The sequence below is a fragment of the Lactobacillus sp. ESL0260 genome (genome assembly GCF_003692935.1).
GTDB classification, from domain to species: domain Bacteria; phylum Bacillota; class Bacilli; order Lactobacillales; family Lactobacillaceae; genus Lactobacillus; species Lactobacillus melliventris.
Map to the genome: position 1 here is coordinate 1 of NZ_REHO01000004.1, position 207,342 is coordinate 207,342.

A 207,342-nucleotide genomic window follows, 5' to 3' on the forward strand; every position below is an offset into this window, starting at 1 on the left:
TGGATAAGTTATTACAATGAAGATAGAATTCGGCACAAGCTAAAAGGCTTAACTCCGATTCAATATCGGAATCAAGCCTTAAGTAAAACGATATAAAACTAACGTCCAGTTTTAGGGGTTAGCTTCAACAATAGCTTGTTTTTTTATTTATTCAATTTGTATATTTTAATTGGTCGACCAACCTTTAAATAGTGCACTTTAGTGGAAAGTTTGCCGGTTTTTTCCAAATAATCCAAATATTTTTTGGTAGTAATGCGTGATAATTTTGATTGTCGAGCTACATCTTGATTGGAAAATTCACCGGCAAGTTGGGAAATAGCAGTTTTAATTTTGGTTAAGGAAAAATCTGAAAGCCCTTTAGGCAACCCGGTCTCATCATTTAAGTTATTCATATCTTGGGTAATAAAAATATGATCAAGTTCACCTTGTGACACCGTGTTGTTTTTTTGCAATACTTCGTTATATTTTAAAAAATGTTCAATTGCCTCTTTAAAACGTTTAAAAGAAAAAGGTTTGAGCAAGTAGTCCAAAACACCATATTTTAAAGCCATATTGATGTTGGTACTGTCTTTGGCGGCAGAAAGCATAATGACATTGGGATGGAGATTATGCTGAATAAATTGTTCCAGTAATTCGGTGCCAGAAGTTTTAGGAAGGTAAACATCAAGCAGAATCAGATTAGGGTTGATTTTTTTAGTAATTGCTAGTGCCTTTTTGGCAGTAGCAGTTTGATATACAGTCAGGTTTTCCGGCTTAATAATTCTCATTAAATATTGTTTGTTAATCGAGCTGACCATCGGGTCATCTTCAACTATTAAAATTGTTAACATTTTATTCCTTTTCGTTTTTTTCCTGCAAAGGCAATTCTATATAAAAATTGCTACCATGAGGTTTACAAGATGAAACTTCAAGATGGCCACTATAGGATTTAATGATTTGCTGCACCAGAATAAGTCCATAGCCGTGATCCTTGCCCTTAGTTGAATACTTCTGTTTAAATAAATGCTTTTTAACTTCACTTGAAATGCCAGTACCGGTATCAGCAACTTCAATAATTAAGACTGAGCTTTCACTATCGAAATTAATTGCCAAGGTGATTTTGCCACTAGCTTTAATTGCTGCTAAGGAGTTGTCGATGAGATTACCCAGTATTTTAATCAGGTCTAAATTTAATTGCTCGGTTACAACCTTTTGCGGTAAATTGGAATCTGGCGTAATTTCCAAGTTGACTCTTTGCTCTTGCGCCTGGTTCATTTTTCCAGTTAAAAAGCCAACAAGCGCAGGAGATTCGAGCTGTTTATTCAGTTGACCAAATTCTTGCTGATAATTTTGGTTTATTTTTGCAATGAATGAATTAACTTGATCATACTGTTTTAATTCAATCATGCCGTAAATTGCCTGCAATTTATTTAAAAATTCGTGTGATTGTGCCCTTAGTGACTGAATATATTGTTGGCTGCCGGCAAGCTGTTCAGATAACTTTTGGTATTTGGACTGATCCTGCAGTAGAGCAACTTGACCAAAAATCTGCTTATGGTATACCAGTTGACTAACTGAAACAATATATTCTTTAGCATTGATTAAGACAAGCTCATTTGTTTTAGGTAATTGTTGGTTGTCTGCAAATAATAAATCAATTAGATTTTTATCCAGGGCTTTTCCCACCATTAAGGAAGGAAAAGATTTTTTAGCTAAGTAATTAGCAGTAATTAAAATTTTGTGATTATTTACAACAATAAGCGCTTCATCAATACTGTCATTAATAGCATATAATTCTGTGAGCTTAAATGCAATTTCGTTTGGTTCCATATCAAACAGCGTTTTTTTAATGCGTCTTGATATTAATAAAGCCAGCAGTATGCCAATTATTAATGAAACTAGAGAGCCAATTACAACTGATCTTTGGGCGACTCGAATAACTTTATTAATTGATTTGTCAGTGAGACCAACACAAACTATTCCGATTTGCTGCTTGTGTGCAAAAATCGGGCGGAAAATCCGGTAGCCAGTTCCCAAAACACCCCGACGGTGAGAATAATGCGCCTTACCAGAGCTTGATTTTTGAGCATCAGAAGGCGAACTGAATTTTTTGCCTATATGATTCTCAGAAGGATGGGAATAGCGGACGTAATTATTGTCAAGTACCACAATAAAGTCTACTTTAGTTTCTTTTTTAACTTGTTCGGCATATTTTTGGATCGGGTTATATGTTGTGGGTTTGACTTTTTTTCTTAAAGCAATTTGTACCTGCTCATTATTGGCGACAATTTTAGACACACTATTAATTTCTTCTTTGATGATTTGTTTTTGATTTTGCGCTACTTTGTATGAGGTGATGGTTCCAGCAGTTAGAATAAAAACAAGGGTGGTAAAGAAAACCAGAAAAATAGTTTTTGTTTGCAGCGTAAAACGTGTTTTTTTAAACATATATCTGCCTTTAATATTTTGATATTGGATAACTTAATATCTCTTTCATACAGCTAAACACTCCTAATTATTATTAGACTAATATTTTTAATAGAATTACATTTTACTTAAACTTTAAAACATGATATAATAATTAAAAAAATAAGAAAGAAAGGCTATTAAATGAGATGAAAATGAAATTAGCAAGAGCTGCTTTACTGTGGTTGTGTATAATTGAAATGGAAGCTTTTTTCTCCAATAAGCCGAATTATAACTTAATATGGTCAATTAGTGCATTCATCATAACAATAATTGCTACAGTTTGCTTTGAAGTAAAAGAAGATACATTTATTGATCAAGTCGAAAATGATTTAATTTACTGTTTGGCATTACAAGGCGTACCTATTAGTTTTGAAACTTTATATTTATTGAATATGACAGATGAGCAAGAAGACCATCCGTTACTGATACTCTTAATTATTGTGTTAAATTTAATCTGTGTAATTTTACTTGACTATTTAATTAATCGGGTTAAATTTTATAAAGCTGAAGGTAAAAATGAATAAAATTTAATAAGATTTGAGTACCAGGCAACTATACTGCTTGGTATTTTTTCTAGCATAAAGTACGTTAGACTATTTGATAGTCCCTGGCTTTATTTCTGGCTTATTCGAAAACTTTTCAATACTAATCAGCTTTTTCTTTAGTTTAGAGTGAAACAAGTATGAACCTTTATTTGATAAAAAAGCGACACCATTCTCTTTACCATTATTTGCTTTTAAGCTAAACACACTGTCACTTATGCGTTTATAAGTGCCTCTTTCAAATTGATGTCCGTCGACATTTATAGCATATTCGGGGTCCAAACCAAACGAAATTTCCACATGAGGATTGGAAGGATTTAGTGGCATTGCATTATTAGTAAAACCCCCAAATACAGTGGGCGGGTTTCTAGTATCATAGAGCAAAAAGCCTAAAGTGATAATAAATAAGAATCCAAAAATGTAGGTAGTAATTTTGTAACCATTTTTCTTCATGAGTTTTTCTCCGATGGTGAGGTAAAAGTAGAGAGTTTTCTACTAGCGTAATGCTTGTTGACTATTTATCTACATATAATAATAGAATCTAATTTTTGTCAAACTTAATTTGGAATTTACAAAATAGCGGCATTAATAATATACTTAAATAAAGTAGCAGTGTATGCATAATAGCAAGCGATTATATGAATATAGGCCAAAAAATGAGTACATCAGTAATAGAAAACGTAGAGATTAACGGGACAAAACTTTATTTTTCAATTAGTTCAAAGCAAAGTCAGAAGCCGATTATTTTATATTTACATGGTGGTCCAGGGGATGCCTGCATTCCCTTAACGAAAAAATTTAATAGCGAACTAGAAGATCATTTTATCTTTGTCAATCTGGAACAAAGGGGCAGTGGACTATCGTATTACAAATTCTCGCCTGAAGAAAACTTGTCTATTGACACCATCTTGGCAGATATTCATCAGTTTGTGCTTTATTTATTAAAACGGTTAAAACAGGATAAATTAATTATCATGGGTCATTCTTGGGGTACGGTTTTAGGACTCTATTTTATTCAAATGTATCCAGATTTGGTTACGCAATATATCGGAATTGGTCAAGTCGTTAATATGAAAAAGAATATTGCTTTACAAAAAGCTTTTTTACGAACAAAAATGAAAAATACTGCTAAACTTGACCAACTTGATTTTGCACATGAACCAACTAAGGCCAGCCTCAAATTAACTAAAATGATTGTGGCTTATGGCGGCTCAATTTACGGCGCTAAAAACTACCGCAAATTAATTTTGCCTTTTATATCTGCTAAAGATTATTCTTTTAAGGACTTAATTCACCGCTTGCAAGGCTCAAAGCAATCAATTCAATATTTCTGGGAAGAACTGATGGACGTTAATTTTGAAAATATGCTGCATTTTGCCGTTCCCATTACTTTCTGTGAAGGCAGATATGATCATCATGTGTCCTCGCAATTGATTGCAGAATATGCTGCTAAAATTACTAGTCCGTGCAATATAATTTGGTTTGATCATTCTGGTCATTTCCCGCAGTGGGAAGAACCAACTAAATTTAATCAGGAAATTATTGGACTTTTAGAGCCACAAGCAAACTAAAAAACTGGCAAATCACGTAGATTTACCAGTTTTTTATGTTTAATTAGACCTTATTAGTTATTCTGAAAATTACTCAAAAACTTGACGGTTTTTTCATTTTGCGGGTGATTGAATAATTGATCTGGCGTGCCTTGTTCAGTAATTATTCCATCGCTGATGAAAAACATTTGGTCGGAAATCTCTTTAGCAAATGCCATTTCGTGCGTTACGATAATCATCGTTAAGCCTGTAGTAGCCAGGTTCTTCATGACGCTTAAAACTTCGCCGACCATTTCTGGATCCAAAGCACTAGTAGGCTCATCAAATAACAGAATTTCAGGATCCATGCAGATAGCACGGGCAATCGCGACCCTTTGTTGTTGTCCACCAGAAAGTTGACTCGGTCTGGCATTAACGTATTGTTCCATACCTACTTTTTTCAGATTGGTAAGTGCAATTTTACGTGCTTCGTCTTTTGAGCGTTTTAATACCAATTCTTGACCGACCATACAATTGGCTAATACATTCTTGTTTTCAAACAAATCAAATTGTTGGAAAACCATGCCGACTTTAGCACGATAAATATTGCGATTGTAGTTTGGTGCCAGGACATTTTCACCATGAAAATCAACCTCGCCGGCGGTAGGCTCTTCTAGCAGGTTAATGCAACGCAAAGTTGTTGATTTACCACCACCTGAAGGACCGATAATGGTGGCAATTTCACCTTTATTAATGTCAAAAGAGATATCTTTTAAAACTTGGTGTTCACCGAATGTTTTCTTGATGTGCTTTAAACTTAAAATAGTTTCGTTTGTTTCAGTCATTAGTTCTTAGCCTCCATGTCTTTTGGTGTGCCCACTTGAACTTGGTTTGCCATTAAGTTGTAATTCTTACTTCCTTGAAGGTGTTTTTCAATTAAGTTGAATATTCTCGTGATGGTAAAGGTCAAGATGAGGTAGATAGCAGAAATTGTCAAGTAAGTTGGGAAGAACTTGAATGTCTGACTAGCAACAGTTGAACCAACGAAGAACAACTCTGATACGGAGATGATGCTCAGGACTGAAGTATCCTTGATATTAACGATAAATTCGTTAGTAATTGAAGGTAGGCAATTCTTGATCGCTTGTGGCAAAATAATGTGCCACATTCTTTGATTATGAGTCATTCCCAAGGCACTGGCTGCTTCAAACTGACCTTCGGGTGTAGAAATAATACCTCCGCGAATAATTTCGGCTAAATACGCTCCAGTGTTGATCGAAACGATGATTAGTGCGGCAACAGTTCTGTCAATATTCAGGTGCCAGAATTGGGCAATACCATAGTAAATAACAGCAGCTTGTACCATCATTGGTGTACCCCGGAAGACTTCAATGTAGACCGAAAGCAGCCAGTTCACAAACTTAAGCAGCCATCTTTTACCGGTAGTGGTTGGTGTAGGAATGGTTCTGACGATACCAACTGCCAGGCCGATAAAGAAACCTGCAATGGTACCAACTGAGGCCAGAAGCAGCGTCATGCCGATACCATTTAAGATCATGCCGCCATATTGGCGCCACATTGATACTAACCACGGTTCTGACTTAGCTTTTTTACCTTTTTTGTTATTATCAGTTTTAGGCTGCTGCTTAACAGCTTCAGTCATTAGCTTAGTTCTTTTTGCTTCAGGAATAGTAGCTAATATCTGGTTAACGCTCTTAAGCAGTGCTTTATTAGGCTTAGCGATTCCGATTGCGGTGACAGATTCATCTTTAGTAGCGTGGAAACCAGCCATTTTGCTGACAGGAATTGACTTAATGTCAGGATCAACCATCTTAAAGGAAGTTGATTCAGTGTCCTCGGCAACATAGCCATCAATAGTACCGGAGATTAAACTTTGCCGCATTGCCGCAAAATCACGCATAGCCGGTTGACGCTTAGCGCCCTTTAACTGCTTGATCAGGTCATAGTGGAAAGTGCCTTGTTGCGCCGTTAATTTTGCACCCTTAAAGTCGGTTAGTTTCTTAGCGTTAGCGTATCTGCTATTAATCTTGGTAATTACCACAAAAGTACTGTTTCTATAAGGCTGAGAGAAATTAATGGCCTTTTCCCGCTCAGCTGTAGGGCTCATGCCGGCAATAATCAAATCAGCTTTGCCGCTGGTTAGAGCAGGCAGCAAACCATCCCATTCGGTCTTAACTACTTCAACTTTTCGATGCAATTTTTGCCCAATAATTTTGGCAATTTTAACATCATAGCCATTGGCGAATTCTTTTGAACCCTCAATAGGTACAGCACCGTTAGCATCATTTGTTTGTGTCCAATTGTACGGCTGGTAATTAGCTTCCATGGCTACTTTTAATGTGCCCTCATCTTTTTTGGCATCAGCTTCAGTAAGACTAAAATTAGCCGCTATGCTCAAACAAGTGAATAAGGCAACTAGGGTAGCCAACCACTTAAATCTTGACTTCATTTTGAAAACCTCCACAAAATATGTTTCAAATAAAGCCAATACAATAAAAGCGTAAACAAAAACCTCGCTGTTAATCAAAACAACGAGGTTCATAATCTATTTTTAAAACAAATCATATAGCGCTCCCTGGGGACTAACCAGGACAGTCTGCAAAATATTCTCTTGCAGCCCAACAAGAAAATTGAAACGAACAATATTCTTATTTCGGCGGTAATTCTTATCCTGAACTTCACAGTGTTCGCTCACTCAGATCAGTTTTGTAATAACCGCGACCTCTATTGCATTGGAAATTATTTAACTTAGAAAAATAATAGGCTATTAAAAGCAACTTGTCAATAATTTTATTTAAAAAATATTTTATAATTATCTCATTTATTTTCTTTTTCTATTTTAATGGTCTGGTGGGATTCAGTTTTCACCGCCAGCCATTGCCACTTTGGTAAGCTTTCTTTTTCATTCTGGAAACATACGGGTTGCCAGCTACATAGTAACGCAGTTTTTTATTGGCCCATTCTAGTTCAGACTGGCTAACACCGATTCTGGCACTGGTTTTAATTTCCTTAGCCAGCTTTTTGTGACTGTCATCTAAATCAATTTTAAAAGGGGAGTCAGTTAAGAAATGTAAATTCCATTTTTTACTGTGAATGCCAAAAGCCTGCATCATTTTGGCAGGCCCATTAGTTAAAAGGACACCGCCTTTACCTCCGCGATTTTTAATCATCTGCTCTATGCCCCAAACTGGTTCAATAGCTCTGATTAAAACTCCTTGCGGCTCATTATATTCTTGCGTGGCAACATCAAAAAAGAAATATTGTCTTTGAGCATAAATATAGATAGTTCCGCCTTTACGATAAAGACCTTCATTAGCTGGGCTGCGATGACCGCCGTATGAATGAGCTGCGCGATCTTTGACCCCTAAATATGCTTCCGCTTCTACAATGTAGCCACCCATAATATGTTCACCGTCATTGTATGTGAGGGGCCTGCCAATTAAATCTTTAGTAATAGTGGCGGTAGATTTATTAGTAAAATAAGTTGAGTAATTCATTTTTTCTTCCGTGTAGTAAACTTAAATTAAAAGGGGATATTAGCATGACAAAGATAAAATTAGTACGCATTTACGAACATGAGCAACCGCTCGGCTACCGCATTCTAGTTGACCGTCTGTGGCCACGAGGTAAAAGTAAAAAAGATGCAAATATAGATGAATGGGCAAAAGAAATTAGTCCCAGCACGGAGTTGCGTAAATGGTTCAATCACGATGATACTAAATATCCTGAGTTTCGGCAAAAGTACCTGAATGAATTGGACCACAATCCTGTGACTGCTGCCTTTATTGCCAAAGTTAAAGATAAGCTGGTTGAACAAGATGTTCTTTTTCTTTATGGTGCCAAAAACAAAGAACACAACCAGGCAGTTGTGCTCAAAGAATACGTTGAACAAAGACTATGATTTTCGTCTTTTCCTTTTTGCTCGTAGAAAGTGAAAAGCAATAGTAAGAGAAGAATACCGAACACAATAAAGGCAAAAGTTGTATTAGGCAGTTCGTAATGTAACGGTGGCAAAGACAGCAATAGTTTAAGAGCAATGATGCCGATTAAAATATAAGCCATTGGCTGCAATTCAGGAATAATATCCATCAATTTGATGATGATTTCAGCAACGCCCCGCATGCACAAGATACCGATCATGCCGCCAATTAATACTACTACCGGATTACTGGAAACCGCTAGGGCAGCTAGCACTGAATCAATTGAAAAAACGATATCCATTGCTTCAATTGAAATAACGGTCCGCCAGAAAAGTGACAAAAAATGTTTGCCCTTTTTAGGGGTATGCTTAGTAATTTTTGCACTTTCAATCTTTGCGCTAGTGGCAGCCTTTTGGGGATGCCTTTGGTCGTAGAAAAACTTAAAGGAAAGATAGAAAAGATACAGACTGCCCGCTAATTTTATCTCCCAGAAATTGATTAAGTAAGTACCAATGCCAATCACGATAAAGCGAAAAATATATGCACCCCAAAGGCCATAAAATAATGACTTTTCCTGTTGTTTTTTATCAGGCAGAACCTTGGTTTGGGCTGCCAACACAACCGCATTGTCAACGGAAAGCAAGCATTCCATCAGAATCAGGGTTAAGATGGTGAGCCAATCTTTACCACTGGTTAACACGTGGATCCAGTTGCTGCCACTAAAAAAGGGAGCATACATTTTAAAAATTGTCATTTAAAGGCTCTTTTCTTTTTCAGATAAATTTTAATTACTGTATCAAATTTTAACAAGTAATAACTAGTGCTCCAGTAAAAAAAGCAAATAGAATAGCTTAAAGAGCCTGCTTAAAAATTTAAAGCTGCTTAAAAACATCTAGAGCATCCGCAATGATGGCAGAAATGCCTTCTGCGGGAATGGCTGTTTTATTAATTGCCCAAACTTTAGCGCCAGTTTGCCTGTAAGATAAAAGTTGAGCGAAGGGATAGACCACAAAACTAGTGCCTGAAATAATTACTAAGTCAGAATTTTGCATGGCGTTCACAGACTTTGCCAAACTGTCACCATTAATGGCTTCACCGTATAAAACAATTCCTGGTCTGATAATACCGCCACAATTTTCATGACGGTAGGACTTCGCATATTCAGCGTATGAAACTGATTTATGACATTTAGTGCAGTAGATATTATAGAGACAGCCGTGAAATTCAGTGACGTGTTTATTGCCAGCTTTCGTGTCCAAGCCGTCAACATTTTGGGTGATTAAATCTCCTTTTTCATTGCAGATAGCGGCAATTTTCTGGTGGATTTCGTTTGGCTTGGCGTTAGGAAAGTACATATTATCCATTACGAACTGGTAGAAAAATTCAGGGCGCTGATAAAGTGTTTCTTCACTCAATATTGTTTCCGGACTTTCAGAGACGCCATCATAAATACCGTTTTTAGAGCGATAATCAGGAATACCAGAATGAGTTGAAACGCCGGCACCGGTCAGAAAAGTAATGTGGCGTGCCTGATCAATGTCATTTTTTAATTCAGTTATCTTGTTAGAATCAATCATAATTTTGCCTTTCTTAAAACTAGTTTTACTATTGCTAGTTTACTACAAGATTTTGCCTGTGAGATAGGGTTATTGCAATAAAAACCATGCTGTCAGTTTCTGACAGCATGGCTTTTATTTATTAAAGAATTTGAATGTCATGTTCTTTGCATTTAGTAACCATATCGTGAGGCCAAACACTAGCTTGAACTTCACCGATGTGAGCTTTGCCAAGCAAAAGCATACATAAGCGGGATTGACCAATTCCACCACCGATGGTATAAGGCAATTCTCCATCAAGCAACATGCGGTGAAATTCCAATTTTTCACGGTCCAGACAGTCAGCCTTCTTTAATTGTTCATGCAGGCTTTCAGGACTAACACGGATACCCATAGAAGAAATTTCAATTTTTTGCTTTAAAGGCTCATACCAGAAAATCAGGTCACCGTTTAGTTGCCAGTCATCATAATCTGGTGCACGACCATCGTGGGGCTTGCCACTTCTTTTCAGTTTGTCGCCGACTTTCATTATAAAGACTGCCTTTTCTTCTTCGGCAATTTTGTTTTCTCTTTCTTCAGGGCTGATGTCTGGCCAGCGGTCTTCTAATTCTTGCGTAGTAATAAAGTAAAGCTTTTCTGGCAAATGGTAAGTAGAAGCAGGATAACGGAAAGCACAGCCAGCTTCAATTTCCTTTATTGCTGCAAAAATTTTAGTAACGGTGCTTTTCAGGGTTTCCTCTGTTCTTTCCTCTTTAGCAATGATTTTTTCCCAATCCCACTGATCCACGTAGAGCGAATGGAAGTTGTCTAAATCTTCATCGCGGCGAATGGCGTTCATGTTAGTGAAAAGTCCTTCGTGCATGTTAAAGCCGTATTTTTTCAGTGCCATTCTTTTCCATTTAGCAAGTGAATGAACGACTTCAAGCGTATCATCTGCAGGCAGATCCTTGGCATCAAAGGCAACTGGACGTTCAACCCCATTCAGATTATCGTTAATTCCAGTATGCTTTTCAACAAAAAGCGGGGCAGACATGCGTTGCAGATTTAATTTTTTAGCTAAAACTCTTTGAAATTCTTCACGAATATAAACGATAGCTGCTTCTGTATCACGAATTGTGAGAGTAGGATGGTAACCTGCGGGTAAAATTAAAGTCATTGTTTTGACCTCCTATAAATTAAGGAAAAGAAAAAGCCCTTTATCCCGTTTTTAATAAAAACAAGGACGAAAGGCTTTTTCCGCGGTACCACCTTAATTGCCCCAAAGGGCCAACTCATGAAGCACTATCATGCTTCACCAGCGTGGTAACGTACTGGAGACGACACAACCTACTTTCACGTAAATTTCAGCGTGCTGCTAAAAGTGTTTTTCAATAACCCAGGGTCTAACGGTTTTGCACTATCACCGTTTCACTTAAAGAGATAAGCTATTTACTCGTCTTTTTCACTGCATTTAATTTGATAATAATTCAATCATAATTTTAATAAAAATGCAAGTAAAATATCATTAATGTTGATTAACCGCTCTAAAGACTGTGAGTCTGTTATAATAGATGAAAATACAATTGAGGAGAGTCATATGATAGTTTTTTATCTAATTCTGGATGCCTTACTTTTAGGCTACACCTGTTATAGTTGGTACTGGCAGGCAAATATTGATTTAAAGGGACATTATCGCTCCTCTTCAATTATTTGGGCCGTGATTTTTATCTGGATCGGTTTTACCTGGCAATTAATTGAAAAGGGAGACCCGGGTTTAAGTATATTTTTAGCGATTTTCTTGATGATCGGTATTATTGACGGCTTTACAGGTCTTGCACCAAAAAGGGCCGTAGTTTCAGGTTACTTTCGCCGAACGATTTCATATTCGGAAATTGCAATGGTAACTTTAATTAAAGTACCTAATCCAAAGAAAAAGCAGGTAATCTGTATTTTGACAACCCAAAAGAACAGACAATATTACCTGCGCTTTTCCTATGGCGTTGCGCAAATTGTTGAGGCGCTCAAAAATCACATTCATCATGATATTCATATTGAAATTCAGGATATTTTTTAAGTCACGTAAAAGCGTGTCTTTTTTTGAATTATTTTTCTTCCCAGTTCATTTCCAAATATTTAGTAAAACCGCCCTTAAGAGCGCGTTTTTTATTGACCTGATTTAAAAAAGTATTCTGGTCAACGTTTTTAAATTTGAGATAGGCTAAAATGACTTCGTAAACATCACCCAACTCTTCAATTAAATTAGTTTCGGTTTTAGCGGCAAGAACTTCGTTAGTTTCTTCAATTAGTTTTTGCTTTAATGCTGGTTCAATTTCTGCTGGAGCAAGTTTGCGATAAGTAGCATAATGAGCAAATTCTGGAATTTTATCTCTGACTAGTTTTTTCATTTTAATAGACCTTTCTTAGCTGTAATAATTTATATATTATTATACTGCTAATAATTATAAATAATATGTGAAAGCGGTAACAAGATGTAGTAAAATTAACGAGTAGAGATATATTTAATAAAGAAAGTGTGACGAAATGCGTAATAACGATTTTAATGATGTGGTTCAAAATCGTCATTCTGTGCGCCATTTTGATAAGAGTGTCAAGATTCCGCGTTCAGAATTTAAGGAAATGTTTGAAGAAACAATTACAGCTCCTTCTGGCTGCAACTTGCAAGGTTGGCACTTTGAAGTAGCAGACACCCCGGAAACTATTGCTAAAGTTAAGAAATACATGCTGAGATTTAACGATCCCCAGATGGACAGCTGTGCTGCAGTCGTGCAAGTCTTTGCCGATGTTTATGCTTATAAAAAGTATCGTGAAAATTGGACCAAGGAATATGAGACAGGCAACATCACTAAGGAAAAATTAGACGAAGTCTTAAGAACCTTTTTGCCATCTTATGAAAACGGCACATATTATTCTTGTGCAATTGATTCCATTAGATCTTGTTCACTTGCTGCCATGCAGTTTATGCTTGTTGCTCGCAATCATGGTTACGACACTAACCCAATTGCTGGCTATGACGAGTCTAAAATTGCCAGAACCTTTAACTTAGACCCAAAACGCTACTTACCAGTAATGGCAATAGTAATTGGCAAGAGCAATGAAACTGAAGAAACTATGGCTAAAACAACTCGCTATCCAGCTGAAAGTGTTTATCACTTTGCGGAATAATTAATAATAGCCCATTTTAAAAGCCTTCCAAAAATGGAAGGCTTTTTAGCTGCTACAAAATTGGCGAAAGCATTCGTGAAAAGCTTTGCAAAATTTTAAGCCAGCGACTTTGTTTGGCAATATCTTCAGGAGTCAATAAGGATGAAACTTTCATATCATCTTCAAATGATTTTGCGACTTCACGGGTGAAATTTTTATCATAAAAAACGGCAATATCTTCAAAGTTAAGGTCATATGAGCGATAATCCTGATTCATTGATCCCACAGTAGAAAAGGTATCGTCAACTACAATTGTTTTAGCATGAATAAATCCTTTATTATAAATATAAATTTTAATACCATAACGAGATAGTTCATTGGCGTACCATTGTGTAGCGCGGTAAATAAAAGGGTGGTCTGGTTTACACGGTATCATAATTCGTAAGTCTACTCCTGATTGGGCAATTGTTTGCAAAGTTGCAAACATCGCGTCGTCAGGAATTAAATAGGGCGTCTGAATCCAGAGTCTCTTTTTGGCTAAAGACATTAAGCGCATAATACCATTACGCATATTAGCATTGTAACGATCGGGCCCATCTGAAATTATTTGTGTAGCTACATCACCGGGATGAATTTCATTTTCATCTAAATTAGGGAAAAGGACAGTATTAAATGTGATTACTTGGTTTTCCTTTTGGATAGAAGCATTCCAATCCATGACAAATCGTTCTTGCAAAAGTAGAGAAGCTGAACCGACAATTCTAACCTGACTGTCACGCCAATAACCAAATTTTTTCTTGCGACTGAGATATTGATCACCAATATTAAAGCCACCGGTCCAAGAAGTTTTACCGTCAACTACAACAATTTTGCGGTGCAAGTGGTAGTTAATCCGGTAACGGGTAATCATATTGCGTGAAGTAATAAAAGGTAATACCACACCACCGGCTTTTCTTAATTGGTCAAACCAGGCTTTAGTTGCTCCCATTGAACCCCAGGCATCATATAGTAAGCGTACAGATACGCCTTCTTGTGCCTTTTGAATAAGTAAGTCGAGAAAATCATTGCCTATTTCATCATTATAAAAGGTGTAAAATTCAACATTTACTGACTGTTTAGCTTTTTTAATGTCAAGCATCATGTCGTGAAACATGATTGCACCATCAGTATAAAGCTTAACGTGGTTATTTTTACTTAATGGTGACTCACCATCGTGATCAAAAAAATGGATAACCATCTTAGCTTTATTTGAGGTATCAGATGTACTGATTTTTTTAGGTGCAGCAGTAATAGATTTTTGGACATTTCGCAAGCCGATATGATGTTGTTTGTTAATAGCGAAAATATTTTCCTGCGAAATTCCCCGACCGAAAAAGCCGTAAATGATCATCCCTAAAACTGGAAAAACCAGCAAGATAATCAACCACGCCCAGGTTGTTGAGACAGATCGCCTTCTGTGAAAGACGATGTAAAAGGCTAAGATAGTATTAGTAATAATGATGATGCGTCCTATGTCACGGAGCAGAATCACACTTATTTCCTCCAAAAATCAAATTACTTTTTAAGACCAATAAATTTATCAATAATGTCGATAACAAAGGGATTATCATGCATCCAGCTGTGTTCTGCGTACTTTTTCCCCCGAATCTCAACTTCATGATAAGATTTGGCATAAGGTGCTAAAACGTAGCGGATGCTTTTAGCAGAAGTCACGGAAATAAATTTATCGCTGTTGGTGTTGTCTAAAACATTGCCATAAATGTTTAGCACTGAAATATTGGGATTAAATCGTTTGCGTCTGAGCAAAAGATACAGGTAGTGCAAGTTAACTACAGCTGGACGACCCTTTTGGTTAAAGGCATTAACGTTGGGAATATCTCCTAAGTAAACTACCCCGTCAAAGGGACCAGCGATAAAAGCACATTTGACCAAATGAGGGAACTGCTTTTTACGGGATTTGCGCATCTCTGTGCGTACGATGCAGGGACAGGCAAGAGAGTGTGCAATTGCCGAATAGTGAGAAAAATGGTACCTTTGAGCTAAGAATGGTAATGTAAAACGCAAGTAGTAATCAATCGCATAAACGCCAACGAGGCGCTGGCGAAAAACAACTTGTACAATGGGATTTCGATCACCTGTCCAGGTACCTTCGAGCTTGAAGTTACCCAGCAAGTCAGTAGTTACTTTGAGATACTTCGAAGTTCCTTTATCTATCAGAGCCTGCTGAACCATTACCTTGGTGGTATAGTCACCGCCACGAAAGCCATGAAAATAAATTATCGGTACTTGTTCAAAGTCACCTTTTTTTGGTTCAATGGTGGCGTCATCTTCAATTCTTTTTTTATGCAAACGCAAAAAAATACGAGTTGGTGCAAAAGTTGCCAAAGCAGCGAGAAAAAGCATACTGAGCCTGCTGGGCTCTTGTGCAAGATCGCGTTTGTGGTTTTTTTCCACTTCTTCCTTGTATTTTTTAGTATTGAAGAACATAATACCACCTTAAAAATAGAACTACATCTATTTTAGCATTGACTAGACAAATTAGTGAAAGGAGAACATATGAAATTTTATGCAGTAAAAAAGGGCCGCAAGCCAGGCGTTTATCGCACTTGGGATGAAGCCCGAAAACAGGTTGATGGCTATTCTGGAGCTGAGTTTAAATCTTTTAGCAAGATAACGGATGCTACGGAATATTTGGATTGGGACCACGAGACGGTTCAACAGGTCTTTCAAAAAGACGAGGATTCTTTAAAAGAGGCAATTGCCAAGATTCAAAGAGAAAGCCGTAAAATCAAGGAGAAGCCTTCTGCTGCGGCAACTTCTCCCCAAAAGAATAGAGCATTAAACAAGGCAACTAAAGCGCATCCGTCCAGCTTTTTTGCCACAATCTATACGGATGGCGGCACCCGCAATACCGGTAACTTTAAAGGCGGTCATGTGCGTGCAACGGATAAAGCTGCATGGGCCTATCTAATTGAATGGCAAGAAGATGGCCAACAAAAGTCTGTTTATAATTCAAACGGTGAGTTTGGTGCAACTAATAATAAAATGGAATTAACTGCTTTAATTGAAGCTCTCAAAAAATTGCTTGAGTTAAACTTTAACCGCCAGCCGCTACTGTTTGTACTTGATTCTCAATATGTTCTAAATCCGATTACCAAAGGCTGGCTTAAGGGCTGGAAAAAGCGTGGCTGGACTAAAAGCTCTAAGGGTCCAATTGCAAACCTTGAATGCTGGCAGGAGTTGGATCAGCTCTTGGGTGAATTTTCTCAGACTAAATTTGAATGGACTAAAGGCCACGCCAATAATCGCGGTAACGAATTCGTTGACCATACATTAAATAAATTTATGGATCAAATGTAATTAGTTAAAATGTAGTGACTATTAAACCGCCAAACAGGTGACTGAAAAATGAAGTGATGCTGTGCCAAATTTGTTCAAACCAATTGCGGTTTTCAGGGGTATTTATTTTATCGAAAATGTCTTTTGCATTCTTTTTAATGTTTTTTGATAAAGCATCGGCCTGGTCCCTAAATTTATGATTTTTTAAAGCACCAGAATCACGCACTTCAATTAAGATGTTGATTATTTGCTGTTTCTGATTATTGTTAATGACGTCGCCAAGATGATTGATGTTAATTTGGTTGTTAACAATGTCATGAATTTGACTGTTTGAAATATTGTTACCGATTTTGCCCATTTCCTGCTTTGCACCTGCAACAGCGTTATTAAGTTGTGCATCACTATAGCCGTCTTTATCTTTATTTTCTTTAGTAATTTTACTCAATGTGTTTATTTCGTCTTGAGCTGCATTAACCTGGCTCTGATTTAAGTTTTCTCCGGTTTTGCTATAAGCGGCGTAGACACCGGCTAAAGCACCGGAGCCATCAATAGGAACGGCACTAGTAACGTAAATATTAGCGTCAGAAATACCGGCAGTTAAAGCGGCATTTTTATATTGATCGGATGTGATTGTGGTAATGTTGTTGCGCCCTTGATAGTCAAGAATGTGGACGTTAATACCGTTACCAGAAGCTGTCTTTTCAATCATCGCACTGGACCAGACACCGGAATTAGTAGTAAAGTTAGCACCAGATGGGTTAAGGTATTTGACTAAGTCGGCACCCGTGATCGTAATAGTTTGATAGCTAGCGCCCTTTAGAGGTTCGCTGAGTGTTTTTAACGTACCGTTTTTTTGCGTTTCAGTCAAAGATGTTCCCAGGCAAACTACGGGCAAATCATCTGCTTTAACTGTTTGCTTAACAGTGCCACATAAAATGGTACTAAAAAATAACATTGTAATAATAGCTAAAATAGTTTTTGCTTTTTTCATTTGTAATTAGCTCCTTTTGACTGTCCTTAATTATACTAAATGATAAACGCAAAAGTTTAAATTATAGTTATGTACTACTTACTTTACGTTATTTTTAATATTTAGATGGTATAATAACAAAAGTGAAGGAGGGAGCTATGACTGAGCAACCTGAATTAACTGTCATCATGCCAGTTTACAATGTTGAAAGATACTTGACTCGAGCACTTGATCATTTAGCACAGCAAGATGATCCGAATTTTAAGTTGTTAATTGTCAATGATGGTTCAACGGATAATACTAGAAAAATAGCTGAGAGCTATCGTGCGCGATTCCGTTACTTTAAAATAATAAATAAGCATAATGGTGGCCTGTCTGATGCGCGTAATGTTGGCATTGCAAACGTTGATACACCATATTTTACTTTTCATGATGGTGATGACTGGGTAGATTCTGGTTACACAGCTTTTTTTGTCAATGCCTTTCATGATCATCCTGATGCTGCAATGGTTTCCTGTGGCTTTTGGCTTGATTACGAAAATAAGCAGGGCTCGGTTCCTGTCACTAAAAAAGTTGTACGAGGGATGAAAGGTAAGGCTAGAACCTACCAGTTAATCAGTAATCCATTTGGCTCTTTATGTGATAACCATTGCTTGGCTACTCCTGTTAAAGGCTATACTTGGAACAAAGGATACAAATTGGCGGTTGTACGCCAGAATCATCTTAGTTTCAAGAAAAACTTGGCCTTTATGGAAGATCAAATATTTAATGTCCAATACTTAGCTTTAACAGAGGGCTTTTATTGTGATAGCAAGCCTCTATATCATTACTGGCAACGTAAAGACAGCATGGTTCATCACTTTAATTCAAAAATGATTCCTGATAATTTTAAAGCGAATTACATTATTGTAAAAATTATCATCCGCAGCTTGTGGCATGAACATAAGAAGGAAAATGGTTCTAATCAGAAGTTGATTGAGGCTAGTGAGAGAGACCAAAGATGAGAGAAAAAGTAAATGGTAATGAACTTTATTATAGTAAATTAGGTAAGGGCGCGCCGCTTCTTCTATTACACGGACACCATTTAGATGGTGGCATGTTTGACCAGATAGTGGCTCCTTTGTCTCTTTATTACACGGTTTATGTGCTGGATATGAGAGGTCATGGTCTGAGTCAGGGAGAAGCAGCAGAACACTATCAGACTGAAGTCGAAGACCTTGCGGCTTTTATTAAGCAGGTTCATATCAGAGGCTGCTATTGCTTTGGCTTTGATGCAGGCGGCTTGGTAGCAATGATGCTGGCTAGTCAAGACCAAGATGTCTTTAAAAAGCTGATGATAGCAGGGGTTTTTGTTAACGGTAATGGCATCAGGTCTTACCACTATTTGACTGAAGGCTTTCTGCGCTTCTTACGCATGAACCGGGACAGTAAAGTAGAATTATCAGAGAGCTTTATGTCGGTTGACAGCTTAAAGGCAATAAAGATACCTACCTATTGTGTAGTAGGTGAAAAAGACTGGGTTAAAGTAGAGCATGTTCGCTGGTATAGCCAGATTATTCCTCAAGGGCAGCTTTTGGTCATGCCCAGACAAAAACATGAAAGTTATGCCGTAAAGAGTTTTAAATTACTAAACTTAATGGAAGACTTTTTCCAATAGGTCATTAAATTTTTTAGAAATAAGAGTAAATTCGTATAGTAGAAGCCGAAAGTATCTTCGGCTTTTTGTTTGAATTATTACTTTTCTAGGCACTGATGACTTTTTTGGTTATAATAGACTTGCAAAGATTGTATTTTTTAAAAAACGAGGTAGCTATGAACAAGGAAGAACTTCTTCAGTTAATGCACCCAATGAAGCTAATTGGGCTGGGCGGAAATCCCGCTTTAAATGAAAAAATTGCGCAAATATTGAAAAAGCCGTTAATCGAAACTGCTGTGCAGCACTTCAGTGACGGTGAAATTCAAGTTAATATTGGCGAAAGTGTCAGGGGGTGTGATGTTTTTGTCATTCAGTCAATTCAAGATCCTGTAAATGAGAACTTTATGGAATTAGAAATTGTTTTAGATGCATTGCATCGGGCTTCAGCGCATAGGGTTAATGTAGTAGTACCATATCTGGCTTATTCACGCTCAGATACTAAAACTCGTTCACGGGAACCAATTACTGCTAAACTCATAGCTAATTTATTACAAATTACTGGTATGGATCACTTAATCGCACTTGATTTGCACGCTTCACAAATTCAAGGCTTTTATAATGTTCCGGTTGATCATTTGCATGCTATGCCGCTTTTAGCGCAATATTTTATTGATAACGGTATTGCTACCAAAGAAGAAGATGATATTGTAGTTGTTTCACCGGATCACTCTGGCGCTAAACTTGCCCGCAACTTTGGTCAGTGCTTTGATGCTCCTATCGCAATTGTGGATCAGCGCCGTGCCCGTTATGATGCGGATGTGCATGATATGATCGGTGATGTTAAAGACAAGAAGTGCATTATTGTTGATGATTTAATTGACACGGGATCACGCATTTCTTCTTCAACCAAGTCTGTTTTAGCAGCTGGTGCCAAGAAGGTTTATGTTGCTGCCACACACGCACTGCTCTCACAAAATGCGCTTGAAGTTTTGAATGAATTACCAATTGAACAAATTGTAGTAACTGATACAATTAAGCACAGCCATTATCCTGACAGAATGGTCCGTATTTCTGTTGATTTGCTTTTGGCGCGAGGAATTAATTATGTATATAATGATCGCTCAATGCATTTGTTAAGTGAAAGTGATTTAAAGTAAAGACATATTAAATGGCTTGCTGATAAGATTTGTTTTTTAATATAAATTATAAACATATAATATACCGGTGCCTTTTTTGTTTATTTATTCTATATCATTGGTATAATTAAGGCAAAATGTATAGGAGTTGAGAAAACATTATGGCACGACGTAAAAATTATAAAAGAAGACGTACAATTTTAAGTAATACATTTCACTTAATTAGAGAAAATGGATTGGATAATGTTTCATTTCAAATGATTGCAGAAAAGTCGGGAATTTCCAAATCCTTACTGCAATCGTATTATCCACATAAATCAAGCTTGATTACTGATGTAGTGCGCAATATTCTTAATACATTAGATAAGCAGGTGCAAAAATTCGGCGTTAATAAGGAAGACGAAGTTTGTGCGCGTACTAAAGCCTTTATTTATGCAATTGAAATGCTGGGAATCAAAGATGAAGGTCTTAAGCGCATTATTACAGAAGTGTTTAAGAGTAATGAATCGTTAGATTTTTGGAGTAAGACTATTAATGACTGGTTAAAGGAAAAACAGCTATTTAACCACGTGGACTTCGATGCAAAAGAAGTACGGCTGGGAATTGCTTTTGCTGTAACAGGCATCAGTCGTCTTTATTATGATAATAAAGAATATGACGTTTCTCCTGAAGAAATAGCAGATTATGGTACAAAATCATTTATGTATAGTTTCTTACATTGTTCAAAATCTACTATTGATAAAGCGCTCAAAGAAGGTCATGAGATTATCGAATCTACCGATGATGAAACCATTCATCATGCTATAGATACAATGTTTGATGAAGACAAGGAGATTGTCTGTTAGAAAGGAAAAATATGGCAAATGGCGCGCGAGATGGTTTGCACAGAATAAATAGAGAGCAGAACGAGGATTATAAAAAAGTTCTGTCCTTTATTATCTTTCTGATTGTGTCGCTAACCATGACTACCGCTACTTTCCTAAATCCCTTTTTCATGAAAGGGCAAATTAGAAGCAATAGTAATGAGGCTGTAGTTGTCAGGCAGATCAACAAGCACTTTGATGCTTTAGCAGAAATAATTGGTGCTAATAAAAATGGCAATGCTAACCTGTTGACTACGAAGCAAACACAGCCAATTGCCGACCATATTATTGACTATACGTTGGGTACGCCATGGTTTAAATTCAGTAATATGAAATTAGCCAAGCAAATTTTGCATGACATTGATTTAAACGTTGATCAAGGCGTATCTAGTGATGCCCAGTTAGTACAAGAAAAACTAAAAGAACAGGAAAATAATGCCCCATATGACGTAATAGATGCTTTTAATTTGAATACTATTACACTTGGGGGCAATGTCGCTTTTATCTTGTTAATCGTTAATGTAATCATACTAATAATGGCTATTATTAGTTTACGGTCATTAATAAGTGATATGAAGTTATTTTTGAATTCAAAAATGCTGACCCACGAAGTTACCGCATCTGGTATGTGGGCCGGATTTTGGTTAATATTAATTGCGGGCGTATTGGCAGTTATACCCGTAATTTTTAACGTTGAAAGCTTAGCTGTATTAGGTTATGTATTAGAAATAAGCAGCAGTATTTTCCTGGATTTTGTAATTATCGGAGTTGTTCTTTATATCCTGAGTGCGATTCCATGGGAAATTAGCTCGCCAAACAATTAAGTAGCTTGGCTTAAAAAGCAATTGGTCATTTTTACCAAAGGAAGCTCATATGAAAATTTATTTTGCAAATGCTTTGTTTTCACAAGCAGAAATCAACTATAACGCGCAATTAGCGGCAAAAATTCGGCAAATAGATGATGCCATTGATTTATATTTGCCCCAAGAAAACGCGTCAATTAATGATAAGGAAGCTTATGCCGATTCTAAAATGATCGCTCAGGCAGATACCGCAAAATTACTTAATAGTGATTTGATGGTTGCGGTGCTTGATGGGCTTAGCATTGATAATGGTGTCGCTAGTGAAATAGGCGTAGCTTATGCAAAAGAGATTCCGATAATTGGTTTATACACTGATACCCGCCAACAAGGCGCTACTAACCAAGAAAAGTTACACGCTCTAACTCAGATTGCTGAAAATCAGTTTCATTATGTTAACTTGTACACTACCGGTTTGATTAAGCTTAATGGAACCATAGTTAATAATGAAAAAGATTTGTTAGCTGCTGTTGCACGCTACCTTTAGAGTTTTACTCAGTTCAAAAAATATCTACTTAAAGATGCAAATAACTCTCTGAAAATAGATATTAATTCGTTTTAATAAGAACCATATTTCGCTTAAGTTTCGAAATATGGTTTTTATTTATTTAATTTTATCTATATTATACCCCGACATTTTATATAATGGGGTATAATATAGATAAGAGAATGTGACTAAAATGACTAGAAAATCTGAATTGGAAAATTTGTTGAAACAAAATAACTATGTGCTGTCTAGAAAACAACTCACAAAGAAAAACTTTTCAGGACAACAAATTAAGAGCTATCTTAATAACAATACGTTAATTTTGATTGATAAAGGAATTTATGGTAGTCCAAACCATTTGGAAGATGCTTTTTATACTATTCAGCTGAGACTCAAGAAGGGAATAATATCGTTGAGGTCTGCACTTTATTTATATGGTTTGAGTGATCGTGTTCCAGATAAAATTGATCTTACCTTTCCGAGAGGATATAAAAATTCGCAGCTAAAAGAACAAATTGTGCCCCATCAACAAGTACTTCAAATGTATAATTTGGGTATAGACATAGTAAAAACTCCTAGTGGAAATAATGTTAGGGTTTATTCTATTGATCGAACTATGGCAGAAATATTACGACCACAGAATCACATTGATCCTGAAATAATAAATAAAGCTTATAAGCAGTATTTAAAACAGCCGAATAAAAATATTGCCAAATTGCTGTACTTTGCAAGAAAATTCAAAACTGTTAAAAAAGTTCAAGAATACCTAGAAATATTGCTATAAAAATGAAACTTTTATTGCCCAAAAACTAGAAACAGTATTTAGTCGCAGTACTGACAATACTCGAATGAAAGACTTTTATGACATATATGTTAAACAAGCTTAGAAAGCGAACTGATTATAAAAAACTAAAGCTGAACTTACTTATCACTAGAATTGCTTTAGAAAATACTACTATTTCAAGGAACAGCTTTAATGAAATTTTTGAAAAAGTAAATAAGGGAAATTATTTATGGCAAATTACATTAAATGACATAATAGGATACATCATTTGCCGAAATTTTTTATTATTGAATTGATTCAGAAGGATTTTTAAGTTGAAACAACTTAAAGGTGTAACTGGTTAAGCCCGTGATTTTTACTTCATATTCATGTCCAACTATTAGTGGGATTGATCCAGGATAATAAGTGATAATAGTTTCAAAATTGCCATAGCCAGTATAACTATAATTATGGACATTTTTAGCCTGATAAGTTTGGGCAGTATCCTTATCAGTAATGGTAATTATTGGATTGCCGTTAAAGCTTTGATCTGAAAGATAGACAGACCATGCAATATTTTGACCTTGCAAAAGCTCGATTGGAAAAACGCCGCTGCTGGGATAAGTTACCATTTCTTGGCTGGGAGTACGAAAAACGTCATCAGGATTAAAAACTTTTTGAACTGAATAGCGGTAGCCATTTTTACCGTACGCTGCACCTGCTCCAGTTGAAGTTAAGCGTGTTGACAATAGCCATGCTCGGTGACCAGTGTCAGCGCCGGTTAAATTATATTGGTCGGTTAGCAGATCAGTAATAACATCACCAGCTGATTGATCACTAGTATTGAAATTAAGGTTAGCTTTGCTCGAAATATTGCGCGCTAGCTGCCAAACGTTTTTGTTAATTACTTTCGGACGCTTTTCAAAAGGCAGGCTATGTTGGTTAATCCGAGGGTTGGCATTAAGTGCGGCCAGTACAGCTGCAGTTTTTTGCGCAGCAATATTATCCTGAAAATTTTCTTTAACAGGGTTCAAGCCAAATAGCTGTCTATAATAGTTGGTGTAAGCTAATTGACTATTAAGGTAAGCAGGAACGAGTGCTCCTTGTTTAAATCTGTTTTTAAACTGGGGTTTGCTCAAATAAAGATTATTAAAATTAAAAGTGGTAGTATCAAGCTGTGCATATTCCTGTTGTAAATGGGCTATCTTATTTATTTCGTCAGGAGTGAATTCTGCCGCATAAACTTTAGTGTTACTAAATGGAAAAATGAAAAGTAAGCACAAGAGGGCAGTATAAATTTTTTTAATCATTTAAAGAGCTCTCCTTTCTTTAATATAAATTATAAGGCAAAATTAAATTAAGTATTATTCAGATTGAAAAAAGATAGTGATATTTAATAATTTGTTGCACAAGACTTTTATGAGGGAAAAAGTATTTTGATTAATAATGCAAATATGCAACTGGCAAAAAATATTAGTATTACTTTAAATAGTAACTTAGATGATTGGGATGGGGTAACCGGCCCGGTAGACAAAGACTTGCGGCAAGTAGTAGTTCAGAAAACTACTATTAATAATGGCTATGCTTATGCTTTGCAACATGTGGCTGGGGATACTTTTGTTTATCGTGGTCAAAATAACAGTAATGTTTCTTTTAATAAGCAATTACCGGTTTTACATCTAACTGGAACGGCTGCTGGTCATACACAAACTTTGGAGTATGCAGGAAGAAATGGGCAGTGGTTTATTGGCACCAAGCCAAATGATTTGAATTCAGGTTGGTCTAGCTGGTCTAAACAAATTGCACGTATTGCAATTCCACGATATTTTAAAGTTACTGCAAATACCAAAATGCGACCGCGACTGTCCAATTTAAATTATGCAGGAGCTGATTTTGGCATCAATTGCAGTGGAGATCAATTCGCACGTGTGGAAGTTGCTGTTTCTCCTAATTTAAATTACTTTTTAATAGCTTATGGGGATAATGACTTTACCGGCTATTTTGCACTTTATAATTTAAACGATATTAATAATGCTCTTGATCAAGCAGCAACGTTAACCAAACATGTTGATATTACTACAATAAGATGTTTAGCTGCCTTTAAAATACCAGATTTGTCTGGTCGCATGGGATTAGTAGGGTCGCTGCAGGGATTTGCCATTGATAATAATCGGGATGTCTATATTTCCAGTCAGTTTGCAGACGACAGACTGGGCCAAAACCGCAAAATTGTTAAAATTCCTTGGAATGCAGTCAATCCGGCACATTGGGAGCTAATAGATTTGTCTCAGAAAAATCAATTAGAGCTAGCCGGTTATTATACTGAGCTAGAAGGCATACAACTGATTGCCAGTAATGATATCTATTTGACTGTAGCCTATCATCAGTCGTTTGATCCGGTTAATCCTGGCAAGCATCCCACAAAAATAAATAAGCTTTATGAAATAACCTGGGAATAAAACGGTATTTTTTAATATAGTATAAATTTTTTGTTTATGATTTTGTCTTATACAAGGCTTTTTGCTTATAATAAAAATAATCCTAAAAAATTGTCTAAATTACAATTCTTCGGGTTTTTCTTGCCGTATAATAAAAAGTTAAGAAATAATGCTAAGAGGTAAAAATAATGACTAAGAAAACACAAGTTGGTTTAATTTTTGGTGGAAATTCATCTGAATATGAAGTCTCAATCATGTCAGGCCACAATATTTATAATGCGATTGACCAAAATAAGTTTGACGTTCACCCAATTTGGATAACCAATGATGGCTATTTAGCAAGCGAAGAGGATTCATTTAAAGTTTTAAAAGATCCTAAATACACTATTGAGAATCCACATGAAGTAGCCAATATTTCAAACTTAATTCAACTGCAGAATTTACCGGAAATTGATGTTTTCTTTCCAATTGTGCATGGTAATTTAGGTGAGGACGGTTGTCTGCAAGGACTGTTCAGAATCTTGAATAAGCCTTTTGTTGGCGATGATGTGTTAGCTTCTGCTGTAACCATGGACAAGGAATTTACCAAAATTTTAGCACAACGTGTTGGCGTCCCTGTTGCTGACTGGATTGCGATTAAACGCTTTGAATATGAAGATGATGCTAATGCCAAGCGCGACTATGATAAAGTCAGCGAGAAACTAGGTCCTGACCTTTTTGTCAAGCCGTCAAACCAAGGCTCTTCAGTTGGCGTTCATCATGTTACCAATAAAGAAGAATTTGCTGATGCTTTGGCTGACGCTTTTAGATATGATGATAAGGTCTTAATTGAAGAAACCATTCATGGTACGGAAGTTGAAACTGCTGTTTTAGGTAATGACAAGCCAATTGTTTCAGGCGTGGGCCAAATTATCAATGCGGCTGGGACTTTTTACAGTTATGAAAATAAGTATGATGCTGATTCCACTACTACTTTGCAAATTCCGGCAAAATTACCTCAAGAAATTGTAGATAAAGTTAGAGCAAATGCTTTAAAAGTATATCAAGTTACAGAATGCAGTGGCTTGGCTCGGGTTGATTCGACATTACGTGCCAGTGATAATAAAGTTATTTTGACAGAAGTTAATGCGCTGCCCGGTTTCACTAATATAAGTATGTATCCTAAGCTGTTTGAAGAAGTAGGTATTTCGTATTCTGAGCTAATTACCCGTTTAATTGGAAAAGCGCAAGAGCGTTTTGACCATAAGAAAAACCTGTTACATAAAATTGGTTAATTAATTGTGCTAGGGAGTATATCTGATGAGTGAAGATAAGCATAATTTTGAAGAATTAACCGCGCCTTCGGCAACGGCTAAGTACCTGCACATTAGTGTTGCTACATTACGTAAATATTCTTTAATTGTGGAAAAAGTTACTGGTAAGCCTGATTATTATGCCAGAACAAAGCAAAATGCACGTTTATATAGCAAGCAGGATGTACAGGACCTGGAAGATTTTCACAAATTGGCCCAGGATAACGGTTTAACCTTACAGGAAGCTGCTCAACAGGTTTTTGCAGTTACTGCTAAAAAAGATAAGCCTGAAAAAACCGAAGATGACAAAAAGCAGGAAGTAATGTCTACTTCTCAGATGGTGAAATTACTGAATGCCTTACAACAAACAATTGGCCAGCAGAATACGGCACTGAGTAATCTGCAAAAACAATTGGATCATATCGAAAAGCAGAATAAACAGTTATTGGAAAAGCAAAAAGAGTTGGAAACGCCTGCTTCTAAAACTACTAGTTCAGCAGATGATTTTAGCGTTTTGCCTGATATTTCAGGAATCGTGACTAATGCTGATGATATAACTGATGTTGACGAAATGCCTGATACTAAGCCACTAACTGCGGCTGAAAAGCGTGCTCAAGTTGCACAAGACGAAGAAAAGTCAAGCGAGCAAATGCATGAGGAAATTTTGGCTAAAGCTAAAGAAAATGCCGAAAAAGGTGCCAGTGCCAATACTCACCGAACATTAGCAGACATGCAGGTTGAGCCGGAAAAGACCCATTGGTGGCAACGGTTTCTCGATATGTAGGTATATAAGAAACGACTTTTAGTTAAAAGCCGTTTTTATAATATTTAAATTTTGCAAACTTAGCTTAAAATTTATGTTTAAGGGCTGCTTTTAAGTTACAGTAGGTAAGTATAAATCGATTGGAATGATTTGGTTGAAAAAAATTAAGAAGCACTACTTATTTGCGGTATTAACTGCAGCTATAGGCTTGATTCTAACAGCTTGTACCTATTTTGCGACGGATATTTATTCTAAAAATGATGTAGCTGTAATCACCGATACTAAAATTAAGGATACTTTAGAAGAAAAAAGTACGGATGTCTATGGTAATAAAGATGAAATCAGAAAGCAGGTTCTTCATTTAAAAGTCTTGTCAGGCAAGTTTAAGGGCCAAGCTTATAAAACTACTAATATGTATTACCCCTCGCAATTAGTTACGCAGAAATTTCGCGCGGGTCAGAGAGTGTTGGTCAATGTTAAACATGGTGAACCAGTTATTCAGGATCCCAAACGAGACTGGGTTTTGGTTTTAGCATTCACTGTAATGTCAACGCTGATGGTCGCAGTTGCCGGTAAAAAATCATTTAACTTAATTGCATCAATGATACTCAGCTGGATAATTTTTTATATTGTTATCATGCTGGATATCAAACTTAACGGTTCTTATATTGTCCTGCTGTTTGGTTTGGCTGATATTGTTTTTTCATTCTTTAGTTTATTGGTTGTTCAAGGCTTTAACCGTAAAATGCTGGCAACGTGGTTGGCAACGATTCTAGGTACTTTTGTTTCTTTTGCATTGTGCTACTTGATTATGCGCCTGACTGGTGAATCGGAGATCAAATACGAAACGGGAGATTATGCTACTCAAGATCCTCGCGGCATCTTTTTAGCACAAACCTTGCTAGGTATTTTAGGGGCTGTAATGGATGAAGCCACTGATATTATTTCCAGTCTTTATGAATTAGTTCAGACCAAAGCAGATTTAACTGCCCAGCAATTGATTAAAAGTGGACGTACTATGGGTCAGGAAATCATGGGGCCTCTGATTAATGTTTTGGTATTAATCTTTATGTCTGAAGAATTGCCAATGACAATTATCTATTTGCGCGATAATAACAGTTTGCGTTCCACCTTTGGTTTTACTCTTTCACTTGGTGTCACGCAGAGTATTATTTCAGCGATTGGTATAGTTTTAACAGTTGTCTTTGCCACTGGCTGCAGCCTGCTGTTTTTAGAAGAAAAAAAGCGGAAAGCGGGGACTGAAGAATGAGTACACTAACTGCCTTGCTAATCGTATTGGCAATCCTAATGACGATTGTAGGTGGAGAAACTGGCATTCGCAGTTTCTTTAGCGTTTTGATCAACACTTTATTATTAATCTTAGTAGCTATCTTGATTTCTTGGGGTATCAACATTCCTCTTTTGATTTTGATTTTTGTTCCTTTAAAATTGGTAACTATTATTTTCTTAGGCACGCATGATTATCAGGTTGCTAAAAATTCATTTTATTCTTCTCTAGTTGTTTGTTTAGCAGCCAGCTTAATCATTCTGGGTTTTGAATGGCTGGCGCAAGCTGCCGGACTTGGACCAGAAGCTGGTGAAATTTTGGTTGGCTTGTCGCAAATGCCGGGATTAAGTTATCCCTTAATTGCAGTAGCAGTTGCTATCTTTTCCACACTTGGCGCAGTGGCTGAAGCTGCTGTATCAATGAGCTCCGGTTTGCTGGAAATCAAAAAGCATAATCCAGCAATTTCGTATGAAGATCTGAAAGCTAGTGGAGCCAAAATCGGTAATGACGTCTTGGGAACAGCAATGAATACCATTTTGTTTGGGATGTTTGGCAGCTTCCTTTCATTATTTTTATGGTATATTCGTTTGAATTACACTTTAGGCGAAGTACTAAATGAAAAAATGTTTGTTAATGAAGCTTTAATTATAATGTATTCTTTAATTGGTGTATTATTAACAGTACCATTAGCAACAACCTTTTTAGCAAAAAACATGGTAAAAGTGGGGGAGAAAAATGAAAGTAAATGATTTAACATTAACTAATTTTAACCAGCGCAAGTTCAACGTGCACACATACACTTTGGGGTCAATTGGCGAGCTGGTAACACCAAAACGCCCCCTGGCAATTGTCGTTCCCGGAGGCAGCTTCGATCATTTGTCTCAAAGAGAAAGTGAACCTGTAGCGCTGGCTTTCAATAACTATGGTTTTAACAGCGTGGTCATGGAATATAACCTCGTGCAAGACGAAGGTGACATTTATCCTGATGCAGGGCTTGATGTCTTAACTACTGTTAAATACTTTCGCAATCATGCACCAGAATATCAGATTGATCCCAACAAAATAGTCACGATTGGCTTTTCCGCTGGTGGTCACGTAACTAGTTTTGCCAACAGCATGGCTAATTCTTCAAAGTATCAGAAAGAGTTTGGCTTTAAGAGTGAAGAAGTTTTGCCTAATAAAACTATTTTGGGTTATCCTTTAATTAACCTGACCAAAATTGGTTTTGACATTCCGGCAGATGAGCAAGATAAAGTACCACAAGATGAATTTATCAAGGATAGCTCTTTAGGTGTAACCACTAATACGCCAGCAACCTTTATTTTCCATGCCTGGGATGACCCGGTGGTTCTTGTCACTAATACGTTTGAGTATGCAGCAGCATTACATGAAAAGAAAGTGCCGTGTGAAGTTCATATTTTCAATCGTGGTGGTCACGGCTTTTCTTTAGCACGAAAAGATATGGTAGTTAAAGGCAGAGAATGGCAAGAGAATCCGCACGCTGCCCATTGGTTTGAACTGGCACAGGAATGGTTAACAAGTGAATGGCAATAAAAGGGAGTACAGATGCTGTACTTCTTTTTGTTCGGATTTAGAAGTTTTAATTATAAAATTATAATAATACTCATATTAGAAATAAAAAATTTAAATTATTTTAAGCAAAGGCCTTGCATTTATTTCCAGAGGGTATATAATACCGGTATTTAAATCGAAAGAAAGGACATGATTTTTTGAAGCTAACGAAGATAAAAATTTTAACGGCAGTTAATGGCTTACTAACTCTAAGCAGTCTAATCATGTTATTCTTTGGATTATGCAATCAAGTTAATGAGTCAAAGAATCTGCTAGAAGAAGAGCAAGCAATTTCGCTGGACAATAATAATATGATTATTTTGGCGGCTGTAGTTGCTTTGATGGTCTTCGGCTATGCATTCTTTGCTACTTGGTTAAAAGGTGAACCCGCAAAAGTTCATTTATTAAGGCACAGAGCATAAGATGATTAGAAAAACTGAGCTGTACTTCAATGGTTGAGGTACAGCTCAATTTTTTTGCCTAAAATAACTTAGATTATCTTTTTTAATTTCCTTGCTATATAGAGTTGCTTGTTTAACTAAACATATTTATGATGAGCATAAGTAACAAAAAGCCAGTAATAAAGAAAGGTATTATTGATAATGTGTACAATAAAAGATAAAGTTTATGATCCCTTCTTACCTACCTTACTAATATCTTTGCATGAGGAATACGTAAAAGAAATTGTAACGGGACAAAAAATAATTGAATACCGCAAGAGTTTTTTTAAAGATAGTTTTCAGGCTTTTGTTTATACTACCGGCAGTAATGGCGGGATACAACTATTTATCAAATGTGCACCTTTGATTCGCAGTAATGCTGCTACGTTAGCCCAGATAGGGCAAGAAATTCAAAAAGATGATTATGGAGAAATTTATGACTATTTTATGCCTAAAAATGATGGCTGCATTATTCCAATTTTAAAATCATGTGCTCTTAAAAAGATTTCACTCAAGCAGTTAAGAGCCGTTTTGCCTGAAATTGTTGTCCCGCAAAAATATTTGTTTTTAGATCGACCTGATAAAAAAGACTTACTCGATTTTTTATTAAAGCAGGAATACGATAACTTATTCATTAATAAATGGGATGAACGGTATGCAAAAATTAGGCAAATAGTTGAAGAGAATAAGTAATTACTAGAAAGTTTTTCTAATTTGGATTATAACGTGGAAAATAAAAATGAAAAATAAAGAAATTTCACTGAATACTAAAAAAGATTTTGCTCAAGCGCTAAAAAAATTGCTTAAAAAAGAGCCATTGGATGCAATAACTGTAAAACAATTGTTAACTCTAACTAATAAAAGCAGGCCTACTTTTTACTATCATTTTCAGGATATACCGGATCTTATTAAATGGACGGTTAAAACCGAAATTATAGATTTACTAAATAAATCACAAGGTTACGACAATTGGGATAACGATATTTATAATATTTTCCAATATTTTTATGAAAATCCTTCATTAGGCAAAGCTTTTTACGAGAACTTGGATATTAAACAATTTGACACTATTTTTAGAAAACCACAAATAAATGTTCTTTTCGGATATATTGATGAAATTATAAGCAAGGAAAACTTAAAAGTTAGAAAAGAAGATCGCAATTTTATTGCAAATTTTTTTACCGGTGGTTTTACTGAAATTGTTCTTGATTGGCTAGGTAATGGGCAACAAGAGTCGCCAAAAGAAATGAAAAAACAGTTTTGTAGAACCCAGAAAAATATTATTGTCCATTCTTTAAAGGTAGCAAGTAAAGATAAAAATAAATACTGAAACCAAACATATAACAATTTATCGAATTTGTTAAACATCTAACAAATTATTGATGTTGTATGTTTTATTTCTTATGCAAGCGCTTAATATGGATAATGTAAGAAATGTTATTTGATAACAAATACGAATAGAGAGGAATGCATATGAAAGTATTTAAGAACAAAGTAGCATTAATTACCGGTGCAGGTCATGGATTTGGACGAGCGTTATCATTAGAGGCCGCTCAAAGAGGTATGAAACTTGCCATTGCTGATATAGATAAGAAAGCACTGAATAAGACAGAAAATGATATTAAAAAAACAGGTGCAAAAGTGATCAGTATTCCAACTGATGTAACCGAAGAAAAAGATATTGATGCTATGGTTAAAAAAACTATGGCCGAGTACGGGGAAATTAACTTGTTAATTAACTCGGCCGGTGTTGCAATTCCAGGACCAATTTGGGAACTTCCTACACGTGACTGGGAATGGATCTTACACGCTGATTTGATGAGCCAAGTTTGGGCATTAAAACGAGTAATCCCAATTATGCGCAAGCAAAAAGGACATGGCGACATTTTAAATGTTGCTTCAATGGCTGGGCTTATTACAAGTCCATTAATGCCTGCATATTATGCTACTAAGTTCGCTGTTGTAGGAATGACTGAAGCAGTTGAATATGATTTACAGGCTGAAGAAGCAAACGTTGGTTTACATGTATTTTGTCCAGCATTCGTGCAAACAGATTTGTATCATACTGAAGAACATCGTCCTGAAAAATATACTGATAAAAGTGATCCTTATTACTCTAGTGAAATATTTAAGGAAGGTCAAAAGCAAGCTAAGAAAGATATTACTACTGGCATGCCTTTAGACAATGTACCAAAGATTATTTTTAAAGCTCTTGAAGATGATAAATTCTATATTCTGACTCATCCAGGTATGAATCCAGCGATTGTTGCAAGGGCCAAGAATATTCCTAGTGGTAAAGGACCTGATCTAAAAGCCTTAGCCCCATTTATGGAAGAAACACATGAAGTTGAAGAGGGATAGTAATGAAAGACGATAAAATTATAAATAACAATTTTAAAGATGTGGTATTTAATCGACAATCTGTAAGAAAATTTGATCCAACAGTAAAAATTTCACATGAAGAATTTGAAAAAATGATTGACGAGACTGCCACAGCACCATCCGCATGTAATTTGCAGGCCTGGCATTTTGTAATAGTCGACACGCCTGAAGGCAAGGAAAAACTGAAAAGTTATTTTATGAAATTTAATATGCCTCAAGTAGAAACTTGTTCTGCCATGGTTTTATTATTTGGAGATACTGAGGCTTATAAGTCTTATCGTGACTTATGGACAAAAGCATATCATAATGGTCAGATTGATAAAGCAAAATTAGATGAGGTATTCAGTACATTTCTTCCACTGTATGAACATGCAGACTATCAAACTTTAGTAATGGATTCGTCAATTGATTCAGCATTAGCAGCAATGCAATTTATGTTAGTAGCAAGAAGCCATGGCTACGAAAGTAACCCTATCGGTGGTTATGACATCAAGAAGGCAGCTGAAACTTTTGGACTTGATCCTAAACGTTTTGTACCTGTTATGGCAATTGCAGTCGGCAAAAGGCCTAAAGATGAAGAACCCGAAGTGAAATCTGTTAGATATCCTGTTAAACAGATATTTACATTTGCTTAAATTAAATACATATAAAAACGCAACCTAACTATTAGCTAGGCTGCGTTTTTTAATGGGATAATGCATTAAAGAAATACTTATTAATACCAGTGGTGGGCTAGCCAAAAGTTTTTAGCGTTAACCCATGAACCATAACGACCGTAAACATATCTGTCAGCGGTTCTTTCTTGATTCTTCTTAGAATAATCACCGTTTAAGTAAGCAATGTTTAATTGATATTTGCCATAACAAACGCCATTGCGTGCATAATAATTGCCACCCGATTCACGCATTGCAATCCATTTCTTGGCTGCACGTTCTGCTTTTGACATCTTAGCAGCCTGTACTGTTTGCGTACACGAATTATTATTAGTAGTTTCCAAAGCAGTGACGAAACTAAATGATAGCGCCAGTGCTGTAATTAACTTAAGTATTAAACTTTTACTATTCTTCAATATATTCAATCCCCACAATTAACTGTATTAATTCTATGGATAATAATACACAGTCAATGTGTCATTGTTGTTACAGAAATAACACGCAACTCTTACAAAATTTTTGAAAAATTTAATAATTCTACTAGTTTTGAAAAAATTTATCTTAATAAAGCCAATTATTACTTACCTGAATGTTTTAATGTCATTTTTATTTATGTCTGTTAAAATTGGTAGTAACTATTATTTTAGGAGGTAAATATGGCTGCTAAACATTTTTATGAAACTTTTCACCCTGAACACTATGATTTATTCATAGACATCAATCGGGAGCAGAAAAGTATTAATGGTACTTCGACAATTACCGGTGAAGCAATTGAGAATACTATTTTAATTAATCAGAAATATATGAAGATTGCTTCAGTTACCAGTGCGGGCAAGGATGTACCGTTTACTGTCAATGACGAAAAAGAAGCAATTGAAATCGAACTGGGTCAGACCGGCAAAGTCACAGTTGAGATTAAGTATTCGGCACCGCTGACTGATTCTATGATGGGAATTTATCCTTCATATTATCAAGTTGATGGTGTGCAAAAACAAATTATCGGTACTCAATTTGAAACTACAGCTGCACGTCAGGCTTTCCCATGTGTTGATGAGCCAGAAGCCAAAGCTACTTTTTCTTTAGCACTTAAGTATGATGAGCATGAAGGTGAAACTACAATTGCCAATATGCCGGAAGTTAAAGTCGAAGACGGCGTGCACTATTTCGCTCAAACCGTTAGAATGTCCAGCTACCTGATTGCCTTTGCCTTTGGTGAATTGCAATCAAAGATTACTGAAACCAAAGACGGCGTTCAAGTGGGAGTTTTTGCGACTAAAGCACATCAAGCTAAGGAATTAGACTTTGCTTTGGATATTGCTAAGCGGGCAATCGAATTTTACGAAGAATTTTATCAAACTAAGTATCCACTACCTCATTCTTGGCAATTAGCGCTGCCTGACTTTTCTGCCGGAGCAATGGAAAACTGGGGACTAGTCACGTACCGTGAAGTCGCAATTTTGCTTGATCCTGATAATGCAACTCCGTACCAAAAAGCTTATGTGGCAACTGTTATCACTCATGAATTGGCGCACCAATGGTTTGGCGATTTAGTTACTATGAAGTGGTGGGACGATTTGTGGCTCAATGAAAGTTTTGCCAACATGATGGAATATGTTTCAGTTGATGCTTTAGAGCCAAACTGGCATGTTTGGGATAATCTTTACCAAATTTCGGAAGTACCAGCAGCTTTAAAACGAGATGCCACTGATGGTGTCCAATCCGTTCACGTTGATGTGGAACATCCAGCTGATATTGATTCAATTTTTGATAGTGCAATTGTTTACGCTAAAGGTTCAAGGATGCTGGTTATGGTACGGGCACTCTTAGGAGATGATGCTTTGCGTAAGGGACTTAAGTATTACTTTGAGCAACACCATTATGGCAACGCCACCGGTGATGATTTATGGAACGCCCTTTCAACTGCTACTGATTTAGATATTGGCAAGATCATGCATACTTGGCTTGATCAACCGGGTTACCCAGTAGTTTCTGCCAAAGTAAACTCAGCTGGTCACTTGATTTTGAGCCAAAAGCAATTCTTCATTGGTGAAGGCAAAGATGTTGGACGTAAGTGGGCTATTCCATTGAATGCGAACTTTAAGGCGCCACAAATTATGTCTGAAAGAGAACTGGATCTAGGAGATTATCAAGAGTTGCGCAGTGCTGCCGGTCACGCTTTACGTGTAAATGTAGGCAATAGTTCGCACTTCATTGTTAATTATGATGAAACCTTAATGAATGATATTATGGCTGAATTTACTAAGTTGAAGCCGGTTGATCAATTACAATTACTGCAAGACTTGGGACTTTTAGCAGAAAGTAAACAAATTTCATACGCTGAGATTGTCCCATTACTGCCAAAATTTGCAGATTCTAAGTCATATATTGTCATTAGTGCGTTATCTTCCAGTGTTCGTTCATTGCGTAAATTTGTTACTCCGAATTCACCTGCAGAAAAAGATTTTAAGGCATTCGTTAATAAATTGACCCAAAAGCAAGTCGAACGGTTGGGCTGGCAGGCACAAGCTTCCGATACAGACGATGACAAGAGAATTCGTCCATTAGAAATAGCTTTGTCATTGTATGCCGACAACTCTGCTGTGATAAAAGATGGTCACCAAATTTTTACTGAACACGAGCAAAACTTAAACGAAATTGATGCTTCAGTTAGACCGTATGTTTTAATGAATGAAGTTAAAAACTATAATAAACCGGGTCTAGTTGATCGTTTGCTGAAAGAATATCAAGCTGCCATCGATCCTAACTATAAGGACGATCTTACTGATGGTATTACTAGCACTAAAGATCCCGCTGAAATCAAGGAACTTATTGAGAATTTTGAAAATGCTGCAGTCGTTAAGCCTCAAGATTTGCGTTCTTGGTTTGCGAATGTCTTGGCCAATCCAAAAGGCGAACAATTGGCTTGGGACTGGCTGCGAGATCAATGGTCATGGCTGGAAAAAACAGTCGGTGGTGATATGGAATTTACCACTTATATTACTGTGGCTTCAAACATTTTCCATACTGAAAAGAGACTGGAAGAATTCAAAGAATTCTTTGAACCAAAGGTTGATCAACCTGGTCTTGGGCGTGAAATCAGAATGGATACTAAGAATATTGAGTCCAAGGTTGACTTGATTAATGCTGAAAAGGATGCTGTCAATCAAGCTGTTAAGGAAACTTTGTAACTAAAATTGTTTAATTTTTAAAATTGATAATAAAAACGCACACAATGTTTTAAAATACTTTTGTGTGCGTTTTGTTATCCTTAACTAATTTCTTCTGTTTTTAGTTATCCTTTTGTCGTATTTAATGAGATCTCATACTTATCTCTGAGTTTGTTGAATTGACTAAAGTTAATTAATCCATCGGATTGCAGGCGACCTACTACTATTCCAGCAGATACCTTTGTTTTTTTAGCAAATGTTTTAATTGTGCGACTGGTGAATATTCCTTCGCTTACATAGTTTTTATATTCTTTTTGGGAGATAAAGAAGTCTGTAGCAAATTGATCAGCTTTCCTTTCCTTTTCTTGATATTGATTTTTATCCTTGTATCCAGAATAAAAATCTTCATAATATATGTGTCCCAATTCATGAACCAATGAGAACCAAAAAATATCAGCATACTTATTTTTATCAGTAATTAGAAGCAAAACACTACCGTTTTTGAATTTTTTAGTAGCTCCATTTAGTCTTGCTCCTGGAAGATTAGGCAGAGCTTCTAAAACTATACCGCAAGTTAATAATAATTTTTTAAGTTTAGGGTAGAACAGATCAGGATCCTCTAAAATCATTTTTTTAATAGTCGGTAGTATTTTTAACAACTTTTCCCTATTATATTTATTAGTTGTCTTGTTACGAGCATTGCTAGTCGCAAGCTCGAGCATAACATTCGAACAGATTATAGATTTTCTCTCATTGGTTGAGGTTGAACGCCGGTAGCTCACTGCAGCATTGAAGTCTTCTAGTCTAGTTAAATTTGAAAGGTTAAGTAATTTATGTAGAACTTCAATTTTTTGCTTTAATTTATATCTTTTCTTAGCAATATAGCCATTACTTTCTAAATAAGAAAAGTTAATGCAATTGCAAACTTTCTTTTCATTTTGATTCTTTTCATTTTCAATTTCTTCAATTTTTGAATCAAAGTTAGCTTGTAAATTCAACCATGTTTTTATTGATATACCAGTCACCTTAGACAGTTTATTGGCAATTGAAGATGTAATATTTTCTTTTCCGTTAATTATTTTACTAATAGTTTTAGGCGATACCTCAAGTCTAGCAGCAAATTCAGCTTGTGTAATATTTAAGTCTTCCACGATTTCTTCAACATAAGAACCCGGATGGAAAGCGATTAGATTTTTATATTCAATTTCGTTACTCATAATGCTTACTAACCTCCGTTATCTCAATAATAGTTATAGATTTAGACTCAGTAAAAACTTGCTCCCTTTTATACCCATCAAAAGTAGATATTATCCTATATTCACATTTTTTGCCATCAATGTCCATTGCATAAAAACCATTTTTGTCACCTCTTAAGCTATGAAATCTTAAAGGTCTGAAGGATATCACTGATGCCAAATTTTCTGAACTTTTGATAAAATTAATTCTTTTTATTAACTTTTTGGCTACCTTTTCTGGTAAATATTTTTTTGCTTGTTTCAGAGATTCACACTGTTTTTCAACCTTTTTATATTTGTAATTAATAAGCATACTTCCTCCACAAGCCTTTAAATTACCTATTAGGTAATTTAATACTATTGCTATTTAGCGTGAAAGTCAATGGTTGCAACAATATTCGTAACGTACATTCATAACAAAAAAGGACAAGTTTTTTAAACTCTTGTCCTTTATTTTGCTTATTAAATTACTTAGTCATATACAATAACCGGCTCATGTTTACTTACATTGTGCCAGACCTGCTTAATTTCCCTAGGCTTAATATTAACGCAGCCGTGTGAGCCGCCTCTTAAATAAGCTTTTTTACTCCAGTCACCGCGCCAGCCTGCGTCGTGAAAACCGCAACCGGTCAAAGTAAATGGCATCCAGTAACTGACAGGTGAAGCGTATTTGGAGCCATCATTGTTGCGTCCACGCAGTACCGCATGGCGTTGCTTATAGTGAATATACCAGACTCCTTGAGGAGTGCGGTTATTTTTATTACCATCCTTTGTCCCAGTAACAACATCGTTAAGGTGGACAACCACCTTGCCTTTGCGTACAATCCACATTTCCTGCCTTTGCAGAGAAACTACAATATAGTCATCGCCTATGCCATGATTATTTAAGCCGTAGCCTAAACCATAAGTGCTGTAGCCAAGACCATAAATATAATTTTTGCCGTCCAGATTTTTAGTTCCATTCAAAAATGCCTGCTCAACAGCTGTTTGTGCTCTTTTGACATGCACGCCCCAGCCATAGCTTTGGTTTTTAATACTAATTTTCTTTCCTGCAACTTTATTGCCTTTTGGAACCGCGAAACTATAGCTTTGATGAATTGTTGAAACATCCTGGTCAATTTTATTAAGCTTTGCCGTTAAGTTTTCGCTGTTAAGAAAAGTGTACTTGCCTTTTCTATAAATTGCCTGGTTAATTAATTTTTGTGCTTTGAGTTTATAAACTTTGCCTGCAACATGGTAATTAACTACGGCGTGGCTCATCGTTTGCATTTTTTTGTTAGCGGCATCCAGATCAGTATTGCGGTATTCATAGCTTTGCTTATTGGGCATAGTTGTATGTTGCTTTTTAAAATAAGCGGCAACTTCCCGCTTTTTAATAGTCTTGCTGCTAGGGTCACATTCAAGTGCAACTTTACCATTTTCCAGGGAAACCATGTTGTTCGCTTTCCGATTGATTTTGGCAGTTGCTTTATTAATTGTTAAGTTTCCAACTTCTACGCCATAAATGTTAACATTAGGGTTAAAATGATTTGTAGCGAATGCTTTAGCCTGCTTTTGCGCTTCGACGTGATTGTTATATAACACCACGCCAAATACAACTGCTAAAATCAGAACTATTCCGATAATAATTAAAAGCAAGTTATTGCGGTTATTGTATTTTTTTAAATTTCTTTTTGATTGCATAGTTCTACCACCGTTGGAATTTTCAAAAAAATAATTGCGGTTACAGTTTACCATCTATTGCGGCCCTAGTAAAATGCAAGATATAAGAATGTTTTTGGGAGGGATTGCTCAATGGAAAATGACCCATTAGTGTTTGATGTTAACATAGCTAAAGAAAAGCCTAATTCTTATCATAAAGTTAAAAATAATTCTGGCTGTCCCTTTTGTGATGTGGCGGGTTTGACCCATATCTTAAAAAAACAGGGTGGGATGATTTGGCTTGATAATAAATACCATACATTACATGATACGGTTCAGACTGTTTTGATTGAGTCCAATAAGCATCAAGGTGATATTACCACTTATTCGCTTGCGTATAATCGTTCTTTGATGCGTTTTTCACTGTCATGCTTTAAGCAGATGAATGATTCACACAAGTACAGATCGGTTTTATGGTATAAAAATTATGGCGAAAATTCTGGTGGCTCTCTTGCACACCCCCACATGCAAATAGTGGGTCTGGAAAAGTTGGATGGTTATAAATATATTCAACCCAATAATTTTGAGGGTATAAGTCTTTTTAATAAAGATGGAGTTGAGGTTAATGTGAGCACGCATCCAATTCAGGGCTACATTGAACTTGATTTTAATCTTCTTAATGAAAACAGTATTGATGAATGGTCCGACTGGATTCAAAGTGGAGCAAAGTATATGCTAAAAGTTTTATCAAAAGGGCGTAATAACTCCTATAACTTGTTTTTCTATCCGCGCTTTGATCGAGGCATTAGTGCTAAATTAATCTTACGTTATACGGCATCACCGTATTTTGTCGGTTATAAGCTCTCACAGGTAGACAACAAGGAGAAACTGGTCACTGAAGCCGAAAATTTTAAGCGCTTTTTTGAGTCTGGGTCAGTTTTAGAGAAAGGATTTAAAATATAGCTTTTACTGAACTAATTATTATTAAAACTAATACTTAGCAGAGATAATATTTGCGACAAATAATTCTAAGCAATATAATAGCAAGGTGTTTTTTTAAGGAGGACTTAGATGCGTAGAAAAGAAACTAAGAACCTGGCTATTACTGCTATATTTGTCGCAATCTTTTTATTGCAAACTCTCATTCCTAATATCGGCTATATTCGCATATTGCCAACTTTGCCTGCTGTAACGACTATTCCGTTGACTGTTGCCATTTATTCTTTACTTATGGGACCAATTGCCGGCACATTTTTTGGTATTTTCTGGGGCATTGCCCGCATGGTGCAGGCGTATACTCAGCCTGGCGATATTGTCAGCTTAATGCTCTTTCAAAACTTTGCGATTGCGGTAATTCCTAGTGTTTTAGCTGGTCTTTTCCCGGGACTGATTGGGAAACTAACTGCTAAAAAGAAAAATAGCATTAAAGAATTAAGCTACACATTTGCAGGTGCAGTGACTTCTTTAACTAACACGGTTTTTGTAATTCTATTAACCAGTCTAGTTTTCATGGGCAACTCTGCCAAACTGCTAGGCCATTTGGGCAGTTTTAGTCAAGGCACACCTTTAATTACTGCGTTAATAATTGCTTTAGGTTTGAACGGCCTGGTTGAGGCAGTATTTACTGCAATTGTGACACCAATTATTGTGACGCCACTCAACAAGGTGCTGCGCAGAGCGGGCTAAGAGAATAGAAGTGTTTTTAAGAAAAACTTAATATTCTTAATTGACCGTTAAAAATAAGGAAAAAGTATTCAGATAAGTCTTTCAATTTTTGAAAGGCTTATTTTTTTATTGACATTCTTGCTTTCTTACATTAGTGTATTAGATAAATAGTACAGAAGTATTACAACGAGGACTTTGCAAATGACTGAAATTTTACGAGTAGATCAAGTTACTAAAACATACGGCAAGCGGGGCGAAAAGCAGTATCAAGCTCTCAAAGGAATTAATTTTGCGGTCAATTCAGGCGAATTTGTAGCGATTATGGGTGCTTCTGGTTCTGGTAAAACGACTTTGCTCAATATCTTGTCGACTTTAGACAAGCCAACTTCAGGCAACGTTTTTATTAATCACCAAGACAACAGTACTTTAAATGCTAATCAGCTGGCTGATTTTAGAAGTCGACAAATTGGCTTTATTTTTCAAGACTTCAATCTCTTAGAGAATTTAACTAATCGTGAAAACATTGCCTTGCCTTTAAGTTTAAGAGGGAAAGCTCCCAGAAAAATTGATCCCTTAGTTGATAAAATTGCGACTAGGCTAGGAATTAAAGAGATATTGGCTAAATATCCTGCTGAGGTCTCGGGTGGGCAAAAGCAAAGGGTAGCAGCTGCCAGAGCCTTAGTGCATGAACCGGCAATTCTGCTGGCGGATGAGCCGACGGGAGCCTTGGATTCTAAGAGCGCGCGTGAATTGCTTTTTACTATGGCAGATTTGAATCAAAACGACGGTATCACCACTCTCATGGTTACCCACGACCCGTTTGCCGCCAGTTTTGCCAGCCGCATTTTATTTATTAAAGATGGCAAGATTGGTGAACAAATGCTGAAAAACGGGCAGTCGAGGCAGGAATTTTATCATCTGTTAATTGATCACTTAGATACTGATGAATAAGGAGAACAAAAATGATTTGGAAGTTGTCCTTAACGGGAATCAAGAGTCGCTTTAAAGATTACGCGGTTTTGTTTTCCGGCTTGGTTGTTGCCAGCATGATTTTTTACATGTTCCTCACAATCACCATTAATCCTACTTTTATCAAAAATGATATTGCAGCACCAAGTAACTATGTCCGCTTTACCTTTGGTTTTGGTATTGTCTTGTTGGTCATCATCACTGCGGTTTACCTGGTTTATGCCAACTCTTTTTTACTGAGCATGCGCAAACACGATTACGGCATGTACATGATGCTCGGAGCTAAGAGTACTAAAATCGGGGCACTAATTTTTCTAGAAACTCTGATAACCGGTATTTTGGCCACAATAGTGGGTATTCTGCTGGGTTTTGGTCTAACAGCCATTGTAGCGCAGCTGCTGATATCTCGTTTAGGCTTGACGGTAAAGCATTTTGCCGTTATTTTACCCAATGCTATTATCTGGACGATTATCTTCTTCATTTTCATCTTCTTATTTGGTGCTTTGAAAAATGTCCGTAAATTAACCAAGACGCCGATAATTGAATTATTGCGTGATAACCAAAAGCCGGTCGCCTACAAACGCCAGCCGGTCTTGCACTGGATTCAAGGAATACTGGGTCTGTTACTTTTAGCTGCAGGCTACTTTATTTTGGGTCTTCCAGGCGGTGCTATTTTATTTATTATTCCAGCAGCGCTGGTGACCATAGTTGCTGGTTCCTATTTCATATTTAACGCTTTTTTCAGCGCCTTAATCGGATTTTTGCTTAACCGCAGAAGCTTTTCTTATCATGGCATCCGGGTATTTACTTTAGGCCAGTTGAAATTTCGATTGCATGATTATACGCGAATTTTAACGGTGGTTTCACTGCTTTTTGCCCTGGCGCTTGGTGCTATTACTGTGGGACTTAATTTTGGCACGCTCAGTGAGCAGCTTGAAGACAATTTTTATTACGACACTACTATTATCAGTGATTCCCCAAAAGTAGCGCAGGCTAAAAGCAAACTGACGATTACCCGTGAGCAAACTTATCATTATAAGGAACAGGGCAAGTATTTATACTTTAACCGCAGTGAATTTAATAATAATCCAGTTAAAAACGTCAAGTTTTACATGAAAAATGGTCAGCCTGCCTACAGGACGATCAACTTGCCTACTAAAAAATTAGATGTGCCAGCTACATACGCTAATAATGCCTTTGGCGCTATGGTTCCTAATGGTATCGCTAAAATTATTCGCTTGGTTTCACCTGAAAAGTGGGCACAGAAAAAAGGGCAGAATAAATTTGTCAGTTTCGTAAATGTGAAAAATTTCGATCAAGATTACCCCACCATCTTAAAATTGCAAAAACAGCAGTTAAAAGAAAATTCTGCTTATGAGTATATATATACTTCGAGCAAGGCTGGCAGTTACCAGTTAATTAAGAATTTCAGCAGCGGGTTTGAATTTATGGGCTTCTTTTTAGGGATCGCCTTTCTAACCATGCTGGCTTCGACCTTAATGTTTAAGGTCTTAAGTGGTGCAGCCAGTGACAAAGTGCGCTACCAAATGTTATTTGAAATTGGTACAAGGGTGAAAGTGTTGCGTCAATCTATCAGAAATGAGATTGGAGTTCTGTTTCTTCTGCCCGGTGTATTAGGCGTAATCGATGTGCTCTTTGGCTTAAGATTATTTAAATTGCTCCTGCCGCACCCCTACCAGAACTTGTGGATTCCCTTTACGATTTTTATCGTGCTATACCTGATTTATTACTTATTAACGGTGAAGTTATATGAAAAAATCGTGCTTGCACATGAATAAAATTGGGGCGGTAATTAATACAAGTTTGTTTTTAGTAAAAGAAAAGGAGCAGTAATGATTTGGAAACTGTCCGTGACGGGTATTAAGAATAGGCTGAAAGACTATCTGGTGTTGTTTTCAGGCTTGATTGTTGCCAGCATGATTTTCTACATGTTTTTGTCAATTGCTACTAACCCTGTGTTTATTAGTAAGGATGTTTATGGTAGAGAAGCATACCTGAATTATATTTTTACCTTTGGTATTATTCTGCTTGTGATCATTACCTCGGTTTATCTTGTTTATGCCAATTCATTTTTGCTGAGCATGCGTAAGCATGACTATGGCATGTATATGATGCTCGGGGCCAAAAGCACGCGGATTGGCTTACTGATTTTTTCTGAAACTCTGTTAACTGGTTTGTTGGCTGTTTTGCTTGGAATAACACTGGGTCTAGGGTTGACCACAATAGTTACCAAGGTGCTGGTAGGTAAACTAGGGCTGGAAATTACTCACTATAAGGCAATATTGCCGAGTGCCATAATAGGAACATTGCTTTTCTTTGTTATTATCTTTCTCTTAGGTGCACTGAGCAATGTGCACAAACTTACACATACTCCGGTAATTGATCTTTTACACGAAGATCAAACTCCCATTAATCTTAATCATCATCCAGTTTTGCGGGGAATTGAAGCAATTTGCGGTGTACTTTTGCTAGCGGTCGGTTACTATGTAATGACTTTACCTACTAACTATATTTATCTTCTTATTCCCACCGCGTTAGTAACAATTATTGTCGGTTCTTTCTTTGTCTTTAATGGCGTCTTCACGGCTATTATTAATTATTTACTTAATAAAAAATCTTTTTCATATCGTGGCATTAATGAATTTACTCTGGGCCAATTAAAATTTCGCTTGCAAAGTTACACCAAGGTATTAACTATGATTTCAATTCTGTTTGCCTTGGCTTTAGGTGCAATTACCGTGGGACTTAATTTTGGCTCCATGAAGGATGAAGCGCAAAAAGGGATTTATTATGATGCTACAATTATCAGTCAGACGCCAGCAGTTAAAAAAGCAGAAGCCAAGTTAACTATTACTAATAAGCAAACATATCATTACAAAGAAAAGGGGATGCACCTCTACTTTAACCGCGCGGAATTTAACAAGCAGCCGTTGAAAGAAATGGCAGTTTATTTTCATGACAATCAAGACAATTCCCCCACTTATAAAGTAAAAACGCTGGCTACTGCTAAACTGGATAAACCGCAAACAACGGAAAACAGTATTTTTAGCCAAATGGTACCAAATGGTCTTCCTAAGAAGATACATCTAGTTTCACCAAAAAGGTGGCTGAGTATTGATGGTCAGGAAAAATTTGTCAGTTATATTAATGTGAAAGACTTTGTCCACGATTTTCCGGTGATCAATCAAATTCAAAAGCAGCAATTGAGGGAAAATCGTGACTACAAAGATACTTACCTTAATTCAAAGCCATACTATTATAGTAATGTGCTCGGCTTTACCAGTGCGTTTGAATTTATGGGCTTTTTCTTAGGAATAGCATTTCTGACCATGCTGGCTTCGACGTTAATGTTTAAAGTCTTAAGTGGTGCTGCCAGTGACAAGGTGCGCTACCAGATGCTACATGAAATTGGTGCTAGACCACGATTATTGCGCAGTTCAATCAGAAAAGAAATTGGTACTTTGTTCACCATGCCTGGAATTTTAGGCATAATAGATGTCCTTTGTGGCTTACAACTGTTTAAAACATTGCTGATATCCCCATACCATAATATCTGGATTCCATTCACAATCTTTATTGTTCTCTATTTAGGCTATTATTTGTTAACAGTTACTCTATATGAAAAAATTGTGCTGAAAACTGAATAATTTTAAAGTGAGGTATCAAAGCTAGACTAATATATTTTAATAATTATTTTGTTAAGGCTTGACGCCATTTAATCGGCGCCAAGCCTTTTAGTCTGCTCTTGATTCTTTTATTGATGTAATACCTAATGCAATCAAGCGAACGGTTGCTATCGCTTTAGAAAAAAGATTTTTGCAGAGTGATATCCGCTATGATTATACAACTACATCAAAAACACCCAGAGAACTGCTTTACGATGAGTAAACCAACTGAAAAATATTTTTTCTTTGCGGAGTTGCGGCCCAAGCTTTCTTTTAAAAAACAAAAAAAGCTAACCAGTTGGACGGAATTGACACTAACAAAAACCCATTATTCAAAAAATAATGTTTTAAAAATTAATTATTAAAATATGTTCAAGAAAACAGTTAACTCATTTAAAACATGGTAGCGCTAACTATAATTAAGTCAAAAAGTGGTCTACTTGAAGGAGCTAACCAGAAAGTTTGGTGATCTTGATGCAAAAATTAAAAAATATGCGCGTTGGACTGATAGAACTTTGTGCGACACTTATTATTGGCGGTTTGATGATAATCGCCGGCATTATTTTAGGCTTGGATTTAGCTTCCTTAATTATTAAGTTATTTAACGGTTTAATAAAACCAAATGTGCCGAATTTTAACGTCATTATTAGTTTTCTGAGGATAAATTCGGGCTTGCAAGTCGTTATGTTACTGGCAGCCTTAATAATGTTGGGCGGTATTGTAATAACTTTGAGGTTAACCAGATCCACTTTAAGTAATCTAGCTGAAAAAGAAGATGCACCTGCAATTTTTCAAAAACATTCAGGGCTAAAAATAATTGAAGTAGTTTTAGGGTTGACGGCAGTAGTTGCAGGCTACTTTATGTTAAATCTACCTAGTCAAAGCCTGTTTGACACTGTATTGCCGGCATTTATCACAATTGTGTCAGGTACTTATTTGCTTTGTCACTCGTTATTAAGCTTGGTGCCAGCAAATTGGTTTGCCAAAATTAATTTAACTAAAGGAAAAACGCAGCAGGGACTTTACCATTATGCCAGCGTTTTTACTATCATTTCACTACTCTTCGCTTTGACTATGGGCGCTCTGGCTTTAGGCCATGACGTTAATGCTTTTCCTCAAGTTATTAAAAGGGGCACATATTATGATGGGGTAATTGTTAGCAACACCGCTAATATTAAAAACGATGTTGCTCAACTAAAAATTAAAAAGCAGCAAACTTACCATTATAAAGAAACGAAAAGGCACTTTTATTTTGTTCGTAATGAGCTGGCAGATAATCCAATTAAGTATGTCAAAAATACCGGCAGAAGCAATTTTCAAGTCAAATCTATCAAGTTAGACCAATTGAATAAAAATTCTCTAGCAGGTAACAGTTTCCGCGAACTCATTCCTAATAGCAGTCAAAAAGAGAAAATAATTGCACTTTGTTCAACTGCAGAATTAAATAAGGTTAAGGGTAAAACTAAATATCTGACTTTGGTGCAGCTAAACAGTTTTGATAGAGATTGGCCATTTTTACTAAAAATTGAACATAAGCAGGCTCAAAGTAATCTTGCCTATAGTCACCTCTATAGCAACTCTAAGGCGGCTACTTATCAGCTGATTTTGGGGATGAGTAAAGAAATGAAGATCTTGGGCTATTCAGTGGCATTTGTGTTTGGCGTAAGTCTGATTACTGTTTTAATGATAGTAGTAAAAGCTGCTAAAAGAGAACAGAAGTTAGCGAATGAGAGGCTGGCTCAAAGAGCATGGCAGAGCAAAACAGGACTTTTGTTCTTTGTTCCTGCAACATTTGGTGTCTTTGATGTTTTGTTTGGCTTAAAATTTTTTGATCAGGTTTTGCCAACAGCATATTATAAAGTTTGGCTACCAATAGTATTGATGTTACTAGTTTATTTTGTTATTTATCTGATAACAGTTCGGCGGCATCACAATGCTGAATTTTAAAAAATTTAGACATAAAGATGACCCCCAAATTTGTCCTAAATTTGGGGGTCATATCATCCTGAGCGTGCTTTTTATTGTGTTTATTTAATGAAAGATAATGCCTAAAATTAGTCCGCAGACTTGCATTAACTGAAACCAAAACAAATTTTGCGGAGCCAAGTCAAAAGTTGTGGGCACTCTGTGCTTGATATTATCTTCATCAACCCAGAAAGCCATATCCTTGGTCTGCTTCTGTCTGAATGCCTGCACGTTTTTGTATAACTTAGGTAAAGTTACAAAAATTAATAGTTGCCAAATGGGTAAAAGGCGAAATATGACACTGATAGCGACTATTGCAAATGGAGCCAGGGTTAAAAAACTAAATAAGTTTAAGGAATTTTTTACGCCAATGTATGAGGGCAGGGTGTGGCGACCATTAGCCAAGTCTTGCTTTAAGTCGCAGGTATTATCCGCCAGCATTGTCGCCGCGTTAAAGAATGCTTGCGGTAAAGCTACCCAAAAAATTAATAATAGATTGGCTAAGTTGCCTCCGACACTAAATTGCGGCCAATCAAAATTCAAATAGGCTAATTGGGTTACGGGAGAATTGATGTAAACCGCTAAGAACATAATTCCCAGCCCTTCGAATAAGCCGGCAAGAATTTCGCCTAGCGGTACTCTGGAAAAGGGAACGGGCCCATAGGTGTAAAATACAGCGACAAAAAGTCCGGGAGCGCCGATCAGTAAAATAAAAAGATTGGTTCGCACAGTTAGCCAAATTCCCAAGACTGCTGCAATTAAAAGTAAGCTAAGCATAACCGCCATTGCGGTTGCTGGTGATAAATTACGTTTGCCAATTAAATTGTGTTCTTTTTGATAGTCCCGGCTTTTGGCTAAGCGATAATCTTGGACATTGTTAAAGCCTGTAACAAATAAAGCTATTGCTCCTTGAGCAATTAAATATATTAAAGAATTCTGCCAACTAAAAGTATGAAAATAAAAATAAGCAAACAGTATCCCTAATAAATACGGCATTAAGCTGTTTAACTTGGTATTAAGCCGCACCAGTTCAAAAAAATCAGTTATAGTAAAATGACTGTACTTCTTTTTAGCCTCCATCACGTTTTCCTTTCAGAGCATTATTTTAGTATAAAAGTTAATTATTAGTTTTTAAGTTTTGCAAGTCTATAGCCATTACCTGAAAACAATTTGAATTTATTTTTTAAGCCGGAAGTAATATATACTTTTTTCTTTTTGGTGATAAATATTGCTTCTACACCAGGTTTATGTTCTACATAATCATAGCCTTTTTTCAAACCGCGATTAAATACAGCAGTTGAAAGGCCATCGCCAGTGGTTGAACGCTTGGCAATAATTGTGACACTTAACAAGTTGTTTTGACAAGGGTAACCTGTTTGAGGATTCATTAAGTGGCTATAAACTTTATTACCGACTTTGAGGTATCGTTCATAAATACCTGATGTTACTGCAGTTGCATTCTTTTGCGGTAAAGAGCCGATGGCATCACCACGCGCAGCGCTGGGATCCTGAATACCTACCGTCCAGTTACTGTTATTCGTAGGAGAATTGCCCATAACATAAACGTTTCCGCCTAAATCAATAATCGCGCTGGTCACACCATTTTTTTGCAAAACTTTCATGACTTCATCAGAAATAAATCCTTTGGCCATGCCACCTAAATCGAGCATCATTTTCTTTTTCTTAAGAAAAACAGTTTGTTTCTGATCATTAAAAATCACATTATGATAATTAATTAATGGCAGCCGTTTTTTGATGGTACTTGGCTTAGGTTTATGGGCGTCAGGAAAGCCAATCCGCCATAAACTGGTAATTGGTCCGATTGTTAAGTCGAATGTACCAGCGGAAATTTTACTATAATAGTAAGCATCTTTGCACATACGGTAAATAGTGGGAGTAACTTTTACCGGTTTAATTCCGGCATATTTGTTAATTTTGTCTATTTCACTGCCTTTTTGATTAACGGTAGTTTCAGTGGCTAACTGTTTAATGCGCTTAAAACCCGCTTTTAAGGCTTTTTGCTGGTGTTTATTGTAAATTTTAATGGTGCAAACTGTTCCCATTAGAAATTGAGTATCTGAAGTAGGGGTAGTGGTAACAGCGGTTTTGGCCGGTGCTGTGTCTTTACTCTGAGTTGAGCAAGCTGTCAGGTTGAAGCTTGCTAATAGTGATACGAGTATCAGCAAAAACTTGTTTGTTTGCTTCTTCATATAATTTATTTCTCCTAATAAAAAAGAGCGGCTAAATGTCACTCTTTTTGTGATTAACTAATTATCTTTTTATTCCTGGTAAACGATATTGTCAACCTTGATAGTTCCGCTTTTACCTTTTTGAGCGGCATTAATTAGTTGTTCAGCGTAAGCAATAAATGAATGAGAAGATTCTGTTGCTCCTGAAACAGCTTGTACTTTTTCGGTGTTGCCTTTAGCTTTGATGAATTCCTTTTGTAATTTTGGAATGTATTCTTTAGGGCCAATCTTGTTAACCTTCTTCATTTGCTTTTCATAAGCAGCATTTTTGGTCTTGGAAACGCCCTTTTTATTAACTTGGTCGTAAGTAAAGTCACTAATTTTACCTTTTTTAATTACCATAGTTAAAACTTGACGATAGCCGTGACTATAATTCTTTTCAGCTAATTTATATGTACCATCCTTCATCTTCTTATTGTTATTGATGTGAATAGTGGCTGTATCACCTTTTTGAGCGGCTTGAGTTAGCTGGTTGACATAGTTCTTTAAAGTATTACTGGAACTGGTTGCTCCAGAAACAACTTGAATGGCACTGGAATTAGCACCACTTGCGGCAAATGATTTTTGTAATTTTGGAATGTATTCTTTAGGGCCAATCTTTGCTTGAGAATACTTCTTCATTTGTGCTTCATATTTAGTATCCTTTGCCTTTGACTTGCCGTTCTTGTCTACATTGTCGTAACTGGTGTCTGTAACCTTGCCACCTTTAACAGTCATAGAAACCTTTACTTTATAGCCATTGAAATAGTTGTCTTCTACTAATTTGTAAACACCGTCTTGCAGTTTACCACCGGCAATTTGCTTAGGAGCTTTCTTTTTCTCAACTTTGCTTACCTTTGGCTTAGAATCGCTTGAAGAACTTTTCTTAGCTGTTGTTGAACAAGCACTTAATAAAAGTGTAGAGAGTGCCAGAATGGCAGTACTATATATTAAATTATTCTTTTTCATAATATCTCCCTCAGTAATAATAAAAGATTATAACATTGTGTACGTGTTCACTTACTATAATTATAAGATAGAGCTCTACTTTGTGCAACTACAAAATATGAAAGCGGAAACTTATAATGATAGTAATTAAATCGTATAAGTAAAATATTACGAACATAGTTTGTGAAAGTGACCACTTTACCATAGTCCAAAACACTAGTATAATATAATATAACTAGTATATTCGCATTAAGGAGTGTTAAAAGTGGCTGAAACAAATATTGTAGTTATTGGCGGCGGCTATGGTGGTCTGTATACGACTAAGCATCTTGCCAAGAAATTAAAAAAGCGGCATGATATCAAAATCACGCTGATTGATAAAAATCCTTATATGACTATGATGACTTCACTTCATGAAGTTGCGGCTAACAGGGTAGAAGCCAAAAGTTTGAAATATGATCTGCAACGTTTATTTTCGCGGAGAAAAAATGTTGATGTTGTAACTGACAATGTTACCAAAATTGATCAATCTACTAAAAAAGTTATTGGCGATAACGGCAGTTATCCCTATGATTATGTCATATTAGCTATTGGTTCGCAGCCTAATGACTTTAATACTCCTGGTGTTAAAGAAAACGGCTTTGTTTTAGGCAATCTGGACGATGCAGAGCAACTACGTGACCACATTGATCTGATGGTTCATTTAGGTTCTAAAGAACGCGATCCTGAAAAGCGGGCACAGTATCTTAACTTTGTCGTTGTTGGTACCGGGTTTACTGGCACTGAAATGGCCGGTGAATTAAATTCTTGGCGTGGTGATTTAGCTAAAAAATATAACCTGCAAAAAGATGATATCAAGATAACCATGATGGAAATGGCACCAACGGTTATGAATATGCTTGATCGCTCTGATGCTGATAAGGCAGAAAAATATCTCTTAAAACAAGGTGTAGAAATTAAAGTCAATACCGGCGTTGTTGGTGTTCATGAAAATTATATTGATCTTAAAGATGGTTCAACATATCCGACCAGAACTTTAATTTGGACTGCTGGTGTTAAAGCTGTTGATACTGCTAAAAACTTTGGTTTTGAGACTGGCAGAGCTGGCAGAATTATAGTTAATGAATATTCCCAAATTCCAACTGATCCACATGTTTACGTCATAGGAGACGTTGCTCTTTATGATGCTAACGGCAGCGGCCGCGGTGAACCACAAGTGGTTCAAGGGGCTGAATCTGCTGGTAAGTGTGCTCTAAGAAATATTTTGAGTCAGATTAACGGCGGTGAACCCGTTAAGTTTAAAGGTACCTATTCAGGATTTATGGTTTCTTTAGGGCCTGCTTGGGGTGTGGCCTCTCTTGTTAATACTTTTCATCTGAGCGGCTTTTTCGCCATCTTAATGAAAGACATAGTGGACATGATTTACTTCATGGAAATCTATTCTGGTCATTATCTCTTTCATTATATTATGGATGAATGGTTCAGAATTAAGCGCCCAACTTTGTGGCGCGGCAATCTTAACCGGTATGGCAATGTCTTATGGACTGTACCTTTGAGAATTTACTTAGGCTTAATGTGGTTAGTAGACTGCTGGTATAAAGTTCAAGGCAGTGGTTCTTGGTTTACCAACAAATTGCAACTGCATTTTCCATGGCTTGTGCAAGCTGCAACTAGTGGTGCTTCACAAAAAGCTGCCGCTACTACAGCAGCAAGTGGCAAGGCAGCGACTTCTGCTGCTCCTGCACTATTTTCCCTAAACTATAACTATGGTCACTCACCAATGGCTGTTTTTGATAAAATGCCAAACTGGGTACAATCAATGACTAAAGTCATGATTCCTAACAAGGATGCGGCATTAGTTGCTCAAAAGACAATGACGTGTTTGGAAATTGCATTAGGAATTATGCTGGTTTTAGGATTATGCACGTGGTTTGCCGGTGGCATGAGTGCAATTTTTGTAGCTATTTTCTGTTTATCAGGAATGAACTATTGGGTAAATGTTTGGATGATATTTGCGGCAATAGCAGTTATGAACGGCTCTGGTAGAGCATTTGGTCTGGACATGTGGTTTGTTCCGTGGCTAGAAAAGAAGCTTACTAAGCTGAGATATGGTGTCTTGAAGCCAATTTATCATGTCGATAAAAACGGAGTAAAGAACTAACAATGGTAACTCTAAAAAGTCCTATGGTTTTATCTGTAAGACTTTTTTAGTTTTATTGTTAGTGAGGTAATACATGAAAATTTTAAAGAAGCTTAAACTTGGTGATTTTTTAATAATAGTAGTTTTATTAATCATTAGTTTTACTCCTTTTTATATGTTGCACAATCAGGAAAAAGCTGACGATCAAATTATAGGAATCGTCAAAATTAATAATCGTGAAGTGAAAAGACTTTCTTTGGCTAAAGATCAGAAATGGCGTTATCAAAAAAATGGTAGAATTAATATTGTACAAATAAAAAAGCACAAGATTCGGGTAATTGATGCCAATTGTAAGGATCAAGTATGTGTTAAAGAAGGCTGGAAAAGCGAAAGCGGGGATACAATAGTCTGTCTGCCACATAAATTTTTAATTGAGCTAAAAAATAAAAATCAAATTGACGATAATAAATAGATTTAAATATTATGACTGAAACAAATAATTATTTACGCACATATGTGTTTACAGGAATTCTATGCTCACAAGGAATTATTCTTAGTGTTGTTGAGCAAATGTTTCCTTCGCCCTTTTTCTTTGCACCTGGTGCCAGGCTTGGTTTAACTAATATTATAACGATGATCGCATTAATGATTTTACCTTTTAATAATTGTATTTTACTGACATTTTTGCGCCTGGTGCTAACTGCTCTGATGACAGGAGGTACTGGTACCTTTTTATTCGCTGCAGCAGGGTCATTTTTAAGTCTGTTTTTAATGAAATTATTTTTACCGCTGGTTCCCAGATTTATCAGCATAATGGGGGTATCAATTCTTGGCGGCGTATGTCATAATTTTGGTCAATTATTAATTGCAGCGCTGCTAGCACATAGTAAATATGTTTTATTGTATCTGCCTTTATTGACAGTATTCGGAATTCTTTCTGGAACAATAGTTGGTCTTGTCAGCAGCTACTTATTGCATTATGTTGATGCATTGAGTTTTATCAAAGGAATAATTAATAAAGGTAATTAACATGTCAAGGCTAGAAAAAGAGTTACAGCAAGTCCAAAATACAATTCAAAAAAATATCCGGACGCCAAAAGGTAAACTGGGAGAAGCAGTCAGATATGCGTTTTCTAAGCCTGGCAAGCAATTACGTCCTAGTTTCGTTCTATTATTTGGAGAAATGGGTGAAAGCAATAGGGAACAGAAATTAATTAATATTGCCGGTTCGATTGAAATACTGCACAATGCCACTCTAATTCATGACGATATCATTGATAATTCAAATGTTAGAAGAGGCAGGGCATCGGTTCAGGCTAAATATGGTAAAACTATAGCATTATATGCCGGAGACTTCTTATTTGCTTTGTCATTACAACTGCTAAGTGAAAACACTTCAAAGATAACGAACTTGCGTGCAAACGGCAGCACTATGCAAAAAATACTTGCAGGTGAAACCACTCAGTTTGGTAATGAATATGATATTACAATTACGGAAGAAGAATATCTTGAACAGATTCGGGGCAAAACTGCTAGTTTATTTGGTTATGCCTGCTATATTGGTGCTCTTGAAGGTGGACTTAGTAAAAGACTGGCCAGAAGTGCTCAGCAAGTAGGTCTGCTATTTGGTCAAGCATTTCAATTGCGGGATGATATATTGGATTACACCGCTTCTACTGCTGAATTAAAAAAGCCGGTATTATCAGATGTAGTTAACGGTGTTTATACTGGGCCGCTAATTTTTGCACTGAAAAAAGATTCTTCTGGTAAATTGAAAGATTTAGTGAAGAAGGGTAAGAAACTCAATTCTGCTCAGCTAGAGCAAATTGACCTTCTGGTGAGTGAATTAGGTGGAATTAGGCATGCACAAAATTTAGCAAATGACTTTACAAATAGCGCATTGGCGCTACTTGAGAAAAATTTTGCCGAGTATCCTGGATATGAAAAGGTCGCTGATATTGTCCGTAAAATGCTTACCAGAAATTGTTAATTATAAAAAAAGAGGTTGACTTAATGTTTGATATGACCTCCAAATTAGGAGTCAAAACAGTTCAACCTCTTTTATTTTGATGAAAATATTTAAAAGTTAGCTAAATTAATTGTTAATTTTAGATCTATGCCTTTTTAGGTTTACGAGTGAAACCAAATATGACTTGTAAAATCACCAGAACGCAGTAAGCCAGCAGCATGTAAACCAAAAGGCTAATGTCTGCTCTAGTGGAAGCAAACCAGTACCACTGATTCCCTTCAGTACTATAGATTAAATCAGCCAGACCTATTAAAGCTAGAATCAAAACATTAATAATTGCAAAAATCCATAAGTTGCCATTTTCATGTTTAGCAACATATATAATCGACCAGGCTGCTGACCATATTCCCCAAAGACCGGTAGCAGCAATTATAATCCAGTAAAAAACCGTAGCAAACATATTTATGCCTCCTCAATAATTCTATTTTACCATAAAGCTCACAAAATCACATGTTTATTTGGCACTATTTATGATGGTGATTAATCAACAATTTTTTCTAAGAATAAATTTAATAGAAAAGTCTTAAAGCTTTGCTAAAAATAATTGTAAATTTATCTTGACATGTTAATGTTCTTTTTTTATAATTCTAAGTATTAAATTAAATTTTGGGAGGTGATTTTAATGAAAGCTAAATATTTAAATATGCGAAGTAATGCTGAAAATATTATTGCCCAAAATTTAATTGCCTTGTTGTTGTCGCGTAGGACTTAGCTTGAATAGATTACTTCTAGTAATTTTACATGTTGAGCCCTTGTTTGCGTCTAATGAATGGGGCTTGATTAATAACTAATTTAAGCCTCATTCATTAAGTGAATGAGGTTTTTGGTTACCAAGCTATTTATAAGGAGAAAATGATGAATAAATTTTCAAAGAGAATGTTGCGTGTCCTGACGTTGGGAATGGCTGGCTTAGCGATAGCAGGCTGTTCAGTAGCAAAAAGCGGGGGAGGCAAGGGTACACACCAAGATAAAGATACAGTCAAGGTCGGGATTAATATTGAGTTGTCTGGTACTGCTGCCGGCTATGGCAGTGCCGAAAAACAAGGTATAGTTCTAGCCGCTTCTGAAATTAATAAGGCTGGTGGAATTAACGTCAATGGGCATAAGAAGAAGCTTAAGTTGCTTATCCGTGATAACAAGTCCTCAATTGCTACTTCGGCTTCAGTCGCTGCACAATTGGTAACCAAGGATAAAGTGGCTGCAGTTGTAGGGCCAGCTACTACTAACTGCGGTACGGCAGAAATTCCTAATGTTACCAAGGCTTCTGTTCCCTGCGTTAGTCCATCCGCAACTGATCCAAATTACACCAGACAGAAGAACGGCAAAGTGCAGCCTTATGCCTTTAGAGCTTGCTTTCAAGATACATTCCAGGGAAAGAGTGCAGCTAAGTTCGTCGACAATAAGTTGAAAGCCAAACGGGTAGCTGTCTATGCTGATAACTCAAGTGATTATGGTACAGGTTTAGCTAAAGCCTTCAAGGAAACTTATAAAGGCAAGATTGTAGACAGTCAAACATATTCTGCCGGTGATAAAGACTTCAACGCTGTTTTAACTTCATTTAAATCTAAGAAGATCGATGCTATTTATGTACCCGGCTATTACACAGAGCTTGGTTTGATCATAAAGCAAGCACGTCAGATGGGTCTAAAAGCTCCAATCGTTGGTGGTGACGGCATGTGTGATCCTAAATTAGTTCAAATAGCAGGTGCTAAAAATGCAACTAATATTTATTACACCACGCCATTTTCAACTAATGTAGCTGCTAAAAACCCAGATTCAAAAGCTGCTAAGTTTATCAAAGCATACAGAGCTCGTTACCATTCAGAAGCGCCAACGTTTTCAGCTTTAGCTTATGATGCAGTTTATTTAGTAAAAGCGGCGATTGAGCAACAAAAATCTGATGATTCCGTTAAAGTTGCTGCAGGTCTGGCTAAGATAAAAGACTTTGATGGTGTTACTGGTAGGATTACTATGGATAAGTTCCATAATCCTGAAATGCCAATCGCTATTGAAAAATTGACTAATGGTAAAGTAAGCGACTCATTTCGTGTTGAGTAAATAAAAATAAAAGGAGTGCTTAAATTTGCAAACAGTTTTACAGCAAATCATTAATGCCTTGTCACTGGGATCAATTTATGCCTTACTGGCATTAGGCTACAGCATGGTTTATGGCATTATTAACTTAATTAACTTTGCTCATGGCGATATTTATATGTTAGGTGCATTCTTTGCCTACTATGTGATTAATGCTTGGCATTTTAATTTTATTACAGCACTGCTTTCTGCAATGATTATTGGTGCAGTTTCCGGTGTAGTGATTGAATATTTTGCTTATCGACCACTACGTAAATCACCTCGAATAGCAGTATTGATTACGGCTATTGGCGTTTCGTTCTTACTGGAAAATGGTATGTCATATTTTGTAGGTTCAAATGCTCGTAGTTTTCCGCAAGTAATTGAACAGGTTAATTACAATATTGGTGGGGTACAGATTTCAAACGTTCAAATTTTGATTTTGGCTACTGCCTTGATTTTAATGGTTTCATTACAATTGATTATTCAAAAAACTAAGATGGGGCGGGCGATGCGTGCAGTTTCTGTCGATCCTGCTGCAGCTGAATTAGTTGGTGTTAATGTTAATCATACAATATCATTTACCTTCGCTTTAGGTTCTGCCTTAGCTGGGGCTGCAGGTATTTTAATTGGAATGTATTATAACCAAATTGATCCTTTAATGGGAATGACGCCTGGTATTAAGGCGTTTGTGGCTGCCGTTTTAGGTGGAATTGGTTCAGTACCTGGAGCTTCTCTTGGTGGCTTCTTAATCGGAATTTTAGAGACATTTTTCCAGTCAATTGGCTTGTCGGCATATAAAGATGCAGTCGTTTATCTGGTATTAATAGTTATTTTGCTTTTCTTACCTGCTGGCATTTTTGGCAAAAATACTAAAGAGAAGGTGTAGGTGGCAAAATGAAATCGAATTGGAAATACATTTTGTCGTGGCTGTTATTAATGGTAGGCGGATTTTACCTAATCAATACTTTGATAATGGTTGGCGTCATAGATGATTTTATTGAAAACATGCTGGTCACGATTGGAATAAATATTATCTTAGCAACTGGCTTGAACCTGATTATCGGCTTCAGTGGTCAATTTTCTCTTGGTCATGCAGGTTTTATGGCAATAGGAGCATACGCTACTGCAATTATTACTCAACGTATGAGTAGTGAAGCTGGCTTCTTAGTTTCAATGCTCGTAGGCGTACTTGTGGCTATTGTGATTGCAGCAATTATTGGGACGGCTACCTTCATTCGCTTAAAGGGTGATTATTTAGCAATTGCTACTTTAGGAGCAGCTGAGATTATTCGGAATGTCATTAATAATTTGAAAATTACTGGTGGAGCAGCCGGATTGTACAATATTCCGCAATTATGTTCATGGCCTACTGTTTATATTTTAGTTTGTGTAACTACAATTATCTTGACGAATTTTATTCGTTCGAAAAATGGTCGAGCAATTAAGGCTGTGCGGGAAGATGAAATAGCTGCTGAAGCAATGGGTATTAATACTACCAAATGGAAATTAGCTGCTTTTGTCTTAGGAGGAGCAACAGCTGCAATTGCCGGCAGTCTCCATGCTTCATTCTTACAAACAATCTCACCTTCAAACTTTGGCATTATGGAATCAATCTCTATATTAGTTATTGTTGTTTTGGGTGGTGTTGGCAGTATGACTGGCACATTTGTAGCAGCAATCGTTTTAGGAGTTTTAGACACCGTTTTACAAAGCTTTGGTGCATTAAGAATGGTGATCTATGCTATAGTTTTAATATTAATCATGATTTTCAAGCCATCGGGACTTTTAGGTAACTGGGAATTCTCCCTTAAAAATTTAACCCGCCACTTCGGTAAAAAGGAAAGGAGCTAGATATGCCACACTTATTAGATGTTGACCACGTAGTGCGAAAATTTGGTGGGTTGACTGCCGTTAATGATGTTTCACTTCATCTGGACAAGCATGAACTAGTTGCCTTGATTGGACCTAATGGTGCTGGTAAAACCACACTGTTCAACTTGCTAACCGGAATGGTGCAAGTCACTAGCGGAAAGATTAATTTACAAGTTGATGATAAAAATTATGATTTAACCCATAAAAGCGCTGTGCAAATTGCAGATTTAGGCTTGTCCCGGACATTTCAAAATATTCGCTTATTTAAAGACTTAACAGTAATGGATAATGTTTTAACTGCAATGACAAATGAATATAAAGAAAACTTTTTAACAACAGTTTTTCGCTTACCGAGTTTCTATAAAACCGAAAAAGAAATGAGGGCAGCCGCCCAAAAATTACTGGCAATTTTTGATTTGACAGAAAATGAACAAACTCTAGCTAAGAACTTGCCCTACGGGACGCAAAGACGTCTAGAGATAGTTCGGGCATTAGCAACACATCCGCAGATTCTTTTCTTGGATGAACCGGCGGCGGGGATGAACCCTGAAGAAACGGCAGATTTAACTAACCTTATTAAGTATATTCAAAAAGAATTTCAAATCACGGTTTTGCTAATTGAACACGATATGTCTTTGGTCATGAACCTGGCGGAAAGGATCTACGTACTTGATCAAGGTGAAATACTGGCTACCGGATCACCTGAAGAAATCAAAGCAAATCCTAAAGTTATAGAAGCATATCTAGGAGAGGGTGATGACTAGATGGCAATGTTAGAAGTTCGTGACCTGTCTGTAAATTATGGTGTTATTCAGGCTGTCAAGAATGTCAGCTTTGAAATTAACCAGGGTGAAATTGTAACCCTGATTGGTGCAAATGGTGCCGGTAAATCAACTATTGTTAAAACCATTTCTGGTTTACTTAAACCTAAAAGCGGTCAAATTTTTTACCTTGGAAAAGAAATAGATCATAAAAGTGCACCACAAATTGTGAGTGCAGGCATTTCACAAGTAGCTGAGGGTCGTCATATCTTTGCTGGCATGACTGTAATGGAAAACCTGCAAATGGGTGCATTCTTACAAAAAAATCATGACGAAGTTTCTAAAACGTATAAAGAGATTTTTGAGCGTTTCCCAATTTTACAAAAAAGACGAAGTCAGGATGCTGCCACTTTATCTGGTGGTGAACAGCAAATGTTGGCAATGGGGCGTGCCTTAATGGCTAAGCCTAAATTGTTACTACTTGATGAGCCTTCAATGGGTTTATCACCCTTATATATTCAAGAAATTTTTAAAATTATTAAAGAACTAAACGAAAAAGGTACGACTATTTTGTTAATTGAACAAAATGCTAAACAAGCATTGTCAATTGCAGATCGGGGCTATGTGTTGGCTACCGGTGTAGTGCAATTAAGTGGTACCGGTCAAGAACTATTAGCTAACCCAGAGGTGCAGAAAGTATACTTTGGTGGCTAGTACATAATAAAACTGTTGTAATGACTGTGAGAGTAATTCATTATTAAGTCACACGTTCAAACGCATAAAGTTTACTTAAAATTCTGAGGAGGTAATTTTGATGACAACGAAATATTTAAACAAACAAAACAATATTAATATCTTTCAAATTCAGAATTTAGTTGCCTTGTTGTTGGAGCGCAGGACTTAACGTGTATGAATTACATTATGTAATTTAAAAGCAGTTAAGCCCTAGTTTGCGTGTCAATGATTGGGGTTTAACTAATTAATAATTTGAGCCTCATTCATTGAATTGAATGAGGCTTTTTGGTTGGCATTTTAATTAATTTTAGAGAGTAAAGGAACTAAAAGATGGATAATATTAGTGGTATTAAAAAAGTAATGAGTGTTGTTGTTACTGGTGTGGCGGCTTTCATGCTGGCAGGCTGTACTGTAGCCAAAAGTAGTGGCAGTACTGGTACTAAACAGGATAATAAAACTGTCAAGATTGGCGTTAACATGGAATTGTCTGGAGCTGCAGCTGGCTATGGCAATGCTCAAAAGCAGGGAATTGAACTAGCCGTTAGTGAAATTAATAAAAAGGGCGGCATTGACGTTAACGGTCAAAAGAAGAAAATTAAGCTCATTGTGCGTGATAATAAAACAGCTATTGCCACGTCTGCTTCCGTTGCGGCTCAATTAACTAATAAAGATAAAGTTGCGGCAATCGTGGGACCGGCCACTACCAATGCGGGTACAGCCGAAATACCTAATATTACTAAAGCAAAAGTGCCAAGTGTCAGTCCTTCAGCGACAGATCCGAATTACACTTTACAAAAGAATGGCAAAGTACAGCCATTTGTTTTTAGAGCATGCTACCAAAATAACTTTCAAGGTAGCAGTGCTGTCAAGTTTGTAATGAATAACGTTAAGGCAAAAAGAGTAGCCGTTTACAGTGATAACTCAAGTGATTACGGCAATGGTCTGGCTAAAGCATTTAAGAAAGCATATAAAGGTAAAATTGTTGATAGTCAAACTTTTTCAGAAGGTGACAAGGACTTTAACGCTGTTTTAACTTCGTTTAAAGCAAAGAAGGTTGATGCTATTTATGTTCCTGGTTATTACACTGAAGTGGGTTTAATCATTAAACAAGCACGTCAAATCGGAATTAAAGTGCCAATTATTGGCAGCGATGGCATGGCTGATCCGAAACTGGCTCAGATAGCTGGAGCTAAAAACGCAAGCAGAATCTACTACACAACACCATTTTCAACTCAAGTAGCTGCTAAAGATCCGACAGCTTCTAAATTTATGCAGAATTTTAAGAAGCGTTACCATGAAGAAGCACCAACCTTTTCAGCTTTAGCTTATGATGCTGTATATATGATCAAGGAAGCAATTGAAAATGAAAAATCTGATGATTCAGCCAAAATTGCTAAAGGGTTAAGCAATATTCAAAACTTCATTGGCGTAACCGGCAAAATTAATGTTGATAAAAACCATAATCCTGAAAAGCCACTAGCAGTAGAGGAATTAATCAACGGTAAAGTAGGGAAAACTTTTAAAACTGAATAATTTTGTTGAAAAAATAATAAAAGGCCCACATTTGTGATGTGAGCCTTTTTGTTTTCAAAATATTAACCCTATGGAAATTAGTAATTCAGACTTAAAACCTGGTATTTTCAATAATCGTATAATCTCGTTGATCGTATCGGTTGCGACTAATCGAATATTCAATAGGTTTGCCATTAGTTAACCAGACAATTTGTTCCAGTTCAAGCATAGGGTCATCTTTCTTAGCGGCCAGATATTTCTGATCATATTCATCAGACTTAGTAGCTTTGATTTTGCGATACGCATGACCAAATTTTAGCTTTAATTTTTGGTGGATGTAGTTATATATGGATGAATGCAAAATATCAGTATTTAAGTTGGGAACTAAATTGACTGGCATATAAGTATGCTCAATGACAAGAGGATTATCATCTACAAGTCTTAGGCGAATGATATTATAAACCGGTTCAGAGCTAGTTAAATTAAGGTTTTTTTGAATTTGCTTATTAGGGAAACCAACAGAGAACTTAATAATTTTACTTTTAATATTATCTGCTTTCATCAATTCCATTAAGCCGGTAAACACATTGGCCGGAGAATCAATTTTACTGCGAATAGGGATAGCACTCGATACAAAAGTGCCTAAACCAGACTGCTTATAAATTATCCCTTTTCTCTCCAAGCCGTCTAAAGCTTTTTTGACGGTTAATCGACTAACTCCTAGTTCATTAGCCAAAGCTTGTTGATTAGGTAATAAATCCCCAGCTTGATAGGTACCAGCTTTAATTCTACTAACAATAGTTTGGACAACTCCTAAATATTTTGCCTTTGCCATCCTTTAGTCACCACTATTCTTAAAATTTTTTGATTTTTATCATAAAAAAGATGTCACATTTAATTTTAGCATTATTTGTGACATCTTTTTACTTATTTATTTGTTACTTGTTCTTGTTCTTGCATTAATAACATTTTATCGTACTTCTTTGCAAACGGCCAATAGATGGCTGTCGAAATTAGTAATGTGCAGGCCTGCCAAATTGCCATCTTCCAACCGCCTATTAAGAATCCGGAAATAACTGCCGGTGTTGTCCACGGTGCCGCTACTCCGTTAAGAGGAGGTACAATTCCCAATTTGATTACGAAATATGTTGAAGCTGCCACTATTACTGGCGTTAAGAAAAATGGCACAGCCAGCATAGGATTCATCACGATTGGTATACCAAACAAGAATGGTTCATTAATATTAAAAATACCAGGAACTAGTTCCAGTTTACCAATTGATTTTAGTTGTTCAGATCTTGCTGCTACTAAACAAAATACGATCAAGCCAATTGTTATTCCTGAACCGGTCAGGTTAATGAAGTTGTTATAAAACTCATTGGTAACAATGTGGGCACCATTGGCAAATGTCAATTTTCCTGCCGCAAATAGTCGAGCATTGTCAGCAGTATTGGCTTGTAGCATTGGTGCAACTAAAGAACCCATGATCAAGCCACCATGAACTCCAAAGAACCAGAAGAAAGGAACTAAAAATCCGATTGCCAGCGCTCCACCGAATGAATCTGATATTCCTTGTAGTGGGATTTGTAATGTGTTGTAAATCCAATTTAAAAAGTCAGTATGTGCAAATGAACTAAAGCCAGCGAAAATTAACATTGCTCCGGTGAGAATAATTCCGGCTGGAATCATTGCAGTAAACTGATTGGATACTGCGGGTGGGACAGATTCGGGCATCTTAATAGTCCAGCCGGCTTTCATAATTTTGCTGTAAATCCAGCCAACAAGTAATCCGATAATGATAGCGGCAATCATGCCGTCACCACCGAGCCATTTGGTATTAATAACGCCAGTAACCGGTGACTGTAAAAATGCTTGTAAAGCATGTGGTAATTTGTCAATATTTTCAGTCACAGCCTTACCAGTCATGACTGTGGCATTGCCGTTAGTAATTCCGCCAGCCAAAGCAGCTTTGAGGGGATTATCTATACTTAAATTCTGTAACATGATAAATACAGCTGCAGAAGTTAAGGCAGGTGCTAAAGGTTCAAACTTTTCGTTTTTAACGTAGACATAAGCTATACCAATAGCTGCCCATAAACCCATCAACTGAAAAGTAGTGTTATTTGCCTGGGCAAAGAAAGCACCCCAGCCTGATGCATTAATTGCATTAGCAACTGCAGGGATTGGAATATTGCCGAGAATTAAAAATATCGACCCAATAATGATAAACGGTAGTGAATAGACCATACCATTTTGTAAGGCAACTATTGCTTTAGTGTTAACGAATTTCATTATTGGAGGCAATATCTTTTTGTTAATAAAGGCACTGAAACCTGATTTTTCTTGATTAGCCATTATAATTCATCTCCATTATTTTTAAATGTTTTTTGAAACCAATAAAATGATTTTTTGGGTATTCTTTTTAAATCTTTTATATCATGATTTGATCTATTGACGTAAACCGCCCCGTAGCGCTTTTCCATATCGCCCTGAGAGCTGGGAATATCTATTAACCCCCAGCCTAAATACCCTAAAACTTGAGCACCATCTAAAAAAATTGCATCTTTCATAGCCTTGATGTGCTCTTGGTGATAGTCAATACGCTGATCATCCTGAATCATGTGTTGCCCGTCCCACTTTTCTCTGAGGCCAATGCCATTTTCAATAGGAAAAATCGGGATATGGTAGTGATTGTACATAGTAGTGATCGCATTTCTAAAACCAAGGGGGTCAATTGTCCAGCCCCATTCATTCGTCTTAACGTATTTTGCCGGTACACCACCTTGTAATAAGTAGCGGTTAGGTGCTTCGCCTTTTGGAAGATGATCACTTGACAACACCCATGAAGAATAATAAGAAAAAGCGAGGAAATCAGCTTGTGCCTTTTTCATATCAGCTATGTCTTCTTCAGTTATGTCCATATTAATGTCATTATTTTTAGCATATTGTAGGACTTCTGGGGAGTACCCCCGACCCGTATCAGCATCATAAATATTAAAATTTAAAAATTCTTGCACTTGTTTAGCTGCCCAAACATCTTCGGGCTTGCTGGTCTGCGGGTAAATTTGTTGGTAGGCTAACATACCGCCAATCTTGACATCAGTAAAGTTTTCATGAATGTAGTTAGCTAACTTTATATGACACATCATTGTGTGGTGAAAAATGGTATACATGTCAGATAAGCTTTTATCGCCATTTTGGTATCCAGAAATATTGAAGGCTTGGTCTTGGAAATATAAGTTATGTTCATTGAATACAATCCAGTATTTAACGCGATCAGAGAAATGATCAATCATTTTTTTGCCAAATCTGATAAAAGCATTAACAACATGTTTTGAAATAAAACCATTGTATGCTTGAGCTAATTTAAGCGGCATATCAAAATGATAGAGACAGACCATTGGCTCAATTCCGCGCTCAAGCATAGCGTCAATTAAATGATCATAAAATTCTATGCCTTTCTCATTAAATGGACCATCTCCGTTTGGACAAACTCGTGACCATGAAATTTGAATACGATACATATTCATATTCATTTCTTTCATGATATCGAGGTCTTCTTTATATCTATGGTATTCATCGATTGCTACATGCCAATCTGACGTGTTGGCAGAAGGCTGACGAATATCATAGACTGATAAACCTTTTCCATCTTCGTTCCAAGCACCTTCAGTTTGCATACTTGAAACAGAATTTCCCCAAAAAAAGCTTTTTGGCAACTTTCTTTGTTCTTTCATTCAGTCGCACTCCTTTTATGTAAGTGTTTACAAATTACGAATAAAGTATATATCTTTAAAATGATAAAATCAATATTTTATTTATAAAAATATATACTTAAAAGTAAAATAAAAAATACTTCGAAAAAATTTCGAAGTATTAAATAGCAGTTATTAAAGCTTTTGTGCTACTACTGAAAAAATTAATGGCACTTGCGGTAAATTTGTTGGCTGTATCCAGCCTTCTTGGTCTTTATCATAGATTAATGAAGGTAAAGACTGCCAATCACTAACCTGGTATTCTCCGACATTTTTAATAGTCAAACCGGCATTAATTAATGTATTAATAATTTCTGCAAAATCATGCGCCCAATTATGATTAGTTTGATGTTTAATTTTTCCAGTAGAATTTGGGGTATATGAAGCATCTGATTCATAGGTATTTTCAGTGCCACTAAAGTAATTAAACTTAATTTCCAGTCCAGCATTATCCAGTGCAAACAGTAGTGGATGATTATCGCGAATCATAAAAATACCACCGGGCGCTAACAATTGCGCAATTGATTGTGCCCAAGACTTTAGTTCCGGTAGCCAGGTAATCGTACCGGCACTGGTTACGATTATATCAAATTTACCTGTTTTTTCTGGTAAAGCTTTTGCGGCATAACGGGCGTCACCTTCTACATAGGTGATTGGAGTATTAGCCTCATTAGCTAGCTTGCGAGCATATTTTAAAGCTACAGGTGAAAAGTCAAGGCCATATACATCTTTAGCACCTAGACGTGCCCAGCTAAGAGTATCATCACCAATGTGGCATTGCAGATGAAGTAGTCGTTTGTTTTTAACCGTATTATGAGATAAGTATGGCTTGAGTACGGCGAAGTCACGCTTAACAGTTGTAGTAACAGCACCTTTATCTTTAACAAACTGAGTGAGATCGCCATAGCCACCATTTGCATGTACAACAGCACGGTCATTCCAGTTGTTTAAATTGTCAGTGATTTCCGAGTGCTCATTTTCTAATTGCATAAATTTTCTCCTATAATTAAAGAAAATACTACAGTTTCAGTTTGTCATATGAAACAATTTTCATTTCTTTATCCGTCATATTCATTATGGTAATTGAAGCGTTACGAGGCCGCTTTTTAATTTCAAAATCGCCGTAGCGATCAGCAATGCTGTGGATGGTAAAGCCATGAGTAACAAGTAAGATATTTTCTGCGCCATCTAACTGGCTGATTAATTTAAAACCCTTATCTAGTCTTTGCCAATACTCATGGGCATTCTCAGCGTCATGAAACGGGTCAGCTTCTTTAATCCAATCTTTAACAGTGTCTAGTGATTCGTTTTTAAGCATTTCTGTGTGGCTCGTGTAACCATGAGGGCCACTAATCATTTGCCAGGCAGCATCCGAATCCATACCTTCAAAATAGCCGTAAAAATGCTCACGGAAAAATGGGGTGGCAATGTGCTGAATTTCATCATGATTAATGTTGTGCTTAATAATAATATCGCAAGTATCACTTGCTCTCTTAAGATCACTTGACAAGGCAATATCAAAAGGAATGTCTTTCAAAACTTTTCCCACTTGTTCTGCGCCTGCTATTCCTTTTTCTGTTAGTGGTGTGTCACACCAGCCCTGCATTTTGTTATAGCGATTAATATAGGTTTCACCGTGACGCACAATATATATTCTTTTCATTTTACTCCTCGCAAATTTTTAACTTATTTCCCGTATAATTTTTCAACCTTGGCAACATCAACGGGTTCAATTGAGTAGAGCGAACCAGTTGGATACATTACCGAAACGCCATTATTATGTTTAAGACCTATTGCATGTCCCAATTCATGTTCAACAGTATTAAGAATGCGTTGATACGTATAATTATATGGTGAGAAATTTTGTAAATAATAAATGTTTAGCCTGGTTAAAGCAGAGTACATAATCCCGGTTTTAACGTAATAATGAAAGGTAGTATAACCGGCATAGTTCGTGTTGGGACTGTAAATCTGCTCTATCACAATCTTAGCATTTTTCTTGCTTTTAGCTTGGGTAAAAGTAAAGGCTTTAGTATCATTCCATGCTTTAATCGCGTCATTAGTAGCGGAAATCAGTTCTTGATTATCATTAAGATCAATGTAGACCGAAGCTGTGGGCTTTTTCCAGCGCCAAGAAGTTGCAACAGCGACATGCTTCTTTTTACTTTTTTTACTTTTTTTCTTTTTAGCCTTTTTAGCATAAACAGTCTGCGAAGGCCAGTTAGTTAAAGGGTTATCAGCAACGGGAGTTATTGCACTTCCAATTGTCAGAATTGCAACTAGTGCACACGCTAATTTAGAGAAAAAATGACGAAAATTTTTCATACTTTAATCACTCCATTATCTTACATTATATAAGAAAAATGGTGAAAGTATCATATTTTACTAACTTTAGCATATTAAATTATAGTCATAAACTGCCTAAATTATCTTAATTTCCCCTATTTTACTGGTTGAAAAAATAAGTGAAGGATTTTAATATAAACCGATTTCATGGTAAAATAGAATGCAAGTTTTGAAAAAATAGGTGAGTTTATGACAAAAGCGATGGATGATAAAGAATTTGAGCAAAAACATCTCGACCGGATTTTGAAAATGATTAGAGCTAAAAAGTCCGAGTTGTCTTCGTCAATTAAGTCCGCTGAAGGTGAGGCCCAAGATCTTAATTCACACTTTTTTGATGATGTAAAACTAGATTATGACGGTTATTCAACATCAATGGAAACTGCATTGTCTATTCACCAACAGCAACAGCTGCTTGATGAACGTCAAAATGCCTGGCAACATGCCGCAAAGCAACTGAGTACAGTGCAAAAGTTAGAACAAAGGCCATATTTTGCTAGAGTAGATTTTAAAGAGAACAAGGAGAAGCCAGAGACTATTTATATTGGTCTAGGGTCCTTTGCCGATAAGAATAATCATTTTCTGATTTATGATTGGCGGGCACCAATTTCTTCAATTTATTATGATGGGAAAATTGGGAAAGTTTCTTATATGTCTCCTGAGGGTGAAATTACCGTTGATATGACTAAAAAGCGGCAGTTCATGATTAAGGACGGCAAGATCGTTAATATGTTTGATACCAATGAGTCCATTGGCGATCAGATGCTGCTGGAAGTTTTGGGTGAAAAATCCGGCACCCAGATGAAATCAATTGTCACGACTATTCAGCGTGAACAGAATAAGATTATAAGAAATACCAGCGCTGACCTGCTTTTTGTTCAAGGTGCGGCTGGTTCTGGTAAAACTTCTGCCATCTTGCAAAGAATTGCTTACCTGCTTTATCGCTACCGGGGCAAGTTAACCAGTAGTGATGTTATCATGTTCAGTCCAAACCAATTATTTAACGATTACATCAAGAACGTTTTGCCTGAAATGGGTGAGCAAAACATGGTGCAAATGACCTATTGGCAGTTTGTGGCGAGGAGACTGCCGGGAATGACAGTTGAAAACTTGTTTGACCAATTTGAAGATAGCGCAGCTGATTCTGCTATCAGTCAGTTTAAGGACTCTACCAGCTTCTTTAATCTGTTACATCATTATGCTAAGCACCTTAATAATCGGGGGGTAATTTTTAAAAATATTTACTTCCGCAATAAAAAGAAACCATTTTTTACGAAAGAAAAAATCAGTGAACTCTACTATTCATTTAATTCCAACTATAATTTAAGCAACAGAATTGACGCTACACGTGAGGAATTAATTAAGTCACTTAATCGTAAAATTAATGGTGAAACTAAAAAGGCGTGGGTATCGGATGCAATTCAAAACCTCAGCCAGGAACAATTGAATGCTTTGTATGATCGACCGGACCAGGAATTTGAATCTGAAGAAAAAGAAGAAAAATTCCTCAGCCGTAAAATCGTGGTCAAAGCACTGGAAAAAGTTTTCCAGCAAATAAGACGCAATAATTTTATTAACATGCGTGCCCAATATCTGAGCTTTTTACGTGCAGTTCCTAAAATGACTGATTTAGCTAAATGGCAAATTAGTGAAAAAGACTGGGAAAAACATGTTGAAGATGTTAAGCAAAGCTTTATGAAACATTATATTCATATGAATGATGTTTCAGCGTATTTGTATCTTTATGATCTAATTACGGGTCGTCACGTGGATTATGAAATGCGCTATGCTTTTATTGATGAAATTCAAGATTATACCCCGTTTCAACTTTGTTATCTCAAGTATAATTTTCCCCGCGCCAAATTTACGATGCTGGGTGACTTAAATCAGGCTATTTTTACTAAAGACGAAAGCAGGAGCCTGCTTAAGCAGATTAGTGGTCTATTTGATCCTGAAAAAACTGATGTGGTGCAATTAACCAAATCATATCGCTCAACCAAGCAACTGACAGAATTTACCAAACAAATTTTGCGGCAAGGCGAAAAAATTGAATCATTTAACCGTCAAGGACCTAAACCAGTTCTGTGGGGACGGTCCAATAATACTGCTGCTATGCAAGTACTAGAACAAATTTTAAGTGAAAATGATCAAACCAAATTGACAACGGCGATCATCACCAAAGATTTAGCCAGCGCGAAAATTGTAGCGCAGAAACTAAAAGAGGATAGGGTGAAGGCGACGCTAATTGCTACTGCTAATCAACGTTTGGTAAATGGTACTCTTGTCATCCCGTCATATTTAGCTAAGGGCCTGGAATTTGACGCAGTCATTATGTGGGCTGCCTCAAAAGAAAATTATCATCGCGCTGATGAAACACAACTTGTCTACACAATTACTTCGCGTGCAATGTACAAGCTTGATATTATTTATACAAATGAAAAGAGTCCACTTCTTGAAGTAGACCCGGAAACTTATGTAGAAAAATAGGTGATGCTATGACTGAAGGGGAAAAATTTACGTTTAAACCAGTTACGCAAATGACTGGGCGGGAAATGTTTTGCGTTGCTCGCTTGCGGATAGACACATTTGTAACAGAACAAGAAATTACGGTACCCGAACTGGATGACGAAGATTTGGCTGCCATTCAAGTCTATTTACTGAATGATCAAAAAACTAACGCTCTGGCTGTTTGCCGCATTTTTCAAGAAAAAGGCAAGTGGTTGTTAGGCAGAGTAGCAGTTGCTAAAACGGCTCGCGGGCAAAAACTAGGTACCAAAATGATGACTCAGGTTCATGAGTACTTGCGTAATCAGGGAGTTGACCGCCTTTATTGTCATGCACAATGGCAGGCTAAACCCTTCTACGACTTTTTAGGCTATCTTACTAAAGGTGAGCCTTTTACGGAAGCTGATATTAAGCATGTAATGATGTATAAGGATTTATAAAGATAATAACTTGCACTACAATTGTGCAAGTTTTTGTTTAATGGCAGCTACTACCAGGTTAATTAAGATTTTGTTTCCTGCAGCTGTAAGATGCTGACCATCTTCCTGGTAGTACGAAGGCAAATTTTCTAACTGACAAAAATTAGCGATCAAGTTAATGAAAGGAATGTTATATTTGCTGGCACAATCTGCGGCAATTTGATTATAAATTGTCATATTTTGGTGATTGTAGTATTGCATAATATACTTATTATTAGGATCCTCATAAGCAGGACCTACAATAATCATTTTCGAAGCGCCAATATTTTTAACCATGTCGTTAAGATTAGCGGCATACTCAGCACTACTGATCCCCCAACCAGTAGACATGTCGTTTGTACCATATTCAAGGACCACTATGGCAGAATCTGTTGGAATTAAGTTTAAACGCTGCTTGCCTTGAGCTGTTGTGGCACCACTTAAAGATAAGTTGCTAATTTGAGCTTGACCAGCAAACTCTTTCTGCACTCCAGCCGTTACTACTTTAGTATCATGACCAGCACGGTAACCATTAAACAGGGAATCACCAAATAAGATTATTTTTTTCATAGTTTTACCTTTCTGTATGATTAAGGAAATTAATTAAAGAACTTTATGTTTTTATTTTACTATATTATAAGAATTAAAATTCAAGGATATCTAGGATGAAAAATTATTTACAGTTTAATAGAGAAGAATGGCAGTCACTGTCTGCCACTGAACCGGTTAAAATAACTCAAGATGAATTGGCTAAGATTAAATCTTTAGGAGATATTATCAATTTAACTGATGTGCAAGAGGTATATGGCAGTTTAATCAAGTATCTTTATTTAGTCTATCAAGAAAAGCGGACTTTGCAGCAAAAGCAAGGCAATTTTTTACACCAAAAAGTTGCAAGCGCCCCCTTTATTATTGGAATTTCAGGTTCCGTAGCAGTGGGGAAGTCAACTACTGCACGGCTTTTGCAAATATTACTTAGTCGTTCATATCCAGGTTTAAAAGTGCATTTAATGACTACAGATGGTTTTATTTATTCCAATCAAGAATTAACCAGGCGCAATTTAACCGACCGCAAAGGTTTTCCCGAAAGTTATAATATGAACTTGCTTATTAATTTTTTACAAGATGTCTTAAGTGGCAAGAAAGACATTGTTTACCCCCTATATTCTCAGGAGTTAAGTGATATTGTTCCCGGAAAATATGGTCACGTATGTGAGCCTGATATTTTAATTATTGAGGGAATTAACACGTTGCAACTGCCTACCAATGGTCAAATTGTAACCAGCGATTTTTTCGATTTTTCGATTTATATTGACGCACCAGAAGACTTGATTGAAAAATGGTTCATGCAGCGTTTTGTCAGACTGCTGGAGCTCAATAAAAATAATCCACATAACTTTTATTATGAAATGGCTAATGGGCCACGGGATGAGGCTCTCACATTTGCACAAGAAACTTGGCAAATGGTAAATTTGGTTAATTTGCGGGAATATATTGCCCCTACCAAGCCGCGTGCCAGTTTGATTTTGCATAAAACTGCTGGCCATGTTATTGACAAAATTTATCTCAAACAAATCTAACATGTAGCGGGGATAACTTTAACTTATAGTAGGCTTTAGAATTATGATATTGAGAGATAACAGGAGAAACAAATGTTACTGTTAAACAGAAGTGATATTGAAAAATGTTATTCACTAAAAGATTGTATTGCTGCGGTTAGTGACGCCTTTCGCTACTTTTCTGCCGGCAAAGTAGATGTACCATTAAGAACTCAAATACTTAAGCAAAACGGTAAGGATACTTTCTTATGTATGCCCGCTTTTTGTGAAGATTACGAAGCTGCCTGCGTGAAAGTATTGAATATGTTTCCTGAAAATATTAGTCAGGGAGTACCTTCTATTAATGCCCAAGTTCTAAATATCGATGCTCAAACCGGTATAGTTAATGCTATATTGGACGGTAATTATGTGACCCAATTGCGCACGGGCTCTGCTGCGGGAGTTGCACTCAAGTACTTGGCAAAAAAGAATTGTAAAAAGGGTGCCTTAATTGGTACTGGCGGACAGGCGGCAACGCAGCTTGAAGCCATGCTGATTGTGCGAGACCTGGATGAGGTGGCCGTGAGTGACCTTGATTTTGAGCGAGCCCAAAAGTTTGCCGCAAAAATGCAAGAGGACTTGGCGCAATACCACACCAAAATCACGGCGGTTAAGACTGGTAATGAAGCGGTACAGGATGCAGATGTGGTTATATCTGTCACACCGTCAACTAAACCAGTTTATGACGCTCACTTTATTAAACAAGGTGCTACTATTTGTGGTGTAGGTGCCTATCAACCACAGATGGAAGAAACACCAGCAGAACTGGTTGCTAAAGCGGATAAAATTTACTTTGATTCTAAAGACGCTGTTTTGGCAGAGTCAGGTGACATAATTATTCCGTTAAATAAAGGCTTAGTTTCTGACTCTGACTTTACTGGCGAGATTGGTCAAGTCGTGAGCGGCGAATTAACAGGACGCGAAAATGATAACGAAGTAATTTTCTTTGAAACGGTTGGTATCGCGGCTCAAGATCTAATGGCCGCAAAGTCTATTTATGATAACGCTGTAAAGCATAACATTGGAACTCAAGTTAACATGTAAGTCTCAACTTTTTAGTTTATTTAAAATGATTGATTTTATGGTGTTGATAAAGTCCAAATTTTGCTATACTAATCATTATGAATGAGATTTATTTATTATTGATAAAAAAGTTTGCTTTACCTCCGGCGTGGTTTCCTGAAGTCAATAATTAATTTAATAAATGGATTTAAAGGAGTAAAAAATGGTACAAGCAATAAACTTAAAAAAAGGTATGGTTTTTAGTCAAGACGGCAAATTAATTCGGGTTTTGAAAGCTAATCACCATAAGCCCGGAAAGGGCAACACCGTTATGCAAATGGATTTGCGCAACGTTGAAAGTGGTGCTGTGGTTCATAAAACTATGCGTCCGACTGAAAAAGTAGATTTAGTTGATATCACTAAGAAAAATGCACAATATCTTTATAATGAGGGTGATATTTATACTTTCATGGATACTGAAACTTACGAACAATATGAAGTTTCAAGTGAACAATTAGGTGATGACAAACTTTATCTGATGCCTAATATTGAAGTTCAGTTGGAATTTGCCAATAACAGTAAATTGCTGGGTGTTGAATTACCGTCAACTGTAACGATGAAAGTAACTCATACTGAACCAGGTATTAAAGGTGCTACTGTTACTGGTTCTGGTAAACCTGCCACAATGGAAACTGGATTAGTAGTTCAAGTTCCCGACTTTATTAAAGAAGGGGAGGAGCTGGTTATTAATACAGCTGAAGGTTCCTATAAGTCGAGAGCTGAAGGAAGTAAATAATTATAGTAAAAGGGTGCAGCCGCAACGACTGCATTTTATTTTTCTTGTTTAACGGTTGTAATTCTGCATACTCTCAAGTATTTTCCAAACATAAAAAGCGCTTGCAGAAAAATATCTAATTGTGTATAATATTTTACATAAATAAAAATGGATTGTTACTCTTTGAGGCATTACCATTAGTCGAAGTATTTTTGAATACTTACTAATTGTTGTGCTTCAAAGAGTTTTTTGTTAAGGGGGAAATTGTGTTTAATTTTTTCAAGAAGAAAACTACCAAATTTACTGTTACTGCACCTATTCCAGGAATATTGAAAAATTTAAGCGAAGTAAAAGATCCAGTCTTTTCACAAAAAATGATGGGAGATGGCTTTGCAATAAGCTTATCTTCCACAGCGACCAGTGTTTTTGCACCAGTGGCCGGAAAAATTGTTTCATTACCTGAAAGTCACCATGCAGTTGGGATAGTTACACAGGATGGGGATGAGGTACTTGTTCATATTGGTATAGACACAGTTAATTTAAATGGACAAGGCTTTTCAGCCGTAGTTGAGCAGAATGAAGAAATAACGCAAGGTCAAGAATTAGTTAGACTGAGTCGTGAGTTCCTTGAGAGCAAAGAAGTTGATCTGACTACTATGGTCATCTTTACCAAATTAATTCCAGAGCATCAAGGCTGGAAAATGACTAAAAATTATGGCGATAATGTAACTAATCTGGATATAATAGTCGAAAAATAAGTTTAATGGGAGTATCTAAATGCAGGTTGTTAAACGGATAAATAATAACGTAGCAGTTTGTTTAGATCAAAATCACGACGAATTAGTAGCGTTTGGTAAAGGCATTGGCTATCCAAAAACTCCGTATGAACTAACTGATTTAAGTAAAATCAAAATGACTTTTTACCGAATTGATAGTCGTAATTTCAAACTGATTCAAGAAATTCCGGAAAGTGTTTTAGAGGTTAGTGCCGATATTGTTCAGCAAGCGCAAACTATTTTAAACCAAGACTTAAATCAAAATATTCTTTTTAGCCTGGCAGACCATATTAACTTTGCAATTGAACGCTCAAGAAAAGGGGTACGAATTGACTATCCATTTTCATATGATATTCAGTCCTTTTACCCGCAAGAATGTCAAGTTGGCGAAATTGCTTTAAAGATAATCGAGCAAAAACTGGCTATAAAATTACCCTCAGAAGAAATAATTGCGATAGCGATGCATTTTATTAATTCTCAAGTAGTTACAAAATTGCAAATAAGTAAAGAGAGTTTTGACTCAATTGCCGACTTAATCGTAAAAGAGATTGAAAAGCAATTTAAGCTAAAAGTTAATCGTAAATCTTTTATCTATAACAGATTTATTACGCATTTAAGATACTACTTGAAGCGGTTAGAAAATGACGAACAAATTAATGATGGTTCCAGTAAATTACTCAGGAAAAGTTTTAAAGAAAACTATTCAAAAGTGTATCGATGTACAGTCGATATCATTAATCAGATTGATGAAAAACTAAGAACAAATACTACGGATGATGAAGAATTTTACTTAATGATTTATGTTCAAAGAATGATCGCACAATTAAATGATAAGGAAAGCAATGATGAATAAAAAATATCAGGAAATGGCCCGGCAAATTGTTACTGCAGTTGGCGGCAATGAAAATGTTGTTAGTGTAACCCATTGTATGACAAGGTTAAGATTTAATCTTAAGGATATGAGCATACCAAAAGATGATGAGATAAAAAATATTACGGGCGTGCTTGGAACTGCAAGATCTGGGGGACAATATCAAATTATTATCGGTCAAACGGTTAATGAAGTTTATGATGCGGTTACTGCCGTGGGTAATTTAACTGAAGCTGCACCAGTGACTGAAAAAAAGGATGACGTAAAAAGTGAATCTGAAAAATTAACGTGGAAATCTGTTGGAAATACAATTTTAAATAAAATTGCTGGCAGTCTAACGCCACTTATTCCCATGTTGATTGCAGCATCAATGTTTAAAATGTTGGTGGCAGTACTTGGTCCAACTATGCTAAATGTTATTTCTGTACATAGTGACTTGTATCAATTATTTAGTTTTGTTGGTGACGCTGGCTTTTACTTCTTCCCCGTTGCGATTGGTTATACTGCAGCTAAACAATTTAATACTTCTCCAATTTTAGGGATTTTTCTAGGAGCAATTATGCTTGATCCAGGATTGGTAAAAATTGTTGCAGCGGGAAAGCCGTTTACCGTATATGGTATTCCTATGCATTTGACTAATTATGCCAGTTCGGTTTTACCAATCTTACTGTCAGTTTGGATAATGTCATATATCGAGCGTTTCTTTAATAAGCATATTACTGCATCATTGCGGACTATACTTGCACCTACATTAACAATTGCTATTATGCTGCCACTTGCTCTTTGCGTACTTGGACCACTTGGAGGATTTGTAGGTGAATATGTTTCTAAGGGAATTATTTCCTTTGGTCAACTGGGTGGTATTGCCGCTATTATTGGCGTAGGATTAATAGGCGCTTTGTGGGAGCTTTTAGTGATCACAGGGATGCATTTAGTGATGATCAGTGCAATGATTACAATTGTAGCACAGACAGGTCATGACAACTTCATTATTCTCGGTTCTCTAGCTGCCAGTTTTGCGGTAGCTGGTATGAGTTTAGGTGCAGCACTACGTTTAAAAGATAAAAAAGAAAAATCACTTGCATTTAGTTACTTTATTGCCAATTTTATTGGTGGTGTCACTGAACCTGGCTTATACGGATTAGCAATTAAATATCGTAGACCATTCATTGGCATGATGATCGGTGGATTTGCCGGTGGTATATACGCTGCCATAATGCATGTCTCTGGCTATGTAATTGTGCCGGTAGCTAATTTCATGTCATTAACTGCTTATGTAGGCGGATCTACGGCTAATCTAATCAATGGTATTGCAAGTGCAGCAATTGCTTTAATAGTTGCAGCAATTGCTACCTATGTTATTGGCGTTGAACCCAAAAATAAATAGGAGGAAAATATGAAAAATATAATTATTCGCGCAGATGATCTTGGTTATTCCAAGGGAGTTAATTACGGAATTTATGAAAGTGTCAAACATGGTCTGATCAATAATGTTGGTGTAATGGTCAATATGAAAGACACACTTCATGGGTTGGACCTATTGCAAGGATTTGATCTTGATATTGGGATGCATACAGTGATTTGTGCAGGTAAGCCATTGACTGATCCAGAAAAAATACCAAGTTTAGTAACATCTGATGGCTCATTTAAGCCATCTAAGGTCTATCGAACTACAGACCACGATGTGGTTGATCTGGATGAAGTGATTGTTGAAATTGAAGCACAATACCAATATTTTTTAAAAATTGTTGGCAAAAAGCCTGATTATTTTGAAGCACACGCTGTTTACAGTGCAAACTTGTTAAAGGGTCTTGAAGTAGTTGCTGAAAGACATAATTTACCATTGTTACCATTCGATTTAGACTTAAATCCTGTTAAGTTTAAAAAGAATACGACAATTACAACTTTTATGGACAGTATGAAACCAAATTATGATCCATATCGTACTTTCGCTCATACTATTGAATTTGCTTTAGCTAATTCGTCTGATAATGTACCAATGATGGTTTGTCATCCAGGATATTTAGACCAGAGTATCATTCAGCAATCCAGTCTAACTATTCCGCGTACTCAAGAAGTGGACTTTTTATGTGATCCGAAGGTAGCACAGGAAATTGCAGACAAAGGATTGCATTTGGCCAGATATACGGAGTTAAACTGAAATAATAGTGAGTCTTAAGGAATAGAAAATAAAAAGTCTTGGTGGTTAAATTTTTTCTGACCAACAAAAAAGCATTGAGTGTTGTTGCTCAATGCTTTTTAATATGGTCAATAGCCAACTTCTTATTAATTCTTGTATTGCTTTTAATTGTAGTCATATCTTTCTAATTTTAATAATTAACTTTAAATTGCTTAGAAATAGTTTTAAATATTTATTTGCTTTTTCTAGAACTGTCATGAATAAATAATTTACGAGTATCAAAGGTAGTCTTATGATAAATTGTATTATATATCTTTCTTTTTGGATGGGCCCAACCCATTCCACGTTTACCATAGTTGGGAATAATAGCTCTTTTTATAGCCCTCTTTGCTCTTCCTTTTGTTCTGGCAGAGATAGACCTTCTTAAACTAGGCTTTCTAAAACCGATTTTGATCATTATTTAATCTTCTCCCTAATCTTCCCATTTACATAAGGTATAACCTTGATTAATAGCCTTTTTTAATGATATCTTGGTTATGTTTCCATGCGCTCTGCGCAAACCACGACAACTTGGATTAAAATGGTATCTTCTTCCTGAATTAGGAGCTATATAGACTTTGCGTATATTACGTTTGGTGACACCTTTCCGCTTTTTTTGCTTTCTTTTTGCAACTGACTTTCTTTTGCGAGTAGCTCTTCTTCTTTTAACAGTTACTTTTTCAGTAACTACTTTTTTCGCATTACTTTTTACTACTTTGGTAGATTTGGCAATAACAGTTTGTTGTGCATCTTGCATACCTGTGTTACCAGAAACAAAATTAGTAAAAAAAGTTATAAAAATAATTGCAAAGCAAAACCACCATTTTTTACAAAAAAATCTTTTATACTGCATATCTTACCTCCTCAATAACACAATTAGCTGTTTAATATAATCATACCTCATATAGAAATAAAATGTGTAATTTTTTATATAAATGAATACAATACGCATTATATTTGCTGTTATAAGTATTTATTCGGTTAAAAAATCTCGTTTTTCTTTTAACCAATACTTGTATAATAATTATGGAGGCGAGACTATTAGTATAGGACCTTTGTCAGAATGGGTGACAGCATTTGCCGAAATTGCAGCTGTTTGTATTGCACTATTTTTGCCGATTTATGACAAAAAGCAGGAAAAACGTAAAAAGACTCGTAATATGAAGGCTATTTTTAAGTTTTTAATTAAAAAGGCTTTAGAAGAGAAAGATACTTCAAACTTGGAATCATGCTTTAAAATAAGTTATCTCATTATTGACAGTAATGATGATAAACAAATTTATTCATTAGTGCAGCATGCAATTGAAATTCTAAATAATCAGAATATGCCAGAGGATAAAAAAAGAAAATATTGAGCAAGTATTAGAATATTTAAATAAGAAAAAGGACTGGAAAAACAAAGATAGGGAGGTTAAAATGCACTTTTAAATCTTAAAGGTGTATTTTTTTATAATAATTAATTTGTTTCACTTTGATTGACTTGTAATTGAATGTTAAACAACTGAGTCTCTAAATTACCAGCTTTTAATGCATTTTGTATTTTGTAATCTAATTTTTCAGACTTGTCATTGTAATCTTTAAATTTTGGTAGGATTGTGCCATCTTTCATTATTAAGTCGAGCTTTTTAATGGTTAGGTTATGAAAGTTAATTACTTTCTCGTCTAGAATTTTTTGAGTTTTTCTATTGTTTACAACAGCAGGTAAAACAGAGCATCCCATATTAGTCTTCATTACTTCTTTTTGCACGGTTTTATTAGTGCAGAGTAATTTCATAAATTCCCAAGCTCCTTTTGTATTTTTAGCTTTACTCGAAATAGCAAACATTGTGGTCTCAATTGGCGTTGCTTTAATTCCTTTGATACTAGGCATTTTGGTGCATTCCCATAAAAACTTATTATTCCGGGTAATATGGAAAGGATAAGAAGTATAAGTACGATACTGGGCAAGCCCCAATGGCATAAAAGCTACACGACCTTTATCGAACAATTGCGAAGTAACATTAAAAGTAGACTGGTCATTAACAATATTTTCAATTAGCGTAAAAGCGCGTCTGGAACGATCAGATGTTAGCTCAACTTTACCATCATTTGTATTAAATAATTTTGCTCCATAGGCGTATTGAGCATCTTGCCAATTATAATTCATAGTTACACCATAATATTTCTTTTTAGTGTTTGAATAAGTAATTTTACGACATAGTTTATAAAACTTCTGTGGTGTCCAATTATAACTAGGTGTACTCATTTTAAATTTTTCCAGCAATGTCTTATTCATTACCATTAAAGTTGGATTAGCTTCATAAGGCAATGCAAGTTGCTGATTGCCATATTGTCCTGCCTTAAGTGCACTAGCATAAAACGTTGAGGGCTTAATATTATCTTGTGACATAAAGGAAGATAAATCTTTAAATGTACCCTCATTGGCCAAAGCATTAAAATCTCTGTTAGGAACGATAATGAGATCTGGAGTTTTATTCTCAATGATTTTTTCACTTAACCAGTTACGGTAATCATCCTGTTGAATGCCACTTTCATATTTGATTTTGATTTCAGGATGTTCTTTTTTAAATTTACGAATTGCATAATCGATTACTTTATATTGGTGTCCATTGGGTACATTCCAACTGCTACTGGTATAAAGTCCGATTGTAAGGGTCTTTTCGTTTTCCTGCAGATGATGGTGCCAATAGAAGGCTCCTGAAGCAATTAAAATAATTAAACAAATAAATGTGATAATTTTATTTCTGTGTTTCATTATCGTCCTTAATATTTTCGCTTGTAACTCCAGTTTGAACAGCCCAGATTGCCAACTGTGTGCGGTCTCTTAATTGTAATTTATCTAAAATTTTTGAAATATAGTTACGAACCGTTCCTTCTGATAAAAACAATTTGGCTGCAATCTCTTTATTAGAAAGTCCAAAACCAACTTGTTGAATTACTAACCATTCATGTTGAGAAAAATTCTGTGTGTCTTTATCGTTAACTTGGATGGCGTAATTAGCTTGTGCCATTTTAGAAAAAAGTCGAAAAACTTTCTCGGTAATATCAGGGTTTATCATTGCGCCACCTTGATATACTGTTTTGATCGCATTATAGAGCTCCTTTGTTGATGCACCTTTTAATAAATAGCCTGAAGCACCATATTTTAAAGCGCTAAAAATAAAGTCATCATCATCAAAAGTGGTTAAGATGATTACCTTAATACTAGGATATTTTTCTTTAACATATTTTGTGCAAACAGTACCATCCATGACTGGCATCCGCACATCCATTAAAATAATATCGGGTTTTTTCTTTTTAATGCTTTCTAATACTTCTTGTCCATTTGCAACAGTATCTGTAACAGAAAAGTCCTTATTAGCTTCAAGAATAATCTTTAAAGAATCTCTTATTAATTGCTGGTCGTCGGCTATCATAATTTTAATCATATGTATCACCCTCTGCTGGAATATCAACTACTATTTTAAAGCCATCATGTCCGTCAAAACTGATTTTGCCATTGATAATTGCCACTCTTTCTTTCATTTGTGTAATACCATAGCCTGGTACAATCTTTTTGGCTCCTGTGCCGTTGTCTTTGATTACCATTTGATAAGTATTTTTATTGGGCACAGTACATACAATAGAAACTTGACTTGCATGCCCGTGTCTGAGTGAATTAGTAATTGATTCTTCAATAATGCGAAAAACCACGTCCTCAGTCGTCTTTTCAAAGTCTGCAGATCCCCAATGATAAGAAAAGTCGATTTTAATACGAGAAATGTCTGAATACTCTTTCAGCATTTTTTTTAAAGACTCCTGCAAGGTGTAACGATTTAATGCTCCCGGACGAATACGATTTAGTGCTTTACGCACATCTTTAATTCCTTGTTTAACAGCAATTTGAATTTTCTCTAACTGCTTTTTGGCTTCTTCTTTATTAATATCAATTAAAACTAAAGTAGCATCAATTCCAGCAGCGATACCTGTGAGTGCGTGGCCCACAGAATCATGTATATCACGTGCAATGCGTTTTCTTTCACGATCTTTCGCGATATATTCTGACAAAGCAGCGTAATTTTTTAATTCATAGTTGGCTTTGGAAGCTAAAGCCAATTTATTTTGAATATCATTTTCTTGGTTTAACTGGTAAATAGCAAAATAAATTAAAATTAAAATGAATAGGGTTAAATTAAAAATGGTAATAAAGTTTTTCCAAACTAATAATTTTGGCCCGATATTAATGGGTAAGAAATTTAAGTAAATTGTTAAATCTGGTAAGGTTATAAAATGGCTAAGAATTGAATAGTCTGTGATTACAAGTAAAAAAAGTAAAAATACCACTACCACTACCCAGACTAAATAGTCACGAAAGTCATATTGATTACGGTTACTAATAATAAAATCTACAAAAATCAATAAAAAGATACCATTATATGTTAGTCGCAGAGATAAGAAAACGAAAATTGCCACAATAAATTCTACGAAAATGATAATGTTATTTAATTTTGTATCCTGCTTAAAGGCGTAATAATAATGATGAAAAGACATGATAATTGCTAAAACAGAAAAACTAACGATACTTTCCCAAAAAATAGTTTGAGGTGAGTCTGGAATATGATGTAACGACTCCAAAAACTGGTAAGACTGTGAAGTTTTAATGACATAATTTGTAGCGTAAATAAATAATGTAGCATTAAATAAGATGGCAAAGAAATTAAGCCATAACATAGTTCTGCGTAAAAATATCAAGACTTTAAACTTAGGCATCATTGCCACCCTAGCACGTTATAGTGATTAATATTTTTGTTTGTAATTAAATAAACTGGCAAAATTATTTTTTTCGGGACTTTTTTACCAGCGATTAGTTTATAAGCAATTTTGACGGCAGTTTTACCCATATTCAAAGGTGTTTGAGCCGAAGTGGCAATAGCATTGTGATTAACGCCTAAAAGCTTTTTCATGTTTTCTGAACCATCTACGCTATATACATCTATTTGCCGTTTCAATTTTACTTCATCAATTGCAGCTAAGGCGCCAACAGCCGCCTGATCATTTAAAGCCATAATTGTGTTAAATTTAGGACCTTTCTTAAGCGCTCGTTCTACTAATGGAAAAGTTATTTCCGATTGACCATAAGTGTTAATTTTGTCAACAATATGAAAATTTTGGGGTTGGGAAGAGTTTTTAATTGTATCAGTAAATCCTTTTATGCGATTATTTGCTGAATAAGCTGAATAGTGTTCCAAAAGCAAAATTTGTGCGGATTTTTTATGTCTTAACAGATGCTGAGCACATAGTTGACCAGCACGATAATTATCTGAAAGAATGGTACAGTCGGCATAACGAGCTGATTTCATCTGTGAGTCGACTACAATAATTTTAATTCCCCTTTTCTTTGCTAAACGAAGTGCATTTTGAATTTTCATACTGTTGCCATCAACCGGATTTATAATAATGGCATCAACACCTTGACGGATAAATGCATGAAGCTCTTCAACCTGTTTATTCACAATTAGTGCTGGGTCCCTATTATATAGGCGGTCATGGTGGTCTTCAACGTAATTAGCGATTTGTTCATTTAAAACGGGGAAAAAGCTATTATTCATAGTCATATAAGTAGAACCAATTTTTACCTGATCATTCTGACTGGGATATGCAATAAATGTTACATACACTATTGATATAAAAAAAGCAGCAAAAACCAATTCACTCAAGAGCAGGATTCTTGTTTTGTGGTGGAATTTTGAACTATGCTGCTTTTTTTGCTTGGATAAATTCATGTCATCATCTCATTATATTGAAAATTTATTACTTAATAGTAATTATTGCTGAAAAGACTGTTTCATTCAACTATATTTAGGAAAGCGCTTTTAAATAGTGACAATTGTCACACTCTATTTAATGACATTTAGCACTGTTAGCATAAACAGTGCTTGTGCTACTTTTAACATATGTTAGGAAAGAGAGGAATGAGGCATTGAAATATTTAATTTTAGTTTCTCATGGGGAATTCGCTGAGGGAGTAAAAACTTCATTGGAGATGTTTGCTGGAGATGCTATTAAGCATTGCTTTGCATTAGGTCTTCATAATGGTGATTCTGCAGAAGACTTTACTAAGAAAGTTACTGCCTTTTTGCAAAAAGAAGAGTTCAAAAAAGAAGATGAATTCGTCATTATTGCCGATATCATAGGTGGCAGTCCGTTAACTACTTTTTTAAATGTATTTTCTGAGCAAGGTTATTTGGAAAATTCTGTGGTAATAGGAGGAATGAACTTCTCAATGACACTTGCCGCTTTAATTTCACTTGAAAATATGTCCAAAGAAGAGTTGATAAAAGCGGCTATAAGTGAAGGTGAAAAAGCAATAAAGCAATATGAAATTCCCCAAAATTCAGTTGATAGCGAAGATGATATTTAAATCTAGGAGGAAAAACAATGACTGTTTCATTGATTAGAGTCGATGACCGGATAATTCATGGTTTAATTACTACGCGCTGGGCAAAAGAACGTCCTTGTGACGGGATTATAGCTGTAAATGACAAGGCAGCTACCAATCCTATCTTAAAATCCGCATATAAATCTGCGGGTGAAGATCAGGGTAAGAAAACTTTTATATGGACAATGAATCATTTTAATGATGTTAAGGATAAAGTATTGAATTCCAAAACGCGGTACTTTTTGATTACCAAGAATCCACAAGATATGAAGCACATTTTGGTCGATCTTGATTTTGTCCCAAGTGACCAAAAAGAGCTGGTTGTGGGTCCAGGTAATGACCGTCCGGGAGCAATTAAATTAGGCAGTAATCAGTCTTTTACACAAGAAGAAGGTGATGCTTTTGAGGCAATTAGCCAAAAAGGATATAAGGTTCACTTTGCTCTGTTACCAGATAAGCAATTAGGCTACTGGGATAAATTCAAAGGAAAATTCGGTTATTGAGATAAATTTACTCAAACGAGTATCTAACCTTAATAATTTTAATAAGAAGAAGGAGAAAAAATGACTATAAGTTGGTTACAAGCCGCCATTTTGGGAGTATTTGCGTGTTTATGTTCAAACTCCTGTATGGCTGGTCAAGCAGTCGGTAATTATACTATTGGACGACCATTAGTTGGTGGATTGGTCTGTGGTATTGTTTTAGGCAATCTTCCTTTGGGAATTGCTTGTGGAGTTGCTACCCAGTTAGTTTACATCGCATTAGTTACACCCGGTGGTACGGTTGCTGCTGATGTGCGGGCAATTTCATATATTGGTATTCCTCTGGCTATGGTTGCTATTTCATCACGTGGACTTAATCCAATGGGTTCAGCAGCTGCAAACATGGCAAAGTCTCTTGCAACTCTGGTAGGTACAGTCGGATCAGTCCTATTTTATGCAGTAGCATTTATGAACCTGATTTGGCAGGCATTTGGCTGGAAAGATATTGAAAACGGTAAGTTAAATCGCCTCTACGGAGTTGATTTTGGCTGGCCTTGGTTATCTCATTTGGTATTTTCGTTCCTGCCTACTCTTTTAATGACACATTTTGGTGCAGAAGCTGTAACAGCTTTGAGAACAGCTTTACCAATGGATGGCATTCCAATGAAAACTTTGTTTACTGTTGGTGCGATGCTGCCATGTGTTGGTATTGCTATCTTGCTGCGCCAAATTATTAATAAAGCGACTGATTTCATTCCATTTTTAGTTGGTTTTACTTTAGCAGCTTCATTACACTTAAACCTTGTTGCTGTGACAGTTATTTCATTATTATTTGCTGTAATTATGTATGAAATTGAAATGGCTAAGGGCTCAGGAAATACAAGTACTAGTTACGCCTCATCAAATGAAGATGCCGTTGGTGACGATGAAGAAGAGGAGGACATCTAAAAATGGATGCAGAAAAAAAGAGAATTAGCCGTAAGACCCTGAGTAAGTCTTTTAATATCTGGTTTTGGGGTGCATTAACCTGTTTTTCACAAGAGCACATGCAGACGTTTGGCTATTTATGTTCGATGTTGCCGATTATCAAGGAATTATATCCTAATGATAATGAAACACAGACTAATAATATTAAGGCATATACAGCATTCTTCAACACCAACCCAATGTTAGGTTCGGTTATCATCGGTGCTACTGCCAGTCTTGAAGAAGCACGTGCAAACGGTGAAAATATTGATGGTCAAACTATTAATGACATGCGTGCCGGTTTGATGGGACCAATAGCTGGTATTGGTGACTCACTAATTGACGGTACTTTGATTCCGATTTTACTTGGTATCGCTTTGGGTATGTCAAGAAACGGTTCACCAGTTGGTGCTATTTTTTACATCATTGTTTGGGATCTCATTGCATACTTTGGTCAACGCTTCCTATACTTTCGTGGTTACAAACTGGGAGATAAAGCTGTCGGTTTTTTAGTAGGTAAGCAAGGTAAAGCCGTTAGACGTGCGATCTCTATTGTTGGTGGTATGGTTGTTGGTGGAGTTCTGGCTACCTGGGTTAACGTCACTACTTCCTTACAACTGAGAGATAATACCGGACACGTTTTCCTTGATTTGCAAAAGCAGTTAGATGGTATTTTCCCTGGTATCTTAACAGTAATCGTTACTCTTTTCTGCTGGTGGTTAATGTCCAAAAAGCATGTTTCTGCTATCTGGACAATGATCATTCTGATTGGTGTAGCTTTTGTCGGTGTTGTCCTCGGCGTATTCAATCCAGGACTTAAGTACTAAAAGTAAAAGCGGTGTAATAATGGACCTTAAGAAAATAACGGCTGGTTATCAAAACGAAGTTAATTATCAAAAAAAGATGCTGCAAAATTTACAGTATTGGCTGCAGACTTTATTGGCAATTGCCGCAATCGGCTTGGTCTTATGCTATTATTTCTATGGCAAAATCACTTGGCTGTTTATTGTAGGTCTGATTTTACTAGTAATTGGTGTGCTTTGCGCGGCTATTGTTGCTTATGGTAGGCACCGTGGTAAGCAGAACGTTAAACTGATAATTTCTGATTACGAAAAGAAAATTAACTATTTAAAAAATAAGTAAAAGTTCTAATAAATAGTAAAAGACTAATAAATTACGTTAATGACGCGTTAATTTATTAGCCTTTTTATTTTTTATATAAAAATAAAGATACTAAATACTTATATCAAATTTTATACTTATAACTGTATCTGAACAACTTGAACTCCAGCTTTCATGAAACTTTCAACTGTGTCTCTAGGAGTGAATGAATCGGTAATTAATAAGTCAATATCACTGGCCTGGCCAATTGTAAAATTAGAAAATTGGTTAAATTTACTGTAATCAGCAACGACAATTAGTTTACGGGATTGTCTAATAATTGCCTTGTTCACTTTGGCTTCTTCCATAAATGGTGTTGAGATGCCACGTTCAAGGCTTAAGCCTGCACAACCAATTATTGCCCAATCAGCGAAAATTTTTAAAAAAGGTTCAACAGCGAGATCACCGCTCATAATCATTTTGCGAGTGACATTACCACCGCTTAAAATGATTTGGCTGTTACTGGCACGCATGTCTAAATTTCCGGCATAGCCATTATTGGTCAAAATATTGATATCTTTTTTTAACAAATAAGGAATTGCTTCAAAAGCAGTAGTGCTTGAATTGATGAAAACCCAATTATGCTTTTCAACATGAGTGGCTGCTTCTTCACCCAATCTTTGTTTGATATAACTAACGGAATCAGTAAAGGGAACTTCTTCAGGCCTAATCAAAGAAATGACGCCTTTTTCTTGTAATATCTTACCTTGGTTGGCCAGATTACTACAATCTCTGCGGACTGTCATGATTGAAACATTCAGCTTTTGACTCAGTTCATCTAAGCTGATTTTTTTTTGGTGGTTAAGTAAATTAATAATTTTTTGACGTCTGTTTTTGATTTCTTGATATGAATTCTTCATTTTTAATTCACCGTATAATGTTAAGTTCAATTTTTTATTATAAAAAATAACATAAAAAACGATAATTATCACTAATTTTATTTATTTTTTGAAAAAATATCATTTAAATAATTTATTATCATAAAATATGGTTGAAAGCGATAACATAGTACAATATAATTTACTTTGAGATCAAAAGTAAAAGAGTTTTAGGAGGAAAAGATGACAAAACCAACAAACATTAATGAAGTCACACCGGCAGTTTTCGCGGAAAATAATTTTCCAGAATGGGGCACGTTCTTGAATGAACAGATTGCCGCGAAGCAAGTACCTGAAAAGTCATTTGCAATTTGGTGGCTTGGCTGCATGGGTACATGGCTCAAAACTCATGAGGGAACAAATATTGCCATTGACATGTGGAACGGTACAGGAAAGCATACCCACGGTGATGGCAAGATGCGCCAAGGTCACCAAATGATGAGAATGACAGGTGGAGAGGCCCTACAACCTAATCTACGTAACAAACCTTACGTAATTGACCCATTTGCCATCAGAGACTTAGATGCATTATGTGTTACACATACTCATCATGATCACTTGGATATTTACACAGCCGCTTGTGTTAATAAGTTCTGCCCTAATGCTAAATTTATCGGTCCACAAGGTGTAGCTGATGAATGGGAAGAATGGGGTGTACCTGCTGAAAAGATTACAGTTGTTAAACCTGGCGATGAAGTTAAAGTTGGTTCAGTAACAATTAAGGCTTTGGAAGCCTTCGATCGTACAGAACTTGTTACTGAAGATGACCCTAACGTTAAATTAGCTGGTACTAAACCGATAGAAATGGCTAAAGTGGCCGTTAATTATTTGGTTAAAACTTCAGGCGGTAACCTCTACCATTCAGGCGATTCACATTATTCTAACACTTTTGTGAAACATGGTAACGAAAATGAGGTAGATGTGGCACTTTGTGCATATGGTGAAAATCCGCGCGGAATAACAGATAAACTAGATGATTCTCAAGTTTTGCGTATGGCAGAAGCTTTGAATACTAAAGTAATTATCCCAATGCATTATGACATCTGGACTAATTTTTATAGTGACCCCAAAGATATCTTAGCTCTGTGGAACAGAAAGAAGCATCGTCTACAATATCAATTTAAGCCATATATTTGGCAAGTTGGTGGTGAATTTAATTACCCACAAGATAAAGATAAATTTGAATATATGTATGATCGTGGATTCCACGATGCGTTTAAGAATGACCCTGATTTACCATTCCCAGAATTATTATAATTTGATTTTTAATTGAAAGTTTGGCGGGAGGAAATCATGCTCAGTTATTTTTTAGAAAATCACTTGATTAATATCAGTCACAAACACCCAAAGGATTGGCAGGAAGCCATTAGGATATCCGGTGAAATAATGAAAGAAAATAATCTTGTTACGGATAAGTATATTGATCAGGTAATTGCGGACGTTAAGCAATATGGACCATATATTGTAATTGTTCCCGGAGTGGCAATGCCACATTCACAAGCTGACAGTTCGGGGGTTTTAGGGACTGGGATTGGTCTGACGATATTTCCAGAAGCAGTTTCCTTCGACCAGAAAGATCCAGAAAAAGACGCACAATTATTTTTTATGCTGGCAGCTAAAGACAATCCAACTCATATGAAAAATATAGCCAATTTGTCTAACTTACTGATGGAAGATGGCATGATTGAAGACCTCCGTAAAGTAAAAAGTTTACGAGATTATCAAGAAGTCATGCAAAAACATGATATGAGTAAAGAAAAAAGCAGGTAAGAAAAATGCAAAATATTTTAAATGCTTTGTTAGCTGTTTGGAGTTACTTTGCCACTAATGTTTTAAATCAACCAGCTTTTATGATTGGTTTTATCGTTCTTATTGGTTATATTTTGGAACGGAAAAAGTGGTATGAAGTTTTATCAGGATTTTTAAAAGCCACAGTTGGTTATTTTATATTAGCTGCCGGTTCCGGTGGTTTGGTTAATACCTTTAGGCCGATTTTAGTAGGATTAAAGGATCGTTTTCATTTGAGTGCTATGATTATTGATCCTTATTTTGGACAAAATGCTGTTAATGCGGGAATAATGCAACGCTTTGGCCGTTCGTTTGCAGATACAATGCTTTTGTTATTATTCGCATATATTATCAATATCTTGTTAGTAAGATTCTCTAAATACACTAAATTACGTGCAGTTTTTACAACTGGTAATGTTCAAGTACAACAAGCGGCAACCGCTTTTTGGCTGATATTATTCTGTTTTCCTAAATTAAATCGTTTCTCAATTTTAGCAATCATGAGTTTGATTTTGGGATTGTACTGGGCAGTTGGTTCTAACCTGACTGTAGGAATTACCCAGGAACTGACAGATGGTGCCGGCTTTGCCGTTGCCCACCAGCAAATGTTTGGTATTTACTTTTTTGCTAAACTTTCTGAAATGATTGAGAAGCATTCAGTTAAAAAGAGTAAGGGCAAAAATAAGCGACTGGAAGATATTAAACTGCCAAGTTTTATGTCAATCTTTAACGATAACATGGTATCGACTTCAATTTTGATGCTGATTTTCATCGGTGCAATTTTGGTTGTGCTCGGTCCTGACTATTTAACTAAGGCTCATTTTATGCAAAAAGGGCAAAGTTTTATCTTTTACATTTTGCAAACTTCTCTACAATTTTCAGTTTACTTAGCAATTTTACAACTAGGTGTCAGGACTTTCGTTAATGAATTAACCGAATCATTTACAGGAATTTCAGATCGCTGGCTTCCAGGTGCGGTACCTGGTATTGATGTTGCTGCCACACTGGGTTTTGGCTCACAAAATGCTCAGACAATTGGATTTATGTTTGGTGCGCTTGGTCAATTTACGATGATTATTTTATTGCTAGTTTTCCATTCACCGACACTAGTTATAGCAGGATTTATTCCATTATTCTTTGACAATGCCGCAATAGGTCTATATTCAAATGACCGTGGAGGATATAAGTGTGCGATGATTATGCCTTTCATCTCAGGTTTAATTCAAGTTGCCGGTTCGGCTTTAATCGCTACCTGGGTAGGTATGGCAAGATACGGTGGCTACTTAGGAATGTTTGATTGGGCTACTGTTTGGCCATTCTTTACAGTAGTTATGAAATACCTTGGCTATATCGGTGTTGCACTTATCATTATTTTGCTTTTGGCAATTCCCCAATTACAATACCGTGCTGATCCGGAAGGATACTTTATGATCACTGAAGATTACCCAGCATGGAAGAAATTAAATAATAAAGAAGAATAATTAGAGAAAGGAAGACTTAATATGAAGATTTTGACTGCCTGTGCTAATGGTTCAGGAACAAGCTTAATGTTACTGCGGACCGTTAAAAAGACGTTAGAGAAAATGGGCTATCAAATAACACAAGCTGATCATACTTCCATTTCGGAGGCTAAAGGTATTGCTCGCAATTACGATGTCGTATTTACCTCAGTTCCGTTTATTAATATGTTTGACGAAGTTAAAAAACGTGGTGGCGAAGTGATTGGTATAAAAAATGTTATTTCGGCCAAAGAGGTTGAAGACAAAGTAAATGCCTCTGACATTCCCACAAAGTTTAAGAAGTAATAGGAGATAAAAATGGATTTACCAAAATTACAGGTTGCTTTAGATAGTGACAACACAGCTCAGGCAATAGAAGTTTTACGCAAAGTAGAAGATGTAATTGATGTTGTTGAAGCAGGAACTATTCTTATTTACCGTGATGGACTAAGTGCTGTCAGAAACTTGCGTGCAATGGCACCAGATAAAATCTTGTTAGCCGATGCTAAATGTGCTGACGCTGGGACCAAATGTGGTCAATCATGCAAGGAAGCCGGTGCAGACTGGATGACATGCATTAATGCGGCGACCGTACCTACTATGAGCAATGCCCAAAAAGAAATTGAAGTTCAAGTTGAACTCTATGAAGGTTGGGACAATAAAGATAGAATGCAGGAATGGCTTGATCATGGTATTCACCAGGTAGTTTATCATCAAAGTAGAGATGCTAAATTTGCAGGTCAAAAATGGTCAGAGCAGGATGTTGAAAACGTCAAAGATTTGATTGCTATGGGCTTTAAAGTTTCAGTAACTGGTGGCGTTCATCCCGAAATCCTGAAACTATTTAAAGGAGTTCCAGTTTATACGTTCATTGCTGGTCGTGCAATTAGAGAAGCTGACGATCCTCATGCTGTTGCTAAACAATTTAAGGATGAGATCAACAAAATCTGGGGTTAATTATATGTTAAAAAGGGATAAATGAGCGATTGTTCATTTTTCCTTTTTTTATTAATTATGAGGAGAAAAAATGACAGTTAATGCTTTAGGAATTTATGAAAAAGCTTTGCCTCAAAACTTGTCGTGGTGTGAAACTTTTGAATTAACACATGATTTGGGTTTTAATTTTTTAGAATTTTCAGTTGATGAGAGTGACAAGAGACTGGCAAGACTAGACTGGACACGTGAACAAAGAAATGAGATTCGTAATTTGATGTGGGAGACAAACACACGCATTAATAATTTAATGCTTTCTGGTCATAGACGTTTTCCTTTGGGATCAGCTGACCCAGCGATTAGAGAAAAATCTTTATCAATGATGCAGAAGGCGATAGATCTTTGTGTAGATTTGGGTATACATAACATTCAAATGGCTGGTTACGATGTTTATTATGAAAAAAAGTCTGCAATGTCTCGGGAATATTATGTTGAGAATTTGATCAAGTGTGTTCATATGGCAGCTAAGAAAAATATTATGTTGTCAATTGAAACAATGGATGATCCCTTTATAAATAGCTTACCTAAAATTGCACATTATCACGACTTAGCCAAGAGCCCTTGGCTCCAAGCTTATCCCGATTTGGGAAACTTGAGTGCCTGGCCGGAAAATGATGTGCCGGTACAACTTGAAAAATACATTGATACTATCTGTGCAATTCACCTAAAGGACAGTAAAATGGTTACTTCAGCTTTTAAAGGGCAATTTAAGAATGTGCCTTTTGGTGAGGGATGTGTTGACTTTAAAGGCCTGCTTCGAACGCTAGTGAGATTAGACTATAATGGCAGTTTTACCATTGAAATGTGGTCTGGAGATAATGGTGATAAAAACGCGCTTGACGAAGTGAAAAGTGCGAAGGCATTTTTTGACGATATTTTTAAGTGCGTGGGAATAACTCAAGAGAAGGTTAATTAAAGGAGAAAAAGAATGCTGGAAAAATTGAAAAAGGAAGTTTACCAAGCAAATATGTCATTACCTAAGTTGAATCTAGTCACTTTCACTTGGGGAAATGTTTCAGGAATAGACAGAAAAAAAGGACTATTTGTTATTAAGCCTTCTGGTGTTCCTTATGAAGAATTACAGCCAGAAGACATGGTAGTTATTAATTTAAAAGGAGAGGTTGTTGAAGGTGATAAGAATCCATCTTCTGATACTCCAACTCATACATATCTGTATAATCATTTTCCTAAAATTGGCGGAATTGTTCATACCCATTCACCATGGGCAGTTTCCTTTGCGGCAGCCAAAATGGATATTCCTGCTTTGAATACTACTCATGCAGATACTTTTTATACTGATGTACCGGCTGCAGATGCTTTGACGAAAGAAGAAATAGAAGAAGATTATGAAGGTAATACTGGTAAAACGATTGTCCGTACCTTTAAGGAGCGTAATTTAGATTATGAAGCAACTCCCGCTGCACTAGTTAGTCAGCACGGTCCTTTTACATGGGGAGAAACACCTGCAAAAGCCGTTTATAATGCTAAAGTATTGGAAGTAGTGGCTGAAGAAGATTTCCATACTTTGGAACTAACTCATCAAAGTTCTGAACTGCCACAGTACTTACTTGACAAACATTATTATCGTAAACATGGTCCTAATGCTTATTATGGTCAAAGATAAATATTAAAAACTAATTCATTTAAAAAACTGATAAATCTTATAAAATATGCTACTTGAAGAAAAATTCAGCTAGCATTTTAAAATAAAGATTTATCAGTTTTTAAGTTAGGTTTTTACCGCTTGCTAATATTTTGTTTCTTTAATATCATCTTCTGGCCGATGCCCTTGAATCCTGATCACTTGCCAGGTAAAATCACTTTTAGGTGCATTTTCTAAGTTGATAGTCAATTCATTATCAGCAAAAGTGAAATCAAGTTCAGTTCTCTGGGCGATCATTTCAACGCGGTTGGGTTCAGTGGTCAAGCCGTGAATTTTTATTATTTCAGGCAAGGGGGCCTTGATGAAGATATACTTCTGAAAGTGCATGTGTCTATTTTGCAACACAAAGCCATTATCTTCATTAACATTGCTGATAGTAAGATGACACGGCTCGCCTTCATTGAAGGCATGACCAAACAGATGCATCCAGTTATTGATTTGCGTAAGCAGTGCTTTAGTTTCTGCCAGTAAATTGCCGTCATCTGTGACGGGAACAGCAATTATTACTTGTTGTCCTGCTTTGCGCTGCGAAACTAGTTGCTCTACTGCATTGGTGGCAGATAATTCATAGTTAGCTTGAATGGGCTCAGTAGTGACTAAAGCAATAGTATACTTTTTGCAGGCTTTCTCAAAGTCAGTTTTAAATGCATCCGTAGCAACGGCGCGAGCACCAATATTGCGTGCAGTTTTTACTAAAAAATCAGCGTCTACACCTTTAGCATTTTTTAGTTTAAAATTTAATACGATGGCAAAATCAGGATTCATTAATTTTTCTCCTCTAGTAAATATCAGTAATAAGTTTAACCCAAAAGGTGGTAAAGATGAAAATTATTATTTCACCAGCGATGAAGATGATAGTCGACCGCGAATCTTTTCCTGCTAAGTCGCAGCCGCAGTTTTTAGCCCAAGCTCAAGAACTAGCTGCTTTTTTAAAAAAGTGCAGCTATCAGGAATTGCAAAAAATCTGGCAGTCAAGTGAACGCACGACAAAGGAAGGCCAAAAACAAATTAAGGAACTTAATTTAAATCAAAAGGATAATCTAACTCCAGCCGTTATTTCGTATTCTGGTATTCAATATCAATACATGGCTGCTGACCTGTTTACTGCTCCTGCTCTATCTTATTTACAAGATAATATACGGATATTATCGGGACTGTATGGTGTTTTACGACCTTTTGACGGTGTATGGCCCTACCGCTTAGAAATGAAAAATAAAGTTTGGGGGTTTAGTCAGCCCAACTTGTACCAATTTTGGGGTTCAACAATCGCTGATAATCTTTTTAATGAAGATCAAGTGTTAATTAATTTAGCTTCAAAAGAATATTCGCGCAATATTACGCCCTTTGTAGCAAATAACAGACAAATGATTAGCATTGATTTTCAAGAAAAGAAAAATGGTCAGTGGAAGACAGTTGGTGTACATGCCAAAATGGCGCGTGGAGAAATGGTGCGTTATATTGCGGAAAAGCAATTGAGTAAGCCGCAGCAATTGCAGGACTTTCATGATTTTGGCTTTAATTTTATACCAAATATTAGCACCGACAATACTTACATATTTCGGACAGAGTATGATTTTAGGCGGCGCTGAAAAATTTAGAGTAAAAGAATATATTTACGACATAGAAATGTGAGGTTATTATGGAAATTGTTTTTGTTCGTCATGGTCAAACTGATTTAAATAAAACTGGCCGAATTCAAGGCTCAGTCTATGATCATGATTTGGATGAGGTTGGCCGTGCAAGTGCTGAAAGAGCCGCTGCTAATTTTGATCCTTCTGGTTTTGACGTGGTCTTTTCAAGTCCCTTAAAGAGATCTTTGACTACCGCTAAAATTTTCACCAAGGGACAAAAAGAAATTAAAATTGATCAGAGGCTAACAGAAATTAATTTTGGCGAGTGGGATGGTAAATTTCTTTCCGAATTAGGACAAAAATATCCTGACGCAATTGATCCTTGGGGTAAGGCCGCTGCTGCTTACATCAAATACGCACCTAGTGGTGAATCATTTGCGTCATTAGATGAAAGATGCGGCAGCTTTTTAGCTGATATGAAAAAGAACTATTTAACTAAAAAAGTTTTGGTATTTTGTCATGGCACCCTTATCAGAATGATGTTTGCTCATTATTTTACGCAAGGTGATATGAACTTCTTTGAAACTATGGACAATTGTGCGTTAGCAAAAGTTTCTTATCGCAGTGGCATTCCGCGGGTAAACTATTATAATCGTATTTTGACACTAGAATAAAAAGCAAGAGGCCTCAAGAAGAGGTCTTTTTTGCTGGCTGCAATTAATTGAGCATTATAATTGACGATTAATCATAAGTGAATTATTCTTTTTAAGTGACACGGTGTCACTAAGAGGAAACAGGAGGTGAACTGGAATATGGCTAAGTCAACTTTTATTAACTTGCCACTAGATAAAAAGCAAAAAATTGAAAGTGCATTACTGAAAGAATTCAGTCAATATCCTTTGGCAAAAGCGCAGGTAGCGCGAATAGTTAAGGAGACTGGGATTGCGCGTGGCGCTTTTTATAAGTATTTTACGGATTTGAATGATGCTTATCACTATATGTATGATTTAGCTCTGAAAACTGTTCATTCACCAGTGAAAATATTGCCGCAATTTCAAGCCCAGCAGTATTACGATAATGTAACTCATTTCTTAGATAAAACAAAAGAAAGTACATATGCAGGATTAATTAAAATGCATATTTTGTATAATGAGAATACATTTGATCATCATTTTCCGTCAAAAATACTGCTCGCATTAGATCCCCAAAATTGGAGTGCCATGGTACTTAGTCATGCAGCTATTAGAATGGTTCTCGAGAATCCGAAACAAAAAGAAGCTATTATGACGCGCTTGAAGGCAAGTTTGGAACTGTTAAACAAAGGAAAAAATTAATGTTTTTAGCAATTAAAGAAATAAAAAGAGAAAAACTTCGTTATGGCTTAATTATTTTAATGATTTTTTTGATTAGTTATTTGATATTTATTTTGTCAGCACTGGCAACAGGGTTGGCCAGCGAAAATACACAGGCACTAGAATCTTGGAATGCACAGAAAGTAGTTTTAAACAAAAATGCCAATGTCAGTATGAGTCAGTCGATTTTAACAAAAAATGACTTAAAAAAAGACGCATTGACTAAAGATGAAGCTCTAGTAGGACAAATTCCGGTAGTAGTCAAAAACTCAAAGCGACCACAAATTTCAGCACAGTTCATCGGAATTAAAAGGGAGCAGTTTATTTATCATGATCAGGAACTGATTGCAGGTAGAAGAGCAAAAAAGAACTATGAAGTAACTGTTGATCAGGCGTTTAAAACCAAGGGTTACCGGTTAGGTGATAAATTAGCGCTAAACGGTTCTACTAAAAAGTACCGCATTGTCGGCTTTGTTAAAAATGCTAAAATCAATATTGCTCCAATTATTTATGGCACGCTGCAGTCTTGGAAAAAATTACGTCAGGGAATGCCAACCTTGCGTGCTTCGGCAATAGTGTCTCGTAATCCGGATTATAAATATAATTATCAAAACTGTAAGACCTATCCCATTGACCAGTTTATTAAAAAACTTCCGGGGTACACTGCCCAAAATATGACTTTTGAATTAATGATTGGTTTTTTATATGTTATTTCGTTAATTATAATTGCAGTTTTCCTCTATATTTTAACGATGCAGAAATTGCATAACTATGCGGTTATGCGTGCACAGGGGATTCCCAGCAGTACATTAGTTAAAGCAACTATTAGTCAGGCATTGATATTAGTACTTGCAGGTTTAATTATCGGATTGATAGCCACAATGATAACAGTCAAGGTTTTACCGCCCGCTGTTCCGATTAGTTTTACACCCCAAATTATTTTGACCGGAATAATCGGCTTATTGGTAACTGCAATTATCGGCAGCTTAATTCCAGTCAGATCAATATTAAAAGTAGATCCAGCACAGGCGATAGGTGAATAACATGGCAATTATTGAATTAAAGAATGTTCAAAAAGTTTATGGTACAGGGGCTGCACAAGTCGTTGCGTTAAAAAACATTAATTTTAAGGCAAACCTAGGTGAAGTGGTATTAATTATGGGCCCGTCAGGAGCTGGTAAAAGCACCTTTTTAACAATTGCCGGCTCTTTGCAAAAACCGACTGCGGGCAAAGTTATTGTTGGCGGTCAGGACATTGCGCATATTTCTACTAGAGAAAGTGACCGTTTACGACTAACACAACTTGGTTTTGTATTGCAGGCTTATAATTTAGTACCGTTTCTAAAAATTAAAGAGCAATTTGAATTAGTTAATAAAATAAAAAAAGAGGGCAATATCAGTGCTGCCAAATTGCAAGAATTACTCAAGCAGCTGGGAATTAATTCTTTAATTAATAAGTATCCTAATGAACTTTCAGGTGGGCAACAGCAACGCGCAGCTATTGCCCGTGCTCTTTATGCTAACCCGCAAATTTTGCTGGCCGATGAGCCTACCGCTTCTCTTGACAGTGAGAATGTGGCTGAAGTAGGGCAATTGTTTAAAAAATTAGCCAAAGATTATCACAAAGCCGTCTTGCTAGTCACACATGATCCACGGCTAGAACAATACGCAGATCACATTTATGAAATGATGGATGGAAAAATCAGGCAAAAGAGTTAATTGCTAATTTTCAAGAATAAAATAACTATTAGCAATGTTTTTTAAAAAAATGTCAAATCAACTAAACTGTTTCATTAGTAGTAATTTTTTGTTTGTAATTTTTTTAACTAGTTCTAATTATTGTTATTAATTGAAATAGCTTATTAAAAGTTAGAGAAATCCTTTATTCTTTTGTGTTAGAAAAAAGTACTTTGTCCTTGACAAAGTACTTTTAAATTTACTATTCTTAATAATAGTAAAAAAGATGTTATTTTTAATAAAAATAACAGAAGTAATTAAAAATAAAATTATTAATTTTTAAGCTGTTTGAAGAATTGATTGAGAGATGGATTCTACGTTAAACTGACTAAAATATTTTATTTGATGTTTTTATTTGGCAGACTTTTTGTTTTATAGCTTAATAGTGTAATACTAAATTTTTGCTAAATAAAGCTTTTTATCTAGAGGTACAATGATGAACGATATTCCCGAAGACAAATCTATTGAATTAACAACTGACTACCAGAACCATAGCATTAATATGGCTTTTTCGGATAATCTAACAGATGATTCTGAACGTGGCTATATACTATCAGCTGCTTTCTTTTCATTTTGCGCAGCTCAAGGCTTAAGTAAAGAAGAATTAAGTGATATGGTTTCAACTTACTATGATGAGTTTTTGAATAATGAGGATTAACTGCTCATTACATTTGTGTGCTTAAATATATTTCACCTGTGGCAATACCAGTTCTAGAAGCTGGTCTAAAAAATACGTTTAAAGTTAATCAAGGAAAAAATCAAAATGGCTAGAAAAAAAGAAATAGGAAAAAGTAAGATCTTAAATATTGCTTATAAAATGGTTGTTAAGGATGGAGTTGAAAGCTTAACGGCCCGCAGCATTGCTAAGGCTGGCCATTTTTCTACTCAGCCTTTGTATCTTGAATTCGATAGTATGGACGATTTACGCCAAGAGGTTTTGCGTAAAATTGCAGACAACTTAAAGAATAAAATTTTACAGAAAAGCTATATTGCTGAACCATTGATTGACATGGATTTATCGTATATTGATTTTGCCCAAGAACAAGAGAACCTCTTTAAAGCAATGTTTGTTGAAGGTAAGTGTGGCAATGAAATAATCGCTGATACTTTAATAGATTTTGGAACTGAGAAATTTAAAGAGCAATATCCGGATAGTAAGTATTCTGCAGAAAAAATCAGAAGTATTATTATTGCTAACTGGATAACTACTTGTGGAATTGCTTCGTTAATAGTTAATAAAATTGCGACTTTTTCTCAAACACAAATTATCAACGTTTTAAAGGCACAAATTAATGATGCAATTTTAAACGACTGGCTTAGCAAAAAAAGTAATGTTTCTCTGTTTAAGACAGAAGAAAAATACAATTAAAGCCCCGAAATAGTTTTTACTACTTACATAGTGTAAGCAGGATAAGCTATACGAAAGTATTAAATTATTAAAGCTATCTGAAATCAGGAACATGTTAAAAAGATACGGATATGCTATAATTAACAGTGAAATTAGTTTCCTGAAAGGTGGTTTTTATGAAAATCCTTGCATTATCTGGCTCAAATGCCAAAAATTCATTTAATGAGGCATTGCTTAAATTTATTTCTAAGCGTTTTGCCGACAGGTATGATTTTAAGCTGACAACAGTTAAAGGGTTGCCAATGTTTAAAGAAGGTGAAGATGCCCCAGAAGCAGTTCAAGCCTTAAGTAAAGAAATTGAAGATGCCGACTTGGTATTAATCGGTTCTCCTGAACAACAACACTCTGTTACCAGTGCTTTAAGTAGCGCGCTTGAGTGGTTATCTTGTGTAACTCACCCATTTAAGGGTAAGCCAGTTGCTATTGTTTCAACTTCACCAATGCCACAAGGTGCTTCTCGTTCACAAAGTCGTTTGAAGAATCTGTTTTTAGCACCTGGTTTTGGCGCTAAGGTCTTCAATGGTGATGAATTCATGATGGGTGTTGCACCAACTCAATTTGATGATAATGGTGACTTGAAAGATGAAGAAACCGTTAAATTCTTAGATCACTTTTTCGATGAAGTTGATAGTTGGTACGCACAAGTAACTAAATAGGAGGGCTGAGAATGAAAATATTAGCAATTGTTGGTACAAATGCACCTTTTTCATATAATCGCTTTTTAGCACAATTTATTGCCAAGCATTATAGTGATAAAGCAGATATTGAAGTTAAAGAAGTCGACAAATTGACACCTTTCTGCAGAACAGAAATGGCTGATGATACTATCAAGGCTTGGATCGAAGACGTTAAGAGTGCTGATGGTATTGTAATTACTACTCCAGAATATGATCATACAATTCCTGCTGCTTTAAAGAGCAGTCTTGAATGGTTAGGCTCACACGCTGGCCCTAACGTTATGAAAATGAAGCCCGTTGCTATTGCTGGTGCATCATATGGTTCACAAGGTACTGGTCGTGCCCAAGAAGATATGCGTGAAATTTTACTTTCACCTGATATGAGTGCAAATGTTTTACCAGGCAATGAAGTTTTAATTGGTCAAGCTCCAGATAAATTCAACAAAGAAACTGGTGAATTGACTGATGAAGCAACCATCAAGCAATTAGATGGTATGATGGACAACTTCTTTAAGTTTGTTGAGCAAGCACATAAATAAACTTTTGCTAGATTAACTGGCAGAGAGTAAAATAACCGGATGGGGGGTATCCTATCCGGTTATTTTTTTTGAAAGGAAGTTGGCATGACTGAACCTGTCATTTTACCTGTAAAATCTGTTCGTAATCCGCGTGATTTGGGTGGCTATATTGGCTTTAACGGACATCAGATTAAGTTTCATCGCTTACTACGCACTGGTAACATAAGTAAAATAACGCCAGAAGATGAACAGTTTTTACTTAATTATGGTCTGACTAAAATTATTGATTTGCGCTCTCCGGCAGAATGCAAAGCTAATTCTGATAAAAGCATTCAGGGCGTTGCTCATTATGAATTCCCCTTATCGGCTGATGATAATACCGGTGGTAAGGGTTTGGATATGAGCAGGGAATTTGAGCAATACCGCAAGGATCAATATGCCGGCTTTTATATGATGTGTCAAAGATATCATGATCATATCAGTAATCAATTTTCTCAGAATAATATTCATCAAATTGTTAGTTTAATTGCTGCTACAACTGATGGCGCAGTTTTATATCATTGTTCAGAAGGTAAGGACAGGACGGGATTAGTTACAGTAATACTGCTTTACATTTTAGGTGTGGATTTAGAAACAATTCGCCAGGATTACCTTTATTCCAATATAATGCTCAACGATTACCGTAAAGTTCGCGATGCCCGATTTAAAAAAGCCGGTGAAAATGATAAGTTTCGGGCTAACATGCGTATTTTGGGTTCAGTTGCCAATGCATATTTTGATACCAGCCTGATTACCATCAATGAGGATTTTGGTGGAATTGATTCCTATATTGCTAACCAGTTAGGAATTGACCAGCAAATGCAAGAGAAGATAAGAAAGAATTATTTGGAAAATTAGGGATAAAATAATGATTAAAAATTTGGCTATAGAACAAGAAGTAGGACAGCATCATGCCTTGGGTACAGCAATCACTTTACAGGTTTTTGGTGCTCGTGATAAAAGCGTGATTAATGATTCCTTTACTTTGATCGACCATTATGAAGACTTATTGACAGTTAATCGTGATGAATCAGAAGTAATGGATGTTAATCATGCTGCAGGTAAGCACCCTGTTCAAGTTTCAAGCGGTACCTATGATTTAGTTAAATTGGCGGTAGAAAAAAGTCGGGAAAATTTTGGCTTCAATGCTCTGATAGGCCCGGTTGTCAAGTTATGGGCAATTGGTTTTAAAAACGCGCACGTTCCTACTGCTGAGCAAATTAAGGAAAGAATGGCACTGATTGATCCGTTTAAAGTTGACCTAAACGATGCTGATCAAACCATTTTTTTGCAAAAAGTGGGCATGGAATTAGATTTAGGCGGTATTGCTAAAGGCTGGATTGCCGATCGTATCAAAGATTACTGGCGAGCTTATGGTGTTCACGCCGGAATTATTAATCTAGGTGGTAACATTTTACTTGTTGGCGACTCACCTAAAAGGACTAGTGGTCAGTGGTCAGTAGGAGTACAGGATCCAAAAGAGTCTCGTGGCAATAATATTGCTTCGGTGATGGTACCGGAATGTTCTGCAGTTACCAGCGGAACTTACGAACGTTATCTAGAAGTTGACGGTCATAAGTATCACCATTTAATTGATCCGCGAACTGGTTATCCGGTTGAAACTGATTTGGCTGGCGTGACTACTTTTACCAAGTATTCAGTTGAAGCCGAAATCGAATGTAAGAGATTGTTTTTTGCTGGTAAGCCGGTTGCTGGTTGGCATGATGATCCTGACCGCATTGGCGCAGTTTTTGTTTATAACGATGAACACGTTGAGTATGATAACTTTCAAAAGTAATAAAAAAAGTGCCTCTAAGGCACTTTTTTACTTTTAAATTTATAAGTAAGTTTATTATTTGAACGAGAGGGCTTTGTGGCAAAATTCTGCTTGAATAGCACTCTCTGGTACCCAGGCAATTGCACCATGATCATAATTCATGTTCTTGCCACCAGTACCCGCTTTATCAAACTTGGAGTAATAGAGTGGATCATAAACCAAGAACTTGCCTTTTTTGTAGCCGGTGATAACTTTGCAGTGATTGCGCTTGTAGTCGCCAGCTTTTTGATATGAAGAAAAGCCATAGTATAAAACTGGCTTGCCAGCCTGAATATACATCTTAAGATCATCAACTGTTAGTTTTTTACTGGAGATATTAATGATCTTTTTGCCCTTTTTAAAAGTCCGGGCGTATTTAGCTAGGGCATCGGGGCTAATTACATAGCCAAAACCGACGCCAGTGTAAACATTTCCCTTTTGTCCGCCTTTAACTGGCTGCATTGGTAAATTATTTTGAATTTTTGTAAGCAAACTAGTGGTAATTTTCTGTCCCTGAGAACCTAACAACATTGCCATTGATGCTCCTGCACAGCCCCACGGGGTTTTAACAGGAACATATTGACTGACATATGGCGTATTCTCAATTGTTTTAGCCTGATTAGGAGTAGCTACGGCTTTTTTATTAATGTAGCCAATTGATTTTTTACCCTTTTTGTTAAGCCAATAGTATGTTTTGCCATTGTGGGTAAATTTTTTATTGACATTAAATGTTTGGTGAAAATAATTCTTGGCTGCCTTCTTCTTGGTAAAATTATCAAGATAAATACCATAATTCTTTTTAACAATTGCTACTTTGAAAGTTTTGACTTTTTTGGCAGTGGCATTAGCAGGCTTTTTATTCTGGGTCGCGGCAGCCGGGACATTGGTTTCGGTCTTACCTGTTTCTTTGTCTGTCTTTTGGTTTTCTTGCGGCTTTTGTGTCTCAGACTCTTTATTTACTTGATTATGGTCCTGCTTTAATTGCTTATTTTGAGCTTCCGTTTCTGCGCTAACTGTTTTGGTCAGATTGTTACTGAAAACAGGTGCTGCAAGAATAACAGCTGCAGAAATAGTTGCAATTTTCTTTAAAGTTAATTTACTTTTCAATTTATCCTCCTAATTTTTCTTATTCAAAATACCTTCATAACAAGTTTACTACAACAAATGGCAAATATATGCCAAAAAATTATGTGGATTTCTATTATTAGTAGAAGTGTATATAACATAATTACTCAAATTATTTTAGTTAAAGATCGAAGTAAACTTTTGCTAATTGATAAACAAAAACAGCGTCTAAACTAACAAGTTTAAACGCTGATGACTATTTTATTTTATTTAGGCAGCAGTTCTACTGATACTAAAGATACTGTTGAACAACCCGTTGGATAAGCCAGGTGTGTTATAAATGATGAAACGAATAAATGATGAGTCTAAAGTTTGCTGGATAAACCACGGATTTTGCAAAGCATTAAGCATTGACAAGATAATGTAAACGAAGAAATAACTGGCAAAAAAAGATACGACAGCACCTAAAACACTATCTAGTAAATTGCCAAAGTTAGTTGCATGGGGATTTTTATTAGGTACCCAGCCTTTAAAAATCTTAACAACCATTTTGCCCAAAAAGACAATGATAAAGAATGCCAAAAAACGAAAGAGCATTAAGTTAGTTCCGGGAGTTAAAGTGGTTTGAATATTTTGCCCGGTGATCTGACTGTAAAGCCAATTGCCAACAGGATTTTGAAACAGAATAGCTGTAATGAAGACAATGGCAGCAAATATCAGATTAATAATTAATCTGGTGAAGCCCGTTTGAAATCCTTTGTAGGTTTTTAGTGTCAAATAAGCCAGTACAATTAAAGTAACAATCATATTTATCTCCTTTGACGATATTATAGCTTAATTTATGCGTTTAGACTTTGACGACAGTCGAAAAATATTTCATAATTAAAGGGATGCATTGACTTTACATTAAGCCAATTTTAGCGTTAAATTTAAAGGGTGTGAAACAAGGTTTCACGGGTGAAAAATGAATCCTGAACAGTTCGTCCAAGAATTATCAAAACGTAATTTTAAATTAAATGAAAAACAAATCAACCAATTTAACCAATACTTTACCAGTCTGATTGAGACTAATAAAAAAGTTAATCTTACGCGGATAACAGAAAAAGATGAGGTCTATCTAAAGCATTTTTGGGATAGTATCACACCTCTTTTCACATTTGGTTCAGTATTAAAAGGGGCTGATACTTTATGTGATGTTGGTGCCGGTGCCGGTTTTCCTTCTATTCCTTTAAAGATTATGCTGCCTGAATTAAAGGTTACAATCGTCGATTCTTTGGGCAAACGGTTGAATTTTTTACAGGGCTTAATCACCCAGTTAAATTTAGAAAATGTTACCTTGGTTCATGGCCGTGCCGAAGACGTGGGGCAAAATAAACAGTATCGTGAACAATTTGATGTTGTGACTGCCCGTGCTGTTGCTAACATGGCCGTTTTAAGTGAGTATTGTTTGCCGTTAATTAAAGAAAGTGGCAATTTCATTGCTCTCAAGGGACCAAAAGCTGAAGACGAACTGAAATCAGCTCAGAAAGCCTTAAAAGTTTTAGGTGGTAAGGTCATTGCAGTTAAAGAATTACAATTACCTCGAAGTACCGAAGAGCGCACTTTGATTCTGATAGAAAAAGTGCAGGCTACGCCTAAGAAGTATCCGCGGCAGGCGGGAACTCCGCACCGCAAACCAATTCATTAAACAGGGGGACTCAAAATGTCATTATTTTCTTCTTTACGTCATCATGAAGAAATACCTAAAAATAAGCAGATTCAGGATATTGAGCTAAGTAAAATAAAACCCAATTCTTTTCAGCCGCGGCACCAGTTTTCTGAAGAATCAATTCATGAATTGGCATCAACCCTTGATAAAGATGGGTTACTGCAACCAATTGTTGTACGTGAAAAAGAGGGCAATTATGAAATTATTGCTGGTGAACGCAGACTGCGAGCTGCAAAGCAGCTCGCTTGGACAAAAATACCGGCAATAGTTAATAACATGGATGATAGCCAGGCTGCATCATTGGCTTTAATTGAAAACCTGCAAAGGGAAGATTTAAATCCGATTGATGAAGCACAGGCTTATAGTAATCTTATGAAACTAAATAGCCTGACTCAAACTACCTTGGCCCAAAATATTGGCAAGTCACAATCTTATGTTGCTAACAAGTTGCGCCTGTTAAAGTTAACACCGAAGGTACAAAGTTATTTGGCCAGTGGTGAAATTTCGCCACGTCATGGTCGCTGCTTGGTAGGACTGAGTGAGAAAGATCAGGGCCGTGTCTTAGATGAAATACTTGCAAATAACCTGAATGTTAGCGACACCGAAAAAATCGTTAAAAATGTTGACCAGTATTTTGCAGGCAAAAAAGTTAAGGATAAAGAAAAAGAGCAGGCAGAACAAACAAGACGAGCAGCCAATCGTATCCCTAAAGACTTAAAAGTACAAATTAATACAATTAAAAAGGCAATTAAACTTGCTCAACAGTCTGGCATCAAGGTTAAGTTCAAAGAAAATAATGATCCTGATGATTATATGATTACGATTGAATTGAAAAGAAAGTAGGAAGGCATGGAAAATATGGTGAGTGTAATTTCAGTTGCTAACCAAAAAGGTGGCGTCGGTAAAACGACAACAACTATAAATTTAGCGGCTTCGATTGCGGAACGCGGTTATCAAGTCTTAATTGTCGATATTGATCCGCAGGGTAATGCGACCTCTGGCCTGGGGATTGAAAAATCTGCTATTGATCAAGATATTTACAGCGTTTTGATTAATGATGTTCCCCTTAAAGATACGATTTTCCATACTTCAACTAAGCGGCTGGATTTAGTTCCGGCAACTATCAATTTGTCTGGAGCTGAAACAGAACTAATCAGTATGATGGCCAGAGAAACGCGCTTGAAGTCAGCTTTAGATTCAATTAGCGACAATTACGATTTTATTTTTATTGATTGTCCGCCTTCATTAGGACAATTATCTATCAATGCTTTTACGGCATCTGATTCAATTTTAATTCCCGTTCAAAGTGAGTATTATGCTATGGAGGGGCTTAGTCAGCTGCTTAATACCATCCGCTTAGTGCAAAAACACTTTAATAAAGATTTAGGTGTTGAGGGTGTTTTGCTGACCATGCTGGATGCGCGGACTAATTTAGGTGCAGAAGTAGTAAAAGAAGTACGTTCTTATTTTTCTGATAAGGTTTATAAAACTATTATTCCGAGAATTACTAAGCTAGCTGAAGCACCTAGTTATGGAGAAGCAATTACTGAATATGCTCCTAATTCACGTGGTGCTGAAGTTTATGATGATTTAGCTAAGGAGGTGTTAAAGAATCATGGTAAGAAACTCAAGAAATAAAGATACTAAAAAACATGGTGGTTTAGGTCGGGGGATTGAAGCCTTGTTTGAAGACGAACCGCAAATTGAAGATAATGAAGAAGAAATTCAGGATTTAAATTTAAGCGATATCAGACCTAATCCTTATCAACCACGTAAAAACTTTGATGACAAGTCTCTTAAAGAATTGGCTGATTCGATTAAAGAAAATGGTGTTTTTCAGCCAATTATTGTGCGTAAGTCGGTGAAAGGCTATGAAATTATTGCTGGTGAGCGCAGATTTCGTGCTTCAAAACTAGCAAAAAAGACTACTATACCGGCCATTGTCCGTGAATTTAGCGAAAGCCAGATGATGGAAGTTGCCGTTTTAGAGAATCTGCAACGTGAGGACTTAACGCCTCTTGAAGAAGCTCAGGCATACGAAATGTTGCAAAAAAACCTGGGCTTGACCCAAGAAGAAGTTTCAAAAAGAATGGGTAAGTCCCGTCCCTATATTGCTAACTACTTGCGTCTTCTGACACTTCCTAATAAAACTAAGCACTTGTTACAGCACGGTGAGCTATCAATGGGACAAGCCAGAACTCTTTTAGGCTTAAAGAATAAGGACAAAATTGACGAAGTAGCTAAGCAGGTCGTTAAGGAAGGGATGCCGGTACGCAAAGTTGAGGCACTGGTAGCCAATCTTAATTCTAAGAAACCGCGCAAAAAAGCAGTGCACAAATCGCCCTTTATTCGTGCTACTGAACATCAATTAGCTGATAAGCTGGGTTCAACTGTCAATATTTCCGCCAGCAAAAAAGGTAGTGGTCATTTGTCAATTGGCTTCTCTTCAACAGAAGAGCTGAACAGAATACTCGATGTGCTGGGAGTCGACCTTGATGAATAAAGAAATTGCTTATGGTTTGGCAGATACGGTATTGATGAAAAAACCACATGCTTGTAAAACTAATGACTGGGAAGTTCTGCGTTTAGGAGCTGATATCAGGTTAAAGTGCATGGGGTGTGGCCATATCGTAATGATGCCGCGTTCAAAGTTCGCGCATAACTTAAAAAAAGTTTTAACTAAGGCTAATGATCCGGTTAATATTAAAAATACGCTTTATGTGCCTAAAAAAGAGATAGCACGGCCGGATATTAATCAAGAAAATAACTGATTTTGTTAAAGAAAGAGGATAAAAATGTCATTAACTGCTGGGATTGTTGGATTGCCTAACGTTGGCAAGTCAACTTTGTTTAACGCAATTACTAAAGCGGGTGCGGAAATGGCCAACTACCCGTTTGCAACGATTGAGCCTAATGTCGGAATGGTTGAAGTTCCGGACAAGAGACTGGCTCGAATTCAGGAACTGATTCCGGCTAAGAAAATTGTTCACACTACTTTTGAGTTTACCGATATTGCTGGGTTAGTTAAGGGCGCTTCAAAAGGTGAAGGTCTGGGTAATAAATTCTTGGAAAATATTAGGCAAACGGATGCTATTATCCATGTTGTTAGGGCCTTTGAAGATGATAATATTACTTCCGTCACTGGTAAAGTAGATCCGGAAGAAGATATCAACACTATCAACTTGGAATTGGCAATTGCGGATCTTGATGCCGTTAATCGCCGCATTAATAAGGTAAAAAAGATTGCCCAGCAAAATGACAAAGAGGCTAAAGCAGAGTTCAATGTTTTGCAAAAAATCAAGCCGGTTTTAGAAGAAGGCAAGGCTGTACGTTCAATCAGTTTTAATGACGATGAGCAAAAAATTGTTAAGGGCTTGTTCTTGTTAACGGATAAGCCCGTCATCTATGTAGCTAACATCGCTGAAAGTTCAATGGCTGATCCGGAAAAAGACCAGTACTATCAAGTAGTTAAAAAACATGCGGAAAGTGAAAATGCGGAATGTTTAGGTATATCTGCTGCAACTGAAGAAGAGATTGCCGGCTTGGATGACGATGAAAAAGCTGAGTTCTTAGAAGCAGAAGGCGTAACTGAGTCAGGCCTTGACCGTTTAATCCGTGCAGCTTACCACATTTTAGGCTTGAGGACTTTCTTTACGGCTGGTGGTCCTGAAACACGGGCATGGACTTTTCATAGGGGAATGAAGGCTCCGCAAGTTGCAGGAGTTATTCACTCTGATTTTGAGCGGGGATTTATTCGCGCTGAGGTAGTTTCATTTACTGACCTTGATCAATATGAAACTATGCAAAAGGTTAAAGAAGCTGGGAAGCTACGTCTTGAAGGCAAGGATTATGAAGTTCAAGATGGGGACATTATTGAATTTAGATTTAACGTTTAGGAAAAAATAATGGCAGAAAAGAAAACTGAAGAACAAGCTAAGATAGATACTAATAAGCAGGAAAAGTTAAAAGAAAAGGTAATTAATCAGAATAAAGATGACGAGGTCAAGCAAATGCAGCCTGCTGAATTGCGTAAGCAGCTCAGTAATAAGAACTCTGACTATGTTTTTCGTTTGCAAAAAGAACTGGAAACACAGGGTAAAATGAGTCATGAAGATGCACAAAAAAGAGTGGATGAGCTTTTAAATGACTTGGTAATTGCACAACGTCATGGTCAACCAGCCAGCACGTATTATAATATGTCGCCTAAGCTTAAGGCTGCTGACATGTTAAAGCCCAAAAAGAGAAAAGCCTCAGATATTCCATTTTGGCAATACGCTACGGATAATGCCTTGTTTTATGTCGCTATTTTCTTTGGTCTCTTTGGACTAATTGGTTTGTTCCAAAAGAATGACAAATATAATTCACAGATGGGTGTATTAACATTATTAATTGTCGGTGCTTCACTAGGCGTTTTCATGACTAAATATAATGATTGGGTTTTACCTAATGGCAGTAAAAATCGTAAAATTCCGTGGTCAAAATTAATCTGGGGTTTTGTTTTACTGATGGGAATGCTCTTTATCTGCTTTGGCGTATTAGGTCTTCCTGCATTACAAGTGATCAACCCGGCTTTGCCAGGAATATATAACTTAATTATTGCTGCGGTAGCGTATGGCATTCGCTGGTTGTTCCGCCGGCATTATGAAATTATTGGTTCCGCCTTTTCGCCAGCTGATAAGAGCAAATAGGTGCTTTTTGTCAAGAAAAGCGCTATACTTAGATAACTATATGTTTTAAAGGATAAATAGATTTATTATGAATCTATTTATCCTTTTTAAACTGAATACACGTAAAAGAACGCATTAATAAATTAGAAAGAGGTATTTAATGATTAACACTCTGCGAAAGTCAATCAGGCAGTATAAAAAACTGTCTTTGCTGTCGCCATTATTTGTTACTGGTGAAGTTATCATTGAAATGTTAATACCGTATTTAGTTGGTATATTAATAGACAATGGCATTATGAAGGGGAATATGTCATATATCACTAAAACTGGTGTTATTTTACTGGTGCTAACAGTTGTTTCACTTGTTTTAGGTTCTGGTGCCAGTTATGCCTCTGCTCACGCTGCTTCTGGTTTTGCAGCTAACTTGCGTAAAGATATGTTCTATCATGTGCAAGATTATTCATTTGAAAATATTGACAGGTTTTCCAGTGCAAGTCTAGTTACGAGGATGACTACTGATGTTAATAACATTCAAATGTCCTATCAAATGCTGATTAGAATAGCAGTCCGGGCACCAATGATGTTGCTAGTCTCAATTATCATGTCAATAATAGTTAGTCCACAATTGTCACTTGTTTTTGTCGTGATTGCACCGGTTTTCGTAATTCTTTTAGGCTTGGTAATCAAAAGTGCCAGCAAATATTTTCCTAAAATCTTCCGCGGTTATGACCGCATGAACCAGGTTGTCCGGGAAAATGTTCGTGGTATTCGCGAAGTTAAGACTTATGTGCAAGAAGAAGCGCAAACTGTCAAGTTTAAAAAATCAGCTGGTTTTATTTATAGACTTTTTGCTACAGCTCAGAAGATCATGTCTCTTAACTCAATGATTGTCATGGCTGTTTTGAATATTTCTAATTTAGCTATTTGCTGGTTTGGTGCTAAGGAAATAGTGGGTGGCAGTTTACAGACTGGTCAATTAATTTCAATGTTCTCTTATTCCAATTCTGTCTTAGGCAGCTTGAATATGCTGGCTATGATCATTACTCAGCTGGTAGTTTCAGGAGCTAGTGGTCACAGGGTTGCTGCGGTTATTAATGAAAAGCCTTCAATTGAAAATCCACGTAAACCGTTAAAGCATGTGAATAATGGAGAAGTGATTTTTGATCATGTCAACTTTAAGTATGACCCAGATGATAAGGAACTAGCTTTAAGTGATATTAACTTAAATATCAGGCCGGGTGAAACAATAGGAATAATTGGTCGTACGGGGTCATCAAAATCTACATTAGTTTCTATGATTCCGCGGCTTTATGATACTGATTCCGGAGCGGTGCGTGTATCAGGACATAACGTTAAGTCCTATGATTTAAAGACGTTGCGTGATAATGTTGCCATGGTTTTACAAAATAATGTCCTGTTTTCAGGCACTATAAAGGAAAACCTTAAATGGGGCAATGAAAATGCAACAGATGAAGAAATTATCGCTGCCTCAAAAATTGCTCACGCTGATGACTTTATTCGTGAAATGCCAGATCAATATGACACTATGGTTGAGCAGGGCGGTAATAATGTTTCTGGTGGCCAAAAGCAAAGGATCACTATTGCAAGGGCATTGCTCAAAAAGCCGAAAATCTTGATACTTGATGACTCTACTTCAGCAGTAGATACACAGACTGAGCGTCAAATTCGGGAAGCCTTGGCAAAGGATATGCCCGATACTACCAAAATTATTATTTCTCAAAGAATTGTGTCAATTAAAGATGCAGACAGGATAATTGTAATGGATGAAGGCAAGATTCAGGATATCGGGACACATGAAGAGCTATTGCAGCGTAATGATTTATACAGCTCAATTGCTAAGTTTCAAGAAGAACAGAAGAAGTAGGTGATTAATTTGGATAAAGCAGTAGAAAATAAAAATAGCCAAAATACTGGTAAGCGTTCCACAATTTTATGGCGACTGCTTAAATTAGTTGCCAGTACAAGTCCTTGGATGCTGATTGCTTCAACGGTTGCAATAATTTTAACAGCTGCAGCAAACGTTTTAGGTTCACTATTTATTGAACGTTTGATTAATGTTTACATTATTCCCTTAACTAAAGAAGCGCAGCCAAATTTTGGTCCGCTTTTACATGCAATTGCAGTTATGTTTGGTTGCTATGCTATCGGATTTATTTCTAATTATCTTTTTGCTGTGTTGATGGCAGTTTTGGCCCAGAAAGTACAATATAGAGTACGGCTTGAAATGTTTGAGCACATGGAAATGTTGCCAATTTCCTATTTTGACGAAAATGATTATGGCGACATCATGAGTTGCTATACTAATGATATTGATACCTTGCAACAAATGATTTCACAATCAATTCCACAGTTTATGAACTCTGCGTTGAACCTCATTTTTGTTTTGGGTGCCATGCTGGCTTTAAGTTGGCAATTAACTATCTTTACCTTGATTGTTTTTGCTCTCTCTATTATAATCGTCCGTTTTTTAACCGTTCGCTCCGCTCATTATTTTCAATTGCAACAAAAAGAATTGGGTCAAGTTAATGGTTACAATGAAGAAATGCTTAATGGTCTTAAGGTAATAAAGGTCTTTAGCCATGAACCTGAAGTTGAAGAAGACTTTGATGCTTATAATGAATCTTTAAAAGTAGCCTCTGGTAAAGCTCATACGTATGCCACAATTTTGTTCCCTATTATGGGCAACATGGGCAATTTGCTCTACGTCTTAATTGCTATTTTAGGTGGAGCAGTTGCTATTAACCGTATTGCCCCACTTTCATTAGGAGTCATTGGTGCTTTCTTGCAATTATCTAAGCAATTTGCAATGCCAATAGCCCAGATTTCACAACAATTAAATTCTATTGTAATGGCTTTAGCGGGCGCAGAAAGAATCTTTAAGTTAGAGGATCAACCCGTTGAAATTGATGATGGTGATGTCACTATTACCAAGGATGAAAATGTTAAGGGTGCCTGGCATTGGAACGTACCACAAAAAGACGGCTCTGTTAAGAAAGTCACAGTTAAAGGACATATCGTCTTTGATCATGTTAATTTTGGCTATACGCCGAATAAACAAATTTTGTACGACATTTCTATTGACGCTAAGCCAGGTATGAAAGTAGCCTTAGTTGGTGAAACCGGTGCTGGTAAAACGACGATTTCTAATATGATTAATCGTTTTTACGAAATTAATTCTGGTACGATTACTTATGATGGTATTCCCATTAGTAGAATTAAGAAGGATGATTTGCGTCAGTCTCTGTCAATTGTTTTACAAGACACGCATATGTTTACCGGTACGGTGATGGACAATATTCGTTTTGGTAATACCGATGCAAGTGATGATGATGTATATCAGGCAGCACACTTATCTCACGCTGATGAATTTATTCACCATTTAGATGAAGGTTATAAAACAATCATTGATGGCAATGGCGGAGACTTGTCTCAAGGACAAATGCAGCTGCTCAGTATTGCACGAGCAATGATAGCAGATGAACCAGTGATGATTTTAGATGAAGCCACTTCAAGCATTGATACCCAAACGGAAAAACTGGTACAAGCTGGTATGGATAACTTGCTTGCAGGTCGCACTAGCTTTGTCATAGCTCACCGCCTGTCTACGATTGTTAACTCGGATTTAATTCTGGTGCTTGATCATGGCCATATTATTGAAGCCGGCAATCACGAACAACTTCTAAAGAAGAAGGGTTATTACTACGAGTTATATACTGGTAAAAAAGAAATAGAATAGATGTACTTAAAATATTCCTGGTCCTATAGACTGGGAATTTTTTTGCTTTAAATAATGGTGTAAGCAATAATTACTTTTCAACCATTAGTTTGTGTTATGGTAAAATAAATGAATTTAGTTGGTTCGACACTATTAATATAATTTGGCTATAATTCAAATTTTAAAAGATAATAAAGGAATTAAGCTATGAATCAAATTATCCAGATTTTAAGCCAGCGCAAAGGCGATTTAGGAGTTGCTTTATTGCAGCATCTGCAAATATCGTTAGTTTCGTTGTTGATTGCAATGGTGATTGCCATGCCTTTGGCCTTTTGGACAGTAAAACACACTAAAATAGCAGAGGTATTATTGCAAGTTGCCAGCATTTTACAGACCATTCCGTCACTAGCACTTCTAGGTTTATTAATTCCACTCGTTGGGATTGGAACAGTGCCTGCCGTGATCGCTTTAGTGGTATATGCACTATTACCGATTTTTCAGAACACATACCTGGGATTAACTGAAATTGATCCGGCACTAGAAGAAGCTGCTGACGCATTCGGTATGTCACGCATGCAAAAATTACTTAAGGTGGAGTTGCCTTTAGCTATGCCGACAATCATTTCGGGTATTAGAACGGCCTTAGTTTTAATTATCGGTACTGCCACCATGGCAGCTTTAATTGGTGCTGGTGGCCTGGGCAGTTTTATTTTATTGGGAATTGACCGCAACAATACCGGACTAATTGTAATTGGCGCTGTTTGTTCTGGCGTTTTGGCGATTACTTTAAGCGCGCTCATTAAGTGGCTGGAACATGCCTCAGTTAAAACAGCTTTGGGAATATTAGGAGTTAGTGTCATCTTCTTAGCAGGAAGTGGAATTTATCAAGCTGTTGCCGGTCAGAAAGAAACAGTTACAATTGCCGGTAAGTTAGGTTCTGAACCAGAAATTTTGATCAACATGTATAAAGAGTTAATTGAACAAGACGATCCACACGTTCAAGTGACCTTGAAACCTAATTTTGGTAAAACTACCTTTTTATATACTGCTTTGAAAAACAATAAAATAGATATTTATCCAGAATTTACGGGAACTGTTTTGGAAACCTTTGCGAAGTCTCCGGTTAAAACGGCTGGTTTGTCTGAAAAAGAAACCTATGAAAAAGCAAAGAAATTAATGAATAAACAGGATAAGCTTACTTTGCTTAAGCCTATGGCGTACGATAATACATATGCCCTAGCAGTTAAAACTTCATTTAAAAAGAAAAATCGTTTAAGAAAAATCAGTGATTTGGCTAATATCACCAATCAGCTAAAAGGAGGAATGACATTAGAATTTATTGATCGTGGTGATGGGTTCAAGGGTATTAAGAAATTATACAAGATTGATTTCCCTGTTAAGTCAATGGAACCGGCTTTGCGTTACCAGGCAATTAATCAGAATAAAGTTAACATCGTTGATGCCTATTCAACTGATAGTGAATTGCGCCAATATCATTTGACTATTTTAAAAGATGATAAGCTTAATTTTCCTATTTATCAGGGCGCTCCCTTGATGACCAATGATTTTGCCCGCAAGCATCCGCAAATTGTCCGCAGCTTGAATAAGCTGGCTGGCAGGATTTCCGAAAAGCAGATGCAGGAAATGAACTATGAAGTTAATGTTAAAAATATGGATCCTGGACAAGTCGCACGTCACTTTTTATTAAAACAGCATTTGCTTAAGGAGAAGTAAGATGACTTCAGCAATTAAATTTGAGCATGTAAATAAAACCTTTGCTAAAAAAGTAGTAGTTAACGATCTTAATTTGGATATTCAGCAAGGCGAACTTTTCGTTTTGGTAGGAAACTCAGGCAGTGGAAAAACTACCTCGATTAAAATGATTAACCGTTTGGCAGATCCTAGTACGGGACAGATTTTAGTCAATGAGCGACCTACGACTGATTATAACGTTCAGAAATTGCGCTGGAAAATTGGTTATGTTTTACAGCAAATTGCTCTTTTTCCTAACATGACTGTTGCTAAAAATATTACTTTGATTCCGGAAATTCAAGGTGCTAAAGCTGATCTTACGGAAATGGCGGCAAATTTATTGGAAAAAGTGGGACTAAATCCCCAAGAGTATGCTCACCGTTATCCTCATGAACTGTCTGGCGGTGAACAACAAAGAATTGGCATTTTACGCGCGATTGCGTCAAAGCCACCGATTGTTTTAATGGATGAACCCTTTAGCGCCCTGGATCCACTTTCCCGCGCAAATTTACAAGAACTAGTTATTAATTTGCACAAACAGCTGCATAATACAATTTTATTTGTGACGCATGATATGAATGAAGCCCTGCACTTAGCTGACAGGATTGGCGTTATGAAGGATGGCAAATTATTACAGGTCGATCAGCCACAAGAAATCTTACGCCATCCGGCAAACAATTTTGTCAGGGACTTTTTTAAAGGCAGCTTAGGGAACAATTTATATGAAACACCATTAAAGCAAGCAGTCTTATTTAATGAATTTAAGCAAACTAGTTCTAATTCGCTGGCAGCAATGCCTGTAATTAATATTAATGAAAAAATTGCTGCATTACTGCTACTTTTGAGCCGTCAAAATGAGGTTGCCGTACAAAATAATAATGGAAAATATTTAGGCTTCATTGATCGCCAGTGGCTGATTAAATATTTGAACAATATTAATAGTTTAAAATAGGAAATGAGCTGGGAACTGTCCAGCTTTTTTAATAAAACGATAAAATTATGCTTGAATATTAGTAGTTTATTACAAAATTGACTAAAATATTAGACATAGATTCTGCTAAACTATATTTAGTGGAATAATGAAATAAACCGAAAATAATCAATAGATAAAAGAAGGGAAATTAGCCCTATGAAAATTTTAGTTGTTGACGATGATAAAGAAATCGTCGAGCTGTTAAGTATTTATCTTAAAAATGAAGGTTACACTCCAGTTGTTGCCTATAGCGGCAAAGAAGCAATTACGAAATTAACTACGACGCCAGATATTGCATTAATGATCTTGGATATCATGATGCCTAATATGAGCGGAATTGATGTTATCAAGGAAGTGCGCAAAGATTCTGATATCCCAATTATTATCGTATCAGCCAAAACTGGTGATATGGATAAAATTCAAGGTTTGATTACTGGAGCGGATGACTATGTTTCTAAGCCGTTTAATCCTTTGGAAGTAATGGCACGAGTTCGTTCACTTTTGCGTCGTAGCCAAAAGCAGGTTAAGGATGATGAACCAGATATTTTAGAGGTCGGACCACTGATTATTAACCGTGATTCACATGAAGTTAAGACAATTGATGGTAAAGACATTCAGTTGACTGCCCTGGAATTTGGCATTTTATATTTGCTCGCCAGTCACCCTAACCGTGTATTTTCAGCGGATGAAATTTTTGAACGGGTTTGGCAGCAGGAATCGATAGTTTCTGCTAAAACCGTTATGGTGCATGTTTCACACCTGCGTGACAAAATTCAATCGGCAACGGGTGGTGAAGATGTTATTCAGACCGTCTGGGGAGTAGGCTATAAAGTTGAGGCTTAACTAGATGAAAAAAGAAAGGGTCAAGCTGACAGCCGCGGAAAAAAGTGAGCTGTTTGCTGAAGGCGTTATAACGGTAGTTTTAGAGCTACTATTGAACCTGTCAGTGATTATTTTGATCAACTTGACAATTTTACAAGATAAAAACCTGGTTAACGGGATTTATTTTCTAAAAAAGACCATTACTTTTGCTGGCGGGCGCCACTTATGGTCCTGGCAGAATACCTTTATTATTTTCATGGGTATTGGTGATTTAATCGTTCTGTACTGGCGCTTAATTCGGCGCTATCATCAAATGCAGTTAAGACATGTTATTTCTGAACTGCATTATATTGCTAAGGGACATTTTGACCATACAATTTCTTTTAAAGTCAAAACTGATTTGCAAAAAGTAATTGATTCAATTAATTCGTTAGTGGATAGTACAGTAAATGCGATTAATGAAGAAAAAGCGATTGAAAAGTCAAAGGACGAACTGATTAGCAATGTTTCTCATGATATCAGAACGCCCTTAACTTCTATCATCGGCTATTTGGGTTTACTGAAATCGGGGGTGTCAAATCCAGCAGATCAACAAAGATATCTTAATATTGCATATATGAAGGCTGAACAAATGAAATCGCTCGCTCATGATTTGCTTGAGTATACAACGTTAAAATCAACTAGTACCAAATTAAATTTATCTTCTTTACATATTTTTTCTATGTTAGAGCAGGTTGCCGCGGGGTTTGAATTCGAGGGTCAGGAAAAAGGGATAGTATTTAATATAGAAGCAAGACCTAAGAATTTAACCATTCAAGCTGATGCGGAAAAGTTGGTACGTGTTTATAATAATCTCATCACTAATGCGCTAAAGTACGGTACAGGTGCAACACAAATTAACTTAATTGCTAATTTAGTTAATAACAATGAAGTTGAGTTACGGGTAGAAAACAATGGTGCTCAAATTCCCGAAGATTCGTTGAAAAAAATATTTGAACGTTTTTACAGAGTCGAAGGCTCCCGTAATACCCAAACGGGTGGCACCGGGCTAGGTCTATCAATTACCAAAAGTATTGTTGATCTTCATCAGGGCAAAATCCGCTGTGAATCTGACAAAGATTGGACCCGTTTCATTATTTGCCTGCCTTTAAACTTAAAGAGTGAAAAAACTCCAGCATAGCTGTGGTATAATTTTGACTGAGATAATAAATAGAGGAGTATAGCATGAGTATTTCTTTAAATACCTGTATTTTAATTTTAAAAGAACACCATCTGCTTAAATCGAGTGCTGTCCAAGATACTATATCTTCTAAGATGGAATATGTGTCGTATGACTCGCGTGACGTTCATACCAATACATTATTCTTCTGTAAAGGTGCTGGTTTTCGTCCCACTTATTTGTCAATGGCAAAGGCGAATGGTGCTAATTGTTATGTAGCAGAGCAACCCTATCCGGAAGGTAAGGGAATGCATGCACTGATTGTGCGCAATGTTTCCAAAGCGATGGCGTTATTGTCTGCGGCATTTTTCCGTTTCCCGCAAGACGATTTATATTTAATAGCTATTACTGGTACTAAAGGCAAGACTACAACGGCCTACTTTTTAAAAGGGATGTTAGATCAGGTAAACGGTGGTAAAACGGCGTTAATTTCATCAGTCAACACAGTTGTGGGGCCTAAAAAAGATGATACTTTTAAGTCAAGCTTGACTACGCCTGAATCACTTGATTTGTTCCGTGATATGCGAATAGCTGTAGACAACGGAATGACGCATATGGTTATGGAAGTTTCCAGCCAGGCTTATAAGAAAAACAGGGTATTTGGTCTGACCTATGACCTGGGCTTTTTCTTAAATATTACACCTGATCATATTGGACCCAATGAGCATCCCAATTTCGCTGATTATTTACATTGTAAGTTGCAGCTGCTGGTTAATGCTCGTAAATGTATTATTAACGCTCAGACTGATCATTTTCCTGAAGTTTACGCTGCGGCCATGACTACTACTGATCCAGACAGTATTTACTTGTTTGCTGACGAAAAATTTACTAATCCGGATCTGAAACAGACCATCGATTTTCGTTTTTCGACCCAAGAGCTTGATATGTCACGGACCCGGTTCCAGGTGTTGTGTGTTACCAGCAAAGCCAAGCAGCTTAAAATAGCTGGCGATTACCAGTTAAAGATGTTAGGTGATTTTAACGAATCTAACGGTACCGCAGCAGTAATTGGTGCAGGATTGGCAGGAATGAATTATGACGATGCTGCTAAAGGTATCAGTCAAGTTACCGTCCCTGGAAGAATGCAAACAGAAGTTACAAAGAAGCACGGAGTAGTGGTTGTGGACTTCGCACATAATGAAGCCTCAATGATGGCTCTTATGGGCTTTATGCAACGAGAATTTAATAATCCTAAAATTATTGTCGTTGTGGGGGCACCTGGTGACAAAGGAGTTTCTCGTCGTCCCGGTTTTAGTAACAGTCTGAATGCCTACGCTGATAAAGCCTTTCTGACAACAGATGATCCTGGCTTTGAAGATCCCATGGATATAGCACAGGAAATTGATGCAGGGATCGATCATTCTAAAGTTGATGTCACAATAGAACTAGACCGTAAGAAGGCCATTCATGATGCAATCAGTATGTCCAAGCAGGGTGATGTTGTTCTGATCTGTGGTAAAGGTGAAGATAGTTATCAAAAGGTCCGGGGAGTAGATACTCCTTATCCGTCTGATATTACAGTTGCACAACAGGTAATTGATGAACTTGAAGGGCAAAAAGAACATTTTAACGGTTAGAAAAGCAGGTATTAATGAAACATTTTTTTAGTATTATTGGTGGTATGGGTACCATTGCAACGGAAAGCTACGTCCGCATGATTAATCACCGTATAAAGATTACTAAAGATCAGGACTATCTGAATTATATTTTAGTTAATGATGCCCAAATTCCTGACCGAACGGCTTATATCAAAGACCATAGTCAGCCTAATTTTTTCAATGCCTTGTGTGATGATGTGCTCCAGCAAGCAATGCTAAAGCCTGATTTTTTCGTGATGCCATGTAATACTGCACATTTTTTTTATGATGACTTGGCTAAACTAACTGACATTCCTTTTTTGCATATGATGCGCATTGCCGTGCATAAGTTCGTAAATGATTATCCGGAAGAAAAAAAGATTGGTTTGATTGCTACAGAAGGTTCGATTTATGATCATCTGTACGAAGACGAAATTGAACAAGTTGGCCGTGAGGTAGAACTGGGTGGTCCTGAGATTCAACCGCTGGTTACTGAGCTGATTTATTCCAACATTAAAGAAAAAGGCGTAGTTGATGGCGAACTTTATCACCGCATATTACGCATAATGCATGATCAATATGGTTGTAATGTAATTTTACTTGGTTGTACTGAATTATCTTTAGCTCAGGAAAAGGCGCCAGATCATCCGTATAATGTTATTGATCCGCAAGTAATTATTGCTGATGTGGCAATTGAATTAGAACTAAAAATTCGTGCAGGGATGGATCCTAAGACTGCTATAGATAAATATATGTATTAAACAATACGTGTTGTTTAATACAAATTAAAATAGACTAGTAATCAATTTGAATTATTAGTCTATTTATTTTTCTTAAAAAGTGTTGACAATGTTGCCATCCGGTAGTAGTGTATTAGAAAAGTAATACAGATGAAAATGGGAGAGTTAAAATGTTATATCTTTTATATATATTTATTGGCATACTGATAATATTGACTACTAATTTAGCAGTAACAGCAATTTTGAGCATTAGAGATGCTTATCGCAATCACCTTAAAGATCATTTATCATTTGGCACTGCCTTCAAGAAATATTTTGGTAAAAATAATAATATCCCCCTTCATCTGTCTGATTGGAGACTATAAGGAATTATTTTATTTAAGTTTGCGCTTATCGTATATATAATTTTATAAAACAATAAATTGCTATTGCCGACATAGGATATCTATATTATACTGGAATAAGTTGAATACGGTTTCTTCGGGGCAGGGTGCAATTCCCTACCGACGGTGACAATTAATAATTGAAGTCCGTGACCCGCGTTTTGCGGTGGAACTAGTGCAAGTCTAGTACCGACAGTTAAAGTCTGGATGGGAGAAGAACAAACAAGATTAGACAGAAAACTCGCGTCGTTATTAAACTTCGCTGAAATCTTATTTGATGAATATAAAATAAGCCTCGTTGATTGAATCAACGAGGTTTTTTAATGCTTAGGAAGTGAAATTAGTGCAGGATAAGGATTATATGCAAATGGCAGTTCAAGAAGCATTGAAAGCTCAGGGAATGACTTGGACAAATCCTTTAGTTGGTGCAGTTTTGGTTAAAAATGGTCAGGTTCTAGCGACCGGCTACCACCATCAATTTGGTAAGGAACACGCAGAAGTTAATACACTCTCACACTTAGCTGACCCCCAGCAGGCACAAGGTGCAACTTTGTACGTCACGCTAGAGCCTTGCAGCCATTACGGCAAGCAACCTCCTTGCTGCAAAAAGGTCACTGAGGCCGGAATAAAAAAAGTTGTTATTGGTCAGGTTGATCCTCATCAAATTGTAGCTGGCAAGGGTATTGAATATCTAGAAAGCCATGGGGTGCAAACTGAGATAATCGGTGGTACAGAAAATTTAAACGTTGCTTATAACTTTTTTTATCACAAAAAGAGGCCTTTTGTGACGCTTAAATATGCAATGTCCATTGATGGCAAAATTAATGCAGCCGGGAAAACTAGAACAATTTTGACTGGGGATGCAGCTCAGGTGGATGTGCAAAAGTTGCGTTTGCACAACCAAGCAATTTTAATTGGGGCAAATACTTTGCGAATAGACAATCCACTTTTAACGGTCAGAATTAAGAATTTACCCCATCTACCTATTCGAATAGTGTTAACTAAAGATGCTAATCAGTTGGACTTTAACAGTCGCATGTTTAAGACACATGGTGAAATCTGGCTATTAAGTAGAAGTGAACTGACTCAAAAAGTAGCTGAAAATATTCGCTGCTTTACTGCTACTAAATGGACACCTTCAAAAATTGTGCAGCTTTTAGCCGCACATGAAATTCAAACATTATTAGTTGAAGGTGGCAGCAATGTCCAGAGTCAGTTTGTGGCAGCAAATTTGGCTGACGAAATAGTGACATACATTGCTCCTTTAGTTTTAGGCGGTACTGCATTACCTGCTGTGTTTGGCCAGGCTTTAGCAGAAAAGAGTGATTATCAACTTTTAGACGTTAAAAAATTCAATCAAGATGTCAGAATTCGCGTGAGGAGAAAAGAATGTTTACAGGAATAATTCAAACTACGGGAACGATAACCCGTTTGGAAATTAGTGAGCAACATGCAAGACTAGGTATTTGCGCTCCTAAATTAGTGCAAAAAGATTTGCCTTTAGGGGCAAGCATTGCCGTTAATGGTATTTGTTTAACCGTTACCGCTTGGAGCGATAATGACTTTGCAGTAGACGTGATGCCGGAAACAATGAAACGGACTAATTTGGGCAATTTGCAAAAAGGTAGTTTGATAAATTTAGAGCCATCACTGTCTTTGAACGGTAAGCTTGATGGTCATATTGTTGCGGGACATGTTGATACCACAGCTGAACTGGTAAAAAGGGATGAAAACGAAAATTCTATTGAGTTGGAATTTCAAGTACCACATAAGTATGCCCCCTTTATTGTTGAAAAAGGCTCAATTGCCATTGACGGCATTAGTTTAACTGTGACAATGGCGCAAAATGATCATTTTGGAGTAAGCTTAATACCTTATACCATACAAAATACTACTTTGGCTCACTATCAAGTGCATGACAAAGTCAATATTGAAGTGGATATGATTGGTCGGTACGCTGTCAAACAAATTCAAGCTTGGAAAAAGGAATTTTAATGGAGGAAAAAATGACAGAACAACTGAATGAAAAAATGCAAAAGGTATTGCAACATATGCTGACAGGTGGGTTGGTCATTGTGGCTGATTCGCCGCAGCGTGAGTCTGAAGGGGATATGATTGGTCTGGCTGAAAAGGTAACGCCTCAAGCAGTTAATATGATGATCACTAAGGCGCGCGGACTTTTATGTGTGCCGATGAGTAAGGCATACGCTGACCGTTTGCAACTGAAACCAATTGAAACTGGTTCGAACGATACTTTTGGCACGGCTTTTACTCTTAGTGTTGATTCTACTGAAACCACTACGGGAATTTCGGCTTTTGATCGTGCTAAAACTATTAAAAAACTGGCTGATCCTAATAGCCAGTGGGCTGATTTTTATCATCCAGGTCATGTTTTTCCTTTGGTAGCTAAAGAAGGCGGTGTACTGGAGCGCACAGGTCATACTGAAGCTGCTTTTGATCTGGCTAGATTAGCTGGGGTTGCACCTGTAGGCTTTATTTGCGAGTGCATAAAAAAAGACGGAACGATGGCCAGACGTAAAGACCTAAAGGCTTTAGCAGAAGGACTTGGTATTCCTTATTTGACCATTGAAGAGTTAATTGCATACCGCAAGAATATGGCAAACAAAGATTTAGAGATTGAATCCTTTACCAAGGTTGACTTTCCGACTAAATACGGTCATTTCCAGCTTGAAGGCTTCAGGGATAAAAAGCATCCTGAAAAGCAACCGACTTTGTTAATTAGTAAGGGTGAAGTAAAAAAAGGTGAGCCTCTTTTATTGCGGCTTCATAGTGAATGTTTGACTGGGGATGTTTTTGGTTCTAAGCGCTGTGACTGTGGCGCTCAGCTTGCCACAGCTTTAACAAAAATTGAGCAAAATGGATCAGGAGCGGTTTTATACTTGCGTCAAGAAGGTAGGGGAATTGGTCTAGAAAACAAGTTACGTGCTTATAAGCTGCAAGACGAAGGTATGAACACAGTTGAAGCTAACCAGCACCTTGGCTTGCCGGTTGACGCACGCCGCTATAATGTTGCTGCTGAAATTTTAAGACAAAAAGGCGTGAGCGAAGTTGAATTAATGACCAATAATCCGGACAAAGTGAATCAATTAGAAAATTATGGTATTAAAGTTATCAAAAGAATACCTGTTGAAGTAGGCATGACTGCCGAAAATAAGAATTACTTGGCAACTAAAAAGCATGAAATGAATCATATTTTAAACGAGGTAGATTAACATGAAAGAAATTATCGGCAACATTGCCCAGGGACAGGATAAAAAGATTGGTATTGTCGTTGCTCAATTTAATGGTGTGGTAACCGATCGTCTCCTTTCTGGAGCGATGGCACAATTAAAAAAATCGGGCGTGAAAGATGAAAATATTGTGCTTGTGAAAGTACCCGGTGCCTTTGAAATTGCTCGTACAGTCAACTGCCTGGCAAAGAGTGGCAAAGTCGATGGCATTATTGCATTAGGAGCTGTAATTAGAGGCGAAACAGCTCACTTTACCTATGTTTGTGAAGGTACTACTTCTCAGCTAGCAGCTGCATCAGCTAATGGACCGGTTCCGGTCATGTTTGGTGTACTCATGACCGACACGGTTGCACAAGCAACTGATCGTGCCGGCGGCAAGTCAGGCAATAAAGGTGCAGAGTGTGCCACGGATGTATTAGAAGTATTAAATATAGAAGAGCAAATAAAGCAACTATAATTTTTTAAGTGCACAATCCTAAATAAAGAAAAAACAGGTCATTTTTAGAAATAGAAGTGGCTTGTTTTTGGATCTTGATGGCTTTAAGTATCTTGCTATTAGTTGATTGATATTAAAATTATTAAATCTAATTTTAAAAACATATATGCATATATTATCCGATAACAGTAAAATTGTTATTTTAATTTATTATTAATCTTGATTTTATGGCTATTTTAAGCACTCTTATGAAAATAATTCTATTTGCAATGTTATTAAATGAAGTATATACTGAAATTGTAATAATATACATACTTTTTTAGTAGCAAGATTAGATTAATTTTATTATTGAGGTGAAAAATGAATAAAGGATTAGATCACAATAAGCGGACTGGAGCACTGCTTTTTAGCAGTTTAACGGCAGCTGCGCTTGGTTTGATGAGTTTGAATACTAATGTCGTAAAGGCTGATAGCAATTCAGGAACACAGGACACTGCGCAAAACTTTGATAGGAATGACGTTCGTGTTAAAACTCAAGTAGCAAACAATACTGTATCTCAAGTAAATAATCAGGTCGTTACTACTAATAATGCGAATACCACTGCACCAGAAGGAAATACTAATGGTACTACAGATAATGCAGATGAAACTCAAAATGGGAGTGTAGAATCACCGCAGGGCAACAATAAAAATTCCAACTCTCAAACTTCTGCTGGTAATGATCAACCAGAAACAGACATCACTAAGAATGAAAATAAAATTAGTACAAAAACTATTAAAACAGGTAAGTGGGGTAATGCTGACGTAAGGTACGATAGTGATACTAACGTATTAACTGTGAGTGGGAGTCATGATAAGGATAATCCGACTATTGTAAGTAATGCTGGTCTCGTAGCTGGATTTCTAGGTCAAGATGGACCAGACCCTGAGTGTACGCATGTAAAAAAGGTAAACTTTGACGGCTACTTTAAAGTTGTCGGCGATGTTAAGTCAGTTTTTATTCGTCTTAGAGGCCTAACTGATATTGAAGGTTTAGAAAACGTTGATACTTCGGAAGCAACCACCATGTATGCCTGGTTTAGTCAATGCAGTAGTCTTAAACATGTAGATCTTTCTCATTTTAATACCTCAAATGTTAAAAATATGTATTGTATGTTTGACCGCTGTACCAATCTCGAAGATCTTGACCTAAGTAAATTTGATACTTCCCAAGTCAAAGATATGTCATATATGTTTGTTGGTTGCAAAAGTCTCAAAGAATTAGATTTGCAGAATTTTAATACTTCCCAAGTCACAAATATGTCATGGATGTTTGCAGGGTGTGAGAGTCTTGAAAAATTAAATGTTACTAGTTTCAATACCGCTAATGTTAAAGACATGTCATTTATGTTTAATCACTGTGCAAGTTTGACTAACATTGATGTACACAGTTTTGATACTAAAAATGTTGAAAATATGAAAGCAATGTTTAGTATGTATTATTCATACGCCAGCGATACGAGTTCAGTATTCGGTTGGGATTCCAGCCTTGTCTCACTTGATCTTTCTAACTTTAATACTGGTAAAGTTACGGATATGTCATCTATGTTCTTCAAATGTACAAAGCTAAAAGACCTAAACATCTCTAGCTTTGATACCTCTCAAGTCACAAATATGATCAGTATGTTTAATGGATGTAATAAGTTAACATACTTAGACCTGCGCAACTTTGATACTGCAAATGTTACAGATATGTCATACATGTTTCGTGATACGAATAGTTTAGTTGGTTTGAATTTGTCAAGTTTCAATACTTCTAAAGTAACAAGCATGAGTCAAATGTTCTATCTCTACGCTAATCCTAAAGTAGATGGTAAATATCCTAAACTTTCGAACTTAAGGACTCTAGATATCAGCAATTTTGATATGAGTAGTAACGGTAACACCTATGATATGCTGAGAGGGCACCAAAACCTGCTAGTTTTGAAACTGGGAAAAGGAAACAAACTCGTTTCAATTATGGGTCTTGATACACCAGGAACTTGGTTAAATGTTGGAAAGAAAACAATGCAGGATCCTGAAGGCTCAGAAAAATGGTCATCAGATGAACTGATGAAAAATTGGCAAGTTGGTGCAAAAGATGAAACGTACGTGCGTAAAACTACAATAACAGCTCATTATCAAGATGAAAAGGGCAAGACGCTTGCGCGTGATGAGACTTACACTGGTACATACGGCACTTCTTATGAAGCTAAAGTCAAAGAAATTCCTGGTTACTTTTTACCGGTTATGCCGAAAAATGCTAAAGGACTGATAGGTGAAAACGTAGATGATATTATGTTTATCTACGAAAAGAAGAGCTCTAATGATAATTCAGGTTCAAACAGTTCCGGCTCAAATAATTCAGGTTCAAATAATTCAGGTTCAAACGGTCATGGAACAAATTCAGGGATAAATGATAATAATACTGTAGCAAGAGTTGAAGTTCATTATCAGGATGAGAACAACAATGAAATTGCTCCGTCTAAGATTTTAACTGGCGTTGTTGGTGAAGGCTACATTACCAAGGCTGTGGCTATTACAGGTTATACTCTTAAATTTAGACCTGTTAATGCTACCGGCTTCTTTAGCAGCCAGCCACAAACTGTTACTTATGTTTATTCGAGAAATGGTGTTATTCGAACTGTTCGTCATAATTCCTATATATATGACCAAAATGGTGGCCGTAAAGCTGGCGAATACTTTATTGGCAAAAAAATTAAAACCTATGGCAGTAGGCTTATTCAGAATAAGAAATATTACGAACTTGGAAACGATACTTTTGTGAAGGCTAATAATGTTACAGGTATTAAACGCAAACTTAAGCACAATGCTTATATCTACACCAAGAAAGCTAATAAGAAAGTAAAGCGTTCTGGTCGTAAAGTATTGAAAAAGAAACAAACGATCAGAACATATGGTGGAGCTATTAAAATGCATAATAAGCTGTACTATATTATTGGTAAGAATCGTTATATTAAAAAAGCTAATTTTTAGCAATTGAGAAATAATAATTAGAAAAGTTCTATCATAGTAAAATGACTTGATAGAACTTTTTTATATTTTGCTAAATTGCTGTATAAGGAAGAAGAAATTTAATTAGACCTGTTGCTTTTGCCTAAGCGATAATTTTGCACGTTAATACCAAAAATGCCAAAAACTAGTAATAACGAAATTCCGCTAGCAAGGAGCGTAAGAGCAGGTCGCTGCAGCACATTGGCAATTGCTGAAATTCCGACGGTAAAAAAGATATTTAACAGTGAACTGCCTAGTTGCAAAAAACTTGATTGAGCAGTCTGGACATTTTTACTGGTCCGTTTAATTCTGGCTTTGCTGCACCAATTACCGATTGGTAAAGTTTCTGCATAAATTAACACTGTACTAATGAACATGGTAGCGATTGTTTGTTTTAAAAAGAAAATGCCTAATGCTATTGTGGTGGTTAGAGTTAAGGTGCAAAGTAACCAGAAGTAGTTGTCAAAGCGAATAAGCACAGCTCCTAATAAGAGGCCACTGACCACGGCAAGTAGCAGCCAGTATACTTGACTGTATGTAGGATCAATTGCTTTCCAGAAGTAAATCATCAGTCCGTTAAATACAGATTGGAGAGCACCATTAAACATGGCCACAATAATTGTTGCGCGTAAGCCTTTATTAGTAATAATATTGTGCCAGACTTTGACCAGATGGGTTATGGTTTTAAAATTGCTTTTATCTTTAACAAAATGCCTTTGGTGTAAAGCTAGAGCTAGAAAAATGTTAATGAAAAAACCGCTGCTTGCTACTAAGAGAAAATATAAATAATTGCGCGTAGTCAAAATCAATACTGCTATTGCAGCTACACTGGCTATATTACCGATCAGACCAGCTATAGAATTGTAGTTAATGGTTTTTTCGAGAGAATTATCAGTCAGAAGAGATTTTAAATTTCCCGTAAATGATAGTCCTTCAACTAAACTGAACATTGTAATGCAAAGGTCAACCAGAATATATAAGGGAACAAAGTATTTTTGGGGAAAAGTAAACGGCAGTAATAAGAACAAACACAGAAAGATATATATCAAAATTAACATGCGGCGTTTGTCGACATTATCAAGTTTTGATCCAATAAACAGGACACTCAAAATAAGTGCCAAGGAACTAATACTTGATATCAAGCCATTAACAACGATATTATCTGAATATTCACGAATAATTAGTGCACCACCTATTCCAACTAGAATACTGCCAAAATTCGATAGCAGGTTGATTAGTGGTAATAATATTTGATTGCGCTTGAGAAATTTATTACTGTCCATTTTTGTCACGCTTTCATGTAATATAATAAAAAGCGTAACATGTAGTAGTTTTGCCAGTAGCAGAAGTGACACAAAAGGCCCTTTTCATTAGTTAAAATGGCCTTTTTTAATATACAAATTCCTAGACCTAAATTTAACTGTTAACTTTATCAAGGTTATTTAGAGTAATGCTTTTTTATGCTGCTAAAGCCATAAAATACATAGTGTTGTTCAACATTTTAGAGTATTATATAAATATTAAGAAAAAATAATAATAACGGACATGATAAGGATTTTTATATGGTTACTATTACTGGCTTGCAAGGCGTGCCCATGATTTCTAAAGCTTGTGATTTGCCACAAATATTAGTTGAAACGATCAAAAAAGAATATTTCCAAATTGCTGCTGGCGACATTATTTGTGTAGCGTCTAAAATTTGCTCAATGGCGGAGGGCAATATTGTGGATTTAAGCCACGTAGCACCAACTTCTGTGGCAAAAAGAATTCATCAACGCATACCCAGAAAGGATGCCAGTTTAATTCAAGTGATTATTGACCAAACCGCTGACCCATCTGGCAGTAAATTAGAAGTAAGTGGAAATCATATTGGTGCTTGGCTTCCCAACGGTTTGTTTTTAACTAGTGGCGGTGTTGACAAGGGTAAAAATAATACAGCGATAACTTTACCTAAGAATTGTGATTTAACAGCTAAACGCATCAGCAATACTTTTTACCAAGAATTAGGTGTAAAAACTAGTGTAATCATTACTGACAGTGACGGTAGGGCAGATAAAAAAGGTGCTAATCAGGTAGCAGTTGGCTTATACGGATTAAATGGCTTAAGGATAAATAAAGAAGCTGGTACAGCTGAAACGCTTTGTGATTTGCTGGCAGCTGCTGCTGGTTTAGTAATGGGGCAACGAGATGTCAATATACCTTTAGTTTGTATTCATGGACTTGAATATGACCAAAATACTGATTCTGGTATTGGCGATGTTGTGAATTATAGTTTATAAGACTTTTTAGTTCATAAATATTAATGTAAATATGTCAGTTTGAATTAAGAGTAGGAGAAAAAATAAATGAAGATTATTTGTTACGGTGTAATCAAAATGGAAGAATCCCGTATTGAAAATTGGGCTCAAAAAAATAATGTTGAAGTAAAAATTGTCCATGCGGATTTATGTGCTGAAAATGCGGATTTGGCTGAAGGTTTTGATGGCGTGAGCTCTGAAGGCAATCTTCCTGTAGGTGCTAGTGTATATGAAAAATTTAAGCAGTATGGCATTACGCAACTAGCCATTCGGCAAGTTGGGGTTGATAACCAGGATTTAGCTGCAGCAAAGAAGAACGGCATTAGGATTACTAACGTTGCAGCGTATTCACCAAGAGCTATTGCAGAGCTTGGCGTAACTGACGCAATGTACTTATTGCGTAAAATTGGTATTTACCAAGACAGAATGGCACATGGTGATTTTACTTATGACGAAAGTACAATTAGCACAGAAATTTTCAACTGTACTGTTGGCATAATTGGAGCTGGCCATATCGGTGGAGCCAGTGCACACCTATACAGCGCATTAGGAGCTAAAGTTTTGGCTTGTGATCCGGTTTATGACGCATCTTTAGAACCATATCTTACTTATACTGACTTTGATACGATTCTTGCTGAATCCGATATTATTTCTTTGCATACGCCGTTATTAGCAAGTACCGAAAACATGATTGACAAAACTGCTTTTGATAAAATGAAGAAAAAGCCTATTTTGGTTAACGTAGCTCGTGGGGGCTTGGTTGACACACAAGCTTTAATTGCGGCACTAAAAAATGGACAAATTTCTGCCGCTGCTCTTGATACCTTAGCCGATGAAACTGATTTTTATAATAAAAGGGATATGCTGAACTCATTGCCGGCAGATTACAAGAAATTAAAAGCAATGCCTCAGGTTTTGATTACACCACACATTGCCTTTTTCACTAAACTAGCCGTTAAAAACAGTATTGAGATTGCTTTGAACGATGCCAAAACAATTATCTCAGGTGGAGAAGTAAAGAGTGTAGTTAATTTGTAGTAAAAAATAGTATAAAGATTAACTTTAATTTCTGGACATATATGAGCTACATGAAGTTAGGTAATAAAAAATTTAATCAATAAATAGTTTTATTTATTAGAATATTAGCTATTTTAAAAGCCAGTTTATCAACAACTGGCTTTTTGCTTTAGCCAATTTCATCTTTTTCTTGATGTAAGTAACTATGGTTGTAAATAAATTGATCACCACGCGCAACACAATAGGTATATTCAATGGGAATGTGTCTGTTATTAAAAGATGTTCTTTTTACTTTTAAACATGGTGCATCGTAACTGACTTTTAATAGTTTGGCGTCTTTTGCCTGAATTAAACTAGCTTGAATTGCCTCGTTAACTAAACGGACTGTTTGATGAAAATTTGTTTTCATTATTAAATACAAAGAATTTTGTGTTAGTTGTTCGATGGTGAGAGTGGAAAATTTTTCGTAGGGAAGATAAGTTCTTTCTATCATCATCGGCTGTTTATCTGCAGCTCTCAGAAATTTTAATTTGATAACTTTTTCACCCTGGTCAATATTAAATTTTGAAGCCCAAAAGCTATCTGAATTAAAAATTTTAAATTCTAACAAATCAGTTTGAGGAGTTTTTCCTAAAGCTTTCATATGATCAGTAAAACTATAGATGTCATTAAGTGGAGTTAATGACGATTTTTCTGAAACAAAGGTTCCTTTGCCATGAATCTTATAAATGTAGCCCCTCTTTTCGAGCTCGTCTAACGCCCGTCTTACGGTATATCTGCTTATTTTCAGTCGTAAAGAAATATCCCGTTCACTTAAAAGTTTTTGGTCTTTTTTCATATTGTTTTGAATGTAATTTTTTAAGAAAGCTACTAATTTTAAATAAATTGGTTGTTTTGAATATTTTTCCATAAAAATTCCTAATCTATGGTCCGAACCACTACTAAATAAATTTAGAATTAAAAGATCCTATACGTATAAGTATTATAACAAAGATCGGCAATAATTGTACTGTTGACAATGTCATCGCTTTCAACTATTATATTTTTATGATGGTCTGGACCATATAAGATCATAGGAGGTAAAACATGAGTGAACCAAATATTTTGTTGACAAGAATTGATAACAGACTTGTTCACGGACAGGTTGGAGTTATTTGGACTAGTTCTATAGGTGCTAATCTGTTATTAGTAGCAAATGATGATGTAGCAAACGATCCTTTGCAACAGAAGTTAATGAAGAGCACTTCGGAAACTTCTGGAGCTCAGATAAGATTTTTCTCAATTGAAAAAACAATTAAGATTATTGGGAAGGCAGCTCCAAGGCAAAAGATTTTTATAATTGTTAAAACACCAAGAGACGCTGTTAGACTGGTTGAAGGCGGAGTGCCAATAAAAGAGATAGATGTCGGTAATATGCATTTTTCAGCTGGTAAAGAAAAAGTTACGGATAAAGTCTATGTCGACCAAAATGATAAAGACGACTTAATGAAATTAGTACATGATAATGTCGACATTTATATCCAAGACGTACCTGGTGATAAAAAGACAACAATTGACTTTTAAGTAGTCAGAATCTGGAGGAACAAATGCAAATAACTTTTTTACAGGGGATTTTGCTAAGCATTTTTGGTGCTATAGCGGGTCTAGACTCCTATACAGAAGCTTTATATATTTTTAGACCAATAATTAGTTGTGCCGTAACTGGTTTAATTCTGGGTGACCCTGTAACTGGACTTTTAGCAGGTGGAATTGCAGAACTTACCTTTGCTGGCCTAACAAACGCAGGAGGAACACAACCGCCCAACCCGGCAGTTTGCGGAATTATGACGGTAGTTATTGCTCATACAACCAATGTTGCGCCAGCTACTGCAGTTGGCTTGTCATTGCCTTTTGCCATGCTTATGCAATACATTATTTTGATGTACTATTCATTGTTTTCAGGTTTCATGCCTACTATGGATAAAGCAGCACAAAATGCAGACACTGGAAAATTTAATAAATTTATTTACTTTTCAATGTTTGTAATGGCTGCAACCTTCTTTGTAATTATTTTCTTATCCGCTTATGCTGCTCAGGGTCCAATGGCCGCTTTGGTTAAAGCAATGCCTAAATGGTTAATTCACGGTTTTGAGTTAGCAGGGGGCGCATTACCAGCAGTAGGATTTGCTATGCTGCTTAAGGTTTTATTGAGGGTCAATTATGTTCCTTACTTACTTTTAGGATTCGTAATTGCCAGCTTTATTAACTATTCCAACGTATTGCCTGCAGCTGTAATAGGTGTTGTGTTTGCTATGATTGACTTCTTTAACAATAAGCAACATCAAAAATTGCAAGCACAAATAGATGAAGTAAAGGAAAATGGAGGTAGTGAAGATGGAATCTAACTCAAATAAAAAATATACCAAAGTAAGTAAAAGCGATATTACTAAATTAGGATTGAGATCTTCACTATTTCAATTAGGATTTAACTATGAAAGAATGCAGGCACCTGGATGGACCTGGGCTCAAATTCCTGTTTGGAAGAAAATATTTGGGGATGATAAAGAGGCTATGTCGGAAGCCATGGTCGATAATATGAACTTTATCAATACTAGTCCGCCCCTTGTGCCAATTTTGTTAGGATTACTAACAAGTATGGAAGAAAAAAGGGTTGATCGTAAAACGATTAGTGGTTTGAAGAACGCCCTCTTTGCACCCTTAGCTGGAATTGGTGATGCAATTTACTGGTTTACAATTATGCCAATTGTGGGCGGAATCTGTGCATCTTTTGCTTCAAAGGGTAATCCACTTGGGCCAATTATTTTCTTCTTGGTATATCTGGGAATATTTTTATGCCGCATTCCTTTTGCGCATCTTGGCTACGACATGGGAACTAAAGCAATTGATGTAATTCAGGAAAATTCGACCATTATTTCTAAGTCAGCTTCAATTATGGGACTGACGGTAATTGGGGCTTTAATTAGTTCTTACGTTACCTTGTCTTTAAAGGTGAAAATAGGCAGTGTTTCTCTTCAAAAAGACTTTTTGGATAAGGTATTTCCTAACTTACTGCCATTAGGATTTACATTTTTCCTATACTGGCTACTTAAGAAAAAGGAAGTCTCTCCAATTGTCTTAATAGTTGTTGTTTTTACTTTATGTATTGCCTGTTCATTTTTTGGAATTATGTAAGTGAGGAATGATTGTGAGTAATATCAAAATAATCGTAGTTGGACATGGTAAATTCGCATCTGGCTTACAAAGTTCTCTTGAATTGTTTGTAGGTAAACAGGAAGAGCATAATTTTATTGATTTTACTAAAAAAATGAGTGAAATTGACTTACAAGAAAAAATTGCCGCTCAAATTGGAAAAGAAGAAACAATTATTTTTACTGATATGCTGGGTGGAACGCCGTATAAAGAAGCAGCTAAGATAGCCTATGATAACGATAACGTTGGTGTTGTATCAGGTTGCAACTTGAGTTCACTGCTTGAAACTACTTATAAGGAATATCCTAGTAAAGAAGCGTTGATGCAGGATCTCGTTAATATCACTAAAGAAACAGCGCAAGTTTTTGATAAAAATGATTTAAATGATGAGTCTGATGAAAATGACTTTTCAGATGGTATATAAAAAGGGATTGTAATTATTATGAAGAGTATGGAATATTACATTAAGTCTGAGGCTGATGCATATAGTAAGGTCTTTAAAAACTATCAGCAATTATTAAGGCCGTTAGTTGAGAAGTATAAGACAAATCAAGCGAAATATAATTCAATTGTTTTATTTGCGACCGGCTCCAGTTCTAATGCCGCTTATGGTGCTGTACCTTATATGACTGAAAGATTAGGTATTCCTGTTTATGTTGAGGAGCCTTCAATTGCCGCTAACTATCATAGCAAGTTTAGAGACGATATTCTTTATGTTGCAATTTCACAAGGTGGTCATAGTGCATCAACTATCAAAGTAGTTAAAGAATTAGTTGCTAAAAAAATTGATGTCTTTGTTTTGACCAGTGACCCAGATAGTCCAATTGCGCAAACGGATGCGCAAATAATTCTCATGGGCATGGGAATCGAAGAGATGCCATATGTAACGTTAGGATATAGTGTTACTATTTTATTATTGATTCTCTTTGCAGCAGAGTCTTCTTTTCAAACCGGTAAAATTGCGCAAACAGATTATGATAATGATAAAAACGAAATAGGTTTGATAATCAATAACTTGCCTGAAGTTGTTGCAGTTTCTGAAAAGTGGACTGATCAGTACTTAGCACAAAATTCTGATATTAAGAGAATATTTTTTATAGGTTATGGTGCGGCATATGGTGTAGCACGCGAAGGTGAAACCAAGGTAACAGAAACGGTGCACATAACGGCTCAAGGTAAAGAGCTCGAAGAATATATGCATGGTCCGTATATTGGACTTCATAGTTCAGATCATTTTGTCTTTATTGAGCCCCAAGGAAAATTGGAGCAAAGATCGCAAAAGTTGCAGAAGTTTTTACAGCTTCATTGTAAAAATCTAGCGCTTATAGCTAAAAAAGCTGTTTCTTCTGCAGATCTTAACGTGTTAAATTTAAACACAGATGTAAATGAGTTGCTCACAGCTTTATTTATGACTATTCCTGTTCACTTGCTGGCATATAAACTATCTAAATCCAAAAAAATTGATTTGGAGCATTCTACCTATCCTGAATTCGATGAAATTACTAAATCAAAAATATAAATAAAAATTTTTCATTTAGACCTGATCCCATATTTAATTAGGATTCAGGCCTTTTTGTTTTGGCTTTTTTTATAGTTAGCAAAAATACTTTTGTCTAGGTAGGGACTGTAAGTATACATATCTTGTTATGAAAGCGAATTTGTTGGCCTAAAAATTACCCTAAAATAGAATCTGAAAGGGGGAGAATTGAAGTGAATGAGAGGATCCAAGAAATAATTTCCCTTTTATTAGAAAAACCAGATATTAAAGTAACGGAGATGATGGATAAATTAGCTTTAACAAGAAGACAAGTAAATTATACTATTGGTCTAATTAATGAGGATTTAAAGGCGCATGGGTTAAGTCCTATTAAAAGGCACAGCAATGGTACATTTACCTATACTGATAAATTGCAAGAATTACTCGTTGCAGACAAAAATTTAAATAATAATTTCCCCAATAAAAATAGAGCGGAAATGATACTGCTTTATCTAATTTGTAACGTTGACTATGTTTCGTTAGATGATCTGACCGCAATTGTTCATTATAGCAAAACGACAATTCTCCAGGATCTTAGGATTGCAGAGCAGACAGTGAATAAATGTCACCTCAATTTAAAATACAATCGCTCTAGAGGATACTTTTTGCAAGGTTCTGAAGAACAGATTTTAAGGTTGGCTACCAACATAATTTTGCAAAGTTCTGATAATTTAGCGGGAAATTTACTGGAAAAATTTGCTATTAATAAAGATATTGTAAAAATATCGTTAAATTTGATTACAAAATTTGAAGCTAAATTTCAAGTCTCATTTTCTGATAAATATTTCAATAATTTAAAACTTTTAGTACAAATTATTGTGTCTAGAGGATTAGTTTGCAAAAGTGATCTTAAAGTTGACGGGTTTATTGCAAAAACAAAAGAATATCAATATTTGAGGAAACTAACCGAGTTAAGCAATATTGGCGACTTTTACATAAAATGGATTGCCTTAGAAATTTTATCTTCTAATGTTTTCGATAAAAATAATTCGGAATATAGTCCAGATGAAATTGAACTATTTGGCTTTGTCCATCAGATTGTGGAAGGCTTTAAGTCAAGAACACTGGTTAATATCCAGGATCAATCACGATTTGAAAAAAGACTGTTAAATCATTTGAGACCGGCATGTTTTCGGGTTAAGTATCGCTTGCCAAGTATTGAAACATTGAACCTTGATAATGACAAGGATGAGCAGCTTCTTGTAGATATTATAAAGGATTTAATTAAGCCCCTGGAGCAATGGATCGGAACTAAGTTTTCCGAAGACGAAGTTAAGCTGTTAACTTACTACTTTGGTTATTTGCTTTTCGATAATGCCAACTCTCAAAAAATCAGTAACGCCAAGTATAGTGCCGTTGTGGTTTGTTCCAATGGAATAATAATGTCTAATATTTTGATCAAGATCTTAAAAAATATTTTTCCGGAAATAAGTTTTCTGGGCACTATGTCTTCAAGGGAATTTTTCGAGTCAGATCATGACTTTAATGTTGTTTTTTCAAATATGCCCTTAAAAACTAAATTACGCAATTATATTGTAAAGCCCAACATGACTTCTACTGAAAAAACTACTTTACGCTATCGGGTATTGAAGGATTTGGGATTAGAAAAGGTTGATTATCAATTAAATGCACTTTTAAATTTAATAGCAAAATATGCCAAAGTTGATAATGAAGCAAAATTACGTAATGAAATTATAAGTATTTTACTGTCAGATTATGAAAAAAATGATAGGAAGGGAGAAGATGCTGGTGAGCTACCGAATTTATTGAATTACATCAAAGAGAAATATATTAAGGTAATTAGTTCTAAAAAAACAGACTGGAAAGATGCTCTGTATCAAGCACTGGAACCTTTAATTGAAGACAATAAGGTAGAAGACCAGTACTATTTCGAACTGGTTGATCAAATATCTAATCGATATAACTATAGTTTTTTAGGTCAAGATATGGCTATACCGCATGCGGTTCCTGAAAAAGGAATAAAGGATGATGGCATTTCTCTATTAATTTCGCATTATCCCATTAAGTTACCGTATGGTAAGAAAGTTAGAATAATTGCTCCCATTGCTTTTTTTCATATGGACAGGTATCTAAATGCAATTAATCAGCTAGCAGATTTGTCTACAAATGATAGAGAAATTAATAAATTACTGAATACTAATACTTCTGAACAGGCGTTTACAATCCTTAAAGAATATGTAGAAAGAGGCGATTGAATGTGAAAGTAGAAAACTATCCTAAATATACTATTATTATGCGCAATTATTCTTCCATGCAGTCTGATGCAGTACTTCAAGCTCTAGAAGGTCTGGAAGATAAGTTTGCTGTTGAAGTAACGATGAATACTCATCAAGCCGTTGAAGAAATAAAAGAATTGAATTCAAAGTTTGGTAAAAAAATCTTAATTGGCGCTGGTACTGTCCTGACTTTTTCAGAGGAAATTGCTGCAATAGATGCAGGTGCAAAATTTATTTTAAGTGCCTGCCAATTTACTAAAGCAATGATTGAATATGCTAAAAAGCGCGAAGTAGTAACTATCCCAGGTGTTATGACGCCTACTGAAGTTTTTAGAATGGATAGTTACGGTGCTGATATCATTAAAGTTTTTCCTGCAGTTGATATAGGACCAAGATTTTTCAAGGATATACAAGCTCCTCTGGGTAAATTGCGCTTAATGGCGGTAGGTGGAGTTTCAGAAAAGAATATCCACGAATTTTTTGAAAATGAAGCTCAATATGTGGGTATTGGTTCTAACGCATTTAATAAAGAAGATTTAAAAAGTTTAAATATTGCCAATTTACATCAATCATTAGTAAATCTGGTAGAAAAATCATAAGTTGGAGAAGCGGATTGGAAAATATTATTTTAGATGAAGATTTAATTTATAGAAATATTGATTTTAAGACTAGTAGAGAAATTGAAACTTTTTTGGCCGATCAATTATATGAAAATGGTTATGTCAAAGATGGTTATAAGAAGGCTTTACTAGAAAGAGAACAAAAATTTCCAACAGGATTACCTTCTTCACAACCAGCTATTGCAATTCCGCATGCAAATGCTGATTTGGTTAATAAAACTACTTTAGCAATTGCAACACTGAAAGAGCCGGTGGAATTTAAAAATATGGGAAATACAAAGGAAGATATTCCTGTAAGAATAGTAATCATGTTGGTTATTGCAGAACCGCACAGCCAAGTGAAAATGTTGCAAAAGGTTGCGGATATTGTACAAAACGAAGAATTAAGAAAAGAGTTTTTGCAGGCTGAAACAAAGCAAAAATTATTACAGCTTATTCAGTCAGCTATAGGAGATAAAAATGACTAAACATATATTGGTTGCATGTGGAAATGGTATTGCAACATCAACAGTAGTTGCCAGCAAAATAAAAAAATATTTATCTGAAAATGGTATTGATGTTCAAACAACACAAACCAGATTAACGGAGGTACCAAGTAAAGTTGCAAACTATGACCTGTTGGTAACAACTGGTCAATTCAGTGGGGATACACATGGCACTCCCTACATTCTAGGGTTGTCCCTATTAACAGGAGTTGGCGCGGATAAAACTTTGAGTGAAATAAAAGATGCTTTAACAAAGCAAGAATCCTAGGAGGGAAATTATGTGGTCACAAATCGCCAATGGATTTATGGCGGGTTTCCAATTTATCATTAATTGCGGCCCAACCGTTATGCTTCCGATAATTATTACAGTAGTAGGGTTAATATTTGGCTTGAAAATATCGGCAGCCTTTAAGTCAGGTTTAACGTTGGGAATAGGCTTTGCCGGCATCAAGCTGGTGCTAGACTTTATGACGACAAATATCGGCCCTGCAGCAAAAGCAATGGTGGAAAGGACGCATGTTCACCTGAATGCTTTAGATGTTGGCTGGGGATCAATTGCTGCTGTTACTTGGGCTTCACCTATTATTGCAATTTTAATTTTTGTGATTTTATTCATTAATATTATTTTGTTGATTTTAAAAGCTACACACACTTTAGACGTTGATATATGGAATTACCATCATATGGCTATAGTAGGTATCATGGTTTATTTTGTTACCAAAAGTGTTTTATTGGCTGTTGGTAGTGTTGCCGTCATGGCAATTGTTACATTTAAAATGTCTGATTGGTCACAACCGATGGTCCAAAAATTTTTCAATATTCCAGGTGTTTCATTACCAACTGTGTCGGCTCTATCATCACTTGTAATTGCCGTACCTTTAAACTGGCTTCTGGATAAGATTCCATTTTTTAGAAAATCAAAGTTTAGTATTAAAGATGCGCAAAAATATCTAGGATTTTTTGGTGATTCCATGATTATGGGTCTACTAATTGGTCTGGCTATCGGCATTTTTGCTGGATACGGTTTACAGCAGATTTTGCAATTAGGTGTTAGCATGTCTGCCGTATTGGTGCTGATCCCTAAGATGACCTCAATGTTCATGGAAGGGTTAATGCCTATTTCTGAATCAGCTCAAAAATGGTCACAAAAGAAATTTAAGGGTAGGAAACTCTTTATTGGGTTGGATGCAGCTGTTATTGTCGGTAATCCAGATGTAATTACAACTGCTTTAATTATTATTCCATTAACTATTGCTATGGCTGTTGTTTTGCCAGGTAACCGTGTTTTACCATTTGCTGATTTGGCGGTTGTTCCATTTAGGGTAGCCATGGTTGTGGCACTAACTAATGGTAATCTGCTTAAAAATATAGTTATTGGATTGGCTGTCACTGCTTCACTACTATGGTGTGGTTCAGCAACTTCACCGGTTTTAACGGCTATTGCTAAATCAGTGGGGATCAAATTATCTACTGGTGGCAGTCTGTTAATTTCATCTTTTGCTGCCACTTCAATGATTCAAAGCTTTATAGTTTATTTTTGCTTTACTTGGCATCCTGAGTTTTGCGTTCCCATTTTATTAATTGTGATTGCACTGACCTGGTACTACTTTGATAAAGTTAAACACATCAACAAAGAAGCCGAAGCAGCAGAAAATGCTATGAAGAAAAAAGATTAGCTTTAGATATGAGGATAAATTATTATGAAGATTTCTGATTTTGTTGTTTATAAAGTAAAGCCCAGATGGATTTTTATTAAGATTAATACTGATAAGGGTATTTCCGGCTGGGGAGAACTAGTTTCTGGCACTAAAACTGAAACTGTTGTGGCTGGCGTAAAAGAAATGTGCAGCAAGTTAATTGGCAAAAATCCTTTTGAAATTGAAAGAATATGGCAACGACTTCATCGTTCATTCTTTCGCGGTGGTCCAATTAATGGCACTGCAATTTCAGGTATAGAAATGGCTTTGTGGGATATTAAAGGCAAGGCTTTAAATTTGCCTGTTTACGAACTTTTGGGCGGAGCCGTGAGGGATAAAATTAAAGTCTATTCTTGGATTGGCGGAGATCGTCCATCTGATGTGGTGGCAATGGCTCAGAAGCGCTGGGATAAAGGCTTCAGAGCGGTGAAAATGAATGCCACTTCTGAAATGCATTACATTGATTCACTGGAAAAGGTAGACGCTGCTGTTGAAAGGGTTGCTTCTATTCGAGAAAAGTTTGGCAATGCCATGTCTATTGGAATTGACTTTCATGGTCGCGTGCACAAACCAATGGCAAAAGTTTTGGCTAAAGCTTTGGAAGAATATCATCCAATGTTTATTGAAGAGCCAGTTTTGCCCGAAAACGAAGAGTATTTTGCTCAAATTGCAAATGAAGTCTCGACTCCAATTGCAACAGGAGAAAGGCTATATACCAGATGGGGATTTAAAAATATTTTCAAACAAGGTGCAGTTGATATAGTTCAGCCAGATATTTCACTTTGTGGTGGTTTACTGGAAGAGCGTAAAATAGCTGCAATGGCAGAAGCATGTGATATGGCCGTTGCGCCTCATGCTCCGTATGGTCCTGTAGCGTTAGCTGCCACTTTCCAAGTTGACGCTTGCACGCCAAACGTGTTTATTCAGGAGCAGAGTTTAGGAATTCACTATAATCAAGGATTTGACTTGCTTGATTTCGTAAAGAATAAAGAAATTTTTCAGTATAAAGACAGTTTCGTTGATATTCCTAAAGGACCAGGTCTTGGAATTGAAATGGATGAAGATAAGATCAAAGAAGTAGCTCAAGAAGGACTAGTGTGGAATAATCCATCTTGGGTTAATTATGATGGTACTATTGCTGAATGGTAAGATAAATGGACGAAGCAGTGATAATACTAGGATTCGTTCTGATTATAATTGTTAACGGTCTTAAAAATGCAAAAAAAATTATTGTTAAAGCACGTACTAATTATGTAAGAATGACAATGGCAGTGATTGTCTCAGTCATGATAGTTATCTTGTTTTGGTCACAGGCAAAATATGCCAAGTTAGAACTGATTTCAATAATCTTGCTAATATTATTTTGTGGCTTTGCTCCGGAAGGCTTAGGTAATAATCAGGTTTTTATGATTGGCAGCCTAAACAGTAATTTAGCTAAATATCGAAAAATAGAACTTGAGCCTGAAGATAAGAATGATAATTTTACTAGAATTCACTTTTATATCAGAAAAAATAATTCAACTTGCCTAGTTATTAAAGGCAGTGTAGAAACTACCAAGAAATACTTTCTCACAAAAACAAATTGCTCAGATAAAGTTCAAGTTAAAAGCTAATCATTACATTTATCTATATGAAGTATTCCTATTAAATGTTAGTATATTATTAAAGTAGAGAAATGCAATTTGGTTTAAAATCTTGGAGGGATAATCATGATTATCAGAAACACGGCTTACGGAGAAGAATGGGGCTTACTGGACCCAAAAGTTTTAGAAAGAACTAAAAATAAACCAGCTCTTTCTGACAAAAAAGCCATGGCTTCTATTGATTTAAGCACTATCAACTTCCAAAATGTAAGAGATGGCATGGGTTCACCCAATAAAGATTTGACCAACTCACAAATTAGTGAAAAAAGCATTTTGATTCAATGTCAAAACAGGTATATACCTGCTATAGTTTGCAGACCTGTCGGTGAGCAGCCAACACTTAATGCCTGCTTATATCTGCATGGTGGCGGATTTATTGGAGGCAATAGTTCCACATTACTAAATCAGTGCCGGTTAATTGCGGAGCAAGCCAATTGCACTGTTATTTCTCTTGATTATCGTTTGGCTCCTGAAACTCCCTTTCCAGGTGCATTGCATGATTCTCGTGAAGCAGTGGAGTGGATTGTTAGCCATCGAGAATATTTAGGTTTTGACAATTCACAAATCTTTGTTGCTGGTGACAGTGCTGGAGGCAACTTAGCCGTTGGATGTGGTCTGCTTGATAAAAAGCATTATATAAAGCAAATAATTTCAATTTATGGTGCGCTTGACTTACAGAAAATTTCTCAAACGCTTTACCATTGGGATTATTCGTTATACGAAATGAATAAAAAACAAAAAAATTTCATTCATACCAGATTGAACAAAATAATGTATATTACCAACTTAATGAGGCCTCTTTATATTGAGAATGGTTTAGTTACAGACCCACTAGTTAGTCCAGTATATACACAAGATTTTAAAAACCTGCCAAGTATCACTTTAATAGAAGCAGAGTTTGATTACTTTTTACCAAGTAATAAATATTTTGCCAAATTATTACAAAAGTATGGCAAAGAATATCAAGAAATTTTGTATAAAGGGCTTGATCATGGCTTTTTTGACCGCTTAGGTTATTTAGAGCAAACCAAAGAAGCCTGTTTAGACATTGCTTGGATTATTAAAGGCAAAGGCGCAAAAAGATAAAATAGAATTTAACGTGACAAGATTAAAAATGGCAAGATTTTCAATTAAGAAAGTCTTGCCATTATTTAATTTAAATTTAGTTACATTGTTTAGGCTATGCCTAATGCACTTAATAAAATGCAGAAAACAATTAGGCCCAAGATAACAACCGTGAAATTAATATGTTTCTTTGCTATTAACCAGTAGCAGCCTAAAGTTATTAGCAAGGGCACTAATCCTTTAAGAAGAGAATCCAAAATATTTTGGACATTGATCACTTGACCGCCACCAACATGAAATACTAATTTTGTCTTGAATTGAACAAGGCTGCTTGTCATACCTCCAAGCATTATTAGCCCTAACGTTCTAGCAGCCTTTGTGAAAATTGTTAGTAAACCAGATGAATACATTTCAGTGATATATTCAGAGCCTACCGAGAATCCTAGTTTAGTCATTTCCCAGCGACACCACTGTGCAGGGATGTTGTAGATCAATAAAAAGACGAAAGGAGCTAAAATGTTGCCTTGCATTCCAAATGTCATTGCGACTCCAGCGGCAATAACCCTTAAAATACCCCAAAATAAAGTATCTCCAATACCGGACATTGGTCCCATCAAACTAGCCTTGACGGCACTGATTGAAGAAACATCATAGTCTTTATGCTGGGAAGCTTGTTTTTCCATTGAGGCAACTAAACCCTGGCAAAAAGTTCCCACATATTGAGTGATATTATAAAAAACAATATGTCTTTTTAGTGCCTGCCGTTTTTCTTCAGAGCCATTTTTATAATAATAATCAATAAATGGTAGTAGTGAATACTCAAATCCTGAGCCATATTCGTTGGCATATTGTAAAGGTGCACCGATTGTTAAAGACCTAAGATAAAGTTTACGGAGTAATTTTTTATCAGTAGGTGAAATTTTATTATTAGTTGCAGATTCTTGTGTCATGATAGAAAGTCCTCTTCTTCTTGCTGACTGGCTGATTTATTACTGTTTGTGGCAGTTTTGCTGTGTTTAAGATCAAAAATATCTTTATCATAAAATGCAAAGACTACTGCAAATACCAAGCCAATGATTCCGACAACCAGCAGCGGCAGTTTTACATATTCAACTAAAATAAAGCCTAGAAAATACCAAACTGCAAGTTTCTTTTCCCAAACCATGCTGAGAAGCATTGCGAAACCGGCAGCTGGAAGCAAACCACCTGTCAATCCTAAGCCGTTTTCCACGAAAGAAGGCAGGGATTTAATAAATGCTGCAACAGGCTTAACACCAATCACAACGGTGATAAATACAGCCACAAAGAAAACTAATGATCTGGCAAACCAAACACCATAATGAAGCCAGACTAATTTCTTTTCGTTAGCTTTGTCTGCTGCGTCAGTCCAGGAATCTTGAAACAGTGAAAATAAAACATAGGTTCCAACTTCAAGCAGGCCACCTAATAGTCCCATTGGAATTGCTAAAGCTACAGCAGCTTTTGTGTCACCGCCACCGATTATGGCATAAGCAACAGCCAATACGGTTGCTACTGAAGGGTTTAAAGATACAGCACCGCCTACATTTACAGCACCTATAAATGTAGCTTCCAGCATGGCGCCTAAAATAATTCCGGTTTGTAAATCTCCTAAGAGCAAGCCAACTAGTGGTCCCACAACAATAGGCTGATCTGCCATGTTCTGTCCTAATAGCCAGTCACCACCGTAGCAAATAAATTCGGCTAAGCCACATAAAAATGCGGCTAAAATTATATTATTCGACATATCATTACTCCTTTAATAAATTAGAGAACTTTTCTGTCTTATCTGTAGGTATAACTTGGTGTACAACGTTAGCTCCAGAATTTAACAGCTTGTTAGCTGCGTCTTTATCGGCTGTGGTTAATAAAATCGAACCATTTATTTCTGTTTTGAGATTTTTGTCCACACCATCAAAGCGGCCAACATTTGCAATATTAATCCTTTCGATTTGTTGACCATTTAATCCCGAATAGATTCTTTCCGCGTCTTTTACCTGGTTGACAACAACAAACATTGGAATACTTTGGGCTTTAGGATTTTGAAAAAGCTTTATTGCTCCATCTACGTCTCTTACCAGAACTTTAGCTGTACCTTGAACAGACATTTTTAATGCACTCTGTTGCATTTCATTTTTACTTGCCGCATCGTTAGCTACAACTATGTGGGAAGTTCCTAAATGTCCGGGCCAGGTTAATGCTACTTGACCATGAATTAAGCGATCATCAACTCGCAATTCTTTAATCATAATTTATTACTTCCTTATCAACTTAAAAAGTCACTATCAGTTTCATTACTGTCTGATTTGATTGGCTCAATAATTTGCAATTGCTTTCTGGCTTCTTCAACCAGATTCTTGCATTTTTCCTTAGTTAAAGGTTGCGTTTCTAGTACTAGTGATAGAACTAAAGGCAGATTGACTCCTGTAATCAAGATAAAGTGATATTTTGCCAGCATTAAAGTCATTTTTTGATTAACGCTTCCACCATAAATGTCAGTTAGCACAATCAACTGCTTGTCCCCATCTTGTTTTGAGATAATTTTTTCTGCTTCCTTAGTCCAATCGCTCTCATCAACATATGCATCAATGAATTTAACATTAGTAGTTAAGCCACTAAGAAATTTGGTGCTATTATAAAAACCTTCAGCCAGAGTACTATGAGTTATAATTAGGAAACTATTCATTATTTATGCCTTGTTGGCTGAGCCAAAAACTTCAATTTTATTTTTGATGTCATCTTTTACCAACTCCATAATTTTTAGATCAGCATCATATAAGAAAACCTGCTGCTCTTTTTTGCTATCAAGGTATTCTCTTAAACCGTTAGTGACATTAAATGACATAACTGAATAATAGTTAATTTTGCTTATGCCATTTTTAATTGAGTTTTTGTATTCTATATCTGTTAATCCAGAACCCCCGTGAACAACTAGTGGGACTGGCACTGCTTCAGCAATTTCATGCAGTCTATTAAAGTTTAATACAGGTTTTTCCCTGTATATTCCGTGAACCGTGCCATATGAAATTGCCATTGCATCAATTCCGGTCTCTTCATAAAATTGTTTAGCTTCACTTACAGTAGTGTAGTTGTCCGTTAAGTTATTGTAGTCAGGCTTACCGTTGCCAGCATCTCTGGTCATTACGCCAACTTCACCTTCTACACTTGCTCCTAATGCGTGAGCAAAATCAACAATTTCTTTTGTCTTACTAATGTTTTCTACAAGAGGCTTTTGGGAAAAGTCGAGCATCACAGAACTGAATCCCATTCTCAGTGCCTTAATGCAAGTTTCCATGTCTGTACCATGGTCAAGGTGAACTACAACTGGAACGCTGGCATTTTCTGCTAAATCCAATGCCAATTTACCACCTTCTCTTAGTGGCAAATAAGGAAAATGTGATTCAGCTATTTGCAGGACAACAGGAGCCTTTTCTTCTTCGGCGGCTGCAATTATTCCGCGCGCAGTGTTCATATCTGCGTAATTAAAAGCGCCTATTGCATACCCCTCTTTTTTTGCTTTTGGTAAAATATCATTTAAAGTTACTAATGTCATTTTTTAACCTCCATTTTGTATTCGCTTACAAAAATAATATTAAAGTAATTGTTTGCTTTTTCAATAGATGGTAGCTTTATTGAAAAAACGTCAAAATTTGGTGATTATTTTTCAAGTTTTGACACTTTTTAATCATTTTATTGTGGAGGTTAAAGATGAAAGATAGACAGAAACTATTATTAACTACCTTAAAAGACAGAAATTTTTTAACAATTAGTGACTTGGCAAAAGTAATGCATTATAGTGCCAGTACTATTAGACGAGATTTGAAAGAACTTGAAAATAACGGTCTTGTGCAACGAATTCATGGTGGGGCACTGGTTTTAAAACCAAATGAGATTGAAACGCCAACAACTATTAAGCAACATATTAATTTAACTGAGAAAAAATATATTGCTGCCTTGGCTTCCGGTTATGTTGAAAACCGGCAAAATATTTTTTTAGATAGCAGTAGTACGGCCAATATATTAGCTAAAAATCTTGCTGCTTTTAACGACTTAAACATTTCAACTACTAATTTAGAAACGGCAATCTATTTAAATCTACATACACAAAATAAAATTAATGTAATTGGGGGGAGTATGATTGATACATATTCTAGTAGTATGATTACTGCCAGAAATTTACGTGATTATGTTTTTGACATTTCTTTTATGTCATGTAGAGGATTTAGTCTGGAGTACGGTGTTACTGATAAGGTTGAATCCGAGTCTAGCCTAAAGCATACTTTAATTGAATGCAGCAAAAAATTAGTTTTATTGATTGATAGTAATAAAATGGGTCTGATTTTTCCTTATAGAGATTGTAAATTAAGTCAGATTTCTGCAGTTGTAACAGATAAAAAGCCTGCTAAAAAGTATAGTAAGTTATTTGAAAAGAATAATGTTGAAGTAGTTTACTAATCTAAAATATCAATTTGTAATACTTGGTTCAGAAGATACTAACACAAAAAAGCCTGCTGGTGATTTTTAATCATTAGCAGGCTGTTTTGTTTTTACAATGGACTGTCAGATTTTTCTTAAATGGATAATAGGATACCCATTTCAATTTTTAATTGATTTACTATTTATATTTTCCCAACATTTCAATATAAATTGTTGGTTGTTTATCTTTTCTACATCAATATAATTAAAACAACTTAAATTGAAAGAAGAGAAATTCATGACTGGAAAAAAAGCTAATTTGATTTTTGGAACTCTTTTGACTGGAACAATTGTCACATCGTTTCTTCAAACTTCTTTAACATCGGCCTTGCCACAAATTATGCATGAGTTATCCTTGACCGCACTAACTGCCCAGTGGTTAACCAGTGCTTTTAGTTTAGCTATGGCAGTTATGATTCCAATATCAGCATATTTGATTAAACGTTTTACTACTAGGCAAATATTTTTATCGTCAATGCTATTATTTACATTCGGTACATTGCTTTGTTGTGGGGGAAGCAATTTTCTAATTATACTAATAGGTCGTATATTTCAAGCCTTTGGTAGCGGCATTATTTTACCATTAACTCAAGTAGTAATTATGATTCTTTATCCGGTTAACAAGCAGGGAACAGTCATGGGGATATTGGGATTGGCATCAGGAGCAGCACCTGTGATAGCACCAACTTTAACAGGCTTACTTATTGAAATATGGGGTTGGCGTAGTGTTTTCTTTATTTCAGCTGCTATATCATTTTTTATTATAATTTTAGCAATCTTTAGCGTTGAAAATGTTTCACCTGTTGCAAAAAATCATCTAGATTACTTTTCTGTATTATTAAGTACTGGTGGCTTGAGCAGTATGTTGATAGGACTAAGCAATATTACTACTAGATTATTTACAAGCTTAATCTTGCTGGTTATTGGAACAGTATTAATAATTATTTTTTGTAAAAGACAGTTACAAGATGATGAACCATTACTAAATCTAAGAATTTTTAAGAATTCAAATTTTCGTTTGGCTGTATTAATCAGTATGCTTCTTTATGCAATAATGATGGGTAGTTCAACTATTTATCCTATTTTAATTCAAACTGTAATGAAAAAATCAGCCCTTATTTCAGCATTTATAATGTTGCCCGGATCGTTAGCTATGGCTATAATTAATCCTTTTACAGGGATATTTTATGACAGATTTGGAATAACTAAATTGGCAATTACAGGAAGCTTGTTATTAGTAATTAGTTGCTTGGGAGTAACATTTATCAATTCTCCAAAAGAAATAATTTTGTTAGGAGTTTTTTATCTTCTCCGTTTATTAGGGGTTGGCTGTTTGATGATGCCAATTGTAACTTGGGGAATGCAAAGTTTGCCCAAAAATGAAGCAGCAAATGGTACAGCTCTTCTAACTTGCTTAAGAACATTAAGCGGTGCTATGGGAACTTCTTTATTTATGGCAGCCATGACTAGCGCAACTCACTTTATTGATGCTAAAGTAGTGGCAAATTATATAGGAATTCAATTCACATTCGGTATAATGACATTTTTGGCTTTAGTTCAATTATTGATTAGCGTATATAAAGTTAAAAAGCTTTAACAAAGAGATTTTTATATGCCACAATCATTTCTATGAATAAAAAAAGAAATCGCACCGTATCACGTAAAAAAATTCAAAATGCCGTCGTTGAACTTTTAAAGAATAGTAATTTAGAAAATTTAAAAGTCACTGAAATTTGTCAAAAGGCACAAATTAACAGGTCAACTTTTTATGATAATTACACAGATATTTATGATATGGCAGACAAATTAAGAAAATATCTTGTTGATGAATACGCACTAACGCAAAATAATTCTAAAAAACCATGTTTTTCAAAATTATTACAACATGTTAAAGACAACCAAGATTTATATCGTTTATTTTTTAAACTAAATTTACAAGATGGTGTTGCTGAAAAGTTTATAGATAGTCATGAAGAAAAAAATCATTATGATGAAGTATTTTTTCGCAATGGTATAGTGGCTATAATTACTGAATGGCTAAAAAATAATTGTTCAGAACCAATAGATAACGTTGTTAAAGTAATTGATGCACATCAAAATTGTTTGCAGAATAATAGTAATAAATATTAAGATCTACCTAAGAAAAATAAAAAAACAATCTGAATTGCAGATTGTTTTTCTGTTTTTATGCCAACAAAATCGCATCATCTTCAAGACCTGTACCTACATGTTTTTGGAATAGTTCCATTAACTTAGGCACAGTTAGATTTTGTTTATCTTCACCAGCCAGATCAATTGCTACACGACCTTGATGCAACATGATCAAACGATTGCCGTAGCGAATAGCATCTTCCATATTATGAGTGACCATAAATGCTGTCAAATGCTGTTCAGATATCAACTTTTCAGTTAATTGCATGACTGTTATTGAAGTTTGTGGATCAAGAGCCGCAGTATGTTCATCCAGTAGAATCAAGTCTGGCCGTTGCAGCGTTGCCATCAAAAGGGTAATAGCTTGTCTTTGACCACCTGAAAGTAAACCAATTTCAGTTTCCAAACGGTTTTCTAAATTCAAATTAAGTTGAGCAAGCTGCTTTTTGAAAAATTTCCGATCCTGGCTTTTAACACCAGGACGAAAGCCCCGGCGCTGTCCGCGCTTCATAGCTAAAGCCAAATTTTCTTCGACGGTTAATCTGACTGCTGTTCCCATTTTAGGATCTTGAAAAACGCGACTAATATTTTTTGCTCTTTTAGTAACAGGCAGTTTTGTAATATCGGTACCTTTTAGAATAATTTGTCCTTCTTGAATAGGTAACGTTCCGGCAATACTATTGAGTAGAGTAGACTTACCAGCACCATTACTACCAATGATAGTCACGAAATCTCCGGCTTCTAAACTAAGGTCAATTCCGCGTAAAACACGGTTTTCATTAACAGTTCCTTGTTCAAAAGTTTGATGTAAATTTTTAATCTTTAGTACTTCTGGCATTTTGCTTTCCTCCTTTAAGATTGCGTGGTAAATGGAAATTTGGCAAAGTTAAGCACACAACTAAAACTAAAGCTGAAGCTAATTTTGCATCAGACGGTTCTACATTCATCTGGAATACCAAAGCTAAAATCAGTCTATAAATGATGGCACCTACGACTAAAGTAAGTAAACGACCACCAATTGACAGATTGCGAATGAGTACTTCTGCGATAATAATTGAAGCTAGCCCGATAACAAGAGTACCCACACCAGAGTTAAGGTCGGCAAAGCCATTATTTTGTGCTAACAGTCCACCTGACAAGGCAATACAGCCATTAGAAATCATATAACCTAAAATTTTCATTCCTTGAGTTTTAATGCCGTTGGCAGCACTCATCTGCGGATTGTCACCAGTAGCTCTCATAGCTAAACCAATTTCAGTTTTAAAGAAAACGACAAGTAGCATAATAACTAAAAGTGCAACTATCAGTCCCATTGCAATTACAGCATTGTTACGACTTAAGCCCCAATTTTGCGCAATTGTAAAGACCGTCTTTTTGCCTAGCAATGAAACGTTGGCAGCGTTTTGCATTACTCTGGAAGTAATGGAGTATAATCCAGTCATTGTAATAATTCCTGCTAATAAAGAAGGAATACGCAATTTGGTGTTCAAAATACCAGTAACTAGTCCCGCAATCAACCCGCCAATAAATGCGGCAATTGTTGCCAATATCGGATTAATACCTTTAATAATGCACATCGTCGCAACAGCTCCCCCTAAGGGAAAACTGCCTTCAGCCGTCATGTCGGCTAGATCTAATATTCGAAAAGTTAAATAAACACCGATTGCCATTAATGACCAAAGTAGTCCTTGAGAAGTAGACGAAAGTAATAATTCCCAAAATGTATTTAACATAACTTTTATTTCACGCTGCCTTTCTTTAATTTACTTAGGTGCTTTAATTGAAGCAGGATCAATTCCAAGTGCCTTTGCCATTTTCTTGTTAACTACTAATTTCAAATCAGTTGCCCTTTCAACTGGCATATCTTTAGGCTTAGCTTTACCGTCTAAAATTTTGGCAGCCATTTTACCGGTTTGTTTACCAAGTGCCTCATAATCTATTCCAATAGAAGCCAAGCCGCCAGTTTTAACTTGATCCGTTGAACCGGCTACCAGTGGAATCTTCTTTTCCTTAACAACCTTACCAATAATTGAAGAAGCAGAGGCAAAAGTATTGTCTGTTGGTACGTAAATTCCTTGTACTTTTCCTGCTAAAGTTTCAGTGACTTGTTGAACATCATTTGTTGTGTTGGCCGTCTTAATTAAAACTTTGACTCCGGCTTTTTTAAGTGCCTTGACAGCTAGATCAGCTTGAATTTTGGAATTGGCTTCGCCCGCATTGTACATAATGCCAATTGTTTTAGCCTTAGGCACAATTGATAAAAGTAATTTGATTTGTTTATCAATTGAAACCATATCAGTGGTTCCTGTGACATTTCTGCCAGGTTTAGTGTCTGAATTTACTAGTTTGGCAGCTTTTAGATCAGTCACAGCAGTCACTACAATCGGGATATCCTCGGTAGCATTTGCTACGCTTTGTGCTGCTGGGGTGGCAATACCTAAAATTAAATCTGATTTTTCGTTGACTAGTTTTTCACTCATGCTCTTCAAATTGTCTTGACTATTTTGCGCATTTTGGTAATCAATCTTTAAATTTTTGCCTTCAACGTAGCCTTTTTCTTTCAGTCCTTCTTTAAAGCCCTTGTTGGCTTCATCTAAAGAGGGATGTTGTACTACCTGCAGTATACCCACATGTTTGACAGTTGCTGTACTGCCTGTCTTTTTGTTATTACAACCACTTAATAGCAACAAACCGGTTAAGGCCATTCCCATAACTAATTTCTTAATTCGCATTTTTCTTCCTCCGTAAATCTAATCTTCATAACGTAAAAACACCCACTTATTTCTAAGTGGGTGTACAAGTTATCATTTTCATTAATAATTATTTGTGATTAACCACTTAGAAAGCTATGTGGCTAACCGCAACTAAAGGACTCTAGCCATCATAGATAAATTCAAAACTTGAATCTGGTTTGAATTCATCTAGATGAACCCAAACCCTATCTAAAATAGCTAAAGTAGTAACGATTATTCAGTTGTGAGATGTGTTTAATATAATATTTCATTTAAGATCAACCTCCAACCTTAATGAGAAGATTATAAAAAATAAAGAAGAAAAAGTCAAGGAATAATAAAATTTGGTTGCAATTGATGTGCAACCTAAGGGAAATTTTCAAATTTATTTTGCCAAAATGTTTAAGCTAGTTTTTTGTTTTACATAAAAAAACTGCCCTTGTGGCAGTCTGTTTCCCGTTTATTTTGGAGCTTTAATTGATTTAGGATCAATTCCCAGTGCTTTGGCCATACTTTTGTTCACCACTAATTTCATATCGTGTGCTTTTTCAACCGGCATGTTTGCAGGTTTAGCTTTGCCAGATAAAATTTTCGCAGCCATTTTCCCTGTTTGTTCTCCCAATAATTCGTAATCAATTCCGATTGAGGCTAAGCCGCCAGTTTTGACTTGATCAACTGAACTTGCTACCAGAGGAACCTTCTTTTCTTTAACTACTTTGCCAACTACTGAAGCTGCTGAATCAAAGGTATTATCTGTAGGAACGAAAATACCGTCAACTTTTGAAGCCAGAGTCTCTGTTACTTGTTGGACATCGTTAGTCGTATTTGCAGTTTTGATCAAAACTTTCACTCCTGCTTTTTTCAGTGCAGCTGTTGCTAAGTCAGCCTGAATTTTGGAGTTTGATTCACCAGCGTTGTACATGATACCGATAGTTTTAGCCTTGGGCACAATTGACAACAGCAACTTGATCTGACGTTTAATTGAGACCATGTCTGTTGTACCCGTGATATTTCTACCCGGTTTCTCATCTGAATTAACTAATTTAGCGGCTTTTAAATCAGTTACAGCGGTGACAACGGTTGGGATTTTCTGCGTTGCATTCGCCACACTTTGCGCTGCCGGCGTAGCAATCCCTAAAATCAAATCTGACTTTTCGTTGACCAGTTTTTCACTCATACTTTTCAAATTATCTTGATTATTTTGAGCGTTCTGGTAATCAATCTTAAGATTTTTACCCTCTACAAAGCCACTTTCCTTCAAGCCCTTTTTAAAGCCCTTGTACGCTTTATCTAGAGAAGGATGCTGCACTACTTGCAAAACGCCAACGTGTTTCACATCTGGACTTTTACTGGCTTTTTTGCTGCTGCAGCCCCCTAAAGCCATTAAACCAACAATTGTAATTCCTGTAATTAGTTTTCTAAAATGCATTTTGTGCCTCCATAAAAAATACCCACTTACTTCTAAGCGGGTACACAGAAATTAAATTGCCAACAAATAATTGGATTGTGGTTAGCCACTTAGAAAGCTATGTGGCTAACCGTACTAAAAGAGTCCTAGCCATCATAGATAAATTCAAACTTAGTTTCGTTTGAATTCACCTAGATGAACTCAAACTCTTATCTATAGTAGCTAAGATAATAACGATTATTTAGTTGCTTACTAAATGTAACCATTAGAATTACCTCCAACTTTAATAACAATATTATAAAAAAATAAAAAATTAAAGTCAAGGTGTAATTAAATTTTATTGTTAGTAATAAAAACTTTATGACTAAAAATAATTTTTTAAAAATCTAATTTATGTAATGGTAATGATAAATAGGAAGCGCTTTGATTAACGGTTATAATACAGATAATGAAAGTAGGGGTAATAAAGGAAATGAGTAAAGCAAAAGAGCGAGTATTAAAAGAAGTTCAATTGTTACCGGATGGTATGGCAATTGATACGAGGGATCTAGCTCAAAAGTTAAGTTTGTCCAGATCAGTAGTCAGTCATTATCTTAACCAATTAGTTAAAGATAATAAAATTCAAAAAATTGCTGAACGACCTGTCAAGTGGACTAAAGTTGCAATTAAAAGTCCAAATAAACATGTATCTTTTGAGGATGTGATAGGCAGTAACGGATCTCTGAGAAAAGCAGTTGAGCAGTTAAGTGCCGCCGCGGCCTATCCACCTAATGGATTGAATGTTCTAATCACGGGTAATTCCGGAGTGGGAAAGAGTTTTTTAGCCCACAAATTATTTTCTTATTCAAAAAAAATTGGTGTTATTTCTACTAAAGCACCTTATATAGTTTTAAATTGTGCTAATTATGCGAACAACCCTGAACTTATTTCTAGCATGCTTTTTGGCTATGTTCAAGGAGCATTTACTGGGGCCGATACTGCCAAAGATGGCTTGCTAAAAGAAGCAAATGGCGGTTATTTATTTTTAGATGAAGTACATCGGCTTAGTAGTGAAAACCAAGAAAAACTTTTTAGTTTTATTGATTCTGGTCGATTTTACAAGATGGGTGATAATGTACACCCTCAAAAGTCAAAAGTCAGACTAATTATGGCAACAACTGAAACACCTGAAAATGTTCTTTTAACCACTTTTTTACGACGGATTCCTGTCAGAATTAATTTACCAGATTATGTTGCTCGTCCTATTGATGAACGATTGGAACTGATTAATACATTATTTGTGAATGAAGCACATAAGATTAATAAAAAAATTATTGTAGATAAAGGTGTGGTTTCAACGCTTTTACAATTAAACCATACTGGGAACATTGGGTACCTTAAAAATACTATTAAAGTTTCATGTGCTGCTGCTTATCACGACTGTTATAATAGCACTACTATTAATCTTAAATTAAAGAATTTAGAATTGGAAGCCTTACCTGAGTTTAAGGATTATGGTGAAATAATTGTTGATCCAGCTAAAAAGGAACCATTTATACCTCAGATTAGTTTAGAACAAAAATTATGCAATATTACTGAATCTCTAAAAATTCTTGAAGACAACTATACGGATGAAAATTTGAATACTTGTCGGTTAAGAATACAGGCAATTAATAAATTTATTAATAAAGAATCATTGAAATCTGGTTTGCATGTTCAACACCAATACCTTTTTAAAAATATCATTATTAAACAATATGGTTTAAATAAAACTGATTATTTAGAACCGATTATTTATTTATTATATGAACGTCACTTTAAACCAAATTGTGACATTCCAAAGTTGAAGGAAGTAATAACGAATTACTTGCCTCGTTCATTTCATGTTGCCAGCAAATTTTATGAACAATTACCTATTTTAGATTCTAAAAGTCATAAAAGCATAACACTAATACTTGCATTACTGCTAAGTGACCATGTGGATGAAAATATCCAGTTACGTGGTTTAATGGTAGCTCATGGTGAAAATACGGCCACCAGTATTCAGGCAGTTACTAACTATCTTTGTGGTAACTATGTTTTTGATGCAATCGATATGCCAATTGATGCTGATATAACTGCTGTTATCAAGGAAGCTAACAAGTTAATTAGTAGCTTTAATACCACCAATGGCTTCATCTTAATGATAGATATGGGTTCATTGAGTCAGCTTTATAGTCAAATTAGTGCCCAATTGGATGGCGATTTGTTGGTGGTTAATAATTTAACAACTTTAACTGCCTTAGACTTAGCGCTTAAAATGAAACAAAATTTGCCTTTCAAGCAAATAGCGGAAAAAGCAGAAAAAGATTATAGCATTGATGTTAAGTATTATGAGGGCTTTTCCCAATCAATGAATATTTTGGTTTCATGTATTTCTGGATTAGGAATAGCTGAAAAAATCAGTGATATCATGCGACAATATTTACCTGTCGGAATAAAGGTAATACCAATTGGTTATAATTCTTTAAAAGAAAAAATTGCTGGTAAGAAATGGTCCTATTTCAAACAAACACTTTTTGTATTGACTACAATTGATATTACAGAAAAAGTTAAGTTCAACCATATGAATTTATATGACATATTAGATTCACGTGGAGAAAACAAACTCAAGGAGTGGCTTTCTCCATATCTAACTCCTGAACAAATGGAAAGTTTTAATAATCAATTGCTGCGATTCTTTTCAAAGGAAGGGATTTCAGAAAGACTTAGTTTTTTAAATCCTGATGTAGTACTCAGTGAGGTAGAAACTATCAACAGGAAATACGAAGACTTTTATAATTTGAAGTTAGATGGCAAAGTTAAATTAAATCTCTATATGCATATTGCACTTATGATTGAACGGACAATGATGCGTAATACTTCAGAAGTAGTGGTTAAGCCAAAGTCAGAAAAAGAAAAAAGTTTTTACAAAATCACAAAAAGTATATTTCAACCTATTGAAATCAAGTATAATATTAAAGTTTCAACATACGAGATGTCCCTTTTATATGAATTGTTTAAACAGTTTATTTAAAAGAGTTTAAAATTTCCAGTAAGAAGTGTTTATTGACTTAAACACTTCTTTTTCAATGCTTTTAAACAGCACTTGGCATTATATTTGCTAATTATTAGTGAAAAGGTAAATAACTAAAGGAGTGACAAGATGACAGATATATTGATTGCAAGTCATGGGCATTTTGCCAGTGGCTTAAAAAGCTCTATTGAAATCTTAATGGGTATGAGTAAGAACATTAAAGTTATCGATGCTTATGTTGATAAATCAGACTATATGAAACAAATAGATGATTTTATCACAAAGTCTAAACGACCAGCTGTGATTTTTACTGATCTAAAAGGGGGCAGTGTAAATCAAAAAGTAGTCTTAAGAGTTGCTAAGGAAAAAGATATATTTGTCGTTACGCAAACTAATCTTGCAGTTGTATTAGCTGTGCTTTTAGATACTGAAAAGTTAACCAAGAAGCATTTACAGGATTTGATAAAACAAAGTCAAGTAGAACTATTTCAAATTGACGACGATAATAATAGTTTGGCAAATCAAGAAGAAGAATTTTTTAAATAAGGAGAGAAAAGATGATTGCGGCACTAAGAGTAGATGAAAGATTGATTCACGGTCAGATTTCAATGTCATGGAGTAAGGCATTAAAACTGCAGGGAATTGTGGTAGCTAATGATAAAGCAGCATCAGATGATATGCAAAAAATGATGCTCAAAATGGCGGCACCGTCAGATATTAAGACGATCATTTCATCAGTAGACAATGCAATTAAGCTACTTAATGATGAACGTTCTCATAACATGCGTTTACTGGTTATTACTACTACTGTCAAGGATGCCCTTACTATTGCAAACAATGTTAATGAAAAACCGGAGCAGGTCAACATTGGTAATGCCGGTAAGATGGATGCAAAAGGTGATGAAGTCACACTCACAAAGGAAGTACGGCTGTCACCAGAAGAGATTGAATACTTAAAGAGATTAGTAGCAGAATACCCTGATACTTATTTCCAAGGTACACCAAATATGGAAAAACATTTGGGTAAAGATCTTTTAAAGAAACTAGAAAAATAGGAGGCAAAAAATGTTTTATGATGCTTTAATGACAGCTATTGCGGTTTTTGTGGGCACTGCGGGACATGAATTTTTTGGGAATGCCATGCTTAGTAGACCCATTGTGGTAGCACCATTACTGGGATTCTTATTAGGAGATATACACACAGGACTATTAGTGGGCGCTTCAGTTGAAACTATTTTTATGGGAGTTGTCAATATTGGTATTTCTAGCACTGCAGAGCCCGCATTAGCTGCGGCTTTGGCTACAGTGTTTACAATTCAGTCAGGAAATATGGGTGCTAATATTACGTTGGCATTTCCACTTGCAGTATTAGGCTTACAATTTTTAAACATGATTCTTTCATTTGTAATTGGGCCTTTTGCACCTTTATTCGCTAAATTTGCTAAGAAAGGCGAAGATAAAAAAATGGTGGCTCTACACTATGGCTTATGGTTCTTACACTATGGTTTATATTCGCTAATCCCATTTTTTGCTGTTCTTTTTGGCTCAAAGGCAGTGCAATTTGCTCTGCAAGCTATTCCTAAGTCAATTATGAATGGCCTAACGGTTGCAGGTAATTTATTACCAGCAGTCGGAATGGCAATGTTACTACTACTGTTATGGGACAACAAGCTAGCACAATATTACTTTTTAGGGGTTGTATTAATGGCTTACTTAAAATTGCCATTAATGGCTATTGCGGTCATTGCAGCTATTGTGGCTGTTGCTATTGCAGAACGTGATATGAGTGAAATAAAACTTTCTAAGAATAAGGGAGTTACCGGTTCAGTATCGGATTCAAATCAAAAGGATGAGAAGAAATCATTTAGTCAAGAAGAGGAGGACTTTTTCGCATGAAATTAACACAAGGTTTATCTAAAGATGAAAAGAAAATGATTCGCAGTATGTTCTGGCGGTCCTCAACCATGTACATATCGGTTAACCCCGTTTTAATGGGTGGTGGCGGTTTCTGCTATTCACTAATGCCTTTCATTAATAAATATTATAAAAATGATGAAGCTGGCAGACGTAAAGCTTTGGAACGTGAAACTTCTTACTTTAGTACTACTGTACCAATGTCTACATTTGTTATGGGTATTGCCGCTTCAATGGAAAAGGAAAACAGTAAAGAACTTGATTTCAATGCTGATTCAATTAATGCTGTTAAGACCAGTTTGATGGGGCCTTTAGCTGGTATTGGCGACTCTTTGTTTTGGGGAGTTTGGCGTGCAGTTTGTGCCGCCTTGGCTATCAATTTTGCTCAAAGTGGCAACTTCTTAGCACCAATTATCTTTTTGATCATGTTTAACATCCCCAACTACGTCATTCGTTATTATGGTGGTTTCTTGGGCTACTCTCTAGGATCTAGTTATGTTAAAAAGCTCTATGAGAATGGTTTAATGAACGTATTAACTAAAGCTGCAAGCATTTTAGGTCTGGTGATGGTTGGAGCCATGACTGTGCAAATGGTGATTTTTAAGACCACAATCAAATGGACAATGGGTGGCAAAACGATAATGGATGTCCAATCGGTCCTTGATCAAATATTTAAAGGTTTGTTACCTGTGGTAATTACCTTAGTATGTTACAAGCTTTTAAAAGACAAGAAAATCGGTGTAATCAGCCTAATTTTTGCTATTGTTGTGCTATCGATTTTGGCGTCGTTGGTCGGAATAGTCTAATATGAATCCTTTAATTAAAAAAATTGTCGAAGAAGCTTGGCAAACACCAGAAAACAATTTTTATAACATTACCTCTACCCAAAACAAAGAAGTAACTGCTAATAAAGACAGTTATTATGGACATTTACTTCCAGATGAAGATTTTTCAATTGATATTAGTAATCAAAAAATGCTTGCTAGCTTAGATGAAAGAGGTACTATAAAAAATATCAGTTTTTTCAGAGACTCGTATTTTACTGAAGATAAACCTGGTACTTGGGTCTCTAATGGCTTTGTTCAAGAAGAGAATATTACTTCTGAAATTGAATTTAATAACCAAAGATTTTCTTTGTCAGAGGGAAATCACACAATAAGATATGATCTTTTGTTTAATTTGTTTCCCCGATATATTCATAATTTTAGCAATTTTAAAGTTTTACAACTATTTTTACCAATTTATTTGGAATCAGGCGTTTCTGTCAGTGGGCTAATTGAAGTTTGTGCTTTGACAGACAATGATAAAGTACATTTAATCTTTCCCAGATGTTTTAATCAAAAGTTTTCCGATCGTCATAATGTAGAATTTAACTACTGTGCGGGAAAACGTACGATGCATCAAGGTATTGGTTGGGTATGTATAACTGATCCCAACGCCACATTTAATGTATCTGAAAAAGCAATGGAAAATGTTATTATTTCTTCCTATAATCATATTGCGCAAAAGTATGGGCAATTGGAAATACCAGAAAAGCCTCAATTAGCAGCACTAATTATTAGGAAAGCAGATGGTGCCTTAAATAGTATTTCTTGCGCTACTGATGATAAAGTTGTTGGTGCGAATTGGGGCTCAAGTCCAGTAATAAATCGTACTTGGTTGCGGGATATGTATTATGCCAGTTTGCCCGCTATTTATTTTGATCATGATTTGGCTAAAAAAATTATTTTATGGTTTTCGCAGTATGAAATAAAGCCTCAAGGCGACAAGTTTGCTGGAGGGATTGAACACTCCGTAGTGAATTCATTGAATTGTGTAAACTTGTTATCGCTTTATTTGGCACAAACAAATGATTTTGAATTTATTAGAAATAATCCTCAAATGTGGCAACATGCTTTATATGTCGTTAACTATTTAATTGCTCATTTAGATCAAAAATACGGATTGATAAAATCACAGTGGATTTCTGATGGCTTGGCTTTGGGAGAATTTCATACTGGAGCGCAAATAACTCTATGGAGTGCTATAAATGGTATCAGTAATATTTATAGTAAAATTCTGGCTCAACCAAAAAAGGCAAAGTTTTACAAAAAAGTTGCTGATAAATTAAAGATGAATATTGATAAATATTGCTTAGTTGCAAATAAACAAGGTAGAAAAAAATATCTTGAAGGTGTAAATCTAAGTAATCACAAACTAAGTGTAGATTCCAAGCAATATGAAAAAGGACTGTTGAAACAGGGACTTGACTTTCTAACCAGAGTAAATCACCACGGACAAATTAGTTTGGAATTTCATGATGGTGAAGAATCCGATACAACGCTTGCACCATTTTATGGGTTTTGCGATACACTTGATGAACACTATCTTGCTACTTTGAAATTTGCTGCAAGTGAAAAAAATCCTAGCTATAGCCCATTGAGCAAAGGAATTTCGTGGGGAAATCAATCGGAAGCAACTTTTCCCGGATATGTTACTTTGCTGATGGGTACTGCTGATGATAATAATCAATTTAATAAGAGATTAGCTTTGCTTAATAAGCTTGCTGATCTAGATGGCAGTTGGTGGTGGTGGCCGTATGAGGTTGGTCACAGTCAAGAAGAAGTTAGTCGCTTTAATCATTGTGGTAAATGTGGTTGGAGCGATGGAACTTTTAGTGCTTTAATAATAAAAAATATATTAGGTATTCAGTTTAATGCACCAGAAAATAAATTATGTTTAAGACCACTAAAAATTACTCCTGATTTTACTTGGCAGCAATTTCCGTTAGCTCAAGGATTGAAAGTAAACCTAACTTATCAAAAAAATGAAATGGAGAAAAAAATCACAGTATCTTTAACTGGATCTCTAAAGAAAGAAATAGAGGTTATTTTTCAACCACAGAATTGTGACCATTTAATAAAGAAGAGTTTAAACACTAACAATAGTATTAAACTTGAAGAAAGGAATGACTAAATGTTTAGCAGTTTAACGGAATATAATTCTTTTGCTACCAGAGCTATAACACCAGAGAATCCAACGGGAGCCAAGGGCAAAGCAGCAATGACGGCAAGCGAGCTGGGACCAAGTCGTAAGGGCAAAGCCAGCATCACTTTACCTAAAAATGAGGAAACTACCATTGCCGATATTAATGGTTCTGGCGAAATAAAACACATGTGGTTTACTATTCGTGATCATACTGAGCAAGGTAGTTTTATCATGCGTAATACAATTTTAAGAATCTATTGGGATGATGAAACAGTTCCAGCAGTGAGCTGCCCTTTGGGAGACTTCTTTTGCAATGGGTTTGGGGAACGATATGATGTTAACTCTATGCCAATTGTTGTTGCTCCAACTGGTGGTATGAACTCCTATTTTGAAATGCCTTTTAAAACACATGCGCGTATAACGATTACAAACTTGTTTAGGCAAGATATCAGATCATTTTTCTATACTATTAATTACGAGTTGCATGATCAAAATGAAGAAGCTCATAAATTGTATTTTCATGCATTCTGGAACAGGGAAAGACAAACCAAAGTACAGCAAGACTATACATTATTGCCTAAAATCTCTGATCATGGCTATTATGTAGGAACTTTTATTGCGCTAACTGCTTTAGAGCGCTATTGGTGGGGTGAAGGTGAATTTAAATTTTATCTTGATGATGACCAAAAGCATCCTACAATTACTTCAACAGGAATGGAAGATTATTTTGGCGGAGCTTGGGCTTTTCATAAGTACCATGAAGATGGTACTACTTACCCAGCTACTTTTTGTACACCGTATCTTGGATTTCCTTATCATAGTAACATAGACCATTCACGTGAACATTTTAGTACTGGTAAACCTAATTCTCCTCATGCTTTTGATAATGATGGCTTACCGCAAAACGCTTTATATCGCTGGCATTTACTAGATCCTATTTCTTTCAATGACGATATTCACGTTACTCTACAACAAATTGGTAACGATGATGTAGGATTATTTGAAAGAAGTGATGATTTATCTTCAGTAGCTTATTGGTATGGTGCGAATCCAACTGGAGTTACAAGTAAGTTACCTACAAGAGAAAATTTACGACCCCGTTAAGAAATATTTTCATGCCAAAAATCCAATTTGGTATAATTATTCTGAAAGTGAGAAAAAGGGAGAGAAAAGCCGATGACACGATTGCAAAAAATGGTATTAAAGCCGAAAGAGCAGTTAGTAACACGGCTTTTCTTGTCGCCTAAATTAAAGCAAAATCTAACAGTGCTCTCATACAGTACCTATGACTTAATTAACGCCATGAAGGAGTTGAGCCTAAGCAACCCGTTTGTATCTTTGCGTGAACCTAAAGGCGAAATGCAAAATTTGGAATGGTTGCGGGCGCCCGAAGGTGAAAATCTGATTGATCATTTATTAATGCAGGTTAACTTGAGCGACTGGCACAATTGGGAAAAAAGTGCTGTTAAAGTTTTAATTTATCTGCTTGATAAAGATGGCTATTTAAGGGTAGACTTAGCTAACATTGCCGAACAAACAGAGTTTTCACTGGAGAAGTTGACAAGGGCTAAGGATTTATTGCAAAATCTTGATCCCTGTGGTATCGGTGCCGCGGATCTAACTGAATGCCTGTTGCAACAAGCAAAGCAAAAAGCAGATTTTAATCCTGTAGCTCTTGAAATTTTACTTGATAATCAGCTGGAAATGCTGGCTGATCCCAAACAATGGCCTAACTCTAAGTTTTCAATATCCGAATTAAATGATGCCCTTGCCAGCATCCAAACACTGGATCCTACTCCAGCTAGCGATTATGTCGTTGAAAATAATATACAGTATTTATTTCCGGACTTAATTTATCGGATAACGGATGGGCGCCTAACAGTTGAAAGTTATCAAACGCAAATACCAGAGATGGTTTTTGACGAAAAAGCTTATCATGAGTTAAAAGAGCAGTCAGATGAAAATAAATATTTTTCTGAACAAAAGCAACGTTTTCTTGAACTGAAAAATGCGATTGCTGAACGGCAGAAAACCATCATGCGGCTGGGTGAATATGTGGGCCAGTTCCAACACCGGTTTTTAACTACAATGCAAAGACGCGAATTAAAGCCGTTGGGATTAAAGGAAACTGCGCAGGCCCTGAATTTGGCACCGAGTACTATTAGCAGAGCCATTAAAGACAAATATATCCAGTGTCAGAACAAGATTTTTAGTTTGAAGATGCTTTTTCCGCGTGAAGTGACGACTGATTTGTCTCAAGCGCGTATAGAATATGACCTGCAACAGATCATAAAAAAAGAAGATGTCCGCGCTCCTTTAAGTGATCAGCAACTGGTAGAAATATTTGCCAAACATGATGTGACTTTAAGTCGGCGTGTAATTGCCAAATACCGCAAAAAACTCAATATACCGAATAGTTATAGTAGAAAGGCCAAGCCAACAGATTAAATTTTGTAAACAACTTCAATTTTCAAAGCGGTCGAATATTTAGTGATGAAAAAGTGCTCCTAATAGCCAGATAAATGTCTAACTATTTTGGAGCACTTTATTTACGTCAGGATTTTTAAAATTTATAAATTACTTTTACGGTAAATCATTTCCTGCAGCCAGATAAATGTCATACCACTCTTGAGCAGTAAGGGAGATATCTGCTCCTTTAGCACTGTCAATGATATGAGCTGGCGTCATAGTCCCAATAATAACCTGGGTATTTGCCGGATGTCTTAAAATCCAGGCAGCTGCAACTGCATTTTTAGAAACGCCTTTTTGATCAGCTACTTTTTGTAAAGCCTTATTGACTTCTGGAAACTTAGGATTGCCAATAAAATTGCCCGCAATTTGACCATACTGGAAAGGTGACCATGCCTGAACAGTCATGTTGTGTAAACGTGAGTAGTCTAAAACGCCCCGGTCGTGGTCAATGCTGCGCTCATCCGTCATATTAGTATGAATATTGAAATCAATCGGACCTGTGTGCATTACACTTAATTGCAATTGATTAATCAGCAATCTTTGACTGACTCCACTTTGCAGTAAGTCAACTTGCATCGGATTAAAGTTTGAAACTCCAAAGTGGCGCACTTTGCCGTCTCTTTGTAATTCATCAAAGGCAGCGCCAACTTCAGCTGGATCCATTAAAGCATCTGGTCTGTGGAGTAGCAAGCTGTCTAAATAGTCAATTTTCATCCGGGAAAGAATACCATCAACGGCGTTAATCAAATATTTTTTAGAAAAATCATACCTGGTAGTCTTGTAGTCCAATTTAGGATTTTCATAAATACCAGTTTTAGATTGAATATAAAAATCATCTCGAGTTAACGCTGACTTTTGAAAGGCAGCTCCGAAGATTTCTTCAGATTTGCCATGACCATAAATATCAGCTGAATCGATATAATTAATTCCTGCTTCGTGAGCAGTTTCCAACGTTTTAGCAGCTTCATCAACGCTCAGTTTGTTCATGCGCATAATTCCCAGTGCAATGGCCGAACCGGTGAAGTTAGTATTACCTATTTTAATTTGTCTCATAATGTACCTCCTTTCTTTAGTATACGCTTTCTTTACCTATAATTATCAAAAAGTGTGGGTTTTAATTTACATTTAGCAATGATAACTAAAAACTAATATTTTTTTAAAAAATATTTTATTTTTATCATAATTTTGTATATAATAGATCTTACATAATTTTTTTAATATTTTTAAAAACAGTAGGAGGGAAAATTATGAGTAATAAGATTGGAATTATCGGAGACGGCCACGTTGGCAGTACGGTAGCGCAACAGCTGATATTAACGGGATTGGTTGATGATCTTGTTATGATTGATGTTAATGAAGCAAAGGTTAGAGCAGATCAGCTTGATTTTCAAGATGCCATGGCAAATTTGAAGCACCACACTACTATTACTATCAATGATTATTCGGCCCTCAAAGATGCAGATATTGTAATTAGTGCTTTTGGAAACATTGAGTTGGAAGCAGGCGGTGAACGTTTCGCTGAATTGAACTACAACCGTGAGCGGATTGGAGATATTGCGGAGGCAATTAAGAAGAGTGGCTTCAACGGTATTTTGCTTGCCATTACCAATCCAGTAGATGCAATTACTAATATGTATCAGGAATTAACTGGCTTGCCGCGTAAACATGTCATTGGCACCGGTACTCTTTTAGACACAGCCCGCATGAAGCGTGCTGTTGGTGAGCGCATGAATGTCGATCCTCGTTCAGTGGAAGGCTTTAACTTGGGTGAACATGGTAATTCACAATTTACAGCTTGGTCAACAGTCAAGGTTTTGGAAAAACCAGTTACCGAAGTAGCTGAAGCAAAGCACTTAAAGCTTGAAGACTTAAATGACGAGATTAAGTTTGGTGGTCAAACTGTATACAAGGGTAAGCAATATACTAACTATGGAATTTCAGCAGCTGTGACTCGTTTGGTAGAAACTATTCAAAGCGATGCCCATACTGAAATGCCAGTTTCAAATTACCAGGAAAAATATGGTACTTACCTGTCTTATCCTGCAATTGTTGGTCGTGATGGTATTATTCAAACCGTTGAATTGACACTTACAGATGAAGAAGAAAAGAAGTTACAGTCTTCTGCTGCAACAATTAAAGAAAAAGCCAATAAGTAATGAAATAAGTCCCAGGAGTTATATATCTTCTGGGACTATTTTTGATTTATTTATTAAAAATTATGGTCAAAATAGTCAACATTTTTATATTAATTTAAAAATTGTAGTGAATTCTATGGTTATAAGGGGTATTCTTATAGTAATAATAAAGTGTAAAGGAGAAAGAATATGCAGAAAAAAATAGATGACTATATTCTGGGTCTCGATATCGGGACCAATTCTTGCGGCTGGGCCGTGACGGATAAGAAAAATAACTTATTAAAACTTAGAGGAAAAACTGCCATAGGTTCACACTTATTTGAAGAAGGTCATACTGCGGCTGATCGCCGCGGCTTTAGAACTACCAGAAGACGTCTTAAGCGCAGAAAGTGGCGCTTAAGACTTTTGGAAGAGATTTTTGCGGAACCGATGGCTGAAGTGGATCCAGGATTTTTTTTGCGCCTGCACCAATCATGGGTGTCACCATTAGATAAAAGCAGAAAAAAGTACCAGGCAATTGTATTTCCAACAGCTAAGGAAGATCATGATTTTTATCAAAAATATCCGACCATCTATCATTTACGTGATGCGCTGATGACACAAGATCGTCAATTTGATTTACGTGAAATATTTTTAGCTATCCACCACATCGTTAAGTATCGTGGTAATTTTTTGCAGGATACAGCTGTTAAAGACTTTGAAGCTTCCAAAATTGAAGTCGGCCCGATTTTAACAAATATCAATAATGCTTTTGCGGATAAGATAATTGAAGATCAAGGTCCGATTGAATTAAATGTGGCAAACTCTGCGGATATTGAAGCTGTTATTCGCGGCAAAGATAAAGACAAAACCGTTTATAAGATGGACAAGGTCAAAAAAATTGCCAAGTTATTAACAGATTCAACTGCTAGGGAAGAGAAAAATGTGGCCAAGCAGATTGCTAACGCCATCATGGGTTACAAAACTCAATTTGAAACTGTCTTAGGCAAAGAAATCGATAAAAGCGACAAGGCGCAATGGGAATTTAAACTTTCGGATGCGGATGCCGATGATAAGCTGGATGCCTTACTGCCGGATCTTGATGAAAATGATCAGACTATTGTCGCTGAAATTCAAAAATTGTTTAGTGCGATTACATTAAGTACCATTGTTGATGAAAACAAGAGTTTATCACAATCTATGGTAGAAAAATATAATAAACATCATCAAGATTACAAATTGTTAAAAGCGTATATCGACACTTTGCAGGATCGCAGTATGGCTAAAAAGTTACTTTTAGCCTATGATCTATACGTTAATAATCGTCATGGTCATTTGTTGGAAGCTAAGACTGAATTTAAGCAGGATGGCACTTTAACTAAAGAAGATTTTTATAAAACAGTTAAGGATAACCTAGATGACTCTGAACTCGCTCATAAGATTGCGCAAGAGATAGCTGCCGATAATTTTATGCCTAAGCAGAGGACGAACAGTAATGGTGTAATTCCGTTTCAACTGCATCAAATCGAACTGGATAAGATTATTGCTAATCAAAGTAAGTATTACCCCTTCTTAGCTGCAGAAAATCCGGTAGAAGATCATCGTAAACAAGCACCGTACAAATTGGATGAACTGGTTAGATTCAGAGTGCCTTATTATGTGGGCCCAATGATTACAGCTGATGAACAGGAAAAGACTTCCGGTAAGAGCTTTGCCTGGATGGTCAGAAAAGAGCAGGGTCAAATCACCCCGTGGAATTTTGAGCAAAAAGTAGATCGTCAAGAATCTGCCAACAAGTTTATTAAGCGGATGACTATCAAGGATACCTACCTATTAGGTGAAGATGTTTTGCCTGCTAATAGTTTGCTTTATCAAAAATACGAAGTATTAGATGAACTTAATAATATTAAAGTAAATAAAAGACGCTTAGATCCAGAAATAAAAAAGGATATTTATAACAAACTATTTAAAACAAAAAAATCAGTTTCTAGAAGAGATTTAATTAACTATCTAAAGGAAGAGCAAAATATAGAACATGTTCTAATTGAGGGTTTGAAAGACAAGGAATTAAATACCAAATTTAATTCAAGTCTGTCAAGCTATTATTATCTAAAAAAACTACATGTGTTTGATAAAGAATTAGTAGACCCACAATATCAAAAAGATTTTGAAAAAATAATTGAATATTCGTCTATATTCGAAGACACGAAAATTTTTCAAGAAAAATTAAGGGACGAATTTAAGTGGCTAACCCCTAAGCAATTTAAAGCAATATCAACGTGGCGCTTACAAGGTTGGGGCAGATTATCGCGTAAGTTGCTGGTGGAATTGCATGATACTAATGGCCAAAACATTATGGAGCAACTATGGGATAGCCAAAAGAACTTTATGCAAATTGTGACTGAGCCTGATTTTAAAGAAGCAATTGCTAAGGAAAACCAGGACGTTACACAGGAAAATGGTGTTGAAGCAATTTTGGCAGATGCCTATACTTCTCCTGCTAATAAAAAGGCGATTAGACAGGTAATTAAGGTTGTTGATGATATCGTTAAAGCTGCTGGTAAAGCTCCAGCGCAATTTGCAATTGAATTTACAAGAAAACCACAAAAAAAATCAGAGATACTACATATTCGCGGTACTAAGCTGCTTAAAACATATGAAGAAACTGCTAGTGAATTGGTAGACCAGAATCTAACTGATAGCTTAAAAGATGCGATGACTAGCCGTAAATTGCTAAAGGACAAATACTTTTTATATTTTATGCAGGCTGGAAGGGATGCTTATACAGGACAAAAAATTAATTTTGATGAAATTATAAAGGATTATGATATTGATCATATTTTGCCAAGACCATTTATTAAGGACGATTCTTTTGATAATCGGGTTTTAACGGCTAAAGTTTTAAATGCGAAAAAAGCAGATGATGTGCCGTATAAGCGCTTTGCTAACAACTATGTTTCAGACTTGAAAATGACAGTTAGCGAAATGTGGAAGAAGTGGCAAAGAGTAGGTATTATAAGTAAATTCAAATTAAATAATTTACTGCTTAATCCGAATAAACTAGATAAATATCAGAAGTCAGGTTTTATTAATAGGCAGCTGGTAGAAACAAGTCAAATTATTAAGTTAGTATCAGTTATTTTACAAAATAAATATCCAGATGCAGAAATTATTACGGTTAAAGCCGGTGACAACTCCGCTCTGCGTCAGCGCCTAGATTTATATAAGAGTCGTGAAGTTAATGATTATCATCATGCCATTGATGCCTATTTAACTATAGTTTGTGGGAATTTTTTATATCAGGTGTATCCTAAACTTCGGCCATATTTTGTATATGGTCAGTTTAAAAAATTTAGTCAAGACAAAAATTTGGAAAAAGATATTCTTGAAAATCTAAAGTTACAAAATTTCTTGTGGCCTTTACTGCAAAAAGATAATTCTAAGCGTAAAGCCCTAGAAGAAATTAGGGAAAATGTTAGCCATCAGATAGTCTTTTACAAGCATCCAGACATTTTTGACAAATTACGTAAAGCATATAATTATAAATACATGCTAGTCTCAAGAGAAACTACGACTGAAGATAGTAGTATGTTTAACATGACTGTTTATCCTCGCGGGGAGCGTGATCGTAAGAAAACTAGAAAGCTAATTTCTAAAGGTAATCGGCTCGATACCAAAATTTATGGTGGCTATAGCGGCAACACTGATGCATATATGGCAATTGTCAAGATTGAGAAAGCAAAAGAATCTATCTATAAAGTTATTGGAATCCCGATGCGCGCTCTTGCAAGCTTAAACCAGGCCAAAAAGCAAGGAAATTATCAGGAAGAACTCCGCAAAGTGTTAGAACCCCAGATTATGTTTGATAAAAATGGTAAACCTAAGCGGGGAGTTAAAGGTTTCAGAGTAGTAAAAGACCATGTTCACTTTAAGCAAGTCGTCTTGGACGGTGACAAAAAATTTATGTTGTACTCTGCAAAGTATGAAACAAATGCTAAGCAGCTGACCCTTTCTCAAGAAACAATGCGAATAGTTACCGATAACTTGAAGAAGAGCGAGGATCAAGATGAATTATTAGTAAAAGCTTATGACGAGATTTTGCAAAAGGTTGATCAGTATTTACCATTATTTGATGTAAATAGTTTTAGGAATGGTTTACATAAAGGCAGAGAAAAATTTCTTGATTTGGCGGTTAATGATAAGAAAATTACTTTAACGAATATTCTAAATGGCTTACACGATAATCTAGTAACCCCAAATATAAAGAATATTGGAATTAAAACTCCATTTGGTCAAATGAATTTTTCGTCTAATATAACTTTATCATCTAATGCAGTATTAATTTTTCAGTCACCAACAGGACTTTTTGAAAAACGGGTTAGGATAGCCGATTTGTAAACTAAAATAGGGAAGCGCAATAATCCGATTCCCTATTTTTGTGCATAAAAAAACCTCCGCTATAGAGCTGAGGCAGGACGGTAATAACCGCGTTGAAACTTAGTATCTTAAAGATACATTGTTTGATTTTAAATCTGGTTGTTAGATCAATAATGATTAGATCGTTGGTAGCTAACCAACAACTATAGTATAACATTTATTTATAAAAATACAAGGAGGAAATAAGGGATGGAGATCAGTAATCATCACGCAGCATGCGAAATTAACATATTCAATGCAAATGATGATTGTCCAAACTCGTGATGGCATTAATCAAATTCCAATTGAGGATATTAATCTGTTGCTTGTTTCAACTACACAGGCAGTGATTACCAGCGCACTCATTAGTAAATTGGCGCAAAATCAAACCAAAGTTATATTTGTTGATGAAAAGGACAATCCGGTAGTTGAAACAGCTGTTTATTATCCAGGAGCCAGAAATATGGCCAAGCTAAAAAAGCAGTTTAATTGGGATGAACATTTAAAAGAAGTATTGTGGACAAAGATAGTTAGTCAAAAGATCAAAAATCAGATTGCAGTTTTAGCTAATTATCATTTGAATAAAGATGAGGTTCAAAGTGAACTGGATCAGCTAGAAATTAATGATGAAAGCAATCGATAAGCAATTGCGGCCCGTAAATATTTTATGCTTTTATTCGATAAAAATTTTGTTAGACGTGATACCAGTGCCATTAATGCAGCACTAGATTATGGTTATGCCATTTTGCTTTCAAGCTTTAATAGAGAAATTGCAATGAATGGCTATTTCACTTATTTTGGTATTCACCATTGTTCACAAGAAAACCAATTTAATTTGGCTTCGGATTTAATGGAATCATTTCGACCGTTTGTTGACTATTGGGTTAAGGCTCATGCAAAAATCAAAGAGCTGACACCAGATATTAAGTACGGTTTAGTTGAACTTTTAAGCTTGGAAATAAAGTTTAACGGTAAAAAGACACTTTTGACAAATGCCATTACAGTTTACGTACGAGAATGTTTAAAGTTTCTTAGTGGAGAAAGTAAAAAATTACCAGAAATGGAGATGAGTTTGACAAATGAGGTACCGAATAATGCGCTTAATGATAATGTTTGATTTGCCCACGGAAACAGCCCAAGAACGAAAAGAATATCGCCAATTTCATAAAAAGTTGATTAATGAGGGCTTTTTTAATGGTGCAATTTTCAGTATATGTGCGAGTCTGTGTTACTAGACGTACAGCTAAGTTTTTGGAAAACCGTATCAAAAAATTCTTGCCTCGTGGAGGCCTAGTGTAGTCATTAATGGTTACGGAAAAGCAATATAATGACATGCATTTTTTACTTGGTAAGCCAATTGACGATGTGCGTAATACTTCAGATAGGACGATTATCTTATGATTTTAACTTATGCAACTCATAAAAAGTGGATGTTCAAAGATCCTGGTATAAAAATCATTGGCTTGCAAAGTCCAATAGCTTACTGTGATATAATTCAAGGATTTCAAGGAAAGAATAAAATGTTACTTTGTTCAGAGGATGATTACAGTCCTCTTGATATCGGCAAGACCTTTGATTTTATTGGCGATCCATTACTTAGTGGCGATGTCACTAAAAAGTATATGCCGCATATTGTGAACAACTATCTGAAAGGCTTAGATGAAGAAAATCGCGATAAGCTAATTAGATCGCTTTATAGTTTAGAGTCAATTTTACAGGATTCACTTTTACTTGAGGATTTACCTTTAGCGATTAATTTTGATGAAGATTTAAAGAAACTCCTTAAATATACAGAAATTCATTTAGATAAAGCTTTATTAATTCATCAATATGGTATAATAGAAACAGTTTTAAAAATTCATCAAACATGTGATTTAAAAACTATTCCTGTTATTTGTAATGTAGCTCATTACTTGGAAAAAGACGAATGGCAAGAGTTAGCTAGTCTTGTCAAAGAAATGAATTTGATTTTGGTTGTAATTAATTCACGACAAAAGAAAATTTGGCAATATCTAAAGACATACCTTTTTACTATATTGATAAGGATCTAATCGATTGGTATTAACAACAATATTAAAATCAGATTGTTTTAGATGATTGTTAGATCAATGATGATTAGAACTTAATGATATACAGAGCTTGGTGGAGTACAGTTTTAGATGGTTGTTAGATCAATGATGATAAGAACAGAGATTAATTGATACCTTAAATAATGGTGGTTTTAGATGATTGTTAGATCAATGATGATAAGAACAGTTTGATAACTTTGAGATACACCACTCACGTTTTAGATGATTGTTAGATCAATGATGATAAGAACGTACCACATCAAGAAAAACGTTCAAGGTATGTTTTAGATGATTGTTAGATCAATGATGATTAGAACACTACACAGACGCCAGCTCCAGACGAAAATGTTTTAGATGATTGTTAGATCAATGATGATTAGAACGTTGCTTATGTTATATGGCACGATGATTTAGTTTTAGATGATTGTTAGATCAATGATGATTAGAACCTGACCTTTTACGTCTAAATAGCGCACAGTGTTTTAGATGATTGTTAGATCAATGATGATTAGAACTGGTTACGGGTACCTGTTTTACAGTTTTCGGTTTTAGATGATTGTTAGATCAATGATGATTAGAACAAAGGACAGACGGACAAAAAATCTAATTAAGTTTTAGATGATTGTTAGATCAATGATGATTAGAACAGCGAGTGATAAAGTTTCAAAAGTTCAAAAGTTTTAGATGATTGTTAGATCAATGATGATTAGAACGTTCTATCGGCTGGATCATCACCATGCAAAGTTTTAGATGATTGTTAGATCAATGATGATTAGAACTTACAGCAACGTATCACAGCGTTAGAACAAGTTTTAGATGATTGTTAGATCAATGATGATTAGAACTAAGGTGTTTCTTAATCCAGGCAATAGCTTGTTTTAGATGATTGTTAGATCAATGACAGCCCAAGTATTTACTACCACTATGAATGCAACTATATAAAAATGGATAAAGTAACAAGCATTTTCTCATAGACTATTTTATAAAGATGACAGAAACTTATTGTCAGTAAACCTAGTCTTTATTATTTGAACTAGAATGAAATTTATATATTTTTCTACTCTGTGTCAAATCAAGGCAAGATTAACAATCATCTAGTTGGCTATTACTACAAATCAAAAGAGCCACCATATTCCAAAAAAGGATTTGATAGCTCAAATAGCCTATGTTAACCATTAAAATCGTACAATCATGCATTTGGCTCACACAAATCAAATCTATGATTATCAACAAGCTGTACATTAATAAGGGTTATCTGTTAAACAAATATTTAACTTGCAAAAAGGTGCCTTTTAGCAAGTAACTTTTGTATACCAATTTTTAGATCTTTTTGATACTTGACATTCTATAAGAACTCCTGCTGATAATGAAAAGATAAGTAGTAACAAATATTCAATCTGCTAATTAATCACACATGATAATAGCGACGAAATAGACAGGTATATTTTATTTCCTTATATGTGACTTCCACTATTCAGATATAAACTAAACTCCCATTAAAAAGGTAAGCTTATTCATATGAAAAACATACTAAAAAGTAGAAACAACAGACTATATCTTCTATCAGTAATTACTGATAACTTCGGCAGTGCGTTAATGGCATTTGTATTACCATTGATGGTACTTGATATCACTAAAAATGGCATTCATTTGTCAATAATCTCTGTAATTCAAACCCTGCCCTTTTTGGCTCTTGGCCTGCCTGCAGGTGCGCTCACAGATAAATTCGATGTCAAAAAAATTCTAATTTTTAGTGATTTAATTCGACTTATCAGTTATCTAGTTTTTGCTACCGCGATTGCATTACATTTAACAATAGATTGCACGATTTTTGTTATCTATGCAGTTTCACTCGTTGTCAGCGTCACCAATACACTTAATACAGTATCAGAAATTACCTTTGTTTCTTTTTTGGTTGAAAAGAAAGATTTCTCTGAACTAAACAGTCTGGTTTACGGCATACAATATGTAGCTAATTTTGCACTGCCTATCGTAGGTGGCGTCTTATATCAATTTGTTTCGCACAGTATTTTAATCCTTATTTGTGCCGTTTTCTATTTAATTAGTCTTTTACTGGAAAAAATGATAAATCTGCGCTCCCAGAACACTTCCTTTACTGGACTAGCAGACCTGAAGCCAGCACTTAAAACAGTAAAAATGGATATAAAAGAGGGCTTGAATTATACTCTTAGTCTTCACTCTGTTTTATATCCATTAATACTGGCCGCATTAGTTAATATTGCTTCAGCAAATTTTGATAACGATAGTCTCATAATATTACGCACGCAAATAGGCCTTTCCTCTGGAAATATCGGAATTGTTTCCGCAATTGCAGCTATTAGTGCCTTAATAGGTACTTTGGTTGTTAATTGGTTAAATAAACGAGTTGGTTTTAATTTGTTGTTTACACTGTTAATTTTTACAGGCGCTCTTTTTCGTGCTGTTTTTGCCTTGTCTAAGAACGTATTGGTATTAGTTTTAGCTATTGCAGTTATTGCAATTATTGAATCCATCATCAATATTAGTATAATCACGAATAGGCAACAGCAAGTTGAGCAAAAATATCTTGGTCGAGTTACAAGTATCTATAAAACAGTATTAATCGGAGTAAATTCTTTAGGCTATCTTTTAGGAGGGCTTATTGCTAAGAAAATAGGCTCAAGATATGGCGTAGGGGTTTCTGCAGTTGCACTCTTGGCAGTCACAGCGCTTAGCACTTGTCTGCTTGCGCTTAAAAAGAAACGTAATGAGTAAAACTTAATAAAAAACTGTTAACCAGCTCTTTTGAGCTAATCATATCCACGAAGAGAATGTAATCATTCGCAGTTAGGACAAATTACTAGGATAAATATTAATCATGAGCAGTTTTTGACCATGATTCATCTCCAGACATAGCCCGTATTATAGCTTTATACGGTACTATTGCCAGAGACCATCTATAGACATCAAACATGATAATGATTCTGACCAAATAAGAGAATCTTAATGGGAAGTCAAGCCTGGCTTGTCGCCATTGTTTTATAATTAACAAAATGTTTGTCAAGACTTCAATGAAAAGCAAACCGCCAATAACTGCTAAACTAGCCCAGACGTTAGTTTTCATATAAATTAGTAATATTATTAGTGAAATTCCTGCGGCCGGCGTAACTAAAAGGGAAATTGCGGGAATAGTCAAAAACGCTATTACAAAGACTTTAAACATTGATGGAATGGCAGATGATTTAATTATCTGCTTGCCATATTTGTTCAAGCATTGAAATCCGCCCTGGCACCAACGTGTGCGCTGGCGAACTAACTTCTTATATCCAGTAACGCCTTCTTGTGCAATACTTACTTTATTTATAAAAGTACCACGATAGCCTTTAAATAGACCTTTTATTGAAAATTCGCAATCTTCGAGTAGTGATGATGACCAACCAACGTCATTAGTCATTTTTAAAGTCATAAATTGGCCATTACCTGAAGCTAAAGATGAGCCCCAGCTAGTTCTTGCCATTTGTAAAAGAGAATTATAAACAGTGAATTCAAAATTTTGCATCACCGCAATATTTTGTTGCAAATTGTAAATATTCACGCGTGTTTGCACTAAATCATAGTGGGAATGATTAAAGGCATATACAACTTCCTTTAAGTACTTTTTTCCTGGAATACTGTCAGCATCGATAACACCAATAATGGTTTTGTCTTCGGGGTAGTTCATCTTAGCAATGCGCTTGACTGTATATTCTAGTGCTGGCCCCTTTCCTTGTTGCGCATTAGGTTTAGTGCGATGTACAACCATGACATCAGGATGGTAGGCATACTTTTGCAGTAGAGTAGTGGTCCCATCGCTTGAATCATCATCAATAAATACTAGCTTAAGTTTGATAAAATCGTCACATTGTTTTTGTACGTCTAATAATTTTGGTATATTTTTGCTTAGAGTTTGAAATTCATTCATCGCAGGGATTAACAAAAACATAGTATCAAAATCGCGGCAGCGCTCGCCATACCTATCCTGTCGAACACGACTGCTAAATGTCAGACACAGCGTCCAGATTAAATCAAGAATGTATGAACAACCACCTATAATTAGTATGATGGCTATCAATAATTTCATTTTATTATCCTCCAGTTATTTTTTGATACTATCAATAACTATAAGTTTATAATAACATGAATTGGTCTATACTTAAAATATTATTTTTATATGTTTGTTAAAAATAATATATTTATAAAGCAATACGTATACCTTTATTATAAAAGCCCATGGTTAAAGCTTTTAGCTTAATTAAAATAAAAATTTAGTTATTATTTTTTTGTCTAATTACTTTCCCTAATCCACTTATTAATAATAATATAATAAGTGGATTAGGCAATGGTATTGTTATTTAAAAATATATTTTTTCTTTACATTGTTATTTTATTTTAATTATTAGCATAGTGAAATGAATCGCTAAAATTTTCAAAACATGATTTTTAAAAATTAATGTAATTTAAATCTTTATTGTTGCATGTAAAAAAACAAGCAACCATTTGCTTGTTTTCTTTGCGCTGGTATTTGACTTGGGAAGATGTTGTTATTCTCCTTTAAAGGTGTTTTCTTCTACTTGACGAATAAAGTCGGCTAAATGTTTGTAATAAACAGCAGGATTATCAACCATGTGGTGGTGACCGCCATCAGGAGTTGTTACTAGGCGAGAATTAGGAATCTCTTTTTGCATAATTTTGGCGGTGGCAATCGGCATTGTTTCATTTTCACCAAAGGTTAGCAGTGTCGGCACCTTAATGTTTTTAAGTTGATCCCTAAAATGCCAGTCTTTTAGTTTTCCGGTAATTACAAATTCATTGTCACCTTGAAATGCCTGGTAAACGGCAGTACCGCCAATATCTTTTAGATGGTATAGCTTAGAAGGCTGTTTACGATCAACGAAATTAATGTTTAGAATATTGACATCTTCTTGATAGCGTTCATTGTCGTAATCATTATTCTTTTCGCATTCATGCATAAAGTCAATTTCGGTTTGGGGCAAAACTTCTTGGCGCCGGCGATTAACGGCTTTAACGTAGTCATCAATATCATCAACCATTGAAGAAATAATTGCGCCTTTTAAATGTTGACCGTATTTGACGGCATATTCTTGTACCAAAAGTCCGCCCCAGCTTTGACCGATGAGGTAAAAATTGTCTAAACCTAGCTTTTGCCGTACCTCATCAACTTCATCTAGGAAATATTCATAGGTCAAATACTTTTTAGCAATAGCAGGGTCAGAATAATCAGGTTGATCAGAATAAAGAGAACCCAATTGATCATACATAGTTACTTGTACGTCCAACCCCTGTTTTTTTAGTTGTTCAGCAGTGTCCTCCCAGTATTCATGATTACCTCCAGGGCCACCGTGTAAAGCCAATAAATGGATATTTCCGTGGCCTTGAGTGTTCGTCCACAAATGATATCCATTATCTAAAGTAATAATCTTTGTCCCAGTTTGCATAATTCTCTCCTTTAAACTTTATCTATTACTATCTATTTTAGCTCATTATGATAGAAAGAAAAATAAATCTCAGATAAAGGATAATTTAAAAAGATGCCTAAAAATAAGCGCTTCCGTGTTACAATTGGTTTACTATTGTAAATGATGATAAAGGAGAATGAAAAATGGCTGAACCCAAATGGTTAAAAGATATGAACTCTGATGAATATTTAAAAGAAAACTTTGATGCTACAGGCAAAAGCCGTTATACAGTAGAGGGGCTTAAAAAAGAGGATCCAGATTGGCTTGATAAAGCAGCAGAAAAGACCCATGCTGCCACAGGAGACGATTATGTTAAGCTTGACAGTGGATTATTAACAGTCAATCAAATTAACTGGATGTTGCGTAACACAATTGGCGAACTAACTTTTGTAGATGATAATAACCAATTCTTATGGTATAACCGTCCGGTTGATCCTAACGCCAAGATGAAGGCTAAGAGAGTTCCTGCACAAGTAGGAAATACCATGGGAGAAGTTCATCCTGATGTTCGCGATGTCATTCCCGAAGCTAAAAAAGTTGTTCATGCTTTGCGAACCAAAGAAGGCGGACACGACGCTGTTTATATGCCTGTACCAACGGGAAACCTTAAGCAACTTGTTTTACATTATTACAAGCGTGTTGAAGATGATGAAGGTAACTATGCCGGTATTTATGAATGGGTACAGGACCTATATCCACTAGTAAAATATTTCTGTGAAACAACCGGACAAAAGTTGGTGGTCGATCCGGATGCTACGACAGGAGCTACGTACAAGCGTAATTCTGATCCTGATGCTCAAACTGGAGCTTCAACTAAAGCCGAAGCGGCCGCTGCAGAAGAAGAGGTCAAGAAGGAAACTGAGCCGGACACGGCCACAGGCGCATCCCAAAACTAAGTTTAAATTAAATATTTATAAGTAGTAGTTAGACAGGTTCTAACTACTTTTTTGTTATACTAATAATATGTAGGCTTATAAACACAGTTAAGGTAAGCTGGTAGGGAGGAAGCGAACAATTTTAGCTATATTTGGTAATGTTTAATTTAGTTAATATGTGATTTTGCTATTGCTATTAACTTATAAAAACTAGAATAAATTATTTTTGATAGAGGTAATTATGTTATGACTTTTTACACACTTAAATATATTGAGCAAAATCAAAATACAAGTAAAACCATTCTCTACATCCTGATTGCAATTGCGGCTTTAACAATGATCGCGTTCACAGTTTTGTATCTCAGGCACAGATTCGATACTCGCTACCGGGATTTAGGAATTATTGCACTCTTATTTTTACTTTTATTTATGGGCACACAATACGAAAAATACGTGCAAACAAACGTAGTGAAATCTCAGTCTGAGCAAATTGCACCATTTATAAAATCAGTTGCTAAAGATCACAAAGTACCGGTTTCAGATGTGATGGTCAGTTCTACTACACTGCAAAACGGTTTAATCGTCAGGGTTGACTCAAAAGATATTGACTATCAGCTGGAATTAAATGATGACAACAATTCATATTCTTTAAAGCAGGCTCATGTGATTAACCACACGGTCGACATAAAGAATTAGGAGGGAAATAATAATGAATTATACGCAGCTTTTTATTAAATTCGTTTTAGGTGTGTTAACTTTAATTTTTCAAATAAATGTGTTTGGCAAAAGCAACATCGCTCCCACGACCGCTTTGGATCAACTGCAAAACTATGTTTTAGGTGGTATTATCGGCGGCGTTATTTACAATGCCAACATTTCCGTCTTGCAATTTCTGCTCGTTTTGATCGTTTGGACTCTGGTGGTCTTTATCTTGAAGTTTGCGCGGGAGCACAGCAACTTTATTCGCGGCCTGATTGATGGCAAACCAATTCAAATAGTTAAAAACGGTCAGGTTTTACCACGTAATTGCTTGTCTGCCGGGCTGTCAGCTAATGAATTAATGTTCAAGTTACGCAGTCAAGGCATTTACTCTGTTGATCAGGTGAAAAACTGTATCTTTGAAAAGAACGGTCAACTAACAGTTATTAAAAAAGATGAGAAAAATGTCCGTTTTCCTTTAATTAATGATGGTCAAATTAACCAAGATGTGCTTGAATCTATTAATAAGGATGAAAATTGGTTAAAAGAGCAGCTCAAACAAGCCGGCTATAATGACCCTAGTGATGTTTTCTTAGGAGAATTTGAGAATGGCCAGGTTTCGTTTACTGGCTACAATCAAAAATAGGAAAGAGAATTAAATGGAAAATTTGAATAAGGCAAAGCAGTTAGTCCAAGAGGCGGAGGCTGTGGTTGTAGTTGCCGGTAATGGTTTGGCAAAAGTTGAGGGACTGGATCTTTTAGGTCAAGCAGATTTTGAACGTGATTTTCCCAGCGTTGCCCAAAAATATGATGTTCATTCAGTCGGATATGCTCTGGATCAACATATACCTTCATGGTCTGAAAAATGGCAACTGTGGTCAAGCCTTATTCAAAAATACTCCTTTGATTACCGCCCAAGTAGTACATTAAAAAATCTGTTGCAACTAATTAGTCATAGACAGTATTTTGTTGCTACCTCAGCATTTGGCCACTTTTTCGAAACTGCCGGTTTTAACGAAAACCGCATTTTTAACGCATTTGGCGATTGGACTAAAGCACAGTGTGCGAGTGGGATTAATCATGGTCTTGCAAACATTCAGACTGCCGCTGAAAAAATTATTGCGGCCAAGCCAGGTACTGATCTAGCAAAATTAGTACCAAAATGTGAGGTATGTGGTCAGCCATTGGAAATTCATCTGCCGCTTAATGACCATTTTTATCCCGACACTGTTGCCAATTCCCGTTTTCGCTGGTTTTTAACAGGCAATGAAGAGAAAAAGACTGTCTTTTTGGAATTGGGAGTTGATGAAACCAGTCCGCAACTGCGCGAACCAATTGAACATTTGGTTGCAGAATACCCGCAATGGTCTTATGTCGCTGCAGATTATCCGCAGGAGACGTTGTTACCGGAAATTCAGGAGCGCAGTGCCGGTACAAATGCAGATACAGTTAGTTTAATTAATCATCTTGTAACGGAGTAACTGATTCTCAATGAGTATTTATGTAAAAAATGGCGTGCTCCATGTTTCTGGCGTTCAGAATAAAATACGGGGCAAAGGTCAGGAATGGCCTGACTTTATTTCCGACTACACTATGCTGGATATTGAAACCACAGGCTTAAATCCCTACCGTGATCATGTAACTGAACTTGGCGCAGTTAAAGTCCGCAATAACAAAGTAGTGGCTGAGTTTAGCCAATTGGTTGTTTATCCGCGGTCGAACCGGGTACCCAGTTTTATCACCAAGTTAAATGGCATTACTGAAGAACTGCTTCTTAAAGAGGGAATACCGGTAAAAGAAGCAATGACTGCTTTTCGCTCATTTATTGGCACGGATATTATCATTGGCTATAATGTCAATTTTGACTTAAATTTTTTATATGATTTAGCGCAAAAGTTTCATTTGCCAGAATTAAATAACAATTATGTCGACGTACTGCGTCTAGCCCGTGTCTATTATCCAATGCAACATAATCGACTGCTTGACTGCATTCAGCGAGCTGGTATTGCACAAGTTGAACAGCACCACGGCTTAGATGATTCCCTTGATACTAAAAAGGTTTATGATGATTTTCGCCAGCATTTTACACCTGCGCTTTTGCAAGAAGCACAAGGCAAGCTCAAAAACCTGAATTTACTGCAAAAAGAACTGGAAGTTTGGGAATTGGGTTTTCGTAATCCGGTAAATAACAAAAAAATTGCCTTCGCTTCTGAAGTAGAGATGAATAGCGCAGAAGCCGCTCAAATGGTAAATAATATGAACGGAATAGCCCAAACTGGTGTTAAGCCTGATACAGATTATTTAATTATGAGCGATGACGGCTTTTTTAGTAAAAGTAATCCGGAAACTCTGAAGGCCAAAGAATATAACCGTGCTGGCAGCAAGATTAAGCGGCTGTCTGAAAGTTATTTTTTAAATATGCTTGATGAATGGGCCAGAAGTTAGAATTTAAGCAAGGAAATTGGTCAACCTTGCTTTTTTATTGTTCCCTATTGCAAACAACAGTTCGATTAGCTATACTTAATTATTATTAACTAAGGAGCAATGTGAATGGCACGCAGGAGGAGCAGACGAAATACTAAGACAGCTAACGCGGATTTTTGGGCAATTGTCATTATTATCTTGTTTTTATTCTGGTTTGTTTCAACTAGAGGTGGATCAGATCCAAGTGGCCAGCAAACGAGGGACAGAATAACTCGCAATGACCAGCAAAAGGATAATAAAATAGAAAAAGCTAAACCCGCTGCAAAAGTGTATGGTGGCTTATCCAGCCAGGACTATCAGAAATTGGCTGATTTAGATTTTAAAAGCGGCAGTTCTTCTTATATTACTGTTAATAATGACCATTCAACCTTAATTAAAAATGCCTGGCGTGTTAACCGGGTAATATATTCTGATTTGGACAGCTTAAACCGTACTTCCCACTCCAATACGGCATTTTTGCAAAAGCGTAATGTAGCCAATGATAGCTTAAGAGAGCGGCAGTTTATCGAACCAACAGGTTGGCATTATAACCGGCGCAATGGTACCCAAATTTATAATCGCGGCCACCTCATAGCTTATTCTGTTTCGGCAGGTATTGATTTTGACGGCAATTTTAATCCGCGTAATCTTTCTGGTGACCAAAATAATCCAAAAAATCTGTTCACCCAGTCTGCTTTTTCAAATCAGAGGATTCAGACAATGTTTGAAAGCCGTATTCGTGTGGCTCTAAGGCAGAATAAAAAAGTAATTTACCAGGCCACACCCATCTTTCGCGGCAATGAATTAATGGCACGGGGGATTAATTTACAGGCTGTGTCAACTGATGGCACACTGGATTTTAACGTTTATTTATTTAACGTCCAGCCAGGCTATTCCTTTAACTATAATAATGGTCGGGCTAAAGTCAATCATGAAATTTATGTGAAAGAAAACTATTAATTTAGCTTTCAAGGCAAAATTTCCCCACTAAAAATAGCCAAATGTTCGGATAAATTAATAATTAATATATAAAGAGATTAACTAAAGCGGCAGCAAGTTTTACTGCCGCTTATTCTGTTTGCAGCAAAGTAATTAAAAGAGAACAATAAAAGTTATTTGTTGATAATAATTAGTAATTTGTGCAATAATTACGAATATTTAGCTCTTATGCGGTGGTGTGATAAGAAAATTACGAATTTTAATCAAGCAAATTAGGTTGTGTTCTTAAGCTTTTTATCTTAAAATTAGGAGAGTAGTAAAAGAAGAAATAAAGATGATAGTGGTGCGAGTTAATGGATAACAATAAATTTGTTGAAGTGAAAAACCTGCGGAAAGTTTATGACAACGGTCATGAAGCGATTAAAAATGTTAGTTTTTCTGTTAAAAAGGGCGATTTGGTGTGTCTTTTAGGACCTTCTGGGTGTGGCAAAACAACCATTTTGAATATCTTGGCCGGTTTACTGAATCCCACGGAGGGAGATATTTTATTTAACGGTAAGTCGGTTGTCAAAGTAGCACCCAAGGACCGCCATATTGGCTACGTTTTTCAAAACTATGCATTATATCCACATATGACTGTTTTGCAAAACGTCATGTTTCCGCTAATTGTAGGGGCTAATAAAAAGCCAAAGGCGGAAGCCAAAAAGATTGCTACCAAATATATGGAGTTAACCCAAATTACTGAATTAGCTGATCAAAAACCTGGTAATTTATCTGGTGGACAGCAACAACGTGTAGCAATTGCACGTGCTTTGGTGCAAGAACCCCAAATTTTATTAATGGACGAGCCATTGAGCAATTTGGATGCCAGATTGCGCCTTAAAATTCGCGAAGAAATTCGTTCATTAGTTAAGTCTGTTGGTATTACTACCTTATTTGTTACCCATGATCAAGAAGAAGCATTATCAATCGGAGATAAAATCATTCTCTTTAATGACGGTGTTATTCAACAAGATGATTTAGGGCAAAACTTTTACCTGGAGCCTAATAATTATTTTGTAGCCAATTTTGTTGGCAATCCTGTAATTGATAACTTTAAAATAACTAAAACCGCAAATGAATTAAAGTCAAGCCAATTTACGATTAATCTTGCTGATCTGGAACAGTCCCGTTTTAAACGCGAAATTCCAGATGGTGAGTATATCTTGTCTGTGCGACCCGAAAATATTGTGCCCGATCCTGATGGTCTGTTTGAGACCAAGGTCGACGATATTGAATTAATTGGACGTGAACGTATTTTGAAATTTACATTTGATAATCAGCAAGTCCGTTCACTAATTAATCTGGAGACTCCAATTAAGAGGGGCGATCAAATTAAACTCAAAATGCGATTTAATAGGATATTTCTATTTACGCCTGAAGGAGAGCGAGTTTACTAATGCAGACTAATCAAAAGAAGGCTTGGCTTTTTTTAGCACCAACTATTATCTTTGTCACGTTATTTAGTATTTATCCCATTTTGCGCGCTTTTGGGATGAGCTTTCAGAGTGGTTCGCTAATTGACCTGCGCTGGACCGGCTTTAGCAACTATCAATATATTTTTAAAGACCCGGAGTTCTGGTTAGCGATTAAAAATACTGTGCTCTATGCCATTATTTCTGTACCAGTTGGTCTAGCTATTTCAATCATGCTGGCGTGGATTATTTTTGACAAAGTAAAACATAAGTCATTCTTTGAAACTACGTTTTTTATGCCTTATGTCACCTCGACCATTGCCATTGGGATAGTTTTTCGCTATATCTTTAACGGTGATTACGGTATGTTAAACTTCGTGCTCAGATGCCTGCATTTACCAGCTCCCGACTGGATTGATGATCCAGCAATGTCGTTAACGACCATCATTATCTTTGGTATTTGGTCATCTTTAGCATTTAACATCGTCATATTAATGGGAGCGTTGCGTAATATTGATCCCAATTTTTACACCATAGCGGATATGTTTGGTGCCAGTGGTCGTGACAAGTTTTGGCGGATTACCATGCCCGAACTTGTTCCTACAATAGCTTTTCTGTTGACAATGAATGTTATTGGAGCATTTAAGATTTATACTTCTGTCTATGCCCTCTTTAACGGTCAGGCCGGAGTAGGTAATTCGGGAACGACTGCAGTGTTCTATATTTACAATAAGTTCCAAATTGTCGGTACTCCCGGTGTTGCGATGGCGGCAACAGTCATCTTATTCCTGATAATTCTGTTTGCGACATTCCTGCAACGCAAGATGATGAAGAAGATAGGAGAATATTAAATGAAACGAATTCGCATTGGGGTTTTATTCAGTTACATTATTTTATTTATCTTTGCCATCATTACCGTTTTTCCTTTTATTTATATGATTTTGGGTGGCTTAATGAGTTTTCAGGAAACCACTTCGATTCCGCCAACTTTAATTCCACACCATTTTGAATGGTCCAACTACGCCAAAGTTTTTGCTCGTGCCCCATTTGGACGCTACTTTGTCAACACGGTTCTAACAGCCAGCGTGACCACGATTGTTAGTTTGTTTAACTCTTTGCTCGGAGCTTTTGCCATGGTCAATCTGCGCTTTAAAGGTAAAGGTTTAATTCAACTGGTGCTATTGTCTTTATTGATGGTGCCAGGTGAAGCAATTATTTTTACCAACTACAACACAATTGCTCATATGGGTTTACTTAACACTTATGTAGGATTGGTTTTACCATTCTTGACTTCCATTTTCTACATGTACTACTTGCAGAGCTACTTTGGTTCAATTTCGGATACGATTTATAAAGCGGCCATGATTGACGGTGCCAGCGATTGGGATTACATTTGGAAAATTTTAGTACCGATGTCAAAGGGTGGTTTGTTTACTGTCGGCCTGCTCAGTTTTATTTCAGGCTGGAATTCATTTCTTTGGCCATTACTGGTCACCAATGAAGATACGATGCGTCTTCTTAATAATGGTTTGTCGGCCTTTGCTTCTGACGCCGGTAGTGAAACGCAATTGCAATTAGCTGCTGCAACTTTAACTGTTTTACCAATTTTGATTTTGTACTTAATCTTTAGAAAGCAGATCATCAAGGGGGTAGTGCGTAATGACCTTAAAGGCTAAAACCACCATCACGTTTTACAACGGCTTAAATACTATTGGCGGGCCAATGATTGAAGTAGCTTATAACAAGTCTCATGTTTTGTTTGACTTGGGTGAGGTCTACAGACCGGAATTGAATCTGCCTGATGAAAAATACCAGACTTTAGTTAATAATCAGTTGATTGGGGCCGTACCTAACTTTTATGATCCAGAATTAACTGGTAAGCCACTTGATCATGAACGGTGGGAACACGCTGCTGCTTACATATCGCACCTTCATCTGGATCACAGCAAGGCCATGAATTTTTTGGCACCCGAAATACGTTTATATGTGGGACCACTAACCGCTAAGATGCTGCCGGCTTTGAATGAAAAAGGGGACTTTCTACTCCCAGCTGCTAAGCATGAACCCAGCTATACTCGCCCAATTATTGCGGCTGAGTATCAAAAGCCAATAGCAGTAGGCGATATTACGATGACTGTTTGGCCTAGCGACCACGATGCCTATGGTGCCACTGGCCTTATAGTTAAGACACCCGATTTAGCAATTGCTTATACCGGTGACATTCGCTTGCACGGTTATCATCCTGATTGGGTCAAAGAATTTTTGACAGCTGCAAAGGACTGCGACGTTTTAATTACTGAGGCAACCGGCTTTTCTTGGCCGGAAGAAAAGCATGACGAAAATAGCGAAGAATTTACCGGCCCTAAAAATGAGGATGAGTTAACCGCAGAATTTGTTCAGTTACAAAAAGATAATCCTAACCGGCAAATCACTTTCAATACTTATCCGACCAATGTAGAGCGACTGTTGCGCATTATCTCTGCTTCACCGCGTAAAGTTGTTTTACATGCCGCAAGAGCTCACTTGCTCAAGGAAAGCATTAATCAGGATTTGCCGTATTACTACTTGCCAGGGGAGCAAAAATTCGCTGATCTGAAACCAGAATTGGCTGTTCAATACGAAGAACTGCTAAACGATGATCACGAATTCCTCTGGCAGGCAGTTGCTGATTTTGAACATTTGCAAAAAGGAGGCTTATATATTCATTCAAATGCTGAGCCGTTAGGAGATTTCGATCCAGCATATCAGCCATTTTTGCAAAAGTTGGAGAAGCAAAATATTGCAGTTCAAATGTTGCGTTGTTCTGGTCACGCTGACGAAAAAGAACTAAGACAAATTATTGATTGGGTTCAACCACCAACACTAATTCCCGTGCACACATTGCATCCGGAGCTGGTAGAGAACCCTTATGGTAACAGGATTTTACCAAAGCGCAATCAAACAGTTACGCTTTGATTAATCATAAAAATGTTGTTTAGTTTTTATATTTGGGAGGTTTTAACCAAATGAAGTTTAGTAAAAAGTTGGCCGCTGCATTTGCTATTGGCTTAACTCTTGTTGGTACTGCAGCTTGTTCAAATGGCGGAAGCAATTCTAATTCTTCCTCATCTTCAAGTTCAGAAAAAATTGCTAAAGTCAAGAAGACAACCAATATTGTCTTTTGGCATGGTATGACAGGTGTGCAACAAGCTACATTAAAGAAGTTGACACAAGACTTTGAAAGCAAAAATCCTAAGATCAAGGTCAAATTGGAAAATCAAGGTGCTTATAACGACTTACAAGCTAAAATTAATTCAACTTTGCAGTCACCTAACAACTTGCCCACCATTACTCAGGCCTATCCTGACTGGCTCTTTAATGCTGCCAACAAAAACATGCTGGTTGATTTAAAGCCATACATTAATAGTAAAGAAGTTGGTTGGGGCAGTAGTGAAGCTTCTAATATCAAGAGTGCACTTCTTGATGGTGCTAAGATTAATGGTAAACAATATGGTGTTCCTTTCAACAAGTCAATCGAAGTTTTGACCTATAATGCTGATTTGCTTAAGAAATATGGTATTAAAAAAGCCCCGGCTACTATGGATGAGCTGAAGAAAGATTCACAAATCATCTACAACAAGAGTAATCATAAAGTCGTTGGTGCTGGTTTTGACTCATTATCAAACTACTACACTTTAGGCATGAAGAATGAAGGCGTTGACTTCTCAAGTAAAATTGACTTTGCTGGCGACACTTCAAAGAAAGTTATTAATTTTTATGCAGATGGCATCAAAGATGGCTACTTCAGAGTTGCTGGTTCAGAGCACTATTTATCCGGACCATTTGCTAACCAAAAGGTAGCAATGTACATTGGTACTTCTGCTGGTGAAGGCTTTGTTAAACAAGGAGTAGGCAATAAGTTTACTTATGATGTTGCTCCTCGTCCTGGTAAATACACCATGTCACAAGGTACTGACATTTACATGTTTAAGCATGCTTCAGCTGACCAAAAATCTGCTGCATTTACCTATATCAAGTTCTTAACTTCAAAAGCTAGTCAACTTACATGGGCTAATGCAACTGGCTATGTTCCAGTTAATCAAGCTGCTGCCGATTCTGCCGAGTACAAGGACTCTAAGAGGCTTAAGCTGCCAGCTAAACTTGAAGATGCAATGGCTAACCTGTATAGCGTGCCAATTATCAAGGATGCCGGTGCAGCATACGGTAGCTTAAATCCAATTATGCAAAACATTTTAGCTGCTGCACAAAAGAAGCAAAACGTTAATGATGCAATTAAAGCAGGTAAAACAAAATTTGATGCTGCTTGGAAACAATAAAAACTAAATAGCAATTTTTATCATAAAGCTTGTCTTTTTACGGCAAGCTTTTTTTGTCCGCAATAAAAGCAAGAGAGTAACTACCTGATAAATGTTCGTAATGTGGTGAACTATATAATTAAATAAAGTAAAATATACAAATAAAGCCGAATTTTTTTGGTTAATTTATTGTAATTAATCTATATTTGCTATACAATTAATGGGAATTAATGCTCACAGTATCACTAGTGAGCGCGTAAAAATGTTCTGGAGGAAAAATAATATTATGAATTTCGGTAAAAAGCTGGCGGCTCTAGCAGTCGCGGGCTTGGCTTTAGTTGGAACTGCTGCTTGTTCAAATAACAGTAATTCGTTGTCATCAAGTTCAAGCAAAATTCCTAAAGTAACTAAGAAAACCACAGTTGTCTTTTGGCACGGGATGCAGGGTGCTCAGGAAAAAACCCTGAAAAGTTTAGCTCAGGACTTTGAGAATAAAAATCCTAAAATTAAGATTAAGCTTGAGCAACAAGGTGATTATGATAATCTGCAATCAAAAATTACTTCAACTTTACAATCGCCTAAGAATTTGCCAACGATCACTCAGGCATATCCGGGTTGGCTTGAAAGTGCAGCCAAGAATAAGATGCTGGTAGACCTTAAGCCATACATTAATAATAAAGATGTCGGTTGGGGCAGCGTTGCCGCATCAGGCATTAAACAGGATATGTTGAACAGTGCCCAAATTAAAGGCACCCAATATGGTATTCCGTTTAACAAGTCAATTGAAGTTTTAATTTATAACCCCAAGATGTTTAAGGAGTATGGAATTTCCAAAGTACCTACAACTATGAGTGAGGTTAAAAAGGCAGCGCAAACTATTTACCAAAAGAGTAATCACAAGGTAGTTGGTGCCGGCTTTGATGACTTAGACAACTACTACGTTTTAGGAATGAAAAATCAAGGTGAGAATTTCTCCAGTAAAATTGATTTTACCGGTACTAAATCTAGAAAGTTGCTTAACTACTTTATAAATGGGGAAAAGGCAGGCTACTTCAGAATGCCTGGTTCAGATAAATATCTTTATATTCCATTTACCAACCAAAAATTGGCTATGTTTGTGACCTCTTCTTCAACAGAGACTTGGATTAAACAGGCGGCTAAGAAGGGCTTCACTTATGAAGTTGCAGCTCGTCCAAGTAAGTACACCATGTCGCAAGGAACCGATATTTATATGTTCAGCCACGCCAGTGCTATGCAAAAGGCAGCTGCTTTCAAATTTATGAAATACTTGTCTTCTAAAGACGGACAGATTAAATGGGCAAAAGAAACTGGTTATATTCCAGTTAATGAAGCTGCTACTAAGTCTGACGACTATAAGGCAAACAAGGACTTTAAGCTGCCGGCAAAATTAGAGGATATTCTCAACTCCAATTCACTCTACAGCGTTCCTGTAATCAAGGATTCCAGTGCTACATATAGTCAATTGACTCCTATTATGCAATCAATTTTGTCAGCTGCACAAAAGAACCGTAATGTAGAAAAAGCTATTACAACAGGTAAAAACAAATTTGATGCTGCTTGGAAACAATAGTTAAGTGCTACAATATTAAAAAAACGGGCCGAGGCCTGTTTTTTTATTTGTCGTTTTTCACTTGAATGGTAAGATAATAATGGCATAAGCAAGCTGGTAGGTAATATCAACTAAATATAGCGGCCAGGGGTGAAAAAGTGATTAGAGAGCAAAAGTTTCCGGTGGAAACCAATTATAGATGGTATGACATCAGTAATTTGAGTGAAGAGGACAGCAACAAGCTGCAAGTAGATTTTAATTTCACTCCTGATATGATTACATATATTTCAGACAGACATGAACGACCGCACTATGACTATGATACACACACGCATATTAATTTGCTTGTTTACGATGTACCTATTTGGCCTACTAAAGCGATTAAGCATTTTACAGCGCATCCTGTAACTTTTTTAATATCTGGGCAGAACATCTTTACTTTTCATACGCAATCAACCAGCTATGTCTTTGATGAATTCAATGACACTGCCACAAGACGGGAATTATCACTTGCACAAGATGTCACGGAATTATTAATGAAGTTTTTGTTGTATTTATCACAGTATTTTCAACGGGCGGTTACGCAGCTTGATACGGAACGCAACAGTTTGGACCAAAAGCTATCTGGTGATATTAACAATAAAGATTTAGTGGAGCTGTCCAATATTGAAAAAAGTTTGGTGTATTTATCCAGTTCAATTCAGACTAATTTGATGATGTTGCACAGTTTAAAAATGTCTAAACTAGATTTTACTAAGCCCAGTCGTGAACGTCTTGATGATGTCCTGATTGAATCGAATCAGTCAGCAGAAATGGTGAAAATTTCGCAGCAGGTTACGCAAACCTTATCAGCAACTTCCAATAATATGATGAACAATAACTTGAATGATACTATGAAGTTCCTAACTGTTTGGTCTTTGGTTCTAACTGTGCCCACTATCTTAACCGGTTTTTACGGTATGAATGTCAGTCTGCCAGTTGGTCATAGTTCATCTGACTGGATTGCAATCACCGTGATCACCATTTTTCTGATGGTCTGGCTAATTGTATTAATGAAACGACATCATTTCTTTTAAACTGAGGCATTGATATGAAAAACAAAGTTTTGTTAGGCTCATTAATTTCGGCTTTAATTGCTTTTATGTTATATTCTGCTAACCTCAAAAGAGTGGAGAATAGCAGTTTAAAAATTGTTGGCGAAAAGCAAGAGCAGGTTGTGAGAAATAAAAAAGGACAAAAGTCTGTTCGTGAACCCAAAGTTGCTACTGTTGAATATCCTAATCATATTAAAATTGCTTCTGGTAGTGAGAAAAAATGGGCAGAAAGTATTGCCCAGGTAATGGGAAAAGAACAGAGTTATCAGGTTTGCGTTCAAGATCTAACTAATAACAAGTTTGCCCGCGTTTCTAATACTACTCAACATCATGGGGTAAATTCTATTAGCCGTTTATTTTTGCTGATTGCAATGACTTATCAAGAACAACACGGCAAGTCTATTGCCAATAAAGCCATCAAAATAAAAAAAGCTGATCGCGTTAAAGGAGAAAAACTCTTGCAAAAGGGAATTGCTTACAATGCGACTTATTTAAAGCAATTAATGATGCAAGGCGACCAAACAGCGGCTAATGCCCTTCTTCGTACTGTTAAGCCCAAAAAGGTAAACGCAGTTATTAAAAAAACAGGTGTTAAGGATACAGCAATAAAAAATAAATTTTCTAAATCACCGGTAGCTTTAACTACTTCTAATGATTTAAACAAAATCATGGTGAGTCTTTATCATGATCAAATTTTAAGCAGACAATACTCCAATCAGGTTTTGGGGACGCTAAACGCTGCTAAAATTAAGCCCAAGATTGTCCGTGATCATAAAGGTCTGATATATGCCATCGGTGACAGTAAAGCAAACGTAGCGCTGGTCCAATCTAATGGCAATGCCTACTGTGTCAGTGTGTGGAGTAGTAATGATCATAATTTTGCTAAATTAGGTAAAGTAGTTGATGGCTTTTTTAAATAACAATATTGATGCGAGCTTTACTAATTCTTTAACTTTTAAGTCCCGTTAACTAAGTGTTTGGGGGCTTTTTTGTTTTTTAAAAAATAATTTACACCTTGTAGATTGTATTCTTCACATTGTAGTGCTATATTATTCACTATGCTGTCAAAAGGAGGGGTGAAAATGATTAAAAAAAGAAGCCTTGATTTAGATAAGGTGATTGCGAAGGCGACGGAGCTGATTGGACGAAAAGGACTTTCCGCGACCACTCTGCCGAACCTAGCTAAGGAGTTAGGCGTTCGTTCGCAGTCACTCTATCACTATGTTTCAGGTCGAAAGCAATTGTTGTCGCTTGTAGGTGCAAGCAGAATTAAAATTTTAGGTAAAAAATTAGTTGATAATTTGATTGGAATTTCAGGTGAAGAGGCTTTACTTAAATTTGCTGATATCGTCCGCGACTTTATTCTGGATGATCCCGCATTAATTAGTATTCTTTATCATTTGAACGAATACCAAAAAGACGATGCTATTACTCAAGAAATTTTAAAGATAATAGCTTTGGCTGACAAACTAAATTTAAGAAGTGACAGCACGGTTTCACTCCATTCCTTAATTGGAGCAGTATTAGGATACGTTTTTTTAGATGTATCAGATTCTTTTACAGAAGAAACTAGTGAAGAGGCTGACCAGGGTTATCATGAATTAATTATTCAATTGGTTCAGCCCAATAAATTATTGCAAAAAAATAGAAAGGAAAATCAGAGTGCATAAACTAGTAAAAAATCATATTTTCTCGTTAATTGCATGGATCTTAATTTTAATCATTTCTGTTGTGGCTTTGCCGGACGTTACAGGGTTAACCCGTGAGCACTCAAATATTTCCTTACCGTCAGATGTTCAAAGTGAAGTTGCAAAGTCAATTCAAAATGACTGGGGTCCTAAACAAAAGGATACCTATCAAATTGCCGTAGTCTTTAATAAGCAAAAAGGCAAATTGACTGCTGATGATAAAGATGCTATTAACGAAACGGTTAGCAGATTAAAAGATGATCAGGATCAGTACGGTATCAAAATGGTATTGGGTCCAGACGATAATATTGCTACTAAGAAAAAGCTGCAATCAAAGGATAATACTACTTGGATAATGCAGTTAAACGTGGCCAAAAAGCACGGACCGATTAATGATGTTGAATCACAGCTAACTAAAGCAGTTAAAACAGCCGGCATTAGAACCTATGTCACTGGTGCAGATGTTTTACAAAATGCCTTTTCAAATGCAATTCAAGAAGGAATCAAGAAAACAGAAGTAATAACTGTTATCTTTATTTTCATCGTGTTAGTGATTGTCTTCAGGTCACCAATTGTGCCTTTGATCTCATTATTAACAGTTGGCGTTTCCTTTATTACATCATTTGCGATTGTTACTAACTTGGTTAAATACCAGAACTTCCCATTTTCTAACTTTACACAGGTCTTTATGATTATTGTCCTGTTCGGTATTGGAACAGACTATAACATTCTCTTGTATGATAAATTTAAAGAAGATCTGGGTAAGGGAATGGGTCGCTACGAAGCGATGAACAGTGCCTTGAAGGTGGCTGGTAAAACAATTCTTTATTCCGGTTCCTCCATTTTAATTGGTTTCTCAGCACTAAGCCTGGCTAACTTCTCAATTTACCAGTCAGCTGTAGGCGTTGCAGTCGGCGTTGCTGTTTTATTAATAGTACTCTTAACCCTCAACCCGTTCTTCATGGCTGTTTTGGGCGAAAAAATGTTCTGGCCGGTAAAGAAATTTACTGGTGAACATGAAGATAAATTGTGGCATGGTATTTCAAAAGGTACACTTGCCCACCCAATTATTTACTTAATTGTGTTAGCAGTAGTTGTCCTTCCCTTTGGTCTGATGTACACCGGTCATTTGAATTATGATGATACGGATGAGATTGATAACAGTGTGCCGGCTAAAGCGGGGATGCTCGTTGTTGAAGATCACTTTTCAAAAGGAATGGCCGAGCCATCAACTCTTTATATTAAGAGTGATCACAAACTTGATAATGAAGCCGACCTACGTCTAATTGATCAATTAACCAGACAGCTTCAGGCATCAGATGATGTAGCATTTGTTACCTCTGTTACCCAGCCATACGGAGAAAGCATTGATCAACTTTACGTTAAAAATCAGCTGGACACTGTCAATCAAGGAGTTGATCAGGCACGTGCCGGTTTAGGCAAACTAAGCAATGCAAGTAAAAAACTAACTGCAGGTGCAAGTAAATTAGCGGATGGTACTAGTCAACTGCAAAGTGGTACTGGCAAGTTAGCTGACGGTGCCAGTCAATTGCAAAGCGGAACTGGCAGACTGCAAAATGGAGCCAGCCAATTGCAAAATGGTACTGGTCAATTGCAAGGCGGCGCCAGTCGCCTGCAAAATGGCACAGAGCAAATGACTAGTGGCTTAAACCAATTAAATTCGCAACTTGCAAGTGGTAGTGCCGGTATTGCGAATGCACAGAAGAATACCAAGGCTGCCTTAGAAAAGAGTTACAAAGCCAACTTGGCTAAGAGTATTGGCAGTATTCCGGGCTTAACCCAGCAGCAAAAAATGGCTGCCATGCAAGCTGCAGGAGCTGCTTTAGAAAAATCTTGGGCAGAAGCTTCTGCTTCAATGCCAGATGTATCTGGTCAAATGGGTCAGCTGCAATCCGGCGTCGGCAGATTAGCCACTGCTTCTGGCCAGTTAAACAATGGGGCTGCTACTTTGAATGGCGGCATTGGTCAGCTTAATTCCAGCGCAGGTCAATTAAGCTCGGGTATTGGTCAAGTTAATTCCAGTACAGGCCAATTGAGTTCTGGTATCGGCCAGCTGAATTCTAGCGTTGGTCAACTGAACTCTGGCGCTGGCAAGTTGGCTGCAAGCACACCCAAGATTACTGATGGTGTGGATCAAGTAAATAACGGACTTGGTCAAGGAGCCGCTTACCTTAATGGCTTAGCAAGTTCTTCAGCGGCAGATACTTTCTATATCCCACAAGAATTTATTAAAAACGATACTTTCCAAACTTCGATTAAGAATTATTTGAGTCCTGACAAGAAGTCAGCCATGCTCATGATTGTCTTCAAATCAAACCCAAGTAGTCTTAAAGCAACCAAGAAGGCGCAGGATCTGAGCTTAATGGCTAAAAAGTCTTTTGCAGGTACTCGTCTTAAAAAAGCCACAGTAGCAATGGGTGGCGAAAGTTCTAACATCGCAGACATTAAAGATATTGCCAACAGGGACTTTATTAGAACTGCTGCCATTATGCTGATTGGTATTGGTATTGCCTTAATTTTTGTCACTCGTTCACTTTTGCAACCTGTTTACATCTTGGGTACGCTTTTAATTGCTTACTTCTGCTCATTATCAATTACAGAGTGGGTAGTCAAAGCTACTTTAGGCAAAACTATGCTTACCTGGAACACCCCATTCTTTGGCTTTATCATGTTAATTGCCTTGGGTGTTGATTACAGTATCTTCTTAATGACACGCTACCGTGAACTTGAAAACGGCAGCCCGAGTCAAAGGATGCTTAAAGCGTGTGGTATAATTGGAACTGTGGTAGTTTCAGCTGCCATTATCTTAGGTGGTACATTTGCCGCATTAATTCCTTCAGGAATACCGACTCTGATTGAAGTTGCATTGGCAGTGATTATTGGTTTGCTAATTCTAGTATTTATTATGCCGATTACCTTGTCAGCTGCAGTCAAGTTGACTTATGAAGGTGTTCATTGGCGCAAGAATAAACGTGCTAAAAATTAAGCAAAATTAATTAAGTGGTTGAAATTCTCATTTAGAGAGTTTCAGCCTTTTTTGTTCAAACCAATTTTTTAATTCATTTACAAATGTTAATTAGTTATAGTATAATATTTTTAATTAAATTTTAAGTAGAAAGCAAGGAATACTGGCATGTCAAGACAAGTAAATAATCAATAAGCTCTAGTTGTAGTTTTAAATCAAGCACCACTTTTAATTTTTAACTCAACGTAGAGCGATCATAATTTATCAGGTAGAGTAATTTTAGCTGCTTATAATTGCGGTCTTACTTTACTAATTACGCGTATACATTGAGGTGTTATAGTGGAATTAATTAAAATAGATTATTTACAAATTGATGTAGCAGCTGCTAAACTGCTGACTGTCTCAAATTTGAGCATCAATTCTAGACAAAAAATTGGTTTAATTGGTAACAATGGTGCTGGTAAAACCACTTTAATGAAGATTCTGGCTCAAGAAAAATTGTCGGATTTATTTACTATTAAAGGTGCAGTTATTAACAATTGTAATTTTGCTTATGTTCCGCAATTGCTTGATGCTGGTGATAAGAGTGGCGGGCAAAGAGAGAAATTAGCTCTCAGTAGGGTCGTTGCCAAATTGAAAAATCTGCCTAAGGGCTTGCTGCTTTTGGACGAACCCACATCTAATTTGGATATTACGCAGCAACAATGGCTAATAAAGTTAATAAACAAAAGCAAAATTGCCTGTTTAATTATCAGCCATGACCAGAACTTTTTGAATAGTGTCTGTAATTCAATCTGGTATATTCAAAATCAAGAATTGCACAATTACTCAGGAACATATGAAGAGTTTCGCAGTTTTAGGCAAGATGAACAAAAACGAGCAGAAACGATTTATGAGCAAAAGGAAAAGCACCTTGAGCAGTTAAAGAGAAGTTATAATCAGCATTTTAATCAGATCAGAACTTTTGCTCGTAACAAAAAAGGACTTTCTTCATCAGATTGGCGGTCAAAGTCGCTGGGAAAACAAAAAACTGCAAATAATGTTATCAGAGCCAGTAAAAGTCTTGCTAACCGCATCAATAAGGAAAAAGAAGAACTAAAAAAGCCGCCAGTTCATCATGCAATTACCCTGAAAAATGGCAATAATGGGATAAGTGATCTGTCTATTTCTGCGAAAAGCAAGGCATTACGGCTAAAGAAACAACCGCTCAATGCTTATGGGCAACAGTTATTTAACCTTACGCAGGAAGTAAATCTTGCTTATGGTTCAAAAGTAGTTTTAACTGGGCAAAATGGTGTTGGCAAGACCGTTTTTCTAGAACAAGTTAAGGATAGGAAGCTGCATGGTTTTTATAGTCCGCAATTAAAAATAGGTTATTTTAACCAAAACATAGTTGCGAGCCAAACAGATAAAACTTTATTTGATTCTCTTTTTGCCACCAGTATCTTTACTGATATTTCGACTATGCAGGTCTTGGGCGATTTGCATTTGCGCCAATATGGCGAGCACAAAATAAGTGATCTTAGTGGTGGCCAGCTTGTGTGTTTCAATTTAGCAAAAATAATTACCGGTCAATATAATTTGTTACTACTTGATGAACCCACAAACTTTTTAGATATTGCCTCTATTAATGCACTGGCGGAATTTGTGAGAGATTATCCGTTTGCTATGATACTGGTATCACATGATCAGGCATTTATTAGACAACTCAAAGTAAAAAAATGGCAAATCAAAAACAAACAATTAATAACTTCCGCAGCACAAAAAAAGAAGCCGCTAAGAAGCAATAATAATGAATTAGAATTGCTCAAATTTAAACTGGATCGATTAATGCTTGATTCGCAGGCTTCAATTGCTGAAATAAAGCAGGTTAAAGAACAAATTCAAAAATTACAGTAAAAAAATATTGTATTAAAATAACGATAAAGACATTTTCCTTATCGCTATTTTTGTTTTATGATTAACGTATTATAATTATTGATTAAAGGAAGCTTCTCATGACTACTTGTCCAAACTGTGGTCGTCCCATTACTGATGTGGATGTTACCTGTCCTAATTGCCACTTTGATTTACAAAAATATCGTGAAACTTTTTTCACAGACCAACACGAAAAAGCTCATTTTGAAGACGAAAAAACCGCTAAAAAAATTGCCAGTCGTAAAGTGTACCGGCAAGAATTTTATCCGGAAAAACAAAATTCAGTTATTGAGCGCATGCTGCAATGGATTCATGTTAACAGCATGATTGTTTTTCTATTGGGAATTGCACTATTAATTATTATGAGTTTTTCCCGTAGTTTTGGCTGGATTTGCTTTTTTGCATTGCTCGTTTGGCTCTACTTTGTTTGTAGTCGTGCAGAAAAGATAGAGCGCTATACTGTGGATCTGCGATTAACACAAAAAGTAAATCAACTTGGGTCTAATATGTTTAATAATGTGGCTGAATCGAAAGAAAAAGTTAAAGCGAAAAGCAGATTGTCCCAAAAGGGTAATAGACATAAGGAGAACATTCAGGTAAACAAGCATTTTACCTTTGTCCAGCTTTTAGTCGTTTTACTAGCAGTTATCAACTTGATAGTTTTATTTACTGGATCGGGCGCATCTGTCTTAGATATGACTTACGGTCAAAAAATGTCAATTACACGAGTCACTTTCGGACTTGCTGGCAGACTTTTTTCTTCCAATGCCACATTGCTTTCTGGAGTTGTGCTTTGTGTAATTTGGCTAGTCATGGTTCTGATTCCGTTATTTATTATATACAATACTATGAGGGATACTAAAAAGAATAGGACAATTGCATTTATCCTTTCTCTAATTGAAACTGTGTTTCTAATATACCTTATATATAGAATGTCTAATAGCACACTGTCAAACCGGGGAATTTTACATAGCATCACCAGTCAGCTACTTTTATATGCGGTCTCAATTGGTGCGTCAACCTATTTCTTGATTTTGGCCAGCGTAATGACCACGGGACTAACGGGCTACAATCTGTTACGTCACCGTTAAAAAATGACAACAAAAAAGCTGATGAATTAACGTCTAATATAAACGCTACTCATCAGCTTTTTTAATTTATGCTCTTATACTAATTATTTGGTCGGCATAGAAATCACTAAGTGCTGGTTGACAAAAGCCATCAAACCTAGGTCACTAAGTTCACGACCATAGCCTGATTTTTTGACACCACCGAATGGTAACTCAGCAGAACTGATCCATGTGCCGTTGATTACTGTCATACCAGTTTCAATTTGTGCAGCTACATTTTGTGCACGTTTAATGTCGGAACTGATAACAGAAGAACCTAGACCGTAGCTGGAATCGTTAGCTAAAGCAATAGCAGCATCTTCATCTTCTACTTCGTAAACGATAGCAACTGGGCCAAAGAACTCTTGGTCAAAGGCAGGATTGTCACGATCAACATTGGTTAGAATAGTTGGACGGAAGAAAGCACCATCTGAATCAATTTCAGGATATTGGTAGAACACTTTTGCTCCTGCTGCAATAGCACCATCTACTTGTTTAGTCAGTTTTTCCTTAGCAGCTTGTGAATTCATTGGCGGCAAGGTAGTAGCTGGATCAAGGGGATCGCCTGCTTTTAAGCCAGAAAAGACCTGCTTTAATTCCTGCAAAGTTTCTTCATAACGCGACTTAACAACAATAATCCGTTTGGAAGAAGTACATACCTGACCGTCGTTATAGGTTCTGGCTGAACTAAGAGCCTGCTTCAAAACTTCAGGATCAGCGTCATCAAGAATGATGAAGGCATCGTTACCTCCAAGTTCCATAGTCGATTTCTTCAGATTTTTACCCGCATTTTCTGCAACAGAAGAACCACCACGTTCTGAACCGGTTAGAGCTACTCCTTGAATTCTTGGATCTGCAATCATTTGGTCCAGCTGATCATAACTTGGATACATATTAATCAGACTGCCTTCGGGTGCTCCAGCCTGTTTAATAATTTTAGCAATCAAAGCTGCAGAGCCAGGAACATTGTGGGCGTGCTTCAGAATGATAGGATTACCAACAATAAAGTTAGGTGCAAATACTCTGATTACTTGATAAAGTGGGAAATTCCAAGGCTCACATGCCATTACCACACCTGTAGCCTGCTTTAAGTAATATGCATCACCTAATTGAGAATCAATTGGTTCAGGTTTCAGCAATTCGGGACCTTTATCAGCAAAGTAATCACAAATAGAGGCGCAAAGATCAACTTCACCTTCAGATTCGCCAATCATTTTACCCATTTCACGGGTCATGATTTCGGCCATTTCTTTTTTATGCTCGCGCAAACCATCAGCAATTTTGTGCAATGTTGCTGTTCTAGTTTCAGGCCCTTCATGACGCCATTTTTGGTAAAGTGCGTTAGTTAAATTTAGTGCATCTTCTATTTGTTCAGCTGTCGGGTTGTCGTAGCTGGCAAAATTTTCATTAGTGTAAGGATTAATAGATTGATATTTAGCCATAATGTTATCTCCTTAAAAATATTTGTAGGATAAGCTTATCAATAAAATAAAACGTTTTCATCAATTATTATATCACATACAGAATATTTTACTAATAATTAGTAAGTAAATAATAAAAATTATTTTATTGCTTGCAAAAGATAATTTAATGAACAATCTAAATATTGATTAGCGTAAGACATCGCGTGTTTGGTGCCAGATATTATTTTTAAGTCAACCGCGTGATTATTTTGTGCTAAATAGCTAACAAAATCGAGTAAGTATGGGATAGGCGATAGCTCATCGGCAGAATTAATCATTAATAACTGATGTAAATTGGCATAATCATGAGATTTAGCATCCATCTTTTTTAATGTTTCTTCATTTTCCGAACCTGCATAAGCCAAAGTAAAATATTTATAAAAAGCATTATTGATATCATGTAAATCAGATAAGCCCAGTTCTTTACGACCATCAACTGATGCTTTGACATCCTGATGGTCTTTCATCCAGGTTGAATAACTGACAGGAGCCGACCAAGTAACAGTAGGGAAACCATATTTACCCGCAATATTAAGTGCCATTGTGCCGCCACTGCTGGCACCGATTTGGGTAATGTTGGGCTTTTTATGATTCACAAAGTCAGTTTTTAACAGCCATTCAACAAAATTAATGCTGTCTTGGTGCGCAAGCGGAAAAAGATGTTGCGGTGCAAGGGAATAATTAGGTACAAAAACTGTAAAGCCTTGGTCAGCAATATTACTACATAAGGCTTTGAAGCTGCTTTTGTCGCCGCGAAACCAGCCACCGCCATGCCAAAACAACAAGATATCATTCGAATTATTGTTATCTGGTTGATAAATATCTGTTTGCAATTTTCTTGGTTTATCATAAGTAACGTCAGTGATAATTTGGGTCATTAAGTTCTCCTCCAAAAATTATATTGTTAGTATCTATTATACTTTAACTGAAAGCTGTACTTGCTTTAAAACTAGCTTCCTTTTATTTTTAAAAGCAAAATATTTAATTTATTTAAATATTAGTATTTAATGAATTAAAAAGTAATCACGCTGCATATTTTTTGGTAAAATGAGGCTTAAATTGGAGGTAAGTTATGCATCTGTCTGCTAAAGCTAGTCGAAGATTAATCAATATTCTGACCGTTGTCAGTGGGATTATCATTATTCTTTTGTGTATTTATTGGTACAAAATGGGAATATTTACTAGTCAAGCTAAAATGAAAGCATATTTGGCTAATAAGAGAATAATCGGACCAATTATTTTTGTTTTAATCCAAATAATTCAGGTTGTTATCCCTATTATTCCTGGCGGGGTCTCACTTCTGGGAGGAGTTATCTTCTTTGGACCAGTAGCCGGATTTATTTATAACTACGTGGGAATCTGTGTTGGTTCGATTATTAACTTCTTTTTAGCGCGCTTTTATGGCAGACCGTTTATTCTCCATATTGTTTCTGAAAAAACTCTTGATAAATATATGAAGTGGACTAAAAATCAGCGTAAATTTAACTGGTTTTTTGCGATCTGTATTGTTGCACCAATGGCGCCAGATGATGTTCTCTGTCTTTTAGCTGGTTTAACCGATATGAAGTTCTGGACTTATTTTTGGATAATTATCTTAGGTAAGCCTTGGACTATTCTTGCTTATAGCTTCGCACTTGATTTCGGCATGGACTGGTTGCTCAAACTGGTTGGTCACTAATGGTTAGTCGGGTTTATTTACGGCCATTTAATCTAGCCGATGCACCAACTTTACTTAAATGGGGCCAAGATGAATATTATCAGCGTTTAGCCGGCTTTGGTCATTATCAAAATTTAGCAGAAGCTGAAGTTGCTGCAGGACAGTATGCTGCCAGAAAATATAGTTATGGCATTTGTTTGAGTACTTCGCAGCAGTTAATTGGCTTAGTTGAACTATATAATAGGGGAACTAACGAAGAAGAACTGCTGCATACTAAAGAAGTTGGCTTTTTGCTTGATAAAGATTTTTCCGGTCACGGGTATATGACGGAATCTTTAAAAATACTTTTTGACTATGCCTTCAAAAAGCTTGATCAGTCGGAAATTTGGGCTGGGACTTATCAAAATAATACCCGTTCACAAAATTTACTTGCTCGTTTAGGCTTTAAGCTGGTTTATTCGGTTGATATGAGTAAAGTAAGTAGTCTTTTTGAATATCAAGAGGATTTTTTCTTGTTGAAAAAATCAGGTTGGCTTGATCTTGAGCAAAAACTTAAATTTTGAAAGAAACCTTTTTACTAAAAAATTGTAAAAAACATTAAAACTTATTTGCTAAAAAATGCATAATAGCTTAAAATAATATCCAAACACGGAATCCTAAGACTGATTAAGAGAGTTCGCATAGTGGTGTAAGCGAATAGAAGTCGTTTCCAGATTCCATTTATGTGGGTAATTAATAGTTACACGGCACGCGGCATCGTTATCGCCGACTTAATGAAGTGCAGCTAAATTTAGCTGAAACTGGGTGGTACCGCGAAGCCATGTATAAGCCAATTCGTCCCAATTTGATGGGATGAGTTGGCTTTTTTTGTGGAGGTAAAAAGATGCTGGATATTAAGGTGATTCGCGAGAATCTTGATTGGGCCAAGGATAAACTTGGCAGACGTGGCGTTAAGCCGGAGGAATTGGATGAATTAGTCAAAATTGACGCTGATCGACGTGAAGAATTAAATCGTAGCGAGCAGTTAAAAGCAGAGCGCAATACGGTTTCAAAAGAAATTGCTGCAATAAAAAGAAATAAAGAAGATGTTTCTGCTGCAGTTCAAAAAATGCGTGAAGTTGGACAGGAAATTAAGGAACTTGATGATAAGGTTACCAAATTAACTGAAAAGCAAAATTATATTTTGTTGCGGCTGCCTAACTTTCCTGATGATTCTGATCCAATCGGACCCGATGAAAGTTATAATGAAGAAGTTCGTAAATGGCATGAACCAACTAAACTAGCTTTCAAGCCTAAAGCACACTGGGAGATTGGTACAGATTTGGATATCCTGGATTGGGACAGAGGTGCCAAAGTTTCAGGTGCGCGTTTTGTCTATTATAAAGGTGCTGGTGCTTTACTTGAACGAGCTGTATTTAACTTTTTCCTTGATGAAAACACTAAGGAAGGGTATACCGAAATAATTCCGCCATATCTAGTTAATGATGAATCAATGCAAGGTACAGGACAATTCCCTAAGTTCCGCGAAGATGTTTATACCATTGTTGATAATGATAATCCGGACAAACCCAGGGATCTAACTTTGATTCCTACTGCAGAAGTACCGCTTGTTAACTATTTCCGTGATGAAATTATTCATGGTGACAAGCTGCCGATCAATGTTACTGCATTATCTCCAGCATTTAGAAGCGAAGCTGGTTCAGCTGGACGTGATACTCGCGGCTTAATTAGAATGCACGAGTTTAGAAAAGTCGAAATGGTTAAGATTTGTAAGCAGGAAGATTCATGGGATGAATTAGAAAAACTGACTCATAACGCTGAACATTTACTGCAAAAACTAGATTTGCCATATCATGTAGTTGCTTTATCTACTGGGGATGCCAGTTTTACTAGTGCTAAAACTTATGATCTGGAAGTTTGGATGCCGGCTCAAGATAAATATCGTGAAATTTCTAGTTGTTCGAACTGTACTGACTTTCAGGCTCGTCGTGCACAAATTCGTTACCGTGACGAAGATGGCAAACTGCATTTAGCACATACTCTCAACGGCTCAGGTTTGGCTGTTGGCAGAACTGTTGCCGCAATTTTAGAAAACTATCAAAATGAAGATGGCACAGTCACTGTACCAAAAGTTTTGGTTCCTTATATGAACGGAATGACAAAAATTACTAAAGAAGAAACTCTAATTTAGAGAAACAATTATTTTTTGCGTGAGTTTAATAAACTTGCGCTTTTTTTGTAAAAAATTTTGCAGCAATACTTGTAAAAAATGATGAAATTACGAATAATTAGCAAATTGGTCTAGTCATAAAAACGAAAAATTGCAGTATCAGATATTAGACAAAACTAATTTGATTGCGAATTTACTTAAATAACGAACAAAATGATTAATTTGACGAATGAAGATAAAAAGAGTAAGGTATTACTTGTGTTTGAGCGAGTTACAGCAAATAACAAGTTCAAAACAAATCAAGCAAAAGCAGTTGACAAAAGTCAATTGTTTTAGTAAGATAATAAACGCTGTCTGGTAAGACGGCAAAACAAGTCAGAAAAAAGTGCTTGACAAAAGCAACTGAATCTGGCAAAATAAAAAAGCTGCTTTAGCAGCAGGTAGTACCTTGAAAACTGAACAATGTTTTCGCAAAAATGTGCGGGTTTAAAGAACCCAAAACAAAAGAGCGAAGTCAATTTCGCGAGCAAATAAATCCGAGATGCGAATCTTGGAACGAATGAGCAAACATTCAAACAAACATTTAAAAAATGAGAGTTTGATCCTGGCTCAGGACGAACGCTGGCGGCGTGCCTAATACATGCAAGTCGAG

203 protein-coding genes, 1 rRNA gene, 3 pseudogenes, 1 CRISPR repeat array, 1 riboswitch and 1 other annotated feature are annotated in these 207,342 nt (G+C 36.2%); of the genes and pseudogenes, 151 read left to right on the forward strand and 56 right to left on the reverse strand.

Annotation, left to right across the window (positions count from 1 at the left end; all coding sequences use genetic code 11):
• Positions 1-3: 3 nt before the first annotated feature.
• Positions 4-96, forward strand: a complete 93-nt coding sequence (locus F5ESL0260_RS09595) for an IS3 family transposase (protein WP_370448574.1) — start codon at positions 4-6, stop codon at positions 94-96.
• Between the two features lie 47 nt (positions 97-143).
• Here F5ESL0260_RS09595 and F5ESL0260_RS00880 read toward each other — a convergent pair whose 3' ends face one another.
• Positions 144-830, reverse strand: a complete 687-nt coding sequence (locus F5ESL0260_RS00880) for a response regulator (RefSeq protein WP_122025526.1) — start codon at positions 828-830, stop codon at positions 144-146.
• Position 831: 1 nt separating this feature from the next.
• Positions 832-2,427, reverse strand: a complete 1,596-nt coding sequence (locus F5ESL0260_RS00885; protein ID WP_122025527.1) for a sensor histidine kinase — start codon at positions 2,425-2,427, stop codon at positions 832-834.
• A gap of 173 nt (positions 2,428-2,600) precedes the next feature.
• Between F5ESL0260_RS00885 and F5ESL0260_RS00890 the strand changes: the two genes are divergently transcribed.
• Positions 2,601-2,972: a hypothetical protein gene (locus F5ESL0260_RS00890; protein WP_122025528.1), complete on the forward strand. Its 372-nt coding sequence runs from the start codon at positions 2,601-2,603 to the stop codon at positions 2,970-2,972.
• A 69-nt stretch (positions 2,973-3,041) separates the two neighbouring features.
• Here the strand turns inward: F5ESL0260_RS00890 and F5ESL0260_RS00895 are convergent, their stop codons facing one another.
• Positions 3,042-3,443 carry a hypothetical protein gene (locus F5ESL0260_RS00895; RefSeq protein ID WP_122025529.1) on the reverse strand — a complete coding sequence of 134 codons (402 nt, stop codon included), beginning with the start codon at positions 3,441-3,443 and terminating at the stop codon, positions 3,042-3,044.
• Positions 3,444-3,628: 185 nt separating this feature from the next.
• On the opposite strand from F5ESL0260_RS00895, the gene F5ESL0260_RS00900 reads away from it, so the two are divergent.
• Positions 3,629-4,561, forward strand: a complete 933-nt coding sequence (locus tag F5ESL0260_RS00900) for an alpha/beta fold hydrolase (RefSeq protein WP_122025530.1) — start codon at positions 3,629-3,631, stop codon at positions 4,559-4,561.
• A gap of 53 nt (positions 4,562-4,614) precedes the next feature.
• Here F5ESL0260_RS00900 and F5ESL0260_RS00905 read toward each other — a convergent pair whose 3' ends face one another.
• The 3 genes from F5ESL0260_RS00905 to F5ESL0260_RS00915 all read right to left on the reverse strand — a co-directional run bounded on the left by F5ESL0260_RS00905 (position 4,615) and on the right by F5ESL0260_RS00915 (position 8,037).
• Positions 4,615-5,364 carry an amino acid ABC transporter ATP-binding protein gene (locus F5ESL0260_RS00905; protein WP_122025531.1) on the reverse strand — a complete coding sequence of 250 codons (750 nt, stop codon included), beginning with the start codon at positions 5,362-5,364 and terminating at the stop codon, positions 4,615-4,617.
• Positions 5,364-6,989, reverse strand: coding sequence for an ABC transporter substrate-binding protein/permease (locus F5ESL0260_RS00910; protein WP_122025675.1), 1,626 nt, complete (start codon positions 6,987-6,989; stop codon positions 5,364-5,366). Before F5ESL0260_RS00910 ends, F5ESL0260_RS00905 begins: the two co-directional genes overlap by 1 nt.
• Before the next feature lie 415 nt (positions 6,990-7,404).
• On the reverse strand, positions 7,405-8,037 hold the full coding sequence (locus F5ESL0260_RS00915; RefSeq protein WP_122025532.1) for a DNA-3-methyladenine glycosylase: 633 nt from the start codon (positions 8,035-8,037) through the stop codon (positions 7,405-7,407).
• A 44-nt stretch (positions 8,038-8,081) separates the two neighbouring features.
• Between F5ESL0260_RS00915 and F5ESL0260_RS00920 the strand changes: the two genes are divergently transcribed.
• Positions 8,082-8,441: a DUF488 domain-containing protein gene (locus F5ESL0260_RS00920; RefSeq protein ID WP_122025533.1), complete on the forward strand. Its 360-nt coding sequence runs from the start codon at positions 8,082-8,084 to the stop codon at positions 8,439-8,441.
• Here the strand turns inward: F5ESL0260_RS00920 and F5ESL0260_RS00925 are convergent.
• The 3 genes and pseudogenes from F5ESL0260_RS00925 to asnA form a co-directional block, all read right to left on the reverse strand.
• Positions 8,438-9,214: pseudogene (locus F5ESL0260_RS00925) on the reverse strand (TerC family protein); the annotation flags it as partial. The gene F5ESL0260_RS00920 and the pseudogene F5ESL0260_RS00925 overlap by 4 nt on opposite strands.
• 118 nt (positions 9,215-9,332) lie before the next feature.
• Positions 9,333-10,037: an NAD-dependent protein deacylase gene (locus tag F5ESL0260_RS00930; RefSeq protein WP_122025535.1), complete on the reverse strand. Its 705-nt coding sequence runs from the start codon at positions 10,035-10,037 to the stop codon at positions 9,333-9,335.
• A gap of 121 nt (positions 10,038-10,158) precedes the next feature.
• Positions 10,159-11,172: an aspartate--ammonia ligase gene (gene asnA, locus F5ESL0260_RS00935; protein ID WP_122025536.1), complete on the reverse strand. Its 1,014-nt coding sequence runs from the start codon at positions 11,170-11,172 to the stop codon at positions 10,159-10,161.
• Positions 11,173-11,231: 59 nt separating this feature from the next.
• Positions 11,232-11,470, reverse strand: a binding site (T-box leader).
• Positions 11,471-11,592: 122 nt separating this feature from the next.
• Here asnA and F5ESL0260_RS00940 point away from each other — a divergent pair.
• Entirely contained in the window at positions 11,593-12,069 is a 477-nt protein-coding gene (locus F5ESL0260_RS00940; RefSeq protein ID WP_122025537.1) for a hypothetical protein, read from the forward strand.
• Between the two features lie 28 nt (positions 12,070-12,097).
• Here the strand turns inward: F5ESL0260_RS00940 and F5ESL0260_RS00945 are convergent, their stop codons facing one another.
• Positions 12,098-12,400 (reverse strand): nucleoside triphosphate pyrophosphohydrolase, encoded by a 303-nt coding sequence (locus F5ESL0260_RS00945; RefSeq protein ID WP_122025538.1) that lies wholly within the window; start codon positions 12,398-12,400, stop codon positions 12,098-12,100.
• Between the two features lie 136 nt (positions 12,401-12,536).
• Between F5ESL0260_RS00945 and F5ESL0260_RS00950 the strand changes: the two genes are divergently transcribed.
• Entirely contained in the window at positions 12,537-13,178 is a 642-nt protein-coding gene (locus tag F5ESL0260_RS00950; protein ID WP_122025539.1) for a nitroreductase family protein, read from the forward strand.
• 52 nt (positions 13,179-13,230) lie between these two features.
• Here F5ESL0260_RS00950 and cls read toward each other — a convergent pair whose 3' ends face one another.
• Positions 13,231-14,694, reverse strand: a complete 1,464-nt coding sequence (cls, locus tag F5ESL0260_RS00955) for a cardiolipin synthase (RefSeq protein ID WP_370448575.1) — start codon at positions 14,692-14,694, stop codon at positions 13,231-13,233.
• A 17-nt stretch (positions 14,695-14,711) separates the two neighbouring features.
• The gene (locus F5ESL0260_RS00960) at positions 14,712-15,644 is read right to left on the reverse strand and encodes an alpha/beta hydrolase (RefSeq protein WP_122025541.1); all 933 of its coding nucleotides are present in this window, start codon (positions 15,642-15,644) and stop codon (positions 14,712-14,714) included.
• Positions 15,645-15,713: 69 nt separating this feature from the next.
• On the opposite strand from F5ESL0260_RS00960, the gene F5ESL0260_RS00965 reads away from it, so the two are divergent.
• On the forward strand, positions 15,714-16,517 hold the full coding sequence (locus tag F5ESL0260_RS00965; RefSeq protein WP_122025542.1) for a ribonuclease H family protein: 804 nt from the start codon (positions 15,714-15,716) through the stop codon (positions 16,515-16,517).
• Between the two features lie 4 nt (positions 16,518-16,521).
• Here the strand turns inward: F5ESL0260_RS00965 and F5ESL0260_RS00970 are convergent, their stop codons facing one another.
• Positions 16,522-17,487 carry a DUF1002 domain-containing protein gene (locus tag F5ESL0260_RS00970; RefSeq protein WP_122025543.1) on the reverse strand — a complete coding sequence of 322 codons (966 nt, stop codon included), beginning with the start codon at positions 17,485-17,487 and terminating at the stop codon, positions 16,522-16,524.
• A 137-nt stretch (positions 17,488-17,624) separates the two neighbouring features.
• Here F5ESL0260_RS00970 and F5ESL0260_RS00975 point away from each other — a divergent pair, with 137 nt between their 5' ends.
• From F5ESL0260_RS00975 to F5ESL0260_RS01010, 8 genes are all read left to right on the forward strand, one after another.
• Positions 17,625-18,470 carry a glycosyltransferase family A protein gene (locus F5ESL0260_RS00975; RefSeq protein ID WP_110445462.1) on the forward strand — a complete coding sequence of 282 codons (846 nt, stop codon included), beginning with the start codon at positions 17,625-17,627 and terminating at the stop codon, positions 18,468-18,470.
• Positions 18,467-19,123: an alpha/beta fold hydrolase gene (locus F5ESL0260_RS00980; RefSeq protein WP_110445463.1), complete on the forward strand. Its 657-nt coding sequence runs from the start codon at positions 18,467-18,469 to the stop codon at positions 19,121-19,123. Before F5ESL0260_RS00975 ends, F5ESL0260_RS00980 begins: the two co-directional genes overlap by 4 nt.
• 155 nt (positions 19,124-19,278) lie before the next feature.
• A complete protein-coding gene (locus F5ESL0260_RS00985; protein WP_046324161.1) occupies positions 19,279-20,259 on the forward strand; it encodes a ribose-phosphate pyrophosphokinase in 981 nt (326 codons plus the stop codon).
• A 140-nt stretch (positions 20,260-20,399) separates the two neighbouring features.
• On the forward strand, positions 20,400-21,083 hold the full coding sequence (locus tag F5ESL0260_RS00990) for a TetR/AcrR family transcriptional regulator (protein WP_122025544.1): 684 nt from the start codon (positions 20,400-20,402) through the stop codon (positions 21,081-21,083).
• 11 nt (positions 21,084-21,094) lie between these two features.
• Entirely contained in the window at positions 21,095-21,925 is an 831-nt protein-coding gene (locus F5ESL0260_RS00995; protein ID WP_122025545.1) for a hypothetical protein, read from the forward strand.
• A 49-nt stretch (positions 21,926-21,974) separates the two neighbouring features.
• Positions 21,975-22,448 carry a nucleoside 2-deoxyribosyltransferase gene (locus F5ESL0260_RS01000; protein ID WP_122025546.1) on the forward strand — a complete coding sequence of 158 codons (474 nt, stop codon included), beginning with the start codon at positions 21,975-21,977 and terminating at the stop codon, positions 22,446-22,448.
• Between the two features lie 193 nt (positions 22,449-22,641).
• Positions 22,642-23,232 carry a hypothetical protein gene (locus F5ESL0260_RS01005; RefSeq protein WP_122025547.1) on the forward strand — a complete coding sequence of 197 codons (591 nt, stop codon included), beginning with the start codon at positions 22,642-22,644 and terminating at the stop codon, positions 23,230-23,232.
• Positions 23,233-23,245: 13 nt separating this feature from the next.
• On the forward strand, positions 23,246-23,335 hold the full coding sequence (locus F5ESL0260_RS01010) for a nucleotidyl transferase AbiEii/AbiGii toxin family protein (RefSeq protein WP_122025676.1): 90 nt from the start codon (positions 23,246-23,248) through the stop codon (positions 23,333-23,335).
• A 181-nt stretch (positions 23,336-23,516) separates the two neighbouring features.
• Here F5ESL0260_RS01010 and F5ESL0260_RS01020 read toward each other — a convergent pair whose 3' ends face one another.
• On the reverse strand, positions 23,517-24,521 hold the full coding sequence (locus F5ESL0260_RS01020; RefSeq protein WP_122025549.1) for a CAP domain-containing protein: 1,005 nt from the start codon (positions 24,519-24,521) through the stop codon (positions 23,517-23,519).
• A 126-nt stretch (positions 24,522-24,647) separates the two neighbouring features.
• Between F5ESL0260_RS01020 and F5ESL0260_RS01025 the strand changes: the two genes are divergently transcribed.
• The 11 genes from F5ESL0260_RS01025 (at position 24,648) to F5ESL0260_RS01075 (ending at position 34,021) form a co-directional block, all read left to right on the forward strand.
• Positions 24,648-25,670 carry a helveticin J family class III bacteriocin gene (locus F5ESL0260_RS01025; protein WP_122025550.1) on the forward strand — a complete coding sequence of 341 codons (1,023 nt, stop codon included), beginning with the start codon at positions 24,648-24,650 and terminating at the stop codon, positions 25,668-25,670.
• A gap of 167 nt (positions 25,671-25,837) precedes the next feature.
• Complete coding sequence (locus tag F5ESL0260_RS01030) at positions 25,838-26,923, forward strand: D-alanine--D-alanine ligase family protein (protein ID WP_046324168.1); 1,086 nt, start codon at positions 25,838-25,840, stop codon at positions 26,921-26,923.
• A gap of 25 nt (positions 26,924-26,948) precedes the next feature.
• Positions 26,949-27,725 (forward strand): transcriptional regulator, encoded by a 777-nt coding sequence (locus F5ESL0260_RS01035; protein WP_122025551.1) that lies wholly within the window; start codon positions 26,949-26,951, stop codon positions 27,723-27,725.
• Between the two features lie 124 nt (positions 27,726-27,849).
• Positions 27,850-28,974 carry a YibE/F family protein gene (locus F5ESL0260_RS01040; protein ID WP_122025552.1) on the forward strand — a complete coding sequence of 375 codons (1,125 nt, stop codon included), beginning with the start codon at positions 27,850-27,852 and terminating at the stop codon, positions 28,972-28,974.
• Complete coding sequence (locus tag F5ESL0260_RS01045; RefSeq protein ID WP_122025553.1) at positions 28,971-29,741, forward strand: YibE/F family protein; 771 nt, start codon at positions 28,971-28,973, stop codon at positions 29,739-29,741. Before F5ESL0260_RS01040 ends, F5ESL0260_RS01045 begins: the two co-directional genes overlap by 4 nt.
• On the forward strand, positions 29,728-30,546 hold the full coding sequence (locus F5ESL0260_RS01050; RefSeq protein WP_122025554.1) for an alpha/beta hydrolase: 819 nt from the start codon (positions 29,728-29,730) through the stop codon (positions 30,544-30,546). Before F5ESL0260_RS01045 ends, F5ESL0260_RS01050 begins: the two co-directional genes overlap by 14 nt.
• 176 nt (positions 30,547-30,722) lie before the next feature.
• The gene (locus tag F5ESL0260_RS01055) at positions 30,723-30,986 is read left to right on the forward strand and encodes a hypothetical protein (RefSeq protein ID WP_046324173.1); all 264 of its coding nucleotides are present in this window, start codon (positions 30,723-30,725) and stop codon (positions 30,984-30,986) included.
• Positions 30,987-31,166: 180 nt separating this feature from the next.
• Positions 31,167-31,697 carry a hypothetical protein gene (locus F5ESL0260_RS01060; RefSeq protein WP_046324174.1) on the forward strand — a complete coding sequence of 177 codons (531 nt, stop codon included), beginning with the start codon at positions 31,167-31,169 and terminating at the stop codon, positions 31,695-31,697.
• A 46-nt stretch (positions 31,698-31,743) separates the two neighbouring features.
• Entirely contained in the window at positions 31,744-32,334 is a 591-nt protein-coding gene (locus tag F5ESL0260_RS01065; protein ID WP_110445487.1) for a TetR-like C-terminal domain-containing protein, read from the forward strand.
• Between the two features lie 143 nt (positions 32,335-32,477).
• The gene (locus F5ESL0260_RS01070) at positions 32,478-33,365 is read left to right on the forward strand and encodes an SDR family NAD(P)-dependent oxidoreductase (protein WP_110445488.1); all 888 of its coding nucleotides are present in this window, start codon (positions 32,478-32,480) and stop codon (positions 33,363-33,365) included.
• Positions 33,366-33,367: 2 nt separating this feature from the next.
• Complete coding sequence (locus F5ESL0260_RS01075) at positions 33,368-34,021, forward strand: nitroreductase family protein (RefSeq protein WP_110445489.1); 654 nt, start codon at positions 33,368-33,370, stop codon at positions 34,019-34,021.
• Positions 34,022-34,101: 80 nt separating this feature from the next.
• Here the strand turns inward: F5ESL0260_RS01075 and F5ESL0260_RS01080 are convergent, their stop codons facing one another.
• The gene (locus F5ESL0260_RS01080; RefSeq protein WP_110445567.1) at positions 34,102-34,458 is read right to left on the reverse strand and encodes an aggregation promoting factor surface protein; all 357 of its coding nucleotides are present in this window, start codon (positions 34,456-34,458) and stop codon (positions 34,102-34,104) included.
• A 237-nt stretch (positions 34,459-34,695) separates the two neighbouring features.
• Here F5ESL0260_RS01080 and F5ESL0260_RS01085 point away from each other — a divergent pair, with 237 nt between their 5' ends.
• Complete coding sequence (locus F5ESL0260_RS01085) at positions 34,696-37,227, forward strand: M1 family metallopeptidase (protein WP_122025555.1); 2,532 nt, start codon at positions 34,696-34,698, stop codon at positions 37,225-37,227.
• A 104-nt stretch (positions 37,228-37,331) separates the two neighbouring features.
• On the opposite strand, the gene F5ESL0260_RS01090 is transcribed toward F5ESL0260_RS01085, so the two are convergent.
• The 3 genes from F5ESL0260_RS01090 to F5ESL0260_RS01100 form a co-directional block, all read right to left on the reverse strand.
• Positions 37,332-38,423, reverse strand: a complete 1,092-nt coding sequence (locus F5ESL0260_RS01090; RefSeq protein ID WP_122025556.1) for a HigA family addiction module antitoxin — start codon at positions 38,421-38,423, stop codon at positions 37,332-37,334.
• Positions 38,416-38,754 (reverse strand): type II toxin-antitoxin system RelE/ParE family toxin, encoded by a 339-nt coding sequence (locus F5ESL0260_RS01095; RefSeq protein WP_122025557.1) that lies wholly within the window; start codon positions 38,752-38,754, stop codon positions 38,416-38,418. The genes F5ESL0260_RS01090 and F5ESL0260_RS01095 overlap by 8 nt, the downstream gene beginning before the upstream one ends.
• Positions 38,755-38,912: 158 nt before the next feature.
• Entirely contained in the window at positions 38,913-40,124 is a 1,212-nt protein-coding gene (locus F5ESL0260_RS01100; protein WP_122025677.1) for a L,D-transpeptidase family protein, read from the reverse strand.
• Positions 40,125-40,235: 111 nt separating this feature from the next.
• Here F5ESL0260_RS01100 and F5ESL0260_RS01105 point away from each other — a divergent pair, with 111 nt between their 5' ends.
• From F5ESL0260_RS01105 to F5ESL0260_RS01125, 5 genes are all read left to right on the forward strand, one after another.
• Positions 40,236-41,045, forward strand: coding sequence for a DUF4931 domain-containing protein (locus tag F5ESL0260_RS01105; RefSeq protein ID WP_122025558.1), 810 nt, complete (start codon positions 40,236-40,238; stop codon positions 41,043-41,045).
• 108 nt (positions 41,046-41,153) lie between these two features.
• A complete protein-coding gene (locus F5ESL0260_RS01110; RefSeq protein ID WP_122025559.1) occupies positions 41,154-41,768 on the forward strand; it encodes an ECF transporter S component in 615 nt (204 codons plus the stop codon).
• Between the two features lie 180 nt (positions 41,769-41,948).
• On the forward strand, positions 41,949-42,698 hold the full coding sequence (locus tag F5ESL0260_RS01115) for an ABC transporter ATP-binding protein (RefSeq protein WP_122025560.1): 750 nt from the start codon (positions 41,949-41,951) through the stop codon (positions 42,696-42,698).
• 11 nt (positions 42,699-42,709) lie between these two features.
• Positions 42,710-44,515 carry an FtsX-like permease family protein gene (locus tag F5ESL0260_RS01120; RefSeq protein ID WP_122025561.1) on the forward strand — a complete coding sequence of 602 codons (1,806 nt, stop codon included), beginning with the start codon at positions 42,710-42,712 and terminating at the stop codon, positions 44,513-44,515.
• A 54-nt stretch (positions 44,516-44,569) separates the two neighbouring features.
• Positions 44,570-46,384 (forward strand): FtsX-like permease family protein, encoded by a 1,815-nt coding sequence (locus F5ESL0260_RS01125; protein ID WP_122025562.1) that lies wholly within the window; start codon positions 44,570-44,572, stop codon positions 46,382-46,384.
• A 43-nt stretch (positions 46,385-46,427) separates the two neighbouring features.
• Here the strand turns inward: F5ESL0260_RS01125 and F5ESL0260_RS09600 are convergent, their stop codons facing one another.
• The gene (locus F5ESL0260_RS09600) at positions 46,428-46,511 is read right to left on the reverse strand and encodes a hypothetical protein (protein ID WP_370448576.1); all 84 of its coding nucleotides are present in this window, start codon (positions 46,509-46,511) and stop codon (positions 46,428-46,430) included.
• A 365-nt stretch (positions 46,512-46,876) separates the two neighbouring features.
• On the opposite strand from F5ESL0260_RS09600, the gene F5ESL0260_RS01130 reads away from it, so the two are divergent.
• Positions 46,877-48,349 (forward strand): hypothetical protein, encoded by a 1,473-nt coding sequence (locus F5ESL0260_RS01130; RefSeq protein ID WP_122025563.1) that lies wholly within the window; start codon positions 46,877-46,879, stop codon positions 48,347-48,349.
• An 84-nt stretch (positions 48,350-48,433) separates the two neighbouring features.
• Here the strand turns inward: F5ESL0260_RS01130 and F5ESL0260_RS01135 are convergent, their stop codons facing one another.
• The 3 genes from F5ESL0260_RS01135 to pplA all read right to left on the reverse strand — a co-directional run bounded on the left by F5ESL0260_RS01135 (position 48,434) and on the right by pplA (position 51,564).
• Positions 48,434-49,447: a UbiA family prenyltransferase gene (locus F5ESL0260_RS01135; protein WP_122025564.1), complete on the reverse strand. Its 1,014-nt coding sequence runs from the start codon at positions 49,445-49,447 to the stop codon at positions 48,434-48,436.
• A 44-nt stretch (positions 49,448-49,491) separates the two neighbouring features.
• Positions 49,492-50,577, reverse strand: a complete 1,086-nt coding sequence (locus F5ESL0260_RS01140; RefSeq protein WP_046324193.1) for an FAD:protein FMN transferase — start codon at positions 50,575-50,577, stop codon at positions 49,492-49,494.
• 69 nt (positions 50,578-50,646) lie between these two features.
• Positions 50,647-51,564 carry an extracellular electron transfer flavoprotein PplA gene (pplA, locus tag F5ESL0260_RS01145; RefSeq protein WP_046324194.1) on the reverse strand — a complete coding sequence of 306 codons (918 nt, stop codon included), beginning with the start codon at positions 51,562-51,564 and terminating at the stop codon, positions 50,647-50,649.
• Positions 51,565-51,808: 244 nt separating this feature from the next.
• On the opposite strand from pplA, the gene F5ESL0260_RS01150 reads away from it, so the two are divergent.
• From F5ESL0260_RS01150 to F5ESL0260_RS01165, 4 genes are all read left to right on the forward strand, one after another.
• Complete coding sequence (locus tag F5ESL0260_RS01150) at positions 51,809-53,704, forward strand: FAD-dependent oxidoreductase (RefSeq protein ID WP_122025565.1); 1,896 nt, start codon at positions 51,809-51,811, stop codon at positions 53,702-53,704.
• A gap of 73 nt (positions 53,705-53,777) precedes the next feature.
• Complete coding sequence (locus F5ESL0260_RS01155) at positions 53,778-54,155, forward strand: NusG domain II-containing protein (RefSeq protein ID WP_046324196.1); 378 nt, start codon at positions 53,778-53,780, stop codon at positions 54,153-54,155.
• Between the two features lie 11 nt (positions 54,156-54,166).
• A complete protein-coding gene (locus tag F5ESL0260_RS01160; protein ID WP_046324197.1) occupies positions 54,167-54,712 on the forward strand; it encodes a Gx transporter family protein in 546 nt (181 codons plus the stop codon).
• A 1-nt stretch (position 54,713) separates the two neighbouring features.
• The gene (locus F5ESL0260_RS01165; protein ID WP_110445504.1) at positions 54,714-55,673 is read left to right on the forward strand and encodes a polyprenyl synthetase family protein; all 960 of its coding nucleotides are present in this window, start codon (positions 54,714-54,716) and stop codon (positions 55,671-55,673) included.
• A 124-nt stretch (positions 55,674-55,797) separates the two neighbouring features.
• Here the strand turns inward: F5ESL0260_RS01165 and F5ESL0260_RS01170 are convergent, their stop codons facing one another.
• Positions 55,798-56,112: a hypothetical protein gene (locus F5ESL0260_RS01170; RefSeq protein ID WP_046324199.1), complete on the reverse strand. Its 315-nt coding sequence runs from the start codon at positions 56,110-56,112 to the stop codon at positions 55,798-55,800.
• A 452-nt stretch (positions 56,113-56,564) separates the two neighbouring features.
• Between F5ESL0260_RS01170 and F5ESL0260_RS01175 the strand changes: the two genes are divergently transcribed.
• The 6 genes from F5ESL0260_RS01175 to F5ESL0260_RS01200 all read left to right on the forward strand — a co-directional run bounded on the left by F5ESL0260_RS01175 (position 56,565) and on the right by F5ESL0260_RS01200 (position 62,689).
• Complete coding sequence (locus F5ESL0260_RS01175; protein WP_370448572.1) at positions 56,565-57,770, forward strand: ABC transporter substrate-binding protein; 1,206 nt, start codon at positions 56,565-56,567, stop codon at positions 57,768-57,770.
• 25 nt (positions 57,771-57,795) lie between these two features.
• Positions 57,796-58,674 (forward strand): branched-chain amino acid ABC transporter permease, encoded by an 879-nt coding sequence (locus tag F5ESL0260_RS01180; RefSeq protein WP_110445506.1) that lies wholly within the window; start codon positions 57,796-57,798, stop codon positions 58,672-58,674.
• 8 nt (positions 58,675-58,682) lie between these two features.
• Positions 58,683-59,639, forward strand: a complete 957-nt coding sequence (locus F5ESL0260_RS01185; RefSeq protein WP_122025567.1) for a branched-chain amino acid ABC transporter permease — start codon at positions 58,683-58,685, stop codon at positions 59,637-59,639.
• A gap of 2 nt (positions 59,640-59,641) precedes the next feature.
• Positions 59,642-60,424 (forward strand): ABC transporter ATP-binding protein, encoded by a 783-nt coding sequence (locus tag F5ESL0260_RS01190; RefSeq protein ID WP_110445508.1) that lies wholly within the window; start codon positions 59,642-59,644, stop codon positions 60,422-60,424.
• Complete coding sequence (locus tag F5ESL0260_RS01195) at positions 60,425-61,135, forward strand: ABC transporter ATP-binding protein (protein ID WP_110445509.1); 711 nt, start codon at positions 60,425-60,427, stop codon at positions 61,133-61,135.
• 351 nt (positions 61,136-61,486) lie between these two features.
• Positions 61,487-62,689 (forward strand): ABC transporter substrate-binding protein, encoded by a 1,203-nt coding sequence (locus F5ESL0260_RS01200; protein WP_370448573.1) that lies wholly within the window; start codon positions 61,487-61,489, stop codon positions 62,687-62,689.
• Between the two features lie 91 nt (positions 62,690-62,780).
• On the opposite strand, the gene F5ESL0260_RS01205 is transcribed toward F5ESL0260_RS01200, so the two are convergent.
• From F5ESL0260_RS01205 to F5ESL0260_RS01230, 6 genes are all read right to left on the reverse strand, one after another.
• Positions 62,781-63,503, reverse strand: a complete 723-nt coding sequence (locus tag F5ESL0260_RS01205) for a GntR family transcriptional regulator (protein WP_122025568.1) — start codon at positions 63,501-63,503, stop codon at positions 62,781-62,783.
• A gap of 92 nt (positions 63,504-63,595) precedes the next feature.
• Positions 63,596-65,023, reverse strand: coding sequence for a PTS sugar transporter subunit IIC (locus F5ESL0260_RS01210; RefSeq protein WP_122025569.1), 1,428 nt, complete (start codon positions 65,021-65,023; stop codon positions 63,596-63,598).
• Positions 65,023-66,405 (reverse strand): glycoside hydrolase family 1 protein, encoded by a 1,383-nt coding sequence (locus F5ESL0260_RS01215; protein WP_122025570.1) that lies wholly within the window; start codon positions 66,403-66,405, stop codon positions 65,023-65,025. Before F5ESL0260_RS01215 ends, F5ESL0260_RS01210 begins: the two co-directional genes overlap by 1 nt.
• A gap of 153 nt (positions 66,406-66,558) precedes the next feature.
• The gene (locus F5ESL0260_RS01220) at positions 66,559-67,413 is read right to left on the reverse strand and encodes a bifunctional 2-polyprenyl-6-hydroxyphenol methylase/3-demethylubiquinol 3-O-methyltransferase UbiG (RefSeq protein ID WP_122025571.1); all 855 of its coding nucleotides are present in this window, start codon (positions 67,411-67,413) and stop codon (positions 66,559-66,561) included.
• Between the two features lie 28 nt (positions 67,414-67,441).
• Positions 67,442-68,086, reverse strand: coding sequence for a histidine phosphatase family protein (locus F5ESL0260_RS01225; RefSeq protein ID WP_122025572.1), 645 nt, complete (start codon positions 68,084-68,086; stop codon positions 67,442-67,444).
• Between the two features lie 23 nt (positions 68,087-68,109).
• Positions 68,110-68,748, reverse strand: a complete 639-nt coding sequence (locus tag F5ESL0260_RS01230) for a matrixin family metalloprotease (protein ID WP_110445515.1) — start codon at positions 68,746-68,748, stop codon at positions 68,110-68,112.
• Positions 68,749-68,958: 210 nt separating this feature from the next.
• Between F5ESL0260_RS01230 and helD the strand changes: the two genes are divergently transcribed.
• Both helD and F5ESL0260_RS01240 read left to right on the forward strand, forming a co-directional pair.
• The gene (gene helD, locus F5ESL0260_RS01235) at positions 68,959-71,253 is read left to right on the forward strand and encodes an RNA polymerase recycling motor HelD (protein ID WP_122025573.1); all 2,295 of its coding nucleotides are present in this window, start codon (positions 68,959-68,961) and stop codon (positions 71,251-71,253) included.
• Between the two features lie 8 nt (positions 71,254-71,261).
• A complete protein-coding gene (locus tag F5ESL0260_RS01240; protein WP_122025574.1) occupies positions 71,262-71,711 on the forward strand; it encodes a GNAT family N-acetyltransferase in 450 nt (149 codons plus the stop codon).
• Positions 71,712-71,726: 15 nt separating this feature from the next.
• Here the strand turns inward: F5ESL0260_RS01240 and F5ESL0260_RS01245 are convergent, their stop codons facing one another.
• A complete protein-coding gene (locus tag F5ESL0260_RS01245) occupies positions 71,727-72,299 on the reverse strand; it encodes an SGNH/GDSL hydrolase family protein (RefSeq protein WP_122025575.1) in 573 nt (190 codons plus the stop codon).
• A gap of 95 nt (positions 72,300-72,394) precedes the next feature.
• Between F5ESL0260_RS01245 and coaA the strand changes: the two genes are divergently transcribed.
• From coaA to F5ESL0260_RS01280, 7 genes are all read left to right on the forward strand, one after another.
• Positions 72,395-73,309 carry a type I pantothenate kinase gene (coaA, locus tag F5ESL0260_RS01250; protein ID WP_122025576.1) on the forward strand — a complete coding sequence of 305 codons (915 nt, stop codon included), beginning with the start codon at positions 72,395-72,397 and terminating at the stop codon, positions 73,307-73,309.
• A 72-nt stretch (positions 73,310-73,381) separates the two neighbouring features.
• Complete coding sequence (locus F5ESL0260_RS01255; protein WP_122025577.1) at positions 73,382-74,371, forward strand: ornithine cyclodeaminase family protein; 990 nt, start codon at positions 73,382-73,384, stop codon at positions 74,369-74,371.
• 181 nt (positions 74,372-74,552) lie between these two features.
• Entirely contained in the window at positions 74,553-75,125 is a 573-nt protein-coding gene (efp, locus tag F5ESL0260_RS01260; protein ID WP_110445521.1) for an elongation factor P, read from the forward strand.
• A 245-nt stretch (positions 75,126-75,370) separates the two neighbouring features.
• Entirely contained in the window at positions 75,371-75,862 is a 492-nt protein-coding gene (locus F5ESL0260_RS01265) for a PTS glucose transporter subunit IIA (protein ID WP_046324215.1), read from the forward strand.
• Between the two features lie 19 nt (positions 75,863-75,881).
• A complete protein-coding gene (locus F5ESL0260_RS01270; RefSeq protein WP_122025579.1) occupies positions 75,882-76,733 on the forward strand; it encodes a PRD domain-containing protein in 852 nt (283 codons plus the stop codon).
• Positions 76,723-78,138 carry a PTS transporter subunit EIIC gene (locus F5ESL0260_RS01275; protein WP_122025580.1) on the forward strand — a complete coding sequence of 472 codons (1,416 nt, stop codon included), beginning with the start codon at positions 76,723-76,725 and terminating at the stop codon, positions 78,136-78,138. The genes F5ESL0260_RS01270 and F5ESL0260_RS01275 overlap by 11 nt, the downstream gene beginning before the upstream one ends.
• 9 nt (positions 78,139-78,147) lie before the next feature.
• The gene (locus tag F5ESL0260_RS01280) at positions 78,148-78,912 is read left to right on the forward strand and encodes a ChbG/HpnK family deacetylase (RefSeq protein WP_122025581.1); all 765 of its coding nucleotides are present in this window, start codon (positions 78,148-78,150) and stop codon (positions 78,910-78,912) included.
• Between the two features lie 211 nt (positions 78,913-79,123).
• Here F5ESL0260_RS01280 and F5ESL0260_RS01285 read toward each other — a convergent pair whose 3' ends face one another.
• Positions 79,124-79,345, reverse strand: coding sequence for a hypothetical protein (locus tag F5ESL0260_RS01285; protein WP_122025679.1), 222 nt, complete (start codon positions 79,343-79,345; stop codon positions 79,124-79,126).
• Between the two features lie 18 nt (positions 79,346-79,363).
• Complete coding sequence (locus F5ESL0260_RS01290; protein ID WP_122025582.1) at positions 79,364-79,783, reverse strand: hypothetical protein; 420 nt, start codon at positions 79,781-79,783, stop codon at positions 79,364-79,366.
• Between the two features lie 202 nt (positions 79,784-79,985).
• Between F5ESL0260_RS01290 and F5ESL0260_RS01295 the strand changes: the two genes are divergently transcribed.
• The gene (locus tag F5ESL0260_RS01295; protein WP_147444108.1) at positions 79,986-80,285 is read left to right on the forward strand and encodes a hypothetical protein; all 300 of its coding nucleotides are present in this window, start codon (positions 79,986-79,988) and stop codon (positions 80,283-80,285) included.
• Positions 80,286-80,386: 101 nt separating this feature from the next.
• On the opposite strand, the gene F5ESL0260_RS01300 is transcribed toward F5ESL0260_RS01295, so the two are convergent.
• Genes F5ESL0260_RS01300 through F5ESL0260_RS01315 form a run of 4 tightly spaced genes read right to left on the reverse strand, consistent with a single transcriptional unit; the run spans position 80,387 to position 84,626 of the window.
• Positions 80,387-81,685 (reverse strand): ABC transporter substrate-binding protein, encoded by a 1,299-nt coding sequence (locus F5ESL0260_RS01300; RefSeq protein ID WP_122025584.1) that lies wholly within the window; start codon positions 81,683-81,685, stop codon positions 80,387-80,389.
• The gene (locus F5ESL0260_RS01305; RefSeq protein WP_122025585.1) at positions 81,669-82,358 is read right to left on the reverse strand and encodes a response regulator transcription factor; all 690 of its coding nucleotides are present in this window, start codon (positions 82,356-82,358) and stop codon (positions 81,669-81,671) included. The genes F5ESL0260_RS01300 and F5ESL0260_RS01305 overlap by 17 nt, the downstream gene beginning before the upstream one ends.
• Positions 82,351-83,679, reverse strand: coding sequence for a sensor histidine kinase (locus F5ESL0260_RS01310; RefSeq protein ID WP_367178599.1), 1,329 nt, complete (start codon positions 83,677-83,679; stop codon positions 82,351-82,353). Before F5ESL0260_RS01310 ends, F5ESL0260_RS01305 begins: the two co-directional genes overlap by 8 nt.
• Positions 83,679-84,626, reverse strand: coding sequence for a substrate-binding domain-containing protein (locus F5ESL0260_RS01315; RefSeq protein ID WP_233557694.1), 948 nt, complete (start codon positions 84,624-84,626; stop codon positions 83,679-83,681). Before F5ESL0260_RS01315 ends, F5ESL0260_RS01310 begins: the two co-directional genes overlap by 1 nt.
• Before the next feature lie 263 nt (positions 84,627-84,889).
• Here F5ESL0260_RS01315 and F5ESL0260_RS01320 point away from each other — a divergent pair, with 263 nt between their 5' ends.
• From F5ESL0260_RS01320 to F5ESL0260_RS01340, 5 genes are read left to right on the forward strand one after another with little or no spacing between them, the layout of a single operon-like run.
• On the forward strand, positions 84,890-85,330 hold the full coding sequence (locus F5ESL0260_RS01320) for a PTS sugar transporter subunit IIA (protein ID WP_122025588.1): 441 nt from the start codon (positions 84,890-84,892) through the stop codon (positions 85,328-85,330).
• A 17-nt stretch (positions 85,331-85,347) separates the two neighbouring features.
• On the forward strand, positions 85,348-85,851 hold the full coding sequence (locus F5ESL0260_RS01325; protein ID WP_122025589.1) for a PTS sugar transporter subunit IIB: 504 nt from the start codon (positions 85,348-85,350) through the stop codon (positions 85,849-85,851).
• Positions 85,852-85,911: 60 nt separating this feature from the next.
• Positions 85,912-86,778: a PTS sugar transporter subunit IIC gene (locus F5ESL0260_RS01330; protein ID WP_122025590.1), complete on the forward strand. Its 867-nt coding sequence runs from the start codon at positions 85,912-85,914 to the stop codon at positions 86,776-86,778.
• Between the two features lie 2 nt (positions 86,779-86,780).
• A complete protein-coding gene (locus tag F5ESL0260_RS01335; protein ID WP_038521058.1) occupies positions 86,781-87,623 on the forward strand; it encodes a PTS system mannose/fructose/sorbose family transporter subunit IID in 843 nt (280 codons plus the stop codon).
• Between the two features lie 19 nt (positions 87,624-87,642).
• A complete protein-coding gene (locus F5ESL0260_RS01340) occupies positions 87,643-87,939 on the forward strand; it encodes a DUF202 domain-containing protein (RefSeq protein ID WP_122025591.1) in 297 nt (98 codons plus the stop codon).
• A 116-nt stretch (positions 87,940-88,055) separates the two neighbouring features.
• On the opposite strand, the gene F5ESL0260_RS01345 is transcribed toward F5ESL0260_RS01340, so the two are convergent.
• Positions 88,056-88,817: a DeoR/GlpR family DNA-binding transcription regulator gene (locus F5ESL0260_RS01345; RefSeq protein ID WP_122025592.1), complete on the reverse strand. Its 762-nt coding sequence runs from the start codon at positions 88,815-88,817 to the stop codon at positions 88,056-88,058.
• Between the two features lie 201 nt (positions 88,818-89,018).
• Here F5ESL0260_RS01345 and ulaG point away from each other — a divergent pair, with 201 nt between their 5' ends.
• The 7 genes from ulaG (at position 89,019) to F5ESL0260_RS01380 (ending at position 94,739) form a co-directional block, all read left to right on the forward strand.
• A complete protein-coding gene (ulaG, locus tag F5ESL0260_RS01350) occupies positions 89,019-90,092 on the forward strand; it encodes an L-ascorbate 6-phosphate lactonase (RefSeq protein ID WP_122025593.1) in 1,074 nt (357 codons plus the stop codon).
• Between the two features lie 36 nt (positions 90,093-90,128).
• Positions 90,129-90,605: a PTS sugar transporter subunit IIA gene (locus F5ESL0260_RS01355; RefSeq protein WP_122025594.1), complete on the forward strand. Its 477-nt coding sequence runs from the start codon at positions 90,129-90,131 to the stop codon at positions 90,603-90,605.
• A gap of 5 nt (positions 90,606-90,610) precedes the next feature.
• On the forward strand, positions 90,611-92,104 hold the full coding sequence (locus F5ESL0260_RS01360; RefSeq protein WP_122025595.1) for a PTS ascorbate transporter subunit IIC: 1,494 nt from the start codon (positions 90,611-90,613) through the stop codon (positions 92,102-92,104).
• Between the two features lie 21 nt (positions 92,105-92,125).
• A complete protein-coding gene (locus tag F5ESL0260_RS01365; RefSeq protein WP_122025596.1) occupies positions 92,126-92,428 on the forward strand; it encodes a PTS sugar transporter subunit IIB in 303 nt (100 codons plus the stop codon).
• A 12-nt stretch (positions 92,429-92,440) separates the two neighbouring features.
• Entirely contained in the window at positions 92,441-93,079 is a 639-nt protein-coding gene (locus F5ESL0260_RS01370) for a 3-keto-L-gulonate-6-phosphate decarboxylase UlaD (RefSeq protein ID WP_122025597.1), read from the forward strand.
• A 70-nt stretch (positions 93,080-93,149) separates the two neighbouring features.
• Positions 93,150-94,031, forward strand: a complete 882-nt coding sequence (locus tag F5ESL0260_RS01375; RefSeq protein ID WP_122025598.1) for an L-ribulose-5-phosphate 3-epimerase — start codon at positions 93,150-93,152, stop codon at positions 94,029-94,031.
• A gap of 12 nt (positions 94,032-94,043) precedes the next feature.
• Positions 94,044-94,739, forward strand: a complete 696-nt coding sequence (locus F5ESL0260_RS01380) for an L-ribulose-5-phosphate 4-epimerase (RefSeq protein WP_122025599.1) — start codon at positions 94,044-94,046, stop codon at positions 94,737-94,739.
• Positions 94,740-94,862: 123 nt separating this feature from the next.
• On the opposite strand, the gene F5ESL0260_RS01385 is transcribed toward F5ESL0260_RS01380, so the two are convergent.
• Positions 94,863-95,543: a hypothetical protein gene (locus F5ESL0260_RS01385; protein WP_122025600.1), complete on the reverse strand. Its 681-nt coding sequence runs from the start codon at positions 95,541-95,543 to the stop codon at positions 94,863-94,865.
• 56 nt (positions 95,544-95,599) lie between these two features.
• On the opposite strand from F5ESL0260_RS01385, the gene yaaA reads away from it, so the two are divergent.
• From yaaA to F5ESL0260_RS01440, 11 genes are all read left to right on the forward strand, one after another.
• Positions 95,600-96,367, forward strand: a complete 768-nt coding sequence (yaaA, locus tag F5ESL0260_RS01390) for a peroxide stress protein YaaA (protein ID WP_122025601.1) — start codon at positions 95,600-95,602, stop codon at positions 96,365-96,367.
• 50 nt (positions 96,368-96,417) lie between these two features.
• Entirely contained in the window at positions 96,418-97,023 is a 606-nt protein-coding gene (locus F5ESL0260_RS01395; RefSeq protein WP_046324223.1) for a histidine phosphatase family protein, read from the forward strand.
• A gap of 138 nt (positions 97,024-97,161) precedes the next feature.
• Entirely contained in the window at positions 97,162-97,683 is a 522-nt protein-coding gene (locus F5ESL0260_RS01400) for a TetR/AcrR family transcriptional regulator (protein WP_122025602.1), read from the forward strand.
• Positions 97,683-98,744: an ABC transporter permease gene (locus F5ESL0260_RS01405; protein ID WP_122025603.1), complete on the forward strand. Its 1,062-nt coding sequence runs from the start codon at positions 97,683-97,685 to the stop codon at positions 98,742-98,744. Before F5ESL0260_RS01400 ends, F5ESL0260_RS01405 begins: the two co-directional genes overlap by 1 nt.
• A 1-nt stretch (position 98,745) precedes the next feature.
• Positions 98,746-99,420 (forward strand): ABC transporter ATP-binding protein, encoded by a 675-nt coding sequence (locus F5ESL0260_RS01410; protein ID WP_122025604.1) that lies wholly within the window; start codon positions 98,746-98,748, stop codon positions 99,418-99,420.
• A 454-nt stretch (positions 99,421-99,874) separates the two neighbouring features.
• The gene (locus F5ESL0260_RS01415; protein ID WP_046324227.1) at positions 99,875-100,096 is read left to right on the forward strand and encodes a hypothetical protein; all 222 of its coding nucleotides are present in this window, start codon (positions 99,875-99,877) and stop codon (positions 100,094-100,096) included.
• A 105-nt stretch (positions 100,097-100,201) separates the two neighbouring features.
• Positions 100,202-100,807: a TetR/AcrR family transcriptional regulator gene (locus F5ESL0260_RS01420; protein ID WP_122025605.1), complete on the forward strand. Its 606-nt coding sequence runs from the start codon at positions 100,202-100,204 to the stop codon at positions 100,805-100,807.
• Positions 100,808-100,962: 155 nt separating this feature from the next.
• Positions 100,963-101,502: an NADPH-dependent FMN reductase gene (locus tag F5ESL0260_RS01425; protein WP_122025606.1), complete on the forward strand. Its 540-nt coding sequence runs from the start codon at positions 100,963-100,965 to the stop codon at positions 101,500-101,502.
• An 11-nt stretch (positions 101,503-101,513) separates the two neighbouring features.
• Complete coding sequence (locus F5ESL0260_RS01430) at positions 101,514-102,062, forward strand: NADPH-dependent FMN reductase (protein ID WP_046324230.1); 549 nt, start codon at positions 101,514-101,516, stop codon at positions 102,060-102,062.
• A gap of 84 nt (positions 102,063-102,146) precedes the next feature.
• Positions 102,147-102,938 carry a tyrosine-protein phosphatase gene (locus F5ESL0260_RS01435; protein ID WP_122025607.1) on the forward strand — a complete coding sequence of 264 codons (792 nt, stop codon included), beginning with the start codon at positions 102,147-102,149 and terminating at the stop codon, positions 102,936-102,938.
• A gap of 10 nt (positions 102,939-102,948) precedes the next feature.
• Positions 102,949-103,878: an FAD:protein FMN transferase gene (locus F5ESL0260_RS01440; protein ID WP_122025608.1), complete on the forward strand. Its 930-nt coding sequence runs from the start codon at positions 102,949-102,951 to the stop codon at positions 103,876-103,878.
• A 54-nt stretch (positions 103,879-103,932) separates the two neighbouring features.
• Here F5ESL0260_RS01440 and F5ESL0260_RS01445 read toward each other — a convergent pair whose 3' ends face one another.
• On the reverse strand, positions 103,933-105,003 hold the full coding sequence (locus F5ESL0260_RS01445) for a C39 family peptidase (RefSeq protein ID WP_122025609.1): 1,071 nt from the start codon (positions 105,001-105,003) through the stop codon (positions 103,933-103,935).
• 228 nt (positions 105,004-105,231) lie between these two features.
• Entirely contained in the window at positions 105,232-105,768 is a 537-nt protein-coding gene (locus F5ESL0260_RS01450; protein ID WP_046324233.1) for a CvpA family protein, read from the reverse strand.
• A gap of 157 nt (positions 105,769-105,925) precedes the next feature.
• Here F5ESL0260_RS01450 and rsmG point away from each other — a divergent pair, with 157 nt between their 5' ends.
• The 21 genes from rsmG to F5ESL0260_RS01555 all read left to right on the forward strand — a co-directional run bounded on the left by rsmG (position 105,926) and on the right by F5ESL0260_RS01555 (position 129,240).
• Positions 105,926-106,648 carry a 16S rRNA (guanine(527)-N(7))-methyltransferase RsmG gene (gene rsmG, locus F5ESL0260_RS01455; RefSeq protein WP_110445544.1) on the forward strand — a complete coding sequence of 241 codons (723 nt, stop codon included), beginning with the start codon at positions 105,926-105,928 and terminating at the stop codon, positions 106,646-106,648.
• A 15-nt stretch (positions 106,649-106,663) separates the two neighbouring features.
• A complete protein-coding gene (gene noc, locus F5ESL0260_RS01460; RefSeq protein ID WP_122025610.1) occupies positions 106,664-107,512 on the forward strand; it encodes a nucleoid occlusion protein in 849 nt (282 codons plus the stop codon).
• A gap of 15 nt (positions 107,513-107,527) precedes the next feature.
• On the forward strand, positions 107,528-108,307 hold the full coding sequence (locus F5ESL0260_RS01465; RefSeq protein WP_110445546.1) for a ParA family protein: 780 nt from the start codon (positions 107,528-107,530) through the stop codon (positions 108,305-108,307).
• Positions 108,285-109,172: a ParB/RepB/Spo0J family partition protein gene (locus F5ESL0260_RS01470; protein WP_122025611.1), complete on the forward strand. Its 888-nt coding sequence runs from the start codon at positions 108,285-108,287 to the stop codon at positions 109,170-109,172. The genes F5ESL0260_RS01465 and F5ESL0260_RS01470 overlap by 23 nt, the downstream gene beginning before the upstream one ends.
• Positions 109,165-109,440, forward strand: coding sequence for a DUF951 domain-containing protein (locus F5ESL0260_RS01475; protein WP_046324238.1), 276 nt, complete (start codon positions 109,165-109,167; stop codon positions 109,438-109,440). Before F5ESL0260_RS01470 ends, F5ESL0260_RS01475 begins: the two co-directional genes overlap by 8 nt.
• 24 nt (positions 109,441-109,464) lie before the next feature.
• Positions 109,465-110,565 (forward strand): redox-regulated ATPase YchF, encoded by a 1,101-nt coding sequence (gene ychF, locus F5ESL0260_RS01480; protein WP_122025612.1) that lies wholly within the window; start codon positions 109,465-109,467, stop codon positions 110,563-110,565.
• 9 nt (positions 110,566-110,574) lie between these two features.
• Positions 110,575-111,357 carry a DUF1129 family protein gene (locus F5ESL0260_RS01485; protein WP_122025613.1) on the forward strand — a complete coding sequence of 261 codons (783 nt, stop codon included), beginning with the start codon at positions 110,575-110,577 and terminating at the stop codon, positions 111,355-111,357.
• 139 nt (positions 111,358-111,496) lie between these two features.
• Positions 111,497-113,221, forward strand: a complete 1,725-nt coding sequence (locus F5ESL0260_RS01490) for an ABC transporter ATP-binding protein (protein WP_046324241.1) — start codon at positions 111,497-111,499, stop codon at positions 113,219-113,221.
• A gap of 9 nt (positions 113,222-113,230) precedes the next feature.
• Positions 113,231-115,093 carry an ABC transporter ATP-binding protein gene (locus tag F5ESL0260_RS01495; protein WP_199700494.1) on the forward strand — a complete coding sequence of 621 codons (1,863 nt, stop codon included), beginning with the start codon at positions 113,231-113,233 and terminating at the stop codon, positions 115,091-115,093.
• Positions 115,094-115,279: 186 nt separating this feature from the next.
• A complete protein-coding gene (locus F5ESL0260_RS01500) occupies positions 115,280-116,806 on the forward strand; it encodes an ABC transporter permease/substrate-binding protein (RefSeq protein ID WP_122025614.1) in 1,527 nt (508 codons plus the stop codon).
• 1 nt (position 116,807) lies between these two features.
• Positions 116,808-117,776: an ABC transporter ATP-binding protein gene (locus F5ESL0260_RS01505; protein WP_122025615.1), complete on the forward strand. Its 969-nt coding sequence runs from the start codon at positions 116,808-116,810 to the stop codon at positions 117,774-117,776.
• 177 nt (positions 117,777-117,953) lie between these two features.
• On the forward strand, positions 117,954-118,640 hold the full coding sequence (locus F5ESL0260_RS01510) for a response regulator transcription factor (protein WP_046324244.1): 687 nt from the start codon (positions 117,954-117,956) through the stop codon (positions 118,638-118,640).
• Positions 118,641-118,644: 4 nt separating this feature from the next.
• Positions 118,645-119,799, forward strand: coding sequence for a cell wall metabolism sensor histidine kinase WalK (locus F5ESL0260_RS01515; protein WP_046324245.1), 1,155 nt, complete (start codon positions 118,645-118,647; stop codon positions 119,797-119,799).
• Between the two features lie 44 nt (positions 119,800-119,843).
• The gene (locus tag F5ESL0260_RS01520; RefSeq protein WP_122025616.1) at positions 119,844-121,415 is read left to right on the forward strand and encodes a UDP-N-acetylmuramoyl-L-alanyl-D-glutamate--2,6-diaminopimelate ligase; all 1,572 of its coding nucleotides are present in this window, start codon (positions 119,844-119,846) and stop codon (positions 121,413-121,415) included.
• A 14-nt stretch (positions 121,416-121,429) separates the two neighbouring features.
• Positions 121,430-122,176, forward strand: a complete 747-nt coding sequence (locus F5ESL0260_RS01525; protein ID WP_122025617.1) for an aspartate/glutamate racemase family protein — start codon at positions 121,430-121,432, stop codon at positions 122,174-122,176.
• 149 nt (positions 122,177-122,325) lie between these two features.
• Positions 122,326-122,520: a hypothetical protein gene (locus F5ESL0260_RS01530; RefSeq protein WP_122025618.1), complete on the forward strand. Its 195-nt coding sequence runs from the start codon at positions 122,326-122,328 to the stop codon at positions 122,518-122,520.
• A gap of 107 nt (positions 122,521-122,627) precedes the next feature.
• Positions 122,628-122,761, forward strand: a riboswitch (FMN riboswitch).
• A 120-nt stretch (positions 122,762-122,881) separates the two neighbouring features.
• The gene (gene ribD, locus F5ESL0260_RS01535; RefSeq protein ID WP_199700495.1) at positions 122,882-123,943 is read left to right on the forward strand and encodes a bifunctional diaminohydroxyphosphoribosylaminopyrimidine deaminase/5-amino-6-(5-phosphoribosylamino)uracil reductase RibD; all 1,062 of its coding nucleotides are present in this window, start codon (positions 122,882-122,884) and stop codon (positions 123,941-123,943) included.
• Positions 123,928-124,533: a riboflavin synthase gene (locus F5ESL0260_RS01540; protein ID WP_122025619.1), complete on the forward strand. Its 606-nt coding sequence runs from the start codon at positions 123,928-123,930 to the stop codon at positions 124,531-124,533. The genes ribD and F5ESL0260_RS01540 overlap by 16 nt, the downstream gene beginning before the upstream one ends.
• Before the next feature lie 11 nt (positions 124,534-124,544).
• A complete protein-coding gene (ribA, locus tag F5ESL0260_RS01545; protein WP_122025682.1) occupies positions 124,545-125,771 on the forward strand; it encodes a GTP cyclohydrolase II in 1,227 nt (408 codons plus the stop codon).
• 1 nt (position 125,772) lies between these two features.
• Positions 125,773-126,246 carry a 6,7-dimethyl-8-ribityllumazine synthase gene (gene ribH, locus F5ESL0260_RS01550; RefSeq protein WP_122025620.1) on the forward strand — a complete coding sequence of 158 codons (474 nt, stop codon included), beginning with the start codon at positions 125,773-125,775 and terminating at the stop codon, positions 126,244-126,246.
• A gap of 339 nt (positions 126,247-126,585) precedes the next feature.
• Positions 126,586-129,240: a BspA family leucine-rich repeat surface protein gene (locus F5ESL0260_RS01555; RefSeq protein WP_122025621.1), complete on the forward strand. Its 2,655-nt coding sequence runs from the start codon at positions 126,586-126,588 to the stop codon at positions 129,238-129,240.
• A gap of 98 nt (positions 129,241-129,338) precedes the next feature.
• Here F5ESL0260_RS01555 and F5ESL0260_RS01560 read toward each other — a convergent pair whose 3' ends face one another.
• Positions 129,339-130,541 carry a hypothetical protein gene (locus F5ESL0260_RS01560; protein WP_122025622.1) on the reverse strand — a complete coding sequence of 401 codons (1,203 nt, stop codon included), beginning with the start codon at positions 130,539-130,541 and terminating at the stop codon, positions 129,339-129,341.
• A gap of 279 nt (positions 130,542-130,820) precedes the next feature.
• Between F5ESL0260_RS01560 and F5ESL0260_RS01565 the strand changes: the two genes are divergently transcribed.
• Positions 130,821-131,537 (forward strand): coenzyme F420-0:L-glutamate ligase, encoded by a 717-nt coding sequence (locus F5ESL0260_RS01565; protein WP_122025623.1) that lies wholly within the window; start codon positions 130,821-130,823, stop codon positions 131,535-131,537.
• Between the two features lie 66 nt (positions 131,538-131,603).
• Positions 131,604-132,593: a D-2-hydroxyacid dehydrogenase gene (locus F5ESL0260_RS01570; protein ID WP_122025624.1), complete on the forward strand. Its 990-nt coding sequence runs from the start codon at positions 131,604-131,606 to the stop codon at positions 132,591-132,593.
• 148 nt (positions 132,594-132,741) lie between these two features.
• Here F5ESL0260_RS01570 and F5ESL0260_RS01575 read toward each other — a convergent pair whose 3' ends face one another.
• Positions 132,742-133,482 carry a GntR family transcriptional regulator gene (locus F5ESL0260_RS01575; RefSeq protein ID WP_122025625.1) on the reverse strand — a complete coding sequence of 247 codons (741 nt, stop codon included), beginning with the start codon at positions 133,480-133,482 and terminating at the stop codon, positions 132,742-132,744.
• Between the two features lie 176 nt (positions 133,483-133,658).
• On the opposite strand from F5ESL0260_RS01575, the gene agaB reads away from it, so the two are divergent.
• The 13 genes from agaB to F5ESL0260_RS01640 all read left to right on the forward strand — a co-directional run bounded on the left by agaB (position 133,659) and on the right by F5ESL0260_RS01640 (position 145,066).
• Positions 133,659-134,135: a PTS galactosamine transporter subunit IIB gene (gene agaB, locus F5ESL0260_RS01580; protein ID WP_122025626.1), complete on the forward strand. Its 477-nt coding sequence runs from the start codon at positions 133,659-133,661 to the stop codon at positions 134,133-134,135.
• 23 nt (positions 134,136-134,158) lie between these two features.
• Positions 134,159-134,956, forward strand: coding sequence for a PTS galactosamine transporter subunit IIC (gene agaC, locus F5ESL0260_RS01585; protein WP_122025627.1), 798 nt, complete (start codon positions 134,159-134,161; stop codon positions 134,954-134,956).
• Entirely contained in the window at positions 134,946-135,743 is a 798-nt protein-coding gene (agaD, locus tag F5ESL0260_RS01590; RefSeq protein ID WP_122025628.1) for a PTS galactosamine transporter subunit IID, read from the forward strand. Before agaC ends, agaD begins: the two co-directional genes overlap by 11 nt.
• Before the next feature lie 13 nt (positions 135,744-135,756).
• Complete coding sequence (locus F5ESL0260_RS01595) at positions 135,757-136,185, forward strand: PTS sugar transporter subunit IIA (RefSeq protein WP_233557695.1); 429 nt, start codon at positions 135,757-135,759, stop codon at positions 136,183-136,185.
• Between the two features lie 18 nt (positions 136,186-136,203).
• A complete protein-coding gene (locus F5ESL0260_RS01600) occupies positions 136,204-137,280 on the forward strand; it encodes an SIS domain-containing protein (protein ID WP_122025630.1) in 1,077 nt (358 codons plus the stop codon).
• A gap of 191 nt (positions 137,281-137,471) precedes the next feature.
• On the forward strand, positions 137,472-139,514 hold the full coding sequence (locus F5ESL0260_RS01605) for a BglG family transcription antiterminator (RefSeq protein ID WP_122025631.1): 2,043 nt from the start codon (positions 137,472-137,474) through the stop codon (positions 139,512-139,514).
• A 2-nt stretch (positions 139,515-139,516) separates the two neighbouring features.
• Positions 139,517-140,134 (forward strand): bifunctional 4-hydroxy-2-oxoglutarate aldolase/2-dehydro-3-deoxy-phosphogluconate aldolase, encoded by a 618-nt coding sequence (locus tag F5ESL0260_RS01610; RefSeq protein WP_122025632.1) that lies wholly within the window; start codon positions 139,517-139,519, stop codon positions 140,132-140,134.
• 14 nt (positions 140,135-140,148) lie between these two features.
• Positions 140,149-140,622 carry a PTS sugar transporter subunit IIA gene (locus F5ESL0260_RS01615; protein ID WP_122025633.1) on the forward strand — a complete coding sequence of 158 codons (474 nt, stop codon included), beginning with the start codon at positions 140,149-140,151 and terminating at the stop codon, positions 140,620-140,622.
• Positions 140,615-140,908, forward strand: coding sequence for a PTS sugar transporter subunit IIB (locus tag F5ESL0260_RS01620; protein ID WP_122025634.1), 294 nt, complete (start codon positions 140,615-140,617; stop codon positions 140,906-140,908). The genes F5ESL0260_RS01615 and F5ESL0260_RS01620 overlap by 8 nt, the downstream gene beginning before the upstream one ends.
• A gap of 10 nt (positions 140,909-140,918) precedes the next feature.
• On the forward strand, positions 140,919-142,316 hold the full coding sequence (locus F5ESL0260_RS01625; protein WP_122025635.1) for a PTS galactitol transporter subunit IIC: 1,398 nt from the start codon (positions 140,919-140,921) through the stop codon (positions 142,314-142,316).
• Between the two features lie 24 nt (positions 142,317-142,340).
• Entirely contained in the window at positions 142,341-143,486 is a 1,146-nt protein-coding gene (gene dgoD / locus F5ESL0260_RS01630; RefSeq protein WP_122025636.1) for a galactonate dehydratase, read from the forward strand.
• A 5-nt stretch (positions 143,487-143,491) separates the two neighbouring features.
• Positions 143,492-143,950 (forward strand): hypothetical protein, encoded by a 459-nt coding sequence (locus tag F5ESL0260_RS01635; protein WP_122025637.1) that lies wholly within the window; start codon positions 143,492-143,494, stop codon positions 143,948-143,950.
• Between the two features lie 96 nt (positions 143,951-144,046).
• Complete coding sequence (locus F5ESL0260_RS01640) at positions 144,047-145,066, forward strand: alpha/beta hydrolase (RefSeq protein ID WP_233557696.1); 1,020 nt, start codon at positions 144,047-144,049, stop codon at positions 145,064-145,066.
• A gap of 89 nt (positions 145,067-145,155) precedes the next feature.
• Here the strand turns inward: F5ESL0260_RS01640 and F5ESL0260_RS01645 are convergent, their stop codons facing one another.
• Genes F5ESL0260_RS01645 through F5ESL0260_RS01665 form a run of 5 tightly spaced genes read right to left on the reverse strand, consistent with a single transcriptional unit; the run spans position 145,156 to position 148,616 of the window.
• Positions 145,156-145,995, reverse strand: a complete 840-nt coding sequence (locus tag F5ESL0260_RS01645; RefSeq protein ID WP_122025638.1) for a PTS system mannose/fructose/sorbose family transporter subunit IID — start codon at positions 145,993-145,995, stop codon at positions 145,156-145,158.
• The gene (locus F5ESL0260_RS01650) at positions 145,992-146,810 is read right to left on the reverse strand and encodes a PTS sugar transporter subunit IIC (RefSeq protein ID WP_052724616.1); all 819 of its coding nucleotides are present in this window, start codon (positions 146,808-146,810) and stop codon (positions 145,992-145,994) included. Before F5ESL0260_RS01650 ends, F5ESL0260_RS01645 begins: the two co-directional genes overlap by 4 nt.
• A 4-nt stretch (positions 146,811-146,814) precedes the next feature.
• The gene (locus F5ESL0260_RS01655; protein ID WP_122025639.1) at positions 146,815-147,312 is read right to left on the reverse strand and encodes a PTS sugar transporter subunit IIB; all 498 of its coding nucleotides are present in this window, start codon (positions 147,310-147,312) and stop codon (positions 146,815-146,817) included.
• A 17-nt stretch (positions 147,313-147,329) separates the two neighbouring features.
• Positions 147,330-147,749 carry a PTS sugar transporter subunit IIA gene (locus tag F5ESL0260_RS01660; protein WP_122025640.1) on the reverse strand — a complete coding sequence of 140 codons (420 nt, stop codon included), beginning with the start codon at positions 147,747-147,749 and terminating at the stop codon, positions 147,330-147,332.
• Between the two features lie 3 nt (positions 147,750-147,752).
• Positions 147,753-148,616: a class II fructose-bisphosphate aldolase gene (locus tag F5ESL0260_RS01665; protein ID WP_122025641.1), complete on the reverse strand. Its 864-nt coding sequence runs from the start codon at positions 148,614-148,616 to the stop codon at positions 147,753-147,755.
• A 155-nt stretch (positions 148,617-148,771) separates the two neighbouring features.
• On the opposite strand from F5ESL0260_RS01665, the gene F5ESL0260_RS01670 reads away from it, so the two are divergent.
• From F5ESL0260_RS01670 to F5ESL0260_RS01680, 3 genes are all read left to right on the forward strand, one after another.
• Positions 148,772-149,518 carry a DeoR/GlpR family DNA-binding transcription regulator gene (locus F5ESL0260_RS01670; RefSeq protein WP_122025642.1) on the forward strand — a complete coding sequence of 249 codons (747 nt, stop codon included), beginning with the start codon at positions 148,772-148,774 and terminating at the stop codon, positions 149,516-149,518.
• Between the two features lie 259 nt (positions 149,519-149,777).
• The gene (locus tag F5ESL0260_RS01675; RefSeq protein ID WP_122025643.1) at positions 149,778-151,136 is read left to right on the forward strand and encodes a DHA2 family efflux MFS transporter permease subunit; all 1,359 of its coding nucleotides are present in this window, start codon (positions 149,778-149,780) and stop codon (positions 151,134-151,136) included.
• Positions 151,137-151,168: 32 nt separating this feature from the next.
• Positions 151,169-151,669: a TetR/AcrR family transcriptional regulator gene (locus F5ESL0260_RS01680; RefSeq protein WP_122025644.1), complete on the forward strand. Its 501-nt coding sequence runs from the start codon at positions 151,169-151,171 to the stop codon at positions 151,667-151,669.
• A gap of 55 nt (positions 151,670-151,724) precedes the next feature.
• Here F5ESL0260_RS01680 and F5ESL0260_RS01685 read toward each other — a convergent pair whose 3' ends face one another.
• The 4 genes from F5ESL0260_RS01685 to F5ESL0260_RS01700 form a co-directional block, all read right to left on the reverse strand.
• Positions 151,725-152,528, reverse strand: coding sequence for an ABC transporter ATP-binding protein (locus F5ESL0260_RS01685; RefSeq protein WP_122025645.1), 804 nt, complete (start codon positions 152,526-152,528; stop codon positions 151,725-151,727).
• Positions 152,506-153,423: an ABC transporter permease gene (locus F5ESL0260_RS01690; protein WP_110445591.1), complete on the reverse strand. Its 918-nt coding sequence runs from the start codon at positions 153,421-153,423 to the stop codon at positions 152,506-152,508. The genes F5ESL0260_RS01685 and F5ESL0260_RS01690 overlap by 23 nt, the downstream gene beginning before the upstream one ends.
• A gap of 30 nt (positions 153,424-153,453) precedes the next feature.
• A complete protein-coding gene (locus F5ESL0260_RS01695) occupies positions 153,454-154,416 on the reverse strand; it encodes an ABC transporter substrate-binding protein (RefSeq protein ID WP_370448577.1) in 963 nt (320 codons plus the stop codon).
• Between the two features lie 466 nt (positions 154,417-154,882).
• Positions 154,883-155,806: an ABC transporter substrate binding protein gene (locus tag F5ESL0260_RS01700; protein WP_370448578.1), complete on the reverse strand. Its 924-nt coding sequence runs from the start codon at positions 155,804-155,806 to the stop codon at positions 154,883-154,885.
• A 496-nt stretch (positions 155,807-156,302) separates the two neighbouring features.
• Here F5ESL0260_RS01700 and F5ESL0260_RS01705 point away from each other — a divergent pair, with 496 nt between their 5' ends.
• From F5ESL0260_RS01705 to rpoN, 8 genes are all read left to right on the forward strand, one after another.
• On the forward strand, positions 156,303-158,864 hold the full coding sequence (locus F5ESL0260_RS01705) for a sigma 54-interacting transcriptional regulator (protein WP_122025684.1): 2,562 nt from the start codon (positions 156,303-156,305) through the stop codon (positions 158,862-158,864).
• 129 nt (positions 158,865-158,993) lie between these two features.
• Positions 158,994-159,410, forward strand: a complete 417-nt coding sequence (locus F5ESL0260_RS01710; RefSeq protein ID WP_110445593.1) for a PTS sugar transporter subunit IIA — start codon at positions 158,994-158,996, stop codon at positions 159,408-159,410.
• An 11-nt stretch (positions 159,411-159,421) separates the two neighbouring features.
• Entirely contained in the window at positions 159,422-159,919 is a 498-nt protein-coding gene (locus F5ESL0260_RS01715; RefSeq protein ID WP_110445594.1) for a PTS sugar transporter subunit IIB, read from the forward strand.
• Between the two features lie 10 nt (positions 159,920-159,929).
• Entirely contained in the window at positions 159,930-160,760 is an 831-nt protein-coding gene (locus tag F5ESL0260_RS01720) for a PTS sugar transporter subunit IIC (RefSeq protein ID WP_122025648.1), read from the forward strand.
• Positions 160,757-161,584 carry a PTS system mannose/fructose/sorbose family transporter subunit IID gene (locus tag F5ESL0260_RS01725; RefSeq protein WP_110445596.1) on the forward strand — a complete coding sequence of 276 codons (828 nt, stop codon included), beginning with the start codon at positions 160,757-160,759 and terminating at the stop codon, positions 161,582-161,584. Before F5ESL0260_RS01720 ends, F5ESL0260_RS01725 begins: the two co-directional genes overlap by 4 nt.
• A 1-nt stretch (position 161,585) precedes the next feature.
• Positions 161,586-163,733, forward strand: coding sequence for a hypothetical protein (locus tag F5ESL0260_RS01730; protein ID WP_122025649.1), 2,148 nt, complete (start codon positions 161,586-161,588; stop codon positions 163,731-163,733).
• Complete coding sequence (locus F5ESL0260_RS01735) at positions 163,734-164,849, forward strand: glycoside hydrolase family 172 protein (RefSeq protein WP_122025650.1); 1,116 nt, start codon at positions 163,734-163,736, stop codon at positions 164,847-164,849.
• A gap of 72 nt (positions 164,850-164,921) precedes the next feature.
• Positions 164,922-166,193 (forward strand): RNA polymerase factor sigma-54, encoded by a 1,272-nt coding sequence (gene rpoN, locus F5ESL0260_RS01740; protein WP_122025651.1) that lies wholly within the window; start codon positions 164,922-164,924, stop codon positions 166,191-166,193.
• 135 nt (positions 166,194-166,328) lie between these two features.
• Here the strand turns inward: rpoN and F5ESL0260_RS01745 are convergent, their stop codons facing one another.
• A complete protein-coding gene (locus F5ESL0260_RS01745; protein ID WP_122025652.1) occupies positions 166,329-167,270 on the reverse strand; it encodes an aldo/keto reductase family oxidoreductase in 942 nt (313 codons plus the stop codon).
• A 194-nt stretch (positions 167,271-167,464) separates the two neighbouring features.
• On the opposite strand from F5ESL0260_RS01745, the gene F5ESL0260_RS01750 reads away from it, so the two are divergent.
• The 6 genes and pseudogenes from F5ESL0260_RS01750 (at position 167,465) to F5ESL0260_RS01780 (ending at position 177,570) form a co-directional block, all read left to right on the forward strand.
• Complete coding sequence (locus F5ESL0260_RS01750; protein ID WP_122025653.1) at positions 167,465-168,373, forward strand: L-lactate dehydrogenase; 909 nt, start codon at positions 167,465-167,467, stop codon at positions 168,371-168,373.
• A gap of 168 nt (positions 168,374-168,541) precedes the next feature.
• Positions 168,542-172,729 carry a type II CRISPR RNA-guided endonuclease Cas9 gene (gene cas9 / locus F5ESL0260_RS01755; RefSeq protein ID WP_122025654.1) on the forward strand — a complete coding sequence of 1,396 codons (4,188 nt, stop codon included), beginning with the start codon at positions 168,542-168,544 and terminating at the stop codon, positions 172,727-172,729.
• Positions 172,730-172,937: 208 nt separating this feature from the next.
• Positions 172,938-173,864 (forward strand): annotated as a pseudogene (gene cas1 / locus F5ESL0260_RS01760) (type II CRISPR-associated endonuclease Cas1).
• Positions 173,842-174,148, forward strand: a pseudogene (gene cas2, locus F5ESL0260_RS01765) (CRISPR-associated endonuclease Cas2). Before cas1 ends, cas2 begins: the two co-directional pseudogenes overlap by 23 nt.
• Positions 174,145-174,798: a type II-A CRISPR-associated protein Csn2 gene (csn2, locus tag F5ESL0260_RS01770; RefSeq protein WP_122025655.1), complete on the forward strand. Its 654-nt coding sequence runs from the start codon at positions 174,145-174,147 to the stop codon at positions 174,796-174,798. Before cas2 ends, csn2 begins: the two are co-directional and overlap by 4 nt.
• Before the next feature lie 35 nt (positions 174,799-174,833).
• Positions 174,834-175,721: direct repeats of the CRISPR family, unit length 30 nt; unit sequence GTTTTAGATGATTGTTAGATCAATGATGAT.
• A 613-nt stretch (positions 175,722-176,334) separates the two neighbouring features.
• Positions 176,335-177,570: an MFS transporter gene (locus F5ESL0260_RS01780; RefSeq protein WP_122025656.1), complete on the forward strand. Its 1,236-nt coding sequence runs from the start codon at positions 176,335-176,337 to the stop codon at positions 177,568-177,570.
• A 97-nt stretch (positions 177,571-177,667) separates the two neighbouring features.
• On the opposite strand, the gene F5ESL0260_RS01785 is transcribed toward F5ESL0260_RS01780, so the two are convergent.
• Both F5ESL0260_RS01785 and F5ESL0260_RS01790 read right to left on the reverse strand, forming a co-directional pair.
• The gene (locus F5ESL0260_RS01785; RefSeq protein WP_122025657.1) at positions 177,668-178,915 is read right to left on the reverse strand and encodes a glycosyltransferase family 2 protein; all 1,248 of its coding nucleotides are present in this window, start codon (positions 178,913-178,915) and stop codon (positions 177,668-177,670) included.
• A 460-nt stretch (positions 178,916-179,375) separates the two neighbouring features.
• Positions 179,376-180,290, reverse strand: a complete 915-nt coding sequence (locus F5ESL0260_RS01790; RefSeq protein ID WP_122025658.1) for a proline-specific peptidase family protein — start codon at positions 180,288-180,290, stop codon at positions 179,376-179,378.
• Between the two features lie 164 nt (positions 180,291-180,454).
• On the opposite strand from F5ESL0260_RS01790, the gene F5ESL0260_RS01795 reads away from it, so the two are divergent.
• From F5ESL0260_RS01795 to F5ESL0260_RS01880, 18 genes are all read left to right on the forward strand, one after another.
• Complete coding sequence (locus F5ESL0260_RS01795; RefSeq protein WP_122025659.1) at positions 180,455-181,207, forward strand: PAS domain-containing protein; 753 nt, start codon at positions 180,455-180,457, stop codon at positions 181,205-181,207.
• Between the two features lie 225 nt (positions 181,208-181,432).
• On the forward strand, positions 181,433-181,882 hold the full coding sequence (locus tag F5ESL0260_RS01800; RefSeq protein WP_122025660.1) for a DUF3290 domain-containing protein: 450 nt from the start codon (positions 181,433-181,435) through the stop codon (positions 181,880-181,882).
• 13 nt (positions 181,883-181,895) lie between these two features.
• Positions 181,896-182,531, forward strand: coding sequence for a DUF421 domain-containing protein (locus F5ESL0260_RS01805; RefSeq protein WP_174794917.1), 636 nt, complete (start codon positions 181,896-181,898; stop codon positions 182,529-182,531).
• Between the two features lie 13 nt (positions 182,532-182,544).
• Positions 182,545-183,366: a Sir2 family NAD-dependent protein deacetylase gene (locus F5ESL0260_RS01810; RefSeq protein ID WP_122025661.1), complete on the forward strand. Its 822-nt coding sequence runs from the start codon at positions 182,545-182,547 to the stop codon at positions 183,364-183,366.
• A gap of 10 nt (positions 183,367-183,376) precedes the next feature.
• Positions 183,377-184,330 carry an exonuclease domain-containing protein gene (locus F5ESL0260_RS01815; RefSeq protein WP_122025662.1) on the forward strand — a complete coding sequence of 318 codons (954 nt, stop codon included), beginning with the start codon at positions 183,377-183,379 and terminating at the stop codon, positions 184,328-184,330.
• Between the two features lie 105 nt (positions 184,331-184,435).
• Positions 184,436-185,308 (forward strand): DNA/RNA non-specific endonuclease, encoded by an 873-nt coding sequence (locus tag F5ESL0260_RS01820; RefSeq protein WP_122025663.1) that lies wholly within the window; start codon positions 184,436-184,438, stop codon positions 185,306-185,308.
• Positions 185,309-185,640: 332 nt separating this feature from the next.
• Complete coding sequence (locus F5ESL0260_RS01825; RefSeq protein WP_110445615.1) at positions 185,641-186,726, forward strand: ABC transporter ATP-binding protein; 1,086 nt, start codon at positions 185,641-185,643, stop codon at positions 186,724-186,726.
• Positions 186,726-187,592: a carbohydrate ABC transporter permease gene (locus tag F5ESL0260_RS01830; RefSeq protein ID WP_122025664.1), complete on the forward strand. Its 867-nt coding sequence runs from the start codon at positions 186,726-186,728 to the stop codon at positions 187,590-187,592. The genes F5ESL0260_RS01825 and F5ESL0260_RS01830 overlap by 1 nt, the downstream gene beginning before the upstream one ends.
• On the forward strand, positions 187,593-188,417 hold the full coding sequence (locus F5ESL0260_RS01835) for a carbohydrate ABC transporter permease (RefSeq protein ID WP_046324310.1): 825 nt from the start codon (positions 187,593-187,595) through the stop codon (positions 188,415-188,417).
• Complete coding sequence (locus F5ESL0260_RS01840) at positions 188,401-189,696, forward strand: MBL fold metallo-hydrolase (protein ID WP_122025665.1); 1,296 nt, start codon at positions 188,401-188,403, stop codon at positions 189,694-189,696. Before F5ESL0260_RS01835 ends, F5ESL0260_RS01840 begins: the two co-directional genes overlap by 17 nt.
• A gap of 50 nt (positions 189,697-189,746) precedes the next feature.
• On the forward strand, positions 189,747-191,057 hold the full coding sequence (locus F5ESL0260_RS01845; protein ID WP_122025666.1) for an extracellular solute-binding protein: 1,311 nt from the start codon (positions 189,747-189,749) through the stop codon (positions 191,055-191,057).
• Positions 191,058-191,322: 265 nt separating this feature from the next.
• Positions 191,323-192,627 (forward strand): extracellular solute-binding protein, encoded by a 1,305-nt coding sequence (locus tag F5ESL0260_RS01850; protein WP_122025667.1) that lies wholly within the window; start codon positions 191,323-191,325, stop codon positions 192,625-192,627.
• Positions 192,628-192,764: 137 nt separating this feature from the next.
• On the forward strand, positions 192,765-193,682 hold the full coding sequence (locus tag F5ESL0260_RS01855; protein ID WP_046324314.1) for a magnesium transporter CorA family protein: 918 nt from the start codon (positions 192,765-192,767) through the stop codon (positions 193,680-193,682).
• Positions 193,683-193,696: 14 nt separating this feature from the next.
• Entirely contained in the window at positions 193,697-194,620 is a 924-nt protein-coding gene (locus F5ESL0260_RS01860) for a serine hydrolase (RefSeq protein ID WP_122025668.1), read from the forward strand.
• Between the two features lie 162 nt (positions 194,621-194,782).
• The gene (locus F5ESL0260_RS01865) at positions 194,783-195,370 is read left to right on the forward strand and encodes a TetR/AcrR family transcriptional regulator (protein ID WP_046324316.1); all 588 of its coding nucleotides are present in this window, start codon (positions 194,783-194,785) and stop codon (positions 195,368-195,370) included.
• Positions 195,363-198,395 (forward strand): MMPL family transporter, encoded by a 3,033-nt coding sequence (locus F5ESL0260_RS01870; RefSeq protein ID WP_122025669.1) that lies wholly within the window; start codon positions 195,363-195,365, stop codon positions 198,393-198,395. Before F5ESL0260_RS01865 ends, F5ESL0260_RS01870 begins: the two co-directional genes overlap by 8 nt.
• Positions 198,396-198,713: 318 nt before the next feature.
• Positions 198,714-200,273 (forward strand): ATP-binding cassette domain-containing protein, encoded by a 1,560-nt coding sequence (locus F5ESL0260_RS01875; RefSeq protein WP_122025670.1) that lies wholly within the window; start codon positions 198,714-198,716, stop codon positions 200,271-200,273.
• A 98-nt stretch (positions 200,274-200,371) separates the two neighbouring features.
• The gene (locus F5ESL0260_RS01880) at positions 200,372-201,382 is read left to right on the forward strand and encodes a zinc ribbon domain-containing protein (protein ID WP_122025671.1); all 1,011 of its coding nucleotides are present in this window, start codon (positions 200,372-200,374) and stop codon (positions 201,380-201,382) included.
• An 83-nt stretch (positions 201,383-201,465) separates the two neighbouring features.
• Here the strand turns inward: F5ESL0260_RS01880 and F5ESL0260_RS01885 are convergent, their stop codons facing one another.
• Positions 201,466-202,842 (reverse strand): NAD-dependent succinate-semialdehyde dehydrogenase, encoded by a 1,377-nt coding sequence (locus F5ESL0260_RS01885; RefSeq protein ID WP_046324320.1) that lies wholly within the window; start codon positions 202,840-202,842, stop codon positions 201,466-201,468.
• A gap of 119 nt (positions 202,843-202,961) precedes the next feature.
• A complete protein-coding gene (locus F5ESL0260_RS01890; protein WP_122025672.1) occupies positions 202,962-203,741 on the reverse strand; it encodes an alpha/beta hydrolase in 780 nt (259 codons plus the stop codon).
• 194 nt (positions 203,742-203,935) lie between these two features.
• On the opposite strand from F5ESL0260_RS01890, the gene F5ESL0260_RS01895 reads away from it, so the two are divergent.
• From F5ESL0260_RS01895 to F5ESL0260_RS01910, 4 genes are all read left to right on the forward strand, one after another.
• Positions 203,936-204,541: a TVP38/TMEM64 family protein gene (locus tag F5ESL0260_RS01895; protein WP_046324322.1), complete on the forward strand. Its 606-nt coding sequence runs from the start codon at positions 203,936-203,938 to the stop codon at positions 204,539-204,541.
• Complete coding sequence (locus F5ESL0260_RS01900; protein WP_122025673.1) at positions 204,541-205,083, forward strand: GNAT family N-acetyltransferase; 543 nt, start codon at positions 204,541-204,543, stop codon at positions 205,081-205,083. The genes F5ESL0260_RS01895 and F5ESL0260_RS01900 overlap by 1 nt, the downstream gene beginning before the upstream one ends.
• 320 nt (positions 205,084-205,403) lie before the next feature.
• A complete protein-coding gene (gene serS / locus F5ESL0260_RS01905; protein ID WP_122025674.1) occupies positions 205,404-206,711 on the forward strand; it encodes a serine--tRNA ligase in 1,308 nt (435 codons plus the stop codon).
• A gap of 565 nt (positions 206,712-207,276) precedes the next feature.
• Positions 207,277-207,342, forward strand: a 16S ribosomal RNA gene (locus tag F5ESL0260_RS01910); the annotation flags it as partial.

What these genes read in the sequence shown, in the direction of transcription:
- F5ESL0260_RS00880 (WP_122025526.1), bottom strand. Translation starts at nt 830, where the DNA reads ATGTTAACAATTTTAATAGTTGAAGATGACCCGATGGTCAGCTCGATT.
- F5ESL0260_RS00885 (WP_122025527.1), bottom strand. Translation starts at nt 2,427, where the DNA reads ATGTTTAAAAAAACACGTTTTACGCTGCAAACAAAAACTATTTTTCTG.
- F5ESL0260_RS00890 (WP_122025528.1), top strand. Translation starts at nt 2,601, where the DNA reads ATGAAATTAGCAAGAGCTGCTTTACTGTGGTTGTGTATAATTGAAATG.
- F5ESL0260_RS00895 (WP_122025529.1), bottom strand. Translation starts at nt 3,443, where the DNA reads ATGAAGAAAAATGGTTACAAAATTACTACCTACATTTTTGGATTCTTA.
- F5ESL0260_RS00900 (WP_122025530.1), top strand. Translation starts at nt 3,629, where the DNA reads ATGAATATAGGCCAAAAAATGAGTACATCAGTAATAGAAAACGTAGAG.
- F5ESL0260_RS00905 (WP_122025531.1), bottom strand. Translation starts at nt 5,364, where the DNA reads ATGACTGAAACAAACGAAACTATTTTAAGTTTAAAGCACATCAAGAAA.
- F5ESL0260_RS00910 (WP_122025675.1), bottom strand. Translation starts at nt 6,989, where the DNA reads ATGAAGTCAAGATTTAAGTGGTTGGCTACCCTAGTTGCCTTATTCACT.
- F5ESL0260_RS00915 (WP_122025532.1), bottom strand. Translation starts at nt 8,037, where the DNA reads ATGAATTACTCAACTTATTTTACTAATAAATCTACCGCCACTATTACT.
- F5ESL0260_RS00920 (WP_122025533.1), top strand. Translation starts at nt 8,082, where the DNA reads ATGACAAAGATAAAATTAGTACGCATTTACGAACATGAGCAACCGCTC.
- F5ESL0260_RS00930 (WP_122025535.1), bottom strand. Translation starts at nt 10,037, where the DNA reads ATGATTGATTCTAACAAGATAACTGAATTAAAAAATGACATTGATCAG.
- asnA (WP_122025536.1), bottom strand. Translation starts at nt 11,172, where the DNA reads ATGACTTTAATTTTACCCGCAGGTTACCATCCTACTCTCACAATTCGT.
- F5ESL0260_RS00940 (WP_122025537.1), top strand. Translation starts at nt 11,593, where the DNA reads ATGATAGTTTTTTATCTAATTCTGGATGCCTTACTTTTAGGCTACACC.
- F5ESL0260_RS00945 (WP_122025538.1), bottom strand. Translation starts at nt 12,400, where the DNA reads ATGAAAAAACTAGTCAGAGATAAAATTCCAGAATTTGCTCATTATGCT.
- F5ESL0260_RS00950 (WP_122025539.1), top strand. Translation starts at nt 12,537, where the DNA reads ATGCGTAATAACGATTTTAATGATGTGGTTCAAAATCGTCATTCTGTG.
- F5ESL0260_RS00960 (WP_122025541.1), bottom strand. Translation starts at nt 15,644, where the DNA reads ATGTTCTTCAATACTAAAAAATACAAGGAAGAAGTGGAAAAAAACCAC.
- F5ESL0260_RS00965 (WP_122025542.1), top strand. Translation starts at nt 15,714, where the DNA reads ATGAAATTTTATGCAGTAAAAAAGGGCCGCAAGCCAGGCGTTTATCGC.
- F5ESL0260_RS00970 (WP_122025543.1), bottom strand. Translation starts at nt 17,487, where the DNA reads ATGAAAAAAGCAAAAACTATTTTAGCTATTATTACAATGTTATTTTTT.
- F5ESL0260_RS00975 (WP_110445462.1), top strand. Translation starts at nt 17,625, where the DNA reads ATGACTGAGCAACCTGAATTAACTGTCATCATGCCAGTTTACAATGTT.
- F5ESL0260_RS00980 (WP_110445463.1), top strand. Translation starts at nt 18,467, where the DNA reads ATGAGAGAAAAAGTAAATGGTAATGAACTTTATTATAGTAAATTAGGT.
- F5ESL0260_RS00985 (WP_046324161.1), top strand. Translation starts at nt 19,279, where the DNA reads ATGAACAAGGAAGAACTTCTTCAGTTAATGCACCCAATGAAGCTAATT.
- F5ESL0260_RS00990 (WP_122025544.1), top strand. Translation starts at nt 20,400, where the DNA reads ATGGCACGACGTAAAAATTATAAAAGAAGACGTACAATTTTAAGTAAT.
- F5ESL0260_RS00995 (WP_122025545.1), top strand. Translation starts at nt 21,095, where the DNA reads ATGGCAAATGGCGCGCGAGATGGTTTGCACAGAATAAATAGAGAGCAG.
- F5ESL0260_RS01000 (WP_122025546.1), top strand. Translation starts at nt 21,975, where the DNA reads ATGAAAATTTATTTTGCAAATGCTTTGTTTTCACAAGCAGAAATCAAC.
- F5ESL0260_RS01005 (WP_122025547.1), top strand. Translation starts at nt 22,642, where the DNA reads ATGACTAGAAAATCTGAATTGGAAAATTTGTTGAAACAAAATAACTAT.
- F5ESL0260_RS01020 (WP_122025549.1), bottom strand. Translation starts at nt 24,521, where the DNA reads ATGATTAAAAAAATTTATACTGCCCTCTTGTGCTTACTTTTCATTTTT.
- F5ESL0260_RS01030 (WP_046324168.1), top strand. Translation starts at nt 25,838, where the DNA reads ATGACTAAGAAAACACAAGTTGGTTTAATTTTTGGTGGAAATTCATCT.
- F5ESL0260_RS01035 (WP_122025551.1), top strand. Translation starts at nt 26,949, where the DNA reads ATGAGTGAAGATAAGCATAATTTTGAAGAATTAACCGCGCCTTCGGCA.
- F5ESL0260_RS01040 (WP_122025552.1), top strand. Translation starts at nt 27,850, where the DNA reads ATGATTTGGTTGAAAAAAATTAAGAAGCACTACTTATTTGCGGTATTA.
- F5ESL0260_RS01045 (WP_122025553.1), top strand. Translation starts at nt 28,971, where the DNA reads ATGAGTACACTAACTGCCTTGCTAATCGTATTGGCAATCCTAATGACG.
- F5ESL0260_RS01050 (WP_122025554.1), top strand. Translation starts at nt 29,728, where the DNA reads ATGAAAGTAAATGATTTAACATTAACTAATTTTAACCAGCGCAAGTTC.
- F5ESL0260_RS01060 (WP_046324174.1), top strand. Translation starts at nt 31,167, where the DNA reads ATGTGTACAATAAAAGATAAAGTTTATGATCCCTTCTTACCTACCTTA.
- F5ESL0260_RS01065 (WP_110445487.1), top strand. Translation starts at nt 31,744, where the DNA reads ATGAAAAATAAAGAAATTTCACTGAATACTAAAAAAGATTTTGCTCAA.
- F5ESL0260_RS01070 (WP_110445488.1), top strand. Translation starts at nt 32,478, where the DNA reads ATGAAAGTATTTAAGAACAAAGTAGCATTAATTACCGGTGCAGGTCAT.
- F5ESL0260_RS01075 (WP_110445489.1), top strand. Translation starts at nt 33,368, where the DNA reads ATGAAAGACGATAAAATTATAAATAACAATTTTAAAGATGTGGTATTT.
- F5ESL0260_RS01085 (WP_122025555.1), top strand. Translation starts at nt 34,696, where the DNA reads ATGGCTGCTAAACATTTTTATGAAACTTTTCACCCTGAACACTATGAT.
- F5ESL0260_RS01090 (WP_122025556.1), bottom strand. Translation starts at nt 38,423, where the DNA reads ATGAGTAACGAAATTGAATATAAAAATCTAATCGCTTTCCATCCGGGT.
- F5ESL0260_RS01095 (WP_122025557.1), bottom strand. Translation starts at nt 38,754, where the DNA reads ATGCTTATTAATTACAAATATAAAAAGGTTGAAAAACAGTGTGAATCT.
- F5ESL0260_RS01100 (WP_122025677.1), bottom strand. Translation starts at nt 40,124, where the DNA reads ATGCAATCAAAAAGAAATTTAAAAAAATACAATAACCGCAATAACTTG.
- F5ESL0260_RS01105 (WP_122025558.1), top strand. Translation starts at nt 40,236, where the DNA reads ATGGAAAATGACCCATTAGTGTTTGATGTTAACATAGCTAAAGAAAAG.
- F5ESL0260_RS01110 (WP_122025559.1), top strand. Translation starts at nt 41,154, where the DNA reads ATGCGTAGAAAAGAAACTAAGAACCTGGCTATTACTGCTATATTTGTC.
- F5ESL0260_RS01115 (WP_122025560.1), top strand. Translation starts at nt 41,949, where the DNA reads ATGACTGAAATTTTACGAGTAGATCAAGTTACTAAAACATACGGCAAG.
- F5ESL0260_RS01120 (WP_122025561.1), top strand. Translation starts at nt 42,710, where the DNA reads ATGATTTGGAAGTTGTCCTTAACGGGAATCAAGAGTCGCTTTAAAGAT.
- F5ESL0260_RS01125 (WP_122025562.1), top strand. Translation starts at nt 44,570, where the DNA reads ATGATTTGGAAACTGTCCGTGACGGGTATTAAGAATAGGCTGAAAGAC.
- F5ESL0260_RS01130 (WP_122025563.1), top strand. Translation starts at nt 46,877, where the DNA reads ATGCAAAAATTAAAAAATATGCGCGTTGGACTGATAGAACTTTGTGCG.
- F5ESL0260_RS01135 (WP_122025564.1), bottom strand. Translation starts at nt 49,447, where the DNA reads ATGGAGGCTAAAAAGAAGTACAGTCATTTTACTATAACTGATTTTTTT.
- F5ESL0260_RS01140 (WP_046324193.1), bottom strand. Translation starts at nt 50,577, where the DNA reads ATGAAGAAGCAAACAAACAAGTTTTTGCTGATACTCGTATCACTATTA.
- pplA (WP_046324194.1), bottom strand. Translation starts at nt 51,564, where the DNA reads ATGAAAAAGAATAATTTAATATATAGTACTGCCATTCTGGCACTCTCT.
- F5ESL0260_RS01155 (WP_046324196.1), top strand. Translation starts at nt 53,778, where the DNA reads ATGAAAATTTTAAAGAAGCTTAAACTTGGTGATTTTTTAATAATAGTA.
- F5ESL0260_RS01160 (WP_046324197.1), top strand. Translation starts at nt 54,167, where the DNA reads ATGACTGAAACAAATAATTATTTACGCACATATGTGTTTACAGGAATT.
- F5ESL0260_RS01165 (WP_110445504.1), top strand. Translation starts at nt 54,714, where the DNA reads ATGTCAAGGCTAGAAAAAGAGTTACAGCAAGTCCAAAATACAATTCAA.
- F5ESL0260_RS01170 (WP_046324199.1), bottom strand. Translation starts at nt 56,112, where the DNA reads ATGTTTGCTACGGTTTTTTACTGGATTATAATTGCTGCTACCGGTCTT.
- F5ESL0260_RS01175 (WP_370448572.1), top strand. Translation starts at nt 56,565, where the DNA reads ATGATGAATAAATTTTCAAAGAGAATGTTGCGTGTCCTGACGTTGGGA.
- F5ESL0260_RS01185 (WP_122025567.1), top strand. Translation starts at nt 58,683, where the DNA reads ATGAAATCGAATTGGAAATACATTTTGTCGTGGCTGTTATTAATGGTA.
- F5ESL0260_RS01190 (WP_110445508.1), top strand. Translation starts at nt 59,642, where the DNA reads ATGCCACACTTATTAGATGTTGACCACGTAGTGCGAAAATTTGGTGGG.
- F5ESL0260_RS01195 (WP_110445509.1), top strand. Translation starts at nt 60,425, where the DNA reads ATGGCAATGTTAGAAGTTCGTGACCTGTCTGTAAATTATGGTGTTATT.
- F5ESL0260_RS01200 (WP_370448573.1), top strand. Translation starts at nt 61,487, where the DNA reads ATGGATAATATTAGTGGTATTAAAAAAGTAATGAGTGTTGTTGTTACT.
- F5ESL0260_RS01205 (WP_122025568.1), bottom strand. Translation starts at nt 63,503, where the DNA reads ATGGCAAAGGCAAAATATTTAGGAGTTGTCCAAACTATTGTTAGTAGA.
- F5ESL0260_RS01210 (WP_122025569.1), bottom strand. Translation starts at nt 65,023, where the DNA reads ATGGCTAATCAAGAAAAATCAGGTTTCAGTGCCTTTATTAACAAAAAG.
- F5ESL0260_RS01215 (WP_122025570.1), bottom strand. Translation starts at nt 66,405, where the DNA reads ATGAAAGAACAAAGAAAGTTGCCAAAAAGCTTTTTTTGGGGAAATTCT.
- F5ESL0260_RS01220 (WP_122025571.1), bottom strand. Translation starts at nt 67,413, where the DNA reads ATGCAATTAGAAAATGAGCACTCGGAAATCACTGACAATTTAAACAAC.
- F5ESL0260_RS01225 (WP_122025572.1), bottom strand. Translation starts at nt 68,086, where the DNA reads ATGAAAAGAATATATATTGTGCGTCACGGTGAAACCTATATTAATCGC.
- F5ESL0260_RS01230 (WP_110445515.1), bottom strand. Translation starts at nt 68,748, where the DNA reads ATGAAAAATTTTCGTCATTTTTTCTCTAAATTAGCGTGTGCACTAGTT.
- helD (WP_122025573.1), top strand. Translation starts at nt 68,959, where the DNA reads ATGACAAAAGCGATGGATGATAAAGAATTTGAGCAAAAACATCTCGAC.
- F5ESL0260_RS01240 (WP_122025574.1), top strand. Translation starts at nt 71,262, where the DNA reads ATGACTGAAGGGGAAAAATTTACGTTTAAACCAGTTACGCAAATGACT.
- F5ESL0260_RS01245 (WP_122025575.1), bottom strand. Translation starts at nt 72,299, where the DNA reads ATGAAAAAAATAATCTTATTTGGTGATTCCCTGTTTAATGGTTACCGT.
- coaA (WP_122025576.1), top strand. Translation starts at nt 72,395, where the DNA reads ATGAAAAATTATTTACAGTTTAATAGAGAAGAATGGCAGTCACTGTCT.
- F5ESL0260_RS01255 (WP_122025577.1), top strand. Translation starts at nt 73,382, where the DNA reads ATGTTACTGTTAAACAGAAGTGATATTGAAAAATGTTATTCACTAAAA.
- efp (WP_110445521.1), top strand. Translation starts at nt 74,553, where the DNA reads ATGGTACAAGCAATAAACTTAAAAAAAGGTATGGTTTTTAGTCAAGAC.
- F5ESL0260_RS01270 (WP_122025579.1), top strand. Translation starts at nt 75,882, where the DNA reads ATGCAGGTTGTTAAACGGATAAATAATAACGTAGCAGTTTGTTTAGAT.
- F5ESL0260_RS01275 (WP_122025580.1), top strand. Translation starts at nt 76,723, where the DNA reads ATGATGAATAAAAAATATCAGGAAATGGCCCGGCAAATTGTTACTGCA.
- F5ESL0260_RS01280 (WP_122025581.1), top strand. Translation starts at nt 78,148, where the DNA reads ATGAAAAATATAATTATTCGCGCAGATGATCTTGGTTATTCCAAGGGA.
- F5ESL0260_RS01290 (WP_122025582.1), bottom strand. Translation starts at nt 79,783, where the DNA reads ATGCAGTATAAAAGATTTTTTTGTAAAAAATGGTGGTTTTGCTTTGCA.
- F5ESL0260_RS01300 (WP_122025584.1), bottom strand. Translation starts at nt 81,685, where the DNA reads ATGAAACACAGAAATAAAATTATCACATTTATTTGTTTAATTATTTTA.
- F5ESL0260_RS01305 (WP_122025585.1), bottom strand. Translation starts at nt 82,358, where the DNA reads ATGATTAAAATTATGATAGCCGACGACCAGCAATTAATAAGAGATTCT.
- F5ESL0260_RS01310 (WP_367178599.1), bottom strand. Translation starts at nt 83,679, where the DNA reads ATGCCTAAGTTTAAAGTCTTGATATTTTTACGCAGAACTATGTTATGG.
- F5ESL0260_RS01325 (WP_122025589.1), top strand. Translation starts at nt 85,348, where the DNA reads ATGACTGTTTCATTGATTAGAGTCGATGACCGGATAATTCATGGTTTA.
- F5ESL0260_RS01330 (WP_122025590.1), top strand. Translation starts at nt 85,912, where the DNA reads ATGACTATAAGTTGGTTACAAGCCGCCATTTTGGGAGTATTTGCGTGT.
- F5ESL0260_RS01335 (WP_038521058.1), top strand. Translation starts at nt 86,781, where the DNA reads ATGGATGCAGAAAAAAAGAGAATTAGCCGTAAGACCCTGAGTAAGTCT.
- F5ESL0260_RS01340 (WP_122025591.1), top strand. Translation starts at nt 87,643, where the DNA reads ATGGACCTTAAGAAAATAACGGCTGGTTATCAAAACGAAGTTAATTAT.
- F5ESL0260_RS01345 (WP_122025592.1), bottom strand. Translation starts at nt 88,817, where the DNA reads ATGAAGAATTCATATCAAGAAATCAAAAACAGACGTCAAAAAATTATT.
- ulaG (WP_122025593.1), top strand. Translation starts at nt 89,019, where the DNA reads ATGACAAAACCAACAAACATTAATGAAGTCACACCGGCAGTTTTCGCG.
- F5ESL0260_RS01355 (WP_122025594.1), top strand. Translation starts at nt 90,129, where the DNA reads ATGCTCAGTTATTTTTTAGAAAATCACTTGATTAATATCAGTCACAAA.
- F5ESL0260_RS01360 (WP_122025595.1), top strand. Translation starts at nt 90,611, where the DNA reads ATGCAAAATATTTTAAATGCTTTGTTAGCTGTTTGGAGTTACTTTGCC.
- F5ESL0260_RS01365 (WP_122025596.1), top strand. Translation starts at nt 92,126, where the DNA reads ATGAAGATTTTGACTGCCTGTGCTAATGGTTCAGGAACAAGCTTAATG.
- F5ESL0260_RS01370 (WP_122025597.1), top strand. Translation starts at nt 92,441, where the DNA reads ATGGATTTACCAAAATTACAGGTTGCTTTAGATAGTGACAACACAGCT.
- F5ESL0260_RS01375 (WP_122025598.1), top strand. Translation starts at nt 93,150, where the DNA reads ATGACAGTTAATGCTTTAGGAATTTATGAAAAAGCTTTGCCTCAAAAC.
- F5ESL0260_RS01380 (WP_122025599.1), top strand. Translation starts at nt 94,044, where the DNA reads ATGCTGGAAAAATTGAAAAAGGAAGTTTACCAAGCAAATATGTCATTA.
- F5ESL0260_RS01385 (WP_122025600.1), bottom strand. Translation starts at nt 95,543, where the DNA reads ATGAATCCTGATTTTGCCATCGTATTAAATTTTAAACTAAAAAATGCT.
- yaaA (WP_122025601.1), top strand. Translation starts at nt 95,600, where the DNA reads ATGAAAATTATTATTTCACCAGCGATGAAGATGATAGTCGACCGCGAA.
- F5ESL0260_RS01395 (WP_046324223.1), top strand. Translation starts at nt 96,418, where the DNA reads ATGGAAATTGTTTTTGTTCGTCATGGTCAAACTGATTTAAATAAAACT.
- F5ESL0260_RS01400 (WP_122025602.1), top strand. Translation starts at nt 97,162, where the DNA reads ATGGCTAAGTCAACTTTTATTAACTTGCCACTAGATAAAAAGCAAAAA.
- F5ESL0260_RS01405 (WP_122025603.1), top strand. Translation starts at nt 97,683, where the DNA reads ATGTTTTTAGCAATTAAAGAAATAAAAAGAGAAAAACTTCGTTATGGC.
- F5ESL0260_RS01410 (WP_122025604.1), top strand. Translation starts at nt 98,746, where the DNA reads ATGGCAATTATTGAATTAAAGAATGTTCAAAAAGTTTATGGTACAGGG.
- F5ESL0260_RS01415 (WP_046324227.1), top strand. Translation starts at nt 99,875, where the DNA reads ATGAACGATATTCCCGAAGACAAATCTATTGAATTAACAACTGACTAC.
- F5ESL0260_RS01420 (WP_122025605.1), top strand. Translation starts at nt 100,202, where the DNA reads ATGGCTAGAAAAAAAGAAATAGGAAAAAGTAAGATCTTAAATATTGCT.
- F5ESL0260_RS01425 (WP_122025606.1), top strand. Translation starts at nt 100,963, where the DNA reads ATGAAAATCCTTGCATTATCTGGCTCAAATGCCAAAAATTCATTTAAT.
- F5ESL0260_RS01430 (WP_046324230.1), top strand. Translation starts at nt 101,514, where the DNA reads ATGAAAATATTAGCAATTGTTGGTACAAATGCACCTTTTTCATATAAT.
- F5ESL0260_RS01435 (WP_122025607.1), top strand. Translation starts at nt 102,147, where the DNA reads ATGACTGAACCTGTCATTTTACCTGTAAAATCTGTTCGTAATCCGCGT.
- F5ESL0260_RS01440 (WP_122025608.1), top strand. Translation starts at nt 102,949, where the DNA reads ATGATTAAAAATTTGGCTATAGAACAAGAAGTAGGACAGCATCATGCC.
- F5ESL0260_RS01450 (WP_046324233.1), bottom strand. Translation starts at nt 105,768, where the DNA reads ATGATTGTTACTTTAATTGTACTGGCTTATTTGACACTAAAAACCTAC.
- rsmG (WP_110445544.1), top strand. Translation starts at nt 105,926, where the DNA reads ATGAATCCTGAACAGTTCGTCCAAGAATTATCAAAACGTAATTTTAAA.
- noc (WP_122025610.1), top strand. Translation starts at nt 106,664, where the DNA reads ATGTCATTATTTTCTTCTTTACGTCATCATGAAGAAATACCTAAAAAT.
- F5ESL0260_RS01465 (WP_110445546.1), top strand. Translation starts at nt 107,528, where the DNA reads ATGGTGAGTGTAATTTCAGTTGCTAACCAAAAAGGTGGCGTCGGTAAA.
- F5ESL0260_RS01470 (WP_122025611.1), top strand. Translation starts at nt 108,285, where the DNA reads ATGGTAAGAAACTCAAGAAATAAAGATACTAAAAAACATGGTGGTTTA.
- F5ESL0260_RS01475 (WP_046324238.1), top strand. Translation starts at nt 109,165, where the DNA reads ATGAATAAAGAAATTGCTTATGGTTTGGCAGATACGGTATTGATGAAA.
- ychF (WP_122025612.1), top strand. Translation starts at nt 109,465, where the DNA reads ATGTCATTAACTGCTGGGATTGTTGGATTGCCTAACGTTGGCAAGTCA.
- F5ESL0260_RS01485 (WP_122025613.1), top strand. Translation starts at nt 110,575, where the DNA reads ATGGCAGAAAAGAAAACTGAAGAACAAGCTAAGATAGATACTAATAAG.
- F5ESL0260_RS01490 (WP_046324241.1), top strand. Translation starts at nt 111,497, where the DNA reads ATGATTAACACTCTGCGAAAGTCAATCAGGCAGTATAAAAAACTGTCT.
- F5ESL0260_RS01500 (WP_122025614.1), top strand. Translation starts at nt 115,280, where the DNA reads ATGAATCAAATTATCCAGATTTTAAGCCAGCGCAAAGGCGATTTAGGA.
- F5ESL0260_RS01505 (WP_122025615.1), top strand. Translation starts at nt 116,808, where the DNA reads ATGACTTCAGCAATTAAATTTGAGCATGTAAATAAAACCTTTGCTAAA.
- F5ESL0260_RS01510 (WP_046324244.1), top strand. Translation starts at nt 117,954, where the DNA reads ATGAAAATTTTAGTTGTTGACGATGATAAAGAAATCGTCGAGCTGTTA.
- F5ESL0260_RS01515 (WP_046324245.1), top strand. Translation starts at nt 118,645, where the DNA reads ATGAAAAAAGAAAGGGTCAAGCTGACAGCCGCGGAAAAAAGTGAGCTG.
- F5ESL0260_RS01520 (WP_122025616.1), top strand. Translation starts at nt 119,844, where the DNA reads ATGAGTATTTCTTTAAATACCTGTATTTTAATTTTAAAAGAACACCAT.
- F5ESL0260_RS01525 (WP_122025617.1), top strand. Translation starts at nt 121,430, where the DNA reads ATGAAACATTTTTTTAGTATTATTGGTGGTATGGGTACCATTGCAACG.
- F5ESL0260_RS01530 (WP_122025618.1), top strand. Translation starts at nt 122,326, where the DNA reads ATGTTATATCTTTTATATATATTTATTGGCATACTGATAATATTGACT.
- F5ESL0260_RS01540 (WP_122025619.1), top strand. Translation starts at nt 123,928, where the DNA reads ATGTTTACAGGAATAATTCAAACTACGGGAACGATAACCCGTTTGGAA.
- ribA (WP_122025682.1), top strand. Translation starts at nt 124,545, where the DNA reads ATGACAGAACAACTGAATGAAAAAATGCAAAAGGTATTGCAACATATG.
- ribH (WP_122025620.1), top strand. Translation starts at nt 125,773, where the DNA reads ATGAAAGAAATTATCGGCAACATTGCCCAGGGACAGGATAAAAAGATT.
- F5ESL0260_RS01555 (WP_122025621.1), top strand. Translation starts at nt 126,586, where the DNA reads ATGAATAAAGGATTAGATCACAATAAGCGGACTGGAGCACTGCTTTTT.
- F5ESL0260_RS01560 (WP_122025622.1), bottom strand. Translation starts at nt 130,541, where the DNA reads ATGGACAGTAATAAATTTCTCAAGCGCAATCAAATATTATTACCACTA.
- F5ESL0260_RS01565 (WP_122025623.1), top strand. Translation starts at nt 130,821, where the DNA reads ATGGTTACTATTACTGGCTTGCAAGGCGTGCCCATGATTTCTAAAGCT.
- F5ESL0260_RS01570 (WP_122025624.1), top strand. Translation starts at nt 131,604, where the DNA reads ATGAAGATTATTTGTTACGGTGTAATCAAAATGGAAGAATCCCGTATT.
- F5ESL0260_RS01575 (WP_122025625.1), bottom strand. Translation starts at nt 133,482, where the DNA reads ATGGAAAAATATTCAAAACAACCAATTTATTTAAAATTAGTAGCTTTC.
- agaB (WP_122025626.1), top strand. Translation starts at nt 133,659, where the DNA reads ATGAGTGAACCAAATATTTTGTTGACAAGAATTGATAACAGACTTGTT.
- agaC (WP_122025627.1), top strand. Translation starts at nt 134,159, where the DNA reads ATGCAAATAACTTTTTTACAGGGGATTTTGCTAAGCATTTTTGGTGCT.
- agaD (WP_122025628.1), top strand. Translation starts at nt 134,946, where the DNA reads ATGGAATCTAACTCAAATAAAAAATATACCAAAGTAAGTAAAAGCGAT.
- F5ESL0260_RS01600 (WP_122025630.1), top strand. Translation starts at nt 136,204, where the DNA reads ATGAAGAGTATGGAATATTACATTAAGTCTGAGGCTGATGCATATAGT.
- F5ESL0260_RS01620 (WP_122025634.1), top strand. Translation starts at nt 140,615, where the DNA reads ATGACTAAACATATATTGGTTGCATGTGGAAATGGTATTGCAACATCA.
- F5ESL0260_RS01625 (WP_122025635.1), top strand. Translation starts at nt 140,919, where the DNA reads ATGTGGTCACAAATCGCCAATGGATTTATGGCGGGTTTCCAATTTATC.
- dgoD (WP_122025636.1), top strand. Translation starts at nt 142,341, where the DNA reads ATGAAGATTTCTGATTTTGTTGTTTATAAAGTAAAGCCCAGATGGATT.
- F5ESL0260_RS01635 (WP_122025637.1), top strand. Translation starts at nt 143,492, where the DNA reads ATGGACGAAGCAGTGATAATACTAGGATTCGTTCTGATTATAATTGTT.
- F5ESL0260_RS01640 (WP_233557696.1), top strand. Translation starts at nt 144,047, where the DNA reads ATGATTATCAGAAACACGGCTTACGGAGAAGAATGGGGCTTACTGGAC.
- F5ESL0260_RS01645 (WP_122025638.1), bottom strand. Translation starts at nt 145,995, where the DNA reads ATGACACAAGAATCTGCAACTAATAATAAAATTTCACCTACTGATAAA.
- F5ESL0260_RS01650 (WP_052724616.1), bottom strand. Translation starts at nt 146,810, where the DNA reads ATGTCGAATAATATAATTTTAGCCGCATTTTTATGTGGCTTAGCCGAA.
- F5ESL0260_RS01655 (WP_122025639.1), bottom strand. Translation starts at nt 147,312, where the DNA reads ATGATTAAAGAATTGCGAGTTGATGATCGCTTAATTCATGGTCAAGTA.
- F5ESL0260_RS01660 (WP_122025640.1), bottom strand. Translation starts at nt 147,749, where the DNA reads ATGAATAGTTTCCTAATTATAACTCATAGTACTCTGGCTGAAGGTTTT.
- F5ESL0260_RS01665 (WP_122025641.1), bottom strand. Translation starts at nt 148,616, where the DNA reads ATGACATTAGTAACTTTAAATGATATTTTACCAAAAGCAAAAAAAGAG.
- F5ESL0260_RS01670 (WP_122025642.1), top strand. Translation starts at nt 148,772, where the DNA reads ATGAAAGATAGACAGAAACTATTATTAACTACCTTAAAAGACAGAAAT.
- F5ESL0260_RS01675 (WP_122025643.1), top strand. Translation starts at nt 149,778, where the DNA reads ATGACTGGAAAAAAAGCTAATTTGATTTTTGGAACTCTTTTGACTGGA.
- F5ESL0260_RS01680 (WP_122025644.1), top strand. Translation starts at nt 151,169, where the DNA reads ATGAATAAAAAAAGAAATCGCACCGTATCACGTAAAAAAATTCAAAAT.
- F5ESL0260_RS01685 (WP_122025645.1), bottom strand. Translation starts at nt 152,528, where the DNA reads ATGCCAGAAGTACTAAAGATTAAAAATTTACATCAAACTTTTGAACAA.
- F5ESL0260_RS01690 (WP_110445591.1), bottom strand. Translation starts at nt 153,423, where the DNA reads ATGTTAAATACATTTTGGGAATTATTACTTTCGTCTACTTCTCAAGGA.
- F5ESL0260_RS01700 (WP_370448578.1), bottom strand. Translation starts at nt 155,806, where the DNA reads ATGGCTTTAGGGGGCTGCAGCAGCAAAAAAGCCAGTAAAAGTCCAGAT.
- F5ESL0260_RS01705 (WP_122025684.1), top strand. Translation starts at nt 156,303, where the DNA reads ATGAGTAAAGCAAAAGAGCGAGTATTAAAAGAAGTTCAATTGTTACCG.
- F5ESL0260_RS01710 (WP_110445593.1), top strand. Translation starts at nt 158,994, where the DNA reads ATGACAGATATATTGATTGCAAGTCATGGGCATTTTGCCAGTGGCTTA.
- F5ESL0260_RS01715 (WP_110445594.1), top strand. Translation starts at nt 159,422, where the DNA reads ATGATTGCGGCACTAAGAGTAGATGAAAGATTGATTCACGGTCAGATT.
- F5ESL0260_RS01720 (WP_122025648.1), top strand. Translation starts at nt 159,930, where the DNA reads ATGTTTTATGATGCTTTAATGACAGCTATTGCGGTTTTTGTGGGCACT.
- F5ESL0260_RS01725 (WP_110445596.1), top strand. Translation starts at nt 160,757, where the DNA reads ATGAAATTAACACAAGGTTTATCTAAAGATGAAAAGAAAATGATTCGC.
- F5ESL0260_RS01730 (WP_122025649.1), top strand. Translation starts at nt 161,586, where the DNA reads ATGAATCCTTTAATTAAAAAAATTGTCGAAGAAGCTTGGCAAACACCA.
- F5ESL0260_RS01735 (WP_122025650.1), top strand. Translation starts at nt 163,734, where the DNA reads ATGTTTAGCAGTTTAACGGAATATAATTCTTTTGCTACCAGAGCTATA.
- rpoN (WP_122025651.1), top strand. Translation starts at nt 164,922, where the DNA reads ATGACACGATTGCAAAAAATGGTATTAAAGCCGAAAGAGCAGTTAGTA.
- F5ESL0260_RS01745 (WP_122025652.1), bottom strand. Translation starts at nt 167,270, where the DNA reads ATGAGACAAATTAAAATAGGTAATACTAACTTCACCGGTTCGGCCATT.
- F5ESL0260_RS01750 (WP_122025653.1), top strand. Translation starts at nt 167,465, where the DNA reads ATGAGTAATAAGATTGGAATTATCGGAGACGGCCACGTTGGCAGTACG.
- cas9 (WP_122025654.1), top strand. Translation starts at nt 168,542, where the DNA reads ATGCAGAAAAAAATAGATGACTATATTCTGGGTCTCGATATCGGGACC.
- csn2 (WP_122025655.1), top strand. Translation starts at nt 174,145, where the DNA reads ATGATTTTAACTTATGCAACTCATAAAAAGTGGATGTTCAAAGATCCT.
- F5ESL0260_RS01780 (WP_122025656.1), top strand. Translation starts at nt 176,335, where the DNA reads ATGAAAAACATACTAAAAAGTAGAAACAACAGACTATATCTTCTATCA.
- F5ESL0260_RS01785 (WP_122025657.1), bottom strand. Translation starts at nt 178,915, where the DNA reads ATGAAATTATTGATAGCCATCATACTAATTATAGGTGGTTGTTCATAC.
- F5ESL0260_RS01790 (WP_122025658.1), bottom strand. Translation starts at nt 180,290, where the DNA reads ATGCAAACTGGGACAAAGATTATTACTTTAGATAATGGATATCATTTG.
- F5ESL0260_RS01795 (WP_122025659.1), top strand. Translation starts at nt 180,455, where the DNA reads ATGGCTGAACCCAAATGGTTAAAAGATATGAACTCTGATGAATATTTA.
- F5ESL0260_RS01800 (WP_122025660.1), top strand. Translation starts at nt 181,433, where the DNA reads ATGACTTTTTACACACTTAAATATATTGAGCAAAATCAAAATACAAGT.
- F5ESL0260_RS01805 (WP_174794917.1), top strand. Translation starts at nt 181,896, where the DNA reads ATGAATTATACGCAGCTTTTTATTAAATTCGTTTTAGGTGTGTTAACT.
- F5ESL0260_RS01810 (WP_122025661.1), top strand. Translation starts at nt 182,545, where the DNA reads ATGGAAAATTTGAATAAGGCAAAGCAGTTAGTCCAAGAGGCGGAGGCT.
- F5ESL0260_RS01815 (WP_122025662.1), top strand. Translation starts at nt 183,377, where the DNA reads ATGAGTATTTATGTAAAAAATGGCGTGCTCCATGTTTCTGGCGTTCAG.
- F5ESL0260_RS01820 (WP_122025663.1), top strand. Translation starts at nt 184,436, where the DNA reads ATGGCACGCAGGAGGAGCAGACGAAATACTAAGACAGCTAACGCGGAT.
- F5ESL0260_RS01825 (WP_110445615.1), top strand. Translation starts at nt 185,641, where the DNA reads ATGGATAACAATAAATTTGTTGAAGTGAAAAACCTGCGGAAAGTTTAT.
- F5ESL0260_RS01830 (WP_122025664.1), top strand. Translation starts at nt 186,726, where the DNA reads ATGCAGACTAATCAAAAGAAGGCTTGGCTTTTTTTAGCACCAACTATT.
- F5ESL0260_RS01835 (WP_046324310.1), top strand. Translation starts at nt 187,593, where the DNA reads ATGAAACGAATTCGCATTGGGGTTTTATTCAGTTACATTATTTTATTT.
- F5ESL0260_RS01840 (WP_122025665.1), top strand. Translation starts at nt 188,401, where the DNA reads ATGACCTTAAAGGCTAAAACCACCATCACGTTTTACAACGGCTTAAAT.
- F5ESL0260_RS01845 (WP_122025666.1), top strand. Translation starts at nt 189,747, where the DNA reads ATGAAGTTTAGTAAAAAGTTGGCCGCTGCATTTGCTATTGGCTTAACT.
- F5ESL0260_RS01850 (WP_122025667.1), top strand. Translation starts at nt 191,323, where the DNA reads ATGAATTTCGGTAAAAAGCTGGCGGCTCTAGCAGTCGCGGGCTTGGCT.
- F5ESL0260_RS01860 (WP_122025668.1), top strand. Translation starts at nt 193,697, where the DNA reads ATGAAAAACAAAGTTTTGTTAGGCTCATTAATTTCGGCTTTAATTGCT.
- F5ESL0260_RS01865 (WP_046324316.1), top strand. Translation starts at nt 194,783, where the DNA reads ATGATTAAAAAAAGAAGCCTTGATTTAGATAAGGTGATTGCGAAGGCG.
- F5ESL0260_RS01880 (WP_122025671.1), top strand. Translation starts at nt 200,372, where the DNA reads ATGACTACTTGTCCAAACTGTGGTCGTCCCATTACTGATGTGGATGTT.
- F5ESL0260_RS01885 (WP_046324320.1), bottom strand. Translation starts at nt 202,842, where the DNA reads ATGGCTAAATATCAATCTATTAATCCTTACACTAATGAAAATTTTGCC.
- F5ESL0260_RS01890 (WP_122025672.1), bottom strand. Translation starts at nt 203,741, where the DNA reads ATGACCCAAATTATCACTGACGTTACTTATGATAAACCAAGAAAATTG.
- F5ESL0260_RS01895 (WP_046324322.1), top strand. Translation starts at nt 203,936, where the DNA reads ATGCATCTGTCTGCTAAAGCTAGTCGAAGATTAATCAATATTCTGACC.
- F5ESL0260_RS01900 (WP_122025673.1), top strand. Translation starts at nt 204,541, where the DNA reads ATGGTTAGTCGGGTTTATTTACGGCCATTTAATCTAGCCGATGCACCA.
- serS (WP_122025674.1), top strand. Translation starts at nt 205,404, where the DNA reads ATGCTGGATATTAAGGTGATTCGCGAGAATCTTGATTGGGCCAAGGAT.